At 69.5% G+C, this 217,753-nt stretch carries 225 protein-coding genes, 2 tRNA genes and 2 pseudogenes (2 of these 229 cut by a window edge); 111 read left to right on the top strand and 118 right to left on the bottom strand.

Annotation, left to right across the window (positions count from 1 at the left end; all coding sequences use genetic code 11):
• Positions 1-146, bottom strand: partial view of a hypothetical protein gene (locus tag ACO06I_RS13425; RefSeq protein WP_421933066.1) — the 5' end (the start) only. The gene continues 940 nt to the left of window position 1, outside the view; only the first 146 of its 1,086 coding nucleotides appear in the window; it begins with the start codon at positions 144-146; its stop codon lies beyond the left edge, outside the window.
• A gap of 152 nt (positions 147-298) precedes the next feature.
• Here ACO06I_RS13425 and ACO06I_RS13420 point away from each other — a divergent pair, with 152 nt between their 5' ends.
• Genes ACO06I_RS13420 through ACO06I_RS13410 form a run of 3 tightly spaced genes read left to right on the top strand, consistent with a single transcriptional unit; the run spans position 299 to position 3,009 of the window.
• Positions 299-1,579 carry a cytochrome P450 gene (locus ACO06I_RS13420; RefSeq protein WP_421933065.1) on the top strand — a complete coding sequence of 427 codons (1,281 nt, stop codon included), beginning with the start codon at positions 299-301 and terminating at the stop codon, positions 1,577-1,579.
• The gene (locus tag ACO06I_RS13415; RefSeq protein ID WP_421933064.1) at positions 1,580-2,605 is read left to right on the top strand and encodes a phosphotransferase family protein; all 1,026 of its coding nucleotides are present in this window, start codon (positions 1,580-1,582) and stop codon (positions 2,603-2,605) included. It begins immediately after the preceding gene.
• Positions 2,602-3,009: a hypothetical protein gene (locus ACO06I_RS13410; RefSeq protein WP_421933063.1), complete on the top strand. Its 408-nt coding sequence runs from the start codon at positions 2,602-2,604 to the stop codon at positions 3,007-3,009. Before ACO06I_RS13415 ends, ACO06I_RS13410 begins: the two co-directional genes overlap by 4 nt.
• Here ACO06I_RS13410 and selD read toward each other — a convergent pair.
• Positions 3,006-4,049, bottom strand: a complete 1,044-nt coding sequence (selD, locus tag ACO06I_RS13405) for a selenide, water dikinase SelD (RefSeq protein ID WP_421933062.1) — start codon at positions 4,047-4,049, stop codon at positions 3,006-3,008. The genes ACO06I_RS13410 and selD overlap by 4 nt on opposite strands.
• Positions 4,050-4,246: 197 nt before the next feature.
• Between selD and mnmH the strand changes: the two genes are divergently transcribed.
• Positions 4,247-5,311, top strand: a complete 1,065-nt coding sequence (gene mnmH / locus ACO06I_RS13400) for a tRNA 2-selenouridine(34) synthase MnmH (protein ID WP_421933061.1) — start codon at positions 4,247-4,249, stop codon at positions 5,309-5,311.
• 134 nt (positions 5,312-5,445) lie between these two features.
• Positions 5,446-7,386: a PAS domain S-box protein gene (locus tag ACO06I_RS13395; RefSeq protein ID WP_421933060.1), complete on the top strand. Its 1,941-nt coding sequence runs from the start codon at positions 5,446-5,448 to the stop codon at positions 7,384-7,386.
• Between the two features lie 4 nt (positions 7,387-7,390).
• Here the strand turns inward: ACO06I_RS13395 and ACO06I_RS13390 are convergent, their stop codons facing one another.
• Positions 7,391-8,929 carry an acyl-CoA synthetase gene (locus ACO06I_RS13390; RefSeq protein ID WP_421933059.1) on the bottom strand — a complete coding sequence of 513 codons (1,539 nt, stop codon included), beginning with the start codon at positions 8,927-8,929 and terminating at the stop codon, positions 7,391-7,393.
• A 189-nt stretch (positions 8,930-9,118) separates the two neighbouring features.
• Between ACO06I_RS13390 and ACO06I_RS13385 the strand changes: the two genes are divergently transcribed.
• On the top strand, positions 9,119-10,303 hold the full coding sequence (locus tag ACO06I_RS13385; RefSeq protein ID WP_421933058.1) for an MFS transporter: 1,185 nt from the start codon (positions 9,119-9,121) through the stop codon (positions 10,301-10,303).
• Positions 10,304-10,306: 3 nt separating this feature from the next.
• Here the strand turns inward: ACO06I_RS13385 and ACO06I_RS13380 are convergent, their stop codons facing one another.
• Together ACO06I_RS13380 and ACO06I_RS13375 are read right to left on the bottom strand one after the other, a co-directional pair.
• The gene (locus ACO06I_RS13380) at positions 10,307-10,651 is read right to left on the bottom strand and encodes an antibiotic biosynthesis monooxygenase family protein (RefSeq protein ID WP_421933057.1); all 345 of its coding nucleotides are present in this window, start codon (positions 10,649-10,651) and stop codon (positions 10,307-10,309) included.
• Positions 10,648-10,956, bottom strand: a complete 309-nt coding sequence (locus ACO06I_RS13375; RefSeq protein WP_421933056.1) for an NIPSNAP family protein — start codon at positions 10,954-10,956, stop codon at positions 10,648-10,650. The genes ACO06I_RS13380 and ACO06I_RS13375 overlap by 4 nt, the downstream gene beginning before the upstream one ends.
• Positions 10,957-11,069: 113 nt before the next feature.
• Between ACO06I_RS13375 and ACO06I_RS13370 the strand changes: the two genes are divergently transcribed.
• Positions 11,070-11,753, top strand: coding sequence for an ArsR/SmtB family transcription factor (locus ACO06I_RS13370; RefSeq protein WP_421933055.1), 684 nt, complete (start codon positions 11,070-11,072; stop codon positions 11,751-11,753).
• Positions 11,754-11,763: 10 nt separating this feature from the next.
• Here the strand turns inward: ACO06I_RS13370 and ACO06I_RS13365 are convergent, their stop codons facing one another.
• The 3 genes from ACO06I_RS13365 to ACO06I_RS13355 form a co-directional block, all read right to left on the bottom strand.
• Positions 11,764-12,084: a hypothetical protein gene (locus tag ACO06I_RS13365; protein ID WP_421933054.1), complete on the bottom strand. Its 321-nt coding sequence runs from the start codon at positions 12,082-12,084 to the stop codon at positions 11,764-11,766.
• Positions 12,085-12,171: 87 nt separating this feature from the next.
• A complete protein-coding gene (gene rsgA, locus ACO06I_RS13360) occupies positions 12,172-13,257 on the bottom strand; it encodes a ribosome small subunit-dependent GTPase A (RefSeq protein ID WP_421933053.1) in 1,086 nt (361 codons plus the stop codon).
• 45 nt (positions 13,258-13,302) lie between these two features.
• On the bottom strand, positions 13,303-13,743 hold the full coding sequence (locus ACO06I_RS13355) for a DUF1810 domain-containing protein (protein ID WP_421933052.1): 441 nt from the start codon (positions 13,741-13,743) through the stop codon (positions 13,303-13,305).
• A gap of 149 nt (positions 13,744-13,892) precedes the next feature.
• On the opposite strand from ACO06I_RS13355, the gene ACO06I_RS13350 reads away from it, so the two are divergent.
• The 5 genes from ACO06I_RS13350 to ACO06I_RS13330 all read left to right on the top strand — a co-directional run bounded on the left by ACO06I_RS13350 (position 13,893) and on the right by ACO06I_RS13330 (position 18,460).
• Entirely contained in the window at positions 13,893-14,297 is a 405-nt protein-coding gene (locus ACO06I_RS13350; RefSeq protein WP_304829655.1) for a Zn-ribbon domain-containing OB-fold protein, read from the top strand.
• An 8-nt stretch (positions 14,298-14,305) separates the two neighbouring features.
• Complete coding sequence (locus ACO06I_RS13345) at positions 14,306-15,445, top strand: thiolase C-terminal domain-containing protein (RefSeq protein ID WP_421933051.1); 1,140 nt, start codon at positions 14,306-14,308, stop codon at positions 15,443-15,445.
• A gap of 234 nt (positions 15,446-15,679) precedes the next feature.
• Entirely contained in the window at positions 15,680-17,176 is a 1,497-nt protein-coding gene (locus tag ACO06I_RS13340; RefSeq protein WP_421933050.1) for a CehA/McbA family metallohydrolase, read from the top strand.
• Positions 17,177-17,366: 190 nt separating this feature from the next.
• Positions 17,367-17,969, top strand: a complete 603-nt coding sequence (locus tag ACO06I_RS13335; RefSeq protein WP_421933049.1) for a response regulator — start codon at positions 17,367-17,369, stop codon at positions 17,967-17,969.
• A complete protein-coding gene (locus ACO06I_RS13330; protein WP_421933048.1) occupies positions 17,966-18,460 on the top strand; it encodes a hypothetical protein in 495 nt (164 codons plus the stop codon). The genes ACO06I_RS13335 and ACO06I_RS13330 overlap by 4 nt, the downstream gene beginning before the upstream one ends.
• A gap of 111 nt (positions 18,461-18,571) precedes the next feature.
• Here the strand turns inward: ACO06I_RS13330 and ACO06I_RS13325 are convergent, their stop codons facing one another.
• Together ACO06I_RS13325 and ACO06I_RS13320 are read right to left on the bottom strand one after the other, a co-directional pair.
• Positions 18,572-21,376 carry a TonB-dependent receptor gene (locus ACO06I_RS13325; protein WP_421933047.1) on the bottom strand — a complete coding sequence of 935 codons (2,805 nt, stop codon included), beginning with the start codon at positions 21,374-21,376 and terminating at the stop codon, positions 18,572-18,574.
• Between the two features lie 206 nt (positions 21,377-21,582).
• Positions 21,583-22,338 carry a TetR/AcrR family transcriptional regulator gene (locus ACO06I_RS13320; protein WP_421933046.1) on the bottom strand — a complete coding sequence of 252 codons (756 nt, stop codon included), beginning with the start codon at positions 22,336-22,338 and terminating at the stop codon, positions 21,583-21,585.
• Between the two features lie 162 nt (positions 22,339-22,500).
• Here ACO06I_RS13320 and ACO06I_RS13315 point away from each other — a divergent pair, with 162 nt between their 5' ends.
• From ACO06I_RS13315 to ACO06I_RS13280, 8 genes are all read left to right on the top strand, one after another.
• The gene (locus tag ACO06I_RS13315; protein WP_421933045.1) at positions 22,501-23,190 is read left to right on the top strand and encodes a TetR/AcrR family transcriptional regulator; all 690 of its coding nucleotides are present in this window, start codon (positions 22,501-22,503) and stop codon (positions 23,188-23,190) included.
• Between the two features lie 70 nt (positions 23,191-23,260).
• Complete coding sequence (locus tag ACO06I_RS13310) at positions 23,261-23,560, top strand: hypothetical protein (protein WP_421933044.1); 300 nt, start codon at positions 23,261-23,263, stop codon at positions 23,558-23,560.
• Positions 23,561-23,806: 246 nt separating this feature from the next.
• Entirely contained in the window at positions 23,807-25,033 is a 1,227-nt protein-coding gene (locus tag ACO06I_RS13305) for a tyrosine-type recombinase/integrase (RefSeq protein ID WP_421933043.1), read from the top strand.
• Positions 25,034-25,254: 221 nt separating this feature from the next.
• Positions 25,255-25,419: a helix-turn-helix domain-containing protein gene (locus tag ACO06I_RS13300; RefSeq protein ID WP_421933042.1), complete on the top strand. Its 165-nt coding sequence runs from the start codon at positions 25,255-25,257 to the stop codon at positions 25,417-25,419.
• Positions 25,420-25,422: 3 nt separating this feature from the next.
• Entirely contained in the window at positions 25,423-26,031 is a 609-nt protein-coding gene (locus tag ACO06I_RS13295; RefSeq protein ID WP_421933041.1) for a hypothetical protein, read from the top strand.
• A complete protein-coding gene (locus tag ACO06I_RS13290) occupies positions 26,028-26,927 on the top strand; it encodes a DUF7146 domain-containing protein (RefSeq protein ID WP_421933040.1) in 900 nt (299 codons plus the stop codon). Before ACO06I_RS13295 ends, ACO06I_RS13290 begins: the two co-directional genes overlap by 4 nt.
• Entirely contained in the window at positions 26,920-28,212 is a 1,293-nt protein-coding gene (locus tag ACO06I_RS13285) for an AAA family ATPase (protein WP_421933039.1), read from the top strand. The genes ACO06I_RS13290 and ACO06I_RS13285 overlap by 8 nt, the downstream gene beginning before the upstream one ends.
• 317 nt (positions 28,213-28,529) lie before the next feature.
• Entirely contained in the window at positions 28,530-29,072 is a 543-nt protein-coding gene (locus ACO06I_RS13280) for a hypothetical protein (RefSeq protein WP_421933038.1), read from the top strand.
• Between the two features lie 368 nt (positions 29,073-29,440).
• Here ACO06I_RS13280 and ACO06I_RS13275 read toward each other — a convergent pair whose 3' ends face one another.
• The 3 genes from ACO06I_RS13275 to ACO06I_RS13265 form a co-directional block, all read right to left on the bottom strand.
• Positions 29,441-30,844, bottom strand: a complete 1,404-nt coding sequence (locus ACO06I_RS13275; protein ID WP_421933037.1) for a hypothetical protein — start codon at positions 30,842-30,844, stop codon at positions 29,441-29,443.
• Positions 30,841-35,715, bottom strand: a complete 4,875-nt coding sequence (locus ACO06I_RS13270; protein ID WP_421933036.1) for a hypothetical protein — start codon at positions 35,713-35,715, stop codon at positions 30,841-30,843. The genes ACO06I_RS13275 and ACO06I_RS13270 overlap by 4 nt, the downstream gene beginning before the upstream one ends.
• A 156-nt stretch (positions 35,716-35,871) precedes the next feature.
• Complete coding sequence (locus ACO06I_RS13265) at positions 35,872-36,060, bottom strand: hypothetical protein (protein WP_421933035.1); 189 nt, start codon at positions 36,058-36,060, stop codon at positions 35,872-35,874.
• 373 nt (positions 36,061-36,433) lie between these two features.
• On the opposite strand from ACO06I_RS13265, the gene ACO06I_RS13260 reads away from it, so the two are divergent.
• The 3 genes from ACO06I_RS13260 to ACO06I_RS13250 all read left to right on the top strand — a co-directional run bounded on the left by ACO06I_RS13260 (position 36,434) and on the right by ACO06I_RS13250 (position 38,337).
• A complete protein-coding gene (locus ACO06I_RS13260) occupies positions 36,434-37,267 on the top strand; it encodes a hypothetical protein (protein ID WP_421933034.1) in 834 nt (277 codons plus the stop codon).
• 120 nt (positions 37,268-37,387) lie between these two features.
• Positions 37,388-37,771, top strand: coding sequence for a hypothetical protein (locus ACO06I_RS13255; RefSeq protein WP_421933033.1), 384 nt, complete (start codon positions 37,388-37,390; stop codon positions 37,769-37,771).
• Entirely contained in the window at positions 37,768-38,337 is a 570-nt protein-coding gene (locus tag ACO06I_RS13250) for a hypothetical protein (RefSeq protein ID WP_421933032.1), read from the top strand. Before ACO06I_RS13255 ends, ACO06I_RS13250 begins: the two co-directional genes overlap by 4 nt.
• A 204-nt stretch (positions 38,338-38,541) precedes the next feature.
• Here the strand turns inward: ACO06I_RS13250 and ACO06I_RS13245 are convergent.
• The 3 genes from ACO06I_RS13245 to ACO06I_RS13235 all read right to left on the bottom strand — a co-directional run bounded on the left by ACO06I_RS13245 (position 38,542) and on the right by ACO06I_RS13235 (position 40,520).
• Positions 38,542-38,631: transfer RNA gene (locus ACO06I_RS13245), tRNA-Ser, on the bottom strand.
• 48 nt (positions 38,632-38,679) lie between these two features.
• Positions 38,680-39,636, bottom strand: a complete 957-nt coding sequence (locus ACO06I_RS13240; protein WP_421933031.1) for a hypothetical protein — start codon at positions 39,634-39,636, stop codon at positions 38,680-38,682.
• Positions 39,609-40,520 (bottom strand): tetratricopeptide repeat protein, encoded by a 912-nt coding sequence (locus tag ACO06I_RS13235; RefSeq protein WP_421933030.1) that lies wholly within the window; start codon positions 40,518-40,520, stop codon positions 39,609-39,611. The genes ACO06I_RS13240 and ACO06I_RS13235 overlap by 28 nt, the downstream gene beginning before the upstream one ends.
• A 119-nt stretch (positions 40,521-40,639) precedes the next feature.
• Here ACO06I_RS13235 and ACO06I_RS13230 point away from each other — a divergent pair, with 119 nt between their 5' ends.
• Entirely contained in the window at positions 40,640-40,978 is a 339-nt protein-coding gene (locus ACO06I_RS13230) for an MmcQ/YjbR family DNA-binding protein (RefSeq protein WP_421933029.1), read from the top strand.
• A gap of 152 nt (positions 40,979-41,130) precedes the next feature.
• Here ACO06I_RS13230 and ACO06I_RS13225 read toward each other — a convergent pair whose 3' ends face one another.
• The 4 genes from ACO06I_RS13225 to ACO06I_RS13210 all read right to left on the bottom strand — a co-directional run bounded on the left by ACO06I_RS13225 (position 41,131) and on the right by ACO06I_RS13210 (position 43,976).
• Positions 41,131-41,841, bottom strand: coding sequence for a DUF599 domain-containing protein (locus tag ACO06I_RS13225; protein WP_421933629.1), 711 nt, complete (start codon positions 41,839-41,841; stop codon positions 41,131-41,133).
• Positions 41,837-43,165 (bottom strand): MFS transporter, encoded by a 1,329-nt coding sequence (locus tag ACO06I_RS13220; RefSeq protein WP_421933028.1) that lies wholly within the window; start codon positions 43,163-43,165, stop codon positions 41,837-41,839. The genes ACO06I_RS13225 and ACO06I_RS13220 overlap by 5 nt, the downstream gene beginning before the upstream one ends.
• A 71-nt stretch (positions 43,166-43,236) precedes the next feature.
• Entirely contained in the window at positions 43,237-43,395 is a 159-nt protein-coding gene (locus tag ACO06I_RS13215) for a DUF3309 family protein (protein ID WP_421933027.1), read from the bottom strand.
• A gap of 182 nt (positions 43,396-43,577) precedes the next feature.
• Entirely contained in the window at positions 43,578-43,976 is a 399-nt protein-coding gene (locus tag ACO06I_RS13210; protein ID WP_421933026.1) for a DUF983 domain-containing protein, read from the bottom strand.
• A 186-nt stretch (positions 43,977-44,162) separates the two neighbouring features.
• Here ACO06I_RS13210 and ACO06I_RS13205 point away from each other — a divergent pair, with 186 nt between their 5' ends.
• Complete coding sequence (locus tag ACO06I_RS13205; protein WP_421933025.1) at positions 44,163-44,327, top strand: hypothetical protein; 165 nt, start codon at positions 44,163-44,165, stop codon at positions 44,325-44,327.
• A gap of 16 nt (positions 44,328-44,343) precedes the next feature.
• Here the strand turns inward: ACO06I_RS13205 and ACO06I_RS13200 are convergent, their stop codons facing one another.
• Entirely contained in the window at positions 44,344-44,481 is a 138-nt protein-coding gene (locus tag ACO06I_RS13200) for an entericidin A/B family lipoprotein (protein ID WP_421933024.1), read from the bottom strand.
• 87 nt (positions 44,482-44,568) lie between these two features.
• On the opposite strand from ACO06I_RS13200, the gene ACO06I_RS13195 reads away from it, so the two are divergent.
• Entirely contained in the window at positions 44,569-45,288 is a 720-nt protein-coding gene (locus ACO06I_RS13195; protein ID WP_421933023.1) for a glutathione S-transferase, read from the top strand.
• 3 nt (positions 45,289-45,291) lie between these two features.
• Here ACO06I_RS13195 and ACO06I_RS13190 read toward each other — a convergent pair whose 3' ends face one another.
• Entirely contained in the window at positions 45,292-45,747 is a 456-nt protein-coding gene (locus ACO06I_RS13190; RefSeq protein WP_421933022.1) for a hypothetical protein, read from the bottom strand.
• A 115-nt stretch (positions 45,748-45,862) separates the two neighbouring features.
• Positions 45,863-47,668 (bottom strand): translation elongation factor 4, encoded by a 1,806-nt coding sequence (gene lepA / locus ACO06I_RS13185; RefSeq protein ID WP_421933021.1) that lies wholly within the window; start codon positions 47,666-47,668, stop codon positions 45,863-45,865.
• Between the two features lie 139 nt (positions 47,669-47,807).
• Here lepA and ACO06I_RS13180 point away from each other — a divergent pair, with 139 nt between their 5' ends.
• Positions 47,808-48,419 (top strand): DUF1134 domain-containing protein, encoded by a 612-nt coding sequence (locus ACO06I_RS13180; RefSeq protein ID WP_421933020.1) that lies wholly within the window; start codon positions 47,808-47,810, stop codon positions 48,417-48,419.
• A 14-nt stretch (positions 48,420-48,433) separates the two neighbouring features.
• Here the strand turns inward: ACO06I_RS13180 and ACO06I_RS13175 are convergent, their stop codons facing one another.
• A complete protein-coding gene (locus ACO06I_RS13175) occupies positions 48,434-48,988 on the bottom strand; it encodes a TIGR00645 family protein (protein WP_421933019.1) in 555 nt (184 codons plus the stop codon).
• A 75-nt stretch (positions 48,989-49,063) separates the two neighbouring features.
• On the opposite strand from ACO06I_RS13175, the gene ACO06I_RS13170 reads away from it, so the two are divergent.
• The 3 genes from ACO06I_RS13170 to ACO06I_RS13160 all read left to right on the top strand — a co-directional run bounded on the left by ACO06I_RS13170 (position 49,064) and on the right by ACO06I_RS13160 (position 50,887).
• Positions 49,064-49,378, top strand: a complete 315-nt coding sequence (locus tag ACO06I_RS13170; protein WP_421933018.1) for an ArsR/SmtB family transcription factor — start codon at positions 49,064-49,066, stop codon at positions 49,376-49,378.
• Positions 49,375-49,812 carry an SRPBCC family protein gene (locus ACO06I_RS13165; RefSeq protein WP_421933017.1) on the top strand — a complete coding sequence of 146 codons (438 nt, stop codon included), beginning with the start codon at positions 49,375-49,377 and terminating at the stop codon, positions 49,810-49,812. The genes ACO06I_RS13170 and ACO06I_RS13165 overlap by 4 nt, the downstream gene beginning before the upstream one ends.
• 64 nt (positions 49,813-49,876) lie before the next feature.
• The gene (locus tag ACO06I_RS13160; protein WP_421933016.1) at positions 49,877-50,887 is read left to right on the top strand and encodes a mechanosensitive ion channel family protein; all 1,011 of its coding nucleotides are present in this window, start codon (positions 49,877-49,879) and stop codon (positions 50,885-50,887) included.
• Between the two features lie 7 nt (positions 50,888-50,894).
• On the opposite strand, the gene pheT is transcribed toward ACO06I_RS13160, so the two are convergent.
• The 4 genes from pheT to rpmI all read right to left on the bottom strand — a co-directional run bounded on the left by pheT (position 50,895) and on the right by rpmI (position 55,069).
• Entirely contained in the window at positions 50,895-53,267 is a 2,373-nt protein-coding gene (gene pheT, locus ACO06I_RS13155; RefSeq protein ID WP_421933015.1) for a phenylalanine--tRNA ligase subunit beta, read from the bottom strand.
• A 10-nt stretch (positions 53,268-53,277) separates the two neighbouring features.
• Complete coding sequence (gene pheS, locus ACO06I_RS13150; protein ID WP_421933014.1) at positions 53,278-54,384, bottom strand: phenylalanine--tRNA ligase subunit alpha; 1,107 nt, start codon at positions 54,382-54,384, stop codon at positions 53,278-53,280.
• A 112-nt stretch (positions 54,385-54,496) separates the two neighbouring features.
• Positions 54,497-54,853 carry a 50S ribosomal protein L20 gene (gene rplT / locus ACO06I_RS13145; RefSeq protein WP_421933013.1) on the bottom strand — a complete coding sequence of 119 codons (357 nt, stop codon included), beginning with the start codon at positions 54,851-54,853 and terminating at the stop codon, positions 54,497-54,499.
• 15 nt (positions 54,854-54,868) lie between these two features.
• Positions 54,869-55,069, bottom strand: a complete 201-nt coding sequence (rpmI, locus tag ACO06I_RS13140) for a 50S ribosomal protein L35 (RefSeq protein WP_304701667.1) — start codon at positions 55,067-55,069, stop codon at positions 54,869-54,871.
• A 202-nt stretch (positions 55,070-55,271) separates the two neighbouring features.
• Between rpmI and ACO06I_RS13135 the strand changes: the two genes are divergently transcribed.
• Complete coding sequence (locus tag ACO06I_RS13135) at positions 55,272-56,021, top strand: DUF1345 domain-containing protein (RefSeq protein ID WP_421933012.1); 750 nt, start codon at positions 55,272-55,274, stop codon at positions 56,019-56,021.
• On the opposite strand, the gene ACO06I_RS13130 is transcribed toward ACO06I_RS13135, so the two are convergent.
• The 5 genes from ACO06I_RS13130 to ACO06I_RS13110 all read right to left on the bottom strand — a co-directional run bounded on the left by ACO06I_RS13130 (position 56,018) and on the right by ACO06I_RS13110 (position 61,352).
• Positions 56,018-57,223 carry an MFS transporter gene (locus tag ACO06I_RS13130; RefSeq protein ID WP_421933011.1) on the bottom strand — a complete coding sequence of 402 codons (1,206 nt, stop codon included), beginning with the start codon at positions 57,221-57,223 and terminating at the stop codon, positions 56,018-56,020. The genes ACO06I_RS13135 and ACO06I_RS13130 overlap by 4 nt on opposite strands.
• Positions 57,220-58,449, bottom strand: a complete 1,230-nt coding sequence (locus ACO06I_RS13125; protein WP_421933010.1) for an MFS transporter — start codon at positions 58,447-58,449, stop codon at positions 57,220-57,222. Before ACO06I_RS13125 ends, ACO06I_RS13130 begins: the two co-directional genes overlap by 4 nt.
• Positions 58,450-58,574: 125 nt before the next feature.
• Positions 58,575-59,096, bottom strand: coding sequence for a translation initiation factor IF-3 (gene infC, locus ACO06I_RS13120; protein ID WP_215342444.1), 522 nt, complete (start codon positions 59,094-59,096; stop codon positions 58,575-58,577).
• Positions 59,097-59,206: 110 nt separating this feature from the next.
• Complete coding sequence (locus tag ACO06I_RS13115) at positions 59,207-60,190, bottom strand: glycosyltransferase family 9 protein (RefSeq protein WP_421933009.1); 984 nt, start codon at positions 60,188-60,190, stop codon at positions 59,207-59,209.
• The gene (locus ACO06I_RS13110) at positions 60,180-61,352 is read right to left on the bottom strand and encodes a glycosyltransferase family 4 protein (RefSeq protein ID WP_421933008.1); all 1,173 of its coding nucleotides are present in this window, start codon (positions 61,350-61,352) and stop codon (positions 60,180-60,182) included. The genes ACO06I_RS13115 and ACO06I_RS13110 overlap by 11 nt, the downstream gene beginning before the upstream one ends.
• An 83-nt stretch (positions 61,353-61,435) precedes the next feature.
• Here ACO06I_RS13110 and ACO06I_RS13105 point away from each other — a divergent pair, with 83 nt between their 5' ends.
• Together ACO06I_RS13105 and chrA are read left to right on the top strand one after the other, a co-directional pair.
• The gene (locus ACO06I_RS13105; RefSeq protein WP_421933007.1) at positions 61,436-62,179 is read left to right on the top strand and encodes an alpha/beta hydrolase; all 744 of its coding nucleotides are present in this window, start codon (positions 61,436-61,438) and stop codon (positions 62,177-62,179) included.
• Positions 62,179-63,534, top strand: a complete 1,356-nt coding sequence (gene chrA, locus ACO06I_RS13100) for a chromate efflux transporter (protein WP_421933006.1) — start codon at positions 62,179-62,181, stop codon at positions 63,532-63,534. The genes ACO06I_RS13105 and chrA overlap by 1 nt, the downstream gene beginning before the upstream one ends.
• Here the strand turns inward: chrA and ACO06I_RS13095 are convergent.
• From ACO06I_RS13095 to glmS, 3 genes are all read right to left on the bottom strand, one after another.
• Positions 63,531-64,391, bottom strand: a complete 861-nt coding sequence (locus ACO06I_RS13095) for an SDR family oxidoreductase (RefSeq protein ID WP_421933005.1) — start codon at positions 64,389-64,391, stop codon at positions 63,531-63,533. The genes chrA and ACO06I_RS13095 overlap by 4 nt on opposite strands.
• An 11-nt stretch (positions 64,392-64,402) precedes the next feature.
• Positions 64,403-65,272, bottom strand: coding sequence for a UTP--glucose-1-phosphate uridylyltransferase (locus ACO06I_RS13090; RefSeq protein WP_421933004.1), 870 nt, complete (start codon positions 65,270-65,272; stop codon positions 64,403-64,405).
• Between the two features lie 94 nt (positions 65,273-65,366).
• Complete coding sequence (gene glmS / locus ACO06I_RS13085; RefSeq protein ID WP_421933003.1) at positions 65,367-67,184, bottom strand: glutamine--fructose-6-phosphate transaminase (isomerizing); 1,818 nt, start codon at positions 67,182-67,184, stop codon at positions 65,367-65,369.
• A gap of 123 nt (positions 67,185-67,307) precedes the next feature.
• On the opposite strand from glmS, the gene glmM reads away from it, so the two are divergent.
• From glmM to ACO06I_RS13070, 3 genes are all read left to right on the top strand, one after another.
• Positions 67,308-68,660, top strand: coding sequence for a phosphoglucosamine mutase (glmM, locus tag ACO06I_RS13080; protein WP_421933002.1), 1,353 nt, complete (start codon positions 67,308-67,310; stop codon positions 68,658-68,660).
• 106 nt (positions 68,661-68,766) lie between these two features.
• A complete protein-coding gene (locus ACO06I_RS13075; RefSeq protein ID WP_421933001.1) occupies positions 68,767-69,615 on the top strand; it encodes a c-type cytochrome in 849 nt (282 codons plus the stop codon).
• Between the two features lie 106 nt (positions 69,616-69,721).
• The gene (locus tag ACO06I_RS13070; protein WP_421933000.1) at positions 69,722-69,877 is read left to right on the top strand and encodes a hypothetical protein; all 156 of its coding nucleotides are present in this window, start codon (positions 69,722-69,724) and stop codon (positions 69,875-69,877) included.
• 118 nt (positions 69,878-69,995) lie between these two features.
• Here ACO06I_RS13070 and ACO06I_RS13065 read toward each other — a convergent pair whose 3' ends face one another.
• From ACO06I_RS13065 to ACO06I_RS13050, 4 genes are all read right to left on the bottom strand, one after another.
• Positions 69,996-71,297, bottom strand: coding sequence for a UDP-glucose dehydrogenase family protein (locus ACO06I_RS13065; RefSeq protein WP_421932999.1), 1,302 nt, complete (start codon positions 71,295-71,297; stop codon positions 69,996-69,998).
• 80 nt (positions 71,298-71,377) lie between these two features.
• Positions 71,378-72,877: a phosphomannomutase/phosphoglucomutase gene (locus ACO06I_RS13060; RefSeq protein WP_421932998.1), complete on the bottom strand. Its 1,500-nt coding sequence runs from the start codon at positions 72,875-72,877 to the stop codon at positions 71,378-71,380.
• A gap of 98 nt (positions 72,878-72,975) precedes the next feature.
• Positions 72,976-73,938, bottom strand: a complete 963-nt coding sequence (locus ACO06I_RS13055; RefSeq protein WP_421932997.1) for a KpsF/GutQ family sugar-phosphate isomerase — start codon at positions 73,936-73,938, stop codon at positions 72,976-72,978.
• Positions 73,935-74,180: a hypothetical protein gene (locus ACO06I_RS13050; protein WP_421932996.1), complete on the bottom strand. Its 246-nt coding sequence runs from the start codon at positions 74,178-74,180 to the stop codon at positions 73,935-73,937. The genes ACO06I_RS13055 and ACO06I_RS13050 overlap by 4 nt, the downstream gene beginning before the upstream one ends.
• A gap of 104 nt (positions 74,181-74,284) precedes the next feature.
• Here ACO06I_RS13050 and gpmA point away from each other — a divergent pair, with 104 nt between their 5' ends.
• Positions 74,285-75,001: a 2,3-diphosphoglycerate-dependent phosphoglycerate mutase gene (gene gpmA, locus ACO06I_RS13045; RefSeq protein WP_421932995.1), complete on the top strand. Its 717-nt coding sequence runs from the start codon at positions 74,285-74,287 to the stop codon at positions 74,999-75,001.
• Here the strand turns inward: gpmA and ACO06I_RS13040 are convergent.
• Positions 74,998-76,533, bottom strand: coding sequence for a hypothetical protein (locus ACO06I_RS13040; RefSeq protein ID WP_421932994.1), 1,536 nt, complete (start codon positions 76,531-76,533; stop codon positions 74,998-75,000). The two genes, gpmA and ACO06I_RS13040, sit on opposite strands and share 4 nt — an antisense overlap.
• Positions 76,530-77,276 (bottom strand): ABC transporter ATP-binding protein, encoded by a 747-nt coding sequence (locus tag ACO06I_RS13035; RefSeq protein WP_421932993.1) that lies wholly within the window; start codon positions 77,274-77,276, stop codon positions 76,530-76,532. The genes ACO06I_RS13040 and ACO06I_RS13035 overlap by 4 nt, the downstream gene beginning before the upstream one ends.
• A gap of 100 nt (positions 77,277-77,376) precedes the next feature.
• Here ACO06I_RS13035 and ACO06I_RS13030 point away from each other — a divergent pair, with 100 nt between their 5' ends.
• The 4 genes from ACO06I_RS13030 to ACO06I_RS13015 all read left to right on the top strand — a co-directional run bounded on the left by ACO06I_RS13030 (position 77,377) and on the right by ACO06I_RS13015 (position 81,339).
• On the top strand, positions 77,377-77,814 hold the full coding sequence (locus ACO06I_RS13030; protein ID WP_421932992.1) for a bifunctional diaminohydroxyphosphoribosylaminopyrimidine deaminase/5-amino-6-(5-phosphoribosylamino)uracil reductase RibD: 438 nt from the start codon (positions 77,377-77,379) through the stop codon (positions 77,812-77,814).
• 94 nt (positions 77,815-77,908) lie between these two features.
• Positions 77,909-79,168, top strand: coding sequence for a pentapeptide repeat-containing protein (locus ACO06I_RS13025; protein WP_421932991.1), 1,260 nt, complete (start codon positions 77,909-77,911; stop codon positions 79,166-79,168).
• Between the two features lie 87 nt (positions 79,169-79,255).
• Complete coding sequence (locus tag ACO06I_RS13020) at positions 79,256-80,515, top strand: pentapeptide repeat-containing protein (protein ID WP_421932990.1); 1,260 nt, start codon at positions 79,256-79,258, stop codon at positions 80,513-80,515.
• Between the two features lie 56 nt (positions 80,516-80,571).
• Positions 80,572-81,339, top strand: coding sequence for a crotonase/enoyl-CoA hydratase family protein (locus ACO06I_RS13015; RefSeq protein ID WP_421932989.1), 768 nt, complete (start codon positions 80,572-80,574; stop codon positions 81,337-81,339).
• Here the strand turns inward: ACO06I_RS13015 and ACO06I_RS13010 are convergent.
• Together ACO06I_RS13010 and ACO06I_RS13005 are read right to left on the bottom strand one after the other, a co-directional pair.
• Entirely contained in the window at positions 81,336-81,770 is a 435-nt protein-coding gene (locus tag ACO06I_RS13010) for a hypothetical protein (protein ID WP_421932988.1), read from the bottom strand. The genes ACO06I_RS13015 and ACO06I_RS13010 overlap by 4 nt on opposite strands.
• 220 nt (positions 81,771-81,990) lie before the next feature.
• Positions 81,991-82,449 (bottom strand): Hsp20 family protein, encoded by a 459-nt coding sequence (locus tag ACO06I_RS13005; RefSeq protein WP_421932987.1) that lies wholly within the window; start codon positions 82,447-82,449, stop codon positions 81,991-81,993.
• Positions 82,450-82,692: 243 nt separating this feature from the next.
• Here ACO06I_RS13005 and ACO06I_RS13000 point away from each other — a divergent pair, with 243 nt between their 5' ends.
• The 3 genes from ACO06I_RS13000 (at position 82,693) to ACO06I_RS12990 (ending at position 85,409) form a co-directional block, all read left to right on the top strand.
• Positions 82,693-83,535 (top strand): class I SAM-dependent methyltransferase, encoded by an 843-nt coding sequence (locus tag ACO06I_RS13000; protein WP_421932986.1) that lies wholly within the window; start codon positions 82,693-82,695, stop codon positions 83,533-83,535.
• 106 nt (positions 83,536-83,641) lie between these two features.
• Positions 83,642-84,481 carry a class I SAM-dependent methyltransferase gene (locus tag ACO06I_RS12995; RefSeq protein ID WP_421932985.1) on the top strand — a complete coding sequence of 280 codons (840 nt, stop codon included), beginning with the start codon at positions 83,642-83,644 and terminating at the stop codon, positions 84,479-84,481.
• 4 nt (positions 84,482-84,485) lie between these two features.
• Positions 84,486-85,409, top strand: a complete 924-nt coding sequence (locus tag ACO06I_RS12990) for a serine hydrolase (RefSeq protein WP_421932984.1) — start codon at positions 84,486-84,488, stop codon at positions 85,407-85,409.
• Here ACO06I_RS12990 and ACO06I_RS12985 read toward each other — a convergent pair.
• A complete protein-coding gene (locus ACO06I_RS12985) occupies positions 85,406-86,017 on the bottom strand; it encodes an MSMEG_1061 family FMN-dependent PPOX-type flavoprotein (protein WP_421932983.1) in 612 nt (203 codons plus the stop codon). The genes ACO06I_RS12990 and ACO06I_RS12985 overlap by 4 nt on opposite strands.
• Before the next feature lie 150 nt (positions 86,018-86,167).
• On the opposite strand from ACO06I_RS12985, the gene ACO06I_RS12980 reads away from it, so the two are divergent.
• From ACO06I_RS12980 to ACO06I_RS12970, 3 genes are all read left to right on the top strand, one after another.
• The gene (locus ACO06I_RS12980) at positions 86,168-86,611 is read left to right on the top strand and encodes a DUF3617 domain-containing protein (protein WP_421932982.1); all 444 of its coding nucleotides are present in this window, start codon (positions 86,168-86,170) and stop codon (positions 86,609-86,611) included.
• 109 nt (positions 86,612-86,720) lie between these two features.
• On the top strand, positions 86,721-87,041 hold the full coding sequence (locus ACO06I_RS12975; protein WP_421932981.1) for an SCP2 sterol-binding domain-containing protein: 321 nt from the start codon (positions 86,721-86,723) through the stop codon (positions 87,039-87,041).
• On the top strand, positions 87,034-88,557 hold the full coding sequence (locus ACO06I_RS12970; RefSeq protein WP_421932980.1) for an alpha/beta fold hydrolase: 1,524 nt from the start codon (positions 87,034-87,036) through the stop codon (positions 88,555-88,557). Before ACO06I_RS12975 ends, ACO06I_RS12970 begins: the two co-directional genes overlap by 8 nt.
• Here ACO06I_RS12970 and hisN read toward each other — a convergent pair whose 3' ends face one another.
• A complete protein-coding gene (gene hisN / locus ACO06I_RS12965) occupies positions 88,558-89,367 on the bottom strand; it encodes a histidinol-phosphatase (RefSeq protein ID WP_421932979.1) in 810 nt (269 codons plus the stop codon).
• 60 nt (positions 89,368-89,427) lie between these two features.
• Entirely contained in the window at positions 89,428-89,811 is a 384-nt protein-coding gene (locus ACO06I_RS12960; protein WP_215906474.1) for a helix-turn-helix domain-containing protein, read from the bottom strand.
• Between the two features lie 134 nt (positions 89,812-89,945).
• Here ACO06I_RS12960 and ACO06I_RS12955 point away from each other — a divergent pair, with 134 nt between their 5' ends.
• Together ACO06I_RS12955 and ACO06I_RS12950 are read left to right on the top strand one after the other, a co-directional pair.
• A complete protein-coding gene (locus tag ACO06I_RS12955) occupies positions 89,946-90,863 on the top strand; it encodes a lysophospholipid acyltransferase family protein (protein ID WP_421932978.1) in 918 nt (305 codons plus the stop codon).
• A gap of 116 nt (positions 90,864-90,979) precedes the next feature.
• Entirely contained in the window at positions 90,980-92,239 is a 1,260-nt protein-coding gene (locus ACO06I_RS12950) for an alpha/beta hydrolase (protein WP_421932977.1), read from the top strand.
• A gap of 98 nt (positions 92,240-92,337) precedes the next feature.
• On the opposite strand, the gene ACO06I_RS12945 is transcribed toward ACO06I_RS12950, so the two are convergent.
• The 4 genes from ACO06I_RS12945 to ACO06I_RS12930 all read right to left on the bottom strand — a co-directional run bounded on the left by ACO06I_RS12945 (position 92,338) and on the right by ACO06I_RS12930 (position 95,573).
• Complete coding sequence (locus ACO06I_RS12945) at positions 92,338-93,096, bottom strand: M23 family metallopeptidase (RefSeq protein ID WP_421933628.1); 759 nt, start codon at positions 93,094-93,096, stop codon at positions 92,338-92,340.
• 71 nt (positions 93,097-93,167) lie between these two features.
• Entirely contained in the window at positions 93,168-93,392 is a 225-nt protein-coding gene (locus tag ACO06I_RS12940) for a DUF2093 domain-containing protein (RefSeq protein ID WP_421932976.1), read from the bottom strand.
• Between the two features lie 28 nt (positions 93,393-93,420).
• Positions 93,421-95,013, bottom strand: a complete 1,593-nt coding sequence (gene xseA / locus ACO06I_RS12935) for an exodeoxyribonuclease VII large subunit (protein WP_421932975.1) — start codon at positions 95,011-95,013, stop codon at positions 93,421-93,423.
• A 59-nt stretch (positions 95,014-95,072) separates the two neighbouring features.
• Entirely contained in the window at positions 95,073-95,573 is a 501-nt protein-coding gene (locus ACO06I_RS12930) for a GcrA family cell cycle regulator (RefSeq protein ID WP_304698001.1), read from the bottom strand.
• A 222-nt stretch (positions 95,574-95,795) separates the two neighbouring features.
• Here ACO06I_RS12930 and ACO06I_RS12925 point away from each other — a divergent pair, with 222 nt between their 5' ends.
• Complete coding sequence (locus ACO06I_RS12925) at positions 95,796-96,617, top strand: ABC transporter permease (protein WP_421932974.1); 822 nt, start codon at positions 95,796-95,798, stop codon at positions 96,615-96,617.
• A 56-nt stretch (positions 96,618-96,673) separates the two neighbouring features.
• Here ACO06I_RS12925 and ACO06I_RS12920 read toward each other — a convergent pair.
• The 4 genes and pseudogenes from ACO06I_RS12920 to ACO06I_RS12905 all read right to left on the bottom strand — a co-directional run.
• Positions 96,674-96,742, bottom strand: a pseudogene (locus tag ACO06I_RS12920) (hypothetical protein); the annotation flags it as partial.
• A gap of 17 nt (positions 96,743-96,759) precedes the next feature.
• A complete protein-coding gene (locus ACO06I_RS12915) occupies positions 96,760-98,205 on the bottom strand; it encodes an efflux transporter outer membrane subunit (RefSeq protein WP_421932973.1) in 1,446 nt (481 codons plus the stop codon).
• Positions 98,189-99,715 carry a DHA2 family efflux MFS transporter permease subunit gene (locus ACO06I_RS12910; RefSeq protein ID WP_421932972.1) on the bottom strand — a complete coding sequence of 509 codons (1,527 nt, stop codon included), beginning with the start codon at positions 99,713-99,715 and terminating at the stop codon, positions 98,189-98,191. Before ACO06I_RS12910 ends, ACO06I_RS12915 begins: the two co-directional genes overlap by 17 nt.
• Positions 99,716-99,724: 9 nt before the next feature.
• On the bottom strand, positions 99,725-100,816 hold the full coding sequence (locus ACO06I_RS12905; protein ID WP_421932971.1) for an HlyD family secretion protein: 1,092 nt from the start codon (positions 100,814-100,816) through the stop codon (positions 99,725-99,727).
• A 145-nt stretch (positions 100,817-100,961) separates the two neighbouring features.
• Between ACO06I_RS12905 and ACO06I_RS12900 the strand changes: the two genes are divergently transcribed.
• From ACO06I_RS12900 to ACO06I_RS12880, 5 genes are all read left to right on the top strand, one after another.
• Entirely contained in the window at positions 100,962-101,909 is a 948-nt protein-coding gene (locus ACO06I_RS12900; RefSeq protein WP_421932970.1) for a LysR family transcriptional regulator, read from the top strand.
• 108 nt (positions 101,910-102,017) lie between these two features.
• Positions 102,018-102,701, top strand: a complete 684-nt coding sequence (locus ACO06I_RS12895) for a sensor histidine kinase (RefSeq protein ID WP_421932969.1) — start codon at positions 102,018-102,020, stop codon at positions 102,699-102,701.
• A gap of 181 nt (positions 102,702-102,882) precedes the next feature.
• Positions 102,883-104,061, top strand: a complete 1,179-nt coding sequence (locus tag ACO06I_RS12890) for an aspartate aminotransferase family protein (protein WP_421933627.1) — start codon at positions 102,883-102,885, stop codon at positions 104,059-104,061.
• Between the two features lie 113 nt (positions 104,062-104,174).
• Positions 104,175-105,110 (top strand): ornithine carbamoyltransferase, encoded by a 936-nt coding sequence (gene argF, locus ACO06I_RS12885; RefSeq protein ID WP_421932968.1) that lies wholly within the window; start codon positions 104,175-104,177, stop codon positions 105,108-105,110.
• 206 nt (positions 105,111-105,316) lie between these two features.
• Entirely contained in the window at positions 105,317-106,228 is a 912-nt protein-coding gene (locus tag ACO06I_RS12880) for an Hsp33 family molecular chaperone (protein ID WP_421932967.1), read from the top strand.
• Between the two features lie 146 nt (positions 106,229-106,374).
• On the opposite strand, the gene metZ is transcribed toward ACO06I_RS12880, so the two are convergent.
• Positions 106,375-107,559, bottom strand: coding sequence for an O-succinylhomoserine sulfhydrylase (gene metZ, locus ACO06I_RS12875; protein ID WP_421932966.1), 1,185 nt, complete (start codon positions 107,557-107,559; stop codon positions 106,375-106,377).
• Positions 107,560-107,767: 208 nt separating this feature from the next.
• Here metZ and ACO06I_RS12870 point away from each other — a divergent pair, with 208 nt between their 5' ends.
• The 3 genes from ACO06I_RS12870 (at position 107,768) to ACO06I_RS12860 (ending at position 109,442) form a co-directional block, all read left to right on the top strand.
• Entirely contained in the window at positions 107,768-107,989 is a 222-nt protein-coding gene (locus ACO06I_RS12870) for a hypothetical protein (RefSeq protein WP_421932965.1), read from the top strand.
• 5 nt (positions 107,990-107,994) lie between these two features.
• The gene (locus tag ACO06I_RS12865; protein WP_421932964.1) at positions 107,995-108,213 is read left to right on the top strand and encodes a hypothetical protein; all 219 of its coding nucleotides are present in this window, start codon (positions 107,995-107,997) and stop codon (positions 108,211-108,213) included.
• A gap of 200 nt (positions 108,214-108,413) precedes the next feature.
• On the top strand, positions 108,414-109,442 hold the full coding sequence (locus ACO06I_RS12860; protein WP_421932963.1) for a 2'-deoxycytidine 5'-triphosphate deaminase: 1,029 nt from the start codon (positions 108,414-108,416) through the stop codon (positions 109,440-109,442).
• 167 nt (positions 109,443-109,609) lie between these two features.
• Here the strand turns inward: ACO06I_RS12860 and ACO06I_RS12855 are convergent, their stop codons facing one another.
• Positions 109,610-110,209, bottom strand: coding sequence for an HD domain-containing protein (locus ACO06I_RS12855; RefSeq protein WP_421932962.1), 600 nt, complete (start codon positions 110,207-110,209; stop codon positions 109,610-109,612).
• Positions 110,210-110,346: 137 nt separating this feature from the next.
• Here ACO06I_RS12855 and ACO06I_RS12850 point away from each other — a divergent pair, with 137 nt between their 5' ends.
• The 6 genes from ACO06I_RS12850 to ACO06I_RS12825 all read left to right on the top strand — a co-directional run bounded on the left by ACO06I_RS12850 (position 110,347) and on the right by ACO06I_RS12825 (position 115,043).
• A complete protein-coding gene (locus tag ACO06I_RS12850) occupies positions 110,347-110,553 on the top strand; it encodes a hypothetical protein (RefSeq protein ID WP_421932961.1) in 207 nt (68 codons plus the stop codon).
• A gap of 66 nt (positions 110,554-110,619) precedes the next feature.
• A tRNA-Gly gene (locus tag ACO06I_RS12845) sits at positions 110,620-110,694 on the top strand.
• Positions 110,695-110,820: 126 nt separating this feature from the next.
• Entirely contained in the window at positions 110,821-112,104 is a 1,284-nt protein-coding gene (locus ACO06I_RS12840) for a cytochrome P450 (protein ID WP_421932960.1), read from the top strand.
• Positions 112,105-112,153: 49 nt separating this feature from the next.
• Positions 112,154-112,723, top strand: a complete 570-nt coding sequence (locus ACO06I_RS12835) for a TetR/AcrR family transcriptional regulator (RefSeq protein ID WP_421932959.1) — start codon at positions 112,154-112,156, stop codon at positions 112,721-112,723.
• Positions 112,724-112,816: 93 nt separating this feature from the next.
• Positions 112,817-113,698, top strand: a complete 882-nt coding sequence (locus ACO06I_RS12830; RefSeq protein WP_421932958.1) for a class I SAM-dependent methyltransferase — start codon at positions 112,817-112,819, stop codon at positions 113,696-113,698.
• Between the two features lies 1 nt (position 113,699).
• Positions 113,700-115,043: an MBL fold metallo-hydrolase gene (locus ACO06I_RS12825; protein WP_421932957.1), complete on the top strand. Its 1,344-nt coding sequence runs from the start codon at positions 113,700-113,702 to the stop codon at positions 115,041-115,043.
• On the opposite strand, the gene ACO06I_RS12820 is transcribed toward ACO06I_RS12825, so the two are convergent.
• Positions 115,040-115,483: a MarR family winged helix-turn-helix transcriptional regulator gene (locus ACO06I_RS12820; protein WP_421932956.1), complete on the bottom strand. Its 444-nt coding sequence runs from the start codon at positions 115,481-115,483 to the stop codon at positions 115,040-115,042. The genes ACO06I_RS12825 and ACO06I_RS12820 overlap by 4 nt on opposite strands.
• A gap of 283 nt (positions 115,484-115,766) precedes the next feature.
• On the opposite strand from ACO06I_RS12820, the pseudogene ACO06I_RS12815 reads away from it, so the two are divergent.
• Positions 115,767-115,979: pseudogene (locus ACO06I_RS12815) on the top strand (VOC family protein); the annotation flags it as partial.
• Here ACO06I_RS12815 and ACO06I_RS12810 read toward each other — a convergent pair.
• Positions 115,905-116,195 (bottom strand): DUF6356 family protein, encoded by a 291-nt coding sequence (locus ACO06I_RS12810; protein WP_421932955.1) that lies wholly within the window; start codon positions 116,193-116,195, stop codon positions 115,905-115,907. The pseudogene ACO06I_RS12815 and the gene ACO06I_RS12810 sit on opposite strands and share 75 nt — an antisense overlap.
• Before the next feature lie 62 nt (positions 116,196-116,257).
• On the opposite strand from ACO06I_RS12810, the gene ACO06I_RS12805 reads away from it, so the two are divergent.
• On the top strand, positions 116,258-116,719 hold the full coding sequence (locus ACO06I_RS12805) for an Lrp/AsnC family transcriptional regulator (protein ID WP_421932954.1): 462 nt from the start codon (positions 116,258-116,260) through the stop codon (positions 116,717-116,719).
• A gap of 305 nt (positions 116,720-117,024) precedes the next feature.
• A complete protein-coding gene (gene rsgA / locus ACO06I_RS12800) occupies positions 117,025-118,098 on the top strand; it encodes a ribosome small subunit-dependent GTPase A (RefSeq protein ID WP_421932953.1) in 1,074 nt (357 codons plus the stop codon).
• On the opposite strand, the gene ACO06I_RS12795 is transcribed toward rsgA (ACO06I_RS12800), so the two are convergent.
• Positions 118,095-118,487 carry a putative quinol monooxygenase gene (locus ACO06I_RS12795; RefSeq protein WP_421932952.1) on the bottom strand — a complete coding sequence of 131 codons (393 nt, stop codon included), beginning with the start codon at positions 118,485-118,487 and terminating at the stop codon, positions 118,095-118,097. The two genes, rsgA (ACO06I_RS12800) and ACO06I_RS12795, sit on opposite strands and share 4 nt — an antisense overlap.
• A gap of 203 nt (positions 118,488-118,690) precedes the next feature.
• On the opposite strand from ACO06I_RS12795, the gene ACO06I_RS12790 reads away from it, so the two are divergent.
• Complete coding sequence (locus ACO06I_RS12790) at positions 118,691-119,293, top strand: sensor histidine kinase (RefSeq protein WP_421932951.1); 603 nt, start codon at positions 118,691-118,693, stop codon at positions 119,291-119,293.
• 17 nt (positions 119,294-119,310) lie between these two features.
• Here ACO06I_RS12790 and ACO06I_RS12785 read toward each other — a convergent pair whose 3' ends face one another.
• The 3 genes from ACO06I_RS12785 to ACO06I_RS12775 all read right to left on the bottom strand — a co-directional run bounded on the left by ACO06I_RS12785 (position 119,311) and on the right by ACO06I_RS12775 (position 121,501).
• Entirely contained in the window at positions 119,311-120,012 is a 702-nt protein-coding gene (locus ACO06I_RS12785) for a Crp/Fnr family transcriptional regulator (protein WP_421932950.1), read from the bottom strand.
• A 358-nt stretch (positions 120,013-120,370) separates the two neighbouring features.
• Positions 120,371-120,868, bottom strand: coding sequence for a pyridoxamine 5'-phosphate oxidase family protein (locus ACO06I_RS12780; RefSeq protein ID WP_421932949.1), 498 nt, complete (start codon positions 120,866-120,868; stop codon positions 120,371-120,373).
• 93 nt (positions 120,869-120,961) lie between these two features.
• On the bottom strand, positions 120,962-121,501 hold the full coding sequence (locus ACO06I_RS12775; RefSeq protein WP_421932948.1) for an AAA family ATPase: 540 nt from the start codon (positions 121,499-121,501) through the stop codon (positions 120,962-120,964).
• 94 nt (positions 121,502-121,595) lie between these two features.
• Here ACO06I_RS12775 and ACO06I_RS12770 point away from each other — a divergent pair, with 94 nt between their 5' ends.
• Both ACO06I_RS12770 and ACO06I_RS12765 read left to right on the top strand, forming a co-directional pair.
• Positions 121,596-122,858 (top strand): cytochrome P450, encoded by a 1,263-nt coding sequence (locus tag ACO06I_RS12770; RefSeq protein ID WP_421932947.1) that lies wholly within the window; start codon positions 121,596-121,598, stop codon positions 122,856-122,858.
• Positions 122,859-122,979: 121 nt separating this feature from the next.
• A complete protein-coding gene (locus ACO06I_RS12765) occupies positions 122,980-123,378 on the top strand; it encodes a response regulator (protein ID WP_421932946.1) in 399 nt (132 codons plus the stop codon).
• Here ACO06I_RS12765 and ACO06I_RS12760 read toward each other — a convergent pair.
• From ACO06I_RS12760 to ACO06I_RS12745, 4 genes are all read right to left on the bottom strand, one after another.
• A complete protein-coding gene (locus tag ACO06I_RS12760) occupies positions 123,375-123,509 on the bottom strand; it encodes a hypothetical protein (RefSeq protein ID WP_304829386.1) in 135 nt (44 codons plus the stop codon). The genes ACO06I_RS12765 and ACO06I_RS12760 overlap by 4 nt on opposite strands.
• 86 nt (positions 123,510-123,595) lie before the next feature.
• The gene (locus tag ACO06I_RS12755) at positions 123,596-124,477 is read right to left on the bottom strand and encodes a PhzF family phenazine biosynthesis protein (protein WP_421932945.1); all 882 of its coding nucleotides are present in this window, start codon (positions 124,475-124,477) and stop codon (positions 123,596-123,598) included.
• Positions 124,478-124,516: 39 nt separating this feature from the next.
• Entirely contained in the window at positions 124,517-124,894 is a 378-nt protein-coding gene (locus tag ACO06I_RS12750) for a GFA family protein (protein WP_421932944.1), read from the bottom strand.
• 11 nt (positions 124,895-124,905) lie between these two features.
• Positions 124,906-125,031, bottom strand: coding sequence for a hypothetical protein (locus tag ACO06I_RS12745; protein WP_421932943.1), 126 nt, complete (start codon positions 125,029-125,031; stop codon positions 124,906-124,908).
• A 99-nt stretch (positions 125,032-125,130) separates the two neighbouring features.
• Between ACO06I_RS12745 and ACO06I_RS12740 the strand changes: the two genes are divergently transcribed.
• Positions 125,131-126,906 (top strand): DUF885 domain-containing protein, encoded by a 1,776-nt coding sequence (locus tag ACO06I_RS12740; protein WP_421932942.1) that lies wholly within the window; start codon positions 125,131-125,133, stop codon positions 126,904-126,906.
• Positions 126,907-126,954: 48 nt separating this feature from the next.
• On the opposite strand, the gene ACO06I_RS12735 is transcribed toward ACO06I_RS12740, so the two are convergent.
• Positions 126,955-127,314, bottom strand: coding sequence for a DUF4440 domain-containing protein (locus ACO06I_RS12735; RefSeq protein ID WP_421932941.1), 360 nt, complete (start codon positions 127,312-127,314; stop codon positions 126,955-126,957).
• 119 nt (positions 127,315-127,433) lie between these two features.
• Here ACO06I_RS12735 and ACO06I_RS12730 point away from each other — a divergent pair, with 119 nt between their 5' ends.
• Together ACO06I_RS12730 and ACO06I_RS12725 are read left to right on the top strand one after the other, a co-directional pair.
• On the top strand, positions 127,434-128,444 hold the full coding sequence (locus ACO06I_RS12730; protein WP_421932940.1) for a zinc-dependent alcohol dehydrogenase family protein: 1,011 nt from the start codon (positions 127,434-127,436) through the stop codon (positions 128,442-128,444).
• A gap of 294 nt (positions 128,445-128,738) precedes the next feature.
• Entirely contained in the window at positions 128,739-129,305 is a 567-nt protein-coding gene (locus tag ACO06I_RS12725; RefSeq protein ID WP_421932939.1) for a hypothetical protein, read from the top strand.
• A 30-nt stretch (positions 129,306-129,335) separates the two neighbouring features.
• Here the strand turns inward: ACO06I_RS12725 and ACO06I_RS12720 are convergent, their stop codons facing one another.
• The gene (locus tag ACO06I_RS12720; RefSeq protein WP_421932938.1) at positions 129,336-129,989 is read right to left on the bottom strand and encodes a leucine-rich repeat domain-containing protein; all 654 of its coding nucleotides are present in this window, start codon (positions 129,987-129,989) and stop codon (positions 129,336-129,338) included.
• A gap of 4 nt (positions 129,990-129,993) precedes the next feature.
• Positions 129,994-130,941: an amidohydrolase family protein gene (locus tag ACO06I_RS12715; RefSeq protein WP_421932937.1), complete on the bottom strand. Its 948-nt coding sequence runs from the start codon at positions 130,939-130,941 to the stop codon at positions 129,994-129,996.
• A gap of 108 nt (positions 130,942-131,049) precedes the next feature.
• Between ACO06I_RS12715 and ACO06I_RS12710 the strand changes: the two genes are divergently transcribed.
• On the top strand, positions 131,050-132,075 hold the full coding sequence (locus ACO06I_RS12710) for a lysine-2,3-aminomutase-like protein (protein WP_421932936.1): 1,026 nt from the start codon (positions 131,050-131,052) through the stop codon (positions 132,073-132,075).
• Here ACO06I_RS12710 and ACO06I_RS12705 read toward each other — a convergent pair whose 3' ends face one another.
• From ACO06I_RS12705 to ACO06I_RS12695, 3 genes are all read right to left on the bottom strand, one after another.
• Positions 132,076-132,495: a CBS domain-containing protein gene (locus ACO06I_RS12705; protein WP_421932935.1), complete on the bottom strand. Its 420-nt coding sequence runs from the start codon at positions 132,493-132,495 to the stop codon at positions 132,076-132,078.
• A 133-nt stretch (positions 132,496-132,628) separates the two neighbouring features.
• Positions 132,629-132,859, bottom strand: coding sequence for a hypothetical protein (locus tag ACO06I_RS12700; RefSeq protein WP_421932934.1), 231 nt, complete (start codon positions 132,857-132,859; stop codon positions 132,629-132,631).
• Positions 132,860-132,934: 75 nt separating this feature from the next.
• Entirely contained in the window at positions 132,935-133,549 is a 615-nt protein-coding gene (locus tag ACO06I_RS12695) for a hypothetical protein (RefSeq protein WP_421932933.1), read from the bottom strand.
• A 205-nt stretch (positions 133,550-133,754) separates the two neighbouring features.
• On the opposite strand from ACO06I_RS12695, the gene ACO06I_RS12690 reads away from it, so the two are divergent.
• Entirely contained in the window at positions 133,755-134,030 is a 276-nt protein-coding gene (locus ACO06I_RS12690) for a hypothetical protein (protein WP_421932932.1), read from the top strand.
• Between the two features lie 13 nt (positions 134,031-134,043).
• On the opposite strand, the gene ACO06I_RS12685 is transcribed toward ACO06I_RS12690, so the two are convergent.
• Together ACO06I_RS12685 and ACO06I_RS12680 are read right to left on the bottom strand one after the other, a co-directional pair.
• Positions 134,044-134,220 (bottom strand): hypothetical protein, encoded by a 177-nt coding sequence (locus ACO06I_RS12685; RefSeq protein ID WP_421932931.1) that lies wholly within the window; start codon positions 134,218-134,220, stop codon positions 134,044-134,046.
• Between the two features lie 162 nt (positions 134,221-134,382).
• Positions 134,383-134,802 carry a PaaI family thioesterase gene (locus ACO06I_RS12680; RefSeq protein WP_421932930.1) on the bottom strand — a complete coding sequence of 140 codons (420 nt, stop codon included), beginning with the start codon at positions 134,800-134,802 and terminating at the stop codon, positions 134,383-134,385.
• Between the two features lie 230 nt (positions 134,803-135,032).
• On the opposite strand from ACO06I_RS12680, the gene ACO06I_RS12675 reads away from it, so the two are divergent.
• Together ACO06I_RS12675 and ACO06I_RS12670 are read left to right on the top strand one after the other, a co-directional pair.
• Positions 135,033-135,974: a retron St85 family effector protein gene (locus tag ACO06I_RS12675; RefSeq protein ID WP_421932929.1), complete on the top strand. Its 942-nt coding sequence runs from the start codon at positions 135,033-135,035 to the stop codon at positions 135,972-135,974.
• The gene (locus tag ACO06I_RS12670) at positions 135,971-136,939 is read left to right on the top strand and encodes a retron St85 family RNA-directed DNA polymerase (protein ID WP_421932928.1); all 969 of its coding nucleotides are present in this window, start codon (positions 135,971-135,973) and stop codon (positions 136,937-136,939) included. Before ACO06I_RS12675 ends, ACO06I_RS12670 begins: the two co-directional genes overlap by 4 nt.
• Before the next feature lie 68 nt (positions 136,940-137,007).
• Here ACO06I_RS12670 and ACO06I_RS12665 read toward each other — a convergent pair whose 3' ends face one another.
• From ACO06I_RS12665 to ACO06I_RS12645, 5 genes are all read right to left on the bottom strand, one after another.
• On the bottom strand, positions 137,008-138,096 hold the full coding sequence (locus ACO06I_RS12665; protein ID WP_421932927.1) for an acyl-CoA dehydrogenase family protein: 1,089 nt from the start codon (positions 138,094-138,096) through the stop codon (positions 137,008-137,010).
• A gap of 178 nt (positions 138,097-138,274) precedes the next feature.
• Complete coding sequence (locus tag ACO06I_RS12660) at positions 138,275-139,483, bottom strand: acyl-CoA dehydrogenase family protein (protein ID WP_421932926.1); 1,209 nt, start codon at positions 139,481-139,483, stop codon at positions 138,275-138,277.
• Between the two features lie 36 nt (positions 139,484-139,519).
• The gene (locus tag ACO06I_RS12655) at positions 139,520-140,728 is read right to left on the bottom strand and encodes an acyl-CoA dehydrogenase family protein (protein WP_421932925.1); all 1,209 of its coding nucleotides are present in this window, start codon (positions 140,726-140,728) and stop codon (positions 139,520-139,522) included.
• Between the two features lie 69 nt (positions 140,729-140,797).
• Positions 140,798-142,009 carry an acyl-CoA dehydrogenase family protein gene (locus ACO06I_RS12650; protein ID WP_421932924.1) on the bottom strand — a complete coding sequence of 404 codons (1,212 nt, stop codon included), beginning with the start codon at positions 142,007-142,009 and terminating at the stop codon, positions 140,798-140,800.
• Positions 142,010-142,093: 84 nt separating this feature from the next.
• Positions 142,094-143,317: an acyl-CoA dehydrogenase family protein gene (locus ACO06I_RS12645; protein WP_421932923.1), complete on the bottom strand. Its 1,224-nt coding sequence runs from the start codon at positions 143,315-143,317 to the stop codon at positions 142,094-142,096.
• Positions 143,318-143,466: 149 nt separating this feature from the next.
• On the opposite strand from ACO06I_RS12645, the gene ACO06I_RS12640 reads away from it, so the two are divergent.
• Positions 143,467-145,140, top strand: a complete 1,674-nt coding sequence (locus ACO06I_RS12640; protein WP_421932922.1) for a phosphatidylglycerol lysyltransferase domain-containing protein — start codon at positions 143,467-143,469, stop codon at positions 145,138-145,140.
• Position 145,141: 1 nt separating this feature from the next.
• On the opposite strand, the gene ACO06I_RS12635 is transcribed toward ACO06I_RS12640, so the two are convergent.
• Entirely contained in the window at positions 145,142-145,333 is a 192-nt protein-coding gene (locus tag ACO06I_RS12635) for a hypothetical protein (protein ID WP_421932921.1), read from the bottom strand.
• Positions 145,334-145,560: 227 nt separating this feature from the next.
• On the opposite strand from ACO06I_RS12635, the gene ACO06I_RS12630 reads away from it, so the two are divergent.
• From ACO06I_RS12630 to ACO06I_RS12615, 4 genes are all read left to right on the top strand, one after another.
• Positions 145,561-148,608 (top strand): peptidoglycan-binding protein, encoded by a 3,048-nt coding sequence (locus tag ACO06I_RS12630; protein ID WP_421932920.1) that lies wholly within the window; start codon positions 145,561-145,563, stop codon positions 148,606-148,608.
• Positions 148,609-148,688: 80 nt separating this feature from the next.
• Positions 148,689-149,609: a sulfite exporter TauE/SafE family protein gene (locus ACO06I_RS12625; protein ID WP_421932919.1), complete on the top strand. Its 921-nt coding sequence runs from the start codon at positions 148,689-148,691 to the stop codon at positions 149,607-149,609.
• Entirely contained in the window at positions 149,609-150,391 is a 783-nt protein-coding gene (locus ACO06I_RS12620) for a TIGR02186 family protein (protein WP_421932918.1), read from the top strand. The genes ACO06I_RS12625 and ACO06I_RS12620 overlap by 1 nt, the downstream gene beginning before the upstream one ends.
• Before the next feature lie 6 nt (positions 150,392-150,397).
• A complete protein-coding gene (locus tag ACO06I_RS12615; RefSeq protein WP_421932917.1) occupies positions 150,398-150,847 on the top strand; it encodes a DUF3429 domain-containing protein in 450 nt (149 codons plus the stop codon).
• A gap of 4 nt (positions 150,848-150,851) precedes the next feature.
• Here ACO06I_RS12615 and pdeM read toward each other — a convergent pair whose 3' ends face one another.
• The 7 genes from pdeM to ACO06I_RS12580 all read right to left on the bottom strand — a co-directional run bounded on the left by pdeM (position 150,852) and on the right by ACO06I_RS12580 (position 160,346).
• Positions 150,852-151,583 (bottom strand): ligase-associated DNA damage response endonuclease PdeM, encoded by a 732-nt coding sequence (gene pdeM, locus ACO06I_RS12610; protein WP_421932916.1) that lies wholly within the window; start codon positions 151,581-151,583, stop codon positions 150,852-150,854.
• Positions 151,580-154,054 carry a ligase-associated DNA damage response DEXH box helicase gene (locus ACO06I_RS12605; RefSeq protein WP_421932915.1) on the bottom strand — a complete coding sequence of 825 codons (2,475 nt, stop codon included), beginning with the start codon at positions 154,052-154,054 and terminating at the stop codon, positions 151,580-151,582. Before ACO06I_RS12605 ends, pdeM begins: the two co-directional genes overlap by 4 nt.
• Before the next feature lie 52 nt (positions 154,055-154,106).
• Positions 154,107-154,877 carry a DUF3313 family protein gene (locus ACO06I_RS12600; protein ID WP_421932914.1) on the bottom strand — a complete coding sequence of 257 codons (771 nt, stop codon included), beginning with the start codon at positions 154,875-154,877 and terminating at the stop codon, positions 154,107-154,109.
• A gap of 93 nt (positions 154,878-154,970) precedes the next feature.
• On the bottom strand, positions 154,971-155,906 hold the full coding sequence (locus ACO06I_RS12595) for a phytanoyl-CoA dioxygenase family protein (protein WP_421932913.1): 936 nt from the start codon (positions 155,904-155,906) through the stop codon (positions 154,971-154,973).
• The gene (locus ACO06I_RS12590) at positions 155,903-156,178 is read right to left on the bottom strand and encodes a hypothetical protein (RefSeq protein WP_421932912.1); all 276 of its coding nucleotides are present in this window, start codon (positions 156,176-156,178) and stop codon (positions 155,903-155,905) included. The genes ACO06I_RS12595 and ACO06I_RS12590 overlap by 4 nt, the downstream gene beginning before the upstream one ends.
• A gap of 69 nt (positions 156,179-156,247) precedes the next feature.
• Positions 156,248-158,374 (bottom strand): calcium-binding protein, encoded by a 2,127-nt coding sequence (locus ACO06I_RS12585; protein ID WP_421932911.1) that lies wholly within the window; start codon positions 158,372-158,374, stop codon positions 156,248-156,250.
• Positions 158,375-158,582: 208 nt separating this feature from the next.
• Positions 158,583-160,346 carry an ATP-binding protein gene (locus ACO06I_RS12580; RefSeq protein WP_421932910.1) on the bottom strand — a complete coding sequence of 588 codons (1,764 nt, stop codon included), beginning with the start codon at positions 160,344-160,346 and terminating at the stop codon, positions 158,583-158,585.
• 464 nt (positions 160,347-160,810) lie between these two features.
• On the opposite strand from ACO06I_RS12580, the gene ACO06I_RS12575 reads away from it, so the two are divergent.
• Positions 160,811-163,606, top strand: a complete 2,796-nt coding sequence (locus ACO06I_RS12575; protein WP_421932909.1) for an ATP-dependent DNA helicase — start codon at positions 160,811-160,813, stop codon at positions 163,604-163,606.
• Positions 163,603-163,986 carry a RidA family protein gene (locus ACO06I_RS12570; protein WP_421932908.1) on the top strand — a complete coding sequence of 128 codons (384 nt, stop codon included), beginning with the start codon at positions 163,603-163,605 and terminating at the stop codon, positions 163,984-163,986. The genes ACO06I_RS12575 and ACO06I_RS12570 overlap by 4 nt, the downstream gene beginning before the upstream one ends.
• A gap of 109 nt (positions 163,987-164,095) precedes the next feature.
• On the opposite strand, the gene ACO06I_RS12565 is transcribed toward ACO06I_RS12570, so the two are convergent.
• Positions 164,096-165,049: a Coq4 family protein gene (locus tag ACO06I_RS12565; protein ID WP_421932907.1), complete on the bottom strand. Its 954-nt coding sequence runs from the start codon at positions 165,047-165,049 to the stop codon at positions 164,096-164,098.
• A gap of 128 nt (positions 165,050-165,177) precedes the next feature.
• Between ACO06I_RS12565 and ACO06I_RS12560 the strand changes: the two genes are divergently transcribed.
• Positions 165,178-166,773 (top strand): pectate lyase, encoded by a 1,596-nt coding sequence (locus ACO06I_RS12560; RefSeq protein ID WP_421932906.1) that lies wholly within the window; start codon positions 165,178-165,180, stop codon positions 166,771-166,773.
• Here ACO06I_RS12560 and ACO06I_RS12555 read toward each other — a convergent pair.
• Positions 166,770-167,099 carry an SMR family transporter gene (locus ACO06I_RS12555; RefSeq protein ID WP_421932905.1) on the bottom strand — a complete coding sequence of 110 codons (330 nt, stop codon included), beginning with the start codon at positions 167,097-167,099 and terminating at the stop codon, positions 166,770-166,772. The two genes, ACO06I_RS12560 and ACO06I_RS12555, sit on opposite strands and share 4 nt — an antisense overlap.
• Positions 167,100-167,240: 141 nt before the next feature.
• Between ACO06I_RS12555 and ACO06I_RS12550 the strand changes: the two genes are divergently transcribed.
• Positions 167,241-169,265: an elongation factor G gene (locus ACO06I_RS12550; RefSeq protein WP_421932904.1), complete on the top strand. Its 2,025-nt coding sequence runs from the start codon at positions 167,241-167,243 to the stop codon at positions 169,263-169,265.
• Here the strand turns inward: ACO06I_RS12550 and ACO06I_RS12545 are convergent.
• Genes ACO06I_RS12545 through ACO06I_RS12525 form a run of 5 tightly spaced genes read right to left on the bottom strand, consistent with a single transcriptional unit; the run spans position 169,246 to position 174,663 of the window.
• A complete protein-coding gene (locus ACO06I_RS12545; RefSeq protein WP_421932903.1) occupies positions 169,246-170,613 on the bottom strand; it encodes a serine hydrolase domain-containing protein in 1,368 nt (455 codons plus the stop codon). The two genes, ACO06I_RS12550 and ACO06I_RS12545, sit on opposite strands and share 20 nt — an antisense overlap.
• A gap of 38 nt (positions 170,614-170,651) precedes the next feature.
• A complete protein-coding gene (locus ACO06I_RS12540) occupies positions 170,652-171,749 on the bottom strand; it encodes a helix-turn-helix domain-containing protein (protein WP_421932902.1) in 1,098 nt (365 codons plus the stop codon).
• A 21-nt stretch (positions 171,750-171,770) separates the two neighbouring features.
• Complete coding sequence (locus tag ACO06I_RS12535; protein ID WP_421932901.1) at positions 171,771-172,703, bottom strand: prephenate/arogenate dehydrogenase family protein; 933 nt, start codon at positions 172,701-172,703, stop codon at positions 171,771-171,773.
• Positions 172,703-173,824, bottom strand: coding sequence for a histidinol-phosphate transaminase (gene hisC / locus ACO06I_RS12530; RefSeq protein ID WP_421932900.1), 1,122 nt, complete (start codon positions 173,822-173,824; stop codon positions 172,703-172,705). Before hisC ends, ACO06I_RS12535 begins: the two co-directional genes overlap by 1 nt.
• A 32-nt stretch (positions 173,825-173,856) precedes the next feature.
• A complete protein-coding gene (locus tag ACO06I_RS12525; protein WP_421932899.1) occupies positions 173,857-174,663 on the bottom strand; it encodes a chorismate mutase in 807 nt (268 codons plus the stop codon).
• A 138-nt stretch (positions 174,664-174,801) separates the two neighbouring features.
• Between ACO06I_RS12525 and ACO06I_RS12520 the strand changes: the two genes are divergently transcribed.
• On the top strand, positions 174,802-175,446 hold the full coding sequence (locus tag ACO06I_RS12520; protein WP_421932898.1) for an HAD hydrolase-like protein: 645 nt from the start codon (positions 174,802-174,804) through the stop codon (positions 175,444-175,446).
• Here the strand turns inward: ACO06I_RS12520 and ACO06I_RS12515 are convergent.
• On the bottom strand, positions 175,443-177,107 hold the full coding sequence (locus ACO06I_RS12515; protein ID WP_421932897.1) for a gamma-glutamyltransferase family protein: 1,665 nt from the start codon (positions 177,105-177,107) through the stop codon (positions 175,443-175,445). The two genes, ACO06I_RS12520 and ACO06I_RS12515, sit on opposite strands and share 4 nt — an antisense overlap.
• Complete coding sequence (locus tag ACO06I_RS12510; protein WP_421932896.1) at positions 177,107-178,135, bottom strand: DUF2125 domain-containing protein; 1,029 nt, start codon at positions 178,133-178,135, stop codon at positions 177,107-177,109. Before ACO06I_RS12510 ends, ACO06I_RS12515 begins: the two co-directional genes overlap by 1 nt.
• Before the next feature lie 34 nt (positions 178,136-178,169).
• Between ACO06I_RS12510 and ACO06I_RS12505 the strand changes: the two genes are divergently transcribed.
• Positions 178,170-178,709: a gamma-glutamylcyclotransferase gene (locus ACO06I_RS12505; protein ID WP_421932895.1), complete on the top strand. Its 540-nt coding sequence runs from the start codon at positions 178,170-178,172 to the stop codon at positions 178,707-178,709.
• Here ACO06I_RS12505 and ACO06I_RS12500 read toward each other — a convergent pair.
• From ACO06I_RS12500 to ftsE, 4 genes are read right to left on the bottom strand one after another with little or no spacing between them, the layout of a single operon-like run.
• Positions 178,657-179,409, bottom strand: a complete 753-nt coding sequence (locus ACO06I_RS12500; protein ID WP_421932894.1) for a lysophospholipid acyltransferase family protein — start codon at positions 179,407-179,409, stop codon at positions 178,657-178,659. The two genes, ACO06I_RS12505 and ACO06I_RS12500, sit on opposite strands and share 53 nt — an antisense overlap.
• 2 nt (positions 179,410-179,411) lie before the next feature.
• On the bottom strand, positions 179,412-180,029 hold the full coding sequence (locus tag ACO06I_RS12495) for a YdcF family protein (protein ID WP_421932893.1): 618 nt from the start codon (positions 180,027-180,029) through the stop codon (positions 179,412-179,414).
• Positions 180,026-180,916, bottom strand: a complete 891-nt coding sequence (locus ACO06I_RS12490) for a cell division protein FtsX (RefSeq protein WP_421932892.1) — start codon at positions 180,914-180,916, stop codon at positions 180,026-180,028. The genes ACO06I_RS12495 and ACO06I_RS12490 overlap by 4 nt, the downstream gene beginning before the upstream one ends.
• The gene (gene ftsE, locus ACO06I_RS12485) at positions 180,913-181,638 is read right to left on the bottom strand and encodes a cell division ATP-binding protein FtsE (protein WP_421932891.1); all 726 of its coding nucleotides are present in this window, start codon (positions 181,636-181,638) and stop codon (positions 180,913-180,915) included. The genes ACO06I_RS12490 and ftsE overlap by 4 nt, the downstream gene beginning before the upstream one ends.
• A gap of 297 nt (positions 181,639-181,935) precedes the next feature.
• On the opposite strand from ftsE, the gene ACO06I_RS12480 reads away from it, so the two are divergent.
• Both ACO06I_RS12480 and ACO06I_RS12475 read left to right on the top strand, forming a co-directional pair.
• Positions 181,936-182,829 (top strand): DUF3426 domain-containing protein, encoded by an 894-nt coding sequence (locus tag ACO06I_RS12480; RefSeq protein ID WP_421932890.1) that lies wholly within the window; start codon positions 181,936-181,938, stop codon positions 182,827-182,829.
• Positions 182,822-183,364 (top strand): phosphoribosyltransferase, encoded by a 543-nt coding sequence (locus ACO06I_RS12475; protein WP_421932889.1) that lies wholly within the window; start codon positions 182,822-182,824, stop codon positions 183,362-183,364. Before ACO06I_RS12480 ends, ACO06I_RS12475 begins: the two co-directional genes overlap by 8 nt.
• Position 183,365: 1 nt before the next feature.
• Here ACO06I_RS12475 and ACO06I_RS12470 read toward each other — a convergent pair whose 3' ends face one another.
• The 4 genes from ACO06I_RS12470 to argH all read right to left on the bottom strand — a co-directional run bounded on the left by ACO06I_RS12470 (position 183,366) and on the right by argH (position 186,626).
• A complete protein-coding gene (locus ACO06I_RS12470; protein WP_421932888.1) occupies positions 183,366-183,578 on the bottom strand; it encodes a hypothetical protein in 213 nt (70 codons plus the stop codon).
• Between the two features lie 71 nt (positions 183,579-183,649).
• Positions 183,650-184,930, bottom strand: coding sequence for a diaminopimelate decarboxylase (lysA, locus tag ACO06I_RS12465; RefSeq protein ID WP_421932887.1), 1,281 nt, complete (start codon positions 184,928-184,930; stop codon positions 183,650-183,652).
• On the bottom strand, positions 184,927-185,211 hold the full coding sequence (locus ACO06I_RS12460) for a hypothetical protein (protein ID WP_421932886.1): 285 nt from the start codon (positions 185,209-185,211) through the stop codon (positions 184,927-184,929). Before ACO06I_RS12460 ends, lysA begins: the two co-directional genes overlap by 4 nt.
• Positions 185,208-186,626 carry an argininosuccinate lyase gene (gene argH, locus ACO06I_RS12455; RefSeq protein ID WP_421932885.1) on the bottom strand — a complete coding sequence of 473 codons (1,419 nt, stop codon included), beginning with the start codon at positions 186,624-186,626 and terminating at the stop codon, positions 185,208-185,210. The genes ACO06I_RS12460 and argH overlap by 4 nt, the downstream gene beginning before the upstream one ends.
• Here argH and ACO06I_RS12450 point away from each other — a divergent pair, their 5' ends adjacent.
• The 3 genes from ACO06I_RS12450 to ACO06I_RS12440 all read left to right on the top strand — a co-directional run bounded on the left by ACO06I_RS12450 (position 186,627) and on the right by ACO06I_RS12440 (position 189,737).
• Positions 186,627-187,250: a TlpA family protein disulfide reductase gene (locus ACO06I_RS12450; RefSeq protein ID WP_421932884.1), complete on the top strand. Its 624-nt coding sequence runs from the start codon at positions 186,627-186,629 to the stop codon at positions 187,248-187,250.
• A gap of 200 nt (positions 187,251-187,450) precedes the next feature.
• A complete protein-coding gene (locus tag ACO06I_RS12445; protein WP_304697500.1) occupies positions 187,451-187,654 on the top strand; it encodes a cold-shock protein in 204 nt (67 codons plus the stop codon).
• 226 nt (positions 187,655-187,880) lie between these two features.
• A complete protein-coding gene (locus ACO06I_RS12440) occupies positions 187,881-189,737 on the top strand; it encodes an ATP-binding protein (protein ID WP_421932883.1) in 1,857 nt (618 codons plus the stop codon).
• A gap of 43 nt (positions 189,738-189,780) precedes the next feature.
• On the opposite strand, the gene ACO06I_RS12435 is transcribed toward ACO06I_RS12440, so the two are convergent.
• From ACO06I_RS12435 to ACO06I_RS12425, 3 genes are all read right to left on the bottom strand, one after another.
• Positions 189,781-190,203 carry a helix-turn-helix domain-containing protein gene (locus tag ACO06I_RS12435; protein ID WP_421932882.1) on the bottom strand — a complete coding sequence of 141 codons (423 nt, stop codon included), beginning with the start codon at positions 190,201-190,203 and terminating at the stop codon, positions 189,781-189,783.
• Positions 190,204-190,814: 611 nt separating this feature from the next.
• Positions 190,815-191,159 (bottom strand): c-type cytochrome, encoded by a 345-nt coding sequence (locus tag ACO06I_RS12430; protein ID WP_421932881.1) that lies wholly within the window; start codon positions 191,157-191,159, stop codon positions 190,815-190,817.
• Positions 191,159-191,407 carry a hypothetical protein gene (locus ACO06I_RS12425; RefSeq protein WP_421932880.1) on the bottom strand — a complete coding sequence of 83 codons (249 nt, stop codon included), beginning with the start codon at positions 191,405-191,407 and terminating at the stop codon, positions 191,159-191,161. The genes ACO06I_RS12430 and ACO06I_RS12425 overlap by 1 nt, the downstream gene beginning before the upstream one ends.
• A gap of 167 nt (positions 191,408-191,574) precedes the next feature.
• Between ACO06I_RS12425 and ccoN the strand changes: the two genes are divergently transcribed.
• From ccoN to ACO06I_RS12375, 10 genes are all read left to right on the top strand, one after another.
• Entirely contained in the window at positions 191,575-193,233 is a 1,659-nt protein-coding gene (gene ccoN / locus ACO06I_RS12420) for a cytochrome-c oxidase, cbb3-type subunit I (RefSeq protein ID WP_421932879.1), read from the top strand.
• An 11-nt stretch (positions 193,234-193,244) separates the two neighbouring features.
• A complete protein-coding gene (gene ccoO, locus ACO06I_RS12415) occupies positions 193,245-193,982 on the top strand; it encodes a cytochrome-c oxidase, cbb3-type subunit II (protein ID WP_421932878.1) in 738 nt (245 codons plus the stop codon).
• Positions 193,979-194,158 carry a cbb3-type cytochrome c oxidase subunit 3 gene (locus ACO06I_RS12410; RefSeq protein ID WP_304697491.1) on the top strand — a complete coding sequence of 60 codons (180 nt, stop codon included), beginning with the start codon at positions 193,979-193,981 and terminating at the stop codon, positions 194,156-194,158. Before ccoO ends, ACO06I_RS12410 begins: the two co-directional genes overlap by 4 nt.
• The gene (ccoP, locus tag ACO06I_RS12405; RefSeq protein WP_421932877.1) at positions 194,145-195,011 is read left to right on the top strand and encodes a cytochrome-c oxidase, cbb3-type subunit III; all 867 of its coding nucleotides are present in this window, start codon (positions 194,145-194,147) and stop codon (positions 195,009-195,011) included. The genes ACO06I_RS12410 and ccoP overlap by 14 nt, the downstream gene beginning before the upstream one ends.
• A 9-nt stretch (positions 195,012-195,020) precedes the next feature.
• Positions 195,021-196,529 carry a cytochrome c oxidase accessory protein CcoG gene (gene ccoG / locus ACO06I_RS12400; RefSeq protein WP_421932876.1) on the top strand — a complete coding sequence of 503 codons (1,509 nt, stop codon included), beginning with the start codon at positions 195,021-195,023 and terminating at the stop codon, positions 196,527-196,529.
• The gene (locus tag ACO06I_RS12395) at positions 196,526-197,014 is read left to right on the top strand and encodes a FixH family protein (RefSeq protein WP_421932875.1); all 489 of its coding nucleotides are present in this window, start codon (positions 196,526-196,528) and stop codon (positions 197,012-197,014) included. Before ccoG ends, ACO06I_RS12395 begins: the two co-directional genes overlap by 4 nt.
• Complete coding sequence (locus ACO06I_RS12390) at positions 197,005-199,176, top strand: heavy metal translocating P-type ATPase (protein ID WP_421932874.1); 2,172 nt, start codon at positions 197,005-197,007, stop codon at positions 199,174-199,176. The genes ACO06I_RS12395 and ACO06I_RS12390 overlap by 10 nt, the downstream gene beginning before the upstream one ends.
• Positions 199,173-199,337, top strand: a complete 165-nt coding sequence (ccoS, locus tag ACO06I_RS12385; protein WP_421932873.1) for a cbb3-type cytochrome oxidase assembly protein CcoS — start codon at positions 199,173-199,175, stop codon at positions 199,335-199,337. Before ACO06I_RS12390 ends, ccoS begins: the two co-directional genes overlap by 4 nt.
• 67 nt (positions 199,338-199,404) lie before the next feature.
• Positions 199,405-200,802: an oxygen-independent coproporphyrinogen III oxidase gene (gene hemN / locus ACO06I_RS12380; RefSeq protein WP_421932872.1), complete on the top strand. Its 1,398-nt coding sequence runs from the start codon at positions 199,405-199,407 to the stop codon at positions 200,800-200,802.
• Entirely contained in the window at positions 200,802-201,380 is a 579-nt protein-coding gene (locus tag ACO06I_RS12375; RefSeq protein WP_421932871.1) for an NAD(P)H-dependent oxidoreductase, read from the top strand. Before hemN ends, ACO06I_RS12375 begins: the two co-directional genes overlap by 1 nt.
• Here ACO06I_RS12375 and ACO06I_RS12370 read toward each other — a convergent pair.
• The 5 genes from ACO06I_RS12370 to hemA all read right to left on the bottom strand — a co-directional run bounded on the left by ACO06I_RS12370 (position 201,377) and on the right by hemA (position 205,812).
• Complete coding sequence (locus ACO06I_RS12370) at positions 201,377-201,883, bottom strand: pyridoxamine 5'-phosphate oxidase family protein (protein ID WP_421932870.1); 507 nt, start codon at positions 201,881-201,883, stop codon at positions 201,377-201,379. The two genes, ACO06I_RS12375 and ACO06I_RS12370, sit on opposite strands and share 4 nt — an antisense overlap.
• Before the next feature lie 84 nt (positions 201,884-201,967).
• A complete protein-coding gene (locus ACO06I_RS12365; RefSeq protein WP_421932869.1) occupies positions 201,968-202,354 on the bottom strand; it encodes a response regulator transcription factor in 387 nt (128 codons plus the stop codon).
• Between the two features lie 78 nt (positions 202,355-202,432).
• Positions 202,433-203,038, bottom strand: a complete 606-nt coding sequence (fixJ, locus tag ACO06I_RS12360; protein WP_421932868.1) for a response regulator FixJ — start codon at positions 203,036-203,038, stop codon at positions 202,433-202,435.
• Positions 203,028-204,497, bottom strand: a complete 1,470-nt coding sequence (locus tag ACO06I_RS12355; RefSeq protein WP_421932867.1) for a PAS domain S-box protein — start codon at positions 204,495-204,497, stop codon at positions 203,028-203,030. The genes fixJ and ACO06I_RS12355 overlap by 11 nt, the downstream gene beginning before the upstream one ends.
• An 85-nt stretch (positions 204,498-204,582) precedes the next feature.
• A complete protein-coding gene (hemA, locus tag ACO06I_RS12350) occupies positions 204,583-205,812 on the bottom strand; it encodes a 5-aminolevulinate synthase (RefSeq protein ID WP_421932866.1) in 1,230 nt (409 codons plus the stop codon).
• A gap of 173 nt (positions 205,813-205,985) precedes the next feature.
• Here hemA and ACO06I_RS12345 point away from each other — a divergent pair, with 173 nt between their 5' ends.
• Entirely contained in the window at positions 205,986-206,363 is a 378-nt protein-coding gene (locus tag ACO06I_RS12345) for a Rap1a/Tai family immunity protein (RefSeq protein WP_421932865.1), read from the top strand.
• Between the two features lie 306 nt (positions 206,364-206,669).
• Here the strand turns inward: ACO06I_RS12345 and ACO06I_RS12340 are convergent, their stop codons facing one another.
• Both ACO06I_RS12340 and ACO06I_RS12335 read right to left on the bottom strand, forming a co-directional pair.
• Entirely contained in the window at positions 206,670-207,494 is an 825-nt protein-coding gene (locus tag ACO06I_RS12340; RefSeq protein ID WP_421932864.1) for a universal stress protein, read from the bottom strand.
• Positions 207,495-207,519: 25 nt separating this feature from the next.
• Entirely contained in the window at positions 207,520-208,188 is a 669-nt protein-coding gene (locus ACO06I_RS12335; protein WP_421932863.1) for a helix-turn-helix domain-containing protein, read from the bottom strand.
• A 181-nt stretch (positions 208,189-208,369) separates the two neighbouring features.
• Between ACO06I_RS12335 and ACO06I_RS12330 the strand changes: the two genes are divergently transcribed.
• The 4 genes from ACO06I_RS12330 to ACO06I_RS12315 all read left to right on the top strand — a co-directional run bounded on the left by ACO06I_RS12330 (position 208,370) and on the right by ACO06I_RS12315 (position 212,760).
• Entirely contained in the window at positions 208,370-209,911 is a 1,542-nt protein-coding gene (locus ACO06I_RS12330; RefSeq protein ID WP_421932862.1) for a thymidine phosphorylase family protein, read from the top strand.
• The gene (gene prs / locus ACO06I_RS12325; RefSeq protein WP_421932861.1) at positions 209,908-210,792 is read left to right on the top strand and encodes a ribose-phosphate diphosphokinase; all 885 of its coding nucleotides are present in this window, start codon (positions 209,908-209,910) and stop codon (positions 210,790-210,792) included. The genes ACO06I_RS12330 and prs overlap by 4 nt, the downstream gene beginning before the upstream one ends.
• Positions 210,789-212,384, top strand: a complete 1,596-nt coding sequence (locus tag ACO06I_RS12320) for an MBL fold metallo-hydrolase (protein ID WP_421932860.1) — start codon at positions 210,789-210,791, stop codon at positions 212,382-212,384. Before prs ends, ACO06I_RS12320 begins: the two co-directional genes overlap by 4 nt.
• Before the next feature lie 64 nt (positions 212,385-212,448).
• Positions 212,449-212,760, top strand: a complete 312-nt coding sequence (locus ACO06I_RS12315; protein ID WP_421932859.1) for a hypothetical protein — start codon at positions 212,449-212,451, stop codon at positions 212,758-212,760.
• 3 nt (positions 212,761-212,763) lie between these two features.
• Here the strand turns inward: ACO06I_RS12315 and ACO06I_RS12310 are convergent, their stop codons facing one another.
• Positions 212,764-212,988, bottom strand: coding sequence for a hypothetical protein (locus ACO06I_RS12310; protein WP_421932858.1), 225 nt, complete (start codon positions 212,986-212,988; stop codon positions 212,764-212,766).
• Positions 212,989-213,143: 155 nt separating this feature from the next.
• On the opposite strand from ACO06I_RS12310, the gene ACO06I_RS12305 reads away from it, so the two are divergent.
• From ACO06I_RS12305 to ACO06I_RS12295, 3 genes are all read left to right on the top strand, one after another.
• Complete coding sequence (locus ACO06I_RS12305) at positions 213,144-213,989, top strand: universal stress protein (protein ID WP_421932857.1); 846 nt, start codon at positions 213,144-213,146, stop codon at positions 213,987-213,989.
• A gap of 196 nt (positions 213,990-214,185) precedes the next feature.
• Positions 214,186-215,022 carry a universal stress protein gene (locus tag ACO06I_RS12300; RefSeq protein WP_421932856.1) on the top strand — a complete coding sequence of 279 codons (837 nt, stop codon included), beginning with the start codon at positions 214,186-214,188 and terminating at the stop codon, positions 215,020-215,022.
• Between the two features lie 183 nt (positions 215,023-215,205).
• Positions 215,206-215,925 (top strand): FadR/GntR family transcriptional regulator, encoded by a 720-nt coding sequence (locus ACO06I_RS12295; protein WP_421932855.1) that lies wholly within the window; start codon positions 215,206-215,208, stop codon positions 215,923-215,925.
• Here the strand turns inward: ACO06I_RS12295 and ACO06I_RS12290 are convergent.
• Both ACO06I_RS12290 and ACO06I_RS12285 read right to left on the bottom strand, forming a co-directional pair.
• Positions 215,922-216,263, bottom strand: coding sequence for an ArsR/SmtB family transcription factor (locus ACO06I_RS12290; protein WP_421932854.1), 342 nt, complete (start codon positions 216,261-216,263; stop codon positions 215,922-215,924). The two genes, ACO06I_RS12295 and ACO06I_RS12290, sit on opposite strands and share 4 nt — an antisense overlap.
• Positions 216,264-216,293: 30 nt before the next feature.
• Positions 216,294-217,753 carry the 3' portion of an efflux RND transporter permease subunit gene (locus ACO06I_RS12285; protein WP_421932853.1) on the bottom strand. The gene runs 1,744 nt beyond the window's last position, so only the last 1,460 of its 3,204 coding nucleotides appear in the window; its start codon lies beyond the right edge, outside the window — the gene reads right to left on this strand; its stop codon occupies positions 216,294-216,296.

Below are 217,753 nucleotides of genomic sequence, written 5' to 3'. Positions count from 1 at the left end.
ACCCCGAAGGCGATGGCGAAGAACTCGGTCCCGTCCGGCTGGTAGCCGTTGAAGAAGTAGCGGTCGTAGAAGTTCCGGTCGGTGCCCGAATAGGCGATGGGATCCGGGGTCTGGTGGATCGGGAAATCGTCGGCCTTGGTGAGCATCGGGGCGTTCCTCCGGGGCGCGTGTTATCGTTGTCGTATTGCCGCCGCGCGTGTCAGGGCAGTATCAAGTGAACAAAGATAACAAGACAAGGGAGGGCGTCGATTGCTGACCTCACGTAAGCTTACGTAGGGTCGACAACCGGCGAAGCCAGATGAGCGCAGCCGACGTCCTGATTCCGCAGTCCCAGGCCGCCAACCTGGTGGATCCGACGGCCTATGCCGACGGCCGGATTCACGAGACCTACGCCTGGCTGCGCGCCAACAATCCCTTCGGCAAGGCGCAGATCGACGGCGTCGAGCCCTTCTGGGTCACCACCAAGCACGCCGACATCCTGGAGATCAGCCGCCAGAACGCCCTGTTCTCCAACGGCGAGAAGTCCCCCACCCTGGTCAGCCAGGCGGTCGACGCCCGGGTCCGCCAGATGACCGGCGGCAGCCCCCACCTGCTGCGCACCCTGATCCACATGGATCAGCCCGATCACATGAAATACCGCGTCCTGACCCAGGCCTGGTTCCTGCCGCAGAACCTGCGCAGCCTGGAGGACCGCATCCGCAAGATCGCCCGGGCCGCGGTGGACAAGATGGCCGCCCAGGGCGGGGAATGCGACTTCGTCAGCGCCGTGGCCCTGCACTACCCCCTGCACGTGATCATGGAGATCATGGGCGTGCCGGAGGAAGACGAAGCCCGCATGCTGATGCTCACCCAGGAACTGTTCGGCGCGGCCGATCCGGAGCTGGGCCGCAAGACCGCCGACGAGCCCGACGATCCGGCCAAGATCGACATGAGCGTGCTCACCGATTTCATCAGCTACTTCACCCAGTTCTCGGAGGCCAAGCGGGCCAATCCCACCGACGACCTGGGCAGCCTGATCGCCAACTCCAAGATCGACGGCGAGCCCATCAGCCACTTCGAGGCGATGAGCTACTACATCATCGTCGCCACCGCCGGCCACGACACCACCTCGTCCTCCACCGCCGGCGCCATCTGGGGCCTGGCCCAGAACCCCGGGGAGCTGGCCAAGCTGAAGGCTGATCCCTCCCTGATCCCGGGCCTGGTGGATGAGTCCATCCGCTGGATCACCCCGGTGAAGACCTTCATGCGCACGGCCATGGAGGACACCGAGATCGGCGGCCGCAAGCTCTCCAAGGGCGACTGGCTGATGCTCTGCTACGCCTCGGGCAACCGGGACGAGGCGGTGTTCGACGACCCCGACGCCTTCCGCGTCGACCGCAGCCCCAACAAGCACCTGGCCTTCGGCTACGGCGCCCACCTGTGCCTGGGCCAGCACCTGGCCAAGATGGAGATGCGCATCCTCTGGGAGGAGCTGATCCCGCGCCTGAAGTCCCTGGAGCTGGCCGGCGTCCCGGCCATGTCCCAGGCGGTGTTCGTCAACGGGCCCAAGAAGCTCCCCATCCGCTTCGAGATGGCCTGAGTGGCCGGCCCCCTCGAACCCCGCATCGCGGCCTATATCGCCGCCCAGATGCCGCAGGCGACCGATGTCGCCGTCCGCGACCTGGCCCGCATCTCCGGCGGCGCCTCGCGGGAGACCTATCGCTTCACCGCCTCCTGGACCGAGGACGGCCAGGCCCGCGAGCGCAAGCTGATCCTGCGTCGCGACCCGCCCGCCAGCCTGATCGACACCGAGCGCCGCATCGAGTTCGAGGCCTATCGCGCCTTCCACGGCACCAGCGTTCCGGCGCCGGAGATGCTGTGGCTGGAGGAGGGCGACGGGCCCCTGGACCACCCCTTCTTCATCGCCGCGGAGATCGCCGGATTCCAGGCCGGCCCCGGCCTGCTGTGGGCCGAGCCCTATCTGGACACCCACGCCCGGCTGGGGGAGCGCAAGTGGACCATCCTCGGCGAGATCGCCAGGGCCGACCCCGTGGCCAACGGCCTGGCCCAGGTGATGCCCGCCGTCGCGGCCGAGGACTGCTGGAACCGCGAGCTGACCTATTGGGAAGAGGTGCTGGACGCCGACGAGGCCGAGCCCCTGCCGATCATCCGGGCCGCCATCCGCTGGCTGCGGGCCAATCCGCCGCCGCCGGCCCAGAAGGTCGGCGTGGTGCACGGCGACTACCGCACCGGCAACTTCCTCTATGACACCAAAGGCGAGATCCACGGCATCCTCGACTGGGAGATGGCCCATCTGGGCGATCCCCTGGAGGACCTGGGCTGGAGCCTCAACCCCATCTGGTCCTTCGGCCGGGGCCTGGCCGGCGGCCTGCTGCCGCAGGAGGAGGCGGTCGCCATCTGGGAGCGGGCCAGCGGCCTGAAAGCCGATCGCGCCGCCCTGCACTGGTGGACCCTGTTCAACTGCGTGAAGGGCCAGGCGATCTGGGTCTCCAGCGCCCGGGCCTGGCTGGACGGCGGCAACCGCGAACCCATCATGGTCTATCCCGCCTGGGCCATGACCAACGCCCAGGACCGGGCGGCGCTGCAAGTCATGGGGCGGCTATGATCCCTTCGGTTCCCGCCGTCCTCGTCGACCTCGCCGGCAAGGTGATGGCCAACGCCATGCCCGACGCCAACCCCACCGACCGGGCCGCGACGCTCGGGCTCTCGGCCATGCTGATGGGCCTTGCGGCGGAGGCCTGGGACGGGGCGGCCCACAACCTGGTGATGGAGAACCGGGCGATCCGGGGCCTGCTGGCCCGGGGCGCGGCCTATGTCCCGCCGCCGGAGGAGCGGCCGGAGGACGATTTCCGCCTTTCGGCCCTGGCGGCGGAGAACGCGCGGCTGCGGGCGGCCCTGATCACCCTGCAGATCGCCGTCGAGGGCCGCGACGAGGCCATGAATGACGCCATCTGGGCCGAGCTGCGGGCCTCGACCGAGCGCCGCAAGCAGCAGGGTTCGGCGGTTTAGGCGACGACGACCCGCGGATCGCCGGCTTCCAGGCGCCCGACGATGGTCGCCGAGGCGAAGCCGCGGCTGCGCACCAGGGCCAGGATGTCGGCCGCCCGGCCGGGGGCGACGGCGATCAGCAGGCCGCCGCTGGTCTGGGGGTCGCAGAGGATGTCGCGCCGCCATTCGGGCAGGTCGTCCGGCGCCTGCACCGCCTGGCCGTAGCTGGCCCAATTGCGCACCGAGGCGCCGGTGCGCACCCCGTCGCGGGCCAGGGCCTCGACGCCCTCCAGCAGGGGCGGGGCGTCGGCCTCGATCATGGCCATCAGGCCCGCGCCCCGGCACATCTCCAGGGCATGGCCCAGGAGGCCGAAGCCGGTGACGTCGGTGACTGCGCTGACCCCCGCCGCCCCGGAGAGTTCGGCGCCCACGGCGTTGAGCTGGGTGGTCGAGGCGATCAGGGCCTCATAGCCGCCGGCCGGCATCCGCTCCTGCTTGAAGGCCGCGCTGAGCACGCCCACCCCCAGGGGCTTGGTGAGGATCAGGACGTCGCCGGCCCGCGCGGTGCGGTTGGTGAGCACCTTGTCGGGATGAACCAGGCCCAGCGCCACCAGGCCGTAGATCGGCTCGACGCTGTCGATGGAGTGGCCGCCGGCGATGGGCACGCCGGCCGCGGCGCAGACCGAGGCGCCGCCGGCCAGGATGGCGCCGATGGTGTCCACCGGCAGCTGGGCCACCGGCATGCCGACGATGGCGAGCGCGAAGATCGGGGTCGCCCCCATGGCGTAGACGTCCGACAGCGCATTGGTGGCGGCGATGCGGCCGAAATCGAAGGGGTCGTCGACGACCGGCATGAAGAAGTCGGTGGTGGCCACCAGGGCCTGGCTGTCGTTCAGCCGCCAGACCGCGGCGTCGTCGGAGGTCTCGGTCCCCACCATCAGGTTGGGGAAGACGCCGGCCGCCGGCATCTTGGCCAGGATCTCCCGCAGCACCGAGGGCGCCAGCTTGCAGCCGCAACCGCCACCATGGGCCAGGGAGGTCAGGCGGACGGGGGCGGTCATGGGGAGGTCCTTGGCTTAGACCCTGACCGTTTCAGATGGGCTCATCTGAAACGGCAAGAAGGGTCTAGATTCAAAATATTAGAGCACGTCGGACGGCGGAACCGGTATCCACTTCCGCCTGACGTGCTCTAGCGGCGGCGGGCAAACGGTATATAGGCCTGCCGGCCCCAGCATAGGGGCGATGGAGCAGCAAGGGCATGGCCCGCATCCTGGTGACCGAGGCCGTCGATCCCGCCGCCCTGGCGGCCTATGACGCGATCATCGACGTCCGCAGTCCCGGCGAGTTCGCCCTGGACCATGTGCCGGGCGCCATCAACCTGCCGGTGCTGGACGACGCCGAGCGGGCGGAGGTGGGCGCGATCTATGTCCAGGAGAGCCGTTTCAAGGCCAACCGCATCGGGGCGGCCTATGTGGCGGCCAATATCGCCCGCCACCTGCGCGGCGCGCTCGCCGACAAGCCGCCGGAGTTCCGGCCGCTGATCTATTGCTGGCGCGGCGGCAGCCGCTCCAACGGCATGGCCACCATCCTGTCGCAGATCGGCTGGCGGACCACGGTGCTCACCGGCGGCTACCGCACCTATCGGCGCTGGGTGAGCGAGCGGCTCTACGACGCCGATCCGGCCTGGCGGCTGGTGCTGCTGGACGGCGGCACGGGGTCGGGCAAGACGGAGATGCTGGGCCGGCTGGCGCGCCGCGGCCTGCAGGTCCTGGACCTGGAGGGCCTGGCCGAGCACCGGGGCTCGCTGTTCGGCGGCTTCCACGGCCAGGCCCAGCCCAGCCAGAAGATGTTCGAGAGCCGGCTGCTCGCCGCCCTGCTGGCCCTGGAGCCGGCGCGGCCGGTGGTGACCGAGGCGGAGTCCAGCAAGATCGGCGACCGCATGGTGCCGCCGACCCTGTGGCGGGCCATGGAGGTCGCGCCGCGCATCGAGCTGACCGCCGAGCCCGCCGAGCGGGCGGCCTATCTGGCGGCCACCTATGGCGAGGTGGTGGCCAGCGACCTGGAGGCGGCCTTCGCCCGCCTGCCCACCTATCCCGGCCAGAAGCGGCTGGAGAACTGGCGGCGGCTGGTGGCCGACCGGGCCTATGCCGAGCTGGCCCAGGCCCTGATCGAACTGCACTACGACCCGGCCTACCGGCGCTCGGCCAAGAAGGAGACCCGCGCCCGCCTGGGTTCCGTCGCCATGGGCGACCTGTCCGACGCCGCCCAGGAAGCCGCCGCCGAGGCGGTCGCGCGGCTGGTGGCGGCAGGTTCCGCGGCTTGACCGGCGGCTCGAACACGACCCTCGACTGCAAAGCGGCCCGCGGACTCGGTTAGCGTGGTGGCGGCGCGCCCGTTAAAGGCCAAGCTGCAGCGGACGCGACTCGCCTGCCTCGGGCGGGCCAGGGAGGCGAGAGTTTGGCGACGACCCAGGACGTCCTGGCCCTCAGTGAGGTGCGGTACCGTCTGATCACCGAGCAGATCACCGACGTGGTGTCCTGCTGCGACGCCGAGGGGGTCCTGACCTTTGTCTCGCCCTCGGCCGAGGCCCTGTTCGGCTACCGCCCTGAGGAACTGTTGGGCAAGGAGTCGGTGGTGGTGGTCCACCCCGACGACCAGAGGGCGGTGCGCAAGTCCATCATCGCCTATCTCGCCGCCGGCCCCGGCGCGGCGCCGCCCCGGGTCGAGTACCGGGCGATCCGCAAGGACGGCCGGCAGATCTGGATCGAATCCTGCCCGATCGCCGTGCGCGATCCGAATACCGGCGAACTGATCGAGCTGCAGGACTGCACCCGCGACGTCACCGCCCGCCGGGAGGCCGAAGAGGCGTTGGCCCGCAGCGAGGAGCGCTACCGCTTGCTGGCCGAGAACGCCACCGACATGATCCTCTGCTACGACCCGAAGGGGGTGCTGAGCTACGTCTCGCCCTCGGTGCGGCGGATGGGCTACGAGCCCGAGGAGCTGGTGGGCCAGCGCACCATCAGCTTCCTGCACCCCGACGACCTGGCCCGCGTGGTGGCGGAGTTCAAGGTCTACGCCGCCGCCCCGCCCGGGACCGAGCCCATCCGCTACCAGCATCGCGGCTACCGCAAGGACGGGAGCCTGCTCTGGCTGGAGGCGATCTCCAAGGCGATCCACGATCCGCAGACCGGCGTCCTGCTGGGCTTCCAGGACGTGGTCCGCGACATCTCCGACCGCAAGGCCCTGGAGGACGACCTGGGCGCCGCCCGCGACGCCGCCGAGGCGGCGGCGGCGGTGAAGTCCGCCTTCCTGGCCAATATGAGCCACGAGATCCGCACCCCGCTCACCGCCATCCTGGGTTTCTCGTCCCTGCTGGCCCAGCGCCCGGGCCTGGACGCCCTGGGCCGCCAGCACCTGGAGCGGATCCGGGCCGGCAGCCAGGCCCTCCTGTCCATCGTCAACGACGTGCTCGACTTCTCCCGGCTGGAGGCCGACCAGGTGGAGATCACGCCCCAGCCGGTGGCGATCGCCAAGACCACCGAGGAGGCGCTGGCCCTGTTCTCCCCGCAGGCGGAGGCCAAGGGGCTGGAGCTGGTCTTCGAGACCGACGGGGCCCTGCCCGACCACCTGATGGTGGACCCCGACCGGCTGCGGCAGATCCTGTTCAACCTGATCGGCAATGCGGTGAAGTTCACCGAGGCCGGCTCGGTGCGCCTGAAGGTGGCCTACGCCCCCGACCTCGAGCGGCTGCACCTGTTCGTCGCCGACACAGGCGAGGGGATGGACGCCAGCCAGACGGCGCGGCTGTTCCAGCGCTTCTCCCAGGTGGACGCGGCCCCCACCCGCAAACACGGCGGCACCGGCCTGGGCCTGGCCATCTGCAAGGGCCTGGCCGAGGCCATGGGGGGCGGGGTCAGCGTCGAGAGCACGCCGGGCCAGGGCTCGGTCTTCCACGTCCACCTCTGGGCCCCGGCCACCGACCTGGCGGGGCCCGCCGGGACGGCGTCCGAGGCTCCGCCGGCCGAGGATCTGAAGGTGCTGGTGGTGGACGACAACGACGTCAATCGCGAGCTGGCGCGCCTGCTGCTGGAGTCCTTCGGCGTCCAGGTCTCGGAGGCCCGCGACGGGGAGCAGGCCCTCGAACTGGCCCAGGCCGGGGCGGTGGACCTGATCCTGATGGACATCCGCATGCCCCGGCTGGACGGTCCTGCCACCCTGCGGCGGCTGCGGGCCCAGCCCGGTCCCAACCAGGGGGTTCCCGTCCTGGCCTTCAGCGCCGACGCCGACCTGGAGGGCGCGCCCTGGGCCCACGAGTTCGACGGCCTGGTCCGCAAGCCCATCGTGGCCGCCGACCTGCTGGCGGAGATCGGGCGCTGCCTGGAGGCGGCGGAGGGCTGAACCTTCAGATCTTGCGGTCGGTCCAGTAGGCGTCGCGCAGGACGCGCTTGTAGAGCTTGCCGGTGGGCAGGCGGGGCATCTCGGCGATGAAGTCGATGGAGCGCGGCGCCATGTAGTGGGCCAGCCTCGCCTTCGCATAGGCCAGCAGCTCCTCGGCCAGGTGGTCGGAGGGGGCGTGGCCGGGGGCGGGTTCGATCACCGCCTTGACCGCCTCGCCCATTTCCGGATGGGGCACGCCGAACACCGCCACGTCGGCCACCTTGGGGTGGGTCACCAGCAGGTCCTCGATGGCCTGGGGATAGATGTTCACCCCGCCGGAGATGATCATGAAGGCCTTGCGGTCGGTGAGGTAGAGATAGCCGTCCTCATCGAGATAGCCGACGTCGCCGAGCGCGTTCCAGTTGGGGTGCTGCGGGTGGCGGGCGTCGGCGGTCTTGGCCGGGTCGTTGTGGTACTCGAAGGTCGGGGCCTCGCGCTCGAAATAGACCAGTCCGGTCTCGCCCACCGGCAGTTCATCGCCGTTCTCGTCGCAGATGTGCAGCACGCCCAGGGCCGCGCGGCCCACCGAGCCGGGATGCTCCAGCCAGTCCTCCGAGGTGATGAAGGTCGAGCCCGAGCCCTCGGTGCCGGCGTAGTATTCATAGAGGATCGGGCCCCACCATTCGATCATCTGGCGCTTGACCTCCACCGGGCAGGGAGCGGCGGCGTGGATGGCGACCTGGTGGCTGGAGAGGTCGTGCTTGGCGCGCGCTTCCTCCGGCAGCTTCATCATGCGGACGAACATGGTGGGCACCCACTGGCTGTGGGTGACGCCGTATTTCTCGATGAGGGCCAGGGCCTGTTCGGCGTCGAAGCGCTCCATCATCACCACCGTGCCGCCGAAGGACTGCACGCTCAGCACATAGGCCAGGGGGGCGGCGTGGTAGAGCGGGGCGGGCGAGAGATAGACGCTGTCGGCGGTGAGGCCGTAGCGGTTGACGGCCTGGCGGGTGGCGAAGCCCTCGGCGGGGCTCATCTCCGGCAGGGGCCGCAGGATGCCCTTGGGCCGGCCGGTGGTGCCCGACGAATAGAGCATGGAGTCGCCCATCCACTCCTGGGCGAGCGGTTCGGGCGAGGCGCCGGCCAGGGCGTCTTCGTAGGAGTCCCAGCCGGGGATGGTCCCGCCCACCATCAGCCGGATCGGGCAGTCGGGGATCAGGTCGGCGAGGGCGGCGGCGGTCTCGCGCTTGTCGTAGGAGGTGATCAGCGCCTTGGCCCCACAGTCGCCGACGATGTAGGCGGCCTCGTCCGGCGGCAGGTAGCGGTTGATGGTGGTGACATAGAGCCCCGACCGGAAGCCCGCCCAGACCGGGTCCATGAAGGCCAGGTTGTTCTCCATCAGGACCGCGATGTGGTCGCCCCGCCGCAGGCCCCGGGCGTACAGGAACTGCGCCACGCGGTTGGAGCGTTCGTCGAGCTGGCGATAGGTCACCACCTGGCCGGTGTCGGCCGAGATCATGGCGGGCTTGTCGGGCGTCAGGCGCGCGTGGTCGGGCAGGTACATGGTCGATCCTCACCTTCGGGCCCGCGTTCTGGTGCGCGGGCTACCGAGACAACGATGGGGCCGCGTAAACCTTCAGGCAAACCCAAAACGGCCCCCGCCGCGCTCGGCCCTTGAAAGACTCGGTCCTTCGGCTCTCTCTGCCGGCCAAGGCGCGGCCCGGCCGCGCGCACCTCGGAGAGGCTGGCGCAGATGAGCCTGAAACGCGTGCCGCGCACGGTCTGGGCCCTGGGGTTCGTGTCCATGTTCATGGATATCTCCTCGGAGATGATCCACAGCCTGCTGCCGGTCTTCCTGGTGGTGGGCCTCGGCGCCTCGCCGGCCCTGGTGGGGCTGATCGAGGGGATCGCCGAGGCGACGGCCTCCATCACCAAGGTGTTCTCCGGCTGGCTGAGCGACCGGTTGGGGCGGCGCAAGATGCTGGCGGTGCTGGGCTATGGCCTGGGGGCGATCACCAAACCGGTCTTCCCCTTCGCGGTGACGCCCTTCGAGGTGCTGGGCGCCCGGTTCGCCGATCGCATCGGCAAGGGCATCCGGGGCGCGCCCCGGGACGCCCTGGTGGCGGACGTGACGCCGAAGGAGCTGCGCGGCGCGGCCTTCGGCCTGCGGCAGTCCCTGGACACGGTGGGCGCCTTTGTCGGCCCGCTGATCGCCGTGGGGCTGATGGCCCTGCTGAACGACGACATGCGCGCGGTGTTCGGCTACGCGGTCATCCCCGCGGCCATCGCCGTCCTGCTGCTGGTGCTGGGGGTGGAGGAGCCGCCGGCCAGCCAGGTCCCGCACGCCGCCAAGGCGCCGATCCGCTGGGCGGAGGTCCGGGCCATCGGCGCCCCCTTCTGGCTGGCGGTGGCGGTGGGGGTGCTGTTCACCATGGCGCGGTTCAGCGAGGCCTTCCTGGTCCTGCGGGGCGCCGACGCCGGCATTCCCCTGAGCCTGATCCCCTTCGTGCTGATCGCCATGAACGTCGTCTACGCCCTGGTCTCGGCGCCGGCCGGCAGCCTGTCGGACCGGCTCGGGCGCAAGGGCCTGCTGGTGGTCGGCACCGCGGTCCTGATCGGCGCCGACCTGGTCCTGGCCTGGGTCGGGAGCATCGCCGGCGTGGTGGCCGGAGTGGCGCTCTGGGGGCTGCACATGGGCCTGACCCAGGGCCTGCTGGCGGCCCTGGTGGCGGATGCCGCGCCCGCCCGGCTGAGGGGCACCGCCTTTGGCCTGTTCAACCTCGCCACCGGGGTGACCCTGCTGGCGGCCAGCGTGCTGGCCGGGGCGATCTGGTCGGCCCGGGGCGCGCCGGCCACCTTCCTGACCGGCGGCGGCTTCGCCCTGCTGGCCCTGGCCGGGGTCCTGGTCCTGCTGAAGGAAGACCGCGCGGCGGCTTGAGGCCTAGCCGTGCCGGTCGCGCGAATCCGCCGGCGCCTGGTTGCGGTCGGTGAGACCGTAGTCGCGGAGCACGCTCGCCACCCGCAGGCGGTAGCCGGCGAAGACCTCGGTCCTGCCCAGGCCTTGCGCCGCGCGGTGGGCTTCCAGGGCGCGCCACCGGGCCACCGCCGCCTCGTCGCGCCAGAAGGAGAGGGAGAGGATTTTCCCGGGTTCCGTAAGGCTTTCAAAGCGTTCGATGGAGAGGAAGCCGTCGATCCCGTCCAGCAGGGGGCGCAGGTCGGCGGCCAGGCCGAGATAGGTCGCCCGGGTTTCGGGGTGGGGCTGGACCTCGAAGATGACGGCGATCATGGGGTCACCGGGGCGAGGAAGGTGCGCTCCTCGCGCAGGATGAAGCGCCCCGCCTGGGCCAGGGCGAAGTTGGCGGCCCCGGCCGGGTCGGCGCGCAGGCGGGCGCGGTAGGCCTCGTAGGCGGCGAGATTGTCGAAGGAAATCAGGGCGTGGGCCACGTCGTTGGTCCCCTCGTGCGGCAGCCAGTAGCCCAGCAGGTCGCCGCCGCAGGCCGGGATGATGGTCAGCCAGTTCCGGGCATAGGCCTCGAAGGCGTCGCGCTGGAAGGGGTCGATGACGTAGCGGATGTGGCAGGTGATCGTCACGTGTCGGTCTCCGTGGAGGGAAGATAAGGCCCCCCTGATAGGCCCGCGGGCGGCCGGCATGCTTCGATGCAGGTCGAATTGTGGTGGCGGGGGTTCGGGGCTAGGCTGGGCCTATGAAACTCGGTCCCGACATCGCCCGGATCGGCGCCCTGCTGGGGGATCCGGCGCGGGCCAACATGTTGACCGCGCTGGTCGGCGGTCAGGCCCTGACGGCCGGGGAACTGGCCCGGGAGGCCGGAATCACGGCCTCGACGGCGAGTTCGCACCTGGCCCGGCTGACCGACGATGGCCTGTTGGTGAGGGTCAAACAGTCGCGCAGTGTCTACTACGCCCTGGCCAGCCGGGAGGTGGCCGAGCTGCTGGAGAGCCTGGCGGGCCTGGCCGCCCGCACCGGCCACCTGCGCACTCGCCCCGGCCCCAAGGAGCCGGCCCTGCGCAGGGCCCGCGTCTGTTACGACCACCTGGCCGGCGAGCTGGCGGTCGCGATGCTGGACAGTCTGCTGGCCCGCGGCGTCATCGAGGATCGCGACGGATCGCTGATCCTGGGGGCCGACACCGGCTTCCTGCGCGCCTTCGGGGTCCAGACCGACGCCCTGCCGCGCGGCCGCCGCCCGATCTGCAAGGCCTGCCTGGACTGGAGCGAGCGCCGCAGCCACCTGGCGGGCGCCCTGGGGGCGGCGATGCTGACCCGGATCTACGACCTGGGCTGGGCGCGGCGGACCCCGGGGACGCGGCTGGTGACCTTCAGCGCCCCGGGGCTGGCGAGCTTCGAGGCGGCGTTCAAGGCCGCAAACTGAACGACCGCGATCAGGCGGGTTCGGTGACCGGGTCGCGGAATTCGTCGGCGGGGACGTAGGCGCAGCCGTCCTCGTCCAGCACCCAGACGCCGATCAGGGCGGGGTGGTCGGGGTCGAGGTCTTCGTCGAGCAGGTCGCCGTCATAGAGGGCGACATTGCTGTAGTCGAAATCGAGGGAGAGTTGGCTGGCGAGACCCAGCATCTCGTCGGCCATGCGGCGGGAATAGCCGACGGCCTCGGCCTCGGTTCCGAAGTCGTCGGTCAGCGTGTTCATCTCGGCCGCGTCGCTGCCTTGGGCCGCACTGGTGGTGACGATGGTGTAGGCGGGCATGGGGCATCTCCGTTGGGGCCCTTCCCTAACCCGTTCGCCGCGGGGCGGGTCCTAGATTCTGAAAAAACATCCGGGAGCCGACCAGGATCAGTCGGCGCCGCCCCGGTGGTCGCGCTTGGTGGCGCGGTAGGTCTTCGACAGGGCGGCGGACTGGCGGCGCTCGGCCGCCTTGGCGATCCGCTCGGCCTTCTGTTCCACCGCCGCCAGTTCGACGCCAAGCTTCTGGAAGTTGGCCCAGCGGCCGGGGTCGAGGGCGCCGCTCCGCAGGGCCGCCTGGATCGCGCAGCCGGGCTCGTGGCTGTGGCCGCAGTCGTTGAACTTGCAGTCCCCGGCCAGACTCTCGATGTCGTCGAAGACCTCGCTCACGCCCTCCTCGGCGTCGATCAGCCCCACCTCGCGGATGCCGGGCGTGTCGAGCAGCAGGGCTCCGCCCGGAAGCAGGACCAGCTGCCGGCTGCTGGTGGTGTGGCGGCCCTGGTCGTCGGCTTCGCGGATGGCGGCGATGGTCATGCGGTCCTCGCCCAGGAAGGCGTTGACCAGGGTGGACTTGCCCACCCCCGACGAGCCGATCAGCACGCAGACCTCGCCCGGCGTGACCTGGGCGAGCAGGGCCTGGAGACCCGCGCCCTCACGCGCCGAGACCAGCAGAACCGGCGCGCCGTCCGCCAGGGCGACGATCCCGGCGGCTTCACCTTCCGGATCGGCGCTGAGGTCCGACTTGGTCAGCACCACCACCGGCCGGGCCCCGCTCTGCCAGGCGGCGGCGAGATAGCGCTCGATCCGGCGCGGATTGAGGTCGGCGTTCATCGAGCTGACGACGAAGACGACGTCGATATTGGCGGCGATCACCTGCAGCTTTCCCAGGCTGTCGGCGGCGCGCCGGGTGAGCACCGTGCGCCGGGGCAGGACCGCCTCGATGACCGCCGCGCCGTCGGCGGGGTTCAGGGCCAGGGCCACCCAGTCGCCGACGGCCGGCGGGTCGGCCTCCCGGGCCTCGTGATGCAGGCGGCCCGACAGGTTGGCGCGCAGCTCGCCCTCGTCGGTGGCGACCAGATAGCCGTCGCGATGCTGGGCGATGACGCGGGCGGGCGTGTGGCCGGCCTCGGCGTATGGCGCGAAGGCCTCGGCCAGCGGGCCGGTCCATCCGTATCGGGTGATGACGCTTCCAGGCATCCGATCGGTTTATCGCCTTTCGGACCGGTCGGGTCAGGACAATTCCTATCCCGTGGGCGCGGGAGGCGAGAGCAGACGCACCGTCTCCGGGTCCGAGGCCCCGCCGAAGTAGCGGGCGAGCGCGCTGCGGAAGGGTTCGCCGTCGGCGCTGGCCTTGAGGAACAGGGTCATGCAGGAGCGGAACTTCAGGTCGTCGGGCTGGCCGAAGATCTGGCTGGCCGAGCGGCCGTCGACGGCCAGGACGCGGCGCGTGCAGACCAGCAGCCGGGGCCCCAGCACCGGGTGGGCCAGGTAGGCGCGGGCCTCGGCCAGGCTGGAGATGGCGAAGAACTGCGCCGTCGGGCTGCGGCCCAGGCCGGCCACCTGGGGGAAGACGAACCACATCCAGTGGGTCAGCTTGCGGCCCTGTTTCAGCTCGGCCAGCACGGTCTCGATGACCGGGTCCTGGGCCTGGACGAAGCGGGCGAGATCGAAGGGGTCTTCCACGGGAGGGGCCTCGGAAGCGGAACGGAACGGCCTGGCAGCCTAGTTCCCGCTACGTTACCAATCGACAAGCGGGCCAACCTCGGGTTTGCTGCACCGCCCTCGTTTTGAGGGCCAAGACTCATCGAATTTGATTGGGGACGATTTTTCATATGGCTCGAATGTTGCCCGAACCCACGCCGGAAACCCGGCATTTCTGGGAGGGTTGCAAGGACGGCGAGCTGCGTCTGCAGCGCTGCACCGAATGCACCCACAGCTATTTCCCCCCGCGCCCCTTCTGTCCGAAGTGCGGCTCGCGGGACGTCGAGGTCTATGCCGCCAGCGGCAAGGGCTTCCTCTATTCCTACGTCATCAACCACCGGCCGCGCCCCGACATGGGGACCGAGCCGCACTCCATCGCCGTGGTGGAGCTCGATGAGGGTCCGCGCCTGATGACCAACATCGTGGGCTGCCCGCAGACGCCGGAAGCCCTGCAGCTGGACATGAAGGTCCAGGTGAAGTTCGAGAAGCAAACCGACGACATTTCCCTTCCCCTGTTCGAACCGGCGAAGGGCTGAGACCGCACATGAAACCCAAATCAGTCGCGGTCGTCGGGGCCGCTGAAACCACCCGCATGGGCAAGATCCCGGACATGTCGGTGATCGGCCTGCACGCCGACGCCGCCCTCAACGCCATGAAGGACGCGGGCCTGAAGCCCTCGGACATCGACGGCGTCGCCACCGCCGGGGTCAGCCCCGTCGAACTGGCCCAGTACCTGGGCATCACCCCCACCTATGCCGACGGCACCAGCGTCGGCGGCTGCTCCTTCATGCTGCACGTCCGCCACGCCGCGGCCGCCATCAATGAGGGCCTGGCCAAGACCATCCTGATCACCCACGGGGAATCGGGGCGTTCGCGCGTCGGCGCCGGCGGTTTCGGCCGCAACGCCAGCTCGCTGATGGGCCAGTTCGAGATGCCCTACGGCGTCACCAGCCCCCCCACCATGTTCACGATCCCGGTGCTTCGCTACATGAAGACCTATGGCGTGACGGAGGAGGACCTGGCCATGGTCGCCGTGGTCCAGCGGGAATGGGCGGCGCTCAACCCGCGCTCGTCCTTCAAGGACCCGATCACCGTCGACGACGTGCTGAACTCGCCGATGATCGCCTGGCCGTTCCGGATGCTGATGTGCTGCCTGGTCACCGACGGCGGCGGGGCTCTGATCCTCACCAGCGCCGACCGGGCCAAGGACTTCCCCAACAAGCCGGTCTTCGTGCTGGGCACCGGGGAAAGCGTCGAGACCCCGATGGTCAGCCAGATGGAGGACTTCAACACCTCCAAGGCGTTCCGCGTCTCGGGCAAGAAGGCCTTCGACGAGGCGGGCATCAAGCACGCCGACGTCGATCACCTGATGATCTACGACGCCTTCGCCCACCTGCCGCTCTACGGCCTTGAGGACCTGGGCTTCTGCAAGCCCGGCGAGGCCAAGGACTTCGTGCGCGAGCGCAACACCGCCATCGGCGGCAAGCTGCCCATGAACACCAACGGCGGTGGCCTCTCCTACATGCACTCGGGCATGTACGGGATGTACGCCCTGCAGGAGAGCGTGCGGCAGATGCGTGGCACCGCGGCGGCCCAGGTGAAGGACGCCAAGATCAGCGTCTGCCAGGGCGTCGGCGGCATGTTCGCCGCCGCCGGCACGGTGATCTTCGGAAACGAAGCCTAGTTTCGTTTCAACGACTTACCGCACTCCATGCTGCGCAGCATGAGGTGCAGCATTTTCGCCCTTCCCGGAAGACCGGGGAGGGCGTTTTGCTGCGGGGGGTGGGGCAAAGCCGGAGTGTCATCCCGGTTTCCGCGTAGCGGAAGACCGGGACCCAGAAACACCGATCTATCCTGAAACCTCCGCGCATATGGGTCCCGGACAAGCCCTGCGGGCTTTCCGGGATGACACCGGGGGGTGTTGCTGCGCTATGAATTCCACATGCGGCGCAGCTTCCACATCCTGGTGTTCCTGACGGCGCTGCTGTTCGGCGGATCAGCCCTGGCGCAGGACCTCACCCTCACCGGAACCCTGACCGGCGCCGATCACCAGACCTATCGGGAAATCCCCTTCAAGGTCCCCGCCGGGGTGACGCGGATCACCGTGGTGTTCGACTATTCGGGGCGCGAGCAGAAGGCGACGATCGACCTGGGCTTGCGGGACCCGCAGCGGTTCCGGGGGTGGAGCGGGGGGAACAAGAGCAGCTTCACGGTCAGCGAGGCCGAGGCGACGCCCTCCTATCTGCCGGGGCCGCTGCCGCCGGGGACCTGGAAGCTGGTGCTGGGGGCGCCCAATATCCGCAAAGGCGCGAGCGCGGCCTATAGCGCGAAGATCTGGTTCTCGCAGGCCGCCAGCCTGTCGACCGCGACCGGCGGGCTGGGCTGGTATCGCGGCGACCTGCACCTGCACACCGGCCATTCCGACGGGACCTGCCTGTCGCGCGCCGGGGTCCGGGTTCCCTGTCCGGTGTTCAAGACCCTGGAGGCGGCCTCGGCGCGGGGGCTCGATTTCGTCAGCGTCACCGACCACAACGCCACCTCCCAGAACGGGGCTTTACGCGAGCTGGCCCCCTATTTCGACGACCTGGTGCTGATCCCGGGCCGCGAGATCACCACCTTCCAGGGCCACGCCAATGTCTTCGGGCCGACCGGGCCCATCGACTTCCAGCTCGGGAGCCCGCGGGCGCCGAAACTCGCGAAGATCCTCGACCAGGTGGAGGCGGCCGGCGGCCTGGTTTCCATCAACCACCCGGCCCTGCCCTCGGGCGAGGCCTGCATGGGCTGCGGCTGGAGCGTGGCCGACACGCCCTATGGCCGGATCGCGGCCATGGAGGCGGTGAACGGTGGCGGCATGGCCCTGATCGGCGGCAAGGCCGAGGGGCCGTTCTCGGGCGTTCCCTTCTGGGAGGCGCGGCTGAACGAAGGCTGGCGGATCACCGCCATCGGCGGCTCGGACAATCACGACGCCACCCTCGACCCCGCCAAGGCGCCAGCCGTCGGCATGCCGACGACGGTGGTCCACGCGGCGGCCAAGTCGCAGGCGGCGATCCTGGCGGCGATCCGCGCGGGCCACGTCTTCATCGACGTCACCGGATCGCGCGACCGGCTGATCGAGGTGACCGGCGAGGCGCTCGGCCAGAGGGCCGAGATGGGGGACGTCCTGTCCGCGCCGGCGGGAGCGACGGTGCAGGTCAGCGTCCATGTGCGGGGCGGGGCCGGAGGGCGGCTGAGCCTGGCGGGCGGCGCGGCGGGCCGGGCGACCCTGACCCATCCGGACCTGGCCGGGGACGACGAGACCCGGGTCTTCGACCTGGTGAGCGACGGGAAACCCGGCTGGCTGCGGGTGGACCTGAGGGGGGCCGACGGGCGGCTGATCCTGCTGACCAACCCCCTCTATCTGCGGCCGGGGCGGTAGAGCGCAACAGCCTGAAGTAGAACCGGTTTCCGGCGCGTGCGGCGCTCTGTGACCGCCTGTCGCACCTCGCACAGCGGAAGATGTTCTTAACCCTCTCCGGCCAGACTGGCGGGGTCGCGAAACGCGTCGGAATGAAGGATCGCTGCGGTCCCAGGCAGGTTCGCCCGCCCGGCCGCACGTTGCATGCAGAATGGGTCTCAGCCCGGATTCCCGCGCCCGGTTCAACCTCGAACGCGCCTCGGTGCTCGTTCTCGAGGAATCGGTCATGGGCATGAACATCCTGGTGCAGATCCTCACCGGCTTCGGCGCCAAGGTGTTGCACCGCGCCGAGACCGTGGAAGAGGCGCAGGGCATCGTCGGCAAGGTCGAGCTGGACCTGGTGGTGGCCGACGCCCTGGGCGCCGGCGGCGCGGGCTATGACTTCGTGAGCTGGCTGCGCCGCTCGCGGATCGAACCCAACTGCTATGTGCCGGTGCTGCTGACCGCGGGCCACACCCCCGGCGGGGCGGTGTCGAAGGCGCGCGATTGCGGCGCCCATTTCGTCATGACCAAGCCGCTGACCCCCATCACCGTGCTGGAGCGCATCCTGTGGATCGCCCGCGAGGGTCGCCGGTTCGTGGAGTGCGACAGTTATATGGGGCCCGATCGGCGCTTCAAGAACGAGGGCGTGCCGGCCGGCAAGGTCGGGCGCCGGCGGGACGATCTGGTGGGCGACGTCGGCGAGGCGAGCTCGCCCAACATGGAACAGGACAGCATTGACGGCATGCTGAAGACACGGCGGGTGACACTTTGAGCACGGTAAAGATCCATGTCCCCGTGGTGCGGCTGGCCAAGCTGCTGCGCACCCCCGGCGGCCTTCCGGTGGCCGACGCCGTCAAGCGCGCCGGCGCCGGGCTGGCCAGTCTGCGGGCCGAGTGCCTCGACGAGCTGCGGGTGACGCTCGACCAGGCCGAGCTGTGCGCCAACCGCGCCAACGGCGAGTACGATCCCAAGGTGGCCGAGGAGCTGTACGCCATCGCCAGCGCCGCCATCGGCGTGCCCACCGCCTGTGACCTGGCCCCCATCGACACGGCCCTGGTGAGCCTCGCCGACCTGGTGGACTATCTCAAGACCCAGGAGAAGTGGGACCCCAACGCCGTGGCCGTCCACCTGCGCGCCTTCCGCCTGCTGCTGCACACCGAGGCGGGCAAGGACAGCAATGGCACCAAGGCGATCCTGGAGGGCCTGCGCCGGGTCAGCCAGCGCTACGCCCGCAGCGACGCCCCGAGCGCCGCGGCCGGCTAGAGACCCTCTCCGCCCTCCGGCCAAGAAAAAGGCCGTCCGGCGGATCTGCATCCCCCGGACGGCCAGCAGAGTCGGGTCGGGAGGCCTCCCCGGTCTCAGAACGCGCCGGTCTCAGAACTCCTTGGTGATGGAGACGCCGTAGGTGCGCGGCTCGGTCATGAAGATGTTGGTGAACAGGCCCGAGGTGTCGTCGGTCTGGTACTGGTCGGTGATCACCGTCTCGTCGGTGAGGTTCTTGACGTAGAACTGCACCTGCAGGCCCCAGTCGGGCTTGGCCACCAGCACCGAGAGGTTGGTGTTGGTGTAGGACTCCAGCCGGTCATTGATGGCGTTGAAGATCCGGGCGTAGCTCTTGCCCTGATAGTAGAAGTCCACCCGCGGCGTGACCTGCCAGCCACCGTCCAGCTCCCATTGGTATTGCGCCCCCAGCGCCGCGGTCATGTGCGGCGAGTTGGGCAGCTCGTTGCCCTCCAGCCGGGCCGGCACGCCGGCGCTGGGGGTGACCGAGAAGCCGAGCGCGGTGGCCGTCGGCGTGCCCGGGGCGAAGCCGCCGTTGCAGACCCCCGGCAGCAGGGAGGGCGCGAACAGCGAGCCGGTCACCGCCGCGGCGGGCAGGACGCCGGCGTTCACCAGTTGCTGCAGGCGGGCGAGCTGGGCCACCGGGGCGACGCACATGGCGTAGCTCAGGCCGTTGCGCACCACCGACAGGCTGGGATCGCCCTGGGTCAGGTTCATCAGGTCCAGGGACTGGTTGTTCCCCAGCTCGGTGTGCAGGAAGCCCAGGCTGGTGTTGAAGCGCAGCTTGGGGATCGGCTCCCAGATGCCCTCCAGCTCGGCGCCCCAGAGCTTGGCGTCGATGTTCACATTGACCGAGGTCCGCTGGATGATCGAGGAGACCTGGTAGCCCTTGTAGCTGTAGTGGAACAGGGTCCCGTTCAGGATCAGGCGGCCGTCCAGCAGGGTGTTCTTGGCCCCCACCTCGACGGCGTCGATGAACTCCGGCTCATAGGTCTTGGGGAACAGCTCCTGGCCTGGCGACTGGGGCGGGTTGAAGCCGCCGCCCTTGTAGCCCCGCGCATAGGACGCATAGAGCAGGGTCTTGTCGGTGAAGGACAGGTCCGGCGACCATTCCAGGTTCACCCGCCCCGTCGTCTCCTTGAAGTGCACGGTCTGGATGGCGAGCGGCGCCTGGCCGATCCCGGCGGTGAGCAGGCGCGGCTGGTAGGGCTGGGCCCGCTTGCGGTCGACGGTGTAGCGCAGGCCAGTGGTGAGCTTCAGGTCGTCGGTGATGTTCCAGTAGACCTCGCCGAAGGCCGCCTGGGACGAGATCTGGTAGCCCGTGCGGCTGTCGAAATAGTTGCCCCCCGAGCCGTCCGGGATCGCCGAGGGATCGACATAGATGCAGTCGGGCCGGTTGAGCGCCCCGGTCTGCGGACAGCCCGGGGTGATCAGGTTGATGAACTCCGACAGGGCCGTCAGGGTGTTGGAGGTGACGAAGTAGTCGGTCTGGGTCTTGAACTTCAGGTCGGAGACGCCGGCCGAGAAGTTGACCGGGCCGTCGAAGGCGCTCTGCACCCGCAGCTCATGGCTGCGCTGCGTGCTGGTCCCGCCGGAGAAGTCGATGGTGGTGAACTGGTTGCGGCGGCCGACCTGGGGATCGTTGAAGTAGCCCTGGGAGTCCGTCAGCAGGCCGCCGAAGACGTTGGGGTTCAGCGTGCCGGTGGGGACCGCCCGGTTGTAGTCGGCCTCCGTGAAGCCCTCGTTCTCCGAATAGGCGCCGGTGTAGCTGAGCTCCAGGGCGTCGGTCAGGTGGTAGGTGAGGTTGAGCTGATAGACGTCGGCGTCGTTGCGGTAGAGGGGGTCGAACACGCTCTCGATCTTGCGCAGGTCGGGGTTCTGCAGCTTGCCGGCATAGGCGTCGCCGTTGATCAGGCCGGACGCCACGCCGAGGCCGCCGCCCAGGGTGACGGCGCTGTTGATCTCCTGCAGGGCGTCGGGGCCGCGCAGGCTGGCCAGTTTGCAGCCCTGGCTGAAATAGTTCTGGGTGCTGGTGGCCGGCGAGGTGTTGGTGGGGACCCCGCCGATGGTGGTGGGGCCGGGATCCTTGACGCAGAGCTGCTTGCCCACGCGGAGGCGATTGTCGTTCTCGCGGAACCGCTCCCACATGAAATAGGCGTGCAGGCGGTCGCTGGGCGCCCAGGCCAGGGTGGCCCGCGCCGACCACAGGTCGCGGTCGTCGACGTCGTGGCCGGTGACCAGGTTGTCGTAGAAGCCGTCACGCTTGAGATAGGCGCCGGCCACCCGCAGGGCGAAGTTGGCGGGCAGGGGCAGGTTGACCATGCCGTTGACGCGGCGGGTGGCGTAGTTGCCGACATCGCCGCTGATCCGGGCGCCGAAGACGTCGCTGGGCTGGTTGGTGATGACGTTCACCAGGCCGCCGGTGGTGTTGCGGCCGAACTGGGTGCCCTGGGGCCCGCGCAGCACCTCGACCCGGGCCACGTCGTAGAACTCCGCGTCGGCCAGGGTGTTGGCGGTCAGCGGGACGTTGTTCTCGTGGATGCCGATGGCCGCATCGGCGCTGGTGGCCACCAGCTTGGTGCCGATGCCGCGGATCTGGAAGTTGTAGCCGCCGAAATTGCCGCGGGAGAAGTTGACGTTGGGGACCGCCTGCAGCAGGTCCTGGCCGGTCTCGATGCGCTGGTTCTTCAGGCTGTCGCCGGAGAAGGCCGAGACCGCGATGGGCACGTCCTGGATGCTCTCCTCCCGCCGCTGGGCGGTGACCACCAGTTCGGAAATGACGTTGGGGGCGTTCCCGGCGGGCGGCCTGGCCTGGGCTAGGGCCTGGGACGCGGTGATGAGGGCGCCCGCGCTGACGCCCAGCGCCAGCAGGCTCCGCAGACGCGAAGTGATGTGCATTCGTTGTCCTCCCCGCCCGGGCGTTTGCTCGCCTCGGGTATTTTTGTGCGGGGATCACCTGGTGTCGCCGGGACCACTCGTCCGGTCGCCCGCGTCGGCGAGCCCCCGAGGAAGTATGGGTCCCGCCCGCGCGGCGCGACTACTCGGGTTTGGGCGGCGGGCGGCCGGGGGCGGGCGCCGTGCGCAAACCCAAAGCGCATAACGCGTTATAGATAGGGCGCGGGCCGCTCGGCGGGGCGGCGGCGACGCGCGGGGGTCGCCAGACTCGGATTTCGCCCGCCGCCGTGGGCCATTTCCTCCGGGCGCGGGTCGCGGGCCAGGGCCATGCGGAAGGTGAGATGGGCCAGTTCCCGGCGCAGGGCGGCGCGCTCGGCCTCGGGCCCCGGCAGGAAGGCGATCTCCAGCATGGCGCCGAACAGCATCTGGGAGATCAGCCAGGTGTCCCGCTCGGGCTGGGGCAGGGTCAGCCGGCTGGCCGAGGCCAGGCGGATGTCCTGGCACAGGCCGGTGAGGGTCTCGCGGGCCTGGCGGAAGGCGGGCAGCTGGGGGACGAAGGGGGCGTCGCGGAGCAGCACCTTGAGGGTGTTCTGCTGCAGGCCCAGGGTCTCGATGCCGGCGCCCAGCAGGTGCTCCATCCCCTCGAAGGCCGGCATGGCGGCCGCCTCGTCCACGGCGCGCTCCATCCGCAGCACCAGCCGCCGGCAGGTCTCCTCCACCAGGGCCGCGACGATCGCCTCCCGGTTGGGGAAGTACTCGTAGAGGGTGCCGATGCTGACGCCGGCCCGCTCGGAGATGGAGTTGGTGGTGAGGGTCTCGTAGGAGCCGCTGGCCAGGACCTGGCTGCAGGCGTCGACGATGGCGTTGAAGGTGGCCCGGGAGCGGGCCTGGCGCGGCAGCTTGCGCGGCGCGAGCGCGTCCGGCGCCGGACCCTGCGTCACCCGGGGCGATAAGGTTCGAGCCATGCCGCCTCCCGCCGCATACGCCCCAAGGCCGCGCTTTCCGCGCGACCTGCGAAGCTTCGCACAAAAACAGATCGTGTTATAGTCTTCTGGCGCGGCCGGCCCCGGCCCGCTATGTCAGGCGTCGAAGGGGCGCCGCCGGGGCGTCCTGACGCGGAGAGCGGCGTGTCGAGACCAGAGGCGGCCGCCGGGCCGCGACCAGAGGCGCCGCTGGGCCGCCGGGAGGCCGGCAAGGCCGAGCGCCGCGGCCGCATCATCCACGCCGCCCGCGACCTGATCCGGGAGACCGGCAATGCGGGTCTGTCGATGCGGGCGCTGGCGACCCGGGCCGGGGTCAGCCTGGCCACCCCCTACAACCTGTTCGGCTCCAAGCGCGCCATCGTGCTGGCCCTGCTGGACGACGTGCGGGAGTTCCACGACCGGTTCAGCCACCTGACCTCCTCCGATCCCCTGGAGCGGATCTTCACCGCCATCGACATGTCGGTGGGCTTCTATGTGGACGATCCGTCCTTCTACCGGACCCTGTGGGCGGCGGTGTTCGACACCCAGGACGACGACGTGCGCGGCGAGATCTACAACCGCAAGCGCGACGCCTTCTGGCGCGGCCTGGTCGACGCGGCCGGCGACGCCGGGGCGCTGGCGCCGGCCATCGACCGCGACCTGCTGCTGCGCCAGCTCGACCTGCTGTTCCGCTCGGCCATGCTGGACTGGGTGGTGGGGGACTTGGCGCCCGAGCGCCTGGCGCCCACCATCCGCTACGGTTACGCCCTCATGCTGCGGGGCGCGGCGGCGGACGGCTGGCGCGGGCCGCTGGAGGCCCGGCTGCTGGAGAGCCAGGGGCGGTTGGGGGGATAGAACTCGATCACGCGGACGCCGATCGGGTGGCCTGCCCGACGACTGGGGCGTCGTGGTCTGGGATCGAGGCATGGGGCACTATGAGGCGTTCGACTGCGGCCTCACCGATTTCCTCGCCGGACTCGCCACCGGTGAGATCGTACCCAAGGAATTTCCCGAGGACATGCTGCCCTGCGACCGCCTGTTCGAGCCGTCGCCGCTAAGCCGTGCCGAACGACGTGATCTCCTGACCGGAAGTCTTGGTGGTAGGAGCGTCGTCCGAGTGGAGCTCAACCGGCAGCTGGCGGATGATCCCCTACGGGTGGCGCTGTCTCCCGTGTCGTGGCGCGCTTCTTGGCGCGTTTCGCACAGGCGCCGGATGTCGCGCTGAGACCTGGCTCGATCGTCGGGGCGGACCCCGACGCGCCAAGGCGGCACCCTGCGTCGCCCGTAACATCTCGTTTTATCGAGGAGTTTTTGGCGGTGAGAGAGACCGCCATACTACTTTGCTAAGGTGTCCGATAAAGTTCCAAAAAACGTTGTCTACTAGGGGAATGGTGCGGCATCCGTCCTTGACCGTCCAGAGGCATCCATGACCATACCCTAACAATGTTGGGGTTTTTGTTGGGGTGGTCATTTGGCGCGTAGGCAAGAGAAGCGGCTCGATAGCCTCACCATCAAAGCCCTGACGAAGGCGGGGCGGCATGCTGATGGCAGCAATCTCTATCTCGTGGTGGATAAGGGCGAAGGCGATAAGCCGGGCGCGAAGCGCTGGGTCTTCCTGTTCCGGTGGGAAGGAAAGCTAAGGGAGATGGGCCTGGGCGGCTTTCCGGGCGTCCTACTGGCGGAGGCGCGGAAGAGGGCGCGTGACGCCCAGGAGGTCCGCAATGACGGTAAGAACCCCATTGATGAGCGTGCGGCCCAAGCCAAGGCGGATCGCGCCAAGCCGACCTTTGGCGAAGCAGCCGATGCCTTCGTCGAAAGTATGAAGCCTCAGTGGCGAAACGAGAAGCATCAGGACCAGTGGTCGATGACCCTGAAGACCTATGCGGCTCCGCTGCGTGCGATGCGTGTTGACGATGTAGACACGGCAGCCGTGCTCGACGTGTTGAAGGTGCTTTGGCTGGAGAAGCCGGAGACAGCCTCCCGGCTTCGCGGACGCATTGAGCGAGTTCTCGACGCGGCGAAGGCGCAGGGCCACCGTGCCGGGGAGAACCCTGCCCGCTGGCGGGGCCACCTAGACCACCTGCTCCCCAAGAGGCAGAAGCTCACACGCGGCCATCACGCGGCCATGCCCTATGACGAAGTCGCCGCTTTCGTCACCGCCCTGCGGCAGCGCGAGGCGGTGTCAGCCCTTGGGCTCGAATTGCTTGTCCTCACCGCCGCGCGGTCGGGCGAGGTGATGGGCGCGACTTGGGGAGAGATCGACCTCAAGGAAAAGGTCTGGACCGTGCCCGCGACGCGCATGAAGGCCGGTCGAGAACACCGCGTGCCCCTAGGCGAGCGCGCGCTCGCGATTCTCGACGCCGTTGCGCCGCTCGCCAAGGATGCCCAAGGGGTGATCGATCCCAAGAGCTACATCTTCCCAGGTCAGAGGAAGGGGCGTCCCCTCTCGGTAATGGCCTTCGAAATGTTGCTTCGCAGGATGAAGCTGGAAATTACCGTTCACGGATTCCGATCAAGCTTCCGCGACTGGTCTGGTGAGGTGTCGTCGTTTCCGCGCGAGGTCGCGGAAGCCGCGCTTGCGCATTCGGTGGGTGATCAAACTGAACGCGCCTACCGGCGCGGCGACGCATTGGAAAAGCGCCGGGAGATGATGGATGCCTGGGCGGTCTACCTTGGACAATGCCGGGAGCCTGCGTGATCAGCGCTGATTACGTTTCGCAAGGACTCTCTACCGGAGAATTATAGCCAAGAATCGGGGTGCTGTTTAAACGCATAGACTTCGTGTTCCGTGTAAACACAGAGTGTTTTGCCTAATAAATAAAATAGCATGGTCGTTGGTTTAGTAGGCGCGTCAGGGCAACCTTATTTGGACCACACCGGATTCATTGGTGGTCAGAAAGGTTCCTAATGAAGTTCGCCATGAGCATCGTCGATGCTGCCGACGCGTCGAGCGTCTCGCGCTCGTTCCTCTATCTCAAGATTAAGGATGGCACGCTCCCGACTATCAAAGTCGGGGGCCGTCGCCTGATCTTGCGCACCGACCTGGAAAGCTACTTTGAGAGCTTCCGTAAGGAAGCCGCCTGAGCCATGGCCATCAACGGAAAACCCGCTGCGCTGGAACGCGGCGGGCTCTCGGATATCGTTCGCAATGACGCGGAACGCCCCGAGGATAAGGCTATAAAGCAGGCCAAGAAAGCGCTGGTCCGCCGCGCCATTGCGCCCTGTAGCGATACTGGCGCGACGCTGGCGGAACGCTGCCTGAGCGTCATCCGCGACCAGGGCACGGCGTCGGCCAGCGACGTCGCTGCCTCCCTCAAGCGTCACGGCATCAACCGCTACAAGCCCGTCACCATTAGGGCTCGCCTTAACGGCCTCCGAAAGAAAGGCCTCATCCGGTTCTCCGATCATGGGCGCGGCGGCGAAGATGCCCGACAATGGGAAATTGTCCCGAACCCCAAGTGGGCGCAGGGCGCTCCATGCACGTCGGACAACGGTCCCGTGGGCGAACTTCGCTTCGAACTGGCGGGCGGCCACTTCGACATGCGTGTCTATCGGATGTGTCCGGCAACCGAGGTTATGACGCCGACAAAGGATGGGCTGCGCCTCAACGTCGAACACCTACCGGGCGTCATTGCCGAGCTACAGGCGGTCGAGGTGCATGCCCGGAAGAAGGGTTGGATCGGGGGTGACGAATGAACTCCGCTCCCAACCTCCACACCCTGCACCAGCAGTTCGGTGGCGATCTCTACGACGGTGGCCGGCGGTTGGTGATGCCGGGGCCCGGCCACTCGCGCCACGATCGATCCCTGTCCGTCATGATCAATGATCGGGGCCGGGCGATCTATCATTCCTTCGCGAATGAGCCTCACAGCGTGGTCAGCGCCTACCTGGGCTTGCCCGAGACTCAGGACCAGCCACAGAGCGTCCGCGAGGCCAAGTTGGCGCAGGAGGACCGGAAGCGACTCGCCGCCCTGGAGCGGGCCTCCAAGCTCGCTTTCTGCCAAAGGGTGTGGGGCGACACCCTGCCCGCCGAAAGCTCGCCGGTGGAAACCTACCTTGCGGGCCGGGGCATCATCGGGCCGATCCCCGACGCGATCCGGTTCCACGCCGCCGCGCCGCTCGGTTATCAGGGCTCCGCCGTCTACACGGCCATGGTCGCCATCGTGACGGGCCCGGACGGCAAGTCCTCCGGTCTGCACGTCACCGCAATCAAGCCGGACGGGTCGGGCAAGCCGGACATGACAAACCCGCGCCGGATGTTCGGCGACATGCGCGGCGCGGCAGTCCGCTTCGCGCCTGTCCCTGTCAATGGCGTCCTGGGGCTGAGCGAGGGCCTGGAGACCGGCCTTTCGTACAGCCTAATGACCGGGCTGGCGGTGTGGGCCTGCCTCTCCACCAGCGGCCTGCGCAACTTCACGCCGCCCTCGGAGGTCAAGCGCTTGGTGGTGGCCGCAGACGGTGACAGGGCCGGGTTGGAGGCTGCGGCGATGCTGGTGGAGCGATCCTCCCGGCGCTGCGCCTGCGCAGTGGCGGCGGCTCCTGAAGGCCAGGATTGGAACGACGTACTGATGATGGAGGTGGCCAATGATTGATTTCAACCTCGCCGCCCGCGCGACCGTCACGCCTCCTCCAACCCTTCAAGCCCTACCCGACTGGGCCGTGGCGAATGACCTCGCCCCGGGTGGCTTGGTCAGCCGTCAGGAGCGGCGGGCGACCATGGCCAGTGTTCCGCTGATCATCGAGACCGCGCGCCAGTCTAAGTTTGTGGTCGAGAACTTCGACGGCATCCGGCCCCTTGCGTTGGGCTGGCGAGTGAAGGGGCTGTGGCCCGCAATCGGTGTCTGTATCGTCGCCGGGGCGTCCATGTCAGGGAAATCGTTCTGGGCCCTGAACGCCATCGCCAGGGTCTGCAGGGGGCAGTCCGTGGCGGGGCGAAAGTCCAAACCCTGCGGAGTCCTCTACATCGCCAGCGAGGGTGCGGGCGGTGTCCGCAATCGTATCGATGGCCTGCGCCGCAAGGTCGGAACGTGGGGTGGTCGCCTCGCCTTCATCGGCCAAGCCCCGAACCTCACTGACGAGGACGACGTGGAGGACCTGCGCGCCACCATCGCCGAGACCAGGGCCAGCATGGCCGTCCAGGGGGGCGAACTGGGCATGGTGGTGGTCGATACCCTCAGCGCTTCCACCCCCGGCGCGGACGAGAACAGCGCGAAGGACATGAGCCCCGTCCTGGCAGCCCTCCAAACGCTCGCCCTGGACTTTGACCTGCTGGTCCTAGTCATCGCCCACACCGGGAAGGATGAAACCCGTGGCGTCCGAGGTTGGTCGGGTCTCAAGGCCAACGCGGACGGGCTGATCATGTTTGAGGGCGCGGATGCCGAAGGCGTCCGGGTTGGCGAGGTGGTCAAGGTCAAGGACGGAGCGTCGGGTGACAAGTTCGCGTTCGCTTTGGTCGAGATGGAGATTGGCCGCGACGAGGATGGGGACGCCATCACGACCTGCACCGTGGAAGAGGTGGCGATGCCCGACCGCCCGAAGACCGGACGTTCGCCCACCAAGGCCATGGCGACGGCGGACCTGATCCTGAAGGCCTTCAACCGCATCTTCGAGGCCAAGGGCATTCCCATGACGGCGGCGGGGGCCGAGGGCGCGAAGGGCGTCTGCGTCGCCGATCTTCGTGTCGATGCCTACAGCATCGGGGTCGGACCTTCGGAGCCGGACTATGGCGAATACCCTGACGATGCGAGCCGGAAGGCGTGCAAACGCAAGTGGCAGGACCAGCGGAAGGCTGATTTCGACCGTGGCCGCGACCACCTGGTTAGCACCCATCGCATGCGGGTCGAGGGCGGCATGATTTGGCCGTTGGTCGGGCGATGAAGCCCACGCCAATCCCTCGGGGGACAGACGGAAGGGGGACGGAAGCCCATTCGTCCCCCAATGCCGGAAGACCTCCAGGGGGCTCTTTGGGGGACCGGACCGGACCACACTCTTAAGAGTGGTCCTCCCGTCCCCCTGTCCCCCGACTTCCTCGGCCTCGCTCACCCACCAAATTGGAGAAAAGAAACTCGGTTCTAGCCAAGGTCGCCCAGCGGAACGGAGGCCGGGCGTCCAAACAGAATTCCGTCCATCCATGTGGGTGTGGCGGCAAACAGCAGCGTCGAGATGACGCCGCCCCTCTGGAAAGATAGACACCAATGACCCACATCGACCCCCAATCAGACCGCGAGCCCTACGGGGATTTCCACCGAGGCTATGTCGCTGGGTTGAGCCGCGCGTCAGTTGCCTTAGCCGATTTCATCTCCGGCGACGGGCCCTCAACGATTCCGATCCCTCAGCACACCGGCGACATCGTCGAGATGGCGAGGAGGTTGATCGGTGCCCTCCTCAACCGAACCGACGAACTTGAGGCGGCGGACAGGGCGGGGAACGTCTTTCCAGAGGCATTGCACCGCTACGTGAATAACCTCCAGGAGCAGGGCTCTGATCGGGAGGAAATTGCGTACAGGTTGGAAGCGCAGCGGGTGTCCTTGGCGCGCGACACACCGGTGCGGGCGATCTTGGATCGAGCTTGCCCGCGTGCATCGGCAGAGGATGGTGTGCCCGCTTGCCCCGCGCATCTCCCATGCCGGCACAACGTCGTTAGCCTTCGGGATTGGGTTGCCGGGCACGCGGCTTCCGGGCAGGAGCTTGAAGCTCTGGTGTTGCCCGTGATGCCGGTGGGGAGCCGCTTGCCCTAGCTGGAGACCATAACGCGCGCGACGCGCACGCGAGGGCTGGAACGAAAGGAGTGCGGCCGATCCGCCGCGCCGATTGTTTCGCCATTCAGTGTAGCCGGCCCAAGGTGGTGAGCGCCAGCGACAGGCCTTCGAAAGGTCGGCTGGGGCTCTTCTCGCCCGTTGGGAAGGTCCGTTCGAGGGCCCAGGCGGCGGTGGGCCTCGGCAAAACCTGGCTCACTATGGACCTTGAAAGTCCACAGTGATTCTGGACCAAGCGGCGGTCTCACTGGGCTTCCGCCGCCCGGGCACGATACGCTTGGCGCGGCGGCTGCGCGTGCCCGAAATCAACAGCATTAAATGGCAAGGACCGTGAGCGCTGAGCAGATGCGCTACTGGCCACAGGGCAGCGCCGCTCGCTCGGCCGCGGTCCAGCAGTGATCGAGGTAGACGCACGCCTGACAGCAGGTGCGGCTATCTACGGCCTGGATGAGGCAGCGGCCGTGACGGCGATCCAAGACGCCCTGGTGCGCGCAGTGATGCTGCTGCGTGTCGGTGAAGAACGCGCGCGGCTCTAGGGACCGAACGCTGATAGCCGACTGGAGGGCGGCGTCGGGGCCGCACTCCGCCCAGCTATGAAACCGGCAATCTTGCACGCGCGGCTCGGCAAGAAGGTAGTGCTCGGCGCTGCCCGTCGCTACCAGCCATTCGTTGGCCTCGGGAAGGTCTCGCACCAATGCCTTGGCCATCCCTCCGTTCGGAAAGCCAGGAAAGTCGCCCAGTTCGCTTGGGGTGAGTTCGCCCTGGAGTTCGGCGGCGCAGGCCGCGAGCAAATCGGCGCTGCGGGCGCGAACCGACTCTAGGTGCGGGGTTAGCGTGTCGGTACCCTCATCGTCGCGAGTGTAGTCTAGTTCGACATGCTCATCGCGAGCGATGACGGTGAAGACGGCGCCGTCCTTCCGCGCCACGAACAGCGCCGGGTAGAGCAGGATGCGGGGCCGGCGAGCGAACAGCATGCTCCCAGACCGCTCGTAGTGGACGTGGACTCCATGAAACGCCCCGCTGACGCTGTCCAAGTCGATGAATTGACGGATCTGCGCCGGGCGCAGTGGGATCGGCGCATCCTGTGTGAGCGCTGAGCGGTGGAGAAGCCCGAAAATCTCCTCAGCCCGATCCTTGAACTGCCCTCGGGTGAAGATTGCAATTTCGTCTGGCCGAGCGGTGCCCAAGAAGGTCTCGACGGGATCGGCGAAAACCACCAGCCACTCGCCGCTGATGACGACCGCTCTAGGCAAGGTGTGGTGATAACCCTCACTCAGTGTGCGGACATAGCCGTGGACCTGACGCAGATAGGCGTCCCACTCAGGGGAAATCGGCGAGGTGCCCGCGGCCTTGCCGTCGCGGATATGCTGGATGGCCGCGACCACCAACGCGGCTTCGCTGCTGAACTGGCCGCCGCCGCGCGCAGCGATGGCCGGCTTCTCCCAGGCCTTGGCCTCGACAAGCAGCAGCGGCGACCCAGCCTCGTCGGTGACGCCGACGTAGTCCATGAACTTGGTGGTGTCGGCCTGAAGCCGGGCTTCCTCCAGTACATTTCCGCCAAGCCCGAGGCGCCAACCCAGGTGTTTTAGCAGTTCATCGACGAAGAGCCGTCGGGTGTCGTGTTCATGCGGCCGACGGTTCGGATCGACCTCAGTGAACGGGTCGCGCTGGGGCTTCGCCAGCTCCCGCTCGACCGCCTCAAGTAGGTCGCCTAGCCCCTGCTTGAACAGATTGAGCAGCTCCAGCCGGTTCACTGGATCAGTTCGGGTAGGCGATAGAGCAGCCGGCGCGCCGCCGGCCAGCCCGCTTCCAAGAAAACTTCGAGGCAATCGACCAACGCCGCCCGGCGCGCAGGCACCTCGAAGATATGCTTGTGATCGGCGAGGAACACGCCAACCAAGCGCACCAGAAGGTCGACGCCCAGCGACTCGTTTTCGTATCCGGACCGCCGGCCGCCGCGCAGCGAGTTGGCGGCCAAGTCAAAGGCACCGGCGGGATCGACATCGACAAGCCGCTCGACGAGTTGCAGCAGGTAGTATGTCGTATGCGGCGGCGCATACTCGCCAATCCGCATCAGTAGGTCAGAGTTCTCGCGGAAGAACACGTCAAGGCCGGCATGGCCCAGGCCAGGATCGCTGTCGCGCAGCCCCGCCGCCGCGCCGGTTGCGAAGTACATCTCGCTGCCCGCTCTATCAATGAGCTGCGCGCATTCCCGCGCCTCCGCCAGGGCCACCTCGTCCAAGTTCTGCTTTGGCATCAACACGGCGAGCCGCGCATTGGCTGCGTCGACGATGTCGGAGATGAGCGCCTGCGCCCGCCGGCGCAAGTCGGCGTCCTTGTCCGGTGTCGCGCCAATCCCACTGACGATGGCGCTGCGCAGGGTCGAGAGGATTGTCCGTGCTTCCTCGGCGTGACGCCATGGCGCGACCAGCCACCCATCCAGAACGGCCTTAGCCTCCGGCGACTGGTAGGTCACCCAGAGCACGCTGAACTTGTCTGCGAGTGCCTTGCGCAGGCGCGCGGCGCGGTCGGACCCTGCCGGTTCCCTCTGCAACAGCGCCAGCAGAAGCTGAAGGCTTCGACGCTGGTCGTTGTGGATCAGCCGCGAGACCAAGCCGCCGACGACGTGCTCGACCACCGTCAGATTTGGTTCGTGCGCCAGACGGTCGGCGAGCAGTAGCCAGAAGCGGTCTCGGTCAATGTCCCAAAGGCGCCCGAGTCGCGCTGCCGCGTTTAGACGGACCGCGGGGTGAATATCGGTGAGGAAGGGTTCGGCCAGCGGGAAGAGATGAGGATAGAGGTCGGGCCGTTGGACAAGGAGGTCGAACGCGGCCTCCGCGGCCTCGACCCGCGCCGCCGGTCCGCCCCAAGATGCCGACTCTTCGAACCGAGCTTCCGTAGTCTCGTCGATGTGAGGGTTTTCCGATTGTGCGGCGATTCGCAGCAGAGCGATGAAGGCGGCGTCTTGTTCGGCGGTCGGTGGTGCGTCTTCGGACTTCAGCAGTTTGCGGGAGACGATCACATGTACTCCTTGGCCGATCACGCCTTCGGCGTGCCGGCGCAGGCCTACGTGAGGCGCGTCAGCGACGAGTGCGGCGTTGATCGCGCCGAGGCGGGTCAGAAACTCCGGCAGCGACACCGAGGGCGTTTCATCTGGATTGGGTTCGAGGTGCAGTAGCGCCTTGGCGGCATCGATGGCGGCGATGAGCGGGGTGTTTTCAGGCGCCTCGCGGTCGAGCCCTTCGATCCAGTGGAAGTCGTCTGCTGCTCCGACGTGCGAGCGGAGCACGAACAGGCGCTCGTTCGTCGCTCGTTCGTCGTTCGGCTTGTCGTCAACAAACTTGCGGGCGCCCTCCGTCACCAGATTCTCGCGGCCGACAGCGGTGAACAGCCGCTCTAGGAACGCTTGGCGGGCCTCCTCTCGGTACTGAAAGCGCACGAAGTCGAAGCCCATTGCGGACCGCTCGAAGGCTTCGCGCTCTTGCAGAGTGCGCCGGGTGAAGCCGGCGGCGAGTACGTCGATGGCGTCCTTGCGGGTGTCCGGTAGGACAAGGAACGGCTCCGTGGCTGCGAACGGCCAAAGCTGATCAATCAGGCTATCGTTGCGTTCAACGGCGCAGAGGAACAGCCGCGACCAGAAGATGGCACGCGAAGCCTCCTCGATCAGGAGATCGGCCAGTTTCCTCGCATCCGACTCCGTAGCTTCTCTAAGGCGGGTCCGGAGTTTCGAGATCAGACTTTCGGCGTCGCGGTCGTACTGATCGTCCGGATCGTGCGCCCAGACATAGCTGCGGTCTTCTTTCAGGCGAACCGTTCGACCGGCAATCTCCAGCTCGACGTCGAGGGTTTCATCGGAGTCCTGATGTTCGCGGACGATATAGCCTTCGACCGCATCTACTATGGCGCTGACTGCCTCGCGAGGATGCTGCACCAGGAACGTCGGCAGATATTCACCGAGCGACCAGCGCGCCATGCCGTAGTCCTGACGGGCGTGGGACGTGAGGTTGAGGATCTGACTACTGCCGATCCGCGTCGGGCGATCATCGGTGACCTGATAGTCGTAAACTACCCGGAAGACCTCGACGACGAAGTTGGGGTCGGCCGCGCCCACGGCGGCGATCTTGTAGCAAACGGCAGGCGCTTCCTCGTGTCCAAATCGGTCCAGCCGGTCGCGCTCGAAGAGCTGGGCCAGGAGGGCTCGCGAAGCCAAAATGTCCGTGGTGTAGGTGTCGATGACGAAGCCGATCGCCGACCGTACTGTGAACCCCGGCTCAGCCAAAGTCAGCGCATGGGCCATGAAGGCGCGCGCCGCTTCCCCGAGCATCGGTCGGAGCGGGCTATCGGTCAGACGTTCGATGAGATTATGCAGCAGGAACCGCAGGGTTCCGACCACGGCGCTCGGAGCAGTCGCCAGCCGTGCGGCGAGATGCGCCCAGGGTTCGAGCGTGACCAGCTTTTCGTCTTCTAGGCGCACGACCAAGGCGCCGCTGATGTCGGACAGCGTCTTTAGCGCCTTCGCGTCCCCGGCAACGGCGCGGTCGCCGAGCCAGAGCGCATCGTTCGCAGCGATCGGAAACTCGGCGCCCAGCCGCCCCGCCGTGCTGCGGATGATTGGGTCGCCGTCCTCATCGTTGATAAGCACGCCGACGGCGGTCCAGAATCGCGCGCGATCAGTCTCGGATTCCCAAATCTCCCGCAGCACAAAGCCGAGCGCCGGAGACAGCATCAGCCCCAGGACGTCGGCCTTCCGGAAACGGTACGCGCCGCTGAGGATAGCGCTAGGCTCTAGAAGTAGTCTCGCCGCCGCGTAGTCGAACAACAGGTGGTGGCGGAACTGCACCCAGCGGTCGCCATCGACGACGATCAGAACGCCGTCCTGGCACAGGGTGTCGATCATCGCTGGCGTTTCGCTGGCCGCTTGGAGGATCGGTGCGCGCAACGCCCGCGCCTCGACCATGAGCCGAACCACTGTGTTGAGGCAGACCATCGCGGGCAGGCCGTGACCGCCGACGCGGCGGTCCCAGTAGAGGCGGAGCAGATCCGTCTGCGACGAGACGTCGTCCAGGGCGCTTACCGCGCCGCGGGCGATCAGCTCGCTCAGCAGCCGAGTGTTGAATGGCACCATGGCCAACTCGCGCAGCCGAGGCGGCGCCCGGTCGAGACACGTCTTGAGCGCGGGCGACTGTTGCAAGAGTTGGTCGAACTCGCCTTCGGACCACTGAGGCACCTGGACATGCCGCACCCCGTCGAACGCCGGATCAGCCAGCGCCTTCTCCGGCGGCGCACCCTTGAAGAGAGCCCGGAACTGCTGCCCCATCCGCAGGTCGAAGTTGCGAATTGAGGCCACCACGGTCCACCGACCGCGCAGCTCCATGACTCGTTCAATCAGGGCTCGGAACACGCCTTCGCCGCGACCGCCGCGCGTCGCATCGAGCGCGTCGATGACAAGATAGGCGGGGTTCGGGCCGTCCCAGGCCTCCAGCACCTCCAGTAGTCCGTGCTGCAAGCCAAGCTCGCGCGACAGGCCTTCTATGCTCTCGACCGAGTAGCGATCGACAGCGAGCTCCAGAACGTCGGCACCCGACGCCACGAGTCCGCGCGCCAAAGCGTTGAGCACGGCGCTCTTGCCGGCCCCAGGCTCGCCGATGATCAGGAGCGGGCCGCCGCGCACAGCGGCTTCAACCGCTCCCTGGCAATCCCGGCTCACCGTGAGCGGCGCGCCGCTGGCGACCTCGATCTTCTCGTAGCTGCCCAGCGCTTCGGCGATGCGACGGGAATGCTGTTTCAGGGCGTCGATGTCGGTGCGATAGGCCGGGGACGCCGCGAGAGCGATCCCTGCCGCTGCCAGGCGTTGGCGCAGGGTGGGCGAGTCGCCGCCGCCGCGCTCCTTCATCATTGCGCCGCTCAAGTCCGACAGCGCAGCAAAGGCGTTGGACCCATCGGCTTCTGCACCGAAGGCCTTGACCAGTGAACCGGCGGCCAGGGCTGGTCCGCGGTCGACGTCGAAAGTGAAGACGGTTACGAGCTGCGCCAAATCCGGTAGCAAGCGATCGTCCATCTCACTCTTGGTGGTCACCGCCCAGGCCCGTTCCACCAGGCCTGCGAACGTCTTAAAGGCGCGCTGCTGGGCTTGATTGAGGACGCCCCCGCCGGGCTGAGACTTCAGGCGCAGCGCCGCCGATAAGTCCTCGCGGACCTGAGCCGTGGCCTGAGGTCCCACCGCCAGCACCAGCCGGTCGCGGCCGGCGTCCAGTGGCCGGTTCCAGTCCATGCTGCCGTCACCTTGCTGGCAAACGAACCAGTGGCGGACAAACTGGGAAACCGTCTTGCCCAAGGGTGAACCAAGGTCATCACTCAGGCTGACGGTGGTCTTGGCTTGGATGGCCACAAAGCCGCCTTCGCTCGTCTTGACGAGTAGGTCATCAACCGGCGCTTCGGTTTCAAAGCGTAGCCACTCTGGCGCCGCCGCGCCGAGGCAAAAGGAAGCGTCGAACCGGTCGCCAGCCAAAATCCACGAAAAGATCAGCGCGCCGAGCTGCTGCTCGAAGCGCATGCCGGCGCTCGTCGCGGCCCCGCCGCCGCCGATGCGGTCGCTGCGCGGTGTTTGGGGCGGCGAGTTGGTCAAAGCTGGCTTTCATTTTGAAGCTTGAGTGGAGACTGCCGATATCGGCCTTCGCTGCCCGACCGGCAACCCAAAGGCTAGCTCGATAGCCTGGGGCGTCGATGACATCAGACGGCATCATTCAGCCGGTGGTCGTGGGCGGCCATATCGCGTCCAAGCCTAAAGGAGGAACGCTTTGGCGAGGTAGGCAAGAATGAAAGTTACAGCAATTGAGCCGAGCGCGGGGAAGTCATCAAGCCAGAATGTCCACGTCCCGTCGGGCGGGGGCTCGACGTAGCTAGCATCTGACCCGATCTCGCTTGGCGCGATCACCTTGAACTCGCCTTCGATGATTTCGTGCTGGCTCATAACCCTTACCCCGCCGATTGACCTTTCGAGAGCCAACCCTCCCAGCCCATGCTAGAGCCGCCTTGCTCCGAACGTAAAGACGCCTGCGCCGTTGGAGCACTTAGACTGGAACCGCCTCTAAACACGGCGAGGGCTCGAAAAGGCGGAGTTGGCGGATTTTGCTGGCGCGCTACTTGCTGCGTTTGGTTGACCAGCGGGCCCGAGACCAGACGGCGCAACTCTGATCATCGGACCGGGGAGGGAGGCTGCAGAGATGCGAGGGTGAGCCGCGAGCGCTTAGACCGCAACTCAGTCGAGCCGTTGTATTTGCCGAACCAGGTTGGATTGCGACCGGAGCTAGGACTCAGTGGTACAAAGCGATTGAGGTCGGCTCATGAACGAAGGTGCGACGGTTTCAATGCCTATCGAGACGCCTGCCCGACGCCTCGGAAAGCGGGTTTTGCAAGATGCTCGGGCCTTAGAGGATCTGAGGCAGGCCTTCACTTACCTGATCTCGGCGGATCAGCTCTGGGATTTGCTGGGTAATGCGCCGCCTCGCCATGCGATCTACAAGGCTGCCGTGGTAACCTACAGCCGCCCCTTCATCGCGGCCCGCAGTCCTTCAGGCGGCCGAACACAGGCCTACCCGATACGCGAGCATCTTGGGACAGAAGGATTCGAACGCGAAGTCCACGCGCACCTTCTTGATCTTCGCAATCTGTTCCTAGCTCACGTAGACCCGGTCGCCTACCCGTCCAGATTGGCCACGGTGACCTTCAAGTTTGACTTTGACACGGGCGAAACCAGCTCTGGCGAAGTTGGCCTGGCCACATGTGTGTACAGCTGGGACGGCCTCGACGATCGCGGATACCTGCATCGCGTGCTGGCTCACATCGATGCATTTTCGCGATCCATCCAGCTAAGGCTGCAAGAGCGTCTTCGGGAACTCCAAACAATTGCAAGCCTAGACCGCACAGCGATAGGTGAGTTTGCCGAGGTGCAGCGCTCGTCAGCAACACGCATCGAGTCCGGCGAAGAAGCGAGATATTCAATGTCGGATTTGCTTGGCATGACCTGGAAGAAGCCCGACGCAGAGATCGGCGGGCCGGAGTACCACTACCGCGCCTCAAACGTCTTTGCGACGAGCGAGGCTGTAACTCCGGGCTCAGACGGGCAGCTTCGAGTGAACGCAGGCCCCGCCTCCTTGCACCTGGATCGTCAAGGATAGATCGGACGACGCGGGGTGACCTTCTCCCCGAAGCACTGGCCGGGGTTAAGTCCCGCCAGGTCGCCCCCCCTCGGCATCGTCGCTGTGAACCCTGGGCGGTTTGAACGACCGAGGGTATGAATGGCCCTCCTGATCTTCGAGAGACCTCCGATGATTAACTCTAAGGACATTCGAACCCGCGACGCGGGTGCGGCGATGGATCTACTTTGCCCGAGATGCGGTGCGGACAACCTGCACCACTTCGGCGTGACATTCTTTGAGCGGGCTGAGGATGCCGCCGAGTTAGTCCGCCTGACGCACTTCCCTCCCAGCCTCAAAACGGAGGTGGTCCGTTCCGATGTGTCCGGAAATCCGAGTTCGCGACGTGATGGGCTGGCGGTTCGCTTCTACTGTGAACAGTGCGGAGGCGAGACCGAGGACGATGTGATCGAGCTAACAATCGCTCAACATAAGGGGTCGACGGAGATCGGCTGGCGTTTCACCCCGAGGGTCCCGCGCCCTTGACCGAAAGCGACGATGATCTTTTTCGCGAGATCAACCGGCTTGCGCACGAGTTGCCGGCGGATGGCGCACTGCATCACCAAATCCTATCACTCGGCGATCTGGAGAACAGTTCAGCGGCCCTAGATTTACGCGTCGCCACCGCAGGGGCCAGCGCTGTCGAGGCGGGCCTCAGACGTGCCATTTCACAGCACTATCATGCTGATCTGAGCCGAGCCGAGCTTGACGCCATGTTCACCCGAGGGCCTCTCGCGTCCTTCAACGGGCTAATTGCCAAGGCCCTCGCCCTAGGCATCGTGAGCGTCGATCATGCGCGCGAACTTCACCGGCTGAGAAGGGTGAGGAACGCATTTGCGCACGCTATGAACGCAGTCACGTTCGAGGACGCTCCCGTCACCGCCTTGATGAGGCGCCTTTGGCACTACCCAGTGACCAACTGGGCCGCTCACTTCACGCCAGTGTTTTCATCCCGCAGCCAATTTGCGATCATCTGTGAGACCTTCTGTTCGAGCTTCCTTCGATACCGCGTTGGGGATGTGCCGCTCACACGCGGCGGAACCGATTCCTGAGCGCGCATCCCCGACCCGTTCCGCTTCGATCGATGAGAGATCGTCCCGGCGAGTTGGTAGCGTTCACCGATGGTGTAAATTCGCCGTCCAGCGCTGTCGCTGTGCGTCCACCCCAATCCGGCGCATAAATTGGGGTATTTGTTGGGGCGCACGGAAATAGAATTCCCGTTTTTCCTTGTTTATCAATAACTTAAGGAGGGAATTTGGCGGTGAGAGAGGGATTCGAACCCTCGTTAGGCTTTCACCTAAACACGCTTTCCAAGCGTGCGCGATCGACCACTCCGCCACCTCACCGGCCGTCACGAACCGGCCTCAGGCCGCCCGCGAAGGCGCGCAATATACTCAGGAAGGTTCCCGGGGCAAGCGGCGTCCGACCGCCGCGGCAAGATGGTTCGGATCGAACAGCGAGCGGCCCTCGCGGCGGGTGAGCGCGGCCTCCAGTTTCACGCTGTCGGCGGACCACCGGGCGAGGTCGGCGCCGGCCTCTGGGCGACCCTCGCGCAGGGCCTGGGCCAGGGCGGCCAGGCGGGCGTCGGCGGCGCGCAGGGCGCGGCGGGAGCCGGGTAGGGCCGCGTAGCGCTCGTCGATGAGGAAGAGGCGGGCGCGGGCGGCGGCGACCATGACCACCGCCGCGGGGCGGTCACCGCGGGCGGCCAGGGCCTGGGCGGCGGCGATGGCCCGGCGCGCGTCGGACATCAGGCCCTTAACCGCCACGGGGTCGGCCAGGGCGCGGGGGCAGGCCGACGGTGACAGGGCGCCGACATAGGCCACGAGGCCCGCCAGCACGGCGGCGGGGGGCTCGGGACCGTCGAACTCCTCGGTGATCAGGCCGTGGATGAAGGGCGAGAGCCCGGCGGGGGCGACCTTGAGGTTGGCGCGGGGGCCGCTGAGGTCGGGAATCGGGACCGGATCGTCGATCCCGTCGCCGCGATGGGAGCTGAACAGGGAGGAGGTGACGTCGGCCGTGCCCGGCGCCCCGGAGACGCCGGGGAACTGGAAGTCGCGATTGTCGCGGCCCGAGCGGTGGCAGGTCTCGCAGGCGACCCCGGCGCGGGCGGCCTGGCCCCCCAGGACCGTGGGGGTGCGGAAGGCGGCGCGGCCGATCTCGACGGCCAGGCGCGTCTCGGGGTCCGGCGCGGGCGACAGGCACTCGGGCGGGGCGGTGGTGAGGGCGCGGACGACGTCGGCCCGCGGCGCCAGCCAGCGCTGGGCGCGCAGGGGCGTGTCGGCGGCCTGCGCCGCCGCGATCCCGAGCAGGGCGAAGGCGGCGGCTAGGGCTCGCGGCCGGCGTCGACCCAACGGCGCAGCTCCTCGGCCTCGGCGCAGCCATAGGCGCAAATCCGGTCGAGCCTCGCCAGCATGACCCGGGCCCCGGCCAGGTCGCCGCGCTCCACCTTCAGCTCGCCATAGTATTCGGTGGCGCCCCGGTGCCGCGGCGCGATGGCCAGGGCCTGGCGGTAATAGGTCTCGGCCCGGTCGAACTGGCCCTTCTTGCGCCAGGTGTAGCCCTGGTAGGTGAGGATGTCGGGGTGCGGCCCCAGAGCCTCGCGGGCGGCGGCGAGGGAGGCGAGGGCCTCGTCATAGCGATGCTCGTTGATCAGGCTGACGGCGGCGACATAGGCGCGGTCCCCGGCGGCCGGGCCGGCGAACAGCAGGGAGCCCGAGGCGGCGACCGCCGAGCCGGCCATGGCGCTCTCCACCGCCTTGACCGCGGCCTCCAGGGCCTGGGCCTCGCCGCAGGTTCCGCAGGCGGCGGCGCGGGCCTTGAGCCAGTCCAGCTCGCCCTGGGCCTTGGGGTCCTTCAGCCCGCCCAGGGCCGCCCCCAGCCCGCGATGGGCCTCGATGCTGTCGGGCTCGAGCTTCGCGGCCTTCTCATAGGCCCGCCGGGCGCCCTTCAGGTCGTTCTGGCCGGCGTTGGCGACCCCCAGCAGGCGCCAGGCCTCGGCGTTCTTCGGGGCGGCGTCCACCACGTGGGTCAGGGCGCGCTCGGCGTCCTTGTACTTCTTGTCGTTGAGAGCCTGGATGGCCTTCACATATTCGGCGGCCGGGTCGTAGGACGGGGCCGACATGCTGGGCATGTCCCCGCCACCGCCGCCGCCGCCGCCCGAGCTCCAGGCGGCGCCCGCCGCGCCGAGGCTGAGCAGCGCCCCCAGGACCAGCGCCTCGCGCCATTGCCTACCCATCGCCGACCTCCCTGGCGTTTCGCATAACACTGTCATGAAAGCGGCGCGCCGTCAGCCGGGGGCGGCGTGTAAAAGCCGCATCCTCACCCTATGTTGAGCGCCGGCCGCCGAGGAGCCTCATGACCCCCGCAGAGTTGGATGCGGCCTGCCTGGCCCTGCCCGCCGTCACCAAGGTCGTCCAGTGGGGCGGCAGCGACGTCTACAAGGTGGGCGGCAGGATCTTCGCCATCGCCGGCCTGGCCGGAGGCCTGATGTTCAAGGTCACGGACCTGGCCTACGAGGTGATGACCCAGAGCGGCATGGCCCGGCCGGCGCCCTATCTGGCGCGGGCCAGGTGGGTGTCCTTCGACGACCTGGCGGCGCTGGATCCCGAGGAGGTCGCCGACTGGCTGAAGACCGCGCACGGCCTGGTGGCCGCCAAGCTGACGCGGAAGCAGAGGGCGGAGCTGGGGCTCTGAAGTTCCTCCCCCCGCGGGGGAGGGGGACCGCGAAGCGGTGGAGGGGGTTCGGGCTGTGCGGGTTCAACGGGCCCCAGCCCCTCCGTCACGCGGGCTTGGCCCGCGCGCCACCTCCCCCGAAACGGCCGTCGGCCTGGGGGAGGAATTGCGTTCTAGCCGCCCTGCAGCAGCCTGCGGAGGTCGGCGATGGCGCCGGCGGCCTTGGAGCGGCGCTGGCGCCAGAGCAGCAGGCTGACGGCGCCCAGGGTGGCGGTCATGAAGGCGATGGGGCCAAACAGCCAGGCCGCCGCCGCCAGGGAGAAGTAGTAGCCCCGCACCCCGGCGTTGAAGGCCGAGAGCGCCGGATTGAGCAGGCGGGCGGCGGCCTCGCCATAGGCGGCCTTGAAGGCTTCGTCCTCGGTGTCGGGGGCGGCCCCGACGGCGGCGATGCAGTAGTTCATCTGGCGGATGGACCAGATGAAATCCAGCAGGCCGCGGGCCAGCGCCACCAGGACGAGGGCGATCTGGCCCTCGAACAGCAGGCGCGAGGAGGTCTGGACGGCGATCAGGCTGGAGGCGCTGCGGAAGGTGGACTCGCCCCCGAACAGCACGCCCGCGGCGCCGGCGATCAGGATCAGGTTGGAGGAGGCGAAGAAGGAGGCCGAGTTCAGGGCGTGACCCAGCAGCTGGCCGTCCATGAACTTGTTCTCGCGCCCGGCCATGTTCCTCATCCAGGCCACCCGGATGACGGTCATGTCGGTGGTGATGGCTGCCTTGCCCCGCGCCACGACCTTGAGCAGGGGCTCATAGGCCAGCCAGACCACCAGGAAGACGATCAGGGCGGTGAGGTCGAGGGGCGAGAGCACCAGTTTCACGCGGTCAATCCTCGGTGATCAGGCTGTGGCGGTTGGTGTTGCGCAGGGTGAGCGCCACCAGGAAGGCCAGGCCCATGATGCTGGCGACATAGACGTAGAAGCCGCTCTCCATGCCCTCCTTCTTGAACCAGAGGGCGACATATTCCGCCGTGCCGCCGAACACCGCATTGGCGGTGGCGTAGGGCAGGGCGACGCCCAGGGCGCGGACGTGGGCGGGGAACAGCTCGGCCTTCAGCACCGCGTTGACGGCGGTGTAGCCCGACAGGATCAGCACCAGGGCGCACATCAGGGCGAAGGCCATCATCGGGTCCTTCGTCACCGCGATCTGGGAGAAGATCGGATAGGTGAAGATCGTTCCCAGCAGGAAGGCGGCGGCCAGGGTGGTCTTGCGGCCGATCCTGTCCGACAGGGCGCCGAAGATCGGCTGGGCGAACATGTAGACCCCCAGCGCGGCGGCGGTGACCCCGGTGGCGGCGTCCTTGGAGAAGCCCGAGGTGTTGACCAGGAACTTCTGCATGTAGGTCGTGTAGGCGTAGAAGGCCAAGGAGCCCGCCGAGGTCAGGGCGAAGATGGTGGCCGTCTCCTTGGGGAACTTGGCGAACAGCAGCATGGTCCGCGAACGCTCGGCCCCCTCGGCCTGGGCGGTGAGATAGGACTGGCTCTCCTGCAGGCCGGTGCGGATCCAGAACACCACGATGGCCAGCACCCCGCCGATGGCGAAGGGGATGCGCCAGCCCCATTCCTCGAGGTCGGCCTTGGGCAGGACGTGCTGCAGCAGGATGAGCACGCCGAGCGCGGTGAGCTGGCCCATGATCAGGGTGACGAACTGGAAGCTGGACCAGAAGCCGCGGCGCTTCTTGCCGGCCATCTCGGACATGTAGGTGGCGCTGGCGCCGTACTCGCCCCCCAGCGACAGGCCCTGGACCAGGCGGGCCAGCACCAGGGCCACCGGCGCGGCGGTCCCGATCATGCCGTAGTCGGGGATGATGGCGATGGCGAAGGAGCCGGCGCACATCATCGAGACCGAGACGGTCAGCGCCTTCTTGCGGCCGGCGCGGTCGGCGTAGAGGCCCATGAACCAGGCGCCGATAGGCCGGGCCAGGAAGCCCACGGCGAACACCGCGGCGGCCTGCAGCAGCTGGGCGGTCTCATCCCCCTTGGGGAAGAAGTGCTTGGCGAAGTAGAGGGTGAAGGAGGAGTAGGCGAACCAGTCGTACCACTCCACGAAATTGCCGGCCGATCCCCCGAGGATCGCCTTGGCGCGCTGCAGGGAGGTGAGCCCCGGCGCCATCGCCTCGGGCGGCAGTTCGCCGCCGCTTTCCGTGACCGTCATACATCCCCCCGAACGAAACTGGCTCGGGGGGATGCTAGAGGGTGTTTTGACCTAAGCGAAGGCCGGTCTGCCTATATCCGGCCCATCAGGACCAGGATCAGCACGATCACCAGCACCAGGCCCAGGCCGCCGGAGGGCAGGTAGCCCCAGGAGCGCGAGTGGCCCCAGGTGGGCAGGGCGCCGATCAGGGCGAGCACGAGAATGATGAGTAGAATGGTCCCCAGCGACATGGCTCTAGCCTCCCAAGAGCCTGACCGGATGGCCAGGCGGTAAGGCCGGGAAACGAGCCTGAGCGCCGAAGGTTGCTGGCGCCCTTTCCTTTCAGAGGATCTGAACGGGCGAAAAGGGCTCCATCCTTGAGATTAGAGCGTGGCCGGCGCCTGAACCGGTTGCCACGTCAGGCCGCCACGCCCTAGTCGGCCATGTCGGCGGTGTGCAGGTGGGCGTCCCGCTCCTTGATCCGCAGGACATAGAGCAGGCCGATGAAGGCGCCCTTGACCCGGGGCAGCAGGGCCAGGGTCGCGCCGGCCAGCGGGATCAGGGTGGCGGGCACCATGATGGCGGTGGGCGCCTGCCAGATGATCGGGAAGAACAGCAGGGGCGCCACCAGCAGGTGGCCGACGATCAGGATGGTGAAATAGGCCGGGCCGTCGTCGGCGGGGTACTGGGACAGGTCGTGGCCGCAGGCCTGGCAGCGGGGCTCGACCTTCAGATAGCGCCAGTAGAGGGCGCCCTGGTTGCAGTGGGGGCACTTGCCGCGGAGGCCGCGGGTCATGGCCTGGGTCAGGCTGGGGGGTTCTTGACGGGACATGGCCGGCATATGGGAAGCCGGGCCGGAGGAGTCCAAGGTGACGGGGGGTCGCATCGGGTACATGATCTTCGCAATCCCAGGCGGGGCTTGGGGTTCCCCATTCGTGGCGCGTCGTTAGGTCCCACCGCGCCAGCGGGAACGTCTCGCCCGCGCAACCCATTGATGAGCAAGACGCGGAGAAGCCTCATGAATTCCGACCGACCGGCGCCGAGCGGCGACAAGGGCGTGCATGGCCATACTGGCCCCACCACGCCCGCCGAGGACAAGATGGCCCAGGCCGATCCGGCGGTGTCGCCGCCGGAGGACCGGGTCAAGATCGCCGAGGCGGCCTCCCGTGAGGAGGACGCCTGACTCTCGCCCTGGCGCCTTAGTGCTTGGCGTCGTCGGCGGCGCCGCTGACGGCCTTGCCGGCGGCGGAGACGTCGCGGCCCATGCCGGAGACGGTGTTGCAGGCCGCGGTGAGCAGGGCGGCGGCGGTGACGGCGAGAACCAGAACCTTGCGCATCGAAGAACTCCTCAGTGATGGGGCGGCATAGCCAAGCTTGATGGCGCTTTCTAGGCGAGGGCGTGGCCCTCGGGCAAGGAGGACGATGTGACCTATGAGCTGCATTACTGGCCGGGCCTGCAGGGGCGGGGCGAGTTCGTGCGCCTAGCCCTGGAGGACGCCGGCGCCCGCTATCGCGACGTGGCCCGGGGGCCGGAGATCGAGGGCGGGGGCGAGCGCGCCCTGATGGCCCGCATGGCCAAGGCCGATCCGCCGCCCTTCGCCCCGCCCTTCCTGGTGGACGGCGACCTGGTGATCGGCCAGACGGCCAACATCCTGCTGCACCTGGGGCCCAGGCTGCACCTGGCGCCTGCGGACGAGGCCGGGCGGCTGTGGGTCAACCAGATGCAGCTGACGATCGCCGACCTGGTGGCCGAGGCCCACGACACCCACCATCCCCTGGATGTCGGCGACTATTACGAGGACCAGGCCGACGCCGCCAAGGTGCGCGCCAAGGCCTTCCGCGACGACCGGATCCCCAAGTACCTGGGCTGGTTCGAGACCATCCTGGCGGGCCAGGGGGACGACGCCTGGCTGACCGGCGCGGCGGTGACCTATGCCGACCTCTCGCTGTTCCAGGTGGCGGAGGGCCTGACCTACGCCTTTCCCAGAGCCATGGCGCGGGCGGGCGCGAAGCTTCCGAGGGTCCTGGCGCTCACCGAGCGGGCGCGCACGCGGCCCAATATCGCCGCCTACCTGGCCTCGCCGCGAAGGATAGCCTTCAACGAGACGGGGATCTTCCGCCACTATCCCGAGCTGGACGGCTGAGGCCTATTTCGGCGGCTTGGTCTGCAGCATGGTCCCCGCCCCAAGGTACTTGCCGGGCGTCGACAGCGGGAAGGGCGTGCAGTTGTAGCCGGGCCCGCCGGGATTGGGGCTGCATTCGAGCGGGTTGACCCAGCCGAAGGAGCCGCCGGCGGTGGGGACGTCGTGGGTGTGGTTGGCGTACTTGGCCTGCAGGGTGTTGACCTGTTCGCTCAGGGCCGACTGGAGGTTGGCCTGGTTCTTGGCCAGCACCGTCAGGGTGTTCACCTCCGCGTGCAGGGAGACGACCTCGTTCTGCAGGGCCTTGATCTGGGCGTCGCGCGGATCGGCGGTCATGGCCCGCATGGCGCCGGGGGAGACGGTTATGGGCCCGGGGCGGCCCTGGGCGTAGGCGAGGCTCGCCAGCGCCAGGGTCGAGAAGGCGGCGGCCGCGGCGGCACGGCGAAGGACGCGCTGGGACATGGCGAGGACCTCTGTCGGGCCGCCGCCAGGCTGAGCGTCAGCCGCGCGCGGACCGGTGAAGCTTCCAGCCTATCCCATAACCCGGTTATTCCACAACGCTGCGGTGTGGAGCTGCCTAATCGGCGTCCATCTTCAGCGCCGCGATGAAGGCCTCCTGCGGGATCTCCACCTTGCCGAACTGGCGCATGCGCTTCTTGCCGGCCTTCTGCTTGTCCAGCAGCTTGCGCTTGCGGCTCATGTCGCCGCCGTAGCACTTGGCCGTCACGTCCTTGCGCAGGGCGCGGACGGTCTCACGCGCGATGATCCGGCCGCCGATGGCCGCCTGGATCGGAATCTGGAACATGTGGGGACTGATGAGGTCCTTCATCTTCTCCACCATGCCGCGGCCCCGGGCCTCGGCGCGGTCGGCGTGGACCAGCATCGAAAGCGCGTCCACCGGCTCGGAGTTCACCAGGATCGACATCTTCACCAGGTTGCCGACCCGGTAGTCCTCGATGGCGTAGTCGAAGGAGGCGTAGCCCTTGGAGACGCTCTTCAGCCGGTCGTAGAAGTCGAAGACCACCTCGTTCAGCGGCAGGTCGTAGACCACCAGGGCGCGGGAGCCGACATAGGAGAGCTCCCGCTGCTCGCCGCGGCGGTCCTGGCACAGCTTGATCACCGAGCCGAGATACTCGTCGGGGGTCAGGATGGTGGCCTTGATCCAGGGCTCGGCGATGGTGGAGATTTTCACCGGGTCGGGCAGGTCGGCCGGGTTGTGCAGCTCCATCTCCGAGCCGTCGGTGAGGCCGATCTTGTAGACCACGGAGGGCGCGGTCGCGATCAGGTCGAGGTCGAACTCGCGGGAGAGACGCTCCTGGATGATCTCCAGGTGGAGGAGCCCGAGGAACCCGCAGCGGAAGCCGAAGCCGAGCGCCGCGCTGGTCTCCATCTCGTAGGTGAAGGAGGCGTCGTTCAGGCGCAGGCGGCCGATGGCGGCGCGCAGGTCCTCGAAGTCGGCGGCGTCCACCGGGAACAGGCCGCAGAACACCACCGACTGGGCGACGCGGAAGCCCGGCAGGGCCGTCGCGGTCTGGCGGCGCTCCTCGGTGATGGTGTCGCCGACGGCGGCGTCGGCCACCTGCTTGATCTGGGCGGTGATGTAGCCGATCTCGCCGGGGCCGAGCTCGGCCACCTCGGTCTGTTTGGGCTTGAAGACGCCGATGCGGTCGATGGAGTGGGTGACGCCCGCATTCATCATGCGCACCTTCATCCCGGCCTTCAGCACCCCGTCGATGACGCGCACCAGGACAACGACGCCCAGATAGGGGTCGTACCAGGCGTCCACCAGCAGGGCCTTGAGCGGGGCGTCGCGGTCGCCTTTCGGCGGCGGCAGGCGGGTGACCACGGCCTCCAGCACCTCGGCGATGCCCTCGCCGGTCTTGGCCGAGCAGAGCACGGCTTCGGAGGCGTCGATGCCGATGACGTCCTCGATCTGCTGGCGCACCCGCTCGGGCTCGGCGGCGGGCAGGTCGATCTTGTTGAGGACCGGGACGATCTCGTGATTGTTGTCGATGGCCTGGTAGACGTTGGCGAGCGTCTGGGCCTCGACGCCCTGGCTGGAGTCCACCACCAGGATGGAGCCCTCGCAGGCGGCCAGGCTGCGGCTGACCTCATAGGCGAAGTCGACGTGGCCCGGGGTGTCCATCAGGTTCAGGACATAGGTCTCGCCGTCGCGGGCCTTGTAGTCCAGGCGGACGGTCTGGGCCTTGATGGTGATGCCGCGTTCGCGCTCGATCTCCATGTTGTCGAGGACCTGCTCGGTCATCTCACGCTTGGTGAGGCCGCCGGTCTCCTGGATCAGGCGATCGGACAGGGTCGACTTGCCGTGGTCGATATGGGCGACGATGGAGAAGTTACGGATGTGGGAGAGAGGCGTGCTCATGGTGCGCCAGCCTCTAGCACATTCGGCGGCCCCTGCGAGGGTCCGCCGCCGATCATGCTTAATCGGACGTTAAGCTGAGCCGCCGCATTGATGGCGCCGAGGGATGGGAGGTTCGCCTCGCCGTCATCAAGGACTCGCCATGGATCGCCGCACACTGATCGTTTCAGGCCTCGCCACGCTGAGCGCCGCGGGGGCCGCCCAGGCCCAGCCCCAGACCCAGGGCGGGCCGCCGCCCCCCAGCCAGACCCCCGACTATCCGACGCCGGCCGAGCCCTTCACCCGCGAGGAGATGGTCAACAACGTCTCCGACTTCCTGGGGGTCACCGCCGAGGCCGCCGGCGGGGCCATCGAGCGGGTGTTCAAGGAGAACGGCCGGCCCACCGCCTATATCGCGGGCCAGGAGGCCTCCGGCGCGATCTCCGTCGGCGCCCGCTACGGCCACGGCCTGCTCTACATGAAGAACCGCCAGCCGATCGAGGTCTACTGGCAGGGCCCGTCAGTGGGCTGGGACCTGGGGGGCAACGCCAGCCGCGTCTTCACCCTCTGCTACAATCTGCAGTACCCGGAGGTGCTGTTCCAGCGCTTCCCCGGCGTCGAGGGCTCGGCCTATCTGGTGGGCGGGCTGGGGGTGAACTACTTGCGCTCCGATGACGTGATCCTGGCCCCGATCCGCGCCGGGGTCGGCCTGCGCCTGGGCGCCAATATCGGCTATCTCGGCTTCAGCCGGAAGCGGCGGGCCTGGCCCTTCTAGGACCCGCCTAAGCGCTAGTGCTTGTCGGTCTTGGAGGCCAGCAGGTCCATCAGGGCCAGCATGACCCCGGAGACCACGAAGGTCAGGTGGATGCCCACCAGCCAGCCGAGCGTACGGTCCGGGATCGGCTCGTTCTCCGACAGCCGCATGAAGGCCCGCAGCAGGGCGATTCCGGAGATCGCCACGATGGAGGCGATCAGCTTCATCTTCAGGCCCGAGAAATCCACGGTCCCCATCCAGGACGGGCGGTCCTCGTCGTCGCCGGTGTCGATCTTGGAGACGAAGTTCTCGTAGCCCGAGAAGGTGACGATCAGCAGCAGGTTGCCGGCCAGGGACAGGTCGATGAGGGAGAGCGCCATGAGGATGGCTTCCTCCGGGCTCATCGTCGTGATGTGGCTGAGCTCGTGCCAGGCCTCGTTGAAGAAGACGATCACCAGGCCGGCCAGGGCCAGGATCAGGCCCACATAGAAGGGCGCCATCAACCAGCGGGCGCGGAACAGGCCGGTCTCCAGCCAACGCTCGAGGACGGGCTTGGGGCGGTGGGTCGGCGTCGGGGCGGGCGTGGACATACAGGGTGTATGGGATGGCGCCTGGGGCGATTCAAGCGATTGACTCATCCATAAGTGCAGACTTATGAATTGCCCATGGAAGCCGATCTGTTCAAGGCGCTGGCGGACCCGACGCGTCGCGGGGTGTTCGAACGGCTGTCGCGGGAGGGGGAGCTGAGCGTCGGCGACCTGACCCGCGGGGCCGGCGTCTCCCAGCCGGCGGTGTCGCAGCACCTGGCGGCCCTGAAGCTGGCGGGGCTGGTGACCGAGCAGAAGGTGGGCCGCAATGTCCGCTACCGCGCCCGGGCCCAGGGCCTGGCGCCGCTGATGGATTGGATGAGCCTCTACGGGGCCTTCTGGGACGAGCGGTTCGACCGGCTGGAAGCCCTGCTCAAGGAGATGGACCCATGAACGACCTCCCGGCCCAACGCTCGCTCATCGTCGAGCGGACCATGCCGCACCCGCCGGAGAAGATCTGGCGGGCCCTGACCACCGGCCCGCTGATCGAGACCTGGCTGATGGCCAACGACTTCCAGCCGGTGGTGGGCCACCGGTTCAATTTCCGGGCGACCCCGGTGATGGGCTGGAACGGGGTGACCGACTGCGAGGTGCTGGCGCTCGAGCCGCCGACCCGGCTGGTCTACAGCTGGAACGCCTCGGGGGAGCAGGCGCGCGACGGTCTGAAGACCGTGGTCACCTGGACCCTGACGCCGGTCGAGGGCGGCGTCCTGGTGCGCATGGAGCAGTCCGGGTTCCGGCCGCAGGACGAGCCGGGCTATCGCGGCATGGGCGGCGGCTGGCCGGGAATTCTCGGCCGGCTCGAGCAGGTGGCGGGGAACCAGTAGGCGCTTACGGCGTAGCTCTGGAGGTCCGACGTCCGCGCGTCGGGCGCCTTGCAGGAGTGCGCGCTTGGAGAAGCTCTCGGCCACGGTCTGGGCCTGGTTCGCCACCGGCCAATGGCTGGTCCCGGCCGGCAAGCTGGCGGTGGCCGCGGTCATCGTCGCGGCGGGATTCGTCGCCGCCCGGCTGGTGTCGGGCGGCCTTGGCCGATGGCGTGGCCGCGCCCGCGCCGGCCGGCCGATCATCTATATCGTCGAGAAGCTGTCGGGTTACGGCCTGGTCCTGGCCGGCTTCTTCGTGGCCCTGTCGACCCTGGGGATCGACCTTACCTCCCTGGCGGTCTTCGCCGGGGCCCTGGGGGTCGGGGTGGGCCTTGGCCTGCAGGGGATCGTCCGCGAGTTCGTCTCGGGCCTGGTGATGATCTTCGACCCGCACGTCCATGTCGGCGACTTCATCGAGCTGGAGAACGGCGTGCGCGGCGTGATCGCCGAGGTGGGGCCGCGGGCCGCGCGGGTGCGCACCAACGACGGGCTCAATGTCGTGATCCCCAATTCCAAGCTGATCGAGAGCCAGGTGATCAACTGGACCCTGAAGGGCGGCACCCGGCGGATTCACGTGCCCTTCTCGGTGGCCTATGGGGTCGACAAGGCCGTGGTGCGCGACGTCGTGATCCAGGCCGCCCGCGCCACCCCCTTCACCCTGCCGGAGACCGAGGACCGCAAGACCCAGGTCTGGCTCATCGGGTTCGGGGACTCAGCGCTCAACTTCGAGCTGGTGGTGTGGCCGACCTTCGACGCGGTGAAGCGGCCGGCGGCCATGCACGCGGCATATACCTGGGCCATCGAGGACGCCCTGCGCTCGGCCCAGATCGAGATCCCCTTCCCACAGATGGACCTGCGGGTGCGCAGCCTGTTCGGCCATGAGGGCGGCGAGGCCTTCACGGCCCTGGGCCTGAAGGCCGAGCCCGCGCCCGAGCCCGCGCCGCATCCGGTGATCGAGACCAAGAACGACGCCGCCGACGCCCTGATCGCCGACGTCGAGCGCGAGGCCCGCGAGCGCCTGACCGAGGGTCGGGAGTAGGTGGGCCTCAGCTCCGCAGCTTGGCGCCCACGGTCTTTTCCGCCGCCGCCACGATCCTGGCCGACAGGGCCTCGATCTCCGGCTCGGTGAGGGTCTTCTCGCGGGGCTGGACCAGGACCTCGACCGCCACCGACTTTGAGCCCTCCGGCACGCCGGGACCGGAATAGACGTCGAAGACCCGGGCCTCGGAGATCAGGGCCTTGTCTGCGGCCAGGATCGGGCGGACCAGGTCGCCGGCCGGGACGTCGGCGCCCACCACGAAGGCGAAGTCCCGCGACAGGGGCATCAGGGCCGAGGCGTCCAGGGCGGGCCGGGACTTGCCGGACTTCTTCTTGCCCTCGGGCAGGGCGTCGAGGTTGAGCTCCAAGGCCAGCAGGGGGCCGTCGACGTCGAGGGCCTTGAGGACGCGCGGGTGCAGTTCGCCGAACTCGGCCACCACGGTCTTGGGTCCCAGCTGCAGGCGGGCCGAGCGGCCCGGATGCCACCAGTCGGAGGTGGAGCCTTGAACCAGCTGCAGGTTCGGCGCGCCGATCTCCTCCAGGATCGCCATCAGGTCGCCCTTGAGGTCGAACAGGGGATCGGACTTGGCGCCGTCCCAGCGCCGGGGCGGATGGGGGGCCACCAGGGCCGCCAGCACCGTCACCTGGTCCTCCGGTTCGTCGCCGCGATAGAGCGGGCCGATCTCGAACAGGGCGGCGTCGGGGAAGCCGCGCCGGGCGTTGCGGCCCGCCGCCTCGATGAGGTTGGGCAGGATGGAGGGCCGCATGCAGTCCAGGTCCGAGGCGATGGGGTTGGTCACGACCAGCTTCGGATCGCCGCCGCCGAACAGCTTCGCCGTCGCCTGGGCCAGGAAGCTCCAGGTGATGGTCTCGGCATAGCCGCGGGCGGCCATGGCGCGCCGCGCCACGCGGACGCGGCCCTGGCGCACGGTGAGCACGCCGCCGGCCGGCCGGGCGATCTCCGGCAGGGGCGTGGCGGGCAGGGCGTCATAGCCCTGGATGCGGGCCACCTCCTCGACGAGATCGGCCTTGCCCTCGACGTCGCGCCGCCAGGAGGGCGGGGTGACCTGGTCGCCCTCGACCTTGAAGCCGAGCTTGGTGAGGATCTCGTCGATCCGGGCGTTCCCGATGTTGAGGCCGGAAAGCTGCTTCACATAGGCCCGGTCGAAGGTGAGCGCGGTGGGCGGGGCGGGCGCCTCGCCGGCATAGGTGACCTCGGAGGCCTCGCCGCCGCAGAGCTCCAGGATCAGCTTGGTGGCCAGCTCCAGGCCGGGGACCAGGGACTGCGGGTCGACGGTGCGGGCGAAGCGGTACTGGGCGTCGGAATTGATCCCCGTCGTCCGGCCGGTCTGGGCCGTCAGGATTGGATCGAACCAGGCGCTTTCCACGAAGACGTCGGTGGTGGCCTCCGAGCAGCCGGTGCTCTCGCCGCCCATGACCCCGCCCAGGCCGATGGCGCCGGAGCCGTCGGCGATGACGCAGATCTCCGGGGTCACGGCGTAGGTCTTGCCGTCCAGGGCCGGGACCTCCTCGCCTTCGCGGCCCATGCGGGCCTCGATGAAGCCGCCGGTCAGCTTGGCGGCGTCATAGACGTGCAGGGGCCGGGCGCGATCGTAGGTGATCAGGTTGGTGATATCCACCAGGGTGTTGATGGAGCGCAGGCCGATGGAGGTCAGGCGCTGGGCCAGCCAGGCCGGCGACGGCCCGTTCTTCACGCCGCGGATCAGCCGGCCGGCGAAGGCCGGGCAGGCTTCCGGCGCGGGCAGCTTGATCTCGATGGGGTTGGGGAAGGCCCCCGGGACTGGGGCGATGGAAACGTCCTTCAGGGTCCCGAGGCCCGCGGCGGCCAGGTCGCGGGCGATGCCGACGACCCCCAGCCAATCGGGGCGGTTGGGGGTGACCTCGAAGTCGATCACGGCTTCCAGGCCGAGCGCCACGGCGGCGGGGGTTCCCACCGCCAGGCTGTCCGGAAGCTCCATGATGCCGTCGGACTCACTGGCGGCCTCCAGCTCGGAGGCCGAGCAGAGCATGCCGTTGGAGACCACCCCGCGCACCGGCTTCTCCACCAGGGTCACGCCGAGGCCGGGCACATAGGCGCCGATGGGGGCATAGATGGTGGTCAGGCCGGTCCGGGCGTTGGGGGCCCCGCAGACGATCTCCTTGCGGCCGTCGACGGTGTCCACCTGGCAGACCCGCAGGCGGTCGGCGTTGGGGTGCTGCACGGCCTCCACGATCCTGGCGACGGTGAAGGCGGCCAGCTTCGCAGCCGGGTCGTCGACATGCTCGACCTCCAGGCCGGCCATGGTCATGGCCTCCACCACCTGGGGGGCCGTGGCGTCGGTGTCGAGGTGCTCGTGCAGCCAGGAGAGGGTGAACTTCATGATGCTCTCCTTAGCTCAGGCCGGTGGCGGGGTTCGGCGCGGCGAAGGCCGAGAAGCCGTAGTGCTGCAGCCAGCGGACGTCGCTGGCGAACATATCGCGCAGGTCGGGCATGCCGTACTTGAGCACGCCGAGCCGGTCGACGCCGCAGCCGAAGGCGAAGCCCTGCCAGACGTCCGGGTCCAGGCCGCAGTTGCGCAGCACATTGGGGTGGACCATCCCGCAGCCGAGGATCTCCAGCCAGTCGCTGCCCTGGCCGATCTTCACCTCGCCCCCGGAGCGGTCGCACTGAACGTCCATCTCGGCGCTGGGCTCGGTGAAGGGGAAGTGGTGCGGGCGGAAGCGGGTGACCACATCCGGGGTCTCGAAGAACCGGCCGAGGAAGGTCTCCAGGGTCCACTTCAGGTGGCCCATGTGGATGGTCTTGTCGATCACCAGGCCCTCGATCTGATGGAACATCGGGGTGTGGGTCTGGTCTGAGTCCTTGCGGAAGGTGCGGCCCGGCACGATGACGCGGATCGGCGGCTCCTGGCCCGCGGCGATCCAGGGGGCGGCGGGCTTCTGGTTGGTGCGGTTCATCACCCGCACCTGGACGGGACTGGTGTGGGTGCGCAGCACCTTGCGCTCGCCGTTCTCGTCCTCCGGCAGGAAGAAGGTGTCGTGCATCTCGCGGGCCGGATGCTTGGGCGGGAAGTTCAACGCCGTGAAGTTGTTGAAGTCGGTCTCGATGTCCGGCCCCTCGGCCAGGGCGAAGCCCATCTCGGCGAAGATGGCGATCATCTCGTCCATCACCTGCATGGTGGGGTGGACGGAGCCCTTGCGGCGGGGCGCCGGCGGCAGGGAGAGGTCGACCCGCTCGGCGGCCAGGCGGGCGTCCAGCTCGGCGGCCTCCAGGCTCGCCTTGCGGCTTGCGATGGCGGCGGCCACGCGGTCGCGCAGGCCGTTGATCAGCGGCCCCTGCTCGCGGCGCTCGTCGGGGGACATGGCGCCCAGGGACTTGAGCAGGTCGGAGATGGCGCCCGACTTGCCCAGGGCCGCGACGCGCACGGCCTCCAGGGTGGCGAGGTCTGGGGCCGCGGCGATGGCGGCGGTGAGGTCGGCTTCGAGTTTGGCGGTCATGACACGCGGTTCTTAGAGGGGGTGACAGGGCGCGGAAAGAGGACAGCAAAAAGCCCTCCGGCGGTTCGGCCGAAGGGCTTTGAATGCTTTAGGAGCGAAAAGCTCCCGGGCCTCAAGCCAGAGCGGCGCGAACCTTCTCAGCGATGGCCTTAAACGCGACCGGGTCATTGCCCGCGATGTCCGACAGGACTTTGCGGTCGATCTCGATCCCGGCCAGGTCAAGGCCGTGGATAAAGGTGGCGTAGGTCAGACCTTCGGTGCGGGCCGCGGCGTTGATGCGTTGGATCCACAGCGAGCGGAAGTTACGCTTACGGACCTTGCGGTCGCGATAGGCGTACTGACCGGCGCGGTCCACCGCGGCCTTGGCGGCGCGGATGGTGTTCTTGCGGCGGCCGTAGAAGCCCTTGGCCTGCTCAAGAACCTTCTTGTGACGGGCGTGGGCGACAACGCCCCTTTTAACGCGTGCCATGTGTCAGTTCTCCGATCAAAGGCCGTAGGGCAGGTAGGTCTTGATGATCTTGGCGTCAGACGCCGTCATGACCTTGGTGCCGCGGTTTTGTCGGATGTACTTGGCGCTGTGGCTCATCAGCCGGTGGCGCTTGCCCGCCACGCCGGCCTTGATCATGCCCGACGCGGTGAGTTTGAAGCGCTTCTTGGCGCCTGACTTGGTCTTCAGTTTCGGCATTTCTCTGCGGAGCGTGAGCCCCGTCCTCTGGCGTATTGATGAACCGTCCTGGCATGCCATTGGGCCAGACGGTTCCGAAGGGGAGGGCGAATACGCGAAAGGGTGCGGGAAAGCAAGGGTTTGAGTCCCGCTCGCGGGCCATCATCGCCAGGGACAACAGGGGCCGGGCGCGTTCATATGGCCCCCCGATCCGGAGCGCTCCATGGCCCGCAAGTCCGCCGCCAAGCCCAAGTCCCCGCCCAAGTCCGTCCTCAAGCCGATCCCGCCGGTGCTGCGGGCGCCGGTGATCGGGGCGTTCCTGGCGCGGCCGCGGCTGCTGGCGGCGATCACGGTGGGTCTGGTGGTCTGGGCGCTGAGCGGCGCCTTCGGCCTGAGGGGCAGCACCAGCGCCATCTTCGGCTGGGACGCCACCTGCCTGGTCTTCGTCGTCGCGGTGATGCGGATGATGGGGAACAAGACGCCGGCCGAGATACGCGCCCAGGCGGCCAGCCAGGACCAGGGTCAGGGGGTGATCCTGGCCCTGGTCACCGTCGCCGCGGCGGTCAGCGTCTGGGCGATCGGCCTGGAGCTGTCCCAGGCCAAGGGCGAGCACGGGCTGGAGAAGGGGCTGCGGGTGACCCTGGCCTTCGGGACGGTGGCGGCCTCCTGGCTGATGGTCCACCTGATCTTCGCCCTGCACTACGCCCATGAGTACTACGCCCCCGACGCCGAGCTCGGCGGGGACAAGGTGGTGGGGGGACTGGGCTTTCCCGGCGGGGAGCCGCCGGACTATTGGGACTTCGTCCACTTCTCGACGGTGATCGGGGTGGCCTCCCAGACCGCCGACGTCACCTTCACCTCCAAGACCCTGCGGCGGATCGGGACCATCCACGGCATCGTGGCCTTCACATTCAACACCGTGGTCCTGGCGCTCACCATCAACCTGCTGGCGGGCCTGTTTGGCGGGTCCTAGGCCGGTGCGACGCGCGGCACGCGCTTGATCACCTGCAGGGCCAGGATCAGGGCCGGCACGATGAGGATGGCGGTGAGCGCGAAGGGCGCGCCGGGCGAGACCAGAGAAAAGAGCTGGCCCGCATAGATGGGGCCGCCGATGCGGGCCAGCGCATTGCTGGACATGTTGAGGCCCAGCATCTCCCCCTGGCGGTCGGGCGGGGTGGACTTGGAGATCAGGCCCACCAGGTTCGGGAAGCAGATGGACTGGCCGAAGCCGACGATGGCCAGGCCCAGCACCGCCTGGGCCGGGACCAGGGAGGTGAACTGCACCAGCATGCCGACGAACATCAGGCACAGCCCGGCGATCAGCACGCGGGGCTCGCCGAAGCGGCCCACCAGCCAGCCGGTGGCGATCCCCTGGCTGAAGGCGCCGATCACCCCGATGACCATGAAGGCCAGGCCGATCTGCTGCGGCCCCCAGCCGAACTTGGCGGCGGTCCACAGGCCGTAGGTGGCCTCGATGCCGGCGAAGCCCGAGACGATGACGAAGGAGATGATCAGGATGCGGGCGATCACCGGGTGGGCGAAGGCCTCCCGCAGGGCCACCTGACGGCCGCGGGGCCGCACGTCGGGGGTGCCGGGCCGGGTCTCGCGCACGAAGAGCAGCACCCCGAGCGCCGAGGCCAGGCCAAGGCCGGCGGCGGCGAACAGGGGCAGCTGGAAGCCGATGGGGCCGAGGTCGGGCCGGGCCAGCAGGCCTCCCAGGGCCGGGCCGGTCATGAAGCCCATGGAGAAGGCCGAGCCCATCACCCCCATGCGGCCGGCGCGCTTCTCCGGCGGGGTGATGTCGGCCATGCAGCCCTGCAGGGTCGAGATGTTGCCGGCGAAGAAGCCGCCGGCGAAGCGGGCGACGAAGGCCACCAGGATGTTGGGGGAGAAGGCGAGCGCCACATAGCAAAGGGCGCTGACGGCGATGGTGACGATCAGCACCGGGCGGCGGCCGACGCGGTCCGACAGGCGTCCCCAGAAGGGCTCCCCCAGGAACTGCCCCGCCGAGAACATCGAGAACAGCAGGGCGATCTGCCAGGCCGGGGCGTCGAAGGCCTTGCCGAAGAAGGGCAGCAGCGGGATCACCACCCCGAAGCCGGCGATGTTGAGGAAGACCACCGACAGCAGGATGACCAGCGCGCGAAGGTCCTGCTTCTCGGCGGTCAGGCTCACGGGGTGGGTTCGTTCAGCTTGCCCAGCGCGATGGCCCGCCGGGTGGCCGACAGCGCCAGCAGGATGGCCGGCGTCACCACCAGGGCCCCCAGGATGAAGGGGCCGTCCCGCAGCAGCGGCACCATCAGGCCCGCGCAGATCGGGCCGGTCACCCGGGCCAGCGCGCCGGTGGCGTTGTTGAGACCCATGATCTGACCCTGCCTATGCGGATCGGCGGTGCGCGAGATGATCGCGCCCACGTTCGGGAAGGCCACCGACTGGCCCGCCGCGGTGAGGCACATCAGCGCGATGGTCATGTAGCCGTTGATGGAGAAGATCTGCAGGGCCGCGGCCACCGCCGTCATGCCCATGCCGACCGCCAGCATCACACCCTCGCCGTACTTTTCCGACATGCGGCCGGTGACCATGGTCTGGAAGAAGAAGGCCGTCGCGCCGGTGAAGGCGAAGCAGACGGCGATGTCGCGCGGACCCCAGCCGAAGCGGGCCTGGGACCAGAGGCCGAACTGGCTCTCGATGCCGGTGAAGGCGAAGCCCACCAGGAAGGTCAGCAGCATCATGCGGCCGATCACCGGGTGGCTGACGGCCTCGCCGACGGCCGCCCAGCGGCTGGGACGGTGGCTGATGCCCTCCTCGCGGACCCGGCTCTCCTTGATGACGATGGCGATGGCGATCACGCAGAGGGCCGCCAGGCCCGAGGCGATGAACAGCGGAATGCGGAAGCCGGCCGGGCCCATGCCCTCGTGGGCGAAGAAGCCGCCCACCGAGGGGCCGATGATCAGGCCGACGTTCCAGGCCGCGCCCTGATAGCTCATCTGGCGGGCGCGCTTCTCGGGGGGGGTGACGTCGGCGATATAGCCCTGGACCACCGCGCCGTTGCCGGCCGCCAGCCCGCCCACCAGGCGGATGGCGAAGGCCACCCAGATGTTGGGGGCGAAGGCGAGCGCCAGGTAGCAGAGGCAGTTGCCCATGATGGTGGAGATCAGCAGCGGCTTGCGGCCGTACTTGTCCGACAGCCGGCCCCACAGGGGTTCGCCGAAGAAGGCGCCCACCGAATAGGCTCCGAAGATCAACCCGATCTGCCAGGGCGCCGCGTCGAAGGACTTGGCGTAGAAGGGCAACAACGGGACGATGATCCCGAAGCCCAACATGTTGATAAAGATGACGGCTATCAGCGACGCCGCAGCAAAACGCGGCGCCGGGGCCTTATACGGCTCGGACTGGGACATAATGATCCGGTGTTAGGCTGCACCGGTGAGGGCGTAAAGACCCAGCGTGACGCTTGGTTGTCGCGGCCATGAAAAAGCGGCCGCCCCTGGGGGACGGCCGCTTTGAATCACTTGGACAATGAGGCCTAGCGGGGCGCCAGGATCATGATCATCTGACGGCCTTCCATGCGGGGCTCGTACTCGACCTTGGCCACCGGCTCGAAGTCGGCCTTCACCTGCTGGAGCAGCTTCATGCCAAGTTCGGGGTGGGCCAGTTCGCGGCCACGGAAGCGCAGGGTGACCTTCACCTTGTCGCCCTCTTCGAAGAAGCGGTGCATGGAGCGCGCTTTGACTTCGTAGTCGTGGATGTCGATGTTGGGACGGAGCTTGATCTCCTTGATCTCCACCACCTTCTGACGTTTGCGCGCCTCGTTCTTCTTCTTCTGCTCCTGGAACTTGAACTTGCCGTAGTCCAGGATCTTGCAGACGGGCGGATCAGCATTCGGCACGATCTCGACCAGGTCGAGGCCCGCTTCCTCAGCGGCCTCCAGAGCGGAAGAGGTCGGCATCACGCCCTGCTTCTCACCGTGCTGATCGATGAGCAGAACTTTGGGGACGCGGATATCGTCATTGATGCGCGGTCCGTCTTTGACGGGCGGCGCCTGCATGGGGCGGCGAATAGGCTTTTGCTCCGTGAGCTATTTCAAGGCGAACGCACCGGCCGCGCGAGAGCGCTCCGGGGTGTTCAGTTAGTATATGACCCTGCGGCTCCCCGCGATCAAGCGCCGCCGGGGGCTGGCGCCAAAGCATTCGCCGCCTGTGCGACGCTCGCCACAGCCAGATCGCCGAGATTGTCGGCCTGCAGCACCGCCACATGGCCGCGCGGGGCCGACAGGGCGGGGTCCGAGGCGTTGGAGAACAGCACGATGGTGGGCGCGCCGGTGGCGGCGGCCAGATGCAGCGGGCCGGTGTCGTTTCCCACCACCAGGGCCGCCTTGGCGCCCAGGATGGCGATGCGGGCGAAGTCGGTGCGGCCGGTGAGGTCGCGGGCCTTGCCGACATAGCGCTGGATCTGGCGGGCCACGGCGCTCTCCTGGGGGCCGCCCAGGATGACGATGTCGAAGCCGCGGTCGTAGAGCAGCTTGCCCAGCTCGCCGTAGCGCTCCACCGGCCAGCGCTTGTCCAGCCGGTGGGCCGAGCCGCCGGGGATGAACAGCACATAGGGCCGCGGCATCACGCCGCCGGCCACGGGGCGTTCCTGCGGCGCCTTGCGCAGCACCCAGGAGAGGTCCGGGGGCGGGGCGGCGCCCGGCTCGGTGGGGGCGTCGGGCCAGATGCCGGCGTATTTCAGCTGGTCGGCCTGGCGCTCCAGGGTGTGCATGGAATTGCGGTGCGGGTTCTTGTGCGGCAGGGCGCAGCCCATGGCGATCCCCGACCACTCGGGCGGGAAGGGCCGCAGCATCTGGAAGATGCGGTTCGAGGCCGAGGAGGTCTGCAGGTCGTAGACCCGGTCGTACTTGGCCTTCTTGATCCGGGCGCGCAGGGCCAGCCAGGCGCCGGGACCGTTGGGCTTGCCGTCGGTCTCCACGGCGTTGAAATAGGGCGAGCTCTTGGCCAGGCCCTCGAACTGCGGGGTGGTGAGCAGGGTGATGTGGGCGCGCTTGTGCGCCTCGCGGATCTTCTTCATGGCCGCCAGGGCCAGGACGAAGTCCCCCAGCGCCGACAGCTTGATCACCAGGACCTTCTTGATCTCACGCGCCATGGGCTCTGGCCTCCAGCACGCGTTCATAGGCCGCCATTGTGGCCGAACACATGGCCTGGGCGGAATAAAGCTGGCGGGCCCGGTTGGAGGCCAGTTCGCCCATCTTCGCCAGCCTGGCGGGACCGGCGTCGAGGGCCAGCGCCAGGGCCTTGGCCCAGGCGTCGACGTCGCCGGGCGGGGTCAGCCAGCCGGTCTTGCCGTCCAGCACGGTCTCGGTGGCGCCGCCGTGGGCCGAGGCGATCACCGGGCGGCCCATGGCCTGGGGCTCGACGGCGGTGCGGCCGAAGGACTCCGGCACGGTGGTGGGCAGGATGGCCAGGTCGCACAGCAGGAAGGCCGCCGGCATGTCGTCGCAGTGGCCCACCAGCTTGATCTCGGCCGACAGGCCCGCGTCGCGGATCGCCGCCTCCAGCTCCTCGCGGTAGTCGGTGCGGCCCTGGTCGTCGCCGGCGAAGATGATCAGGAAGTCGCCCCGGCCCTCCGCCTTCAGCCGGGCGGCGGCGGCGATGACGGTCAGATGGCCCTTGATGCGGGTCAGCCGTCCGCCCAGCAGAATCTTGACGCGCCGGTCGTCGGCGGCGATCCCCCAGGCGGCGCGCAGGGCCTCGAGGCGCTCGGGCGCCACCAGGGCCGGATTGAAGCGGTCGAGGTCCACGCCGCGCGGAATGGTGACGATCTTGTCCGGCGACAGATCGTGCTGCTCCAGCACGTGGTCGCGGGTGTAGTCGGAATTGGCGATCACCAGGTCGCCCCGGGTCATCACCGCATTGTACCAGCGCTTGAGCCTGGACTTGGCGTTGTAGATTCCGTGATAGGTCGCCACGAAGGGCGTCCCCGTCACCTGGGCCGCCCACAGGGCGGAAAAGGCCGGCGCCCGGCTCCGCGCGTGGACCAGGCTGACATTCTCCTTGCGGATCAGATCCACCAGCCGGGCGGCGTTGCCCAACATCACCAGGGGGTTCTTGGACTGCACGGGCATCTGGGCCAGGCGGCCGCCATCGGCCTCCAGGCGCGCGGTCATGCGGCCGCCCCGGGTGGCCACCAGGGCCTTGCCGCCGGCGCGCACCACGGCGTTGGCCACGTCGATCGTGGTCTGTTCGGCGCCGCCGGTCTCGAGCTCGGGGACGACCTGCAGCAATGTGAAGTTGGGAGGCAGTGTCACGGCCATCTGCATAACGCACTGCGGGGGCGCGTAAAGCCCGTCGCACGCTGACGGGCGCCTGCGCACAGGCTATTGATCGGGGCATGAGCCAAGAGACCGGATTCCTGGCGCGGCCGGACGGCGCGCGCATCGCCTGGCGCAGGGTGGCGGGCGCGCAGCCCACCGTGGTCTGGCTGGGGGGCTTCCGCTCCGACATGACCGGGACCAAGGCCGAGGCCCTGGCGGACTGGGCCCTGGCGCGGGGCCAGGCCTATCTGCGCTTCGACTATTTCGGCCACGGGGAGTCCGACGGCGACTTCGCCGAGGGGACCATCACCCGCTGGCGGGAGGACGCCCTGGCGGTCCTCGACGAGCTGACCACTGGGCCCCTGGTCCTGGTGGGCTCCTCCATGGGCGGATGGATCGCCTGCCTGACCGCCGCGGTCCGGGCCGAGCGGATCCGGGCTCTCGTGTTGATCGCCCCCGCGCCCGACTTCACCGAGAAGCTGATGGCGCCCGGGATCGACGCCGCCGGCCGCGAGGCCCTGGCCCGGGACGGGGTCTGGATGCGACCCTCCGAGTACGGAGATCCCTATCCCATCACGGCCGCCCTGCTGGAGGACGGAGCCCGCTGGTCGATCCTGCCGGGGCCCGTGCCGATCACCGCGCCGGTGCGCATCCTGCAGGGCGGGGCCGATCCCGACGTGCCCTGGCGCCACGCCCTTGAGCTGGCCCAGGCGCTGAACAGCGACGACGTGGTCTTCACCCTGATCAAGGACGGCGATCACCGGCTGTCGCGCCCGCAGGACATCGCCCGGCTGCTGGCGGCCCTGGACGAGGTCGCCTGATGGAGCCGGCCGCCTCGCCCCGCATGCCGACCTTCGGGGAAGCCACACGGGTCTGGGCCAGGATCGGCCTGCTGAGCTTCGGCGGCCCGGCTGGCCAGATCGCCCTGATGCACCGGATGCTGGTGGAGGAGCGCCGCTGGATCGGGGAGCGGCGGTTCCTGCACGCGCTCAACTACTGCATGCTGCTGCCCGGTCCGGAGGCGCAGCAGCTGGCCATCTATATCGGCTGGCTGATGCACCGGACCGCCGGCGGCCTGACAGCCGGCCTGCTGTTCATCCTGCCCGGCGCCCTGGTGATGCTGGCCCTCAGCATCGGCTACGCCCTCTACGGCGCGACGCCGGTGGCGGCCTCGCTGTTCCTGGGGGTGAAGTCGGCGGTGCTGGCCGTGGTGATCGCCGCGGTGATCCGCATCGCCGGACGGGCGCTCAAGGGCCAGGCGTCCGTGGCCTTGGCGGCGGCCGCCTTCCTGGGCCTGTTCCTGCTGCACATTCCATTCCCGGCGATCATCGCGCTCGCCGGCCTCTGGGGCTGGTTGAAGCCGGACCTGTTCCAGGCGCCCGGCCACGCCCAGGACGTCGACGAGGGCCCGCAGGGCCTGGTGGACGAGGTCATCGCCCGGGGGGAGGCCCCCCATATCGTCCCGTCGCGCGGCCGGGTCCTGAAGGTGCTGGCGGTCTGGTTGCCGCTCTGGCTGGCGCCCTTCGCCGCCCTGTTCGCCCTGACCGGCCCCGCCAGCGTCTGGACCCGGCTGGCGGGCTTCTTCGGAACCATGGGGGTGGTGACCTTCGGCGGCGCCTATGCGGTCCTGACCTATGTGGCCCAGGCCGCCGTCGAGGGCTTCGGCTGGCTCGCGCCCGGCGAGATGGTGGACGGCCTGGGCCTGGCCGAGACCACGCCGGGCCCGCTGATCCTGGTCCTGCAGTTCGTGGGGTTCCTGGCCGCCTATCGCCAGCCGGGTGGCCTCGATCCCCTGCTGGCGGGGAGCCTCGGCGCCCTGCTCACCACCTGGGTCACCTTCGCCCCCTGCTTCCTGTGGATCTTCCTGGGCGCCCCCTATGTGGAGGCCCTGCGGGGACACAGGGCGGCGGCCGGGGCCCTGGCGGCGGTGACCGCCGCGGTGGTGGGCGTGATCGCCAACCTGGCGGTCTGGTTTGCTTTGCACACCCTGTTCGGAGAGGTGAAGCGGGTGGCGGTGCTGGGGATCGGGCCCGACCTGCCGGTGCTGGCCAGCCTCGACTGGCGGGCGGCGGTGCTCAGCCTGGCGGCCATGATCGCCATGCTGAGGTTCAAGACCGGCATGCTGCCGACGCTGGCGGCCTGCGCTGCGGCGGGTTGGGTGCTCTCGAGGCTCTAACCCCCCGCGGCCAGGATCGCGGCCAAGCCCTCACGATAGGTCGGATACATGGGCCGCCAGCCCAGCTCGGCCTTGGCGCGCGCGTTGGAGACCCGCTTGGTCTCGGCGTAGAAGCGCCGCGCCGAGGGGGCCAGCGCGTCGAGGTCCAGGATCTCCTCCGGCGGCGGTTCCATCCCCAGCAGGCGCGCGGCATAGGCCACCACTTCGCTGTTGGGGGCCGGCTCGTCGTCGCAGAGGTTGTAGATCCCGCCGGCGCGGGGCCGGGCGATGGAGGCCTCCAGGCCGGCGGCCAGGTCGTCCACATGGATGCGGCTGAACACCTGGCCCGGCGCGGCCACCCGGCGGGCGCGGCCCTCCCGCAGGCGGTCGAAGGCGCAGCGGCCGGGACCGTAGATGCCGGGCAGGCGGTGGATGGTGACCGTCAGGCCCATGCCGCGGCCGACCTCGAGCCAGTCGCGCTCGGCGCCGACCCGGCGCGCGCCCTCCAGGGACTGGGCGGCCAGGCGGCTGTCCTCGAACACCCAGCCGCCGCGCCGGTCGCCATAGACCCCGGTGGTGGAGAGGTAGCCGATCCAGTCGGGAAAGGCGCCGGCCCGCGCCATCGGCCGGACCAGGGCCGGCAGGGCCGGGCAGCCGAGCTCGGTGGGCGGGGCGGTGATCAGGATCGCCTGGGCCCGGCCCATCTCGGCGGCGATGGCCTCCGGGTCGGCCACCGGGACGGGTTCGATCCCTTCGGCGGCCAGACGCGCGGCGCCGCCCCCGTCGCGGAAGCTGGCGGCCACGGTCCAGCCCTGTGGGATCAGGCGCTTCGCCAAGGCGCGGGCGGAAAAGCCGTAACCGAAGACGAAGAGGCGCAAGGGCCCGCCTCCTAGAGCAGGGCCTGGATCGCGGCCCGGGCGGCCTCGGCGAACTCGGGCCGGCGCAGGGCGAAGGCCACATTGGCCCGCAGCAGGCCGATCTTGTCGCCGCAGTCGTAGGTGGTCCCCTCATATTCCAGGGCATGGAAGGTCTGGGTCTTCATCAGCTGGACCATGCCGTCGGTGAGCTGGATTTCGCCGCCGGCGCCCTTGCCCTGGCGCTCCAGCAGCTCGAAGATTTCCGGCTGCAGGATGTAGCGGCCCGAGATGAACAGGTTCGAGGGCTCGGTCCCCGGGGCGGGCTTCTCCACCATGCCGGTCATGCGGTTGAGCCGGCCGTCCTGGTGCTCCAGGGCGACGATGCCGTACTTGTGGGCCTCGCCCTCGGGGCAGGGCTCCACGGCGATGATGTTGCCGCCGACCTTCTCGTGAGCCGCCACGGCCTGGGCCAGGGCCGGAACCTCGGCCGCCATCAGCATGTCGGGGAGCATGACGGCGAAGGGCTCGTCGCCGATGATGTGGCGGGCGCACCAGACCGCGTGGCCAAGCCCCAGGGGCGCCATCTGGCGCACGAAGCTCATGCCGCCGGGGGTCGGCAGGTCGGCGCGGACCTCGGCCAGGATGTCGGCCTTGCCCTTGGCCTCCAGGGCGTTCTCGATCTCCGGATTGGCGTCGAAGTAGTCCTCGATGGCGCCCTGGCCGCGGCCGGTGACGAAGACGATGTGCTCGATGCCCGCGGCGCGCGCCTCCTCCACCACATAGGACAGGATCGGCCGGTCGAAGATGTTGAGCATGTTCTTCGGCGTGGTCTTGGCGCCGGGAAGCACCCGGGTCCCCAGACCCGCCACGGGAAGTACGGCCTTGCGCACGCGTTTGGTCATTCACTCCTCCGTCCGGCTTTGACTAGAGGAGCCAAGGCGCGAAATCCATCGGGCGTTTGTGACAAGCCCTGCGAAAATTTGCCCTGTCTGTCGGCTATTCGACAGTGACCGACTTGGCCAGGTTGCGGGGCTGGTCGACGTCGGCGCCCTTCTGCACGGCCACGTGATAGGCCAGCAGCTGGATGGGAGCGGAGAAGACCAGCGGCGCCACCAGGGGGTCGCAGGTGGGGGCGATGATCACCTTGATCCCGGGGGGCGCGTGGCGGGCGCCTTCGGCGTCGGTGATCAGGATGATCGGGCCGCCGCGCGCCATGACCTCGCTCATGTTGGACATGGTCTTTTCATAGAGCGCGTCCGAGGGCGCGATGACGATGACCGGGGTGGCCTCGTCGATCAGGGCGATGGGGCCGTGCTTCAGCTCGCCGGCGGCGTAGCCCTCGGCGTGGATATAGCTGATCTCCTTGAGCTTCAGGGCGCCTTCGAGGGCGAGCGCCGACATGGCGCCGCGGCCGAAATAAAGCACGTCCCGGGCCTTGGCGAGTTCGGGCGCGAGCGCGCGGATCGCCTCCTCGACCTGAATCGACTCCGCGATCAGCCGGGGGGCCTCCAGCAGCAGCTTGGAGAGGCGCGCCTCCTCGGCGGCGTCGATGGTCTTGCGGGCGGCGGCCGCGGCGATGGCCAGGGCGGTCAGGGCCGCCACCTGGCTGGTGAAGGCCTTGGTGGAGGCCACCCCGATCTCCGGTCCCGCATGGGTGGGGAAGAGGACGTCGGCCTCCCGGGCCATGGTGGATTCGTGGACATTGACCACGGCGGCGGTCTTCAGTCCCTGGCCCTTGCACCAGCGCAGGGCGGCCAGGGTGTCGGCGGTCTCGCCGGACTGGGAGACGACGATGGCCAGCGTGCCCTTGGTGACCGGCGGCTCGCGGTAGCGGAACTCGGACGCCACCTCGACATCCACCGGGATGCGGGCCAGGCGCTCGAACAGATAGCGGCTGATCAGGCCGGCGTAGAAGGCGGTGCCGCAGGCGATGATCTGGATGCGGTCGATCTTGGCGAAGTCGATGCCGCCGGGCGCGGTGGCCTTGCCGCTGACCGGATCGAGATAGGCCGACAGGGTGTGCTGGCAGGCGTCCGGCTGGTCATGGATCTCCTTTTCCATGAAGTGCCGGTAGTTGCCGCGCTCCACCAGGGCCGCCGACGGCGAGACGACGCGCATCTCGCGGGTCACCGGGTGGCCGTGCTCGTTGAAGATGGAGGCGGTGTTGTGGTCGATGGCGACATAGTCGCCCTCTTCCAGATAGGCGATGCGGGTGGTGAAGGGGCCGACAGCAAGCGCGTCCGACCCCAGGAACATCTCGCCCGAGCCATAGCCCACCACCAGCGGACTGCCGCGCCGCGCGCCCAGGATCAGGTCGTCGCGGCCCTCCACCAGGACGGCGATGGCATAGGCCCCGTGCAGGCGGTCCAGCGTCGCCTTCAGGGCCGCGACCGGCTCCAGGCCAGTGGCCAGGTTGGAGTCCATCAGGTGAGCGATGACCTCGGTGTCGGTCTGGCTCTCGAAGGCCCGGCCCTTGGCCTCCAGCTCGCGGCGAAGTTCCGCGAAGTTCTCGATGATCCCGTTGTGGACCAGGGTCACCCTGCCGGCGGTGTGCGGGTGGGCGTTGGCCTCCGACGGCGCGCCGTGGGTGGCCCAGCGGGTGTGGCCGATGCCGACCATGGCCTTCAGCGGGTGGGCGGCCAGCACGTCTTCCAGGGCGCGGATCTTGCCCTTGGCGCGGCGGCGCTCGACCTTTCCCTCCACGACGCCGGCGATACCCGCCGAATCGTAGCCGCGATATTCCAGCCGCTTGAGGCTCTCCAGCAGCAGATCCTGAACCGGGGCCGTCCCGACAATACCGATGATGCCGCACATGGACCCGTGGTTCCTTTTGTCAAACGAAGGCGCAATAATCTTTGAAAGCCACGCCGCCTTTAGCATTCGCAAACGCGGCGTCGATTAAATCTCAGTTTCGTATCGTTTCGAGAGCTGCCCCTGATGACAAAGCGCGCCTATTTCGGGACTGACGGCATCCGCGGTCAGGCCAACAGCCATCCGATGACCGCGGAGGTGGCGCTGCGCGTCGGCTTGGCGGCGGGCAAGCTGTTCATGTCCCAGGACGATCGGCGCCACATGGTGGTGATCGGCAAGGACACGCGGCTGTCGGGCTACATGGTGGAGCCGGCCCTGGTGGCGGGGTTCGCCAGCGTGGGCATGGACGTGCGCCTGCTGGGGCCGCTGCCGACGCCGGGGGTGGCGATGATGACGCGGTCCCTGCGCGCCGACCTGGGGGTGATGATCTCGGCCTCGCACAACGCCTATCTGGACAATGGCATCAAGCTGTTCGGCCCCGACGGTTACAAGCTGTCCGACGAGCGCGAGCTGGAGATCGAGGCCCTGATGGACCAGGGGCTGACCGAGGGTCTGGCGCCTCCGGCGGGCCTGGGCCGGGTGGCCCGCATCGATGACAGCCAGGCCCGCTACGTGGAGATCGCCAAGGCCACCTTCCCGCGCCGCCTCAGCCTGGCCGGCCTGCGGGTGGTGATCGATTGCGCCAACGGGGCGGCCTACAAGGTGGCGCCCGTGGTGCTCTACGAACTGGGCGCCGAGGTGATCAAGGTGGGTGTCGATCCCGACGGCACCAACATCAACGAGGAATGCGGCTCCACCCACCCCGAGGCCATGGTCCGGGCGGTGAAGGAGTATCGCGCCGATATCGGCATCGCGCTGGACGGCGACGCCGACCGGCTGGTGATCTGCGACGAGAAGGGCCACGTGGTGGACGGCGACCAGATCATGGCGCTGATCGCCGACAACTGGGCCAAGCGCGATCGCCTCACCGGCGGCGGCGTGGTGGCGACGGTGATGTCCAATCTGGGCCTGGAACGCTTCCTGGCCGCCCGCGATCTGAAGCTGGAACGCACCGCCGTGGGCGACCGGGCGGTGATGGTGCGGATGCGCGAGGGCGGGTTCAACCTCGGCGGCGAGCAGTCGGGCCACATGATCATGTCGGACTTCTCCACCACCGGCGACGGCCTGCTGGCGGCCCTGCAGGTGCTGGCGGTGCTGAAGCACACCGACAAGCCGATGAGCGAGCTGGCCCACCAGTTCGAGCCGGTGCCTCAGCGGCTGGAGAACGTGCGCTTCGCCGGCGGCAAGCCGCTGGAGGACGAACAGGTCAAGAAGGTGCTGGCCGCCGCGGAGGTCCGCCTCAATGGATCGGGACGCCTGGTGGTCCGCGCCTCGGGCACCGAGCCCCTGATCCGGGTCATGGCCGAGGGCGACGACGAGAAGCTGGTCCGCGACGTGGTCCGCGATATCGTCGGCGCGGTGAAGAAGGCCGCCGCCTAGGGTTGCGCGGGTCGCTCTGCAATTGCGCAGAACGGCCCTGCAATCACACAGATTGAACCGCTGAAGCTTGCGAAATATCTCCGCCGCTCCTTGGAGAGGGCGAGCGATGACGCGTTTCCTGAAGTGGCTGGGCCTGGGCCTGGCGGGTGTGGCGGGGCTGGTGATTCTGGCGGTGGGCCTGGTCTACGGCGCGACCGAGATCATGCTGCGGACCCCGCACGCCAAGGCGCCGGTGACGATCGCCGCGTCGCGGGACCCCGGAGCCGTCGCCCGGGGGGCGCGCATCGCCAAGGTCTATGGCTGCAACGATTGCCATGGCGGCGCCCTGGAGGGGCGGCTGTTCTTCGATGAGATGCCCCTGGCCCGCGTCGCGGGACCGAACCTCAGCCTGAAGATCGGCCATCAGTCGGACGCCGACCTGGCGCGGGCCATCCGCATGGGGGTGGCCTCCGACGGCCGGGCCCTGTGGATCATGCCCTCCGAGGCCTTCGCCAACCTGACCGACGCCGAGACCGCCGACCTCCTGGCCTATCTGCGCAGCAAACCGCCCACCGGCCATCCGCAGATCGACAAGCAGATCGGACCGGTCGGCCGCCTGGGGGCCGTGCTGGGCAAGTTCCGCTCCGCGCCGGCCCAGATCGCGGCCAACGGGAAGACGGGTCTGCCCGACCTCGGCCCGCAGTTCGCCCAGGGCCGCAGCCTGGCCCGGGCCTGCGTGGAGTGCCACGGCGCCGACCTGAAGGGTTCGGCGGGCGTGAAATCGCCGGATCTGACCATCGCCGGCGCCTATGACGAGGCCGACTTCGAGCGCCTGCTGCGCACGGGAATCGCGGCGGGGAATCGCAGGCTCGGGCTGATGAGCGAGACCGCGCCGGGGCGGTTCAATGCCTGGAGCCACGAAGAAATCGGCGCGCTACACGCCTATTTGAAGGCCCGTGCCGCTGCGGCAACCTGAAGCCGGGGGCTTTCTCGGGTGTTCAACCCATAGAATTCATGTCAGCTTCGTAATGTTCAGGCCGCTCGACCGGCCCTGACGAAGAAAAAGAGTTCTGGGAGGATACATGCAGCGTAACCCCGTCATCACGGGCGTGACGCGGGGACCGGCTCGAGCCGCCAGCTCGATCGCCTGCCTCGCCTTCGTCGCGCTTCTGGCCGTGGCCTTCTGGGCCGGCGCCCTCTGGATCGGGACCGAGCTTCTCAACCTGCTGGCCCGATAAGACCCCGCAGGTTCGGACGCCGCCGATCGACGCCCCGTCAGGGGCATGACGGACCTCGCCCTGGGCGAGCCCTATCCTCTGTGCTTGATCCCCGCCACCATAGCCCTCTCGGGCGGGCCTAGGCCCGCCCGATGGAGGCGTATTTGAAGCCGCGCGAGCGCAGGTCCTCGGGCTTGTAGACATTGCGCAGGTCGACCATGACCGGGGTCTTCATCAGGTCCTTGATGCGGTCGAGGTCCAGCGCCCGGAACTGGTCCCACTCGGTGATGAGCACCAGGACGTCGGCGCCCGTGGCCGCGGCGTAGGCGTCGTCCTTGAAGTCGACATCCTTGAGCATGTGCTTGGCCTCCTCCCCCTCGGGATCGTAGGCCTGCACCTTGGCGCCCAGCTTCTGCAGGGCCGGGATGATGTCCAGGGCCGGGGCGTCGCGCATGTCGTCGGTGTTGGGCTTGAAGGTCAGGCCCAGGACCCCGATGGTCTTGCCGGCCAGATCGCCCTCCAGGGCGGCGGCCACCTTGGTGGCCATGGCCTTCTTGCGGGCGTCGTTGATCTCCACCGTGGTCTCGATCAGCCGCACAGGGCTGCCGGCGTCGGTGGCGGTGCGCACCAGGGCGAGCGTGTCCTTCGGGAAGCAGGAGCCGCCGTAGCCCGGGCCGGCGTTGAGGAACTTGCCGCCGATCCGCTTGTCCAGGCCGATGCCCTTGGCCACGTGCTGGACGTCGGCGCCGAGCGCCTCGCAGAGGTCGGCGATCTCGTTGATGTAGGTGATCTTCAGCGCCAGGAAGGCGTTGGCGGCGTACTTGATCAGCTCGCTGGTGCGGCGGCTGGTGAAGACGATCGGCGTCTCGTTCAGATAGAGCGGCCGGTAGAGCTCGGTCATCACCGGCCGGGCGCGCTCGTCCTCCAGGCCCACCACCACGCGGTCGGGGCGCTTGAAGTCCTCGATGGCCGCGCCCTCGCGCAGGAACTCCGGGTTGGAGACCACGGCGAACTGGGCGTCGGGGCGCTTGGCCTTGATGATGCGCTCGATCTCGTCGCCCGTGCCCACCGGCACGGTGGACTTGGTGACGATGACGGTGAAGCCGTCCAGCAGGCCCGCGATCTCCTCGGCGGCGGCGTAGACATAGGAGAGGTCGGCGTGGCCGTCGCCGCGGCGCGAGGGCGTGCCCACGGCGATGAACACCGCGTCGGCCTTCTTCACCGCCGCGGCGGCCTCGGTGTCGAAGGACAGCCGCCCGGCCTTGACGTTCTGGGCCACCAGCACGTCCAGCCCCGGTTCGAAGATCGGAATCCCGCCCGCCCGCAGGCGCTCGATCTTGCTGGCGTCCTTGTCGATGCAGATCACGTCATGGCCGAAATCGGCGAAGCAGGCCCCGCTCACCAGGCCCACATAGCCGGTGCCAATCATCGTCACGTGCATCTTCTATCCCCGAGTTCGAGCAGGCCCTGCGTCAGGCCGGTACATCTTTTTGCGGCGCAGCAAAAGTGGCGCCGCGCGGATCAGACTTCCTGATTGTAGGCGCCGACCTGCGGGCGCTTGCCCAGGCGCGGCTTCACTTCCTCATGGAAGAGGGCGCGCATGTCGGCGTCGGACTGGGTGCTTTCCACCACCACCACGATCTCCGGCTTGTTGGAGGAGGCCCGCACCAGGACCCAGGAGCCGTCCTCCAGGGCGACGCGGACGCCGTTGACGGTGATGACCTCGACGATCTTCCGTCCCAGGATGGTCCCGCCGGCCAGGGCCAGGGCCTCGTACTCGGCCACCACATCGTCCACCACGCCGTACTTCACCTCGTCGCCGCAATGGGGCGACATGGTCAGCGAGGTGTAGGCGATGGGCAGGGCGTCCTTCAGCTGCGAGAGCTTCTTGTCCGGATTGCGATCCATCATCGCCAGGATGGCGGCGGCCGCCGTCAGGCCGCAGTCATAGCCGCGCCCCAGGGGGTCGTTGAAGAAGAAGTGACCGCTCTTCTCGAAGCCGGCCAGGGCGCCCAGCTCGGCGGTCTTGCGCTTGATGTAGGAGTGGCCGGTCTTCCAGTAGACGGTCTTGGCGCCGTTGGCGGCCAGGACCGGGTCGGTGGCGTAGAGGCCGGTGGACTTCACGTCGACCACGAAGGTGGCGTTCTTGTGCAGGACCGAGAGGTCGCGGGCCAGCATCAGGCCGATCTTGTCGGCGAAGATCTCCTCGCCGGTGTCGTCCACCACCCCGCAGCGGTCGCCGTCGCCGTCGAAGCCGAGCGCCAGGTCCGCGCCGTGCTCGCGGACGGCCTTGGCCATCTCCTGCAGCATCTCGTGGTCCTCGGGATTGGGGTTGTAGCGCGGGAAGGTCCAGTCGAGCTCGCAGTCCATCTCGATCACCTCGACCCCCATGCGGCGCAGGGCGTCGGGGGCGAAGGCGCCGGCGGTGCCGTTGCCGCAGGCGCAGATCACCTTCAGGGGACGCTTCACCGCCACGCGGCGGACGATGTCGGCGACGTAGCGTTCGGGGACGCCGGTGACGTGGGTCAGGGAGCCTCCGGGCTGGAACTTGCCCAGGCCGCCCAGGACGATCTCCTTCAGCCGGCCCATCTCGACGGGGCCGAAGGTGAGGGGCCGCTGGGCGCCCATCTTCACACCGGTCCAGCCGTTCTCGTTGTGGCTGGCGGTGACCATGGCCACGCAGGGGGCGTCGAGGTCGAACTGGGCGAAATAGGCGATGGGCGACAGGGCCAGGCCGATGTCGAGCACCTCGCAGCCGGCGGCCAGCAGGCCGACGGTCAGGGCCTGCTTCACGGAGATGGAGTAGGAGCGGAAGTCGTGGCCCACCACGATCTTCCTCTGGCCCAGCTCCTGGATATAGGTCCCCAGGCCGACGCCCAGGGCCTCGATCCCCAGGAGGTTGATGTCGGGGCCCAGCAGCCAGCGCGCGTCGTATTCCCGGAAGCCGGTGGCCTTCACCAGCGGATAGATTTCGTAGTCGAGGGTATTGGGGACGAGGTCGGCGCGCGGGACAGGAAGCATCGGAACTCCATCGGACGTGTTCGTGCAGGGGTCTTAAAGGTCTTGAGGCCTTAAGACCATGCGAACGCGAGCCTTGAACTTACGTTTCGTGACGCTTGCTACACGCCCGCGCGCACCAGATCGTGAACGCGCAAGATTCCGACCGGCTTTGCACCCTCCACCACGAAGAGCACGGTGACCATGGGCAGGGGGTCGCTCATCAGAGCCAGGGCCTCGCCGGCCAGCATGCCGGGGGGCGCGGTCTTCTTGGGGCCGGGCGTCATGACCTCGCCGGCGGTGTGGCCCATCAGGCCGTCGATGTGGCGGCGCAGGTCGCCGTCGGTGATCACGCCGCGCAGGGCGCCGTCCGGACCGGTGACGCCGACGATGCCGAAGGCCTTCTCCGTCATCACCAGCAGGGTCTGGGCCATGGGGGTGTCCAGGGACACCAGGGGCAGTTCGTCGGCGCCGTGCATCAGGTCGCCGACGGTGCGCAGCATGGCGCCCAGCTTGCCGCCCGGATGGAAGGTCTTGAAATCACGAGCCGTGAAGCCTCGCCTCTCAAGGAGCGCCACGGCCAGGGCGTCGCCGAGGGCGATCTGCAGGGTGGTCGACGTGGTGGGCGCCTTGACCTCGGCGGTGGCCTCGGCGGCGTCGGCGAGCTGAAGGACGACGTCGGCGGCCTTGCCCAGCGCGCTGTCGGAGTCGGCGGTCAGGGCGATCAGCGGGATGTGGAAGCGCTTCGAATAGGCCAGGACGTCGGCCAGCTCCTTCACTTCGCCGGACTTGGATAGGCAGAGCACCACGTCGCCCTCGGCGATCATGCCCAGGTCCCCGTGGCTGGCCTCATTGGCGTGGACGAAGAAGGCCGGCGCGCCGGTGGAGGCGAAGGTGGCCGCGATCTTGCGCGCCACGTGGCCGGACTTGCCGATGCCGGAACAGACAATCTTGCCCCTGGCCGCGTGCAGGATGTCCACCGCCCGGGCGAAGGCCTCCCCCAGGCCGTCGGCCTGCTGGATGAGGGCGGCGGCCTCGGCGGCCAGCACCCGGCGGCCCACGGCCACGGCGTCGAAATCGGTCATTGGGTCGGCGATATGGCTTGGCTCTGCAGGTCGGAAACCGCCTGCCGGGCCTGGTTGAGACGCTGGTTGGAGGCGTCGGATTCGCGCTTCATCGCCGCCTGCATGGCCGGCGTCCGCTGCGCCGGGGTGTGTCCGAAGGGCCCCCACGAACGGTCGCCCAGCCCCTGGGGCCAGACGGCGGCCAGCGCCACCATCAGCAGGGCGGCCAGGGCCAGGGCGGGGAAGAACAGGCGGTCACGCATGGTCGTCCGCATATAGCGGCTCGAATCGGCCTGGGCCAGCGAACCCTTGACGCCCCGGCCCCCGCGCCCTAGCCCGCAGGCGTCGCCACAATGGAGGTTTCCGCGTGCCCACCCTGATCCTGCTGCGCCATGGCCAGAGCCGCTGGAACCTCGAGGACCGCTTCACCGGCTGGGTGGACGTGGACCTGACGCCGGAGGGCGAGGCCCAGGCGACCAAGGGCGGGGAGCTGATCAAGGCGGCGGGCCTGCAGATCGACCGCGCCTTCACCTCGGTCCTGACCCGGGCGATCCGCACCTGCTGGCTGGCGCTCACCGCCGCGGGCCAGGTCTTCGTGCCGGAGACCAAGGACTGGCGGCTCAACGAGCGCCACTACGGCGGGCTGACCGGCCTGAACAAGACCGAGACCGCCGCCAAGCACGGGGCCGACCAGGTGAAGATCTGGCGGCGGTCCTACGACGTGCCGCCGCCGCCCCTGCCGCCCGGCGGCGAGTTCGACTTCAGCAAGGACCGCCGCTACGCCGGCGCGACCCTGCCCGACACCGAGAGCCTGAAGACCACCCTGGACCGGGTCGCCCCCTACTGGACCGCCGAGATCGCCCCGAGGCTCGCCGCCGGCGAGACGGTGCTGGTGGCCGCCCACGGCAATTCCCTGCGGGCCATCGTCAAGCTGATCTACGCCCTGTCGTCCGACGCGATCATCGACGTCGAGATCCCCACCGGCAATCCGCTGCTGATCGAGCTGGACGCCGCCCTGAAGCCGACCTCGGCCCGCTATCTGGACGAGGCCCGCGCGACGAAGCTGCCGACCTACGGCAGCTAGCGGGCGGCCGCCCGCAGGGCGGTGGCGATCTGGGCGTCGGTGCGGCGGATGACCAGCAGCAGGACGCCCGCCACCAGCGCCGGGATCACCGCCCAGGGCTGGCCGGCGGCGGCCAGGCCCGTGGCCGCGGCGATGGCGGCGCCCACCAGCAGTTCGACCAGGGTGGAGAACCAGCTCGACCCCCGACGGCGGCGGAACTCCGAGCGCTTTGCCGGCCGCTGATACCAGATGTTGATCAGGCCGTTGGCCAGCGCCGTGGCGACGCAGCCGGCCGTGGCCGCCAGCCCCACCCCCGGGTTCAGAACGATGAGCACGCCCAGGATCGGCGTCAGCAGGATCGCCACCGGGATGAAGGCGGCCACCAGCTTGGCCTGCCGGAAGGTCGCGACCGGGGTCGGGGCGCAGGCGATCAGGTCGGGGGCGTCCTCGGCCGAGACGGTGATCCAGGACAGGCTGGCGGCCACCTGGCCGGCGACGAAGGTCAGGGCCGCGGCCCCCCCCGGCAGGGCGAGGGTCTCCCGCGTCCCGGCGTTGCGCAGCAGCACGAAGGCCAGCGGCAGCAGGTAGAGCACCCGCAGCATCACCTGGGACATCAGGGCCGCGTCGCGGGCCATCAGCCGCAGCTCCTTGCGCACGGTGGCCGCGAAGGCCCCGCCGGTGAAGGCCACGGGCTTTGTCCGCGCCTTGATCGCGCTGGCCTCGGCCCCGCCGGCGGCGGCGGAATCGGCGGCGAAGCGGCCCCCCAGCCAGAGGTTCACCCCGGCGAACATCGCCACCGCCGCCGCCAGCAGGATCGCCAGGGCGCCGGGATCGCCCATCAGGGCCTTCAGGGGCAGGGCGGCGGCGGGGGGCAGGGGGATGGCGGGCGCCGCGGCCATCAGATCGCTCCACACCGAACCGGCGGCGTGGCCGAAGATGGTGCGGGCCTGGGTGACGAGGAAGAAGCCGGCCCCGATCAGGGCCGAGAGCACCTGGGCGATGGTCCGGGTGCGGCGCGGGCCGATGGCCCTGAACAGGGCCATGGCCACCACCAGGCCGCAGGCGGTGGCGGCCACGGCGATCACCGCCAGGACCCCGAAGGCCGCCAGCCAGGGCGGGTGGGCGATCAGGGCGATGGGGACCAGGAACGGTCCGAGGAAGGCCGAGAACACCAGGAAGAGGTTCAGCGCGATGGCGGCGAACCGCACGGTCAGCACCTTGCGCGGCGAGATCGGCGAGGAGAACAGCAGGTCCAGGTCGCCGCGGTCGTAGAGGACGTCGGCGGCGGCCGCCACGGTCTGGGAGAGCATCAGGCTGAAGATCACCGCCAGGACCGCGTCGGCCAGCACGATCCCGGTGGGGGTCACGGTGATCTCGATGCGCCGCATCATGAAGCCCAGGGGCACGCCGGCCAGCAGGGTCACCAGGGCCACGCTGACCAGGGCGACCCAGCCGCTGCGGCGGTTCTCGCCCCGGCGGGCCAGCACGCCGCGCCAGCCCAGGCGCATCTCGTGGGCCAGCAGCCACGGGGTCGAGCCGGGGGTCGGCCTCACGCGGGGGCCGCCTCGTCCTGGCCGGTGAGGTCGAGGAACAGGTCCTCCAGGGTGGCGGCGCCGTCGCCGGCCCGGGCGCGCAGTTCGTCCAGCCGGCCCTCCACCAGCAGCCGGCCGTGCTGGATGATGCCGATGCGGTCGGCCATCCGCTCGGCCACCTCCAGGATGTGGGTGGTGAGGATGACGGTGGCGCCGGCCCGTGTGCGGGCGCTGAGCAGGTCCTTGACCTGGCGGGCGGCCCCGGCGTCGAGGCCGGTGAGGGGCTCATCCAGGATCAGCAGCCGGGGATCATGGATCAGGGCGCCGGCCAGGGCGGTCTTCTGCTTCATGCCCCGGGAGAAGCCCTCGCAGCGGCGGCCGCGCTCCTCCCACAGGCCCAGCATGCGCAGCAGCTCCTCGGAGCGGTCACGGGCCGTCTGGGCCTCGACCCCCCAGAGGCCGGCGACGAACTCCAGATATTCCAGCGGGGTCAGCCGGTCGTAGAGCATGGGCTCGTCCGGCGCCCAGGCCAGCAGGCGCTTGGCGGCCGTGGGGTCGGCCAGGGCGTCGACGCCGAACACCTCGATCGAGCCGGAGTCCGGCTTGAGCAGGCCCGCCACCATCCGCAGGGTGGTGGTCTTGCCCGCCCCGTTGGGGCCCAGCAGGGCGTAGAGTTCGCCCGAGCGGACGGTGAGGTTCAGGTCGTCCACCGCCGGGGCGCGGAAGGTCTTGGTCAGGCCCTTGATCACCAGCGCGTCGGTCACGAGTCCTCCCGGTCTTCAGGCCCTGACTATGGGCGAGGGGCGGGACGCGCTCAACTCTCCGGGGTTGCGGCGGGGCGGCCCGGCGCCTCACAACAACGGCATGACCGCCGACCAGGACCACATGCGCCGCGCCATCGCGCTGGCCCGCACCAACCTCGGGAACACCGGGACCAATCCGGCGGTGGGCTGCGTGATCGTGGCCGATGGCGCGGTGGTGGGAGAGGGCGCGACCCAGCCTGGCGGCCGGCCGCACGCCGAGGAGCAGGCCCTCGACCAGGCCGGCGCGGCGGCGACGGGCGCCAGCGCCTATGTCACCCTGGAGCCCTGCGGCGAGCGCTCCAACGGGACGGCCTCCTGTTCCCTGCGGCTGGCCCAGGCAGGGGTGAGCCGGGTGGTGATCGCCTGCCGCGATCCCTCGACCTTCGCGGCGGGGCGGGGCGTGGCGCGCCTGCGGGCGGTCGGTGTCGCGGTGGAGCTTGGCCTGCTGGAGGCCGAGGCGACCGGGCTCTACGCCGACTACGAGCCACCGAAAGCTTAGCGCTTATTCACTTTAATTTTCGCTAAGTCGCGGAAACAGCATGTTAATTACGACACCCTAAATTGGGGACAGTAGGCCAGCGTCAGGCGTAGTCATGTCCCTTCAAACCGCGACGATTCAAGATGTCCACCCGCTCGAACAGGCGGAGGTGGACGCCATTTGCGCCAAGCACGATCGGCTGTGGACCTCCCGTCCCGGCGGCGCCCGCGCGGTCTTCGCCTGGAAGAATCTGAGCGGCCTGGACCTGCGCGGCCGCAACCTCTGCGACGCCGACTTCACAGGGGCCATCCTCGCCGACTGCCAGCTGCAGGGCGCCCGCCTGGACCACGCCAACCTGTTCGGCGCCGACCTCCAGAACGCCAACCTGACCGAGGCCTCCATGCGCCGCGCGGACTTGCGCGGCGCCTGCCTGCGCAACGCCAACCTCACCGGCGCCGACCTCTTCGAATGCGACCTGCGCGAGGGCTGCATCGCCTCGGTGGACCGCGCCCAGGGCCTCAAGGTGGTGACCCACCAGAACCGCGCCGGCGAGATGCAGGGCGCCATCCTGGCCGGCGCCAACCTGGAGCGTTCGCGTCTGTCGGGGGTCATGGCCGTGCGGGCCGACTTCACCGACGCGGTGCTCAAGGACGCCAAGCTGGTCCGCGCCAACCTCAAGCAGTGCACCATGACCGGCGCCAACATGGCCGGCGCCGACCTCTCCGGCGCCGACCTCGCCGGTGCAGACCTGCGCGACTGCATCCTGGTGGGCGCCAAGACCTTCGCCTGGAACGTCAGCCAGGCCGACATGCGCGGCGCCCTGACCGACCAGCCCTCGGGCAAGTCGGTTTCGGACCTGCCCTACAAGACCATGATCCGCGACCACGCCCGCTGGTGCGAGACCGGGGGCGAGGAGGGCTCGCCCAGCGTCTTCGACAACGCCGACCTGCGGGCCCTGGAGACGGTGCGCGGCTTCAACCTGACCGCCCTCTCGGCCAAGGGGGCGGTGTTCTACGGCCTCGACATGGAGGGCGTGCAGCTCCAGGGCGCCAATCTGGAGGGGGCGGACCTGCGGGCCTGCAACCTGCGCCGCGCCGACCTGCGGGGCGCGCGCATGATGGGCGCGAAGCTCGCCAGCGCCGACCTGCGCGACGCCCAGATGGGCCCGCTGCTGCTGGGGGGCGACCGCATCCTGCCCTGCAACCTGACGGGCGCCAGCCTGAAGAACGCCGACCTGGCCCGCGCCGATCTGCGCCATGTGATGCTGGTGGACGCCGACCTGAGCCGCGCCAACTTCACCAACGCCCAGCTGCGCCAGGCCAACCTCGCGGGCGCCCAGAAGTGGGGCGCGCGAGGTCTCGGCGAAACAATATAATTACCCTCGGTAAAGCTTAACGCTTCAGTTGCTTCTGGAGGGCTAGATCAGCCTTCGGAAACCCATGTTCGCCATAAGCTCACTCGCATGACCGTCACCCTCTCCGGCCGCCGCAAGCTCTCGCCCGGCGAGATCGAGCTGATCGTGAGCGCGCATGAGAAGTTCGTGAGCGGCCGCCCCGGCGGCAAGCGGGCGATCCTGAAATTCGTCGACCTGTCGGGCGCCGACCTGGCCGGCCGCAACCTGACCGACGCCGACGTCTCGGCCTCGATCTTCGACGGCGCGCGGATGGCGGGGATCAATCTGGAGCGCGCGGTCCTGTTCGGCTGCGACCTGCGCAAGGCCGATCTGCGCGGCGCGCGCCTGATGCGGGCCGACCTGCGGGGCGCCTGCCTGCGCGGGGCCAACCTGTCCCAGGCCGACCTGACCCAGGCCGATTTCCGCGTCGGCCAGGTGGCCATTCCCCACCCCTCCAAGGGCCTGGCCTCGGTGGTCCACCAGACCCGCGAGGGTCAGCTCGACAACGCCATCTTCGTGGGCGCGACCCTGGACGGGTCGCAGCTCAACGACGCCTCGGTGTTCGCCTCGGACTTCACCGACTGCTCCCTGAAGGGCGCCAAGATGTCCGGCGCGAACCTGAAGGACGCCAATCTCAGCGGCGCCATGCTGGACGGCGCCGAGGTGGCCAACACCAATTTCGAGGGCGCCAACCTCTCGGAGGCGGTGATGACCGGCGTCGACGTCGGCAGTGCGCGGACCCGCGGCGCCAACATGAAGGGGACGGTGAGCGCCCCCAGCCCCGAGGCCATCGCCCGCGCCGAGGAGCTGGTGGCCCGCGCCCAGGCCAACCACCTCTGGTGCCGGACCGGCGGCCGCGAGGGAAAACCCGCCATGTTCGACGGCGAGGATCTGCGGCCCCTGACCAACCAGCTGCGCGGCCTGAGGCTCAGCGCCATGAGCGCCAAGGGCGCCATCATGATGGGCCTGGATCTCACCGGAACCCACCTGCAGGGCGCCCAGTTCGACGGGGCTGATCTGCGCGGGATCTGTCTGAAGGATGCCGACGCCCGCGGCGCCCGGATGTCCGGGGTCAACCTCACCAAGGCCGATCTGCGCGGCGCCATCTTCACCCCCCTGCCGCTCAGCGCCACCCGGATGACGGCGGCCAGTTTCGAGCACGCCAGGGTGCGTTACGCCCAGGCCCAGGGCGCCGACATGAGCGGGGCGATCCTGGACGGGGCCGACCTGCGGGGCTGCGACTTCACCGATTCCCGCCTGTCGGGCGCCAGCGTCCGTGACGTGCAGCTGCACGCCACCCTGGGCTTCGACCTGGCGCGCGCGGCCTGACTCCCTGAAGTCCGGTCAAGGGCGTAGCCTGCTCCATCCCTAAGGAGGAGGCCCCCGTGCAGACCGTCAGTGTGGAAACCCGCGGCCGCGTCGCCATCGTCACCATCGAGCGGCCGCAGAGCCGCAACGCCGTCGACGCCCCCACCGCCCAGCAGCTCTACGACGCCTTCAAGGCCTTCGACGCCGACCCCGACCTGGACGTCGCCGTCCTGCAGGGGCGCGGCGGGACCTTCTGCGCCGGCGCCGACCTCAAGGGGGTGAGCGAGGGGCGCGGCAATGCGGTGTTGCGGGAGGGCGATCTGGGCCCCATGGGCTGCACCCGCCTGACGCTGTCCAAGCCGGTGATCGCCGCCGTCGAGGGCCACGCCGTCGCCGGTGGGATCGAGGTGGCGGCCTGGTGCGACCTGCGGGTGGCCGCGGAGGGGGCGGTGTTCGGGGTGTTCTGCCGCCGGTTCGGGGTGCCGCTGATCGACCTGGGCACCGTGCGCCTGCCCAGGCTGATCGGCCAGTCGCGGGCCATGGACCTGATCCTCACCGGCCGGGCCGTGGACGCCGAGGAGGCCTACGCCATCGGCCTCGCCAACCGGCTGGTCCCCAAGGGACAGGCCCTGACGGCCGCGATCGAACTGGCCGAGCAGCTTTGCGCCTTCCCCCAGGCCTGCCTGCGCAGCGACCGCGCCTCGGCCCTGGCCCAGTGGTCGATGGACTGGGAGGCCGCCGCCCGCAACGAGGTGGAGCTGGGCCTGGAGACCCTGCGCTCCGGCTCGGCCCGGCAGGGCGCGGCCCGCTTCGCCGCTGGCGAGGGCCGGCACGGCGCCTTCTAGTTCGGCGGGCGGACGCCGGCGCGCATTTCCTCGGGGGTGACGACGGCGTCGCGGTCGGCGTCGAGGCGTGCGAAGCGGTCCTTGGTTTGGGTCTCCACCTCGGCCAGAGTGACCGCCCCGTCGCCATCGGCGTCGGCGCGCATCAGCATCATGCCGCCGCCCCGGCGCGGACGGGCCCCGCCGCCCGCGGCCTCCCGTTGGGCGCGGGCCTGGGCGATTTCGTCGTGGGTGACCTTGCCGTCGCTGTTGATATCGGCGCCGGCAAAGCGGGCGTGGCCGCGCGCCAGCATATGGTCCAGGGTCTGGGGTCCGGGACCCCGGATCTGGCTGGACGTCCTGGGGTCGATGGCGGCGACGGTCTTCTCGGCCTTGGGGGCGCAGGCTGCGAGCGCCACGAGGGTCGCGGCGCACGCAGCGGTCAAGGTCTTCATGGCGGACATCTCCAGGCAAACTTCGAACATAGAGTTCGCCATGTCCGAAGTGAGCCCAGGCTGAACGCCGGGCGCCGTCCGGAGTTCAGCCCATTTCCTTGTCGTCGTGCTCGCGTCTCCATCGAGACGACCCTTCGACTTCGGTCGCGCCCTGCGGCCACGGAAAAGGGCGACGCGTCGCCGCGCCGCCCTTCCGTTGAGCCAGCCTAGGTGGGGGGTCCTAGGCGGCCTTTTCGCCTTCGATCAGCGGAGCGGTCTCGACGCCCGTGGCGATCTCGATCCGGCGAGGCTTGAGGGCCTCGGGAAGTTCGCGCTTCAGGGCGATGGACAGCAGGCCGTCGGAAAGCTTGGCCTCGGTCACCACCACATAGTCGGCCAGCTGGAACCGGCGCTCGAAGTCGCGCTCGGCGAGGCCGCGGTGCAGGAAGCGGCGCTGGTCGTCATTGGCGGTCTTGCGGCCTTGGACGGTGAGGAGGTTTTCCTTCACCTCGATATTGAGTTCGTCGGGACGGAAGCCGGCCACCGCGATCTCGATGCGGTAGGCGTTCTCGTCGGTGCGCTCGATGTTGTAGGGCGGATAGCCGGAGGCGGCGTCCGCGGTGGCGGTCTCGAGCAGGGCGGCGAGACGGTCGAAGCCGACGACGGAGCGATAGAGGGGGGAGAAATCGACAGTACGCATGTGGGTCACATCCTTCTTGGCGTAAGCAAGGTTGCAGTTCAGGGATGCAGGTTCAGCGCGCACCGAAGTCTCGCGCCGCCTGGAAGGCCCGGAAATCCAGCGCCTTCGAATGGATAGGTAGGGACGGCTTTTGCGCCTTCAAGGGGGTTGTTCTGACGGAAACGTCATGGCCGCGCCCCTTGCCAGGCGAGCCTTGATCCCTAGGGTCCTGGACCTCCCCAGACCTTGAAGGTTCGACCCCGGATGTCCCGCCGCTCCCTCGCCCTGCTCTCCGCACTGGCCCTCATCAGCCTCGCGCCCGCCGCCCAGGCCGCCGACGACAAGGCGCTGCGGGCCGCCGTCGCCGGCCCGGCCCGGACGGAGGCCAACAGCGCCCGCGACGGCGCCCGCCATCCCTATGAGACCCTGGCCTTCTGGGGGGTGAAGCCGAAGCAGACCATCATCGAGATCTCGCCCGGGACCGGCTACTGGACCGAGATCCTGGCGCCCTACGCCAAGGCGACCGGCGGGACCTACATCGCCAGCGCCGCCGACCTGGACAATCCGGCCCTGTCGGAGGGCGCCCGCAAGGGCCGCGCGGCCTTCGAGGCGCGGTACGCCGACGCGGCGAAGTTCGGGAAGGTGGGCTTCGTGAACTTCGGGACCCAGTCCAAGCCCCTGGGGACGCCGGGGTCTGCCGACATGGTGATCACTGCCCGCAACATCCATAACTGGCTCTGGCAGCCGCCGATGCTCGACAAGGCCATGGCCGATTTCTACGCCGTGCTGAAGCCCGGCGGGGTCCTGGCCGTGGAGGAGCACCGGGCCGATCCGCGGCCCCAGAAGGGCGACGCCCGCGACGGCTATGTCGCCACAGCCACCGTCGTCGCCGCCGCGCAGAAGGCCGGCTTCAAGCTGGCCGCCGCCTCGGAGGTCAACGCCAATCCCAAGGACACCAAGGATCATCCCTTCGGCGTCTGGACCCTGCCGCCCTCGCGCTACACCACCGAGGGGGGCAAGACCCAGGATCCCGCCTTCGACCGCGCCCGGTACGACGCCATCGGCGAAAGCGACCGCATGACCCTGCGTTTCGTGAAGCCCGGCTGAGGCCGCGGTTTTGACCCCGCGCGCGGCGCAGTCTACCACCCCTGAGGTCTTCGATCAGGGGTGCGCTTCCGCAATGGGCTCAATGGTTTCGCTGTCGCGACGCGGGATGATCGCCTCGAGCCTGGCCCTGGCGGCCTGCGGCAAGAAGGCCGACAAGGCGCCGGCGCCCAAGGCCGGGCCGATGACCATCGCCCAGGCGGTGGCCGGCGAGTGGCGCACCGCCGCCGACAAGGCCCGCGATCCCTGGCGCCATCCCGTCGAGACCCTGGAGTTCTTCCGCCTGGCGCCGGGCCAGACGGTGGTGGAGTTCTGGCCGGGCGCCGGCTGGTACACCGACATCCTGGCCCCCTTCCTGGCGGCCACCGACGGCAAGCTGTTCGCCGCCGACCTGCAGACCAACGATCCGGGCGAGCCGGCCTCGGCCGAGATCGTCGCGGCCTACCGCCGCAAGCTGCGGGCCCGGCCCAAGCTCTATGGCGACGTGGTGATCACAGCCTTTGGCCCCACCAGCGGGGCGGTGGCGCCGGCGGGCTCGGCCGACCTCGCCCTCTTCCTGCGCAACGTCCACAATTGGATGGCCGCCGGCATCGCCGAGAAGGCCTTCCATGACGCCTTCGTGGCCCTCAAGCCCGGCGGGGTCCTGGGGGTCGAGGAGCACCGCGCCAACCCGGGCGGGGTGCAGGACGTGCTGGCCGCCGACGGCTATGTGCAGCAGGCCTATGTGGCCCAGCTCGCCCAGGAGGCCGGCTTCATCCTGGACAAGGCCTCGGAGATCAACGCCAACCCCAAGGACACCAAGGACCACCCCTTCGGGGTCTGGACCCTGCCGCCGGTCCGCCGCTCCTCCCCCCGCGGCCAGCCCGACGACCCCACCTTCGACCACGCCAAGTACGACGCCATCGGCGAGAGCGACCGGATGACCCTGCGCTTCGTAAAGCCGACCTGAGCCCATGGCCGCCCCCGACATCGCCGCCGCCCTCCAGGCCGGCTTCGCCGCCGCCGGCTGCGACGGGACCCTGCACGTCCGCGACCTGGCCACCGGCGCCGAGGTGGGCCTCGAGGCCGACCGCCCCATGGTCCCGGCCTCGGTCTTCAAGGTCCTGGTGGCCCTGGAATTCTACGCCCGGGCCGCGGAGGGCTCGATCGATCCGGCCAAGCAGACGGACCTTCGCCCGGCGGTGGTGACGCCTGGCCCGACGGGGCTCTCGAACTTTCAGGACCCGGTGCGCCTGTCCCTGCGCGATCTCGCCCGGCAGATGATGACGGTGAGCGACAACGCGGCCACCGATGTGCTGATCGCCCGGGTCGGCCTGGACGCCATCAACGCCCGCGCCCTGACCTGCGGCTGCCGCGAGACGCGGATCGTCAGCGACCTGAAGGCGATGCTCGACGCCATGGCGGTGGAGCTGGAGTTCCGCACCTATGCCGAACTGCTGGCCGCCCAGGCCGGCAAGCTGGGCCCGGCGGCCCAGGCCGGCAGCCTCGACCCCGCCCGCCTCGACGCCGTCGCCGCCCTCGATCCGGCGCGGGGGTCCCGCACCACGGCGCGGGACATGACCACCCTGCTGGCGTCGATCTGGGCCGATGGCGCCGCCCTGCCACCGGCCTGCGCCACGCTGCGCGAGGTGATGGGCCAGCAGGTGACCCGGCGCCTGGAGCCGGCCGTCCCCGACGGCGGGACCCTGGCGGCCAAGAGCGGCGGCCTGTTTGGCCGAGTGCGCAACGAGATCGGGGTGATCGGCTGGCCGGACGGCGGGCGCTACGCCGTGGCCGTCTTCACCCGCGCCCACCAGCCCTTCGCCGGGGCCGCGGCGATCAACGCGGAGATGGCGCGCGCTGTGAAGCTGGGCGTCGAGGCTGTGCGACAGGCTTAGAGCTGGCTCTTGTAGCTTTCGACGATCTGCGCCTCGCTGATGGTCGGCTTGCCCATCTGCAGCTGGTCCATGACGATCTCGGAGAGGCTGGGCAGGACGGTGCGGTCGATCCGGGCCTCCGGCTCCCACAGGCGTCCGCGCATGATGGCCTTGGGGCAGTGGAAGAAGGCCTCCTCCACCGCGATGGTGAGCACCAGGCGCGGCGGTTTCCCGAACTCGACGAACTGGGCCAGCAGCTCGGGGTCGGCGCTGGCGCTGGCCCGGCCGTTCACCCGATAGACGTCATCGAAGCCCGGGATCATGAACATCAACCCCACCTGGCCGGAGCCCGCCAGCAGGTTGCGCAGGGTGTCGAGCCGGTTGTTGCCGGGCCGGTCGGGCAGGAGGAGCGTTCCCCCGTCCTCGCCGACATGGACAAAGCCCGGCTCCCCGCCGCGCGGCGACACGTCCATGGCGCCGTCCGGTCCCGCCGAGGACACCACGCAGAAGGGGGACAGTTCGATGAAGCTGCGGCCGTGCCGGTCGACCCGGGCCAGGGCCTTGTCGATCACCAGCTTGCCGGGCGGACGATAGATCTGGTCGAGGTCGGCGAGGGCGAGGGTCTTCATGACGGTCCTCCGGCGTTGTTGCGAGACGTTCTCAACTATGCGCGGGGCCCCGGCGATGTGCAAGATGAACGGGACCCGACACGCCGTGTCAGACCTAAGCCACCTCGGTGCCCTATTCTGTCAGCATCCTTTGGCGCTAGAGCTTGGAACATGTTGCGCACCCTGACCCTCGGACTGTTCGCCGTCTCCGCCCTGGCCGCCGCCCCGGCGCTCGCCCAGGAATCCACCATCCAGCCCGGCTATTGGGAGGTGACCAACAAGGTCCAGGCGGTGATCAGCCAGACCAAGAAGGAGCGGCGCTGCATCACGCCCTCGGAGGTGGCCAAGTTCACCCTGGGCCCCAGCAACCGCCATTACAGCTGCACCTATCCGACGCGGATCTTCCAGAACGGGAAGATCACCCTGAAGGGCACCTGCGCCAGCAAGAAGGGCCGCCAGGTCGCCATCGAGGCCACCGGCAGCTATTCGCCCACGACCTTCAAGATGGTGGCCGATGTCGACACCACCTATGCCGGCCTGCCGCTGGGGGGACGCTTCACCACCGATGCGCGCCGGTTGGGCGACGCCTGTCCCGCGCCGGTCAAGGCCGGCTGATCGGCGGGCGTCTCAACCTCCCGGTAACCCTGGGAAAAGCGTCGCCGTTTACATCATTCGCGCGAGAGGCGAAGGTGCGCCCACCATCAACTGTGGAAGGGCCGAATCCTTGGCGAGCTTGCAGGAACTGACCGAACGGGTGAAGTCGGGCGTCGGCGACGACTCCGGCCTGGGCAAGTCCGTGAAGTTCGACCTCAAGGGCGAAGGCTTCATCCACATCGACGGCGGCGCGGTCAGCAATGACGATAAGCCCGCCGACCTGACGATCACCATCAGCAAGGCCGACCTGAAGGCCATGGGCAAGCGCGAGCTCAACCCCATGACGGCGGTGATGAAGGGGCGCATGCGGCTCTCCGACATGGGCCTGGCCATGGCCCTGCAGCCCCAGGTCCAGGCGCTGTTCTCGAAGATGGTGGCCGACCATGGCTGAGGCCGCCCCCCTGATCGCCGTCCCCGAGGCGCCGATCCCCCCGGGCGGCTCGGCCGAATGGGTCATCGGGGCCGGCGGCGCCAAGCTGCGCGCGGCCCTGTTCGCGCCCAAGGGCGTCTCGCGAGGCTCGGTGGTGCTGAGCACCGGCCGGACCGAACACATCGAGAAGTATTTCGAGGTGGTCGGCGAACTGATGGACCGTGGCTTCACGGTGCTGGTCCAGGAGTGGCGCGGCCAGGGCCTGTCCCATCGCGACCTGTCCGACCGCCTGAAGGGCCACGCCTACGGCTACGAGACCTTCCTCACCGACTACCGCGCCATCCTGGCGGCCTTCGAGAGCCGCCTGCCCAAGCCCTGGATCGCCGTCGGCCATTCCATGGGCGGCTGCCTGACCCTGTTGGCCCTGGCCAAGGGCGAGTCCCGCCGCTTCGCCGGCGCGGTGCTCTGCGCGCCCATGCTGGGGGTGAGGACCGGGACGACGCCCCTCTACCAGGCCAAGCTGATGGCCACCCTCAACAGCCTGATCGGCCGCGGCTCGCGCTATGTCGCCGAACAGCCGGCCAATCCCTTCAACGAGAGTTTCGAGGGCAACGCCCTCACCCACGACCCGAAGCGCTTCGCCCGGGTCCGCGCCCAGATCGCGGCGCACAACGAGCTGGCGCTGGGCAGTCCGACCTGGGGCTGGCTCGATTTCGCGTTCCGGGCGACGGCCTGGCTGGCCAAGCCCGCCCACCTGCGTGACGTAAAGATCCCCGTGGTCATCGTATCGGCCGGAGACGACAAGCTTGTCGTCGACGCGGCGCAACGAGCGGCCGCATCAAATCTGCCGGCTGGCGAATTCGTCAGCGTGGCTGGCTCCTATCATGAGATTCTTATGGAAACCGACGACAAGCGCTCCGGCTTCTGGGCCGCCTTCGACTCTCTGATCGGCAAGATCACCGGCGCCAAGCCAAAGCCCGCCCCCGCCAGGCCGGCGGCCGTGGCCCCCGCCCCGACTCCGGCCCCCGCGCCTGCCGCCGCCGCGCCGAAGCCGGCCGTGGCTGCGCCCAAGCCCGCCGCCGCCGCGCCGAAGGCCGCCGCGACGCCCGCGACGCCCAAGGCGGCCGCCAAGCCCGCTGCGAAGGCAGCGGCCAAGCCCGCCGCGAAGGCGGCTGCGCCGAAGCCGGCCCCCAAGGCCGCCGCTCCGGCCAAGGCCGCGGCGCCCAAGACGGCTCCGAAGGCCGCCGCCAAGCCGGCTGCGAAGCCGGCCGCCAAGCCCGCCGCCGCCAAGGCTCCGGCCAAGGCCGCCGCCCCGAAGGCCGCCGCGAAGCCTGCGGCGCCCAAGGCGGCCGCTCCGGCCAAGGCCGCTGCGCCCAAGGCGGCGCCAAAGCCCGCGGCGAAGGCTCCGGCCAAGCCGGCCGCCGCCAAGCCGGCCCCCAAGGCCGCGCCGAAGGCCGCCGCCAAACCTGCGGCCGCCAAGGCGCCCGCCGCGGCCAAGAAGCCCGCGGCTGCGAAGTCCGCGCCGAAGAAGGCCTAGCTAGTTCGCTGACCGCTTGAGGGCGACCAGGGCCTCTTCGAGGCAGGCCCGGTCGCCGGCGATGACGATCTGGCCGCCGGTCTGGCCCACGGGATTGCCCCGCCAGTCGGTGACCAGGCCGCCGGCCCCCTCGATCAGGGGGATGGCGCTCTCGATATCCCAGGACTTCAGTCCCGCCTCGATCACCATGTCCATCGTGCCCGCCGCCACCATGGCGTAGGCGTAGGCGTCGCAGCCCAGGCGGGCGAGCTTGGCCGCCGCGCGGACCTGGGTCCAGGCGCCCAGCTCGGCGCCGGTGAAGTTGGCCTCCGGGTCGGTGGTGGCGATGATGGCGTCGGTGAGCCTGGGACAGGGGCGCACCTTGAGCGGCTTCTCCTGGCCACGGGCCAGCAGGCGCGAGCCCCCGGCATGGCCGATATAGAGTTCGCCGATATAGGGCTGGCCGATGGAGCCCAGCACCGGGCGGCCCTCATGGCGCAGGGCGATCAGGGTGGTCCAGACCGGCAGGCCGGCGATGAAGGCGCGAGTCCCGTCAACAGGATCTAGAACCCACACCCACTCGGCGTCCGGGCGGTCCTCGCCATACTCCTCGCCGATCACCCCGTGCTCGGGATAGTGCTCGGCGATCAGCTTTCGGATGGCCGCCTCCGCGCCCTTGTCGGCGGCGGTGACGGGATCGAACCAGGTGGCGGTGCCCTTGTCCTCCAGGCCGTGATCGGCCCGGAACAGCGGGGCGATGGCGGCGGCGGAGGCGCGGTTCAGGTCAATCAGGAAGCTGTCGAGAGCAGCGAGACGGTCGGGAGCGAGCATGCACTCGCTTTATCCCGCCGCTCGCCCTCGCGATATCCCCCCAAACTCACGAGGGGTGGTTCAGACCGCCTCGTGTTCGCCGTTCAGCGACTTGGCGAGGTCGAGCAGCCGGCGGCGCGGACGCTCGCCCAGCTGGTAGTAGGCGCGGATCAGGTCGAGGGTTTCCTTGCGGGCGAACATCTCGCCGCCGCCGTCGCCCTCGTTGGCCGGTTCGCGCTGGGCCAGTTCCGAGAGGCCGTCATAGAAGTAGCCGACCGGCACTTCCAAGGCTTCGGACAGCTGCCACAGGCGGGCGGCCGAGATGCGGTTCGCGCCGCACTCGTACTTCTGGATCTGCTGGAACCGCACGCCGCAGGCTCCGGCCAGTTGTTGCTGGGTCAGGCCCAGGAGCCGCCGACGACGGCGAAGACGCTTACCAAGATGAACGTCGATGTCATTACCCATGGGATGCACCGCCCCTCTTCGCGTTTGTTTGGCGCCGTCCCAAAGCGAGACGGTCTGGCCTGAAATGGGCAAGACACGCGCCAGGAGAGTCGGGCTCGCGTTGCGCGACTGGGGACCGCCGGTTAGGACAGGCCATGGCGGAAGCGCGACCCTCCCTGGCCCAGCACGTCGTCTGGCGGCTCGAGGCCTTGGCCTATGACCTGGTCACTGGCCTGGCGCGGCTGTTCCCCATCGATGCGGTGTCGGATTTCGGCGCCTGGCTGTTCCAGCGCCTGGGGCCGCTCACCAGCACCCACCGCGTCGTCCAGACCAATCTGCGGATCGCCTTCCCCCAGGCCGACGACGCCGAGATCGAGCGCCTGACCCGGGAAAGCTGGGCCGAGGCGGGGCGGGTGGCCCTGGAATTCCCGATCCTCGACAAGATCATCAATGATCCCAGCCGCGTGGAGGTGGTGAACGCCGAGCGCCTGAAGCAGATCGCCGAGACCGGCGAGTCCGTGGTGTTCATCTCCGGCCACTTCTCCTCGATGGAGGTCATGCCCGCCGCCATCGTCCATGCCGGGATCACCTGCCAGATCACCTATCGGGCGATGAACAACCCCTATGTGGACGAGAGCTTCCGCCGCAGCCGCTTCCGTTACGGCGTGCGCCTGTTCGCGCCCAAGGGGACCGAGAGCGCCCGTGAGCTGATCCGGGCCCTGGCCCGCGGCGAATGCGTGGCCCTGATGAACGACCAGAAGTTCAACGGCGGGGTGGCCGCGCCGCTGTTCGGGGTCACCTGCTACACCGCGCCCGGCCCCTCCAGCTTCGCCCTGCGCTTCGACATCCCCCTGCAGCCCATGTCGGTGCAGCGCACCCACAAGGCCCGCTTCAAGGTGGTGGTGCACGACCCGATCCGCCTGAAGAACACGGGAAACCGCAACGAGGACATCGCCGCCGGGGTGCGAAAGGTGAACGCCTTCATCGAGGATCGCATCCGCGACCGCCCCACCGAATGGTTCTGGGTCCACAAGCGCTGGCCCAACGAGACCTATAAGCGGGCCCGCAAGTGAGCGGCGCGGAGGTTTCCTGAACCTCCGACGCTGACAGGGTGTCAGGCCGCGGCGGCCCGATCAAGCCAAGCTATTGTGCTTTGCCAGGACCTGCGGCGCGCGGCGATTTTCCGCCCATGACCCCAGATATCTCAGGCGACTGGCACGGCGTCCTCGACACCGGCGCGGCGAAGGTGAAGCTCGGCGTCCGGCTCGAGGGCGACACGGCGTGGATCAACCGGCGATCAGGCGCGGTCGACGCGCTGCCACTGCGGCGCGACGGCGATCGAATCGTCTTCGAACTCCTCCCTGTGGACCTCGCCTTCGACCTGCGCCTGGCCGGCGACCGGCTGCAGGGGACTTGCTTCCACAACAGCGTCGATTTCCCGGTGAGCCTTGCGCGGGGCGTGGCGCCGCCGGCCGTCCACGCGGCCCGCCCGCAGACGCTCGTCCCGCCCTTCCCGTATGACGTGGCGGGGATCAGCTTCACCGGCGCCGACGGCTCGATGCGATCGGGGACCCTGACCCGCCCGCCGGGTCCCGGCCCGCACCGCGTCATCGTCCTCTCCTCCTGGTTCGGCGAGGTCGACCGCGACCAGACGGTGGCCGGCCACAAGCCCATGGCGCTCTGGGCCGACCAGCTGACCCGCCTGGGGTTCGCCACCCTGCGCTACGACAAGCGTGGCGTGGGGCGATCGGAGGGCCGCTTCGACACCGCCAGCACCGGCGATTTCGCCGCCGACCTCGCGGCGGCCATCGCCTTCCTGCGGACCCGGTCCGACCTCGGCGCGGTGGGCCTGATGGGCCACAGCGAGGGCGCGCATATCTCCGCCGACATCGCCGCCGCCGATCCGCACGTCGCCTTCTGCGTGATGATGACCCCCACGGCCCTTCCCGACGAGGACATCCTGGAGACCGAGATGTTCAACGCCGCCCGCGTGGTGGGCGGCGTCCCTCGGGATTTCGACCGCACGGTCGGCTTCGTCCGCGCGCTCTGCGAGGCCTCCAAGGCGCCCACGCGCGAACAGACCCTGGCGCGGGCCCGGGAGATCCTCACCGCGGTGGCCTACCCCTCCGAGCGCCTGGAGCTGCGCGCCGCCATCGCCGCCACGCCCTGGCAGCGCTACTGGGCCACCCACGACCACACGGCCGGGCTGCGCGGCCTGATCTGCCCGGCCCTGGTGGTGCTGGCGGAGAAGGACCTGCAGACTCCGCCGCGGGCGCACGGGGCGGCGATTGCGGCGGCCAATGCGGCGGCGACGGTGGTGACCCTCCCGGGGCTCAACCATCTCCTGCAGCCGGCGATCACCGGCGCGCCGTCGGAATATGCGGAGATCGAAACCAGCCTGGCGCCGGAGGCGATCGCCACCGTCTGCGACTGGATCGCGGCCCGCTAGTTCCGGATGGCTTCTCTCGAAGCCTGAATCCGGCTCCATACTTTCAAAACTAGAGCACGATTCAGCGGTCAGGCGATTCCGCCTGATCGCATCGTGCTCTAGGCCGGCGTGCGGGCGCCCACCATCAGCATGGGGTCGAGGTTGCGGCCGCGCCACTTCATGCGCCAGCAGAGGTGGGGGCCGGTGGCGCGGCCCTTCATGCCCACGGCGCCGATGACCTGACCCTGCTTGACCATCTGGCCGCGGCGGACGTCGATCCGCGACTGGTGCAGATAGACGCTGATCAGGCCCTGGCCGTGGTCGATCATGGTCAGGCCGCCCTCGAAGTGCATGTCGGGGTCGGACAGGGCCACGATCCCGTCGGCGGGGGCGTGGATCGGGGTTCCGGTGGGGGCGGCCAGGTCGGCGCCGTAGTGGGGCGGACGCGGCTCGCCGTTGAGGATGCGCTGGCCGCCGAAGCGGGCGCTCTGGCGGTACTTTTTCAGGGGGACGATGAAGCCCGACCTGAAGCCGTCGATGTCGGCGCGGCTGGCGTAGCCCTCGGCCTTGCGCTCGGCCTCGGCCTTGATCCGGGCCAGCAGGGCCTCGCCGGTGGGATTCACCTGGCTGGGCGGCAGGCCGCTGATGCGCTGGATGTCGAAGTGTCCCGGCGCGATCCTGGCGATGTGGCTGGCCTCGCCGTCCTCGGTCACCACCCGGATGATGGCCTGGGGCTCGGCGTCGCGGTCGAAGCCGACGACGAAATAGCCGTCCTGCGAGGCCAGGGTCTCGGGCTGGCCGTCGAGGAAGACCTGGGCGCGGGGCGTGGTGCGGCCAAGGGCGAAGCCGCCCTGCTGGTAACGACCGGTGAGGGTCAGGCCGGGCGCGGCCGCGCGGGCGGGGGTCCAGAGACCGACCGCCGCCAGGCCCAGGAGGGCGCCGCGCCGGTTCAGCGGTTGGTCGCCTGCCAGCGGGCCAGGGACTCGGCCGGGCTGGCATAGGCCTCCTGCAGCGGGGCGCTCCAGTAGCGCAGGGCCTCCAGCGGGATCTTCACCCCGGAGACCGCGCACAGGACGTAGCGGCCCTGTTTCAGGACCACGAACTCGCCGTCGCCATAGTGGAGGACGGCCAGGTCGGCGGTGGAGCCGGGCAGGTTGCGATCATGGGCGTTCATGGGCGCCATCCTACTCCAGGCGAGAGGCTCAGAACAGATCGCCCTGCGCGGAAGGCGAGGGCGGCGCCCGCGGGGGGCGAGCCGGCCGGGCCGGGGCGGGCGGCGGCTCGGGCGCGGCGCCGGGGGTCCCGTCGATGGTGGCCTGGCGCGCCACGTCGGCGAAGACCAGGCTGACGCCGTCGCCGCTGCGCAGGGTCGCGCCCTCGCGGACCAGGGAGCCGTCGGCCCGGTGCACCCGGGCGAAACCGCGCTTCAGGGGCGCGCTGGGATCCACCGAGGCGTGGAGTTTCCCCAGGCTGACAAGGCGTTCGGTCATCCGCTCCAGGCCGCGGTCGAGGGCGGGCCGCAGGCGCAGGGCGGTGCGCGACAGGGCCTCGGCCTGCTGCTGCCGGGGGCGCTGGAGCAGGGCCGGGGTGAGGCGGGCGGTGAGCCGGGTGAGCTCGCCGCGGTGGACGGCGACATTGCGTTCCAGGCCGGCCGCCAGCCGGGCGGCGACCCCGGCCAGCCGCTCGGTCCGCACCTGCTGGGGCCGCTGCAGCAGGGCCGGCGACAGGCGCGAGGCGGTGCGGATCAGCTGGGTGTCGTGGATGGAGATGTTGCGGTTCAGGGCGGCGGCCAGGCGGCTGGCGGCGAGGTTGAAGCGCTGGGCGGCCATCTCCACCAGGTCGGGCACGCGGTCCAGCGACCGGCTGGCGTGCACGACCCGTTGCCGACGATCCTCCACCACCCGGCCACCCTGGCGGTGCAGGCGCGAGGACAGGTCGCCGATGGCGGCGCGCAGCTCGGCCAGCACGGGGGTGGCCACCTCGGCGGCGGCGGTGGGGGTGGGCGCGCGGCGGTCGGAGACGAAGTCGATGAGGGTGGTGTCGGTCTCGTGGCCCACCGCCGAGATCAGCGGAATGGTCCCGGCCGCCACGATGCGGGCCAGGCCCTCGTCGTTGAAGGCCCAGAGGTCCTCCACCGAGCCGCCGCCGCGGGCCACGATCAGGACGTCGGGGCGCGGCACGGGGCCGTCGGGCGCGAGGGCGTTGAAGCGCTGGATGGCGTTCCCCACCTGGGCGGCGGCGGCGTCCCCCTGAACCACGACCGGCCAGACGATCACGCGGCAGGGCCAGCGGTCGCGGATGCGGTGCAGGATGTCGCGGATCACCGCCCCGGTCGGGCTGGTGATGACGCCCACCACCATCGGCATGGCGGGCAGGGGGCGCTTGCGCGAGGCCTCGAACAGGCCCTCGGCCTGCATCTTGGCCTTCAGCCGCTCGAGCTGGGCCAGCAGAGCGCCCACCCCGGCGGCCTCCATGGTCTCGATGACGATCTGATAGCGGGAGCCGGCGGGGTAGGTGGTGATCTTGCCGGTGACGATCACCTCCAGCCCCTGTTCGGGCCGGACCGACAGGTTCCTGACCGAGCCCTTCCACACCACCCCGTCGATGGCGGCGCGGTCGTCTTTGAGGGTCAGGTAGACGTGGCCGTTGCCGTGGAAGGTGACCTTGGAGAGTTCCGCCCTCAGGCGGACGAAGCCGTAGGCGTCCTCCAGCGTCCGCTTCAGGGCGAAGGCGAGTTCGGAGACGGAATAGGGCTTGGCGTTGGAGTCGGTCGACTCTGGCGCGAGGTCAGTCATGCGCCGAGACTAGCGAGGGTGGGCGCAAACCCAAACCCTCGCCAGCTCTTCAAGGGCGACTAGATGTAGCGGCGCAGCGAGCGGGCCAGTTCGTTGGGGCCCGAGCGCTTCTTGGCCTGGGCCGGCTGATAGGCCACCCGGGCGTGTTCGGAGCAGTAGGGACCGTCGTCCTGGCGGCGGCCGCAGAAGGTGAAGCCGTCGGTGGACGGATCGCCGATCGGCCACTTGCACATGTGGGCGCCCAGGGTCAGCACGGTGGCCGAGCCGGGGGCTTCGTCGATGTAGCGCACGGGCGGCGGCGCGGGGGCCTGGGCCACCATGGGCTCGGCGATGCGGCGCGGGGCGGCGGGCTGGGCCACGGCGCGTTGCGGACGCGGGGCCTTGAAGACCGGACGCGCCGGCTTGGAGGGGGTGGCGCGGCCCGACAGGCCCAGCCGGTGCACCTTGCCGATCACCGCGTTACGGGTGACACCGCCAAGCTGCTTGGCGATCTGGCTGGCGGAAAGGCCATCCTGCCAGAGCTTTTTCAGATTCTCGACGCGTTCGTCCGTCCAACCCATGGTCTCGCCTCCGCGGTGTCCTGGTTCCGGCAGCCCCGTGCGGCAGACCCAGGATCAATATGTTGTGGCAGCGCGTGCTCACGCACTCACCAACTACTAGATATCGTAAACAGATCCTTAAGACCCACAATAGGCGCCCCCCCCTTCGTCCACAGGAACCACATATAGCGTCGGAAGGTCGCACTCTTGCGCTTCGCGGCGCCCGGGCGCACATCAGCGCCCATGAAGGATATGCCGACCGCCGCCGCCATCATGCCGCCCGAGCCCCGCGACTATCACGGGGTCAACTGGGCCGGCTTCCGGACACTCTATCTCCGCGAGATCCGCCGCTTCTGGAAGGTGGGGACCCAGACCCTGGCCGCCCCGGTGGTGACGGCCCTGCTCTACATGATGGTCTTCGTGGTGGCCGCCCAGGGCGCCCGCACCCCGGTCCATGGGGTGGCCTTCGCCACCTTCGTGGCGCCGGGCCTGATCATGATGCAGATCCTCAACAACGCCTTCTCCAACTCCTCGTCGAGCCTGCTGCAGGCCAAGATGAACGGCCTGACCGGCGACTTCCTGACCCCGCCGCTCACCCCCATCGAACAGGTGGCCGCCTTCGCGCTCGGCGCCGCCACCCGCGGCGTGGTGGTGGGGGCGGTGACCTGGCTGGCCATCCTGCCCTTCGCCCACCTTCCCATCGCCCACCTCTGGGCCGTGCTCTATTTCGGGGTCGGCGCGGCGATGATCCTGGGGATGCTGGGGGTCATGGCCGGTCTGTGGGCCGAGAAGTTCGACCACATGTCGGCGGTGACCAACTTCATCATCATGCCCATGACCTTCCTGTCGGGCACCTTCTACCTGGTGGAGCGCCTGCCCGAGCCCTTCCGCTCGGCCAGCCACTACAACCCGTTCTTCTATCTGATCGACGGCTTCCGCTACGGCTTCATCGGCCACGCCGAGGGCTCGCTGGGCGCCGGCGTCGGCATGACCGCCGGCCTGGTGGTCGCCTTCTTCTTCACCTGCCTGTGGATGTTCGAGACCGGCTACAAGCTGAAGACCTGAGGGGCGGGGTCAGTCCCCGCTCATCCACTACCCCGTCATCCCGGGCGACCGCAGGGAGACCCGGGACCCAGGTGACGGGGCTGGGCTCCTGGGTCCCGGCTCTCCGCTGCGCTGCGGCCGGGATGACGATCATGGGGAGTGGTCAGCTCCCCACCCGCCAGTCCGCCGCCGTGGCGGTGAACAGCTCGGCGGTGTCGGCCAGGCCCTGGCCCTGGGCCGCGATCGTGTCGCGGCGGGCCCGGTTGAGCTGGCGCTGGGCGTCCACCACCGACAGCATCGTGCCGCCGCCGAGCTCCAGGGCCTTGCGCTCGTCGCGCAGGGTGGCCTCGGCCGCCCGCTGGGCGCGGGTCTGGGCGGCCAGCGCGGCCTGGTCGCCCGCCAGGTTGCTCATCACATCCGAGACCTGGACGAAGGCCCGCAGCACCGTGGCGTCGTAGCGGGCCTGGGCGGCCCTGGCCTCGGCCTCGGCGGCCCGCTGGCGGGACTTCAGCGTCTTGCTGCGCACCACCGGCCCCACCAGGTTCGCGGCCAGGTTCCAGCCTGCGGAGTCGGGGCTGAACAGATCCTCCGGATGGATGGCCTGCTGGGTCAGGCCGGCGCTCAGACGGATGTCGGGATAGCGGGCGGCGGTGGCCACGCCGATCTGGGCGGTGGCGGCGTGCAGCTCGGCCTCGGCGGCCAGGATGTCGGGCCGCCGGCGGACCAGGGCTGAGGGCAGGCTGACGGGGACCACGCCGGGCGCGGCGAAGTCGGCGAGGTCGAAATCGGGCGCCGTCCAGGCGGCGGGCGACTGGCCCACCAGCAGGGCCAGGCGGTGGCGGGCGGCGTCCAGTTGCCTCTGCAGCGGCGGCAGCAGGGCCTCGTCCTGGGCCTGTTGCGCCAGGCCCCCGGTGATGGCCGAGGGCGCCTGGCCGCCGGCCTGTTGCGCCTTGCGGACCATGGCCACGGTCTGGCGGTCGTCGGAGACCATCCCCTGGACGGCGGCGATCTGGGCGCGCAGGACGGCGACCTTCATGGCCTGCATCACCACGTCGCCGGTCAGGGTCAGATAGGCGGCGTCGGCGCGCCGGGCCAGGGCGTCGGCCTGGGCCTGGGCGGCCTCCACCTTGCGGCGCTGACCGCCGAAGATGTCCAGGTCGTAGGTGACCGTCGCGCCCAGGGAATAGAGGTTGATGGTGGGGCTGGGGAAGCCGGTGAAGCCGAAGGCCTGGGTGTTGATCCGCTCGCGCTGGGCGCCGGCCACGACGTCGATGCTGGGGTCGCCCTGGCCCTGGGTCGCCCGCAGCTCGGCCTGGGCGCGGGCCAGGGTCGCGTCGGCCTCGGTCAGGCTCGGGCTGCCGGCCAGGGCCTGGCGCACCACGGCGTCCAGCTGGGCCGAGCCGAAGGCGTTCCACCAGGGGCCCGCCGCGCGGGTCTCGGGGGACAGGACGACGCCGGGGGCGGGACGGTCGCCGGCCATGGCGTAGCCCGGCGTGGCGGGGGCGGCGGGCGCCTTGAAGTCCGGGCCCATGGCGGCGCAGGCGGTGAGCGCCAGCAGGCTGACCCCGGTGAGGGCCGCGCGAGCCTGGGTTCTAATCGACTTCGACATGGGGAGCGCCTCCGGCTAGGCCCTTGGGCTTACGCATCAGCAGCAGCATGGGCATGCAGGCGATGGTGATGATCAGCATCAGTTTGAAGTCGTCGACATAGGCCACCATCGTCGCCTGGCGGGTGATCTCGGCGTTGAGCGATGAGAGGCCCGGCACGGTGGTCAGGTCGAAGCGGCCGGCCATGGCCGCCTGGGTGACCGGGTCGCTGGGATTGACCTTGTCGGCCATGGAGGCGTGCATGGTCTGGGTGTTGGAGACCACCAGCGCGTTCATGATCGAGATGCCGACGCCCGAGCCCAGGTTGCGGATCAGGGTGTAGACGCTGGACCCCTCCGGCCGCAGGGCCGGGGAGATGGTGGCGAAGGCCAGGGTCGAGAGCGGCACGAAGATCAGGCCGATCCCCAGCCCCTGCACGATGCCGGAGATCATGATCAGGTTGGAATTCATGGTGAGGTCGAAGCCCATCATCATCCACAGGGCCACGGCGTTCAGGGACAGGCCGGTCATCAGGATGGCGCGGGTGTCCACCCGGCCCACCAGCTGGCCCACGGCGAACATGGCGATGAAGGAGCCCAGGCCGCGGGGCATGCTCACCAGGCCGGAGGTCAGCACCGGATAGCCCATCAGCCCCTGCATCATCGGCGGCAGCAGGGCCATGGTGGAGAACAGCAGGATGCCGATGAAGAAGCCGAAGACGCTGGCGGTGAGGAAGTTGCGGTCGCGCACCAGGGCCCGGTCGAAGAAGGGGTGGCTGGCGGTCATGGTGTGGATGACGAAGATCCACAGGCCGATGATGGCCAGCAGCAGCTCGGCCCAGACCTCGGGGGCGGAGAACCAGTCGAGGCTGGGGCCCCGGTCCAGCATCAGCTGGAAGGCGCCGATGAACAGCACCAGGGTCCCGAAGCCCAGGAAGTCGAAGGGCTTGGCCCGGCCGCCGCGATCGGGGGAGATGAACAGCCAAACCCCGAGGAAGGCCATGATGCCGATGGGCAGGTTGATGAAGAACACCCAGCGCCAGGAGAGGTGCTCGGTGAGATAGCCGCCGAGCGCCGGCCCCAGGATCGGCCCCAGGATCGCGCCGGCCCCCCAGATGGCCATGGCCTGGCCGTGCTTCTCGGGCGGGTTGATGTCCAGCAGGACGGCCTGGGACAGGGGGATCAGGGCCGCGCCGAACACCCCCTGCAGCAGGCGGAACATCACGATCTCCGCCAGGCTGTTGGAGACGCCGCACAGCATGGAGGCGATGGTGAAGCCGGCGATGGAGATCAGGAACAGGGGCTTGCGGCCGATCTTGTCGGCCAGCCAGCCGCTCATCGGCGTCATGATCGCCGCCGAGACGATGTAGGAGGTCAGGACCCAGGTGATCTGTTCCGGCGAGGCCGAGACGCTGCCCTGGATGTGGGGCAGGGCGACATTGGCGATCGTCGTGTCCAGGGAGTTCATCACCGTGGCCAGCATGATCGAGATGGTGATCGGCCAGCGGTTGGCGGCGTCGTGCTTGCTGATCATGGCCAGGGCCTAGCTGGCCGCGCGGCCCGGGGCGCGGACGTCGACCTTCACGTGGGCCGAGAGGCCGGCGCGGCCGGCGGTCTCCGGCGGGGCGTGATCGAAGGCGATGCGCACCGGCAGGCGCTGGGTGACCTTCACCCAGTTGCCGGTGGCGTTCTGGGCGGGCAGGGCCGAGAAGACCGAGCCGGTGCCGGGGCTGAAGCTGGAGACATGGCCCTTGAGCGGGTGCTTGGGATCGGCGTCGATCTTGATGGTCACCGGCTGGCCGACCTTCATGCCCTCCAGCTGGTCCTCCTTGAAGTTGGCCTCCACCCAGGGCTGGCCGGTGATCAGCCAGAAGACCGTCTGGGAGGGGTTCACATAGGCGCCGGGCTGCAGCTGCTCGACCTTTGTGACCACCCCGTCGGTGGCGGCGATCACCTGGCCGTAGGACTGGTTGAGGGTGGCGCGCTCGAGCTGGGCGCGGGCGGCCAGGACGGAGGGCTGGCGATCAACGGAGAGGCCGGGGTCGCCGTTCAGGTTGGCGAGGGCCGCGGCCACCTGCTGGCGGGCGACGGCGATCTGCTGGCGGGCCTGCTGGGCGGCGTGGGCGGCCTCGTCATAGGACTGGCGCGAGGCCACGCCGGCCTCGACCATGGCCTTCTGGCGGGCGGCCTCGCGGGTGGCGAAGTCCAGGGTCTCGTTGGCCGAGGCCAGGGCGGCCTGCTGCTGCTCATAGGCCGCGCGCAGGGCGCGGACCTGGAGCTGGGCCTGGGCCAGGTTGGCCTGCGCCTGGGCGGCGCCGGCCTGGAAGTCGCGGCCGTCCAGCCGGAACAACAGCTGCCCTTTGCGCACCCGCTGGTTCTCCTTGACGTAGACCTCCACCACCCGGCCGCCGACGCTGGAGGAGACCGGCGCCTTGGCGATCTGGACATAGGCGTTGTCAGTGGACTGGTAGCGGCCGCCGGTGATGACGAAGAAGGCGGTGACCGCCAGGATCGCCAGCGGTCCGCCGATGATCAGCGGCCAGCGCCAGCGGCGCAGCCAGGTGTCGCGCGCGCCGGACTCGGCGGCCTGGACCTCGGCGTCTGCGATCGCGGTATAGCCTTCGGCGTCGCTCACGGGCGCGTCCCTCTGCAGGTTCTTTGGAGACGACAACGCGCCCAGGCTCCCCACAGACCCGGGTTCGTGTCGAACCGTGCAGATAGACGCGACGTCACGATGAGCAAAATGATATGTCGTCACGCAGCAAATGAACGAGCTGCATATGCCTGCTATCGATCTGAATCTCTTGCGGGTCTTCGACACCCTGCTCACCGAACGTAGCGTCACCCGGGCCGGGGCGCGGCTGGGCCTGAGCCAGTCGGCGGTCAGCCACGCGCTCAGCCGGCTGCGCTACGCCCTGGGGGACGAGCTGTTCGTGCGCGGTCCCCAGGGGATGACCCCCACCGCCCGGGCCACCGAACTGGGCCCCCAGGTCCATGCCGCGCTCTCCCAATTGCAGGCCGCCATCGCGCCCCGCGACTTCGATCCCGCCACCACCGAGCGCCGCTTCACCGTGGTGGCCGGCTCCTATGCCTGCGCCGTCCTGATCCCGCGGCTGGTGGAGCGCCTGGCCGAGGCGGCGCCGCGGGCAGAGCTGGTGGTGGCCGACGCCGCCGTCGACGTGCTGGAGCAGCTGGACGCCCGCCGCACCGACTTCGTGGTGGGGGCGGTGCTGGCCGGGCCGCCGCGGCTGTCGATCGCCCCCCTGATGACCGACACCCTGGTCTGGGTGGTGCGCGCCCAGAACCCCCTGGCCGGCGCCCCCATCGGCCTGGAGGAATTGCTCTCCCTGCAGCACGTGGTGATCTCCCGGCAGCCGGCCCTGGACGACATGCGCCGCGCCAATACCGGCCTGCTGATGCACGCCAGCTGGGAGGACATGGGCGCCTTCGACGCCGCCCTGGCCGACAGCGGCCTGTCGCGCCGGGTGGGGGTGGTGGTGCCCGACACCTATTCGGCCCTGGGGATCGTCGCCCGCTCCGACATGGCCGCCCTGATCCCCCGCCGCCTGGCCCTGCTCTCGGCCCAGCGGGGCTTCATCCAGCTGGCCGACCCGCCCTATCCCGCCGCCCCCATCGACCTGTCCCTGCTGGCCCTGAAGGACCGGCTGGGGGACCCGGCCATCGCCTGGATGCACGAGGTGCTCTGCGCGGTGGGCGCGGAGGTCTGAGGCTCGGGGCCGCCGATTCTCCGCACGCGCGAACTTGACCTCCGTCAATGCCCGCAGGTTGAATCGGCGTCTGGTGAAGCTGGGCGTGGGGCGCTCCGAAGAACCCGGATGGAAGCCATGCAGGCCGACCTGTCGCGATGTGAGGGTTGGATCGCCGGGCCGTCCGCCGGTCGGGGCGAACGCCCCGTTCCCGAGGTCGCCTCGACCTGCGACGACTGCAGCCTGCTGGTGGAGGCCGATCACCGGATCGCCAACCACCTGGCCATGCTGAGCGGCTATGTGCGCCTCAAGGCGGCGGGGGTGGACGGCGAGACCCGGCTGCTGCTGGAGACCATCGGCGCCCAGGTGGAGGCGGTGGGCCGACTGCATCGGGCCCTGGCCGCCCATGGCCAGCACGGCGCGGTGGACCTCAGCGAGCACCTGCGGACCATCTGCGCGCCCTTCGCCGCGGGCCTGTCGGGCGGAGCCAAGCTGATCCAGGACATCCCGGCGGCCTGCCCCGTGAGGCCCGAGCAGGTCCTGCCCGTCAGCCAGATCGTCTCGGAGGTGATCACCAACGCCTTCAAATACGCCCAGGCCGGGATCGTCCTGGTGCGCTGCCGCCCGGGCGAGGCGGGCGGGGTCGAGATCGCGGTGGTGGACGACGGGCCGGGCCTGCCGCCGGGCTTCGATCCGGCCGCCGACGGCGGCCTCGGCTTTCGCCTGATCCGGGCGCTGAGCCGGCAGGTGGGGGCGACCGTGGCCTTCGAGTCCGCCGGCCAGGGCCTGAGCGTGCGCCTGACCCTGCCCTGAGGCCGGCCCTGTCACCGATCGGTCGCGCGCAAGCAATATTGACAGATCGGGGTTCGGAGACGAAAACGTCGAGCCTTCCTGTCCCCGCCGCCCAGCGCCGGGGACGCTTCTCTTTTGGGAGGTATCCCCAGTGACTGAAAAGACCGCGACGCAAGCCGCGCCCGTTCCCAGCGATCACATCATGGGCGTGTACAACCGCACCCCGCTGGCGTTCGAGCGAGGCGTGGGCGCGCGACTTTTCACCACCGACGGGGACGCCTATCTCGACTGCATGGCCGGCATCGCGGTCAACGCCCTGGGCCACGCCAATCCCAAGCTCGTGCAGGCGGTGAAGGACCAGGCGGAGAAGCTCTGGCACGTGTCCAACATCTTCACGATCCCGGGCCAGGAAAAGCTGGCCAAGGTGCTGACCGACGCCACCTTCGCCGACGAGGTGTTCTTCACCAACTCCGGCGCCGAGGCCATCGAGTGCGCCATCAAGACCGCGCGCAAGTACCACTGGGCCAAGGGCCATCCCGAGCGGATCGACATCATCGGCTTCGACGGCTCCTTCCACGGCCGGACCCTGGCGGCGGTCAACGCCTCAGGCAACGCGGCCTATCTGGAGGGCTTCGGTCCCCGGATGCCCGGCTTCGTCCAGGCCAAGTTCGGCGACATGGAGGGCCTCAAGGCCCTCGTCGGCCCCACCACCGCGGCGATCATCGTCGAGCCGGTGCAGGGGGAGGGCGGCGCCCGCTCGCTCACCGAACAGCAGCTCCAGGCCCTGCGCCGCCTCTGCGACGAGACCGGGACCCTGCTGATCTATGACGAGATCCAGTGCGGCCTGGGCCGGACCGGAAAGCTGTTCGCCTATGAGTGGGCCAGCGACGCCGCCCCCGACATCATGGCCATCGCCAAGGCGCTGGGCGGCGGCTTCCCGGTGGGCGCCTGCCTGGCCACCGCCGAGGCCGGCCAGGGCATGACGGTCGGCAGCCACGGCTCCACCTATGGCGGCAACCCGCTGGCCATGGCCGTGGGCCTGGCGGCCATGGAGGAACTCAACAGCCCGCAGCTGTTGGCCCACGTCCGCGAGGTCGCCGGCTACTTCACCCAGCAGCTCTCGGGCCTGCAGGAGCGCTTCCCCGACGTGGTGGAGGACATCCGCGGCAAGGGCCTGCTGATCGGCATCAAGCTGAAGACGCCCAATCGCGAGTTCATGCAGCATGCCCGCGACCAGCACATGCTGATCGCCGGCGGCGGCGACAACTGCGTGCGCCTGCTGCCGCCGCTGAACCTGACCCTGGAAGAAGCCCAGGAGGCCATGGCGAAACTCGAGGCCGCCTGCGAGGCGGCGCGAACCCAGGCGAAAGCCGCGGCCTGACGACCTTCCGCTCATCCCGGCGAAGGCCGGGACTTCAGATTAGGACTCCTCGCTCTCAGGCTGAACCTGGGCCCCGGCCTTCGCCGGGGTGAGCGGGAGTTGGGAGATTCCCAATGACCCAAGTCAGACACTTCCTCGACCTGTGGCGGGTGCCCCCCGCCGACCTGCGCGCCATCCTGGCCGACGCCAAGGCCCGCAAGGCCGCCCGCAAGGGCTGGACGCAAGGCCGCGTGGACGCCGACGCTCCCGGCGCCGAGCGGACCCTGGCCATGATCTTCGAGAAGAACTCCACCCGCACCCGCTTCTCCTTCGACGCGGCCATGCGCCAGCTGGGCGGCGACGTGATCATCTCCACGGCCAGCGACATGCAGCTCGGCCGCGGCGAGACCATCGAGGACACCGCCATGGTGCTCTCGCGGATGGTGGACGCCGTGATGATCCGCGCCAACCGCCACGCCGACCTGGAGACCTTCGCCTCGGTGGCCACCGTGCCGTTGATCAACGGCCTGTCGGACAAGAGCCATCCCTGCCAGATCCTGGCCGACCTGCTGGCCTATGAGGAGCGCTGCGGGTCCGTGGAGGGCAAGACGCTGGCCTGGATCGGCGACGGCAACAACGTCTGCTCGACCTTCATCCACGCCGCCCCGGTGTTCGGGTTCAAGCTGCAGATCGCCAGCCCCGCCAAGTACCATCCCGACCGCGTCGACCTGGCCCGCGCCGCCGACCTGCAGGGCCGGATCACGGTGACCGAAAACCCGGCCGACGCCGTCGCCGGCGCCGACTGCGTCATCACCGACACCTGGGTCTCCATGGGCGACACCGACCGCGACGACCGGCTCGCCGCGCTGGGCCCCTACCAGGTCACCGAGGCCCTGATGGAGAAGGCCAATCCCGGCGCTGTCTTCATGCACGACCTGCCCGCCCACCGCGGCGAGGAGGTCACCGGTGAGGTGCTCGACGGGCCCCGCTCGCTGGCCTGGGACGAGGCGGAGAACCGCATCCACGCCCAGAAGTCGATCCTGGCCTGGTGCTTCGGGAAGATCGGCTGACGCCCAGATGCTCCCCTCCTGGGGGAGCTGTCAGCGAAGCTGACTGAGGGGGACTTTGACTCCTTGGGCCCTGCCGGCCACCCCCTCCGTCGCGCGCATATCTGCGCGCGCCACCTCCCCCAAACCGCGCTGCGCGCTGGGGGAGGATCTGGCCGCGACAAGCTGAAGCTCGCAACCTCGCCCCAGTCCCCCTATATGGCCCGCCCATGAGCATCGAAACCCTCACCGCCCCCGACGACCTCGTCGCCCCGTTCCAGATCGAGGGCGAGCCCGTGCGCGGGCGCCTGGCGCGGATGGGCGCCAGCGTCGACGAGATCCTGGCCGCCCACGCCTATCCCGAGCCGGTGGCCAACCTGCTCGGCGAGGCCTGCGCGCTCGCCGCCCTGGTGGGCTCCAACCTGAAGTTCGAGGGCCGGCTGATCGTCCAGGCCCAGGGCGACGGCCCGGTCCGCTACGTGGTGGTGGACTACGACACCGGCGGCGCCCTGCGCGGCTACTGCCGCTATGACGAGGACGCGGTGGCCAAGGCCGCCTCGGGCTTCGTGCGCCCCGGCGCCAAGACCCTGCTGGGCGAGGGGGTCTTCATCATGACCGTCGACCAGGGCGTCGACATGGACCGCTATCAGGGCATCACCACCATCGAGGGCGAGACGCTCGCCCTGTGCGCCGAGCAGTATTTCGCCCAGTCCGAGCAGACCCCGACCCGGGTGCGGCTGGCCGTGGGCCAGGCCGACTTCGGCGACGGCCCCACCTGGCGGGCCGGCGGCATGCTGATCCAGAACATCGCCGAGGACGAGAACCGGGGCCCGACGGCCGAGGCCTGGGTCCGCACCCAGGCCTTCTTCGAGACCATCGGCGAGGACGAGCTGATCGACCCCACCATCTCGGCCGAGACCCTGCTGTTCCGCCTGTTCCACGAGGACGGCGTCCGGGTGTTCGGGCCCAAGCCCCTGGTGGCCGCCTGCCGCTGCTCCCAGGCCCGCATCGAGAGCGTGCTGACCTCCTTCTCCGCCGCCGAGCGGGCGGAGATGGTGGAGGACGACGGCCATATCAGCGTGACCTGCGAGTACTGCTCCAAGACCTATTCGGTGGACCCGGCGAGTTTGGCCGAGGCTTAGGACGCCTATCCTCCTCGCCCCCTTCGGGGGAGAGGATGGGTGAGGGGGCGCGCAGCAGGGCTGCGCGTCGCGGCGCCGAAGCAACAACGGAAGTTCAGAAAGAGCCCTCACACCCTACCCTCTCCCGCAAGCGGGAGAGGGGGCGGTTAAGCCGCGTCCAGGGCCCGCTCGACGTCCCGCGTCAGGTCGCCGGCGCCCTCGATGCCGACGCTCATCCGCACCCAGCCCTCGGTCAGCCCGATCTCCAGGCGCTCGGCCTCGGGCATGGAGCGGTGGGTGGTGGTGCAGGGATGGGTGGCCATGGACTTGGCGTCGCCGAGGTTGTTGGAGATGTCGATGATGGCCAGCGTGTCGAGGAACCGCCAGGCGGCCTCGCGGCTCCCCAGGTCGAAGGCCACCACATTGCCGCCGCCCGACATCTGGTTGGCGATGATGGCCGCCTGCGGGTGGTCGGGGCGGCCGGGATAGATCACCTGCTTGCACTTGGAATGCGCGCCGATCACGTCGGCGATCCTAGCGGCGTTCTGCGTCTGGCGGCTGACCCGCAGCTCCAGGGTCTCCAGCCCCTTGAGCAGCACCCAGGCGTTGAAGGGCGACAGCGCCGGGCCGGTGTGGCGCAGGATGTCCTTGTAGCTCTGCGTCATCAGCTCGGCGCCGCCCAGGATGGCCCCGCCCAGCACCCGGCCCTGGCCGTCGATATGCTTGGTGGCCGAATAGACGACGATGTCGGCGCCGAGCGCCAAGGGCTTCTGGTAGATCGGGGTGGCGAAGACATTGTCCACCACCAGCTTGGCGCCGGCGGCGTGGGCCACCTCGGCGACGGCCCCGATGGCGGTGACCTCCAGCAGCGGATTGGCCGGGGTCTCCACTAGGAAGGCCTTGGTGTTGGGGCGGACGGCGTTCTTCCAGGCCTCGATGTCGGTGGCGTCGACATAGGTCACCTCCACCCCGAACCGCGGCATCCATTCCGACAGGATCCAGCGGCAGGAGCCGAACAGGGCCCGGCCGGCCACGATGTGGTCGCCGGCCCGCACCAGGCCCTGCAGGGCCACATGGACGGCGGCCATGCCCGAGGCCGTCGCGCGACACTGCTCAGCGCCTTCGAGAAGCGCCAGGCGGTCCTCGAACATCTGGGTCGTGGGGTTGCCGAAGCGCTGGTAGATGAAGCCCGGCTCCTCGCCGGAGAAGCGCTTGTCGGCCGCGCCGGCGCTCTCATAGGCGAAGCTCTGGGTGAGGTAGAGGGCCTCGGAGATCTCGCCATAGGGGGAGCGGGCCATGCCGCCGCGCACCAGCTTGGTCTCTTGCTGCCAGGTGTTCGGATCTTCGGCCATGGGGCGCTCCTTTATGACGTTCGCAGAAGGCGCCTTCGCGCGGCGAACCGGAACCCAGTTTTCCTGCGAAGCCCTTCAGGGAGGGCGGCATGAACCTCAAGGCGCGCGCCCGGGTCAAGCTTGGCCGTTCGCCGTCCGGCTGAATCGGCTTCGCCTCTGCCCAAAAACACGGCAACCTCCGCCTTAACTATAGGGAGGACACCTACCAATGCCGCTCAACATGCTGTTTCGCCTTCTCGGACTGATCCTGGTCGTGCTTGGCCTCGTCAATGTGGCCCTGGGCTTCCTGCCCGCCGACCTGGCGGCCAAGATCCCGCATCAGCTCATGCTCGTGGAAGGGTTCGCCCAGTCGGTGAGCCTGCTCGGCCTCGGCGCCATGATCTATCTGCTGGCCGAAATCGCCGCCAAGCGTCCGGCCAAGAGCTACTAGGGCCGATGCCGGTCAACTTCGCGATCCGGGTCTTCAGCCTGCTCCTGAGCTTCTTCGGGGCGCTGAACCTCGTGATCCTGGCCCTGTCGGACCACCTGCAGAGCGTGGTGCCCCCGGTGCTGCGGCCGGCCGCCACCTTCGGTGAGGCGCTCGCCCTGTTCGGGGTGGGCGCCGCCGTCGCCATGCTGGGCGAGATCGCCGCCAAGGTGGGGAAGAAGCACTAGGCGGGGCGGGGGCGGGGGAGGAGAGCCCCCAGCCCCCTCCGTCTCTTCCGGCGCTCAGATCCACCTCCCCCAGCGCGCGGCGCGGTTCGGGGGAGGTGGTGCGCGCGGCAGCGCGTGACGGAGGGGGCCAGGGCCGCGCCGCCGCCCCCGCCACCACGCCGCACTTGCCAACCCCGCCCCGCACGGCGAGTGTCCCGGCGATGACCGACGCGACGCGCGCGGGGATTCTCCCCTGCCAATCCATCGACGACCTGATCGCCCAGGGCGCCATCCTCTCGGCGACCGCCTTCGATTTCGACCAGGTGCAGCCCGCCAGCCTCGACCTGCGCCTGGCCGCCCGCTGCTGGCGGGTCCGCGCCAGCTTCCTGCCCCGCCTGGGCCGCACGGTGGCGAGCCGGATCGCCGACGTGGCCATGCACGAGCTGGACCTGTCCCGCGGGGCGGTGCTGGAGAAGGGCTGCGTCTATATCGCCGAGCTGCAGGAGCGCCTGCATCTGCCGCCGGGGATCTCGGCCCGGGCCAATCCCAAGAGCTCGACGGGCCGGGTCGACGTCTTCGTGCGGCTGCTGTCGGACAACCAGCCGGCCTTCGACGATGTGATCGAGGCCTATGACGGGCCGATGTACATCGAGATCGCGCCCCAGACCTTCTCGATCCTGGTGCGCACCGGCACCCGGCTGAACCAGCTGCGCCTCAAGCGCGGCGCGCCGCCCAAGCTGTCGACCCGCAGCGTCGGCGTCGACCTGTCGGACGGGGTGGCGGGGTTCCGCGCCCGCCGGCACGCCGGCGTCATCGACATGGACCATGTCGACGGCCACGACCCGCGCAACTTCTGGGAGCCGCTCACGCCCCAGCGCGGCGAACTGCTGCTGGATCCGGGCGAGTTCTACATCCTGGCCTCCAAGGAGGCGATCGAGATCCCGGTGCTGGAAGCCGCCGAGATGACCCCCATCGACCCCTCGGTGGGCGAGTTCCGCGTCCACTATGCCGGCTTCTTCGACCCCGGCTTCGGCACCGAGGAGGCGCAGGGCGTGGGCTCAAAAGGCGTGCTGGAGGTCCGCAGCCACGAGACCCCCTTCCTGCTGGAGGACGGCCAGACCGTCGCCCGCCTGGTCTATGAGCCCCTGACGGCGCGCCCCTCCCGCCTCTACGGCGCGATGGGCGGCCACTACCAGCGCCAGGGCCTGAAGCTGTCCAAGCACTTCCAGCTGTGGGGAACGGGGTTCTAGCGGGCGCAGATGCTCCCCCTCTGGGGGAGCTGTCAGCCGTAGGCTGACTGAGGGGGACTTTGACCCTTGTTGGCGGGCGCCCCGCCAGCCGCCCCCTCCGTCACGCGCCTGCCGACGCGCGCCACCTCCCCCAAACCGCGCTGACGCGCTGGGGGAGGATCTGGACCCTACTCCGCCTCGACCGTCTCGCGCTTGTAGATCGAGCGCTTCGGCGCGGCGAGGACCTTGCGCAGCATGGGCTCGAAGGCCTCCAGCGGCATGGACTCGTAGTTGGGGTCGAAGCTGTTCTGGTCGTAGAGGTGGCAGAACTGAGCGGTGTACTCGAACCACTCGTGGCCGCGGTACTGCTCGCGCATGTCGCGGTCCAGGCCCAGGTGGTGGAAGAAGTAGTAGCCCTGGAAGATGCCGTGCTTGTCCATCATCCAGTAGTTCTGCTCGCTCACGTAGGGCTTCATGATCATGGCCCCCATCTCGGCGTGGTTGGAGGGGGAGAGCAGGTCGCCGATGTCGTGCATCAGGGCGCAGACGACATATTCCTCGTCGCGGCCGGCCTTGAAGGCCCGGGTGGCGGTCTGCAGGCTGTGCTCCAGCCGGTCCACCGGATAGCCGCCGGTGTCCTCCTTGAGCATCCGCAGATGGGCCAGCATGCGGTCGGGGAGTTCGCGGGTGAAGGGCCCGTTGCCGCGGACGATGGCCATCCAGTCCTCCTGGGTGCCCTCGGTCATGGCGTGGAACTTCGCCTGCTGCAGCATCTCGCCGTCGGCCATGGTCGTCTCCCGTCGATCTCTTGTGGACGCATCGTGCGGCGAGGCGCCGCGGAGGTCAATCGCGCCCACTTGTCGGCGTTAACCATGTATAAGCTCGACTCGTCGTTCCTGATCCCGAGGGATGCAGGATCACGGCCATGCCCGATGCGACCTACATAGCTTTCGTGCCCACCGCCAAGCGCGACCGATTGCGGCAGATTCTCCAGACCGAGGACACCGGCCCGCTGGCCTGGCGCGAGCAGAAGAGCCTGTTCGGCAGCGAGTTCTACTTCTCCGGCCCGCCCGGCCTGGCGCGCAAGGCCCAGGCCTATGTGGCGCAGTGGGTGATCAACGGCGTCGGCTAGCCCTTGAGCAAGCCCTAGAGACCCGCTAGAGAACCCCCACTGCAAGCCTTGCCCCGCAAGGCCTTCGCGGGCGTAGCTCAGGGGTAGAGCGTCAGCTTCCCAAGCTGAATGTCGTGGGTTCGAATCCCATCGCCCGCTCCAATCTTTCCGCCATCCCCATTCCGGTCCTGACGTCGACGTCAGAGCAAACCCTTGTCGAACCATGTTCGGAAGGTCTCGATAGCCCCAACTGCGCGTGAAAAACGCCTCGCCGGGTAGGAGACATCGATGGCTGACGGAACCGTGGACATCCTGAAGGACAAGCGCGCCGCCGCCCGCAAGGCCGCCTACGAGACCCCCATCGAGGAGCTGCACCCGGCGCGCGCCTCGCTGTTCCGCGACGACGCCATGTGGCCGACCTTCGAGCGGCTGAGGGCGGAAGACCCGGTCCACTACACCCCCGACAGCAACTACGGGGCCTACTGGTCGATCACCAAGTACAACGACATCCTGGCGGTGGACTCCAACCACCAGGTGTTCTCCTCGGCCAAGGGCATCACGCTCACCCCCAAGGCCGCCCAGGGGTTCCGCGACCCCAACAACACCGCCACCAACTTCATCGCCATGGACCCGCCGCGCCACGACGTGCAGCGCAAGACGGTCAGCCCGGCGGTCTCGCCGCACGCGCTCTCCATCATGGCCCCGCTGATCCGCGAGCGGGCCGGCCTGATCCTGGACTCCCTGCCGATCGGCGAGGACTTCGACTGGGTGGACCTGGTCTCCAAAGAACTCACCACCATGACGCTGGCGACCCTGTTCGACTTCCCCTTCGAGGAGCGGCGCAAGCTCACCCGCTGGTCGGACGTCATGACCACGGCGCCGGGCTTCGGGCCGGCGGCGGATCTCATGGAGATGCGGGCGATGATGGCCGAGTGCTTCGGCTACTTCACCGAGCTGTGGAACCAGAGGGTCAACGCCGAGCCGGCCGGGGACCTGATCTCCATGCTGGCCCACGGCGCGGACACCCGCAACATGACCCAGCAGGAGTTCCACGCCAACGTGGCCCTGCTGATCATCGGCGGCAACGACACCACCCGCAACACCATCTCCGGCTCGGTCCTGGCCCTCAACCAGAACCCCGACCAGTACGCCAAGCTGCGGGCCGACCCGTCCCTGATCCCGTCGATGGTGTCGGAGACCATCCGCTGGCAGACCCCGCTGGCCCACATGGCGCGCACCGCCACCCAGGACTTCGAACTGGGGGGCAAGACCATCAAGGAGGGCGACAAGGTGGCCATGTGGTACGTCTCGGGCAACCGCGACGACACGGTCATCGAGAACCCCAATTCCTACATCATCGACCGGGCCCGGCCGCGCCAGCACATGTCCTTCGGCTTCGGCATCCACCGCTGCGTGGGCAACCGCCTGGCCGAGCTGCAGCTCACCATCATCTGGGAGGAGATCCTCAAGCGCTTCCCGGACATCAAGCTGTTGGAGGAGCCCAAGCGGTCCTTCTCGATCTTCGTGAAGGGCTACGAGGAGATGAAGGTGGTGCTTCCGTCCAAGCTCTAGGCTGGCCCTGGGCGGCCTCCACGCCCATTGTCGCTCCATGAAGCATGACATGGCCAGCCCGGGCACGCTGCGCCGGCGCGCCCTGGACGCCGCCCGCGCCCTGCTGGAGGAGAGCGGGGCCGAGGGGGTGCAACTGCGCGCCATCGCCGCCCGGATCGGCAGCGGGGTGGCCACCCTCTATCACCACTTCGACGACAAGGACGCCCTGCTGGCGGCGCTCGCCATCGAGGGCTGGGGCGAGCTGGCCCGCAAGATCGAGGACGCCATGGCGTCGGACCGGTTCGCCCGCCGCATCGACGGCGCGTCGGCGGCCTTCCTCAGCTTCATCCGCCGCCATCCCCAGCTCTACGCCCTGATGCAGACCGAGCAGGCCCTGGCCGCCAACCGGGAGGTCCGCGCCGCCGAGCAGCAGGCCTTCGCCAGCTTCCAGACCGCCTTCCGCGGCGACGAGCGCGTCCCGCCCGAGCGGGTGGAGGAGATCGCCCTGGTGATCTGGGTGCTGGGCCGCGGCATCGCCTCGGCGGTGCTGATGCAGGGGGAGGGGGAGGCGGCCGACGCCCTGGTGGCCCGCGTGATCTCGGGCTTCGGCTTCCTGCTGTCGCGGCGCTTCGCCGGCTAGGGCCCCGCCCCGCGGCGCCGGCGGTTTATGGTTAAGCGACTGTTAACCACGCCTTGCCACCCTGGGTCGGTCAGCTTCTGAAGGATCACCGGCGTGACCGACCTCGCGATTCAGCCCGAGGGGTGGCGGCGCGTCACGCCGACCCCCAGCTCCGAGGAGCTGAAGGCCTTCTACGCCCAGGAATATTTCCAGCAGTCGCACGGCACCTATGCGCCGGCCTATACCGACACCGAGCTGGCCCACCGCGAGCTGCTGGCGCGCCAGATGCTGGCGGCGATCGCGCAGGCGCGGGCCGGCGCGGCCCCCGGCGCCCTGCTGGAGATCGGCTGCGGCGAGGGCTGGCTGATGGCCGCCGCCCAGGCCGAGGGCTACGACGTCCACGGCCTCGACTTCTCCCGCGACGGCCTGGCGCGGTTCAATCCGCAACTGCTGGACCGCGCCGAGTTCGGCGACGCCTTCGAGAGCCTGGACCGGCTGATCGACGCCGGCCGCCGGGTCGATGTCTGCGTCATGGAGCACGTGCTGGAACACGTGGTGGACGCCGAGGCCCTGCTGGTGCGCCTGCCGCGGCTGCTGAATCCGGGCGGGGTGGTGGCGATCACCGTGCCCAACGACTACAGCCCCCTGCAGCTGGCCGCGCGGGAGGCCGGGGTCATCGACCGGGACTTCTGGCTCGCCCCGCCCCAGCACCTGAACTACTTCAACGCCGCCAACCTGCCGCCGCTGCTGGACCGGCTCGGCTTCGATCTGCGGGTCGGCTACGCCACCTTCCCCATCGACTGGTACCTGATGCACCCCGGCTCGAACTACATCGCCGATCCCACGGCGGGGAAGGGCGCGCACCGGGCCCGCATGGCCATCGACCTGATCCTGGCCCGGGAGGGCATGGCCGCCTATCTCAACCTGGCCAAGGCCCTGTTCGCCTGCAACGCCGGCCGCAGCGTGACGGTCATCGCCCAGCCGCGGGCCGCCTGACATGCAGATCCGCTATGTCGCCAACGCCTGCTTCCTGATCACGCTGTCGACCGGCGAGCGCCTGCTGACCGACCCCTGGTTCGACGGCCCCTGCCAGCAGACCTGGTGGAACTTCCCGCCGGTTCCCGACGCCCTGAAGGCCGAGATCTGGGCCTGCCGCCCCGACGCCATCTATATCAGCCACCTGCACCACGATCATCTGCATCCCCAGACCCTGGCGCCCTTCGACCGGGCCACCCCCATCGTCATCGGCAAGCTGAACACGCCGAACCTGCGCAACGGCCTGCGCGCCCTGGGCTTCTCCCACATCACCGAATACCCCTTCGAGACCCGCGCGCCCCTGGGCGGCAAGGGGGCGAGCTTCGTGCTGTTCAAGGATTTCCACGGCAACACGGTCGGCGATGCGACCCAGGTCGACTACGACCTGGACACCTCGATCTACCTCTGGGACGCCGACGGGACCGCCCTGTTCAACGCCGTCGACAACACCATCCTGCCCCCCGACGCCGCGCGGATCGCCGAGACCTACGGGCGGCCGGACGTGGCCATCCTGCCCTACGCCTCGGCCTCGCTCTATCCGATGGCCATGGGCGACTATGACGACGCGGCCAAGGCCGCGGCCACCGCCGCCCTGCGCCGCCGCACCCGGGGCAATTTCCGCGAGGTGTTCAAGGCCCTGGCCCCGCGCGCGGTGGTCCCGGCCGGCGGGGAGTATGTGCTGGGCGGACCGGCGGCGGCCCTGTCGCGGTTCCTGCCCCAGCCCCTGGAGAGCGAGCTCGCGCAGGAGCTGGCGGGCCTGGGCCGGGGCGAGGCCCTGGCCAAGCTCTATCCCGGCGATGTGCTCGACAGCGCCGGCATGACCGTGGCCGAGGACGTCCGCGCCTCCTATCGGGGCTTCACCGACGCCGATCGAGCCGGTTACGCCCTGACCCTGGCCGACCGCGCTCCCAGCTTCACCCAGACGCAGCTGCCGCCCGACCTGGCCTTCGACTGGAACCGGGCCCTGCGCAAATGCGCCGCCAACTACGCCGCCCGCTGCGCGAAGATGGGCCTGGAGCTGAACGCCGACATCTATCTGGACGCGCGCCGGCCCGACGGCTCTCGGGCCCTGCTGTTCCGCTTCGCCACCGATTCCGAGGCCTGCGGCCTGCTCGACACGGTGGAGGAAAGCGATCGCGCCCGCCTGATCTACGAACTGGATGAACGGCTGCTGTTCAACCTGATCACCGCCCTGCTGTCCTGGAACGCCATGGAGGCCAGCGCCCTGATGACCCTGCGCCGCGCGCCGGACGTCTACATGCACGACGTCCACCGCTCGATCGTGCACTTCAGCCTGTTGAGCTAGCTGCGCGGCGCCAGCCGCGCGCTGGCGTGTGTCAGCACCCGCAGGGCGGCGGCCAGGTCGGCCTCGGGCAGGTCGCCGAAGGCGTGGGCGCGCAGCTCGCGGCTGATCCGGACGCCTTCCTGATGGATCGCCTCGGCGGCAGGGGTGATCTGCAGCATCTTGGCGCGGCGGTCGTTGGCCGCGCGCCGGCGCTGCACTAGGCCCTGGGCCTCCAGCGCCGCGATGATCCGCGCCAGGCTGGGTTCGTCGGCGCCCAGCTTGCGGGCCAGTTCGCGCTGATTGATGCCCTCGGGGGCCTCCGAAATCCGCGACAGGGCCATCCAGCGCAGATTGGTCTGCCCCATGGCCGCCATCTGCTCGTTGAACAGCGCTGTCCAGCGCCGTTGCGCCAGGCCAATGGCCCGGCCAAGGGCTTCATAGGGATCCGGTTCGTCTGACAATTCGAATACCGAGGGTCTCAACTCTTGGGGGCGGCTGCGGTCTTCGCATCGACGTATCGAAAAATGAAGCAAATATTCGCAGGAGCAGGCGCCCGGGGGTTTCGTTGGTTGTTCAGGACAAGAAATCCATATGGTTATGTCTTTCTGAAAACGAGAAGCGTTCGACCTTCTCGGTTAAGTTGAAAATCGATCTGGTCAAATTTGGACACTTGATAAGTTATGCGGTTCGGCTTCACCGCACCGCGCCCGGAGCCGGCGCGGGTTCTTGGGCTGGCCTCTGGCCATGCGGATCGCCCTGACAGGTCTGCTCGTCGCCGACTATGACGCCGCCCTCGGCTTCTACGCCGACGCCCTGGGCTTCGCTTTGATCTCGGACAACCCCGGGGGGGGGCGGCCGCTGGGACCTGATCGAGCCGAGGCCCTAGATCTGCACGAGGGTCTCGTCGTGGCGGGGCAGGCGGCCGCGCAGGGCCATGGTCCCGTGCAGCCGGGCGACGCAGGCGCTGGCGGTCTTTTCGAACAGGAACGGGAAGACCGCGTGGATCAGGCAGGCCATCCCGGCGCCCACCAGGGTCCAGCCGAAGCCGGCCGCGGCGGCCATGTGCTCGCCATAGGTCTCGCTCACCTGGTGGGGGTGTCGGGTGAAGCTCTCGATCATGGCGCGCCCCTTGTCTGCTGAGGACAGGATGCGTCGGCGGGCGGAGAGGATCATTGTCGATTTCGCCGCCAAGTCGCGCTAGGAGAGAAGATTATTCTCCTTTGACGGCGATTCGAATGGACAATCTTCTCGATCCCATCGACCGGCGCATACTGCGGGAGCTGCAGACCGACGCCACCATCGCCATCGCCGACCTGGCCGAGCGGGTGGGCCTGTCCCAGACCCCCTGCTGGAAACGGGTCAAGCGCCTGACCGACTCCGGCGTCATCGAGCGGCGCGTGGCCCTGCTGGACCGCGAGAAGCTGGACCTCGGACTGGTGGTCTTCGTCTCGGTCCGCACCGCCCGCCACGACGAGGCCTGGCTCGCCGCCTTCGCCAAGGGCGCCTCGGCCCTGCCCGAGGTGGTGGAGTTCTACCGGATGAGCGGCGAGACCGACTATCTGCTCAAGGTGGTGGTGCGCGACATCGGCGCCTATGACCGCTTCTACAAGCGCCTGATCGCCACCGCCGAGCTGGGGGACGTCTCCTCCTCCTTCGCCATGGAGCAGATCAAGTTCACCACCGCCCTGCCGCTGTGATCTGGGCCGTCATCCCGGCCGCAGCGAAGCGGAGAGCCGGGACCCAGGAGCGGCGGGCTGGGCCCCTGATCCCGGATCGGCCCGTCGGCCGTCCGGGAAGACGGTGTGGTTCGCCTCTGGCTTGACCCGGCCAACCCCCGCGCCTAGCCTGACCCTATCGACCACGCGCCCGGAAAGGAGGGTTTCGAAGATGACTGTGCTCCTCCAGACCCACCTCCGCCGCGCCGCCGACCGGGTATTCTGATACCTTAGACTCTCCGTCGGCCGGGCGCTCGAACGCGACCCTCGATCGACGGATCATTCCATTGCTCAAGACCTATGGTTGGAGCGACACGCTCCAGACCCACTTCCAACCCTTCGCGGTGCGCGGGCTGACGCCCGGCCGCGTCACCGTCCAGCAGCGCGGCCTCTACCGCCTGGCCACCCCCGACGGCGACCTCTCCGCCGAGCTTTCCGGCCGCCTGGCCCACGAGGCCGGCGAGGGGGGCTATCCCGTGGCCGGGGACTGGGTGGCCTGCGCCACGCGTCCGGAGGAGGGGGCCGCCACCATCCACGCCGTCCTGCCGCGCTCCAGCGTCTTCGTGCGCAAGGCGTCGGGCCCCAATGTCGCGCCCCAGACGGTGGCGGCCAATGTCGATATCGCCCTGCTGACCGCCTCCCTCAACGCCGACCTCAGCCTGCGTCGACTGGAGCGCTACCTCGCCGTGGCCTGGGAGAGCGGCGCCCAGCCCGTCGTCGTGCTCACCAAGGCCGACGCCTGCGACGACGTCGAGGCCCTGGTGGCGCAGGTGGAGTCCATCGCCATCGGCTGCCCGGTCCACGCCGTCTCGGCGGTGACGGGTCAGGGGCTCGAGGCGCTGGCCGCCCTGCTGGGCCCGGGCCAGACCGCCGTCCTGCTGGGCTCGTCGGGGGTGGGCAAGTCCACCCTGGTCAACGCCCTGGCCGGCCAGGCCCTGATGGCCACGCAGGAGATCATCGAGGAGGGTGCGCGGGGCCGTCACACCACCACCCACCGGGAGCTGATCCTGCTGCCCTCGGGGGGCCTGGTGCTGGACACGCCGGGCATGCGCGAGCTGGGGCTGTGGGACAGCGAGGCCGGGGTCGCCGCCACCTTCGGCGACATCGAGGCCCTGGCGGCCCGCTGCCGCTTCGGCGACTGCGCCCACCGCACCGAGCCCGGCTGCGCGGTGCGGGCGGCTCTGGAGGACGGCAGCCTGGATCCCGGCCGCTGGAAGAGCTTCTCCAAGCTGCAGCGGGAACTGGCCCACCTGGAGGCCAAGGACGACCCCCTGGTCCGCGCCGAGGTCCGCAAGGTCTGGATCGCCCGCCACAAGGCCGGCCGCGCCCAGATGAAGCATCGATGGAAGGAGAGGGACTAGGCCTTGGCCAGGCCGTGGCCGCCCACCGGGGTGGTCACGGTCCCCGGCGCCATGCCCGCCAGGATCGGGCGGGCCTTGGCGATGGCCTCGCGCACGGAGGGCAGGGCCAGCGAGGCCTGGTGGCTGGCCTGGCTGTCCCAGACCTCGGTGATCCAGATGGCCTCGGGGTCGGCCGGGTCCTGGGCCACCACATAGCTCAGGCAGCCGGGCATGCCGGAGATCCCGTCCAGCAGGATCGCGATCAGGGCGTCCCTCTGGCCCGGCCTGGCGGTCATCTTGCCGATCAGTCCGTACATGGGCGGGACTCCATTGGCGGCGGCCAGGACGGGGGCGCCCAGGGTGGCGGTGGCCGCGACGCCGGCCAGCAGGGTGCGTCTTTGCCGATTCATGGGCCGATCCTAACCCGGAACCGGCGCGGTGGTCCGCTCCCAGGTGATGACGGCGCCAGCGGCCTGCGCGACTTTTCGCCTCTGAGGATTGGTTTTGTGCAGCCGCATCCGAATTCCTGCGATATCTGTCGCCGGTCCGACGGACGGGGACGTTTCGCCACGTTCTACTTCAGATCATATTCACCGCGTGGGGCCGCGGCTGCATGAGCGACGAAACCAATGATCGTGACGGGCGGGCCGCCTCGGAGCTGCGGCATCGGATGGCCAACACGTTCCAGCTGATGTCGGCGCTCGGCCGCATGCGCAGCCAGCGGGCCGCCGAGCCGGAGGCGCGCCGTCAGCTCCTCTGGATGGCCGACGCCATCGGCACCCTGGGCGCCCTGGAACGCCACCGCACCCCCGACGGCGTCGACTTCACGGCCTACCTCGCCGAGATGGCGCCGGTCTGGCGCCGCCGCCACGCCTCGCGCAAGGCCGAGGTGCGGGTCTCGGCCATTCCGCTCTTCACCCCCGACACGGCGGCCTCCACCCTGGCCCTGATCGCCCAGGAGCTGGTGGGCAACGCCCTGTCCCACGGCTATCCCGACGACCGGCCGGGCATGGTCGAGCTCACCCTGCTGAAGGCCGAGGACGGCCGCTACGAATTGACGGTGACCGACGACGGCTGCGGCTTCGATCCCGCGTCGCCCGCGGCCCGCGAACGCTTCGGCCTGTGGTTCATCCGCAGCCTGGCCGCCCAGGTGCGCGGCGAGTTCTCGCTGACGTCCCAGCCCAGCGTCACCGCCCGGCTGACCTTCCCGCTCTAGAGCGCGCCCAAGAGGCTCTAGACCTCGCCCACCGGCGCCGGCAGCAGCCGCTCATAGGTGCGGCGGACCACGCCGTAGCATTCGCAGGCCATGGACTCGAGCCCCGCCCGGTCCAGGATGTCCACCACCCCGCGCCGATAGCGGATGTAGCCGCGGGCCTGCAGGGTCCGCGCCACGGCGGTGACGGTGGTGCGCTGCACCCCCAGCATGTCGGCCAGGAACTCCTGGGTCAGGGCCACGGTGTCGGTGGAGATCCGGTCGCGGCAGGTCAGCAGCCAGCGGCAGAACCGCGCCTCCACCGAGTGGAGGGCGTTGCAGGCCACCGACTGGGCGGCGTGGCCGAACAGGGCCTCGGCGTGGTTGTCCACCAGGGCGCGGACGCGGGGGCTGCGCTCCCAGGCCTCGTGCAGTTGGGTGGCGCTGATCCGCGCTGCGCGGCAGGGGGTCTGGACGATGGCCCGGGACAGGGACTGGCGCGGCGCCACGGCGGCGGTCAGGCCCAGCGCGCCCTCCCGGCCGATGGTGGCGCTCTCGATGGCCGCGCCGCTCTCCATCAGGGTCAGCAGCGAGATCACCCCGTCATGGGGGAAGTAGACGGTGTCGATGAGGTCCCCGGGATCGTAGAGCAGTCGCCCCCGCTCCAGGTCCAGATGGGTCAGGTGCGGGCCCACCAGGCCATAGTCGGCCGGCGTCAGGGCGGCGAGCAGACGGTTTTGCAAGGAACGCAGAAGCCTTTGCATCGGGGAATCGAACGTCGCCGGACGGCGGAGGTTGCAGGTTATCGAGGCCGCAGGGCGCAGACTGTCGAGAACGCGACACAATTCCGAAATGCAGTTAGTAAAACCAAGGCATAGATTGGGGTCGCGTAATGCTCACTCCGCTTTGAATAATTCGGGGCCTCGCCGCCGATTGTATTGACGGTCAGGTATTGATTTCCGAGACTCTCTGGCAAGATCACCCTGCCCTTGCTCTTCGCCCTGGCCGTTCATCTCTATCCGCGCAGTAGGTCATGGCCAAAAGAACGCCCCGCCGCGGGCCACGGCGGGGCGAACGCTTCCTCGGGGTTCGGCTGACCCCTTAGTGGAAGTTCAGATTGGCGCTGCCGCCCACGTCGGGGGTCGTGTGGGTGGCGTTGGCCTTGGCGATCTCCCAGGCGAACTTGGCCGGCCCGCCCTGGCTCATCCAGACCTGGGCGTTGTCGCAGTCCAGGCAGAGCAGGGTCAGGTGGGGGTCGTCCTTGCCGTCCGGGTACCAGGCGGCCACGACGGCGTTCCAGTACTTGGCGATCCGGTCGGGGTCATGCTGCAGGGTCAGTTCCCCGGCGATGCAGGCCTGGAAGTCCTTCTGCTGGTGCACGAACATGGCGGGCTTGCCCTCGCCGATCTCGCGGGCCAGGTCGGTGTCGGTGCGGGTGAAGAACCAGATCTGGTTGGTCTTCGGCTCCACGAAGGCGGTCATCGGCTGGGTATGGTGGGCCGCGGCGCCGGTGATCCCCAGCATGCCGGTGTTGTGCTTCTCGATCTCGTCCCACAGCCGGCGTTCGACGTCGGCGCGGTTGGTCATATCGGTGCTCATGGGGAGGCTCCTCGGTTGCGGGGGTTGCTGAATCAACCCCAGGGCCGGCCGGCGGTTCCGACGGCTAGCCGACGCTTCGCCCGTTTCGGTCCTTTAGCCCGCCAAGCGGAACCGCCCCGCCTCGATCCCCTCGCGCACCCGCTCGGCCAGGGCCGGCGGGGTCAGCCGGCCGCTGTCCAGGCGGTGGCGGACGTCCTCGGCCGCGAACTGATCGTAGAGCGCCGCATAGGGCGCGTAGTCGGCCACCGGGTCGTCGGTCCGGTCCCGCGCGCGGGCCGCCGCCGTCGCCCGGTCGGGGATCAGGACCACGAAGTCCAGGACCAGCTCCGCCGCCCGCGCGGCCTCGACGAAGGCCTGCTTGACCCAGTCGGTGACGATGCCGTCGGCCACCACCTCGTAGCCGCCCTTCGCATAGGTCGCCGCCGCCCCGACCATGGCCGCCACCACCACCAGGTTCTGCGGGTGGGACTCCGGCGTCCAGGGGGCCAGCCAGCCCTTCTTGATGGCCCTGTAGAAGTCGTCGGTGTGCAGGTGGACGGCCAGCGGCCCCGGCGCATTGGCGCAGAGCAGGGGCGCCGCCGTGGTCTTGCCCGCCCCCGGCGGTCCGGTGAGCAGGATGATGCGGCCGGCCATGGGCGCCTCCGACAATGGACAGGGAGCCGGCGATGGTCTCTGATCCGCATAACGACGGTCAAGCTCAGGGCCGCGCAATTCCAGGGAGGCCGCCATGGCCGACGGCGCACGCATCGCTGCGGAGGCCCGCGACAAGGCCTACGCCACCCCGCTGGAGGCCTTCCACGTCGGCGATCCGGAGCTGTTCCGCACCGACACCCACTGGCCCTGGTTCGAGCGCCTGCGGGCGGAGGATCCGGTCCACTACTGCCCCGCCAGCGAGTTTGGTCCCTACTGGTCGGTGACCCGCTTCGAGGACATCGTCGCCGTCGACGGCGACCCCGTCACCTTCTCCTCCAGCTCCGAGCTTGGGGGCATCGCGCTTGGCGACTCCTTCGAGGCCGCCGCCGGCGCCAGCTTCATCAGCCGCGACAGCCCCAGCCACGAGGCCCAGCGCCGGGTGGTGACCCCGATGTTCGCCTCGGCCGCCCTGGCCGCCCTGGAGCCCCTGATCCGCAGCCGCGCCGCCGCCATCCTCGACGAGCTGCCGGTGGGGGAGACCTTCGACTTCGTCGACAGGGTCTCGGTCGAGCTCACCGGCCAGATGCTGGCCACCCTGCTGGACTTCCCCTTCGAGGAGCGCCGCCTGCTGCCGCGCGCCTCGGACCTGCTGCTGGCCGCCCCGATCCTGGGCGGCGGCTCGCCGGCCGGGGAGCCCGCCCGCCAGGCCGAGCTGATGGCCACCTTCACCAAGCTGGTGGCGCTGTGGGGCCAGCGCGCCGCCGAGCCCCCGGCCGACAACCTGATCTCGATGCTGGCCCACGACCCGGCCACCGACGGCGGCGGCGACCCCTACAAATATATCGGCAACCTGGTCTTGCTGATCGTCGCCGGCAGCGACACCACCCGCCACTCCATCACCGGCGGCCTGCTGGCCCTCAACGAGAACCCGGACCAGTACGCCAGGCTGCGGGCCGATCCCGGCCTGATCCCCGGCATGGTGCCCGAGATCATCCGCTACCAGAGCCCGGTGGCCCACATGCGCCGCACCGCCACCGCCGAGGCGGTGATCGGCGGCAAGACCATCGCCAAGGGGGACAAGGTGGCCATGTGGTACGTCTCGGGCAACCGCGACGGTTCGGCCATCGCCGACGCCGACGCCTTCGTCATCGACCGCGAGCGCCCCCGCCACCACGTGGCCTTCGGATTCGGGGTCCACCGCTGCGTCGGGCAACGCCTGGCCGAGATGCAGTTGCGGGTGGTCTGGGAGGAGATGCTCAAGCGCTTCCCGGTCATCGAGGTGGTGGGCGAACCCCGCCGCCTGCGCTCCAACTTCGTGAAGGGCTACGAATACCTGCCGGTCCGCATCCCGGCCTGAATAGTGTTCGAATACTGGCGGAGCTTAACCATGTTTTGTCGGGCATCCGACAAATAATCCACGCGCGATGGATACAAAAGGTCTCTCGGAGGTTGAGTAATCTCCTAGAGGTTAGAAAGTCATGTTCCCGAAGCCCACTACGTTCGTCGACGACGATCCCATCCTGTTCGTAGACGATGACGCGTTGTGCAGCTTGGACACCTGCACCGCCCTGCGAGAGCTTGGCTATAATGTGCTCTGCGCCCACACCGCCCAGGGCGCCCTGGACACCTTGGGGGGCCAGCGGGCCCTGACCGCCCTGGTCACCGACATCGACCTGGGGGAGGGGCCCGACGGATTCGAGGTCGCGCGGACCGCCCGTGAGGCCTATCCGCATCTGGCCGTGGTGTTCATTTCCGGCACGGCGGCGGCCCGCCACGCGGCCGAGGGCGTCTGCCGCTCGGAGTTCATCTCCAAGCCCTACGAGCCGCAGCAGATCGCCGAGGCGCTGGACCGCACGATGAAGCTGGAGGCCGCCTAGTCTTTCGGAGCCTTCTCGGCGGCGGCGGCGGCTTTCTTCTCGGCCTTGGCGGCCGCCTTCTGGGCGTCCTTGGCGGCCTTGGCCTTGTCGCGTTCCATCCGCTCGAAGCTGTAGTTGGGTGTCCGCGCCATGGTGGGCCGCTCTCCTGCAAGTCAGTCGCTTATCTGGCGTATCGCACCCCGCGCCGCAAGCGTGACGGTTCGAAGCATCGCGCGATCTACAGCGTCACCTCGCCCCGGAACATCGGCGCGCAGCCGCCGCCCACCGTGACCCGGACCCCGTCGGGGGTCCGCCGGGCGGTGGCCTTCAGCAGGCTGGGCCGCCCCATCTCCACCCCCTGGCTGATGGTGAAGGCGCCCTCGCCGGCCCCCGACAGCGACACCAGCAGGGCCGCCAGCGTCGCATTGGCGCTGCCGGTCGCCGGATCCTCATAGGTGCCGGCCAGGGGCGCGAACATGCGGGCCCGGATGTCCTGGCCGTCGCGCACATAGATCAGCAGGGAGTAGCGCCCGGCCAGGTCGGGGCGCGCGGCCTCGGCCTTGCGGAAGGCGGCCACGTCGGGCTCCGCGCGGCTCAGCGACTCCGCCGTGACCTCGGCGATGATGAAGGGGACCCCCACCGTGGCCAGGACCGGGGCGTGGGCCGTGGTCAGCACCTCGCCCGCCGCCAGGCCGGCGCAGGCCGCCACCTCCTCGGCCGGAATCTCCGCCCCGGTGGTGAGCGCCTGGGGCGCGGCGATCACCGCCCCGGTGGGCGCGCCGGCGGGGTCGCGGTCGATGTCCACCTTCACCAGGCCGGCGATCATCTCCAGGGTCAGCGCGCCCTCATGCCCCATCGTGGCCAGCACATAGCCGGTGCCGATGCTGGGGTGGCCGGCGAAGGGCATCTCGCCGGTGCGGTGGAAGATCCGCACCCGGGCGGTGTGGGCCGGGTCCTCCGGCGGCAGGATGAAGGTGGTCTCCGACAGGTTCATCTCCCCGGCCAGGGCCAGCATCTGGGCGTCGCTCATGCCCCGGGCGTCGGTGAACACCGCCAGGGGATTGCCGCCGAACGGGCGGTCGGTGAAGACGTCGAGGGTGACGAAGGCGTAGGTCGGCATGGTCGTGTCCCGGTGAAGCTTCACGGCCTTTGCCATGAATTAGCCAGTTGGCAAAGTCCCAAAGATGTAGTGGCCCAGGGTCGCGAAGTCGTGGGCCCCGTCCAGCCGCCTCACCCTCATCCCCTCCAGAACCTCGGGCGGCATCATCCGGGCGTTCACCCCCATGCGCTGGTACTGCGGGTCGAGGGACCGCCAGTGGGTGACGCAGCCGCAGGTCGGACAGTGATGGGTGGTCAGCGTCCTGTCCCCCTGCACGTAGCCGATCGTCTCCCCGGCCAGCCGCACCTGGGCCGGCGGGTAATAGGCCCACAGCCCGCCGACCCTGTGGCAGAGGCTGCAGTTGCAGTCGGTCACCTCGGAGGGCGCCTCGTCGACCTCGAAGGTCACGGCGCCGCAATGGCAGGCGGCCTGGATCATGCGGGACTCCTTCAGTCGGCGGGCAGGACCTCGCTCCAATCTCCCACATGCACCGCGCCGCCTTCAAGGATTCGCGCGGTGATCCCGCCCTGGCCGCGGACTGCGTTGTAGCCGCCGGTCCCCAGGAGCGCCTCCATCCGCGAGCAGGGCGGGATGACCGATTGTTAAGGCGCGCGGCCATTCCCCCGTTCCGGCGCCCCTGGTAACACTGGAGGTAACAAGCCGAGGAAACGCCCATGCCCCACTTCTCCCGCCGCACCCTGCTCGGCATGACCGCCGCCGCCCCCTTCACCTTCGGGGCGCTCGCCCAGGCCGCCACCCCGGCCGACGCGAAGTTCGAGGCCCTGGCCAAGGGCTGGGTCGACGCCTCCATGCGCCTGTCCCCGGTCAGCGCCACCCAGATCGGCGATCACCGCTTCGATAGCGAGATCGACGACATGGGCCCCAAGGGCCGCGCCGCGGTGGTCAAGCTGGCCGGCGAGACCCTGGCGGCCCTGCAGGCGACCCCGCGCGCGGCGCTGTCGCGCGCCAACCAGGTGGACGCCGCCATCCTGGAGAACCAGGTCCGCAGCGATCTCTGGACCACCCAGACCCTGCAGCCCTGGGCCTGGGACCCGCTCGTCTGGAACGCCGTGGCCGGCGGCGCCCTCTACACCCTGACGGCCCGCGAGTTCGCCCCCCTTGAGACGCGCCTGCGCAGCGCCACGGCGCGGATGGAGAAGCTGCCGGCCCTGCTGGCCCAGGCCCGCGCCGACCTCGTCCCCGCCCGCGTGCCGAAGATCCACGCCGACACCGTGGTGGGCCAGAACAAGGGTCTCCACTCCCTGGTGGACGGCGTCGTGGCCGACGCCGGCAAGCTGCCCCCCGCCGACCGCGCCCGCCTGGAGGCCGCCGCCAAGACCTGCAAGGCCGCCATCGACGAGCACCAGAAGTGGCTCGAGACCGTGCTGGTCCCGGCCGCCAAGGGCGACTTCCGCCTGGGCGCCGAACTCTATGACGCCAAGCTGGCCTTCGCGCTCAACTCGCCGCTGAGCCGCGCCGAGATCAAGACCCGGGCCCTGGCCGAAATGACCGCCCTGCGGGCCACCATGTACGACATCTCGGCAAAGTTCCTGGCCGGCAAGCCGAACGCCCCGCTCACGCCCGCCAATCCCACCGACGCGCAGCGCCAGGCCGCCATCGAGGCGGCGCTGGAATACGCCTATGCCAAGAAGCCGGCGCGCACCAAGCTGGTGGAGGCCGCCGAGGCCTGCCTGGTCCAGGCCACCGCCTTCGTCCGTGAAAAGAACATCGTCACCGTCCCCAGCGACCCGGTGAAGATCGGCCTGGTGCCGGAGTTCCAGCGCGGCGTCGCCGTGGCCTATTGCGATGCGCCCGGCCCCCTCGATAAGGGCCAGCAGACCTATTACAAGATCTCGCCCATCCCCGACGACTGGACCGACGCCCAGGCCGATAGCTTCCTGCGCGAATACAACAGCCTGGGCATCCAGGAGGTCACCGTCCACGAGGCCATGCCCGGCCACTACCTCCAGCTCGCCCACGCCAACGCCTACCCCTCCGTCCTGCGCGCCGTGCTCTCGTCAGGCCCCTTCGTGGAGGGCTGGGCCTGCTACGCCGAGGACGTCATGGCCGACGAGGGCTACCTGGACCGCGACCCCCTCTACCTGCTGGTCCACCTCAAGCTCCAGCTGCGGGTCTGCGCCAACGCCCTGCTGGACCAGGCCGTCCATGTCGACAACATCAGCCGCGAGGACGCCATGAAGCTTATGACCGTCCAGGCCTTCCAGCAGGAACGCGAGGCCGCCGGCAAATGGGTCCGCGCCCAGCTCAGCCAGGCCCAGCTGCCCACCTATTTCGTCGGCTGGGAGGAGCACAAGGCCCTGCGCAAGCAGGCGGAAGCCAAGTGGGGCAAGAGCTTCACCCTGAAGCGCTACCACGACGGCATCCTCGCCTACGGCTCGCCCCCCGCGCGCTTCGCCGGCCAGCTGCTGTTCGATCTGCCGATCGCCTAACCCAAACCCGCTCGTCCCCGCTTTCGCGGGGATGAGCGGAAGGGGAGGCTAGCCCTTCTCCGCCGGAATTTCCGTCTGCTGGTGCGCCGCCAGTTTCCAGCCGTCGTCCCGCTTTACATAGGTGCTGCTGACCCGGGCCCTGTGCGCCGCCCCGTCCTTGCGGGTCGCCTCGGCGTCATAGGCTGTCACCGCCACCGTATCGGCCAGGCGCACGAACCCGGTCGGCGTCAGCTTCACGTCCTTCCAGCGGCCCTTCTCGGCGGTCTTGGCGATCGCCTCGCGGGCCATCACCGCCGCCATACCGGCGAACACCACCAGGCAGGTCTCGTCGGCATGCTGTTCGTAGGACTCCGGGCCGCCAGTCCAGAACAGCTCTTCGAGGGCGAGAAGGTCGGTTTCGAGGGACATGGGCGGACTCCTGGGTTCGGAGACCAACAGTCCGTGAGAGGCGAGGTTCCGGCCTTGCGTTCCCTGAGGGGAGCCGCGCCTCACTGACCCGCGACATTTCAGAACGAGGCGACGACCCCATGAAGGCCATCCAGACCGTCCACCCCACGGGCCTCGACACCCTGCGCTACGCCGATATCGCCGACGCCAAGCCCCCCGGCCCCGGCGAGATCAGCGTCCGCCTGCGCGCCAGCTCGCTGAACTATCACGACTACATGGTGGTCCTGGGCGCGATCCCGACGCCGGAGGGTCGCATCCCCATGTCCGACGGCGCCGGCGAGGTGACGGCGGTGGGCGAGGGGGTCAAGGAATTCGCGGTCGGCGACCTGGTGGTCTCCACCTTCTTCCCGGCCTGGCTGGACGGGGTCGATGCGCCGGACGGCGGCTTCTCCGGCGTGCCCGGCGACGGCGCCGACGGCTATGCCCGCGAGGCGATCACCACCGCGGCCACCTCCTTCACCCACGCCCCCAAGGGCTGGACCGCCGCCGAGGCCGCCACCGTCACCTGCGCCGGCGTCACCGCCTGGCGCGCCCTGGTGGCCGACGGCCAGCTCAAGGGCGGCGAGACCGTGCTCGTGCAGGGCACCGGCGGGGTCTCCATCTACGGTCTGCAGATCGCCAAGGCCTATGGCTGCACCGTCATCGCCACCTCCTCCTCCGACGCCAAGCTGGAGCGGCTGAAGGCGCTGGGGGCCGACCACCTGATCAACTACAAGTCCGAGCCCGCCTGGGGCGCGGCGGCGGCCAAGCTCACCGGCGGCCGCGGCGTCGACCACATCCTGGAGATCGGCGGCTCGGGCACCCTGCCGGAGTCCATCAACGCCACCCGCAACGGCGGCCACATCGCCGTGATCGGCGTCCTGGCGGGCTATGCCGGCCCGATCCCCACCGTGGCCATCATGGGCAAGCAGCTGAAGGTCCAGGGCCTGACGGTCGGCAGCCGCCGCCACCAGCTGGACCTGATCCGCGCCATCGACGTCGCCGGCTACCGCCCGGTGCTGGACAAGCACTTCCCCCTGGAAAACCTCGCCGACGCCTTCCGCCATCAGGCCTCCAACACCCACTTCGGCAAGATCGTGGTGGATATCTAGGCGAGACCGAGCGCCATACGATCCTCCCCCAGCGCGCCAGCGCGATGTGGGGGAGGTGGCGCGGACCGCAGGTCCGTGACGGAGGGGGATCGACGTAGTCGATCTCTTCGACTCCGAAACAAGCGTCAAAGTCCCCCTCAGTCAGCTTCGCTGACAGCTCCCCCAGAGGGGGAGCATCTCGAGCGTCGACAGCCCTCGCGCCCCAGGTTGTGCGCCCCCCGCAAATACAGCCAGGGCGGAGTCGCCCGACACCTCATGTTCTGCGTTTGTTCCAGGATCGGAGCAGGCCCGTCCATGAGCGAGTACATCCCGCCGCCCAAGGGCTGGCGCGTCTTCAACGGCGAGCTGGTCCCCGACCCCACCCTCTGGGGCTACATGCACCGCCGGCAGATGGTTCGCGGCGCCTGCTACACCCGCGACTGCCGGCGCAACTACAACCTCGACGTCGAACTGCTGCTGCGGCGCGGCTACGCCCATGTTTCGATGAAGGAGATCCAGCGCCAGCTGCTCTGCCACATGCCCGGCGGCTGCCGCATGACCTTCCGCGACGAGAAGGAGGGCTCGGGCCTGCCCCTGTCGGTCCTGGCGGCCAATCGCGAGGTCCGCATCCTCTTCCGCTGCGGCGGCTGCCGGTGGGAGAAGTCGGTCACCCCGGCCCAGGCCATCGCCCAGCTGGTGGCCGCCAAGACCGGAACCTCCAGCACCCTGCACACCGAACTGACCAGCAAGACCACCAAGCCCTGCCCCAAATGCGCCGCCGCCAACTGGACCTGCGAGGTCCGCTGGCCCACCGCCCCGAACGACAAGACCTACGGCCAGCGCCGCCTGGAGGACCTGGCGGCCGAGCGCGGGCGGCGGTGAGGGGTAGGGACGGGTAGGGCCTCTCCGTCCTCACCGATAGATCGCGCACCCCCGCGCCTCGAGGTCGGCGAACCAGGGCGGCAGCTCCAGGGCCACCCAGCGCAGGTCCAGCTTCTCCAGCCGGGGCAGGTCCGCCAGGGCGTCGGGCAGGCTCGTCAGGGGGTTGCCGCGCAGGTCCAGCTGCCGCAGCTCCGTCACGTCCCCGATCGCCGCGGGCAGGGTCGTCAGCCGGTTGTTGCGCAGGTGCAGCTCCCGCAGGTTCTTAAGCCGCCCGAGGCTATCGGGGATCCTCGTCAGCCGGGCGTCGGTGATCCGCAGCTCCAGCAGCCCGGCCATCGCCGTCACCACCTCGGGAAACATCTCGAACGGGTTCTCGCTGAGGTTCAGGTACCGCAGCTGGGTCATCCGCGCGAGGGAGGCGGGCAGGGCGGTCAGCCGGTTGTCGTGCAGGTAGAGGAAGTCCGCCAGCCCCTCGATCTCCCCCAGCGCCTCGGGCAGCTCGGTGAGCGCATTGTGCCCCAGGTCCAGCATCCGCAGGGCCGTCAGCCGCCCGATCCCGTCGGGCAGGGCGCTCAGCCCGTTGTCGGCCAGGACCAGGGTCTCCAGGTCCGTCCGGTCCCACAGCCAGTCGGGCGCGGCGCCGAGGTTCTGCTCCCAGAGCGACAGGTCCCGGCCCTCGCCCATCCCCCTACAGCCCCAACACCCGCGCCGCGTTGCCGCCCATCCACTTGGCCCGCACCTCGGCCTTCAGGGGCAGCTCGTCGGTCTCGGCCACCAGCTGGACCAGGGGGACCATCGAGGTGCCCCAGCCGGAGCCGAAGATGATCTTGTCCTGGAGCCCCCGCGCTCCGTAGTAGATCAGCGCCTCGTAGCCCGCCCCCGGCGAGAGCATGTACTTCACCCGGCGGCAGGCGAAGTCGATGTAGACGTTCCGGTGACGGCCGGCGATCGCCACCATGTCGGGAATCCAGGGATAGCCGCCGAGGCCCGAGACGATCCTCAGGTCCGGGAAGGCGATGGCCAGTTCGTCGATATATTTCGGGTGGGCGTAGTCGTAGGGGCGGTCCGACAGCAGGTGGACGCCGACGGTGATCCGTACCGGGATGTTCAGCTCCACGCACTTGGCGAGGAAGGGCCGGTAGGCGGGATCGTTGATGTAGCGCTGCTCGCGGTAGGAACTGATCTCGAAGCCCTTCACGCCGAGCTCGCGCACCCCATGCTCCAGCTTGGCGACCCCGGCCTCGCCCTCGTCGCCCCAGATGCGGAACCAGGGGATCAGGCGGTCGGGATATTGCGCGGCGAAGGCGGCGACGTCCTCGTTGGAGGCCCGGCGGCCCGCATTGCCGATGCAGGCCATGGCCACGCCGGCCTGGTCCAGCATGGCGATGACCGCCTCGTGGCTCATGGCCTTGGTCATGTCGACCTCGCAGAGCTTCAGCGCCAGCGCCGTCAGGCCGATGGTCTGTTTGGCCTCGTTGAACTCCTCCAGGGACATGCCGATCTGGGCGGCCCAGCCGGGCGCCATCTGCTGGGCGTAGCCCTCCTTGTCGAAGCCGCGGCCGGACTTGATGAGCCGCACGGTGTCCTCGACGGCCTCCTTGGTGGGGGTGTCGCACTCGAAGTCGATGATCTGCATCGGGGGTCTCTTTGAAAATGACGTCGCCTGAGAATCCGCCAGACGTGCCACGGCCCAGCTCCCCCCACAAGTTGCCGCCGGGGCCCGTTTGCGTCATAGGGGCGGCCCGTGACCCCCACCCTCCGCACCCTTCCGGCCCTGATTGAAGCCGGCCTCCTCGAGGCCGAGCGCCTGCCCGCCCTGGAGCGGGTGGCGGCGCAGTACGCGGTGGCCATCACCCCGGCCATGGCCGACCTGATGGACGACCCCCATATCGCCCGCCAGTTCCTGCCCGACCTGGCCGAGCTCACCGTCCTGCCCGGCGAGGACGCCGATCCGGTGGGGGACTTGAGCCACATGCCGGTGGAGGGGATCGTCCACCGCTATCCCGACCGGGTGCTGCTGAAGGTCACCCACACCTGCGCGGTCTATTGCCGGTTCTGTTTCCGCCGCGAGATGGTGGGGCCGACGGGCGAGGTCGCGGCCCTCTCACCCCGGGCCCTGGACGCGGCCATCGCCTATATCGCCGCCCATCCCGAGATCTGGGAGGTGATCCTCACCGGCGGCGATCCCCTGGTGCTGTCGCCGCGCCGCCTGGCCGACATCCTGGGACGCCTGGGGAGGATCGAGCATGTGAAGGTGCTGCGGATCCACACCCGCGTCCCGGCCGTCGATCCGGCCGCCGTCACCGATGAGCTGGTGGCCGCCCTCAAGGTCGCGCCCCAGGCCCTCTATGTCGCCCTGCACGCCAACCACGCCGCCGAGCTGACCCCGGCGGCGCGGGCCGCCTGCGCGCGCCTGGTGGACGCCGGCATCCCCATGGTCGGCCAGACGGTGCTGCTGAAGGGGGTCAATGACGATCCGGCCGTGCTGGAGGCCCTGCTGCGGGCCATGGTGGAGAGCCGGATCAAGCCCTATTACCTGCACCACGGCGACCTGGCGCGCGGCACCAGCCACCTGCGCACCACCCTGGCCGAGGGCCAGGCGGTGATGCGGAGCTTGCGCGGCCGGCTCTCGGGCCTGGCCCAGCCGACCTATGTCCTGGATATCCCCGGCGGCCACGGCAAGGTGCCCGTGGGGCCGGACTATCTGGGCAATGACGGGCAGGTGGAGGACCCCGACGGGACCCTCCACCCCTATCCGCCGAAGCCGTAACTAGGCGTCGTTGTCGGTGGAGATCTCTTCGAGGGTCTTGCCCACCACCTTGGCGCCGTAGTCCACGGCGATGTCGCCCAGGCTCAGGATGCCCACCAGCTTGCCGGTGTCGTTGGCCACGACGAGGCGGCGGATCTGGTGACTGGCCATCTGGGCCGCGGCGTCGGCCAGGTTGTCGTCTTCCTTGCAGGTCTGGACCTCGCCGCTCATCACGTCGCTGACCGGGGTGGAGAGCTGGCCGCCCTTGGCCACCACCTGCAGGACGATGTCGCGGTCGGTGATCAGGCCGACGACCTTGCCGTCCTCGACGATCGGCACGGCGCCTGAGTCGATGTTCAGCATGATCCCGGCGACCTTCTGCACGCTGTCGGCCGGCGCGGCGGTCACCACCTGGGCGGTCATGGCTTCACTGACTTTCATGGGGGGTCGTCCTTTGTGTGGGGGAGCAGACACCAGAACCCGCCGCGCGCCCAGGCGTTCCCCGGAGGCGCTTGGGCGGCTGGCGTCCCCTCGAGGTCCTGGTCACCGGCCATCCGCCCGATCTGGGCCGGGCCTAGGAGGGCCGCTCGGTCTGGCGCAGGGCGTGGCGGAACATCAGCACGCCCACGGCCACCAGCAGGGTCCCCACCGCCGGCAGCAGCAGGCTGGCGGGCATGCCCAGGGTGAACAGCATCCGGGCCCAGTCGTCGTCGGTGCGGTAGGCCGCCGTCAGGGCGAAGACCGCCACGGCCAGCCCCACCAGGGCGGTGACGATGGCGGCGAGCTTGTAGACCAGGTTGCCCATGGCGCGTCTCCCGATAGGCCCCGATCCTGCGGGCCCGCGCCGGCGCCCGCCTTGACCTCCGTCAAGGGCCGCCCGTCAGAGCCGGGTGCGGTAGAGCTTGGGCGTCAGCCGCCCGATGCGGCCCTCCAGCCGCTCCACCGCCCGCTTGGCGGCGGCCAGATCGAAGGGGTCGACGCGGTCCACCACCTGGTCGATGTCGAGCTGCAAAACCAGCCTCTGGCGGGCGCGGGCGCGCTCGTACATGGCGCGGAACTCCGGCCTCTGGCGCAGCCAGCGATAGACCATCCTCGGGGTCGGCAGGCGCCGATCGCCGGCCATCTGCGCCAGGGTCATCCCCGCCGCCACCGCCTCGCAGAAGGCCCAGGCGCGGCACAGGGTGTAGCGGCTCCTCTGGCCGCCCTTGGGCAGGCCCTTGCCGAACCGGATCGCATAGTCCCGCCGCTGGGCCGCCACATCATCCCGCGACCACAGGGTGTTCACCGCCAGCACCCGGCGGACCTCCGCATAGTCGGCGGCGAAGTCCTCGTGCATCCTCAGCCACCGATAGAGGGTCGCCCGGCAGGGCATCTCCGGATCGGCGACGATGGAGGTGATCGTCTCCCCCACCTCCACCCGGGCCAGGATCACCCGCCCGATCGAGGGCCGATAGGCCGAGGGCTTCCACCCGCCCGTATGGTCGAAATCCGGCACGAGGCGATCCCGCGGATGCCGCCACGGGTTGCCCGGCCCCCAATCCTCATCGAACTTGGACACCCGCCAAGCCTGCCACGGACCCGCCGAAAAATCGAACAAAAGAGGAACAAAATGCGCGGGCCCGGTCGCCGCCGGGCCGCCGGGGGGCCTTGCCCCGCGCGGGACGGAGCCTCATCTTTCCGGGGCGTGGAGGATGGAAGCCATGAGCGACGCGGTCGGCCCCGGCGATCTGGTCATATGCGTCAATGTCGCCCCCAACCATGCCACGGGCCGGCCGGTGCCCCTGGTCGCCGGGGAGAGCTACCGCGTCCTCGCCGTCATGGAGTTCGCCTGCCCCTGCGGCCGCTCCGACGCCCTGCTGGATGTCGGGGTCGACTTCGCCTGGTGCCAGACCCGCTTCCGCCTGCTGCCCAAGCCCAAGGCCCAGACCCGCACCCGCCGCGTCACCGCGCCCAAGGAGCTGGAGCCGGTGGACTGAGCCGCCGCCGGGATCAGCGGGCCGGCGGCGCCGGGCAGAAGGCCGCCGTCATGTCGTCGGCCTGCGGGCAGGCGATGAAGCCGTCGATCATCTTCAGCCGTATGGAGCCCGGCGCAACGGCGCCATAGCGCGCCCGCGCGGCCTTCAGCGCCACGGCGTCCCCGCGCGGGAAGGCCAGGGTGGCGGCCACATCCCGAAACCTAGTACTCCCAAATCCGCTCCTCCCCGCGAAAGCGGGGACCCAGGCTTTTTCTCCGTTCTGAAAGCCAGGCGCCTGCTCGGAAGCGGCAAACCAAAGACACCTGGGTCCCCGCTTTCGCGGGGATGAGCGGAAAGAAACGGTCAGGTGGGGTTACGCGCCCGTCGCCGCCCGCGCCGCCCCCTCGACCCGGGCGCGATCCATCAGCCGCACGGTGGAGGAGGCCTTGGCCAGGACGGCGCCCGACGCGTCGGTCAGCCGCCCCTCCAGGAAACAGACCGAGCGCCCCTGCCGCTCCACCCAGCCCTCGGCGATCACCAGGCCGGGCCGCGCCGGCGCGAAGAAGCTGACCTTCAGCTCCAGGGACATCGGCGTCACCTCACCGCCGGCGGCGCTGATCGCCGCGTGCGCCATGGCCGCGTCGATCCAGCCGGAGATAAAGCCCCCCTGCACCACCCCGCCCGAGTGGCACATATGAGCCCCCGCCACATACTCGATCACCGCGCGGCCGTCGGCGTTCGACACCACGCGCTGCTGGCCGAGGGTTTCGTTGAGGGAGCGGATGACGGTCATGGGCCCACCAGTATTGATAGATGCAAGCTACCTTGACACCGCTCGGGACGGTACTACCGTGAGTGTGCTTACGCGAGAAGCACTCTCGAGTGCTTGGTCCGGCGTTTCTCCGGACATCATCTACCTGCTGAGTTTTATTGCCCCGAAAGAGCGCGATATCCAATCGCCCTTACGGGACGCTCCGCTCGATAGCATATCCCGCTCTTTCGGGTCTCTTGAGGTAAGCTCGCTTGCTCGACTGGTTTGCGGAACACCTGGACGCGGATAGTATTCGCGTCCAGGCACCGTCCGCAGTTGTATTTCTATGCGGGGGGGAAAAGTCCGACATAGGGGTCCCCATACCCCTGTCGCTTCGGGATGCGTTTCTCAAAATTGCAAACAACCCGGCAATGCAGGACAGGCATGTGGTCCTCGCGGAAGATATAAACGTCTTCTATCTGTCTCGGGCCGACTACCGAGATTTATTAGCATTCGAAACTGATCTCGCACAAATTTGCGAGCTCATTATCCTTTTCTCAGAGAGTGAAGGTAGCCATGCGGAGCTCGGCGCCTTCTCCATGGTCGATGAAATATCCGAGCGGCTACTCGTAATACTTCGAGACCGGCACTACGAGGATGAATCTTTCATAAAGCTTGGGCCTCTTCTGTCTCTACAAAACAAGTATGGAGAGGGGGTAGTCTATGTTCTGGATGATCAAGATATTGGGATGAACGGGAATTCGGCGCGAGACGTCCGGATTGACGTGGTCCGCGATCGCCTTCAGGCACCCATTGTTCGAAGACTATCTCAGATTCGAGATCCATCAACATTCAACTCTGAGAAGTCGGGACATGTAATAAAGCTAATTGTCGCTCTAATACAGGAATTCGGTGCTCTAACTATAGCCGAGATTGAAATCCTTTTGATTTCCGCTGGCGTTCTGAAATCCCAGGCCGAGATTAGCGGATATCTTCTCTGTGCGGAGGTGGTTGAATGGGTGGTCCCGCTAACTAAGGGGGCGAGGAGATACTTCTTTGCGAGGCCGACAGGAGACGCGGCGCAGCTGAGGCTCAGAGCGGAAGCGGGCGATCGTGATAAAAATCGGAGACGAATTCTAATACGAAAGTATTGGGAAGAAAATGATCCGGATCGATACCGGGGTATAGTTCAGGTCTCCGGAGTAAATCCGTGAGTGAACTTCTGCCAATCCTGATTAACGCGACCGGACTTCATGAATTCGGTATACAAAGGGTGGTGCAAAACGCCCCATCACGGTATAAAGTATTCCCAATTAAGAAAAGAGATGGTGGAAGACGCCTTATTGCGCAACCTGCCAGAGAGGTGAAAATCCTCCAACGCGCATTGATCACAGAAGTCCTTAGTGCGCTACCGGTGCATCCAGCTGCTATGGCCTATCGAACTGGCGTCTCCATCCGGCAAAATGCCGCGGTTCATGCTGGTGCAGGGCCGATACTAAAGTTCGATTTTAGCGAATTCTTTCCGTCGATACGGTCGAGCGATTGGGAGGCCTATTGCGACAAGCATGGGTTGCTGGCGAACCCGGTCGATCGGCTGATGAGCACGCGAATTTTGTTCCATCGAGCGAAGGGGAGTTCGGTGCTGCGTCTAGCTATTGGCGCTCCATCATCGCCAATTCTTTCAAATATTCTGATGTATGAATTTGATTGTGCTGTAACCGACATGATCGAAGGTGGCCATGTTGCCTATTCTCGATATGCCGACGACCTGACTTTTTCAGCACCAAGAACTGGTTATTTGAACGGCATCGAGAAGCAGCTTCGAGGAGTCCTTCGAAAGATGGCAAACCCCAAGCTCAAACTGAACGACACGAAAACCACGCTGGCGACGAGGAGATATCGCCGCGAAGTGACGGGGCTTGTCCTTACCAACGACGGCGCAGTTTCGCTTGGTCGCGAAAAGAAGCGGCTAATTCGCGCCGCCTTGCATCGCGAGAAGCTCGGCTTGCTTACACAGCGCGAGAGGGAGCATCTCTGCGGCATGCTAGCCTACGTAAATGCCGTCGAACCCACGTTCTTGGTTCGCATGGAAGCTCGGTACGGTCCGGAGCTGTTGGCATCCGTGAAGCGGCAGGTGCGGGAAGTTGAGCCTCGCGCTCGGGCGATACCTGAGCTTTAAGCCCCAAAAGAAAAACCCCGCCGGCTCACACCGACGGGGTCTCTCAATCACTAGCTCAGCGAAGCTGTTTAATAGCCCTGGATCTTGGCGTACCGGTCGCGGTGGAACGCCTGGTTCCCAAACGCCGCTTCCGCCGCGCGAGCGCGCTTGAGGTAGAAGCCGGCGTCGTGGGCGTCGGTCATGCCGATGCCGCCGTGCATCTGGACCATCTCGTTGGAGACCAGGTGGAAGGTGTCGCCCATCTTGGCCTTGGCCAGGGAGACGAGTTCCGGCACGTCGGGGGTGCCGGCGTCGATCGCCTGGAGGGCGGCTTCGACGGCCGAGCGGGCCAGTTCCAGATCGGTGAACATCTTGGCCGCGCGGTGCTGCAGGGCCTGGAAGGAGCCGATCACCTGGCCGAACTGCACGCGGACCTTGAGGTAGTCCAGGGTGGTCTCGAAGGCCTGGACGGCGGCCCCCAGCATCTCGGCCGACAGGGCGGCGCGGACGCGGTCGAGGACCTTTTCCACCAGCTCGGCGCCGCCGGTCAGGGGCTCGGCGGCCGCGCCCTTGAACTCGATATTGGCCGCGCCGCGGCTGTCGGCCAGGGCCAGACGCTTGCGGCTGACGCCGGCGTCATCGCCACGGACCAGGTAGAGGCCCACGCCGTCCGGGCCCTTGGCCGAGACGATCAGGACGTCGGCCTTGAAGCCCTCCAGCACGAAGGTCTTCGTGCCGGTGATCTTGCCGCCCGAGAAGGTGGTGTCGACCTTGTCGGGGTTGTGGTGGGCGCCTTCGTCGACGGCGAGCGCGCCGACGGCGGTGCCCTCGGCGATCTTCGGCAGCCACTCGGACTTCTGGGCGTCGGTGCCGCCCAGGACCAGGGCCGAGGCCGCGCCGACGGCGGAGACCAGCAGCGGGGAGGCGGTGAGCGTGCGGCCCAGCTCTTCCAGGATCAGGCCGATGGACAGGTAGCCGAAGTCGGACCCGCCGTATTCCTCGGGGATGATCACCCCGGCCCAGCCCATCTCGGCCATTTCGTTCCAGGCGGCGGCGTCGTAGCCGATGTCCACGCCGCTATCGCGCATCTTGCGGAAGGCGGTGACCGGGCTCTTTTCCTGGGTCCAGCTCTTCGCGGCGTCGCGGAGCATGCTCTGTTCTTCGTTCAGAACGGCCATTTCAAATAATTCCCTATTGAATCTCGAAGTTGGTTTGTTTTGCGAAAGCGGGGGTCCCCTCCCACGTCATCCCGGCCGAAGCGAAGCGGAGAGCCGGGACCCAGGGGGGATTGCTCCGGCCCCTGGGTCCCGGATCGGCCTGGCGGCCGTCCGGGATGACGTCAGAGAGAGCTCCGCATCAGTTGTTCTGCGTCAGGTCCGGCAGGCCCAGGATGCGCTTGGAGATGATGTTGTTCTGCACCTCCTGCGAACCGCCATAGATGGTGGTGGCCTTGCCGCCGAGCCAGCCGCGCACGGCGCCCAGTTCCTCGGCGGTGAAGTCCTCGCCTTCCCAGCCCAGACCCTGGTGACCCATGATCTCGAGGGTGAGTTCGGCGCGGTCCTGCATCCAGCGGGTGCCGGCGTTCTTCATGATCGAGGTGGCGGCCGAGGGGCCGGAGTTCGAACGCGCTTCCATCATCGACCGCACGGCGGTCTGCTGGAAGGCGCGGCCGTCCATCTCGTTCATGATCAGGCGGGTGCGCAGGTCGGTGTCGGACAGGCGGCCGGTCTCATCGACCCCCACATAGTCCTTGGCCATCTGCACGACGCCGCGGCCGCCGAAGCCCATGCCGCCGCCGCCGGCGCCGCTGAGGCCCGAGCGCTCATGCTGCAGCAGACGCTTGGCGATGGTCCAGCCGCCGTTCAGCGGGCCCACCAGGTTCTTCTTGTCGGCGATCGCGTCGGTGAAGAAGGTTTCGCAGAAAGGAGAGTTGCCGGCGATCAGAGGAATCGGGCGGACTTCGACGCCCGGCTGATGCATCGTGAACAGCACGAAGGAGATGCCTTCATGCTTCTTCGAAGTATCCGTGCGGACCAGGCAGAAACACCAGTCGGCGTATTGGGCGCCGCTCGTCCAGATCTTCTGGCCGTTGATGACGAAATGGTCACCCTTATCTTCGGCCTTGCACTGAAGACTTGCCAGGTCGGAGCCGGCGCCCGGCTCGGAGAAGCCCTGGCACCATTGCAGCTCACCCTTCACGATCGGCGGGATGTGCTCCTGCTTCTGCTCTTCCGTGCCGTATTCCAGCAGGGTCGGGCCGAACATCATCACGCCCATGCCGCCGATGGGGTTGTAGGCCCCGGCGCGGCCCAGCTCCTGCTGGATCACGCGGGCCTCGGCCGCCGACAGGCCGCCGCCGCCATAGGCCTTGGGCCAGGTGGGGACGCCCCAACCCTTTTCGCCCATGGCCTTGCGCCAGGCTTCCTGCTCCGGGGAGGGCGTCGAGCGCTCTTCCCGCATCATCGGGTTCGGACGGCCCTTGAGGGACGCGGGGAAGTTCGCCGCGATCCACTCCTTGGCCTCGGTGCGCAGGGCGTCCAGGTCGCCGCCGCCAAAGTCTGCCATTTAAAAATTCTCCTTGAAAATCAAGTCACTAGAAAATCAGTGGGATTGGGTGTGGTCGGGAAGACCCAGGATCCGCTTCGAGATGATGTTGTTCTGCACCTCGTTGGAACCTCCATAGATCGAACCCGCCTTGCCGGAAAGCCAGCTGCGCACGGCGGCCAGCTCCTCGGCCGTGAAGTCGGCGCCTTCCCAGCCCAGGCCCTGGTGGCCCATGAACTCGAGCGTCAGCTCGGCGCGGTCCTGCATGGCCTTCATGTTGGCGTTCTTCATGATCGAGGTCGCCGCCGAGGGGCCGGAATTGCCCTTGGCCTCCAGGGCCGCGCGACGGACGGTGAGCGCGAGCGCCTTCTTGTCCATCTCGTTCATGATGATGCGGGTGCGCAGGTCGCTGTCGGCCAGGCGGCCGGCGGCGTCCTCGCCCACATACTTCTTGGCCACCACGCCCAGGGCGGGTTCGGCCACCGGACCGGCGCGGCCGCCGTTCATGCCTGAGCGCTCGTGCTGCAGGAGGCGCTTGGCCACCGTCCAGCCGCCGTTCAGCGGGCCGATCAGGTTTTCCTTGGGCACCTTCACGTCGGTGAAGAAGGTCTCGCAGAAGGGCGAGGAGCCGGCGATCAGGCGGATCGGACGGACCTCGACGCCCGGCTGGTGCATGTCGAACACCACGAAGGAGATGCCTTCGTGCTTCTTGGTGTTGTCGGTGCGGACCAGGCAGAAGATCATGTCGGCGTATTGGCCGCCGCTCGTCCAGATCTTGCTTCCGTTAACCAGGAAGTGGTCTCCCTTGTCTTCAGCTTTCGTCTGCAGGGAGGCCAGATCAGAGCCGGCGCCCGGCTCGCTGAAACCTTGGCACCACCGGACCTTGCCGGTGACGATGTCGGGGATATACTTGCGCTTCTGTTCCTCGGTCCCGTATTCCAGCAGGGTCGGGCCGAACATGCCCACGCCCATGCCGCCGATCGGGTTGACCGCGCCGATCTTGGCCATCTCGGCCTGCAGCACGCGGGCCTCGGCCGCCGACAGGCCGCCGCCGCCATAGGCCGCCGGCCAGGTGGGAACGCCCCAGCCCTTGGCGCCCATGCGCTCCTTCCACACGGCGAAGTCGCCGGTGGGCTTGTCGGGGCTCATCAGAGCCGCCTGCTGAGCGTCGACATTCTTGCTCAGGGACTTGGGGAAATTCGCCTCGAGCCATTCGCGCGCTTCGGCGCGGAAAGCGTCGAGATCAGCGCCTCCGAAATCTGCCATGAAAATTCTCCCTTAAATTCAAATTCTTATAATTCACTATAGCACAAAAAGCGGTCTTTCGGAGTCCCCCTACTTGGGGTCCGGCAGGCCGAGGACGCGCTTGGAGACCACGTTGAGATTGATCTCCGAGGTGCCGCCCTCGATGGAGTTGCCCTTGGAGCGCAGCCAGGCGCGCACCGTGGCCAGTTCGTTGGCCTCATAGCCCTCGCCGTCCCAGCCCAGGCCGCTCGCGCCCATGGCCTCGACCATCAGCTCGTTGCGGTCCTGGGCGATCTTGGCGCCGGCGTACTTCATGATCGAGGTGGCCGAGGAGGGGCCCTGGTTGGACTTGGCCTCGTCGGCCGCGCGCCGCACCGTCAGCTGGAAGGCCCGGGTCTCCATCAGGTGCTCGGTGATCCGGCGGCGCAGGTCGGTGTCGGCCAGCCGGCCGCTGGCGTCGGTCCCGATGTAGTGCTTGGCCGCCTCGTTGACGGTCATGGTGGCCTGGGCCGCCCCCAGGTTGCCGCCGCCGAGCCCCGCCGAGATGTTGTCGCGCTCGAACTGAAGCAGTCGTTTCGCCACCGTCCAGCCGCCGTTCAGCGGGCCGAACAGCTGGTCCTTGGGGACCTTCACGTCGGTGAAGAAGGTCTCGCAGAAGGGCGAGGTGCCGTTGATCAGCCGGATCGGCCGGACCTCGACGCCGGGCGTCTTCATGTCGATCAGCAGGAAGCTGATGCCCTCATGCTTCTTTGAGGTGTCGGTACGCACCAGGCAGAAGCACCAGTCGGCCAGATTTGCGCCAGAAGTCCAAATCTTTGAACCATTTACCAGCCAGTGGTCGCCCTTGTCCTCGGCGCGGGTTTGAAGGCTCGCCAGGTCGGAACCGGAGCCCGGCTCGGAATAGCCCTGGCACCAGCGGACCTCGCCCTTGATGATCCCGGGCAGGTGCTGGCGCTTGAGCTCCTCGGTCCCGTACTCCACCAGGGTGGGGCCGAACATCATCACCCCCATGCCGCCGATGGGGTTGCGGGCGCCGATCGCCGCCATCTCCTCGGCCAGCACGCGGGCTTCCGCGCGGGACAGGCCGCCGGCGCCGTACTGGGCCGGCCAGGTCGGCGTGCCCCAGCCCTTGGCGCCCATGGCCTGGCGCCAGGCCTTGGCGTCGGGGGTCTCGGTCCCGCCCATGGCCGCGGCCAACTGGGCGGCCGGGTTCTTCTTCAGGGACTCAGGGAAGTTCGCGTCGAGCCAAGCCTTGGCCTCCGCGCGGAATGCGGTGGTGTCCTCGCCGCCGAAGTCAGCCATGGGAAAATCGCCTTCTGAAAATCCGTCGTTCAAATCGAAAGGAAGCGCCGCCCTGAAATTGAGCGGCGCCTTGGATGTATGCGCTTACTTCGGATCGGGTAGGCCCAGCACCCGCTTGGCCACCACATTGATGTTCACCTCGGTCGTCCCGCCCTCGATGGAATTGCCCTTGGAGCGCAGCCAGCCGTGGGTCGCCGTCAGCTCGCCCGGCGTGAAGTCGTCGCCCGACCAGCCCAAACCCTGATGGCCCATGGACTCGATCATCAGCTCCGACCGCTCCTTGGCGAACTCGGCCGCGGCGAACTTGATGATCGAGGTGGCCGCGCTCGGCCCGTTGCTGGCCCGCGCCTCCGCCGCCGTCCGCGCGATGGTCATCCGCAGCGAGCGGAAGTCCATCTCGTTGCGGGTGATCCGCTGGCGCAGGTCCGCATCGGCCAGTCTACCGGTGTCATCGGTTCCGTTGTAGCTCTTGGCCACCACCGGCAGGTCCGCCGCCGACCCCCCGGCCCCGCCGCCGCCGCCGAACCCGCCCGAGATGTTCTGGCGCTCGTACTGCAGCAGCCGCTTGGCGATCTCCCACCCGCCATTGACCTTGCCCACCAGCTGGTCCTTGGGGATCTTCACGTCCGTGAAGAAGGTCTCGCAGAACGGACTCTCCCCTGAAATCAACTGGATAGGCCGCGTCTCGACCCCCGGCGTCCGCATGTCGATCAGCACGAAACTGATCCCCTCATGCTTCTTGCTCGTATCGGTCCGCACCAAACAGAAGCACCAATCGGCCTTGTCGGCGTAGCTCGTCCAAATCTTTTGGCCGTTAATCAGCCAGTGGTCGCCCTTGTCCTCGCAGCGGGTGGCGAGGCTGGCGAGGTCGGAGCCGGCGCCCGGCTCGGAATAGCCTTGGCACCAACGGATCTCGCCGCGGACGATCGGGGGCAGGAAGGTCTTCTTCTGCTCTTCGGTGCCATATTCCAGCAGCACGGGGCCGAGCATCCAGATGCCGAAGGCCAGGACGCCGGGACGGTAGCGGCCGGCGGCCAGCTCCTGGTCCAGAACCCGCGCCTCGGCGGGCGAAAGGCCGCCGCCGCCGTATTCCTTGGGCCAGGTGGGGGTGGTCCACCCCTTCTCGCCCATGCGCTTGGTCCACACAGCCTGGGGGTCGTCTCCGCCGGCGAAGGCGCGGCCGCCCCAGACGGCTTCCGGATCGGTCTTGGCCTTGGGATCCCGCAGCTCGGCCGGATAGTTGGCCTCCAGCCAGGCGCGAACGTCCTTGCGGAACGTGTCGATGTCGCCGCCGCCGAAGTCGGCCATGGAATCCTCCCGAGGTCTCAAGCTTTTCGCCCGGCCACATTAGCGTCGGGGCCCTCAAGAGCAAGGAACGAAACGCTTGTTTGACCCGGCCCAAAGCTCAAAAATCAGCTATGAAGGCGGCCGGCCTTTCGCCGCTGCACGGACCGTGAATGAGATTTTGGCGAGAATTGAAGCCGGCGGCCTTCGCGGTCGCCCCCTTCATCGGCGCGGTGCTGACCCTGGCGGCCGGCGTGATGCTGGTGGCGTCGGGCGCGACGCCTTCGGTCCCCGACCGCTTCCTGCGCCTCTATCAGGTTACGCCGGTCTATCTGATCGAGGTCAGCCACTTCCTTTCCAGCATCCTGGGCCTGACCCTGGTGATGCTGGCCTTCGGCCTGCGGGCGCGGCTGGACGCGGCCTGGGCGGCCACCATGGGCGCCCTGTTGCTGGCCGCGCCGCTGTCGCTGCTCAAGGGCTTCGTCTGGGAGGAGACCGCGGCCCTCGTGGCGCTCGCCTTCCTGCTGCTGCCCTTCCGCGGGGCCTTCCCAAGGCTGGCGCGGCTGTCGCGCATGGAGATCACCCCGGGCTGGCTGGCCTCGGCCTTCGCGGTCCTGATGGGGGCGGGGCTGCTGGGGCTCTGGTCCTTCCAGCACGCCGACTACGCCGACCAGCCGTTCTGGCGGATGATGGTGGACGCCGATGCGGCGCGCTCGATCCGCGCCTGGGCCGGGGCGGCCATCGCCCTCTTCGCCTTCGGCCTGTGGCGCATGGTGGCCACCGCGGCCACGCCGCAGGTGGTGGGGGAGGCCGATCCGGACTTCCAGCGCGTGCGCCACATCCTGGCCAAGGCTGAGGTCGCCGAGCCGGGCTCCAACCTGGCCCTGCTCGGGGACAAGCGGTTCCTGTTCTCCGCCAGCGGCGAGAGCTTCCTGATGTTCGGGGTCCGTGGGCGTTCCTGGATCGCGCTCGGCGCGCCGGTCGGCCGCCGCGACGAGCAGCTCGAGCTGTTGTGGCGCTTCCGCGAGCTGGCCGACGCCCATGCCGCGAGGCCGGGCATCTACGGCATCGGCGCCGAACACCTGCCTGACGTGGTGGAGCTGGGCTTCTCCATCCAGAAGGTCGGCGAGTCCGCCGCCGTGCCCCTGGAGAGCTTCCAGATCGAGGGCCGCCGGCGGGGCAACCTGCGACGCGCCTGGCGCAAGGCCGCCGAGGAGGGGGCGACCTTCGAGGTCCTGCCGCCGGAACGGATCAGCGACATCATCCCGGAATTGGCGGCGGTCTCCGACGTCTGGCTGGCCGAACACGCCGGCGGGGAGAAGGGCTTCTCCATGGGCGGCTTCCACCCCGGCTATGTCTCGGAGTTTCCGGTGGCGGTGGTGCGGTTCCACGGCGCCATCGTGGCCTTCGCCACCCTGTGGACCACGGCGGCCAAGAGCTCGTTCTCCATGGACCTCATGCGCTACGGCCCCAACGGGCCGAAGAACATCATGGACTACCTGTTCGTGGAGCTCATCGCCTGGGGCCGGACCCAGGGTTATCAGGCCTTCGAGTTCGGCATGGCCCCCCTGGCGGGGCTGGAGGACCGCCCCTTGGCGCCGGTGATGTCGCGGGTGGGCAAGCTGTTCTTCGAGCGCGGCGAGGAGATCTACAACTTCCAGGGCGTGCGCCGGTACAAGGACAAGTACGATCCCGTCTGGCAGCCCCGCTACATCGCCGCTCCGCGCAAGTGGGCCATTCCGCTGCTGCTGGCCGATGTGGGCCTGCTCTCCTCCGGTGGGGTGGCGGGCCTCGCCAAGCGTCCGAAGAAGGCCGAGGAGCCGGAGGCGCCTCCGCTGGCGGCCTGACCTAGCGTCCCGTCGTCACCCCCAGCAGGTTCACCAGGTGGACCAGCAGGATCAGGGCGGCGGCGGCGGCCGTCACCATGATCAGCCTATGGGGCGCCATGCGCACCCCCTTCAGCGGATCGGGCGGCTGGGCGCCGCGCCAGCCGGCGAAGATCGCGATGGCCAGGGCGGCGGCGATCAATCCAAGGGTCACGGGAAGCGTCATGTGCGACGGCGTAGCGCAGGCTGGCGGCGACCGCAAAGTGGCTTCGCCGCTTGACCTTCGCGACGACGCCATCCCTGGCCCCGCCTGGGTTCGCCGGGCGCGCGGTTCATCCACAGCCAATCGCTCAAGACGCTATATCTAGCGTTAACGTCGCGTTTACACCCCAAGGATCGGTAGCTAGCGTCCGAAGTCGATCCTTTGGAGAACGATTCGGTATGAGCTCGGGGACGCCATGGAGCGTCAAAGGGATCGACCCAAAAGCCCGGGAGGTCGCTAAGGACCTCGCCCGGCGCTCCGGGATGACTCTGGGTGAATGGCTAAACCACATGATCCTCGAGGACGAGGGTCCCGACGAGGTCACATCGGAATCCTATTTCACCGAACTCAGGGGCCAGGACCACGAGCCGCTCCGGCCCGAGGCCTTCCTCACCGAGGCCCCGCGCCCCGAGCCCGTCTATGTCGAGCCGCCCCGCGCCGAGGCGCCCCGGCCCCAGGCGCCGCCGGCCCCCGAACCCGCCAGCCGCTACGAGGTGCCCGAGCATCCGGCCGACGAGATCGGTCGCGTCACCATGGCTCTCGACCGCCTGACCGACCGCATCGAGCATTCCGAGGGCCGCGCGGGGCTGGCCATCAGCGCCGTCGAGCATTCCGTCCGCGAGGCCCTGTCGCGTATCGAGCTGGCCGAGCGCGAGAACATCGCCGTGGCGGCGCGTTTCGAGGGCGCCGTCGACGAGACCAAGACCGAGCAGGCCCGGCTGGCCGAACGCCTCCGCCGCGTCGAGCAGGAGGCCGCCGGCCCCCGCTCCGCCGAGGCCCTGCGCGCCCTGGAGCAGGCGCTCGGCAAGGTCGCCAATCACCTCTACGAGGGCGAGAACCGCACCCGTGAGACCCTGACCGCCCTGCGCGACCGGGTGAACGAGGTCGAGGCTCGCGGCGGCGGCGATCCCACCGCCCTGATCGAGGAGGTGGTCACCCGGGTCGGCGATCGCCTGGCCGACGCGGAGTCGCGCACCGCCGCGGCCATGGAGGGGCTGAAGGACGCCTTCTCCAATCTCGACGGCCGCATCCGGGTCGTGGAGGGCGGCGCCTCGCCGGCCATCGACAAGCGGCTGGAGGAACTGGCCGCCAACCTCACCCGCCGGGTCGACGCCGCGCGCGGCGAGATCGCCCAGAAGCTGCAGGTCTCCGCCGAGGGTCGTTTCGACCGCATGGAGCGCAAGCTGGCGGAGATGAGCGACCATGTCCGCCTGGCCGAGCAGCGCTCGGCCCAGGCCATCGAGAAGATGGGCCGGGAGGTCCTGACCGTGGCCGACAACCTCAATCGCCGGGTCCAGGCGACCGAGCACCGCAGCGCCGACGCCATCGAGACGGTGGGCGGCGAGGTGGCCCGGATCGCCCAGGCCATGGAGAGCAAGCTCGGACGCACCGACAGCGTCCACGCCGAGGCGCTGGAACGCCTGGGCGCGGAGATCGGCCGCATCACCGAGAAGCTTTCCGAACGCATCGCCAACGCCGAGCGCCGCTCGGCCCAGGCCATCGACGATGTCGGCGAACAGGTGGCCCGCGTCACCGAGCGTATGAACCAGCGCAGCGAGCGCGCCTCCGACGACCTGGTGGAGCGCATCCGCCAGAGTGAGGAACGCACCGCCCGGATGCTGGAGGAGGCGCGCGAGAAGATCGATGCCCGCCTGGGCGAGTCCCACCGTCGGCTGTCGGAACAGGTGGCCGCCGCCCCGATCGTGCGTGCGCCGGTGGTTCCCCCCGAGCCCCTGTCGCCCTTTGGCCCCGATCCCTTCCCGAGCTTCGGTCCCGCCGAACCTGCCGCCGATCCCCTGGCGCGCCAGGCCTTCGCCCCGCCGGAGACCGGTCCGGACGCCCCCACAGGCTTCCCCGGCCAACCCTTCCTGGGGGAGGCCGAGCGCCCCGCCTTCGACGCCGAGGACTTCGAGGCCGCCGACGGCTTCGCCCCCATCGGCGAGGAGTTGGCCGAGGTCGAGGAGCCCGCCGAGATCTACGAGGAGCCCCTGGGCTCCAACACCGTGCCGGCGCCGGAGCCCGGCCGCCCGCTCTCGACCCGCGAAGTGATCGAGCAGGCCCGCGCCGCCGCCCGCGCCTCGGTGCAGAACGACGGCAAGTCCAAGCGGGCCAAGCCTGCAAAGGAAAAGAAGGCCAAGGCCGAGAAGGTCGCCAAGGAGCCGGGAACCTCGCTGTTTGCCAGCTTCGGCGCCCGGCCCAAGCGCCGCGCCGGATCTTCCCTGCAGACCGCCCTGATGGTGGTGGGGGGCGCGGCCTGCCTGAGCCTGGCCACCGCCAGCTTCATGCTGATGGACGGCAAGCCCGGCGGCGCCCCGCCCAAGCGGGTGGCCGACGCCCTGGCCTCCCTGAATGGCGGCCGCTCCGAAGAGATCATGGCGCCGGAGGCCGACACGACGCCCTTCGGCGACGGTCCCCGCGTGGCCATCGCGCTCTCGCCCCAGCCTATCGCGCCCGGAACCCCGCCGGCGGCCGACCTGGCCCAGCGCTTCGCCACCGCCGCGGCGGCCGTCGAAGCCAAGCAGCCGGGCGGCCTGGACCAGCTCAAGACCGTGGCCAATCTCGGCCACGCGCCGGCGCAATTCTACCTGGCCAAGCTCTACGAGAACGGCACCGGCGGGGTGAAGAAGGACCTCGTCGAGGCTCGCCGCTGGACCGAGCGGGCGGCCGAGGGCGGCGACCCCAAGGCGATGCACAACCTTGGCATCTCCTACATTTCCGGCGCCGGCGGCCCGAAGAACTCCACCACCGCGGCCCAGTGGTTCCGCCGCGCCGCCGACCTTGGCCTGGTGGACAGCCAGTACAACCTCGCCGCCCTCTATGAGCAGGGCCTGGGCGTCAGCCAGAACGCGGCGGAGTCCTACAAGTGGTACCTGATCGCCGCCCGCACCGGCGACGGCGAAGCCCGCTCCAGCGCCCAGCGGGTGGCCTCCGGCCTCTCGCCCGACGCCCGCACGGTGGCCGAGCGCGCCGCGGCGGCCTTCCGCGCCGCCCAGCCCAATCCCTCGGTGGCGCCGACCGCCACGGCCGCCGTCGGCGCGGCCTCCCCCACCGTGATCACCGCCCAGCGCGCCCTCTCTCGGCTCGGCTACTACCAGGGCCCCACCGACGGCAGCGCGTCCGGCGCCCTGAAGCTGGCGGTGGCCGCCTACCAACGCGACCAAGGCATGTCGCCCACCGGCCAGCTCGATCCGACGACGGTTTCCAGGCTTTCCGTCTTCACCCGGTGAGGGCCTAGCGCCGGACGGCTTCATCTTGAGGCCAGAATCCGGCTCAAAATCTTTTAGTCTGGGCGCGATAAGGGGCGACCGTGGACCTCTACCTCCCCATCGCCGAAGTCTCGGTCAATGCGCCGCTCCTGGTGGCGCTGGGCGCGCTGGTGGGCTTCATCTCGGGCCTGTTCGGCATCGGCGGCGGCTTCCTGATGACGCCGGTCCTGGTGCTGATGGGGATACCGCCGGCCGTGGCCGTAGCCAGCATGGCCAATCACGTGGCGGCCTCCTCCACCTCCAGCGTGATCTCCTACACCCGCAGGCGGGCGGTGGACTTCCGCATGGGCGGCATCCTGGCGGCCGGCGGGGCGGCGGGCTCCATCGTCGGGGTTGAGATCTTCCGCTGGCTGCGTCTGCTGGGCCAGGCCGATCTGGTGGTCTCGCTCTCCTACCTGATCTTCCTCGGGATCATCGGCGGGCTGATGCTGGTGGAGTCGCTGCAGGCGATCCTGCGCCGACGCGGCGGCCATCCTCCCAAGCCGCGGGGTGATCGCCGGCCGCTCTGGCTCTATGGCCTGCCCCTGAAGATGCGCTTCCCGCGCTCGCGCCTCTATATCAGCGTCATCCCGCCGATCCTGCTGGGGGTCTTCGTGGGAATCCTCTCGGCCATCATGGGGGTGGGGGGCGGCTTCATCCTGGTCCCGGCCATGGTCTACATCCTGCGCATGCCGGCCGGGGTGGTGGTGGGCACCAGCCTGTTCCAGATCATCATCACCACCTCGCTGACCGGGGTGCTGCAGGCCGGACGCAACCAGACCGTCGACATCGTCCTGGCCACCCTGCTGCTGGTGGGGGGCGTCCTGGGCGCTCAGCTCGGCGCCAAGGCCTCCTCGCGGTTTCGGGCCGAGGAGCTTCGCGCCCTGCTGGCCCTGATTGTACTGCTGGTGGGCCTGCGCATGGGGCTTGGCCTGTTCTTCACCCCCGCCGAGCCCTTCGTCCTGATGTCGGGGATGGGATGATGCCCCTCGACATCCCGTCCCCCACGGCGCCCCAGCTCACCGCCTCGCCGGCGGCGGTCTCGGCGGCGCTCACCACCACCCAGGTGCGGGTGACCTCCGGCTTCCACGGCGCCCGCATCGTCCTCTATGGCGCGGTCTTCGACCCCACCACCAGGCCCAGCGACGTCGTGGTGATCGTGCGCGGCCCCGAGCAGCCGATCCGCATCGCGCGCAAGACCAAGGTGGCGGGCGTCTGGGTCAACAGCCGTCCGGTGGTGTTCCGCGGCGCGCCCGGCTTCTACATGACCGCCTCCACCCGGCCCCTGGACCAGATCGCCGGCTTCGGGACCCTGCGGCGCCTGGGCGCCGGCATCGATCACCTGGCCATCAACGCCCCCTTCGAGGAGCGTATCGAGACCCGCTACGGCGTCCGCGACGTGGTGGTGAGCCGGCTGGGGGGCGACTATCTCGACTGGCGGCGCGCCGTGGTGCGGCTGAAGGAGACCGCGGGCCTGTATGACGCCGACGACCGCGGCGTGGCCTTCGTGGACAAGGGTCTGTTCAAGGCCGAGATCGACCTGCCCACCGACGCCCCGATCGGAACCTACCAGGCCGAGATCATCCTCTTCCAGGACGGCCAGCCGGTGTCGCGCAAGGTCCGTCCCCTGACGGTGGAGAAGGCCGGGGTGGAGCGGACACTTTACCTCTTCGCCCATCGTAGCCCATGGTTATATGGCCTGGTCTCAATGGCCCTGGCGCTCGGCGCGGGCTGGGCCGCCTCGGTCACCTTCCGGAGGAACTGACGCCTGATGGACGCCGAGACCTCCGCGCCCAAGCCCATGTGGGCCATCGCCCTGGTCGGCCTGTCGGCCTTCCCGATCTCGGCGATCATCTACGCCTATGGCCCGCCGAGGTGGTCGGGGCACGCCCTGAACGTCCTGCTGGCCTGGTCGGCCATCATGCTGGGGTTCCTGGGGGGCATCCGCTGGGGGCTGGAGAGCAGCCTGGAGGCTCCCCGCTGGCAGAGGCTGGCCGGCTCGATCATCTCGCCCATCGTGGGGTTCGGTCTGCTGGTCGCCCGCGGCGACCTCCCCACCGCCTGGATCATCACGGGCCTGATGGGCGCCTTCATCGTCCAGTGGCTGTTCGACCAGACCGCCCCCGACGTGCCGGCCCGCTATCCGCGGCTGATGACGGTGCTGACCCTGGGGGCCTCTGTGTCCTTGGCCATGGCCCTGGAACAGGCGATGAGGATGTAGGGGATCAGTCCCCGACGACGGACCGCCATCCCACAGCGTGCACCCGGCCCGAGCCCAGGGCGCCGCACAGGGGATCGCGGGCGAAGAGGCCGGCGAAGGCCTGGTCGCGAATGTTGAGACCGCCCGCATAGGCGCCGAAGGCCGGAACCACCAGCCGCTCGCCGTCGGTGACGAAACAGCGCCGCCGCACCGTGCCGCGCGAGGCGGTGACCTTGGCGCAGGGGTGAAGGTGGCCCGCCACCTCGCCGGGTTGCAGACCTACCTGGGGTTCGTGCCGCAGCAGGAGGCCCGCCACGCTCAGTTCGTCGGCCACCTCGCCCGGCAGGGCGCGGGGGCCGTCGGCGTCATGGTTGCCGATCACCCAGATCAGGCGGGTCAGGCCTGCCAGGGCGCGCAGCTGCTCGGCGTCGTCCCCGGCCAGCCGGTCCTCCGAGGCGCGGTCGTGGAAGGTGTCCCCCAGCAGCACCACGGCGGAGGCCTGGGTCGCCGCGATCTCGGCGGTCAGCCGCCGGAGGGTGTCGCGGGTGTCGTAGGGCGGCAGCATCTGGCCGCGGGCGGCGTAGGCGCTGCCCTTCTCCAGGTGCAGGTCGGCCACCACCAGCATGCGTTCGGCCTCGATCCAGAGGGCCCCGCTGGCGCGTAGGGTCACGGCGGCGCCCGAGAGGGTGGTTCGCAGGCCGCCGCAGGGACTGGGCCCCCAGGCATAGACGTGGCGGGTCTCGGCCAGGGCGCTCACGCCAGGGCCTCGGCGATCAGGTCGCCCTCGGCCTCGGCCAGGATCATCTCACCGGCCTGGCCCGGCGTCCGCTCCTTGCCGATCTCCAGCAGGATGGGGACGGAGAAGGGCGACAGGTGATCCAGGGCCGCATGGCGGATCTTGCCCTTGATGCGGGCCAGGAGCTGGCCCAGGCGGGCCACGTCCACCAGGCCGGTGGCGGCGTCCTCGCGGGCGCAGCGCAGCAGCAGGTGATCCGGCTGGTGGCGGCGCAGGACGTCGTAGATGAGGTCGGTGGAGAAGGTCACTTGCCGTCCGGATTTCTGCTGCTCGCCTGGGAATCGCCGCTCGATGAGCCCGGAGATGATCGCACAGCCCTTGAAGGCGCGCTTCATCATGAAGCTCTCCGACAACCAGGATTCCAGGTCGTCGCCCAGCATGTCCTCGGCGAACAGTTCGTCGAAATCGAGTCCGTCCAGGGGGTTCAGGGCCCAGACCGCCACCGCATAGTCGTTGCAGACGAAGCCCAGCGGGGCGGCGCCCATCCGCTCCAGCCGCCGGGTCAGCAGCATGGCGAGCGTCGTGTGGGCCAGGCGCCCCTCGAAGGGGTAGCAGACGATGAAGTTGCGCTTCCCCCGCGGGAAGGTCTCCAGCAGCAGCTCCTCCTCCTTCACGATCAGCGATCGGTCCTTCTGGATCTCCAGCCATTCGCGGACGTCACTGGGGAGGACCTTCCAGTGGGTCTCGTCGAACATCAGCTCGCGCACCCGCTTGGCCAGGAAAGTGGACAGCGCGAACTTCGAGCCGCCCCAGGATGGCATCTTGGGGTCCTTGCCCATGGCTGGACGCACCAGGACGTCCAGGCCCGTCACGGCTGCCAGGGACCAGACCTGGCCGGCGAAGATGAAGGTGTCGCCGGGCTCCAGCATCTCCACATAGCCCTCCTCCACCTCGCCGATCTTGCGCCCGCCCTGCAGGCGCTTGCCCATGGCGATGCGCACCGCCAGCACGGCCGGCGAGAGGATGGCGCCGACGTTCATCCGGTGGCGCTGGGCGGTGGCCTGGTCGCGCACCCGCCAACGCCCGTCCTGGCCCTTCACGATCCGGCGGAAGCGGTCATAGGTCTTGAGCGCGTAGCCGCCCGTGGAGACGAAATCGACCACCTGCTCGAAGTCCTCCCAGGTGAGATCCCGGTAGGGGCCGGCGGTGACCAGCTCGTCATAGAGCGCCAGCAGGTCGAAGGGCTCGGAGCAGGCGCAGCCCATGACGTGCTGGGCGAGCACGTCCAGCGCGCCGGTGCGGGCCGCGTCCCCGTCGAAACGGTTCTCGGCGATGGCTTCGCGGGCGGCCTGACACTCCAGCATCTCGAAACGGTTGGCCGGCACGAAGAGGGCGCGGCTGGGCTCGTCCAGCCGGTGGTTGGCCCGGCCGATCCGCTGCACCATGCGGCTCGCGCCCTTCGGCGAGGCGAGCTGGATCACCAGGTCGACGTCACCCCAGTCTATCCCCAGGTCCAGGGTCGAGGTGCAGACCACGGCCCGCAGCTCACCGCGCGCCATGGCCGCCTCCACCTTGCGCCTCTGCTCGGCGGCCAGGCTGCCGTGGTGCAGGGCGATGGGCAGGTCGTCGTCGTTCAGCTTCCAGAGTTCCTGGAAGGCGAACTCGGCCTGGAAGCGCGTGTTGACGAAGACCAGGGCCGTGCGGGCCGACTTGATGGCCTCATAGACCTCCGGCATGGCGTGCTGGGCGGTGTGGCCCGCCCAGGGGACGCGGCCCTCGGCCAGCAGCATGTCGACGATGGGCGCCGCGCCGCCGGGGCCGCGCACCAGGTCGACCTGGTTTTCGACCTCGGGGGCGGCGCAACCCAGCCAGCGGCGGATCACGTCGGGATCGTCCACCGTCGCCGACAGGCCCACGCGGCGCATCTTGGGCGCGAAGGTCTGCAGGCGGGCGAGGTCGAGGGCCAACAGGTCGCCGCGCTTGGAGGCGTGGATGGCATGGATCTCGTCGACGATGACGCAGGCCAGGTCCTCGAAATAGAGGCGCGCGCCCTCCCAGGCGCAGAACAGGGCCAGCTGCTCGGGCGTGGTCAGCAGGATGTCCGGCGGCTTGACCCGCTGGCGCTGGCGGCGCGCCTGGCCCGTGTCGCCGGTGCGGCTCTCGGCGACGATGGGCAGGCCCATCTGGAGGATCGGCGCCATCAGGTTGCGCTCGACATCGACGGCCAGCGCCTTCAGGGGCGAGATGTAGAGGGTGTGGATGCCGCGCGGGGTGTTGGCCGGGGGACGCTCCGCCAGCTCGATCAGGCTGGGCAGGAAGCCGGCCAGGGTCTTGCCGCCGCCGGTCGGCGCGATCAGCAGGGCGTCGCGGCCGGCGCGGGCCTTGGCGATCATCTCCAGTTGGTGTTCGCGCGCGCTCCAGCCGCGGGCCGCAAACCAGTCCGCGAACATCGGGGGCAGGAGGGGAGGGGCGGCGCCCGCGTCTTCGGCCATCCCCTCGCCTATAGCATGTTCCCCTTACGTTTCACGCGCAAAGGCGCCGAGGTCAGGGGTTGGCGGGCGTTTCGGCCTTGGCGCCGCTCATCTGCGGCACGTAGAGGCCGGTCGCGAACTTGGCCGCCATGCCTTCCACCCGCATGCGCGAGCCGTACTGGGCGCAGGGGTCGGGCTTGGCGATCTTGATCGGCTTGCGGTCCTTGGCGGTCATGGCCTTGGCGGCGTCGTCGGCGAAGGGTTCGGCGAACTGCAGGGCGTCGCCGATGCGGCTCAGAGAGGGGTTGTCCGTGCCCACCGCCATGCCTTGCCGGGTCCAGGTGATGGCCGCCAGCTGCTTGCCGTCGGCGCCGAGCATCTCGGCCTCGACGCCGAGACCGCCCAAGGTGCCCGGCGCGCGGACGCCGATGGGGCCCGGAATGAAGAAGCCGGCCGCCGCCGAGGCCGCCGAGCTCATGCGACCCGTCGGGCGCACATGGGCGATCACGGCGCGAACCTTGGCGTCCGCCGCTTGGTCTGGTGTCGCGATCTCGTAGCGTTCCGAGAGCTCGAAACAGAGCTGGGCGTCAATCTCCCGCAGCAGGGTCGTGCGCTCGGTCGGTGTCATCCAATCCGCGGCCCTCTCGGCCGCCTGGGTCGGCGACAGCGCGACGCGGCGGACGTTCGCCAGCCCGACCTCGTCCTTGCGATCCGAGACGCTGGCCCGCACGGCGCCCGGCTTCACGGCCAGTCCGTCATAGGTGGAGAGCAGTCCCGTCTGCTGGGTCGGCGTGCTGCAGGCGGCGAGGAGCCCGAGGAGGGGCAGGACGAGGATGTGTTTCATTTGAGGGATACGGGGCGCACAGACGGGCGGACGCGCAATGCCGATCATTGCCGCGTCCCCAATGCCCCAGACCGGCGCCCGTTCCCTCATGGCTCAGGCCCGGGCGGGGTTCTCCAGGCGGGTCAGCCAGTGATCGGCGTCGAACCGCCGATCGCCGGAGAGATGGCGCCAGAGCTTGATGCGGTTGACGAACTCCAGGCGCCCGGTGTCCTGCTCGAACCAGGGTTCCGGCGTCATCAGGATGGACTCAACGGTCTCCGGCTGGGCGGTCTTGACGTAGAAGATCGGCCGCGCGGCGGGCTCGGCGGGCAGGGTCGCCATATCCCACTGGCGCACCTGGGGCAGGCTGGGGTTCATGCGGATCTTGAACATGGTCCGGGTGCGGTCGGCCAGGTTCACCCCGCCGCCGTGCCACAGGCCGTTGTGCAGGAACAGCAGGGTCCCGGCCTCGCAGACCATGTGCTGCTGGCCGCGGATGTTCTGGTAGCGGCCAAGGGCCACCTCGCTGACCTTGCGCAGGTGGGTGCCGGGGATGAAGCGGGTGCCGCCCATCTCCCGGGTCACCTTGTGGGGGTAGTACATCACCTGCAGGTCGAAGCCCTGGGACGGGTCGATGGTGGAGTCCTGGTGGGTGTGCTGGGAGACGTTTTCGCCCCCGCCGGCCTCGTAATAGGCGGGCGGGAAGGTGACGTGCAGGAAGTGGTGATCGAAGACGGGATCGGGCCCGACCAGGCTCTGGATCGCCCCCTTCACCAGGGGCAGGTCCAACAGACGGCGGACGGCCGAACCCTGCGGATAGGCCGCCGACAGGGCGGCGCCCGGGGCGACCTCCGGGATCTGGGCTCGGGCCAGCAGTTCGCCGAAAGCGCCCAGGACCTTGCGCCCCGGCTGCGGCGCGGCGGCCTCGCCGACCTCGTCCAGGAACTGGCGGTTGATCTCCTCGGGGACGGCGGCGTCGAAACGGAGGAAGCCGCGGGCGGCGAACCGCGCCATCTGCAGGGAGTCCAGCAGGACAGGTTGTTCGCTCATGCCGCGACCTCCACCAGCTGTTCGAAGAAGAACTCGTACTTCAGGTAGGCCAGGTCGAATTCCTCGCCGCGCGGGTGGGGCAGGATCTGGGCGGCCTGGAACAGCCGCCAGCCGTCGCGAAGGGCGTCCACCCCGGTGCGGTAGGGCGGGGCGTCATTGTCGCCGGCCATCGGCCGGGTCGCCCCCGTGCCGTCATAGACCGCCCAGGCGATCACCGGGGCGTCCAGGGCCGAATTGGCCAGGTAGAGAACCAGCACCTTCTGGCGTGTCATGCGTCCCCCTCGGTCCCCATGCTGTCGATGGGGTTCGCCGAGGATCATGACCCAGGCCGAACGCCTCGGCTAGACGAAGTCCGTCGGGTCGAGGGTCCCGGTGAGGCCGATGAACCGGACCGCGTTGGTGATGGTGTTCTGTCCGCCGCCGTCGACGAAGGCGTAGGTCCCGTCCTCCAATCCGCCGGGCGACCCCGACACCGTCCGCACCACGATGTCCCGCGACCCCCCGTTGATCAGTGCGGTCGCCTCGGCCAGGGCCTGGGCGTAGGAGGCCACGCCGGCGGTGGAGAAGTTCGCCACCGAGCCGGCGATCCCCAGGGCCAGGGTGTCGTCCACGCCGGTGGCGGTGAAGCCGGTGATCAGGTCCAGCGATCCCACAGCCCCGCCGGAGTCGCCGTTGGCGAAGACGAAGCGGTCGGCGCCCCCGGAGCCGGCCGCCAGGGTGTCGGCGCCCGCGCCCCCCGTGATGGTGTCATCCCCGGCGCCCCCGGTCAGGGAGTCGCCGCCCACGCCGCCGGTGATGACCCCGCCGGTGGCGCTGCTGCTGGTGAGGGTGTCGGCCCCCTCGTCCCCGGTCAGGGTGTTGGCGCCGGAGCCCGACAGGGTCACCAGGTCGTTCCCGGCCCCCCCGAAGATGCTGTAGCCGCCGCTGGCGATGACGGTGTCATGGCCGTCGCCAGCGAGGATCGTCCCCCCGCCGGCCCCGGTGATGCGGTCGGCGCCGGCGCCGCCGTCGAGCCGGTTCGTCCCCGCGTCGCCGTCGAGGGTGTCGTCCCCGTCCTCGCCCCGCAGGGTGTCGTCCCCCACACCGCCCGCAAGGCTGTCGTTTCCGACCCCGCCGCTGGCGGTGTTGAAGGTCCCGTCGCCCAGGGCGATCACATCGGCCCCGTCGCCGCCCAGCAGGGTGTCGTTTCCGGTCCCGGCCAGGAGGGTGTCGTCGCCGGCGTCTCCCGACAGGCTGTTGTTCCCGTCGCTCCCGTCCAGGGCGTCGGCGCCCTCGCCGCCCACCGCGGTGTCGGCGCCGTCGCCGGCCAACAGCGAGTCGCTGCCGGCGCCCAGGTCGATCCGGTTGGCCCCGCCGCCGTCATCGACGACGTCGGCCCCGTCGCCGCCATAGATGGTGTCGTTCCCGGACCCAGACCACACCGAGTCGTTCCCCAGGTCGCCGAACAGCAGGTCGTTCCCGTCGGGGCCGCCGGTGTCGCTGTCGAGGGTGTCGGCGCCCTGGCCGCCCAGGACCGTGTCGTCCCCCGAACCGACCAGCAGGTAGTCGTCGCCCAGGTTGCCGTGCACGTAGTTGTTCCCGTCGCCGGCGTCGATCTCGTCCTGGCCCTGGCCGCCCAGCAGGGTGTCATTGCCTGTCCCGGCGTAGATCCCGTCGTCCCCCTGGTTGCCCTGGACGAAGTTCGTCCCGTCGCCGGCGCTGATCAGGTCGTCGCCGACGCCGCCGAAGATGACGTCGTTCCCGCCCCCCAGGTCCACCAGGTCGTTGCCCGAGCCGGCGTCCACCGAGGCGTCGCCGCAGCCGCAGTCGGTGATGAAGTCGTCGCCCGCGCCCCCCACCAGGGTGGCGGAGCCCGACCCGGAGACCAGCACGTCGTTCCCCAGGTCGCCGAAGATCAGGTCATTGCCGTCCCAGCCATCGAGGGTGTCGTCGCCCTGGCCCCCCAGCAGGGTGTCGGCGCCGTCGCCCCCCAGGATGTCGTCGTTCCCGAGATTGCCGTGCGCGTAGTTGGCGCCGTCGCCGGTGGTGAGGGTGTCGTCCCCCTGCCCGCCGAGCAGGGTGTCGGAGCCGTCGCCGGCGGTGATGTCGTCGTGCCCCTGGTTGCCCTGGATGAGGTTGGCGCCGTCGCCGCCGTCCAGGATGTCGTCGCCGGCCCCGCCATAGATCGCATCGCCCAGCGGCGAGTTGACCGCTGACAGGTCGGTCCCGGCCGCCCCGCCGATCACCAGGCGGCTGTTGTCGGAGAAGACCGAGCCCAGATAGTCGGTCGCCACCAGGCTGGGGTCGAGGGAGATGGTGCGGCCATTGTAGCTGACGTCGATCCGGGCCGGACTGGCGCCGGCGGCCGGCACGTAGGAAATCGAGACCCGATTGGCGGTGACGCCGACCGGGAAGAACAGCGAGTCAGCACTGGTGAAGGCCGCCTGCTGCGCCGCCGAGATCGTCTCGAAGTAATAGTTGGAAGGCATGAGTCTTCCCCATCCCACTGTCTTGAGGACGCCGGAAATCCACTTGAAACGCGGGCGTCTGTCGGCCCGACGTCTTGTCCTCTCCAACCTGAGGTGGCGGCGTGAGCCTGTATATCGATTTCAACTCACAGGATTTATCGCCGCGCCGACGCCCCCTGATAGCTGAGACGCTGGAGGAGACGCTCCGGGATCGCGCGCGGCGCGGACCTCAGCTCGCCGCGGCGGCGGCTCTCTGGCGGCTGATGGCGTCCAGCAGGGTGTCGGCGTCCACCGGCTTGGCGACCACATCGTCCATTCCGGCGGCGCGGTAGGCCTCGGCTTCGTGGGCGAGCACGCTGGCGGTGACGGCGATGATCGGAGTGCGGGGGCGGTTGCGGCCGGTCTCGCCGGCGCGGATGGCGCGGGTGGCGTCCAGGCCGTCCATCCGGGGCATGCGGATGTCCATCAGGATCGCGTCCCAGTCGCCGCCTTCCCAGGCCGAGAGGGCCTCCACACCGTCGTGGGCGGTCGCGGAGGCCAGGCCTCCCTCCTCCAGCATGGTCTGCAGGACGAGCCGGTTGGTGGGATTGTCGTCCACCACCAGGATGCGCCCGCTGGCCGCAGGCTCGGGGGCCGGTGGTGGCGCGGCGACAGGCTGGACCTCGCCGGTCACCGGCATGGGCAGCCGGACCGTGAAGCAGGATCCCTCGCCGGGTGTCGAGGCCAGCGAGATCTCCCCACCCATCAGCACCGCCAGTTCACGGCAAATGGCCAGGCCCAGGCCCGTACCGCCGGCCCGCCGCGTGTTGGAGCCGTCGGCCTGGACGAACCGCTCGAAGACCTGGGCCTGGTCGGCCGGCGCGATCCCCGGACCGGTGTCGCGGACCTGGATGACGACGTCGTCGTCGGCGGCGGTGATCGCCACCGCGATCTCCCCGGCCTCGGTGAACTTCAGGGCGTTGGAGATCAGGTTGGATACGATCTGCCGCAGCCGCACCTCGTCGCCCAGCCGATGGCCGGGGGCGGAGTCCGTCAGGGTCAGGTCGAAGGCCAACCCCTTCTCCTGCGCGAGGACGTCGTACAGGCGCCGCACTCCTTCGGCGAACAGGTCCAGCCGGAACGGGGCCGGGCTGATCGCCATGTTCCCGGCCTCGATCTTGGAGATGTCGAGAACGTCGTTGACCACTCCCAGCAGGGCGCGGGCCGAGGCCTGGACGATGGACAGCCGCTCGCGCTGCGCCGCGCTCAGCTCGCCGCGCTCCATCACCTGGGCCATGCCCAGGACGCCGTTCAGCGGCGTGCGAATCTCGTGGCTGATGGTGGCCAGGAACTCCGACTTGGCCCGGCTGCCGGCCTGGGCCTCCACCGCCAGCACCTTCAGGGCCTCGGTCCGCTCGGCCACCCGCTGCTCCAGGGACTGGTTGATCTGCTCGATCTCGTCATTGCGCGCCCGAAGCTGGTCCACCAGGTCGAGGTTCTCGCGCCCCAGGGCGATGGAGCGCACCAGCAGGCCGTGATTGTTGCGGTGCCCGGCGATCATCACCCCCCAGAACACCAGGCCCAGGGCGGCCAGGACCGACTGGCCCTCCAGCAGCAGACGCCCGCAGGCCGGAACCAGCATCAGGGTCACATAGAGGCGGCCCGTCAGCTTCAGCGGGGCCAGCACCCCGGTGGCGCCGGCCGCCAGGGCCGAGACCACGATCAGGATCACGAACCGCGTCTGGGCCGTCTCCGCCGGCAACTGGGTCCAGGCCAGCAGGGCCCAGAGCCCGGCGCTGGTGAGCAGGCCCAGGGAATGGGCGATGGCCCAGGGACGCAGCCGCGTGGCGGCGGGCTCGGCTTCGGCGCTGAGCAGCCGCTTGAGGACCTGGTCCACCGCCACCCGCGTGACCGCCACCGAAAGTGTCACCGCCAGCCAGGTCAGGTACCAGCCCCGGGCGTCCTCGCGTCCCACGAAGGGCATGCAGAGCGCGGCGGCGACCTGGACGACCATGGTCGCAACGGCGTTCTTCTGCGCCGCGCGCAGCAGCGGGACCCAGACATCCGATCTCGACGGCCTATCGATCCGGCGCGATGAGGGTGAGGGGGCGTTCAATTTCTACGGTTCCAGACGAGCGTTCGAATCGTGGCCTAACGCTAACGCGGTAAATAAACATACCGACCCAACTAGAAAATTTCGACCAATACTGTGTCCGACTCCTGGGCGACCAATCTTCGATTAGAGCAACTTGCCGTTGAGATGTAACCAATTTGAGTGCATCTGTCGGCTTTCTGATATTCGCCTCGGGGTCGCGCCGCCGGAGGGCGCGGTGTCTCGACGCCGCTCTTGGCGCGGTAAGCGCCGGCCGCGGGATACCGCCGCAGCCCGCAAGGTCGACCGCCCGGTGGCGGAGACCGACGGCCCGATTCCCTTGAATTCACGTTTCGTTCGCGGGTGAATTTCGCTAGGACTGGCGGGTGAACGCGCTCGCCCCGAGTCTCGCCCTGGCCCCTGCCCTCGTCGTCCTGCCCGGTCCCCGCGCCGCGGTGGCCGACGCCGCCGGGGCGCAGGCGCTGCGGGCCCCGGACGCCCGCGACCTCTTCGAGCACGGCCCGGTGCTGGTGGCCCATGCCGGCATGACCGCCAAGCGGCTGGGGGTGCATACCCCGCCCCGCTCCCAGGGGCTGTTCGACGCCCTGGAGCTGTTCGCCTTCGTGCGCCCCGCGCGGTTCTGCGCTCCGTCGGCGGCGGGCCTGGCCCTGGCGCTCGGCCTGCCCGAGCCCAAGGGCGCCATGGCCCAGGCCCAGGTGCTGCGGGAGGCCTGCCACGCCCTGCTCTCGGAACTGGCCCTGACCCCCGAACCTTCGCGCGAGGAGGCCCTGGCCATCGGCGAGACCCTGGCCCGCGCCGGCTGGGCCTGGGGGACCGCGGTGATTGGCGCCCTGCGCGCGGCCCCGGTGGGCAACGCCTTCCGCGGCTCGGGCCTGGACGTCTGGACGCGCGTTCCCGAGTGGGAGGAGCAGGCGCCGCCCGGCGAGGCCGGCTCCCGGCCCATCGCGCCGGAGGCCGCCGCTCAGCGCCTGGTGGACCTGCTGCGGGAGGCGGGCCTGGATGAGGCGCGGCCGATGCAGGCGGAATTCGCCGCCGAGACCGCCTTCGCCTTCCAGCCCCGCGAGAAGGAAGGCGAGCCCCGCATGATGCTGGCCGAGGCCGGCACCGGGGTCGGCAAGACCCTGGGCTACCTGGCGCCGGCCTCGCTGTGGGCCGAGGCCAACGGACCGGCCGTGTGGATCTCCACCTATACGCGGGCCCTGCAGCGCCAGATCGAGCGCGAGAGCCACGCCATCTATCCCGACCCCAAGGTGCGGGCGAAGAAGGCCGTCGTCCGCAAGGGGCGCGAGAACTATCTCTGCCTGCTGAACCTGCAGGACCAGACCAACACCGCCCAGCTGGGCGGGGCTGACCTGATCGGCCTGGCGCTCACCGCCCGCTGGGTGCGGGTCACCCGCGACGGCGACATGACCGGCGGGGACTTCCCCGCCTGGCTGCCGACCCTGTTCGCCATTCCGCCGGTGGGCCAGGCCAGCGCCGCCAACCTGGTGGACCGGCGCGGCGAATGCATCCACGCCGGCTGCGCCCACTACCGCGCCTGTTTCGTGGAGAAGGCGGTTCGCGGTTCGCGCCGGGCCGACATCGTCATCGCCAACCACGCCCTGGTGCTCACCCAGGCCGCCTTCGACGGCGCCCGGGCGGCGCGGGGCTCCAAGGCCGACGGCGAGACCACCCAGCTCAAGCGCATCGTCTTCGACGAGGGCCACCACCTGTTCGACGCCGCCGACGCGGCCTTCGCCGCGGCCCTGTCGGGCGCGGAGTCCGCCGAGCTGCGCCGCTGGATTCGCGGACCCGAGGGTCGGGGCCGCCGCGGCCGGGGCCTGGAGGCGCGGCTGATGGAGGTGCTCGGCGACCGCGACGACGCCAAGCGCGCCTTGGTGGACGCCACACGCGCCGCCGCCGCCCTGCCGGGCGAGGGCTGGTCGGGCCGCGTGGCCTCGCCCAACGGCGAGGTCAATCCGATGGGCCCCATCGAGCACTTCGTGGTGGCCATCATCGAGCAGCTCCGCGCCCGCGCCGCGCCCTCGGAAGTGGGCATGGAGTGCGCCGCCCGCCCGGCGCTCGATCTGGTGCGCGAGACCGCGCGGGCCGCCGCCTCGGCGCTCGCCGCCATCGAGGCGCCCCTGCTGGCGCTGGCCCGTCACCTGGAGGACGTGCTGGACGACGAGGCCGCCACCCTGCCGCCCGGGGATCGGGCGCGGATTGAAGGGGCTTTGAGGGGGCTCGATCGACGCGCCCGCATGACCCTGCCGGCCTGGCGCTCCATGCTGCGAGCCATCGACGAGGATTCCGAGGACGATCCCGACTTCGTCGACTGGTTCGACGCCACCTTCCTCTATGGCCGGGTGGTGGACGCCGCCTGCCGCCGCCACTGGGTCGATCCCACCGAGCCGCTCACCAACACCGTCATCGCCCCGGCCCACGGGGTGCTGGTGACCAGCGCCACCCTGGCCGACTCCAGCCTGGCCGATCCCTTCGCGCTGGCCGAGATGCGCACCGGCGCCGCGCGCCTGCCCGACCGGCCCAAGACCCTGCGCCTGGCCTCGCCCTTCGACTATGAGACCAACGCCCGGGCCTTCGTGGTGACGGACGTCGGCCGCGACGACCCGCGCCAGGTGGCCGCGGCCATGCGCGAGCTGTTCCTGGCCGCCGGGGGCGGGGGCGTCGGCCTCTTCACCGCCATCCGCCGGCTGCGCGCGGTGCACGAGCGGATCGCAGCCCCGCTCTCCGACCAGGGCCTGGCCCTCTACGCCCAGCACGTCGATCCCCTGGAGGTCGGCGCCCTGGTGGACATCTTCCGCGCCGAGCACGACAGCTGCCTGCTGGGCACCGACGCGGTCCGCGACGGGGTGGACGTGCCGGGCCGCTCCCTGCGGCTGCTGGTCTTCGACCGTGTGCCCTGGCCGCGCCCGGACATCCTGCACAAGGCGCGCCGGGTCCGGTTCGGCGGCAAGGCCTATGACGACAGCGTGGCGCGCAGCCGCATCAGCCAGGCCTTCGGCCGCCTGATTCGCCGGGCCGACGACAGGGGAGTCTTCGTCATGCTGGACGCCGCGGCCCCGACCCGGCTGTTCTCCGGCCTGCCGGACGGGGTGAAGATCGAGCGCGTCGGCCTGGTGGAGGCCATCGAGGCCACGACGGAATTCCTGGGGACCCCATGAGGCGATTGGTCAGTTCGGGGTCGCCCCTGGAGCCGGAGATCGGCTTTTCCCGGGCGGTTCGGGTGGGGAATGTCATCGCCGTGGCCGGCACGGCGCCGATCTCGGCGACCGGCGCAACCCACGGGGTCGGCGACGTCTATGAGCAGACCCGGCGCTGCCTGGAGATTATCATCGCGGCCCTGGAAGGCGCCGGGGCGGGGCCGCAACACGTGATCCGTACCCGGGTCATGCTCACCGATATCGCGGGATGGCGCGAGGCCGCCCGGGCCCATGGCGAGGTGTTCGGCGTGGTACGGCCCGCCTGCACCTTCGTTCAGGTTTCCGGCTTCATCGATCCTGACTGGCTGGTGGAGCTGGAGGCCGACGCCGTGGTCGACTAGAGCACGTCAGGCGGAAGTGGACGCCGGTTCCGCCGCCCGGCGTGCTCTAATACTTTGAATCTGGACCCTTCTTGCCGTTTCAGATGAGGCCAACTGAAACGCTCAGGGTCTAGGCCGCCTGCAGCTGCTCGAAGAGGTCGGCGGGGTAGGGGGAGGCGTACAGGGTGACGCCCGTGGCCGCGCGGATCGCCTCGGCCGGCTGGTCCCAGAGCGCCTCCCAGTCCAAGCCGATCAGGGGCGGGCATTGGCGGCCGTGGGTCCAGGCCGTCAGGATCACGTCCAGGAACAGGGGCAGGGCCTCGGGCTGGTTCAAGGCCATCTTGCTGGTGACCACCGCCAGGAACATCGCGGAATAGTGGTGGCCGAACTGGGCCATCTGGAAGGCGGAGATCGCCACCTCGTGCAGGATGGTGGTCTGGTAGCCGGCCAGGATGTGCCACAGGTCGTGGCACTGCAGGATGCGGGCGTTGAGATAGTCCAGCGGCGCCGGCAGGTCGGCCAGGCCGAGCGCCTCGCGATCCAGCACCTCCAGGTCGAAGCCGTTGTCGACGATCAGGTCGTGGAACTCCGCCCCCAGCGACCCCTTCGGACAGCGGGCCAGGGCCTCCAGGGAGAACTTGGACGGATAGCCGGCGGCGGCGGCCTCCTTGACCCCCGGATAGAGCCGGGCGGTCTCGGCCACCCGGGTCCGGAAGGGGGGCGTCATCAGGCCGGCCAGGGCCGCGGTGCGTTCCGTGATCTCCCCGGCCGAACGTCCGGCCTCGGGATCGTCCACCAGGTCCCAGAAGGGGCCCCAGAAGGTGGGGTCGATCGCGGCGGGGCGCCCATGGGCCTCGATCATCGGCCCGCGCGGGGCGACGCCGAGCCAGCCCTCGGTGGCGCCGTCATAGATCACCGCCAGCCGCTCGGGGGCGGCGACGGCGGCGTGGACGAAGAGGGCGGCCAGCTCGCCTTGGCCCGCGCCGCCGGCGCGGAGGGCCGCGGCCAGGCGACGGGCGTCGTCCCCGTCACCGCCCTGGGCGACCTGGGCTTCAAAGCGCGCGCGCGCCGGCTGATCGGCCATGTGTTCTTCCCGGTGACGTCCCTGGCGAGCAGCCTATCATTCCGGCGGGGAAATCAAGGCCGGCGTCGGGGCTTGCGCGGACTGACACCGGTGTCATGATGGGCGGGCCATCGCCAGGGAGGCTCCAGATGCACGCGACCCGCCGGGTCATCCTCGCCGCCCTCGCCGGCGCCTTCGCCCGTCCCAGGCCCGCCGCGGCGGAGGCCGGCCGCGCCGAGATCCTGACGGCCATGAGGCGGGCCACGGCCTTCATGACCGACAAGGCCGCAGTGCATGGGGGCTATGTCTGGTCCTACCTGCCTGACTTCTCCCGCCGTTGGGGGGAGCTGGAGGCCGGCCCCACCCAGGTCTGGGTGCAGCCGCCGGGGACCGGGACGGTGGGCCACCTGTTCCTCGACGCCTATCACGCCACCGGGGACGAGACCTATTACCGGGCGGCCGCCCAGGCCGCCGAGTGCCTGATGGCCGGCCAGCTTCCCACCGGCGGCTGGAACTATCTGATCGACTTCGGCGGCGAGGCGGCCAAGGCGAAATGGTACGGAACCATCGGCGCCAACGCCTGGCGGATGGAGGAATTTCAGCACGACTGGGGCAACGCGACCTTCGATGACGGCGGCTCGTCCGAGGCCATGCAGCTCCTGCTGCGGATGTACCTGGAGAAGCGGGAGGCGAGGTTCAAGCCGGCCCTGGACCGGGCGCTGGCGTTCGTCCTGAACAGCCAATACCCCAATGGCGGCTGGCCGCAGCGCTGGCCGGCGGGGCGGCCCTTCACCAGGCACGGCGCCGACTATACCGGCTACATCACCTTCAACGACGATGTGGCCGGCGAGAATATCAAGTTCCTGGTCATGGTGGCCCAGACCCTCGGCGACCCCCGCGTCGGCCCGGCCATCCGCCGCGCCATGGACGTCTTCGTCATCACCCAGCAACCCGCGCCCCAGGCCGGCTGGGGGCTGCAGCATAGGGTGGACGACCTGAAGCCGGCGGCCGCCCGCAGCTACGAGCCCAGGGCGCTCGCCACCCACACCACGGCGGCCAACGCCGCCCAGCTGATGAACTTCTACGAACTCACCGGCGACCCGAAGTACCTGGCCCGCGTCCCCGAGGCCCTGGACTGGCTGGCCAGGGTCGCCCTGCCGGAGCCGAGGAGCGGCAAGACCCATCCGACCTTCATCGAGATCGGGACCGACCGGCCGCTCTACGTCCACCGCCGTGGGTCCAATGTGATCAATGGCCAGTACTATGTGGACTACAGCGCCGAGAGGACCCTGGCCCACTACGGCGCCTTCCGGGCCGTGCCGCTGGAGGCCCTGCGCGCCCGCTACGCGGGCTTGAAGGCCACGCCGCCGGACAAGGTGGCCCGGGACTCGCCACTGACCCACAAGGGCCCCCTGCCGCGCTTCTTCGCCAACCAGGACTTCTCCACCTCCGACCTGAACGGCGGCGGGTCGCTGGCGCCCCTGAAGGCCAGTCCGCAGGTCGCCGCCAGGCTGGTGTCGGAGCTCAACGCCGAGGGTTGGTGGCCGACCCCGCTGGTGGCCACCAGCCATCCCTATGCGGGGCCCGGCCCCGCCACCCCGACCCCAGGGGACTATTCCCAGACCCATGTGGGAGACGCCTGGGACACCTCGCCCTATCCGACGGACGCCCCGGTGATGGGGATCTCCACCTCGGCCTTCATCAAGAACATGGGGGTGCTGATCAGCGTGGTGGACGGCGGCTAGACCACGGCCTTGGAGTAGAGGTTGATCACCAGCACCCCGGCCAGGATCATCCCCATGCCCAGCACGGCGGGCAGGTCGAGCTTCTGCTTGAACAGCAGCCAGGCCAGCAGGGTGATCAGCACGATGCCGATCCCCGACCAGATGGCGTAGCCGATCCCCACCGGCACGGTGCGCATGGAGTGGGACAGGCAGAAGAAGGCCACGCCGTAGCCCGTCACGGTGATGAGGGACGGGATCAGGCGCGAAAAGCCGTCCGACGCCTTCAGGGCGGTGGTGGCGATCACCTCGGCGAGGATGGCGATGCCGAGCCAAGCGTAGCCGTTCAAGGGCGTCATCCTTCAAGAATCCGTGCGAATCGGCGCGACCCCACCCTAGCGCTTGCCTCGCGCCGCGTGCGGGTGAAGCATGGGTCTCACGGCGGTCACGCCCGTTGGAGGCGCGTACGCCAACCTGCGGAGGATCCGATCATGGCTCATGGCCATAACGGCTCGGTGCGCGCCATCGCCCTCGTCGGGGCGGCCGGAACCGGCAAGACGACGCTCCTTGAAGCCATGTTGTTCGCCAGCGGGACCCTCCCGCGCCAGGGCGAGGTGGGCGCCACCAGCGTCGGCGACGCCAGCCCGGAGGCTAGGCAGCGAGGCCAGTCGGTGGAGCTGAACGTCGCCGGCTTCACCTTCATGGGCGACCGCTACGCCGTGATCGACGCCCCGGGCTCCACGGAATTCTCCGCCGCCGGCGACCTGGCCCTGCCCGCCGTGGACCTTGCGGTCATTGTCGCCGACCCCCAGCCGGGCCGGGCGGCCCTGCTGGCGCCGGTCTTCAAGGAGCTGGAACGGCTCGGGGTCCCCCGGGCCGTTTTCGTCAACAAGATCGATCAGGCGCGCGGGACCCTCGATGAGGTGCTGGCGGCCCTGGCCCCGGTGAGCGCCGCACCCCTGGTGGCCCGGCAGATCCCCCTGGTGGAGGGCGAGCACGTCACCGGCTTCGTGGACCTGGCCCTGGAGCGGGCCTTCGTCTATCGGCCCGGCCAGGCTTCGGAGCGCATCGACCTGCCCGCCGAGATCGCCGGGGTCGAGGCCCAGGCGCGCTTCCACATGCTGGAGCAACTGGCCGACTATGACGACGCCCTGATGGAACAGCTGCTCTCGGACCTGACTCCCAGCCAGGACGAGGTGTTCGCCGACCTGATGGCGGAGATGACCCAGGGGCAGATCGTGCCGGTCTTCTTCGGCTCGGCCCTCAACGGCTGGGGGGTGCGCCGCCTGCTCAAGGCCCTGCGGCACGAGACTCCGGAGGTGGACCGCGCCGCCGAGCGCCTGGGCCTCACCGGGCCCTGCGCCTACGCCTTCAAGACCTCCTACGCCGGTCAGGCGGGCAAGCTGACCTATGCCCGGGTCATGGGGGGCGAACTGCACGACGGCGAGGAGCTCACCGCCCCCGACGGCCAGCACGCCCGGGCCGGCGGACTGCTGGCGCTCTCCGGCGCGGCCACCCGGAAGATCGATCGCGCCGCCCCCGGCGAGGTGGCCGCCATCGCCAAGATCGAGGCCGCCCATCCGGGCGAGGTGATCTCCATGGACGGTCAGCCGCGCCGGCCCCGGTTCACGCCCTCGGAGGCTCCGGCCCTCTACGCCCTCTCGGTCGCCGCCAAGGACCGCAAGGACGACGTGCGCCTGTCCTCGGCCCTGGCCCGCCTGGCGGAGGAGGACCCCTCCCTGCACGTGGTTCAGGACCCCGAGACCCAGGAGACCCTGCTCACCGGCCAGGGGGAGGCGCACCTGCAGGTGACCCTGGAGCGCCTGCGCCGGCGCTTCGGCCTGGAGGTCGCCGCGGCCCGCCCCAAGATCTCCTATCGGGAGTCCATCCGCAAAGGCGTCACCCAGCGCGGCCGGCACAAGAAGCAGACCGGGGGCCACGGCCAGTTCGGCGACGTGGTGCTGGAGATCAAGCCGGGCCCGCGGGGCTCCGGCCTGACCTTCGGCCAGAGGATCACCGGCGGGGTGGTGCCCAAGCAGTGGATTCCCGCCGTGGAGCAGGGGGTGCGTGACGCCCTGGAGCGCGGCCCTCTCGGCTTCCCGGTCGCCGATGTGGAGGTGGTGCTGATCGACGGCTCCCACCACAGTGTCGACTCCTCGGAAATGGCCTTCCGCGCCGCCGGCCGCCTGGCGATGAGCGAGGCCCTGCCCCAGTGCGCGCCCTATCTGCTGGAGCCGGTGGAGAAGCTGACGATCCACGCCCCGGCCGCCAGCACCTCGAAGGTCACCCAGGCGGTCTCGGCCAGGCGGGGCCAGATCATGGGCTTCCAGCCCCGCGAGGGCTGGGCCGGCTGGGACGAGATCGAGGTGGGCCTGCCGCGCTCCGAGCGTCTGGACCTGATCGCCGAGCTGCGCGGCCTGACCCAGGGGCTGGGGACCTTCACCGCGCAGTTCGACCACATGGCCGAACTCACCGGCCGCGCCGCCGAGGAGATCGTCAGGAAGACGGCGGCCTGACCGCGGCGATGGCCTCGGCCACCAGGCGGCCGACGCCCTCGATGTCATTGCCGGGCGCCGGGGTGATCCCCAGCCGCACCACCACCAGGCGGGACGACGGCACGATCACCACATATTGCCCGTCATGGCCGCGGGCGAAATAGGCGTCGGCCGGCATCCCCAGGCCGATGCGCCGCCGCGCGCCGGCGCCCGCACCCCGGTTGGTCCAGAAGCCCGCGCCATAACCCACCCGCTCCGCCCCCGGGGTCGGTCGCGCGGAATAGTCGGCCCAGCCCGCCGGCAGGATCTGTTCGCCGTCCACGACGCCGTCGTCCAGATAGAGCTGGCCCAGCCGCGCCCAGTCCCGCGCGCTGGCCCACAGGTGAGTGGCCCCCAGCGGCGTGCCGGTGGCGTCCAGCTCCAGGGTCGGATGCTCCATTCCCAGCCGGTCGAACAGCTCGCGGCGGGCGAAGGCCAGCATGGCGGCCTCGGTCCGGCCCGCCTGGTCGCGGATGATGCGCGAGGTGAGGGTCGGGCTGGCGTCGGCATAGGTCCAGGTCGTCCCGGGCGCGGCGGCCAGCGGCCGGGCCTGCGCGAACCCCGCCATGTCCCGCTCGGCGAACAGCATGACGGCCGAGGGATCGAAGGCGCTCTTCAGGCTCGAGTCGAGGGAGTCCCCCAAGGCCAGGCCGCTCGTCATCCGCAGCAGGTTGTCGAGGCTGATGTCGCGGCGGGCATCGCCCCTCCAGGCGGCCACCGGCGCAGGCCCGTCCACCGTGAGCTTCCCCTGCTGGACCAGGACCCCCACCAGGGCGTTGGTCACCGATTTGGTGGCCGACCAGCCGGTGATCGCGGTGTCGGGGCCATAGCCGGGGGCATAGCGTTCGCCGACGATCTCGCCGTCATGCAGAATCACCACGGCCTTGGTCCGCCGCCACGGCTTGGCGGGCTCGGCGAAGGCATGGTCCAGAGCCGCCTCCATCGCCGCCGACGCGGGCGCCTTGGCCAGGGGGCGCGGTCTCGAGGCCGGGATCGGCTGGGGCGGAGCCGGTGGCGGCGCGCCATGCAGCACCAGGCAGCCTGACGGGCCACGGTAGACCGCCCGGGTGGTCGCCAGGCCGGCCAGGCTGGCGCTCACCGACCGGCCCTCGCGATCCACCTTCGTCCGCATCAGCCAGCGGGCCGGTCCAAGCTCCGGGTCCACCGCCTCGCGGCGGAACACCTGCGGATCGATCCTGGAGACGAAGGCGGCCGAGCAGATCTGATGGCTGGCCAGGCCGGTGGCCACATGGGCCGCGCCGCTGAGCGCGCCGCAGCCGGCGAGGGGCAGGGTGGCCGCGATCAGCAGCCAGGGACGAAGGGACGTCATGCGAGGGCTCCATGGAAGGTGGCCCCCTGTCTGGTCCCTCAGACGCCGCGTCGCTCGCCGGGTTCGAACTCCGACTGGCCGATTTCGGAATCGGCGGACGCGCGCCGGAAATCCGTCGGGGTCATCCCGGTCTCGGCGCGGAAGGCGCGATTGAACGGCCCCAGGGAATTGAACCCGGCGTCGAGGGCGATGGTGAGGATCGGCACCGCGTCCTGGTCCCGGTCGGCCAGAGCCGCCTTGGCCTCGGCGATGCGGTAGCTGTTGAGGTAGGCGTTGAAGTTGCGTTGCCCCAGGCGCGAATTGATCAGCCGCCGCAGCCGGTATTCCGGCGTCCCCAGCCGCTCGGCCAGCTTGCCGATGGTCAGGCCCTCCTGGCGATAGGCGCGATCCACGCTCATGGCCTGATCGAGGGCGGCGGCCAGCCCCTGGTCGGCGGGCTCGATGGGCCGCACGGGCGCGGCCGTATTCGCCGGCGAGAGCCATCCCGCGCCCGCCACCCGCAGCAGGGCGGCGGCGACACCCAGGGCGATGAGCGCCAGGGCCAGGGCGCGGATCAGGCTGCCGGCGCCGGGAACGGTCGCGCGAGCTCCCAGCAGGTCGGACAGGGCGTTCAGCGCGATGAAGCCCGCCGCGGCTCCCACCAAGAAGGGCCGCGCGCGCCGCCTCGGCTCCACCAGGTCGGCGGGCCAGGAGGCCAGGGTCTGACCCGCCGCCAGCAGGCCGAGCCCCAGGGATTCCAAGACCAGGAAGCCCCGCACGAGGATGGCGACGGGCGTCATCTCCGGTCCGAGGACCAGGGCTTCGTAGAGCCCCACCGCGGCGATCCCCAGCCAGGCCGCGGCGTGCCAGGGCCGCAGCCGGAAGCCGTCCTCGAACATGGCCCGCGCGAACAGCCAGAAGGCCAGGTTGCCGCCCGCCATCAGGGCCAGGATGGGTACGGTCAGCAGCCCCAGGCGGCCGCGCAGTTCAAGGGTCGAGGCCAGGGTGAAGGCCAGGGCGCTCAGCGCGAACAGGGCCCCCAACCGCGCCGCCGTGACCTGTCGATGGTCGCGGAGGAGCAGGCCGGCCACCAGGATGAGCAGGCCGCAGGCGGCGCCCCGCAGCATGAGGTCCAGGGTCGGCAGAAGCTCGGGCATGCGCGCCCCCCGGCGACGAGGCTAGTGCTTGCCGCGGTCGCGGCCGAAGTTGGGTTCGGCGCTTTCCTGGCCCGCGGCGATGATGCCGCGGCGGATCTCGCGGGTGCGGGTGAAGAGCTCGAACAGCTTGTCGCTCTCCCCCCAGCGGATCTGCCGCGACAGGGCCTGCAGGTCCTCGGTGAAGCGGCCCAGGATCTCCAGCACCGCCTCCTTGTTGGCGACAAAGACGTCGCGCCACATGGTGGGATCGGACGCGGCGATGCGGGTGAAGTCACGGAAGCCGCCCGCGGAATACTTCATCACCTCGGCCTGGGTGACCTCCTCCATGTCGGCGGCGGTGCCGACGATGTTGTAGGCGATCAGGTGGGGCAGGTGGCTGGTGACGGCCAGGACCAGGTCGTGGTGCCTGTCATCCATCTGTTCGACATTGGCGCCCAGGGCCCGCCAGAACTCCGAGAGCTGGCTGACCGCCTCGAGATAGGCCTCGTCCTGCCGGGGCTGCGGGGTGAGGATCACCCAGCGGCTCTGGAACAGCTCGGCGAAGCCGGCGTCGGGGCCGGAATGCTCGGTGCCGGCGATGGGGTGGCCGGGCACGATGAAGACGTTGTCGGGCAGGGCGGCGGTCAGGGCGGCGGCGACCGAGCCCTTCACCGAGCCCACGTCGGTGACGGTGGCGCCGGGCTTCATGGAGGGCGCGGCGGCCTTGGCGGCCTCGCCCATGGCCAGGACGGGCACGGCGAAGACCACCAGGTCGGCGCCGGCGACGGCCTCGGCGATGTCTCCGGTGACCTTGTCGGCATAGCCAAGCTCGACGATGCGGTCGCGGTGGGCCGGGCTGAGGTCGGCGACGATCACCTCGCCGACGACGCCGGCCTCGCGCGCCGCCAGGATGACCGACGAGCCGATCAGGCCGCAGCCGATCACCGCCATGCGGGGATAGATGATCTCGCCCATCAGGCGGCCATGAAGGCGGCGAGCGCCTCGGCCACGGCGCGGTTGTGTTCTTCGAGGCCGATGGTGATCCGCAGGTGGTCGGGCAGGCCGTAGCCACCGACGCCGCGCACGATGATCCCCTTGGACGCCAGATAGGCCTCGGCCTCCCTGGCGGTCTTGCCGGGGGTCTTCGGGAACCCCACCAGGACGAAATTGGCTGCGGAGGGTACGGGATCGAGGCCGATCCCCCCCAGTTGCTGGGTCAGCCACGGCCGCCACTGTTCGATCAGGGCCAGGGACCGGGTTTGGAACTCGTCGTCCCCCAGGGCGGCGACCCCGGCGAGCTGGGCCGGGATATTGACGTTGAAGGGCAGGCGGATGCGGTCCAGCGCGTCGGCGATCGGGGCGGGCATATAGGCCCAGCCCACCCGCAGGGCGGCCAGGCCGTGCAGCTTGGAGAAGGTGCGGGTGACCACCACGTTCTCGAACTCGGCCACCATGGACATGCCGTCCTCGAAGCTGGGGTCGGCGACGAACTCGGCATAGGCGCCGTCCAGCACCAGGATGACGCTGGCGGGCAGGCCGGCATGCAGGCGGCGCACCTCCTCGCCGGTGATCCAGGTGCCGGTGGGGTTGCCGGGATTGGCCACGAAGACCAGGCGCGTGCGGGCGTCCACCTGCTCCAGCAGGGCCTCGACGTCGATCCGGTGATTGATCTCCTTGGCGAACTTCACCTGGGCCCCGCAGGCCCGCGCCCCGATGGCGTAGGCGCCGAAGCCGAACTCGCCCTGGACGATGTTGTCGCCGGGTTCGAGGAAGGCCTGGTTCAGCAGCTGGAAGATCTCGTCGGAGCCGCAGCCGAAGATCAGCTGCTCCGGGGCCAGGCCGTACTTTTCGGCGATGGCGGTCCGCAGGATTGTGGTGCGGCCGTCGGGATACATGTGCAGCAGGTCGACGGCGCCGGCGAAGGCGTCCTTGGCCGCGGGGCTGCAGCCCAGGATGTTCTCGTTGGCCGACAGCTTCAGCGGATGGGCGATCCCCTCGACCTTGGACTTGCCGGGCACATAGCAGGCGATGTCGAGGATGCCGGGCTTCGGCGTGGGGCGCGGGGCGGCGGCGCGGTCGAGGACGGTGTCGGACATGGGACGCTTCAAGCGGGGATGAGGCCCGCCTCTTACACGTCCAGGGGCGCCGGCGCAGCCCCGATAACCCCGGAAAGGCGCCCGGGCGCCCGCGCCAGGCGTTCGTCGCCCGCCTGGTAGAAGCCCATCAGGGCGAAAAGCTTGAGGCCGCCGGCCTCGGCGATCAGGTCGCCGGCCACCCCGTCGCGACCCAGGGCCTCCTCGATGGCGGCGGCCGAGCCGGGGGCGTCGGTGACCCAGAAGGTGCGGTCGTCGCCCGTGGGCTCCACCTCCACCTCGGCGACGGCCAGGGCGCTCATCGGCCCCCAGGCGGCCAGGCAGGGGAGGGCGGCGAACACCTGCAGCTTGGGGTCCGCCAGCAGCCGGCCCCACCAGGGGGTGTCGGCGGCCAGCGTCAGGACGCCCACCCCGCCCAGGGTCCTGGCGGCGGCCAGCGCCTCCTCGGCCTTGGGGGTGGCGCGCAGGGGCGGGGCGGCGCCGAAGCGGTGGCGGGCCAGCTCCACGGACCGGGCGGCGTCCTTGCCGCCCCAGACGGTGATGTGGAAGGGCCCCTGGCGCGAGAGGCTGTCGCCGATCAGCTCGCGCCAGATGCGGACGACGAGGCTGGGCCTCGCCGCCGAACGCTCCTTGGCCAGCAGGCGACGGAGAAGGGCGGTTTCGCGGCCGGGGCGCAGGGCGAACTTGTCGCCGTCGCCGGCGGCCTGCTTGGCGGCGGCCACATCCTTGGCCAGGCCGGCGCGCTCGTCGATGAGGGCCAGCAGGGCGGCGTCGATCTCGTCCAGGCGCGCGCGCACGGCGTCCAGCGACGGCGCGGCGGGCTTGGGATCGGCGTCGGCCATTTTGTCCCCCGAAAACGAAGGTTCGGCGCTTAAGTCATCGCGGGACCCCGCGCAATAGGGCCGTCCGCCGCAATAAAGTTGCACGGGAAACCGGTTGCCCACTTTGCGAGGTCGGCGCAGCCCCTCTAGGGTTCGGTCATGGCCCCGACCCTGCTGCTCGATCTGGATGGCACCCTGACCGATCCCGCCCCCGGCATCCTCGCCGGCGTCCGTACGGCGCTGACCGCGATGGGCCGCGAGAGCCCGCCGGATCGTGACCTGCTGTCGGTGATCGGCCCGCCGATCCGCGTCTCGTTCCGGCGGCTGCTGGGGGAGGACGGCGATGTCGAGGCGGGCGTGCGCCTCTACCGCGCCTATGTCGCCGAGCGGGGACTCAAGGAGGCGGCGGTCTATCCGGGAATCTTCGAGGCCCTGGCGGAGCTGCGCGAGGCCTATGCGGGCAGGGTCTTCATCTGCACGGCCAAGTCCCAGCCCTTCGCGGAGGCGACAGCCGACCACTTCGGCCTGCGCCCCTACCTGGCCGGCGTCTATGGAGCGGAGCTCGGCGGTCGGTTCGAGGACAAGGCCGACCTCATCGCCCACATGATCCCCGCCGAGGGGATCGACCCGGCCCACGCGGTGATGGTGGGCGACCGGAGCTACGACATGATCGCCGCCCGCGCCAACGGCCTGACCGCCATCGGGGCGCTCTGGGGCTATGGCTCGGAGGTGGAGCTTCGGGAGGCCGGCGCCCACGCCCTGTGCGCCGCGCCGCGCGACCTGCCAGCCGCCCTCAAGGCCTAGAACCCCAGCGCCATGCCCTCGGCGCGGGGATCGGAGCCGCCGGCCAGGACGCCGGTTTCCGGATCGCGGGCGATCACCTGGGCCGCGCCGCCGCCGCCCCAGGGGGAGAAGCGACGCAGGGTGTGGCCGCAGGCCTCCAGACCCGTCAGGACCGCCTCGCCGGCGCGGGTCTCGACCTGCAGCTCATAGGGATTGGGCAGGGTGGAGGGATCGGTCCCGGGCCAGACGGTCCAGCGCGGGACCTCAGTGGCGGCCTGGACGTCCAGGCCCCCGTCGATCAGGGCCACCAGGGTCTGCAGGTTCCACTGCGGCTGGCCGTCGCCGCCCGGGGTGCCGCCGACGATCACCGGCCGCCCCGAGGCGTCGGCCACGGAGAAGCAGTTCAGCGTATGCACCGTCTTCTTGCCCGGCGCGAAGATGTTCGGATGCCCGTCCTCCAGGGAGAAGCCGCGTCCGGCCCGGTTGTTGAGGACGATCCCGGTGTCCCCGGCCACGACCCCGCTACCGAAGTTCGACGAGACCGACTGGATCAGGGAGACCATCATGCCCTGGCCGTCGGCGACGCAGAAATAGGTGGTGTCGCCCTCGGCCATTTCCCCGGCCGGGACGGTGGGGTTGGCGCGTTCGGGATCGATGGCGGCGAAGCGGGTCTCCGCCCAGGCCTTGGAGAGCAGGGTCTCCAGGTGCGGGTCTCCGAAGGCAGGGTCTAGGGCGAACCCCAGGCGGTCGGCATAGGCCAGCTTGATGGCCTCGGCCAGCAGGTGGATGGCCGCGGCGTCGCCGCGCGCCAGAACCGCGCCGTCGACCCGCTCGGCGATGTTCAGGGCCTCCAGCAGGATCATCCCCTGGCTGGGCAGGCCGGTCTGGAAGACGGTGTGGCCGCGATAGGTGGTGGAGATCGGCGGCGCCAGCACGGTCTCGTGGCGGGCCAGGTCGTCGGCCGAGAGCGCCCCGCCGTGGGCGGCCATGAAGGCGGCGATGCGCTGAGCGATGTCGCCGCGATAGAAGGCCTGGGTTCCCTGGGCGGCGATGGCCCTCAGGGTGCGGGCCAGCTCGGGCTGGCGCAGGACGGATCCGGCCCGGGGGACCTCGCCGCCCGGCAGGAAGACCGCCGCCGAGGACGGATACTGGCGCAGCAGGTCTTCGGAGGTGGCCAGGAAGTGGGCGCCGATGGGGGTCAAGGGGAAGCCCTCGGCATAGCCGATCGCCGGCTCGGCCAGCTCCGCCAGGGGCCGGCTGCCGAACCGCGTCAGCAGGGCGCCGAAGGCGTGGACCATGCCCGGCACAGCCACCGACAGCGGACCCCGGAAGGGCATCTTCACGCCGGTCGGGCTGGCGTCGCCATGCCGGCGCATCTGCTCAAGGGTGGCTGAGCGCGGCGCAACACCGCTGCCTAGGACCGTCATCGGATGCCGATGCTGGGGGGCATGGACGATGGCGAACAGGTCGCCCCCCAGGCCGCACATCTCGGGCATGACCACGGCGGCGGTCAGGCCGCCCGCCACCGCCGCGTCCACCGCGTTGCCGCCGCGCCGCAGCACGTCGAGGGCGGTGGCGACGGTCAGGGGATGGGCGGCGGCCACCATGCCCCCGCGCCCCAGGCTCGGCCCCGTGCGGCGGCGGGAGAAGGCGGCCGGGGCGACGGAGGGCTGTCCGAGCATCAGTAGATCCGGGGGGAGGGTCCGATGGCCACCGGCCCCAGCGTTGTGCGGCCGGCTTCGAAGGTCAGGGTGGCCCGCGCGGTGGAGGCGCTGTCCTCCCGCGCGGCGGCGACGGCCGCGGCGGCGAGCGCCGTCTCCGGCGGGATCGAGCCGTTGGCCGCCATGGCGGCGAGCGCCTTGGGCGCCTGGCGCAGGGTGACGTCCATGGAGCCCACCAGCCGCCCGTCATAGCCCACGCCGAGCTGGCCGGTCTGGGAGCCGATCAGGGCGTCGCCGGCGGTGACCCCGGCCTGGCGCACCTGGATCAGGCCGCCGCCGTTGCTCCAGGCGCGGACGGCGGTCGGCCAGGTCTGGCCCTTGAAGCCGCTCATCTTGGTGAGCACGGAGTCCCAGACGATGGAGACCGGCTTGTCCCGGGCCAGGCGGGCGAACAGGCCGCTGAGCTGGGCCTTGCCGTTGTCGAGCTTGAACATCACCGCCCCCTGGTCGTCGGGGCCGGGCCGCAGGTGCAGCTCCACCTTGTCGGCGGCCGAGAGGCCGAAGGGCTGGGCCCCGGCGCCGGGGGCGAAGGTCAGCTTGCGGCCCTCGAAGGAGAAGCTGGGGGGGCGCTTGCCGAGGTCCCCCAGGCTGGCGCGCAGCAGCTCGCCGCGCACCTCCACCGGACCACCGATGGGACGGGTCAGGGTCAGGCCATCCGGCGCGGCCATGATCCAGTGACCGAGGGAATAGAGGAAGGCCTCGCCCTCCAGCTTCGGGACGGCGATGGCCCAGCCCGAAGGGTCGCGGACCCGGGCCTCGGTCAGCACCACGTCCAGGCGGAAGGGATAGCCCCCCAGCACCCGGTCCTTCCAGGAGACCTCGTAGCCGGCGGCGCGCAGCTGGGCGGCGGCGGCGTCCATGCGGGTCGCGGCCTGGCCCCGCACCTGGAACCAGAGCGCCGTCCACAGGGCGATCCCGATCAGCAGCAGGACGAAGGGCGCGTAGAGCCAGAACCGTCGCGGTTTGCGGGCGGGTTCCGGATCGGGCACAGGGGAAGCTTCGGGGGTCTTGGAACGGCGGGCCATGTCTGTTGAGCGTTGGGTTTTCGGTTACGGGTCGTTGATGTGGCGGCCTGGCTTTGACTATGTCGAGCGCCAGGGCGCCACCCTACATGGCCGCCGCCGCGCCTTCTGCATCTATTCCGTCCACCACCGGGGCACCTATGAACGTCCGGGCCTGGTGCTGGGTCTCGCGCCGGGCGGCGCGGTGCGCGGGGCCGCCTATCGGGTGGCGGAGAGCGACTGGGACGCGGTCTACGCCTATCTGCGGGAACGCGAGCAGCCCACCGAGACCTATGTCGAGAGCTCGGCCTTCGTGCGCCTGGCCGACGGCCGCCGGGTGGAGACCCTGGTCTTCCTCTCCGACACCGGCCACCCGCAGTGGGCGGGCGCTCTGAGCCTTGAGCGCCAGGCCGAGCTGATCTGCGGGGCCACCGGTCTGTCGGGGCGCAATGTCGACTATCTGCGCGACCTGGTGGAGCACCTCCACCAGGAGGGGGTCCACGACGCGGTCATGTCGCGGCTGCTGGGGCTGGTCGAGCAATGTGAGCGGGATCTTCGTTGACCAGCCGGTTGGTGGCGGTCTCGATGCGGTCCTGCAGGGTGCGCATGAACTCCGCCCGCTTCAGCCCGGCCGGGATCGGCTCCAGGTACTCGAAGACGATGGTCCCCGGGATGCGCTGGAAGCCGTGGCGGGGCCAGTGGACCCCGGCGTTGGTGGCCATCGGATAGACGGGCAGGTCCAGCTCCCGGTAAAGGGCCGCGATGCCGGGCTTGTAGTCCCCGGGCACGCCGGGCTCGACCCGCGTGCCCTCCGGGAAGATCACCAGCTGGCGGGGAATCCTGAAGCGGTCCTTGGCGTCCTTCACCAGTTTGCGCAGGGCCGTGGCCTGGCCGGCGCGGTCCACCTCGATCATGGTCGCCTTCTTGGCGAACCAGCCGAAGAACGGGATCCACATCAGCTCCTTCTTGGTGACGAAGCAGGCGTCGGGCAGCAGGGAGAACTGGGCGAAGACGTCGAACATGCACTGGTGCTTGGGCGCCACCAGGGCCGGGGTGGTGGGAATGAACTCCCGGCCGCGCACCTCGACCCGAATGTCGGCCACCACCTTCAGCAACAGGATGATCCCCCGGCTCCACAGGTGGAACACCGCGATCGTCCAGCTGCGCGGGGCGAGCAGCAGCGGGGGCAGCAGCAGGACCGCGACGAAGGCCGACCAGGCATAGAAGGTCACGACGAAGAGGATGGAGCGCAGGTTCTGCAAGGTCAGGCCTTCTTGTCTTGGACCGGGGCCTCTTTGGGTCCCAGGCTCCGCACCGCCTCGCGGCCGAGGATCGCCAGATACTTGGAATATTCCACGATCATCAAGCGGGCGCCGCCGCTGGTGCGCCACCAGCGCTTGGAGTCCACCACCTTGGTGGCGACGGGATAGGGGCGCAGGTCGATGTCGGGCATGGTGGCCCGCAGCTCCAGCATGGCGCGGGGCATGTGATAGTCGGCGGTGACCACGATCAGGCTATGATAGCGCAGCTTGCGCGCCCAGTCGGCGGTCTCCCGGGCGTTGCCCACCGTGTCGGCGGCGGTGAAGTCCAGGTCGACGCAGCAGTCATAGAGCCGGCGAACCGCCTTGCTCACCGTGCGGATGTCCTCGCGGCTGGCCTCGGGATTGACCCCGGAGACCAGCATGCGGGCGGCCTTGCCGTCCTCCAGCAGGCTGACCCCGGCGGCCAGGCGCTCGTTGGAGCCCGCCCCGGTCAGGGCCACCACGCCGTCGGCCCGCGCCGGCTCGGGCGGCGGCGTCGAGGTCTCGATCCGTGCGGTGAAGGCGAGCAGGCCCGCCGTCCAGATCGCGGCCAGAACCAGCAGGGCGACCAGGCTTCTCATGTCATCTTCGCGATCAGGGCCTGGGCGGTGAGGCGCGCGGCCACCGCCGCCACCAGGCCCGCGGCCACGGGGCAGGGCAGGACGGCCAGCAGGTCGGTCCAGGCGATGGGCAGCACAGGGGTCAAGCCTTGGCCCCCTCCCATGAGGCGCAGTATCGCCCCCATGATCGCCGCCCCGCCCGCCCCGAACAAGCCCGCGACGGCGGCCATTCGCGCGAACCGCACCTGGAACAGCCGGGCGATGAAATCGTCCTCGGCGCCGGCCAGGTGCAGCACCTCCACCACCTCGTGGCGGGCGGTGAGGCCCGCGCGGGTGGCGAAGGCCACGACGGCGCCGGCGGCCGCGGCGATCAGGGCGAAGACCCCGATCCCGATCCAGCGGGCGAAGCCGGCGGCGTGCTGGATGTCCTTGAGCCAGACCGAGTGGTCGTCCACCACGGCGTCGAGGCCCTGGGCCTTGAGGGCCTTGTCCAGGGCCTGGGCCGTGGCCGGCGCCTTGCGGTCCAGCTCCACGGCCACCAGCCGGGGCACCGGCAGGTCGTCCAGGTCGGCGGCGTCGCCGAGCCAGGGGGCCACCAGGGCCTCGGCCTTCTCCTTCTCCAGGGCGCGGACCTCGCCGACGCCGGGCACCCCGGAGAGCGCCTCGGCGGCGCGGGCGGCGGCGCTGTCGGGGGTCTCGGCGCCCTTGGGGCGCACGATCACCGTGGCCTGGCCGGTGAGCTGGTCGCTCCAGCCCCGCGCGGCCCGATCGGTGGCCAGGACGGTGAGCGCCGTCAGGCAGGCCAGGAAACAGAGGGTCGCCACCACGAAGGTCAGGGATCCGTCCCGGGCGTCGGCCTCGGGCAGGAAGGGAGCTGGCTTCCAGCGGCCCGGATCGAAGTCGGTCATGCCGCGCCCCCGACGGGTCCGAGGGCTGTCAGCCGTCCATCCTCCAGGTGCAGCACCGGCTTGCCCGAGCGGGCCACCAGGTCCTGGTCGTGGGTGGCGATCAGCACCGTGGTGCCCAGGCGGTTGAGCTCCACGAACAGCCGCAGGATGCGCAGGCCCATCTCGTGGTCGACATTCCCCGTGGGCTCGTCGGCCAGCAGGATGTCGGGGCGGTTGACCACGGCGCGCGCGATGGCCAGGCGCTGCTTCTCGCCGCCGGCCAGGGTGGCGGGCATGGCGTGCATGCGGCTGCGCAGGCCCACCCAGGCCAGCAGTTCGGCCACGTCCTGCCGGTAGCTGTCGGGCTTGCGGCCGGCGATCCGCAGGGGCAGGGCGGCGTTGTCGAAGGCGGTCATGTGGTCCAGCAGCCGGAACTCCTGGAACACCACCCCGATCCGCCGGCGCAGCATTGGTTGTTCCTTCACCGGGATGGCCGACACGTCCTGGCCGAACAGATGCATCAGGCCCTTGGAGGGTTTGGCGGCCAGGTAGATCAGCTTCAGCAGCGAGCTCTTGCCCGCGCCGGAGGCTCCGGTGAGGAAGTGGAACGACCCCGGGGCCAGGGAAAAACTCAGGTCCTTGAGGGTTTCGGGGCCGCGGCCATAGCGCATCGACACATCGTCGAAGGCCAGGATGGCCCGGTCGGCGTCGAGCGCGCCCTGCGCATGCGGCTGTCTGGACATCGGCCTTCCCGGCTACCCTAAGCTCGAACGATGCGCCAGCGGAACCGCCGCCGGGGCCGGGCCGCCGGCCCGGACTCGCGCGAGGCGCGAATCTCGCGGGGACAATCCGTCGCCCCCAGGAATTGCGGGGGCGCAAGTCCCAAATTCCAGGAATCGCGATAAGACTGTGCGTTGGAGTCGCAGTCCGGTCCGGGGGCCGGAGGGGATTTGATCGCCGATACGACAAGTGATACCGGGGCGGCCTCAGGAAGGCCGTTCGAAACCAATAGCTTGGGCTAAGAGACCAATTCAGCCTTCATGATCCTCACCTGTCCAGAGTGCACGACCAGCTACTTCGTGGACGACCGCAAGGTCGCCCCGGAGGGCCGCACGGTGAAGTGCGCCTCCTGCGGTCACAAGTGGACGGCCTATCCCGAGGCGGCCCTGGAGCTGGACCTGTCGGAGGAGGAGGGCGCGATCGCTCGCGAGGCGACCGAGCCCGAGCCTGAGGCGCCGGCGGCGCTCAGCGACCTGCCGGGCGCCGAACTGCCCAAGGTGATCCGCGCCAAGGTGGAGACCAGCCGCAAGGTGCGCGAGGCCGCCGCCCACGGCATCGTCTGGGCCGGCATGGCCGCGACGCTCGCCGTCGTGGTGGGCCTGGCCGTCGTGTTCCGTGTCGACGTGGTCAAGATCATGCCCGGCTCGGCCCGGGCCTATGCCCTGGCCGGCCTGCCGGTGAACACGCTGGGCCTGGTGATCGAGGGCCCCCGCGCCGAACCGGCCCTGCAGGATGGCCATGCGGCGCTGTCGATCTCCGGCATGATCCGCAATGTCGAGGATCATCCGATCGTCACCCCGCCCCTGAAGATCGAGCTGCTGAACAAGGCCGGCAAGGCCATCGTCACCAAGATCGCCCGGCCCGCCGATCCGGTGGTGCCGCCGGGCGAGACCCGCCACTTCGCGCTCGCCATCCTCGATCCGCCCACCACGGCCCACGACCTGCAGATATCCTTCGCGCCGGACACCGAGACCTCCAAGGGCAGGAAGACCCACGCCAAGGCGCCGATCCCCGCGCCCTCCCACGCCCCGTCCCTGCGCGGCGCCTCCGAGGCGCCGGAGCCCGAGGCGCATGCGCCAGGCCTCGCCCCGTCGCCGGTGGAGGCCAAGCCCCTGTCCTCCGACAGCCCCTACGCCCTGGAGCCCCATGGCTGATCCCAGTGTCGGGGGCCGCGTCCCCACCGTCCTGCTGAGCGAGGCCGAGGTCGCCGCTCGGGTCGAGGCCCTGGCTGCCCAGATCGCGCCCCGCATCGACGATGACGCCGTGGCCGTCTGCCTGCTCACCGGAGGTCTGTGGTTCGCCTCGGACTTGACCCGGGCGCTGTCGCGCCAGGGGCGTCACGTTCGCTTCGACGCCCTGTGGCTGGCCTCCTACGGCGACGAGCGCGCCAGCCTCGGCCGCTGCGAGGTCCGCGCCGATCTGCAGCGTCCGCTGTCGGGCCGTACGGCCTTGATCATCGACGACGTCATCGACACCGGCCTGTCGCTGTCCGAGGCCAGCCGCCTGGTCCGCGACGCCGGCGCCGCCCAGGCCTTCACCTGCGTCTTCGCCTCCAAGCCCTGGCCCACCCCGCGCGCCATCGTCCCCGACTTCGTCGCCTGGGAGGCGCCGGCCCGCTATCTCGTCGGCTACGGCATGGACGCGGCCGGCGCCCTGCGGGGCCTGCCCTATATCGGGGCGCTGGACTGAGCTACGGCGCGTGACGCTTGGCGCGCAGCTTCGGCGCGAGCTTCCAGGCGATGGGCGGGGTCAGGATGATCGACAGGATCACCACGATCGGCAGCAGCACATTGGCCTTGGCCGACAGGGCCGGGATCATCAGCACCGGAATGGCGCCCATGCCGAACAGCACGCCGGCGACCATCAGGGCGAGGATGGCGGCGATATAGACTCGCGTACTCATGAGGGGACCTCCTAGGTCACCCTAGGCAACGAGGGGCGGGACGCGCGGTTCCGGACCCTCACGCGCTCAAGTCAGGTCGTCGGCGTCAGCCAGTCCGGCATCCGCTCCCTGGCCAGCATGTCCTCATAGGTGGGGCGCGGGCGGATCACGGCGAAGCGGTCGCCGTCCACCAGCACCTCGGGGACCAGCAGGCGGCTGTTGTACTCGCTCGACATCACCGCCCCGTAGGCGCCGGCGCTCATGAAGGCCACCAGGTCGCCGGCCTCTAGGCGAGGCAGGTCGCGGTCGCGGGTGAAGGTGTCGCCGGTCTCGCAGATCGGCCCCACCACGTCATAGGTGACCGGGTCGCCGGCCCGGGCCTTCACCGGGCGGATGTCGTGATAGGCGTCGTACATGGCCGGCCGGATCAGGTCGTTCATGGCCGCGTCCAGCACCGCGAACTTCCGCCCCTCGGGCCGCTCGTGGATGTGCTGCACCCTCGACAGCAGGATCCCGGCGTTGGCGCAGATCATCCGGCCGGGCTCGAAGGCGAACTGGACGTCCAGGCCGTGCATGGTGCGCGCGATCATCGCGGCGTACTCGGCCGGCGAGGCCGGGGTGGGCATGTTGAAATAGGGCACGCCGAGGCCGCCGCCGAGGTCCAGGCGCTCGACGGCCAGGCCCTCGCCGCGCAGGCGCTCGACGAGGCCGCGCATCTTGACGAAGGCCTCCTCCAGCGGGGCCAGGTGGGTGATCTGGCTGCCGATGTGGCAGGTGACGCCGACGGGCTTGAGGCCGGCGTTGTTGGAGGCCTGGGCGTAGAGCCGCTCGGCCTCGGAGAAGGAGACCCCGAACTTGTTGTCGGACTTGCCGGTGGAGATCTTGGCGTGGCCGCCGGCCGAGACGTCGGGGTTCACCCGGATGGCGATCACGGCCCGGGTTCCCATCGACTGGGCGACCTGGGAGGCCATGTGCATCTCGGGCTCGGACTCGACATTGATCTCGCCGACCCCGTGCTTGAGGGCGAAGGCGATCTCCGCCTCCGTCTTGCCGACGCCGGAGAAGACGATGCGCTCGGGGGGCACGCCGGCGGCCAGGGCCCGGCGAATCTCGCCCTCCGAGACGGTGTCGGCCCCGGCGCCCATCCGGGCCAGGGTGCGCAGCACCGCGACGTTGGAATTGGCCTTTACGGCGAAGGCGATCAGCGGGTCGCCCAGGCCCTCATTGACCAGGGCGTCGCGCAGCACCGTGTAGTGCCGCTCCAGGGTGGCGGTGGAATAGACATAGACCGGTGTGCCGACGTCCTCGGCGATGGCGGTCAGGCCGACGCCCTCGCAGGCGAGCTCGCCGCCCGTAACCTCGAAGTGGTTCATCGCGGGCGGGCGTAGGGATCGTTGAGGGCGCCCTGGGGCCCGCTGGCCATGGGATTGTTGGTGCTCTCGATGGGAACCGAGCGCGAGGGCGAGGGATCGGAATTGGTGTCGCGCGGATCGATGGTGCGGATCGAGCGGGTGGGCTCGGCGCCGGCGTCAGCGTTGGAGCGGGCGTGGCCGATGGGGCCGGGGCGTTCCAGCTCGCCCATCTTGCCGCAGGCCGACAGGCCGCCGGCGGCGAGCGCGAGGGCCGCGATCATCACGAGGGGGCGAAGGGTCATTTCAGCATATCCTTCCAACGCGCGATCTGAGCGCGAACCTGGTCCGGCGCGGCGCCGCCGTAGCTTTTGCGGCTTCCGACCGAAGCGCGCGGTGTCAGAACGTCATAGACCTCGGCCGTGATCCCCTGGGAGAGGGCCTGGAGCTCCTTGAGCGGCAGGTCGGAGAGGTCGCAGCCGAGCGCCTCGGCCCGCTTCACCGCCGCCCCTGTGACATGGTGGGCGTCGCGGAAGGGCATGTCGAGGGTCCGCACCAGCCAGTCGGCCAGGTCGGTGGCGGTGGAGAAGCCGGCTCCGGCGGCCGCGGCCATCCGGGCCGAGACCGGCTCCATGTCGGCCACCATCCCGGCCATGGCCGCCAGCGACAGCTCCAGGGCGTCGAAGGCCTCGAAGGTGGGGACCTTGTCCTCCTGCATGTCCTTGGAATAGGCGAGCGGCAGGCCCTTCATCACCACCGCGAGCTGGGTGAAGGAGCCGAGCAGGCGCCCCACCTTGGCGCGCACCAGCTCGGCGGCGTCGGGGTTCTTCTTCTGCGGCATGATCGAGGAGCCGGTGGTGAAGGCGTCGGTCAGCTTGATGAAGCCGAACTGCGGCGTCATCCAGACCACGATCTCCTCGGCCAGGCGCGACAGGTGGATGGCCGCCAGGGTCGCCGCCGCGAGGGCCTCCAGCGCGAAGTCGCGGTCCGAGACGCTGTCGAGGGAATTGGCGGTGGGCCGGTCGAAGCCCAGGGCGCGCGCGGTGGCGTCGCGGTCGATGGGGAAGGGGGAGCCGGCCAGGGCCGCGGCGCCCAGCGGGCATTCGTTCATGCGACGCCGGGCGTCGGAAAAGCGGCCGGCGTCGCGGCCGAACATCTCCACATAGGCCATCATGTGGTGCCCGAAGGTGACGGGCTGGGCCGGCTGCAGGTGGGTGAAGCCGGGCATCAGGGTCTCGGCGTGGGCCTCGGCCTTGGCGATCAGGGCGTGCTGGAGGGCGCGCAGCTGGGCGACGGTGCGGTCGCAGGCGTCGCGCACCCACAGGCGGAAGTCGACCGCCACCTGGTCGTTGCGCGAGCGGGCGGTGTGCAGCCGGCCGGCCACCGGCCCGATCAGCTCCCGCAGCCGGGCCTCCACGTTCATGTGGATGTCCTCGAACTCGTCGCGGAAGGGGAAGGTCCCGGCGGCGATCTCGGCCTCGATGGCCTGCAGCCCGCCCTGGATGGCCTGCTCGTCGGCGCTTGTAATGACGCCCTGCTTGCGCAACATCGCCGCGTGCGCGCGGGACCCCGCCAGGTCCTGCGGCGCCAGGCGCTTGTCGAACCCGATGGAGACGTTGATCGCCTGCATCAGTTCGGCCGGTTTGGCGCTGAACCTTCCGCCCCACATGGCCTGGCCAGATGCGGGCTTGTCAGAACCGTGAGTGGAGTCGTCGGACATATGAGCCAAGCACCCGAGGAGACGGCGAAGCCCAGATCGGGCCTCCTGAAAGGCGCGCTCTGGGGCGTCGCCCTGCTAGGCGTCGCGGCGGTTGTCTACATCATGGCGCAGGCATCCATAAACCCCCGCCAGACAACCAGCCTCAAGAGCCTGGCCAAGGGCGAGATGGCCAAGCTGGTCTTCCCGGCCGAGGCCGGCCCCGCGCCGGCCACCAGCTTCCAGGGCGCGAACGGCGAGACGCTTCGCCTGGCCGACTTCAAGGGCAAGGTGGTGGTGGTCAATATGTGGGCCACCTGGTGCGGTCCCTGCGTGATCGAGATGCCCACCCTGGCCAAGCTGGCGGCCGAGTATCAGGGCCAGCCGGTGGCCGTGGTGGCGGTGAGCGTCGATGGCGACCGGGACGCCGACAAGGCGCGGGCCTTCATCGCTCAGCACGCGCCCCTGGTCTTCTACCGGGACCCGAAGCTGAAGCTGCCCTACGATTTTAAGCCTGCGGCCACCGGCATGCCCACCACCGTCATCTTCGGCAAGGACGGGGTCGAACGCGCCCGTCTGTCGGGCGGCGCCGACTGGTCGGGACCCGAAGCCAAGGCGGTGATCGACAGGGTCCTGGCCGAAAGCTGACCGCCATTTTGGGTTGACCGTTTCGCCGGGGCGTTGAACAAATTCTCCCGCAATCGCTGATTTGGGCCTGCAGACGTTCCTCCCCCCGCCCTCGGCGGACCCGAACAAGCGCCGTTCCCAGACCACCAGGATTGTCACCCGGGCGAACGCGCGCAGGCCTGATCGCCCACCTGAAACGGCTTGTCAGGGAGCGACACGACATGGCCACCGGTTCGGTCAAGTGGTTCAACACCACCAAGGGCTACGGCTTCATCCAACCCGACGACGGCGGCAAGGACGTCTTCGTCCACATCTCCGCGGTCGAACGCGCGGGCCTGCGCGCCCTCAACGAGGGCCAGAAGGTGAGCTACCAGGAGAAGGAAGAGCGCGGGAAGATCGCCGCGGTCGACCTGAAGGCGGAGTAGGGCCCAAGGCCCGATCCGCGGGCCTTCGATGGAGGCCCTCTCCCTAGCGGAGGCGCCGTCCGTTTCCGTTCCGGGGCGCCGCCAAGGCGGAGCCTGTGGCACGGCGTCGCAAGCCCCCCGCCCAGCCTCGGTTCAGGCGCGAGCTGGGCTATGGACGAAAGCCAATCTTTACCCTCCGGTGCGGCTATGGAGCCAGGTCCGGAAGGGGCTGGGAGGGCGCCGATCCATGGATGCCGCCGCGGACGAAGCTGCCGCCTGGTTCTTCGAAAACGCCCTCGACATCTTCGTGGTGTTCAAGGGCGGCGTCATCGAACGGGCCAATCCCGCTTGGCACGCCTTCTCCGGCTGGAGCGAGGCGCAGACGCGGGGCCGGGCCTTCGCCGACTTCATCCATCCCGACGACACGTCCCTGGTGCAGGCCAAGCTGGAGGAGCTGGCCCGCGACGGGGCGATGGCCTGCGAGCTGCGCCTGGGGCCCATCGCGGGCGAATGGCTTTGGGTGCGCGCCCGGGCCAAGGGCGCGGCCGAGAGCCGGGTCCTGGTGGTGATCCAGGATGTCAGCGCCGAGCGGCGGGCGGCCAAGGCGCAACGCGAGGCCGGTCGGGTGGCCGAGCTGCTGGGCATGACCGCCGGGGTCTACATCTGGCGCTTCGATTGCGAGACCCGCGAGTACGATCTCAATCCCCTCGCCGACGGCGGAGCCCCCGCCCAGCCGGTCGCCGAGGCGATCTTCCTGTCGGCGGTGCATCCCGACGACCGCCCCGAGGTGTCCGAGCGCTGGGAGCATAGCCTGCTCACCGGCGAGATCGGCCGCGTCGAGTATCGGCACCTCACCCCCCAGGGCTACCGGCGGATGCAGAGCACCTGGGCCGGGATCGCACTGCAGGCCAGTGGCGGCTGGGAGCTGCTGGGGGTCAGCCTGGACGTCACCGATCTCTCCGACGCCCGCGACGCCGCCCTGGAGGCGGCCGAGGCCAAGAGCCAGTTCCTGGCCAATATGAGCCACGAGATCCGCACCCCCATGAACGGGGTGCTGGGGATCCTGCACCTGCTCAAGGGCGACGTCCTGACCGAACGGGGACAGGACCTGCTGCGGGAGGCCCTGGCCTCGGGCGCGACCCTGGCCCAGATCCTCAACGACATCATCGATTTCTCCCGGGCCGAGGCCGGGCGCCTGGACCTGGCGCCGGAGCCCACCGACCTGGCCGCGGCCCTGGATACGGTGGCCGGCATGGTCGGCGCCGACGCGCGGGGCAAGGGCGTGACCCTGTCCCTGAGCGCCCCGGCCGCGCTCGGCTGGGCCCGCCTCGACCCCGTGCGCCTGCGTCAGATGATCTTCAACCTGGCCAGCAACGCGGTGAAGTTCACGCCGCGCGGCGAGGTCTCCATCCGCCTGGAGGCCAAGGGGACGGGAGAGGCCCAGCGCCTGCGCGTCGAGGTGCGCGACACCGGGATCGGCATTCCCGCCGACGCCCAGGCCGGACTGTTCGACCGCTTCCAGCAGGCCGACGGCTCCCTGACCCGGCGGTTGGGCGGTTCGGGCCTGGGCCTGGCCATGACCAGGGCCCTGGCCGAGACCATGGGCGGGGCGATCGGCTGTTCCAGCACCGAGGGAGCCGGCTCCACCTTCTGGTTCGAGATCGCCGCCCCGGCGTGCGGCCGGGAGACCGAGGCCGGCGACGCCGGACGGTGTCTGGAGGGGCTTAGGGTCCTGGTGGTGGAGGACAATCCCACCAACCGCCTGGTGGCCACCCACATGCTCAGCGCGCTCGGCGCCAGCGTCGAGACCGCCGATGACGGGGCGCAGGGCGTGGCCTGCGCGCGAACCGGGGACTACGACCTGATCTTCATGGATATCCAGATGCCGGTGATGGACGGCGTTCAGGCGACCCGCCAGATCCGGGCCCTGCCGGGGCCGGCGGCCCACACCCCGATCGTCGCCACGACGGCCAATGTCCTGGCCCATCAGATCGAGGCCTATCGGGCCTGCGGCATGGACGGCTATGTCGCCAAGCCGGTGTCCCCGGCGGCCTTGCTCGCCGAGATCGCCCGGCTGGCCGCGCGGGACGAAGCCGCGGCCTGATCAGCCGCGGAGCCGTCCCAGCTTCCCCCTCGGCCTGCCGCGGCTAGGCCATTTCCTTCTGCTTGCTGCGCAGGGCGCCCTCCGGGCTGGTCAGGGCGCGCATGAAGCTCACCAGCGAGGCGCGCGCGTCCTGGGGCAGCTTCTCGAAGGCGGCCAGGAGCTCCAGGGCCCCAGGCGTCCGCATGCGCGAAAGCAGGTCCAGGTCGCCGACTGCGTCGTGGCCAGGCGTGTCCAGCACGTCCATCAGGTCGACGACCCGGCAGCGCAGGGCGCGCGCGATCTGAACCAGGCGGGAGAAGGAGATGCGGTTGGCGCCGTTCTCGTACTTCTGAATCTGCTGGAAGCTGACGCCGCATTGTTCGGCCAGAGCTTCCTGCGACATCCCGATGGTGCGTCTGCGGATGCGCACCGCCGCGCCAAGCGCGACGTCCATCGGATCGGGGGTCTTGTTGGATAGCTCCGCCACGGTGTTCTTCTCCTGGGCCCTTCGGCGCGCACGATCGGGGGAAACCAGCGCGTCACTGCAAGATTCGGTGAGTAAAGGCGAATATTACAACTTTGCAAAGCGACATGACGGTCGCACCCCGACAATGTGACGGTCAGAGCCAACAAAAGCGTGAAAACCCCCGCGTTCTCAGTGTCCAAACTTGAAAATCAGTCTTAATGGCGCCTGATTTGCGCTTTCATGGCTGTCACACGAGGCCCATTACGCCCCTCGGCCACGGCGCCACCGGTGTCCTGAATTTGGGCCTATACTCATATTGGGTAGAAATCGCTCAACGAACTTGAGTTTTGGATTTCACCAGATCGGGTAGTGCAACCGACGCGAGTTATCAAAACTGAGCGCGAGCGAGCCGCGCCGTGTCGCCGCCGCGCATCGCCCGGTGAATACCGCACGGCGACTTTTCGGCGCGCCGAACGGCGCGAGTGTCGCGCCCGGGCGCCCGGCGGAGTGGAAATCGGCCTGCGGAGGCCAGCAGATTCCGTGCCGGACCTTGAGCCGGTCAGGCGATCGGGCCGCGCGGCCGAGGCGGGAATTCGGTGCGTCGTTCCGCGGCGACCGAAAAGGGGTGAGGCCTAGCGGCGCTCGAGGCTGTTCAGATAGGCCGCCACGTCGCCGGCCTCGTCCGAATGGATGGCGAAGGGCGCCATGTCGTAGTGGCCGGTTTCGCTGATCTCGGTCAGCCGGCGCTGCAGGGTCAGGGGAACGAAGCGGCCGGCCAGCAGGCGGAACGGCGGCGCCTTGCGGCGCGGGCTCTCCCCCGTCAGCCCGACGGCGTGGCACGCCGCGCAGTTGCGCTCGGCGAAGACGCGGCCGCGGGCCTGCGCAGCGGCGACCGGATCGGCGGCGGCCTGGGCCGCGCCCGCCGTGGCGATCGCCAGGGCGGCGGCGAAGGTCGCTGTGGCGAGGGGACGGGCCATCAACGGGCCCGGGGCGCCTTGGCCGCGACCCGCGCCAGACGCTGCTCGGCGGCGCCCCAGAGGCTCAGGGCGGCCAGGGCCAGCAGGGGGGCGGCGTAGCAGGCCCAGCAGTGAGCGTCCCCGGCCTGGTCGAGACCGCAGATCACGCCCCGTTGGGAGGTGGCCCAGATGTGAGCGAGCGCCACGCCGGCGGTTCCCGCGGCGGCGGCGGCGAGGGCCGCGACGGCGGCGAACAGGGCGGACTGCATCGGGTCCGCTGGTTGAGTACGAGGCATCGGGTTCCTGCTCCACTGCCGGATATCCGGCAGGGACAGTGGTGCCCCGCGACCTCTTGGATGGCGTTGATCTACGTCAAGGCCTTACCCCAGGATACCCGGCATCCCCCGACCACATTCGCTAAGCGGGTTGGGGATTCATGACACAGGTTTCGATCCGGCAGGACGACGGCGCGCCACTGGACGCTGTTCTGCTCTATATATTCACAGGCGTCGGGGCCTTCGGGGCCCTGCTCGCCGCGGCCTTCACCCAGGATCCGCTGTTCCGGTTCCACGCCTTCATCTTCCTGGCCGCCTTCGTCCTGGGCGCGGCGGCCATGACGGCCGGGGTGGCCTACGGGAAGTTCAAGCCCGATCCGAGCCGCTATTCGGACGGCGTGATCCGCGCCGGGGTGATCGCCACCATGTTCTGGGCGGTGGTCGCCATGCTGGTGGGGGTGGTCATCGCCGCCCAGCTTTCCTGGCCCAACATCTTCTATTTCCCTGAGGCGGGCTGGCTGAACTTCGGTCGCCTGCGGCCCCTGCATACCTCCGGGGTGATCTTCGCCTTCGGCGGCAACGCCCTGATCGCCACCTCCTTCTGGGTGGTGCAGCGAACCTGCCGCGCGCGGCTGGCCGGCGGCGTCGCCCCCTGGTTCGTCTTCTGGGGCTATCAGCTGTTCATCGTCCTGGCGGCCACCGGCTACCTGGCGGGCATCACCCAGTCCAAGGAATACGCCGAGCCCGAGTGGTACATCGACCTGTGGCTGACCGTGGTCTGGGTCGCCTATCTGCTGGTCTTCCTGGGCACCATCTGGAAGCGCAAGGAACCCCACATCTACGTGGCCAACTGGTTCTATCTCGCCTTCATCATCACCATCGCCATCCTGCACATCGTCAACAACATGGCCCTGCCCGTGGGCCTGCTGAACCATCGCAGCTACTCGGTCTATGCCGGGGTCCAGGACGCCCTGGTGCAGTGGTGGTACGGCCACAACGCGGTCGGCTTCTTCCTGACCGCCGGCTTCCTGGGGATGATGTACTACTTCGTGCCCAAGCGGGCCGAGCGGCCGGTCTATTCGTACCGCCTGTCCATCGTCCACTTCTGGTCGCTGATCTTCATCTACATCTGGGCGGGCCCGCACCACCTGCACTACACGGCCCTGCCGCAGTGGACCCAGACCCTGGGCGCCACCTTCTCGATCATGCTCTGGATGCCCTCCTGGGGCGGCATGATCAACGGCCTGATGACGCTCTCGGGCGCCTGGGACAAGCTGCGCACCGACCCGGTCATCCGGATGATGGTGGTGGCCCTGGCCTTCTACGGCATGTCCACCTTCGAAGGCCCGCTGATGAGCCTGCGGGAGGTCAACGCGCTCTCCCACTACACCGACTGGACCATCGGCCACGTGCACTCCGGGGCGCTCGGCTGGGTCGGCTTCATCAGCTTCGGCGCCGTCTACTGCATGGTTCCGTGGCTGTGGAAGAAGGACAAGCTCTACTCCAACCAGCTGGTGGAGTGGCACTTCTGGATCGCGACGACGGGCATCCTGCTCTACATCGCCGCGATGTGGGTCTCCGGCATCATGGAGGGCCTGATGTGGCGCGAGTACACGCCGCAAGGCTTCCTGGCCAACAGCTTCGTCGAGACTGTCGCGGCCAAGCACGTCGAGAACATCATCCGCACCATCGGGGGGCTCATGTACCTCTCGGGCGCCGTGATCATGTCCTACAACATTTGGCGGACGGTTCGGATGCCGGGTCATGAGGCCCTGCCTCAAGGCGCCAGCTCCCTCCCCGCCTTCGTCGCGGCTGAGTAGGGGGCCAGACCATGTGGAAGAAACACGCCAACTTCGAGCGTCATTCGCTCTGGATGATCATCGGCATCGTGATCGTCGTCTCCATCGGCGGCCTGGTGGAGATCTCGCCGCTCTTCTACCTCGAGAGCACCATCGAGAAGGTGGACGGGGTTCGCCCCTACACCCCCCTCGAACTCGAGGGCCGGGACATCTACGTCCGGGAGGGCTGCTATGTCTGCCACTCGCAGATGATCCGCCCCCTGCGCGACGAGGTCGAACGCTACGGCCACTACAGCCTCGCCGCCGAGAGCATGTACGACCACCCGTTCCAGTGGGGCTCCAAGCGCACCGGGCCTGACCTGGCCCGGGTCGGGGGCAAGTACTCCGACGGCTGGCACCGTGACCACCTGACCGATCCCCGGTCGGTGGTGCCGGAATCGGTGATGCCGCCCTACGCCTTCCTGCGGAACAAGGACCTCGACTATCGCGACATCCAGGACAAGCTGGCCGCGATGACCAAGGTCGGGGTGCCCTACACCCAGGATCAGATCGACCACGCCACGGACGATCTGGAGGCCCAGGCCGATCCCTTCGACTCCCGCGCCACGGCCCTGAAGAAGCGTTACGGCGCCAAGCTCGCCCAGCGCGACTTCGACGGCGACCCCGGCCGGCTGACCGAGATGGACGCCCTGATCGCCTATCTCCAGATGCTGGGCGGCCTGGTGGACTTCCGGACCTATCACGCGGAAAGCCCGGAGAATCAGCGATGAGCGACCTCTCTTACGAGGCGCTCGCGCGCTTCGCCCAGCAGGGCGGCACCCTCTACTTCGGGCTGCTGTTCTTCGCCGGCTTGATCTACGCCCTCTGGCCACGTCACGCCGAAGATTTCAAACGCCTCGCGGCTCTGCCGCTGGAGGACAGTGAGGACGACCATGTCCCATCGTGAAACCGACGAACATTCCGGCGTCGAAACCACCGGCCACGAGTGGGACGGCATCCGGGAACTCGACAATCCGCTGCCGCGCTGGTGGCTGTACATCTTCTACGGCTGCATCGTCATCGCGGCGATCTACTGGGTGCTGATGCCCTCCTGGCCGGGCGTCAACAGCTACGCTAAGGGGGTCCTGCACCAGTCCGACCGCGTCGAGGTGGCCAAGCAACTGGCCGAACTGCAGCACCTGCGCGGCGCCGAAGGGGCCATGCTCCGGACCGCGTCGCTGGAGACCATCGAGAAGGACCCCAAGCTCCAGGCCTACGCCCTGGCGGTGGGCCAGTCGGTGTTCGGCGACAACTGCGCCACCTGTCACGGCGTGGGCGGCACCGGCGCCAAGGGCTACGCCAACCTGCGCGATGACGTCTGGCTCTGGGGCGGCACCCTGGAGGATATCCAGCACACCATCCAGGTGGGGATCCGCTCGGACAATCCCCATGCGCGGCAGTCCCAGATGCCGGCCTTTGGCCGTGATCAGATGCTGCAGCCGGCCCAGGTCGACGATCTGACCGAGTTCGTGGTCGCCCTCTCGCGGCGGCCGGCCAATGTGGCCGCCATCAAGCGCGCCGCACCGGTCTTCGTCGAGCAGTGCTCCATCTGCCACGGACCCCAGGGCAAGGGCGACATCACCAAGGGCGCCCCTGACCTGACCGACGCCGACTGGCTCTACGGGCCGGATCGCGCGGATATCCACAACCAGATCTGGAACGGCCAGGGCGGCGTCATGCCGACCTGGGAGGCCCGCTTCAGCCCCGAAACCATCAAGGCCCTGGCGGTCTACATCCACGCCAACGCCGGCGGCCAGTAGAGCGTACCCATGACCGTCGTCATCGATCGGACCAAGCCCACCCCGCCCCCGCCCGGAGGGGGCTCCGGCCCCATCTCCGCGGCGGCCAAGGCGCGGGCCAAGGGTTTCACCCTGGGCCTCTACAAGCCCCGGACCCCGATCTATCCCAAGCTGGTCCATGGCCAGTGGCGGCGGATCAAGTGGATCCTGCTGATCGTCATGCTGACGATCTACTACGTCACCCCCTGGATCCGGTGGGAGCGCCCCGGCGCCCTTCCGGACCAGGCGGTGCTCGTCGACTTCGCCGGCGGCCGCTTCTACTTCTTCGGGATTCAGCTCTGGCCGCAGGAAGTCTATTTCATCACCGGCCTGCTGGTGATCTCGGCGCTCGCCCTCTTCCTGGTGACCGCCCTGTTCGGCCGCCTCTGGTGCGGCTACGCCTGCCCGCAGACCGTCTGGACCGACCTCTTCATCTATGTGGAGCGCGCCTTCGAGGGCGACCGCAACGCCCGCATGAAGCTGGACGCCGATCCCTGGTCCTTCAACAAGGCCTGGCGCAAGATCGGCAAGCACGCGGTCTGGCTGGCCATCGGCTTCGGCACCGGCGGCGCCTGGATCTTCTACTTCCATGACGCCCCGACCCTGATCCGCCACTTCTGGATCGGCCAGGCGCCGGCTACCGCCTATATCTTCGCCGCCCTGCTGACGGTGACGACCTACGGTTTCGCGGGCTTCATGCGCGAGCAGGTCTGCACCTATCTCTGCCCCTGGCCCCGTATCCAGGGGGCGATGCTGGACGAGCATTCCCTGCAGGTCACCTACCGGCGCGACCGCGGCGAGACCCGCGGCCCCCACAAGAAGGGCGCGACCTGGGAGGGCCGCGGCGACTGCATCGACTGCAACGCCTGCGTGGTGGTCTGCCCCGCCGGCATCGACATCCGCGACGGCTCCCAGTTGGAGTGCATCAACTGCGGCCTGTGCATCGACGCCTGCGATGAGATCATGGAGAAGGTCGGCCGGCCCAAGGGGCTGATCGCCTACGACACCGACGCCGCCGTGGCCGCCCGCGTGGTCCGCCAGACCCCGGTCTATCGCCTGCTGCGTCCGCGGACCGCCTACTATGCCGTGGCGCTCACCCTGGTCAGCGCCCTGATGATCTGGGGCATGACCCACCGCAGCGCCCTGGACGTCCACGTCCTGCGCGACCGCAATCCGATGTTCGTGCGCCTGCATGACGGCGCCATCCGCGACGGCTACACCCTGAAGATCGCCAACCGCGGCTTCCATCCGAAGGACGTGGCGATCGCCTTCACCGGACCGCCGGGCGCCCGCCTGCGCACCCCCGGCGCGGCGACCGACGGCGAGGCCCTGCGGGTCCGCGTCGAACCCAACGAGGTCCGCGCCGTGCGGGTCTTCGTCACCGTCCCGGCCGCCGCCATCGACGCCCCCAACATGCCCGCCGCCTTCGCCCTGCGGGCCGACGGGGACGCCATGACCGTCAAGACCAACTTCCTTTCGGGAGCCGCGAACGCGCGATGAGCCAGACCGCATCCCCCACCGGATTCCAGCTGCGTGGCCTCCACGTCCTGGCCATCATCGTCGGCTTCTTCCTGGTGGTGATCGCCGTGGACACCGGCTTCACCGTCATGGCCATTCGCACCTTCCCCGGAGAGGTCTCTGTGACCCCCTACGAGGACGGCGTCGCCTACAACAAGAAGCTCGCCCAGCTGGCCGCCCAGGATCGCCTCGGCTGGCGCGCCACCGCCCAGTCCGGCGCCGGCGGCGGCGTCACGGTGTCCTTCCGCGACCGCGCGGGGGCCCCGGTCACCGGGCTCGCCGTCCACGCCAAGCTGGAGCGCCCGGCCACCGAGTCTGGCCGCAAGACCGCCAAGTTCGCCGAGACCGCGCCCGGGATCTATGTCGCCCGCGTCGCCGGCCTCACCGGCGCCTGGGACCTCAGCCTGGTGGCCCGCAGCCGCGCCGGCGCCCGCTTCGAGGCCGAGCGGAGGCTGACATGGCGGTGACCTACGACGCGGCGCCCGACTATTCGGCCTTCCTGAAGTCCGACAAGGACGGCGGCGCGACCCTGGACCTGCTGGTGAAGGGCGCGCGCTGCGCCGCCTGCCTGTCGAAGATCGAGACGGCGGTGGCCGCCATGCCCGGCGTCGAGCGCGCCCGCCTCAACCTCACCTCCGGCAAGTTCACCGTCACCTTCGCCGACCGCACCGGCGACCCCGCTCGGGTGATGAGCGTCCTGGAGCGGCTGGGCTATCCCTCCGCCCCCTACGACCCCGGCCTGGCCGCGGCCGCCCACGACAAGGAGGGCCGCCGCCTGGCCCTGGCGCTCGGCGTGGCCGCCTTCGGCGCCGGCAACGCCATGATGTTCTCGGTGCCCCTCTGGGCCGGCCTGTTCGGCCAGGAGCTCGGCGAGTCCACCCGCACCATGATGCAGATCCTCAGCGGTCTGATCGGCGCTCCCTGCGCCCTCTATGCCGGCATGCCCTTCTTCGAGTCCGCGTGGCGGTCCCTGAAGGTCGGCCGCGCCAACATGGACGTGCCGATCTCCCTGGGGGTCCTGCTGACCCTGGGGATCAGCTTCGTCGAGACCTTCCTGCACGGCCGCGACACCTATTTCGACGCCGCCGTCTCCCTCCTCTTCCTGCTGCTGATTGGCCGCTGGATGGACCACAAGCTGCGCAGCCGCGCCCGCAGCGCCGCCGCCGACCTGCTGGCCATGCAGGCGCCCAGCGCCACCGTCCTCGACGCCGGCGGCGCCCAGCACCGCAAGCCCCTCAGCGAGGTCGCCGTCGGCGACCTGATCCTGGTGCGGCCCGGCGAACGCATCCCGGTCGACGCCCATGTGGAGTCCGGCCGCTCCGAGCTCGACAACGCCCTGCTGACCGGGGAGACCCGCCCCATCGCCGTGCGCCCCGGCCAGGTCTGCCGCGCCGGGGGCCTCAATCTGTGGGGGACGCTCACCCTCCAGGCCCTGGCCCGCTCCGACGACTCCGCCGTGGCCGCCATCGCTCGCCTGGTGGACGCCGGCGCCCAGTCGAAATCCCTCTATGTCCGCCTGGCCGACCGCGCCGCGGCCATCTATGTCCCCGTCGTCCACACCGCCGCGGCCCTGACCTTCGTCCTGGGTTGGGGGCTTGGCCTGGGCCCGCGCGAGGCCCTGCTGCGGGCCGTCGCGGTCCTGATCATCACCTGCCCCTGCGCGCTCGGCCTGGCCGTGCCGGCCGTGCAGATCACCGCCTCGGCGCGGCTGTTCCGCAAGGGGGTGCTGGTGAAATCCGGCGCCGCCCTGGAGCGCCTGGCCGAGATCACCCACGTGGTGTTCGACAAGACCGGGGTGCTGACCCTGGGACGGCCGACCCTGGTGGATCCGGTCCCCGCCGCCATCGCCCTGGCCGCGCCCCTGGCGCGGGCCTCGGCCCATCCCCTGGCCCGCGCGCTCGCCGCCGAGGACCCGGGCGAAGCCCTGGCCCAGGACGTGGTGGAGACCCCCGGCCAGGGGGTCGAGGGCCTGATCGGCGGCCGCCGCGCGCGCCTGGGCCGCGCAGCCTTCGTCGGCGTCGCGGAGCCCTCGGCCAACGAGAGCGAGTTCTGGTTCGCCTTCGAGGGCGAGACCAAGATCCGCTTCACCTTCCATGACGCCATCCGCCCCGACGCCCGGGCGGCCATCGAGGATCTGAAGGCCCGGGGCCTGACGGTGGAGATCCTCTCCGGAGACCACGCCGGTCCGGTGGCGGCCGTCGCCCGCGAGCTGGGCGTCGACCAGTGGCGCGCCGGCCTGACCCCCTTCGAGAAGTCCGAGGCCGTCGAGGCCCTGTCCCTGGCGGGCCAGAAGGTGCTGATGGTGGGCGACGGCCTCAACGACGCCGCGGCGCTCTCCAAGGCCCACGCCGCCATGGCGCCGGGCACGGCCCTGGACGGCAGCCAGAACGCCGCCGACCTGGTGTTCTCCGGCGAGGCCCTGGGGGCGGTGGTCACCGCCTTCGACGTCGCCCGCACGGCGCGCCGGCGGGCCCTGGAGAACTTCGGCTTCTCGGCCCTCTACAACCTGATCGCGGCGCCGGCGGCGATGCTGGGCCTGATCAATCCCTTCCTGGCGGCCCTGGCCATGTCGGGCTCCTCCCTGGCGGTCACCCTGAACGCCCTGCGCATGAACCGGGCAGGCCGATGAACATCTTCTTCCTGCTTGCCCCGTTCTCGGTCCTGCTGGCCCTCATCGGCCTGGGCGCCTTCTGGTGGACGGTCCGCAACGGCCAGTATGAGGACCCCGACGGCGACGCCGCCCGCATCCTCATCGACGACCCCGAGGACGCGCCGCTGCCTAGGGTTTGATCCAGGTCAGGGCGCGGGAAGGCTGTTGAGTCTCAATGGTGCGAACACCGTTCCGGAGACCGCCGCCTTGTCGACCCCGCCCTCTGTCCTGCACGCCCCCAAGCCGGTCACCCTGGCGATGGACGAACTGATCGCCAAGTATGACGGTCGCGCCCCGCGCTATACGAGCTATCCCACCGCGGTCCAGTTCTCCCCCGAGGTCGACGCGGCCACCTACCGCCGCTGGCTCGCCGAACTGCCGGCCACCGATCCGGTGTCGCTCTATCTGCACATCCCCTTCTGCGCCCAGCTCTGCTGGTACTGCGGCTGCAACACCCGGGCGGTGAACCGCCACGAGCCGGTGCGCGACTACGTCAATCACCTGGTCACCGAGATGGACCTGCTGGAGCAGGCCCTGCCGCACCGGCTGGCGGCCAACGCCATCCACCTGGGCGGTGGCACCCCCAACATGCTGTCGCCGGAGGAGATGACCGCCATCTTCGGCCGGCTGCGCCAGATCTTCGACCTGACCGCCGACGCCGAGGTGGCCGCCGAGCTCGATCCAGGCGTCCTGACCCGCGACTGGGTGCAGGCCGCGGCTTCCCACGGCCTGTCGCGGGCGAGCCTGGGGGTGCAGAACCTGACGCCCGCCGTCCAGACCGCCGTGAACCGCGAGGTCAGCTTCGAACAGATCGCCGCCTGCGTCGGCTGGCTGCGGGAGGCCGGGGTCGGCTCCATCAACCTGGACCTGATGTACGGCCTGCCCAAGCAGACCACGGTCAACACGCTGAGCACGGTGGACAAGATCCTCACCCTGCGGCCCGAGCGCCTGGCCCTGTTCGGCTACGCCCACGTGCCCTGGATGAAGACCCACCAGCAGCTCATCGACGAGGCCGCCCTGCCGGGCGCCGCCGAGCGCCTGGACCAGAGCGAGGCGGCCGCCGAGCACCTGATGGCGGCGGGCTATGTCCGTATCGGCCTGGACCACTTCGCCCTGCCCACCGACGACCTGGCCCGCGCCCAGACCGAGCGCCGCCTGCGCCGCAACTTCCAGGGCTACACCACCGACAGCGCCCAGACCCTGCTGGGCCTCGGCGCCTCGGCCATCGGCAGTCTGCCTCAGGGCCTGGTGCAGAACGTCGCCCAGGAACTGGGCTGGCGCGCGGCCATCGCCGCCGGCGATCTGCCTATCGCCCGCGGTGTCCCGATCACCCCGGAGGACCGGTTCCGCGGCGAGATCATCGAGCGGCTGATGTGCGACCTGCAGGTGGACCTCGGCGCGGTCTGCGCCCGCCACGGCCGCGTCCTGGCCGACCTCAACGATGAACTCGCCGAGCTGACCGACTTCGCCGACGACGGCATGGTGGTGATGCAGGGTGACCGCCTGATCGTCACCGACCTTGGCCGCCTGGTGGTGAGGACCGTCTGCGCGGTCTTCGACACCTATTTCGCTCCTGAAGCCGGGCGTCACGCCAAGGCGCTTTGATGCCCCGCAAGATCGTCGTCATCAACGGTCACCCCGATCCCGCCGGCACGCGGTTCGCCGCGGCCCTGGCCGACGCCTATGTCCGCGGCGCCAGCGAGGCGGGCCACATGATCCGCCGGATCGACGTGGGCGCCCTCGATTTCCCGATGATTCATTCGAAGCAGGACTTCGAGGACAGCCCGCCGCCGGCGGTGATCGCCAGCGCTCAGACCGCCATCGCCTGGGCCGACCATGTGGTGATCATCTTCCCGCTGTGGCTGGGGGGCGCCCCGGCCCTGCTGAAGGCCTTCCTGGAACAGGTGTTCCGCTACGGCTTCGCCCTGCGCAAGGACGGCGGCGGCATGGGCGGCCTGCTGAAGGGACGCTCGGCCCGAATGATCGTCACCATGGGCATGCCGGCCCCCATTTTCCGCTGGGTGTTCGACGCCGCCGGCCTGCGGGCCCTGGAGCGCGGCATCCTCTGGATTTCCGGGGTCAGCCCGATCCGGCACTCGATCCTGGGGGATGTCGAGGGCAAGCCCGCCCGTCGCGAGGCCTGGCTTCGCGCCATCGGCCGTCTCGGCGCGGCCGCGGCCTAGAGTCTCTCCACGCGCCAGTCCTCGACGATCCGGACCAGGTCCCGCCGGCCGGGCGGGTCGGCGTAGTCGGTCAGGGCCACGATCTCCGGATCGGCCTGCAGCACCGCCACGGAGGCCGACAGGGGGTGGGGCGAGAAGGCCTTCTCCTCGGCCCGCGCCCAGATGAGCTTGTTGATCTGCTCGATCCGGTGGGGCGCGGTCACCTCATGGACCCGGGCCGACATCGACAGGCCGCGGGCTCCCGATGAACCGCCGCCGATCGCCAGGGACACCCGCGGGTCGCGGGCGATGTTGGCGAACTTCTGGCTGTCGCGCGCCACCACGAAGCAAAGGGCGCGGCCCTCCCGCAGATAGTTGACCAGGGTCGCCTGGGGCCAGCCGTCGCTGCGGTTGGTGGCCACGCTCATCAGGTGGTTCTCATCCAGCACCTCAATGATGCGCCGCTGCAGCTCGGCCTCCGGTGTGGGGGCGGGATCGGGGGTCGGGTCACCTTTTGGGCGCACGGCGAAATCTCCCTTGCAGTCGAGGCCATCTGGCGCGGGGCCGGGACGGGGCGCCTTGATGGGAGTCAACTCGGCCGTGGGGGATTAGTTCAGGTTCCCCGCCTGCCGCTTCAGCGCCGCGTCGATCTCCGCGAGCAGGGCGTCCCCCAGCAGCGGCTTCTCGACGATCACCGCCCCCAGGGCCGCGGCGGTGTCGCGGACGCTTTGGCGGGGGTGACTGGTGATCAGCAGGGCCGGCATGTCGATGGCGCGCGAGCGAAGTTCGGCCAGGCAGTCGAGGCCGGTGAGGCCCCCCATGTTCTGATCGAGCACCAGGCAGGCCGGGGCCGCTGGGAGGGTGTAGTTGAGAAGGTCCTCGCCGCTGCCCAGGGCGGTCACCACGAAACCGTCCAGTTCCAGGGTGAAGGTCAGGGCGGTGCGCAGGGCGATGTCGTCGTCCACGAGAATGATGGTGGGCGGGGGGTTCGACACGCAGTCCAGTCTCCACTCTAAGCTGGAGACCCTAGCGGCAGTCGGGACGTGCGTATTTGATGCAGCGCAATCCAGGGCTTAGGCGAACCCGGCCAGCAGGGCCATGCGGATCAGTTCCGACAGGCTGGCGGCGCCGGTCTTGGTCATGACATTGGCGCGATAGACCTCGACGGTGCGGGGGCTGATCCCCAGCTCGAAGGCGATGACCTTGTTGGCCTTGCCCTCGACGACGCCGCGCAGGACCTCGGTCTCCCGGGGCGACAGCTGGGCCAGCAGTTCGCGGAACGGTTCGGCGAGCACGGCGCCGGCCCCCGGGGCGGTCTCCGACAGGGCCACCTTGATGGCGTTCAGCAGGGCCTCGTCATTGAAGGGCTTTTCGAGGAAGTCGGTGACTCCGGCCTTCATGGCCTCCACCGCCAGGGGCACGTCGCCGTGGCCGGTGATCATCACGATCGGCAGGTTCACCTGCATCGCCTTGAGCTGGCGGGTCATCTCCAGCCCGTTCATGCCCGGCATCCGCACGTCGCTGACGATGCAGCCGCCCGACAGGCCCGCGGCGCTCTCCAGGAACTGCTCGGCCGAGTCGTAGGTGCGGGTGTCGAACCCCGCGCTCTCCAGCAGGAAGCTCAGGGAATCGCGGATCGCCTCGTCGTCGTCGATGATGTGGACGCAATCAACCGGCAACAGAAAGCTCCTCCTCGGGAACCGCGCGCAGGGTGAAGGAAAACACCGTACCGCCCTTCGGGCCCGGCTCGGCCCAGATACGGCCGCCGTGAGCTTCGATGATCGTGCGCGAAATGGAAAGTCCGACGCCCATACCCTGACTCTTGCTGGTGACGAAGGGCTGGAACAGGCGCTGGACGATCTGCGGATCGATGCCCGGGCCGGTGTCGGCGACGGTGATGGTGACCATGTCGTCGGGGCCCGGAACGGAGGCCACGGTCAGTTCGCGCACGGGGCTCTCGTACATGGCCTCGATGGCGTTGCGCAGCAGGTTCAGCAACACCTGCTGCACCTGCACCTTGTCGGCCAGCACCATCCGGGGTTCGGGAGCCAGGTCGAAGCGCAGGCGCACCCCGTATTCCTTGGCGCCGATCATCGCCAGGGCCCCGGCCTCCTCGATCAGCTGGGGCAGGGGCTCGATGCGGCGCTCGGTCTCGCCCTTGGAGACGAAGTCGCGCAGCCGCCGGATGATCTCGCCGGCCCGCAGGGCCTGCTCGCCGGCCTGGACGAGGGCGTTGCGCACCTTGGCGGTGTCCGGGGCGGGTTGATCCATGATGCGGATCGAACCCTTCACATAGTTGGCGATCGCCGAGAGCGGCTGGTTCAGTTCGTGGGCCAGGGCCGAGGCCATCTCCCCCAGGGCCGTCAGCCGCGAGACATGGACCAGCTCGGCCTGGAGATCCTGCAGGCGGCGCTCGGTGGCCTGGGTTTCGGAGAGGTCGCGGACGAAGCCGGTGAAATAGCGTTCGGCCTGGGACTGCATCTCCCCGACCGCCAGCTCCATGGGGAAGGTCGAGCCGTCCTTGCGCTCGCCCACCACCACCCGGCCGATGCCGATGATCCGCCGCTCGCCGGTGCGGCGATAGCGGTCGAGATAGCTGTCATGGGCGTCCCGATAGGGCTGGGGCATCAGCATGCTGACATTGCGGCCGATGACCTCGGCCGCCTTCCAGCCGAACAGCCGCTCAGCCGTGGCGCTGAAGGACTGCATCACCCCCTGTTCGTCGATCACCACCATGGCGTCGGGCACGGTGGCCAGGATGGACTGCAGGTGGTCCTCGCGCTGGGCCAGGTGAAGCACCGCGTCGGCGGCGGCGCGCGACTGTCGCTGCAGGCGGAAGCCGCCATAGGCGATGGCCGGCGCCAGGGCCACGAACAGCACGGCCTCGGCCAGCTCGGCCGGGTCGTTGAACAGGTGTGTGTCGCTGACGGCCACGGCGCCGCCCAGGCTCAGGGCGGCGGCCAGCAGGGCCGGCCAGGGCCCCCCCACAGCGGCGGCGAACAGCACGGCTGGGGCGAAGATCAGCAGAATCGGCCGGCCTTCGAAGACCGGGCCGAGGGCCACTCGCGCGCCCAGGGCCAGGGCCACGCCCAGGATGGAGAGGCCATAGCCGCGCCAGGCCGCGATCGTTGGGCTCACCGGCGGATGCGGAGACGGCGACATGCTGATGGGCTAGGATCGATTGCGATCCGGCACAAGACCGAAGATTGTCGCCGCGGCCGCCTCAGGCGGCGTAGCCACCCATCCGCCGGACGTTGCAGCTGTCCCACAGCATCTCGAGCGTCCTGGCCAGGTCGTCCATCATGGCGTCGGTGTGGGCCGGGGACGGCGTGAAGCGCAGCCGCTCGGTCCCGCGGGGCACGGTGGGGTAGTTGATGGGCTGGACATAGACGCCGTGCTCTTCGAGCAGGATGTCGCTGATCATCTTGCAGTGGTGGGGGTCGCCCACCAGCACCGGGACGATGTGGCTCTCCGAGGGCATGACCGGCAGGCCGGCCTTGGTGAGCTTGGCCTTCAGGGCCGCGGCGCGCTCCTGGTGGGCCACGCGGACCTCGTTGTGATCCTTCAGGTAGCGGATCGAGGCCACGGCGCCGGCGGCGAGCGCCGGCGGGATCGAGGTGGTGAAGATGAAGCCGTCGGCGAAGGAGCGGATGGCGTCGACGATCACCGCGTCGGCGGCGATGTAGCCGCCCATCACCCCGAAGCCCTTGGCGAGCGTGCCCTCGATGATGTCGATCTGGTCCATGACGCCGTCGCGCTCGGCCACGCCGGCCCCGCGGGGACCGTACATGCCCACCGCATGGACCTCGTCCAGATAGGTCATGGCGTTGTACTTCTTGGCCAGCGCCACCATCGCCCGCATGTCGGTGATGTCGCCGTCCATGGAATAGACGCTCTCGAAGGCGATCAGCTTGGGGGTCTGCGGCGGGACCTGCGCCAGCAGCTCTTCCAGATGGGCCAGGTCGTTGTGGCGGAACACCCGGCGCTGCTCGCGCTTGCCGGCCCGGATGCCGGAGATCATCGAGTTGTGGTTCAGCTCGTCGGAGAACATCACCAGACCCGGCAGGATCTTGTAGAGGGTCGACAGCGAAGCCTCGTTGGACACATAGCCCGAGGTGAACAGCAGGGCGGCTTCCTTGCCGTGCAGGTCGGCCAACTCGGCCTCCAGCTCGACATGATAGTGCGTCGTGCCCGAGATATTGCGGGTGCCGCCCGAGCCCGCCCCGGCCTCGTCGATGGCCTGGTGCATGGCGTCCAGCACCACCGGGTTCTGGCCCTGGCCCAGATAGTCGTTGGAACACCAGACCACGACCTCCGAAGAGGTCCCGTCCTCACGCGTCCAGGTCGCCTTCGGGAACTGACCGCGATGACGCTTCAGGTCGGCGAAGACCCGATAACGTCCCTCGGCATGAATCTGCTCGAGAGCGGTGCGAAACGCGGCCTTGTAATCCATCGACTGAAACTCACGCGATCCGGGGCCGTCATCGCCCCTCCAGTCTCGTAAACCCGTCGCGGGGCGGCGGACCTTGATGTAGGTCAACCCCCCGCTGCGCTTGATCCAACGCAAGGCGGCGGACCCGCGATGGGCGAGGGTCGAGGCCCGGCGTCCCGCCCGGTGGAGACGACATGATCTGGCTCCTGGCCCTCTCCATCGTGACGGCTGTCCCGCCGCCGCCGCCCGGCGTGCCCGGCTACATGAACGGCGGCCAGTTCGTCGCCCTCTGCATGGCCCAGGGCCCCGACGCCGAGGTCAGCAGCGTGCTCTGCCTGGGCTATCTGGTGGGCTCGGTGGATCAGCTCCTGGCCCGCGAGGCGCGGCGCTCGCCCGACCGCCGCACCATCTGCCTGCCCGCGGGCGCCACGGCCGAACAGGTGCGCGAGGCGGTGATGACCCAGTTGGTGGCCCACCCCGAGGCCCAGGTCCACGCCGCCGCCGAATTGATCGGCCTGTCCCTGGAGGCGGAGTTTCCCTGCCCGGGGCCGGGAGAGAGGCCCAAGCCCTGAAGGTGAAGCTTGATCTCCGTCAAGGCGGGGCTGGGCGGGATTTCCGATCCTGAACCCAGCACTTCCGGAGCATAGAGAAAGAATGCCTTTTCACCTGACCCCCTACCTCACCATGGTCATCGTCGGCTTCGTCAGTTTCATGGTGGTCCTCGCCTACGGGCGGATCGCCACCCGCTCGGAGGACCGCAAGACCCGCGACTGATCCCGCCTCATCCGCCCACACGAACGCCCGCCTCCAAGACCTGGACGGCGGGCGTTCTCATCAGGGGGCGAGCCCGGCCGGCGGGGCCCCTGGCGGTGAAAGATCTAGTGGCTGAAGAGGACGAAGCGCTCGGGGCGGCGCAGGAAGTCGCGGGTCACGCCCCCCAGCACCCATTCCTGCAGCCGGCTGTGGCCATAGGCGCCCGAGACGATGAGGTCGGCGCCGATCGCCTCGGCCTCGATGTTCAGTTCGACCCCGGCGCGGGCGGCCTCGGCGACCTTGACCCGCGGGCGGGCGGTGACGCCATGGCCCTGCAGGTGGCGGGCCACCTCCAGGGTGCGCTGCTCGGCGTCATAGACGCCCTCGGCGTCGCAGACCTCCATCACCACCACCTCCTCGGCGCGCTTGAGGAAGGGCAGGGCGTCGGCGGTCGCGCGGCGGGCCTCGCGGCTATCCTTCCAGGCCACCAGGACGCGCTCGGCGCGCAGGTCCACGGCGCCGGGAGGGGCCACCAGGACGGGGCGGCCGCTCTGCAGGATGAGCTCGGCGGCGTCGGCGGTGCGCAGGGGGGCGGTGTCGTCCAGAGGCGCGCAGCCGGCCACGATCAGATCGGCGCGGCGCGCGGTGCGCGACAGCGCCGGGGCGGGGGCCTCGCTGAGCGCCAGCCATTCGTGGCGTGCGGCGCCGGCGTGGCTGCGGAACAGGGCCTCGGCCGTGGCCAGGTCCTTGTCCACCTGCTCACGGGCCAGGGCCACCCATTCGGCGGCGACCATCCCATAGGGATCGCTCAGACCCATCCAGTCGACCATCTCGACGCCCACCCCGAGCAGGCTGGCGTCGAACTTGCGGGCGATCTGCGCCGCGAGCGTCAGGCGCTCGGCGGCTTGGGGGTTGGATTCGGCGTGGACCAGGACGGTGGTGTAGGTCATCGGGTCGTCCCTCACGCCGGAAGTGTCAGGCGGCCATGCGGGCCAGGGCTCCGCGGTTGTTGACGCGGAAGCGGCGAGCGCCGGTGAACTCCACCACCAGGGCGCTCTGCAACTGGGTCAGCATACGTGAGACGGTCTCGATGGTCAGGCCCAGATAGTCGGCCATGTCCTGGCGGCCCATGGGCAGGGTGACGGCTTCGGCGCTGCGGCGGTCGGCCAGCTCCATCAGGAAGCTCGCCACCTTTTCCGAGGCGGTCTTGCGGCCCAGTAACAGCAGATGATCCTGGGTGCGGCTCAGTTCGCGATTGGTTTCGGCCCAGACCAGCCGCTGGAAGGCGTCCTCGCCGACCGCCGAGCGCAGGGCCGAGGCCTTCAGCACCAGGACCACGCAGTCGCTCAGCGCCTCGGCCGAGAAGCGGTGCAGGCCGTTGGTCTCAACCCCGAAGGTCTCCTCGGCGTAGTAGAAGCCGCCGATCTGACGCCGGCCGTCGCTCATCAGGCGCGAGGTGCGCACCGCGCCGCTGACGACCCGATAGATGAAATCGGCCTCTTCGTCCTGGCCGTAGATTTCCTCGTCCTTGGCGAAGGTCATCCGCACGCCCATCCGCGCCATGATGTCGTTGGCGGCGGTGTTGGCCGGCGCGGCGAAGGCGTTGGCGACTTGGACTTCGTTGAGCAGATGGGCCTGGGTCATCGACAAGTTCCCTCGGGTTGATGAGCTATGGTTAGGCTCCGGGACCGGAACGGGAAATTCGGGGCGTCCCCCTAAGTAGTCGTACGGAGGTGTCGCCGGCCCGTAGGGCCGCTCGGCGGCGGCGGCCGGGGCGTTTGATCTCGATCAGGGCGGCGCGGCGGCGATCCCGCAGGTTTGGACCATGACTTCGAACGCCCCACAGCCGACAGGAACCGCCGCGCAGGACGGGTGGGCGCGCCTGATCGCCAAGCCGATCCCCCTGGACACCTATCGGGAAAATGTCGCCGTTCTCTCGCGCCATTGCCATGCCCTGCGCCCCCAGCGGCTGGTGGGCATGCGCAAGGTGGAGGTGCGCGCCGGCGGCCTTAGCCTGCTGGCCTCCCCCATGGTCTGCGACGATTCCAGCGTGGTGGGCGTCGACGAGATCGGTCTGCCCGAGCCCCTGTTCCATCGCCTCGGCGTGCCCGCCGGCGCCAGCGTCGAGATCGCCCCGGCCCGCCCGGCCCGCAGCCTCGACTATGTCCGCGCCAAGGTGGCCGGCGAGACCTTGAACCAGCTGCAGTTCGACGCCATCGCCCGCGATCTGGCCGACCACCGCTGGTCGGACATGGAGGTGGCCGCCTTCCTGATCGCCTGCGCCAGCTTCATGACCGCCGACGAGACCCTGGCCCTGACCCGCTCCATGGTGTCGGTGGGCCGAAGGCTGACCTGGGATCACGGCCTGGTGGTGGACAAGCACTGCATCGGCGGCATTCCCGGAAACCGCACCTCCCTGATCGTCGCCCCCATCGTCGCGGCCCACGGCCTGCGCATGCCCAAGACCTCCTCGCGCGCCATCACCTCGCCGGCCGGCACCGCCGACACCATGGAGGTCCTGGCCCGGGTGGACCTGGACGAGGCCGAGATGCGGCACGTGGTGGACACCTGCGGCGCCTGCATCATCTGGGGCGGACGGGTCAATCTGTCGCCCGCCGACGACGTGCTGATCTCGGTGGAGCGGCCGCTGTCCATCGACACCGCCGAGCAGATGGTGGCCTCGATCCTGTCCAAGAAGGTCGCGGCGGGCTCCAGCCATCTGGTGCTGGACGTGCCGGTGGGCCCCTCGGCCAAGATCCGTGACGCCGGCGCCGCCCTGCGCCTGAAGAAGCTGTTCGAGTTCGTGGCCAGCCGGATGGGCCTCAGCCTCGATGTCATCCTCAGCGACGGCCATCAGCCGGTGGGCCGCGGCGTGGGGCCGGTGCTGGAGGTCCGCGACGTCCTGGAGGTGCTGGAGAACCGCAAGTACGCGCCGCTCGATCTGCGCGAAAAGGCGATCCGCCTGGCCGGCCGGGTGCTGGAGGCCGATCCCGCCCTTCCGATCGGGGCCGGCGAACACCGGGCCCGCGAGCTGCTGGAAAGCGGCGCCGCGCGCCGCAAGCTCGACGACATCATCGCCGCCCAGGGCCCTTCGCCCATCAAGGCCGAACTGGGAAATCTGGTTCATGAGGTGGCCGCGCCCCGGGACGGCCGGGTGGCCGCCATCGACTGCCTGCGCATCGCCACCATCGCGCGTCTGGCCGGGGCGCCCAACGATCCCGGGGCGGGCCTCGATCTGTTGTTCAAGGTGGGGGACACCGTGCGGGCCGGCGAACCGCTGTTCCGCATCCACGGGTCGGAGCCCGTCGACTTCCGCTTCGCCGTCGAGGCGGGCGGCGAGGACTGCGGCGTGGCGGTGTCGGCATGATCAGCGGGATCCACGCCTTCGCCGACGAACGGGCCCCGGCCTCGCGCCTGGCCGAGATACTGGGCGCGCCCCTGCACATCGCCGGCCTGCACGTCTTTTCCGATGGGGAAAGCCTGCCGGAGGTAGGAGCTGCGGTGGGCGACGTCGCCCTCTACCGCTCCCTCAACCGCCCCGACGCCAAGCTCATGCCCCTGCTGCTGGCCGCCGACGCCCTGCGCCGACGCGGGGCCGGGCGGGTGGTGCTGGTGGCTCCCTACCTCTGCTACATGCGCCAGGACGAGGTGTTCCGGCCCGGCCAGCCCCTGAGCCGCGACGTGGTCGGCCGGCTGCTGGGGGAGGCCTTCGACGCCATCGTCACCGTCGAGCCGCACCTGCACCGGACCACGGACCTGGAGGCCGCCTTCAACGGCGCCGAGGTGGTGGCCCTGTCGGCCGCCGAGCCTCTGGCCGCCGCTCTGCCGCCGCCGCCGCCGGGCGCCCTGGTGATCGGCCCCGACATCGAGTCCGAGGTGTGGGCGGCCGCCCTGGCCCGCCACCTCGGAACCGCCCACGCCACCTTCCTCAAGACCCGCCGGGGCGACCGGGAGGTCGAGCTGACCTTCGCAGACCCGGCGCGGGTGGCCGGCCGGCACATCGTGCTGATCGACGACGTCTGTTCGACGGGGAGCACCCTGGTGGCCGCGATCCGCCAGCTCCAGGCCTTCAAGGCCGCCGAGATCGACGTGGTGGTGACCCACGCCCTGTTCGACGCCGACGCGGAGCTGCGCTTGCGCAAGGCCGGCGCGCGCCGGATCTTCTCCAGCGATTCATGCCCCCATCCGACCAACGCCGCCTCGCTGGCGCCATTGTTGGCCCAAGCCCTGAAAGACATCCGCCGATGACCGTCCAGCTTACCTTCCATGGCGCGGCCGGTTGCGTCACCGGCTTCTGCGCGCGCCTGAAGACGGACAAGGCCACGGTGTTGATCGACTGCGGCATGTTCCAGGGCCCCAAGACCCTGAAGGCCCTGAACTACGATCCCTTTCCCTTCGACGTGAAGGAGATCGACGCGGTCCTGCTGACCCACGCCCACATCGACCACTCGGGCCTGCTGCCCAAGCTGATGAAGGCCGGCTTCAAGGGGCCGATCCACGCCACGGCCGCCACCCGCGACCTCTGCGAGATCATGCTGGCCGACGCCGGAGGCATCCAGGAGAGCGAGGTCGAGCAGCTCAATCGCCGCAACCAGCGGCGGGGCCGCCCCCTCGTCGAACCCATCTACCGCGCCGTCGACGCGGCGCGGACCATGAAGCTGTTCGAGAAGGTCAAGCTGGGGGAGCCCGTCGCCGTCGCCCCGGGGATCAGCGCCCTCTACTGGGAGGCCGGCCACATCCTGGGCGCCACTTCCATTGAGGTCACCGTCGACACCGAAGAGGGCCCAGTCCGTATCCTGTTCTCCGGAGACTTCGGCCCGGGCGGGCGGGACTTCATTCCCAACCCCCAGGGGCCGGCGGGGGTCGACCACCTGGTGATCGAGTCCACCTATGGCGACCGCCCGCGGGAGCCGGTCGATCCGGCCCTGCGCCGCCGCCGGTTGGCCGAGGAGCTGAACGCGGCCCACGAGGCCGGCGGCCCGCTGTTGATCCCGGCCTTCGCCGTGGAGCGCTCCCAGGAGCTGCTGGCCGATATCCTGACCCTGATCGACACCGGCGAGGTGCCGGAGACCGATGTCTTCCTGGACTCGCCCCTGGCCATCAAGGCCTCGAAGATCTTCGTCGAGCGCGGCTGGAACCGGGACACCGGCTGGAACCCCTTCAAGGATGTCCGCGCCTCGGGTCGGCTGAAGTTCCTGGACAAGCCGTGGGACAGCGACAGCCTTGAGCGCCTGTCGGGCTGGCACATCATCATGGCGGGCAGCGGCATGTGCGACGCCGGGCGGATCCGCAAGCACCTGAAGCGCTGGCTCTGGGACCGCGGGGCCACCGTCCTGCTGTCTGGATTCCAGGCCGCGGGCACCCTGGGTCGACTGCTCTCGGAGGGCGCCAAGCGGGTCAAGATCCAAGGTGATGATGTCCGTGTGGCGGCCCGCATCCGCATCCTCGACGCCTATTCCGGCCACGCCGACGCCACCACCCTGACCTCCTGGGCCAAGGCGCGCCAGCCGGTGGGGGGCAAGGTCTTCCTGGTGCACGGCGAGCCGAAGGCCCTGGAGGGCCTGCGCGAGCGCCTCGTGGAGGCGAGCTTCGATCCGGAGTCGCTGACCATCCCGGCCCTGGACGATTCCTACGCGATCAGCCGGACCACCGGGGACCTGGAGCCCGGCGGCTCCCCGCGCCTGCCGCCCCAGGCGGCGGCCACCCTCGATTGGCACAACGCCCGCGCCCAATTGCTCATCGAGCTGGACGAGCGGCTGGAGCGCGCCCGCTCCGACGCCGCGCGCGAGGCGATCCTGGCCCAGGTTTCCAAGGCCCTGGAGGCGCGCGCTCCGGCTTGACCAGGGTCAAGGCGGCCGCGCCTCGGAGGGGATGGACTGCGGGCCTCATCCGAAAGGAAGTCCGATGCCCAAGCCGCTAGCCAAGAAGCTCTCGAACACCCTCGACGACGCCCTCGACGACGTCATGCATGAATTGAAGCGCGCCTCCGAAAGCCTTGAGGAAGGCGCCGAGGATCAGTTCTCCAAGGCCTCGGCCGCCCTGACCAAGGCTGCCCAGGTCCTCGCCGGCGAAGTGCGCGAGCGCTCCGCCAAGGTCTCCAAGACCGTCACCGCCGAGGCCAAGGAGCATCCGGTGGCCGCCGCCACCGCCCTGGCCGTCGCCGCCGCGGCGCTGGTGGGCCTGGTGGTGGCCGCGCGGCGGACCAAGGCCAGCTAGGCTTCAATCATGGATGGGGAAGGGCGTCGCCTTGGCGATCACCTTCTCCAGACTGGGAGGCTCGGCCCCTTCCTCGGGCTCGGCCTCTTCCACCTCCTCGTCGGTCTCCACCACCTTGGGGGCCGGCAGGAAGGTGCGGATCAGGGCGGTGAAGGCGGCGGCGAAGAAGCCCAGGCCGTCGCGGACCGGATGCGGCAGCTTCGCGGGCTCTGGGGACTCGTCGGACATCTTCATCTCCACGGCGTGGCATCCTGGACTTTGAGCATGCGCTCGCCTTGATGGGGATCAAGCGCCTTGGGCGCGGCTGCACGCGACCTTGAGCGACATCAAAGCGAGTCCGCCCGCAACCTGGGATCAAGACGTCTTATCTGATGGAGCGTTCCATGGCCTTCGCCGACATCCTGCTGCACATCGACTCCTATCCCGACCCCACCCCCCTGGAGACGGTCGACGAGGCCCTGACGCTCGCCGCGCGGTTGGGGGGCAAGGTCACCGCCCTCGCCGTCCAGGTGGCGATCCCGGTGAAGTCCAATCTGCTGGCCGAGCAACTGGTGGGCCTCACCGCCCTGGCCGCCGAGGAGGAGGCCAGGAGCCTGGAGGCCTGCCGGACCCTGACGGCGCACGTCTCCAAGGCCGCGGCCCAGGCCGGCGTGGCGTCCGACGCCATCATCGAACGGGTCCACATCCACGAACTGGCCGAGCATGTCGCCCGGCGGGCCCGGACGCGGGACGTCTGCATCGTCCCGGTGGCGGCGCGCTTCGATGGCCAGGGGGAGGTGGCGCAGCGCGTGATCTTCAGCTCCGGCCGTCCGGCCCTGGTGTTCAAGTCGGGAACCGTCGGCAAGGGCGATGAACTCGGAACCGTCGTGGTGGCCTGGGACGGCGGTCGTTTCGCCGCCCGCGCCATGGCCGACGCCCTGCCGATCCTGATCCGCGCGAAGCAGGTTCGCATCCTGACCATCGTCAACGAAAAGCCCTCCGCCACCGCAGGCCTCGCGGCCGAGGCGGTCCGGCACCTGGCGACCCATGGCGTCAAGGCCGTGGTGGACGAGGTCGACGCCAAGGGCCGCGCCATCGGCCCGGTGCTGGACCGCTATCTGGAGGACAAGGCGCCTGATCTCTTCGTCATGGGCGCCTATGGCCACTCGCGGCTGCGGGAGCTGATCCTTGGCGGCGCCACTGAGCGGATGCTGCAGGACCCCTCGGTTCCGGTCTTCCTCTCGCACTAGAGCTTTTAGGGTCAGATGGAATCATCTGACCCGAGGCTCTCATTCAGGGAGATAGAGCGCGTCGGACGGGTTAGCTGGCCTCCACTTAATCCTGACGCGCTCTGGGCGTCCGCCGCACTGGCTCGGCTCAATTGACCCCTGTCAAAGCGGAGCCTTAGGCGAGGGCCCACAACTTGCGGTCATTGGAGGACCCACCATGACCTACCGCGACATTCTCGTGCAGATCGATGAAACCCCGGCCTCGGCGGCCCGCGCCATCACCGCCGCGGGACTGGCGGCGAAGTTCCAGGCGCAGCTGACCGGCGTGTTCCTGAAGAGCGAGTTTCTGCAGAACTACATGGCGGCCGACGCCATGGCCTACATGTCGCCGTCGGATATCGATCGCCTGCTCAAGGAGCATGCCGCGGCGACCCTCAAGGCCTCCGAGGACGCCCGGGAGCGCTTCGAGCGCGCCGCCTCCGAGGCTGGCGTGGTCTCCGATTGGCAGGTGATCGACGGCGACTATGACGGCGCCCTGGTCGCCTACGCCCGGCGCTTCGACCTGACGGTCATGCCCCCCGTCGCCACGGCCGCGCTCGGCACGAACCGGGTCTCGGCCGCCGATCTCGGCCTGGCCAGCGGCGGTCCGGTGGTGGTGGTCGGCGAAGGCGGCGGCTCGCCCCATGTGGGCAAGAAGATCCTGGTGGCCTGGAAGGGCACGCGCGAGTCCGCGCGCGCCTTGCGCGATGCGCTGCCGCTGCTGATGACCGCCGACGAGGTGCATGTTCTGGTGGTCTCGCCCCACGGCGAAGGCGGCCCCGACGGGGCCCTGCAGCGCCACCTGGAGCGCCATGGTCTCAAGGCCAAGCTGATCGTCGATCCCAGCGACGACGTGTCCGCCGCCGAGGTCCTTCGTCGGCAGGTCAAGGCCCTGAAGGCCGACCTGGTGGTCATGGGCCTCTATGGCCGTCCCCGCATGCAGGAACTGGTGCTGGGCGGGGTGTCTCATGACCTGCTGCGCGATCCCCCCGCGGCCCTGCTGATCTCCCACTAGGGTGGCGGCGCGCGCGCCCTGGCCTGCCCCGTGCTCCACGGGCGTCCGGTCACGGCGCTTGACCCTCGGTCGCAAGCTGGACATGCTTTTCCCCGCCGCAACCAAGCTGCGGTCCCGGAGGAGGTGTCCAATCTCGCACGCTGACATGGTCGCGCGCGATGCGCCGGCGGATGCGGCCCGCCGATGAGGACGAGCCACGGCCGCAGCTTCACCCACGATATCGTTCAGCGCCTGGGTCAGGAGATCGTCTGCGGTGTCTATGGCGCCCAGAACCCCTTTCCCATCGAGGCGGAGCTTTGCCGACGCCTCGGGGTGAGCCGCAGCGTGCTGCGCGAGGCGGTGAAGATGCTCACCACCAAGGGCCTGCTCAACGCCCGTCCGCGCCAGGGCACCTGGGTCGAGCCCGAGAGCAACTGGAACCTGCTCGATCCCGACGTGCTGCGCTGGTTCCTGGAGCGCAAGTTCTCGCCCACCCTGCTGCTGGAGTTCACCCAGGTGAGGCTGGCCATCGAGCCCATGGCCGCCTCCATGGCCGCGCGCCTGGCGGGGCCTGAGGCCAAGGCCAGCATCATCGCGGCCCTCGACCGGATGAAGGCCGCCGAGCGCGGCGAGGACGATCCGCTGGAGTCGGACATCGCCTTCCATGTCGCCATCCTGCGGGCCAGCGGCAACCGATTCCTGGCGCAGATGCGTGACCTGATCGACGTGGCCCTGCGCACCTCCATCCGCCTCACTAACCGCCGCAAGGGCGTGCGCTTGGCCAGCGTGTCGGATCACCAGCGCGTCTCCGACGCGATCCTGGCCGGCGATGCGGAGGGGGCGAGCCAGGCGATGCGCGAGCTGATGCTCGAGGCCCTGACCCTGATCGAGAAGGAAGCCGCCGCCGTCGGTCCCGCCGTCTAGGCGGCCGAGATCTCGTGGCTGTAGATGTCGCACAGCAGCCCCAGAACCCGCATCGCGGCGGGGTCGGCCAGACGGTAGAAGATGGTCTGGGCGTCGCGGCGGGTCTCCACCAGGCCCTCGGCGCGCATCTTGGCCAGGTGCTGCGAGGTGGCCGACTGGGCCATCCGGGCGTGGGCGGCCAGGGTTCCCACCGAGGCCTCGCCCTCGATCAGGCGGCAGAGCAGCAGCAGGCGCTGCTCGTTGGCCAGCAGCTTCAGCAGGCGCGCCGCCGACTGGGCGCTGCCCTCCAGTTGGGAGAGTTCGCCGGAGGAGGGACGGGGTGCGAGGTCCGAGGTCATATGCTCAATGTAGAATATGCGCAGGCATGATCAAGGCGCGCTCCGGGCCGGGCGCCCGTCGTCGCGCAGCACCACATAGATCGCCGGGATCACCAGGACGGTGAGCAGGGTCGAGGAGGCCAGGCCGAACAGCAGCGAGATGGCCAGGCCCTGGAAGATCGGGTCGGTCAGGATCACCGCCGCGCCGATCATGGCCGCGGCCGCCGTCAGGACGATGGGCTTGAAGCGGATGGCGCCGGCCTCCAGCAGCACCTCGCGCAGGGGCCGGCCCTCGGTCTGGCTGTGGCGGATGAAGTCCACGAGCAGGATCGAGTTTCGCACGATGATGCCGGCGAGCGCGATGAAGCCGATCATCGAGGTGGCCGTGAAGGGCGCGCGGAACAGGATGTGGCCGATGACGATCCCCACCAGGGTCAGCGGGATCGGCGTCAGGATCACCAGGGGCAGGCGGAAGCTTTTGAACTGGGCCACCACCAGGACGTAGATGCCTAGGATCGCCACGCCGAAGGCCGCGCCCATGTCGCGGAAGGTGACCCAGGTGATCTCCCATTCCCCGTCCCAAAGCACCGTGGGCCGGCTCTCGTCGGTCGGCTGGCCGTGCATGCGGATGTCGGGCTTGGGGACGTCCTTCCAGTCGGCCTGACGGATGGCCTTGTCCACGGCCATCATGCCGTAGATGGGCGCCTCGTAGGCCCCGGCCAGTTCGGCCATCACCATGTCGACGTCGCGGCCGTCGCGCCGGAAGATGTGGGTGGCGCCCGCCTCCTGGGTGGCGGTGGCCACCTCGTCCAGGGCCACCAGCCGGCCGGAGTCCTGCGACACGGCCACCGGCAGGGCCGACAGCCCCTCGCCCCAGCTGCGCGCCGACTGCGGCAGGCGCACGGAGATCTCCAGGGGATCGCGGCCCTCGCCGCGATGGGCGTAGCCCACCACCTGGCCGCCCAGGGCCGCGGCGATGGAATCGTAGACGTCGCGGTCGCTGACCTTCAGGGCCTCCAGGCGATCACGGTCCGGAACCAGGCGCAGGCCCGGGCGCGGCTGGCCGTAGCTGTCGTCGATGTCGACGATGTAGGGCACCGAGTGGAAGGTCGCCTTGACCTGTTCGGCCACGGCGCGGCGGGTCTTGGCGTCGGGGCCATAGACCTCGGCCAGCAGGGTGGCCATCACCGGCGGTCCCGGCGGCGCCTCGACGACCTTGATCGCCGCGCCGGGGGGCAGGGGGATCGCGGCCAGCTTGCGGCGTAGATCGAGGGCGATGGCGTGGCTGTTGCGATGGCGCTCGTCCTTGGCCGCCAGGGCGACCGAGAGATCGCCCATCTCCGGCTTGTTGCGCTGGTAGTAGTGCCGCACCAGGCCGTTGAAGTTGAAGGGCGAGGCCGTGCCGGCATAGGCGTCGATGGCGGTGACTTCGGGCAGGGCCCGGGTGATCACCGCGGCGTCCGCCAGGGTCCGCTCGGTGGCCTCGAGCGAGGTCCCCTCCGGCATGTCCA

The sequence above is a fragment of the Phenylobacterium sp. genome, from assembly GCF_965229015.1.
In the GTDB taxonomy this organism is placed as follows: Bacteria; Pseudomonadota; Alphaproteobacteria; order Caulobacterales; family Caulobacteraceae; genus Phenylobacterium.
Note: the sequence above shows the minus strand (reverse complement) of the source record. Positions and strands in the feature narration are given on the sequence as shown.

Excerpts from the sequence above, each read along its gene's own strand:
- ACO06I_RS13230 (WP_421933029.1), top strand. The coding sequence starts at position 40,640 with ATGACCCCCGCAGAGTTGGATGCGGCCTGCCTGGCCCTGCCCGCCGTC.
- ACO06I_RS13260 (WP_421933034.1), top strand. The coding sequence starts at position 36,434 with ATGAACGAAGGTGCGACGGTTTCAATGCCTATCGAGACGCCTGCCCGA.
- ACO06I_RS12770 (WP_421932947.1), top strand. The coding sequence starts at position 121,596 with ATGGCCGACGGCGCACGCATCGCTGCGGAGGCCCGCGACAAGGCCTAC.
- ACO06I_RS12855 (WP_421932962.1), bottom strand. The coding sequence starts at position 110,209 with ATGGCCGACGGCGAGATGCTGCAGCAGGCGAAGTTCCACGCCATGACC.
- ACO06I_RS12995 (WP_421932985.1), top strand. The coding sequence starts at position 83,642 with ATGATCGCCTCGAGCCTGGCCCTGGCGGCCTGCGGCAAGAAGGCCGAC.
- ACO06I_RS12900 (WP_421932970.1), top strand. The coding sequence starts at position 100,962 with ATGCCTGCTATCGATCTGAATCTCTTGCGGGTCTTCGACACCCTGCTC.
- argF (WP_421932968.1), top strand. The coding sequence starts at position 104,175 with ATGACCCAAGTCAGACACTTCCTCGACCTGTGGCGGGTGCCCCCCGCC.
- ACO06I_RS12550 (WP_421932904.1), top strand. The coding sequence starts at position 167,241 with ATGGCTCATGGCCATAACGGCTCGGTGCGCGCCATCGCCCTCGTCGGG.
- ACO06I_RS12410 (WP_304697491.1), top strand. The coding sequence starts at position 193,979 with ATGAGCGACCTCTCTTACGAGGCGCTCGCGCGCTTCGCCCAGCAGGGC.
- ACO06I_RS12720 (WP_421932938.1), bottom strand. The coding sequence starts at position 129,989 with ATGGGCGAGGGCCGGGACCTGTCGCTCTGGGAGCAGAACCTCGGCGCC.
- infC (WP_215342444.1), bottom strand. The coding sequence starts at position 59,096 with ATGCAGGCGCCGCCCGTCAAAGACGGACCGCGCATCAATGACGATATC.
- ACO06I_RS13365 (WP_421933054.1), bottom strand. The coding sequence starts at position 12,084 with ATGCCCGCCTACACCATCGTCACCACCAGTGCGGCCCAAGGCAGCGAC.
- ACO06I_RS13055 (WP_421932997.1), bottom strand. The coding sequence starts at position 73,938 with ATGACCGATTTCGACGCCGTGGCCGTGGGCCGCCGGGTGCTGGCCGCC.
- ACO06I_RS12620 (WP_421932918.1), top strand. The coding sequence starts at position 149,609 with ATGCCCCTCGACATCCCGTCCCCCACGGCGCCCCAGCTCACCGCCTCG.
- ftsE (WP_421932891.1), bottom strand. The coding sequence starts at position 181,638 with ATGTCCAGACAGCCGCATGCGCAGGGCGCGCTCGACGCCGACCGGGCC.
- ACO06I_RS12450 (WP_421932884.1), top strand. The coding sequence starts at position 186,627 with ATGAGCCAAGCACCCGAGGAGACGGCGAAGCCCAGATCGGGCCTCCTG.
- ACO06I_RS12780 (WP_421932949.1), bottom strand. The coding sequence starts at position 120,868 with ATGAGCACCGATATGACCAACCGCGCCGACGTCGAACGCCGGCTGTGG.
- ACO06I_RS12440 (WP_421932883.1), top strand. The coding sequence starts at position 187,881 with ATGGATGCCGCCGCGGACGAAGCTGCCGCCTGGTTCTTCGAAAACGCC.
- ACO06I_RS13070 (WP_421933000.1), top strand. The coding sequence starts at position 69,722 with ATGCAGCGTAACCCCGTCATCACGGGCGTGACGCGGGGACCGGCTCGA.
- ACO06I_RS12340 (WP_421932864.1), bottom strand. The coding sequence starts at position 207,494 with ATGACCTACACCACCGTCCTGGTCCACGCCGAATCCAACCCCCAAGCC.
- ACO06I_RS13350 (WP_304829655.1), top strand. The coding sequence starts at position 13,893 with ATGGCTCGAATGTTGCCCGAACCCACGCCGGAAACCCGGCATTTCTGG.
- ACO06I_RS12730 (WP_421932940.1), top strand. The coding sequence starts at position 127,434 with ATGAAGGCCATCCAGACCGTCCACCCCACGGGCCTCGACACCCTGCGC.
- ACO06I_RS13385 (WP_421933058.1), top strand. The coding sequence starts at position 9,119 with ATGAGCCTGAAACGCGTGCCGCGCACGGTCTGGGCCCTGGGGTTCGTG.
- ACO06I_RS13215 (WP_421933027.1), bottom strand. The coding sequence starts at position 43,395 with ATGTCGCTGGGGACCATTCTACTCATCATTCTCGTGCTCGCCCTGATC.
- ACO06I_RS12615 (WP_421932917.1), top strand. The coding sequence starts at position 150,398 with ATGGACGCCGAGACCTCCGCGCCCAAGCCCATGTGGGCCATCGCCCTG.
- ACO06I_RS12910 (WP_421932972.1), bottom strand. The coding sequence starts at position 99,715 with ATGATCAGCAAGCACGACGCCGCCAACCGCTGGCCGATCACCATCTCG.
- ccoS (WP_421932873.1), top strand. The coding sequence starts at position 199,173 with ATGAACATCTTCTTCCTGCTTGCCCCGTTCTCGGTCCTGCTGGCCCTC.
- ACO06I_RS12795 (WP_421932952.1), bottom strand. The coding sequence starts at position 118,487 with ATGAATCGGCAAAGACGCACCCTGCTGGCCGGCGTCGCGGCCACCGCC.
- prs (WP_421932861.1), top strand. The coding sequence starts at position 209,908 with ATGATCAGCGGGATCCACGCCTTCGCCGACGAACGGGCCCCGGCCTCG.
- ACO06I_RS13075 (WP_421933001.1), top strand. The coding sequence starts at position 68,767 with ATGACGCGTTTCCTGAAGTGGCTGGGCCTGGGCCTGGCGGGTGTGGCG.
- ACO06I_RS12300 (WP_421932856.1), top strand. The coding sequence starts at position 214,186 with ATGACCTACCGCGACATTCTCGTGCAGATCGATGAAACCCCGGCCTCG.
- ACO06I_RS12655 (WP_421932925.1), bottom strand. The coding sequence starts at position 140,728 with ATGGCAGATTTCGGAGGCGCTGATCTCGACGCTTTCCGCGCCGAAGCG.
- ACO06I_RS13020 (WP_421932990.1), top strand. The coding sequence starts at position 79,256 with ATGACCGTCACCCTCTCCGGCCGCCGCAAGCTCTCGCCCGGCGAGATC.
- ACO06I_RS12860 (WP_421932963.1), top strand. The coding sequence starts at position 108,414 with ATGACCGACGCGACGCGCGCGGGGATTCTCCCCTGCCAATCCATCGAC.
- ACO06I_RS13370 (WP_421933055.1), top strand. The coding sequence starts at position 11,070 with ATGAAACTCGGTCCCGACATCGCCCGGATCGGCGCCCTGCTGGGGGAT.
- ACO06I_RS12430 (WP_421932881.1), bottom strand. The coding sequence starts at position 191,159 with ATGGCCCGTCCCCTCGCCACAGCGACCTTCGCCGCCGCCCTGGCGATC.
- ACO06I_RS12445 (WP_304697500.1), top strand. The coding sequence starts at position 187,451 with ATGGCCACCGGTTCGGTCAAGTGGTTCAACACCACCAAGGGCTACGGC.
- ACO06I_RS12475 (WP_421932889.1), top strand. The coding sequence starts at position 182,822 with ATGGCTGATCCCAGTGTCGGGGGCCGCGTCCCCACCGTCCTGCTGAGC.
- ACO06I_RS12535 (WP_421932901.1), bottom strand. The coding sequence starts at position 172,703 with ATGGGCGAGATCATCTATCCCCGCATGGCGGTGATCGGCTGCGGCCTG.
- ACO06I_RS12850 (WP_421932961.1), top strand. The coding sequence starts at position 110,347 with ATGCCCGATGCGACCTACATAGCTTTCGTGCCCACCGCCAAGCGCGAC.
- glmS (WP_421933003.1), bottom strand. The coding sequence starts at position 67,184 with ATGTGCGGCATCATCGGTATTGTCGGGACGGCCCCGGTTCAGGATCTG.
- ACO06I_RS12735 (WP_421932941.1), bottom strand. The coding sequence starts at position 127,314 with ATGTCCCTCGAAACCGACCTTCTCGCCCTCGAAGAGCTGTTCTGGACT.
- selD (WP_421933062.1), bottom strand. The coding sequence starts at position 4,049 with ATGACCGCCCCCGTCCGCCTGACCTCCCTGGCCCATGGTGGCGGTTGC.
- ACO06I_RS12590 (WP_421932912.1), bottom strand. The coding sequence starts at position 156,178 with ATGACACGCCAGAAGGTGCTGGTTCTCTACCTGGCCAATTCGGCCCTG.
- ACO06I_RS13000 (WP_421932986.1), top strand. The coding sequence starts at position 82,693 with ATGTCCCGCCGCTCCCTCGCCCTGCTCTCCGCACTGGCCCTCATCAGC.
- ACO06I_RS12825 (WP_421932957.1), top strand. The coding sequence starts at position 113,700 with ATGCAGATCCGCTATGTCGCCAACGCCTGCTTCCTGATCACGCTGTCG.
- rplT (WP_421933013.1), bottom strand. The coding sequence starts at position 54,853 with ATGGCACGCGTTAAAAGGGGCGTTGTCGCCCACGCCCGTCACAAGAAG.
- ACO06I_RS12460 (WP_421932886.1), bottom strand. The coding sequence starts at position 185,211 with ATGACCCTTCGCCCCCTCGTGATGATCGCGGCCCTCGCGCTCGCCGCC.
- ACO06I_RS12390 (WP_421932874.1), top strand. The coding sequence starts at position 197,005 with ATGGCGGTGACCTACGACGCGGCGCCCGACTATTCGGCCTTCCTGAAG.
- ACO06I_RS12545 (WP_421932903.1), bottom strand. The coding sequence starts at position 170,613 with ATGACGTCCCTTCGTCCCTGGCTGCTGATCGCGGCCACCCTGCCCCTC.
- ACO06I_RS12915 (WP_421932973.1), bottom strand. The coding sequence starts at position 98,205 with ATGTCGAAGTCGATTAGAACCCAGGCTCGCGCGGCCCTCACCGGGGTC.
- ACO06I_RS12490 (WP_421932892.1), bottom strand. The coding sequence starts at position 180,916 with ATGACCGACTTCGATCCGGGCCGCTGGAAGCCAGCTCCCTTCCTGCCC.
- ACO06I_RS13105 (WP_421933007.1), top strand. The coding sequence starts at position 61,436 with ATGAGCCAAGAGACCGGATTCCTGGCGCGGCCGGACGGCGCGCGCATC.
- ACO06I_RS12645 (WP_421932923.1), bottom strand. The coding sequence starts at position 143,317 with ATGGCCGACTTCGGCGGCGGCGACATCGACACGTTCCGCAAGGACGTT.
- ACO06I_RS12930 (WP_304698001.1), bottom strand. The coding sequence starts at position 95,573 with ATGGGTTGGACGGACGAACGCGTCGAGAATCTGAAAAAGCTCTGGCAG.
- ACO06I_RS13300 (WP_421933042.1), top strand. The coding sequence starts at position 25,255 with ATGAGCATCGTCGATGCTGCCGACGCGTCGAGCGTCTCGCGCTCGTTC.
- ACO06I_RS12315 (WP_421932859.1), top strand. The coding sequence starts at position 212,449 with ATGCCCAAGCCGCTAGCCAAGAAGCTCTCGAACACCCTCGACGACGCC.
- ACO06I_RS13060 (WP_421932998.1), bottom strand. The coding sequence starts at position 72,877 with ATGCTTCCTGTCCCGCGCGCCGACCTCGTCCCCAATACCCTCGACTAC.
- ACO06I_RS12425 (WP_421932880.1), bottom strand. The coding sequence starts at position 191,407 with ATGCAGTCCGCCCTGTTCGCCGCCGTCGCGGCCCTCGCCGCCGCCGCC.
- xseA (WP_421932975.1), bottom strand. The coding sequence starts at position 95,013 with ATGACTGACCTCGCGCCAGAGTCGACCGACTCCAACGCCAAGCCCTAT.
- ACO06I_RS12320 (WP_421932860.1), top strand. The coding sequence starts at position 210,789 with ATGACCGTCCAGCTTACCTTCCATGGCGCGGCCGGTTGCGTCACCGGC.
- ACO06I_RS13410 (WP_421933063.1), top strand. The coding sequence starts at position 2,602 with ATGATCCCTTCGGTTCCCGCCGTCCTCGTCGACCTCGCCGGCAAGGTG.
- ACO06I_RS13280 (WP_421933038.1), top strand. The coding sequence starts at position 28,530 with ATGACCCACATCGACCCCCAATCAGACCGCGAGCCCTACGGGGATTTC.
- ACO06I_RS13165 (WP_421933017.1), top strand. The coding sequence starts at position 49,375 with ATGAACGACCTCCCGGCCCAACGCTCGCTCATCGTCGAGCGGACCATG.
- ACO06I_RS12865 (WP_421932964.1), top strand. The coding sequence starts at position 107,995 with ATGCCGGTCAACTTCGCGATCCGGGTCTTCAGCCTGCTCCTGAGCTTC.
- ACO06I_RS13210 (WP_421933026.1), bottom strand. The coding sequence starts at position 43,976 with ATGTCCCGTCAAGAACCCCCCAGCCTGACCCAGGCCATGACCCGCGGC.
- ACO06I_RS12760 (WP_304829386.1), bottom strand. The coding sequence starts at position 123,509 with ATGGCGCGGACACCCAACTACAGCTTCGAGCGGATGGAACGCGACAAG.
- ACO06I_RS13335 (WP_421933049.1), top strand. The coding sequence starts at position 17,367 with ATGGGTCTCAGCCCGGATTCCCGCGCCCGGTTCAACCTCGAACGCGCC.
- ACO06I_RS12660 (WP_421932926.1), bottom strand. The coding sequence starts at position 139,483 with ATGGCAGACTTTGGCGGCGGCGACCTGGACGCCCTGCGCACCGAGGCC.
- ACO06I_RS12345 (WP_421932865.1), top strand. The coding sequence starts at position 205,986 with ATGATCTGGCTCCTGGCCCTCTCCATCGTGACGGCTGTCCCGCCGCCG.
- ACO06I_RS12330 (WP_421932862.1), top strand. The coding sequence starts at position 208,370 with ATGACTTCGAACGCCCCACAGCCGACAGGAACCGCCGCGCAGGACGGG.
- ACO06I_RS12505 (WP_421932895.1), top strand. The coding sequence starts at position 178,170 with ATGTCTGTTGAGCGTTGGGTTTTCGGTTACGGGTCGTTGATGTGGCGG.
- pheS (WP_421933014.1), bottom strand. The coding sequence starts at position 54,384 with ATGACCGCCAAACTCGAAGCCGACCTCACCGCCGCCATCGCCGCGGCC.
- ACO06I_RS12565 (WP_421932907.1), bottom strand. The coding sequence starts at position 165,049 with ATGGCCGATCAGCCGGCGCGCGCGCGCTTTGAAGCCCAGGTCGCCCAG.
- ACO06I_RS13170 (WP_421933018.1), top strand. The coding sequence starts at position 49,064 with ATGGAAGCCGATCTGTTCAAGGCGCTGGCGGACCCGACGCGTCGCGGG.
- hemA (WP_421932866.1), bottom strand. The coding sequence starts at position 205,812 with ATGGATTACAAGGCCGCGTTTCGCACCGCTCTCGAGCAGATTCATGCC.
- ACO06I_RS13310 (WP_421933044.1), top strand. The coding sequence starts at position 23,261 with ATGGGGCACTATGAGGCGTTCGACTGCGGCCTCACCGATTTCCTCGCC.
- ACO06I_RS12700 (WP_421932934.1), bottom strand. The coding sequence starts at position 132,859 with ATGGGCAACCTGGTCTACAAGCTCGCCGCCATCGTCACCGCCCTGGTG.
- ACO06I_RS13135 (WP_421933012.1), top strand. The coding sequence starts at position 55,272 with ATGGCCCGCAAGTCCGCCGCCAAGCCCAAGTCCCCGCCCAAGTCCGTC.
- ACO06I_RS12570 (WP_421932908.1), top strand. The coding sequence starts at position 163,603 with ATGAGGCGATTGGTCAGTTCGGGGTCGCCCCTGGAGCCGGAGATCGGC.
- ACO06I_RS13325 (WP_421933047.1), bottom strand. The coding sequence starts at position 21,376 with ATGCACATCACTTCGCGTCTGCGGAGCCTGCTGGCGCTGGGCGTCAGC.
- metZ (WP_421932966.1), bottom strand. The coding sequence starts at position 107,559 with ATGGCCGAAGATCCGAACACCTGGCAGCAAGAGACCAAGCTGGTGCGC.
- ACO06I_RS13200 (WP_421933024.1), bottom strand. The coding sequence starts at position 44,481 with ATGCGCAAGGTTCTGGTTCTCGCCGTCACCGCCGCCGCCCTGCTCACC.
- ACO06I_RS12375 (WP_421932871.1), top strand. The coding sequence starts at position 200,802 with ATGCCCCGCAAGATCGTCGTCATCAACGGTCACCCCGATCCCGCCGGC.
- ACO06I_RS13115 (WP_421933009.1), bottom strand. The coding sequence starts at position 60,190 with ATGGCGCGTGAGATCAAGAAGGTCCTGGTGATCAAGCTGTCGGCGCTG.
- ACO06I_RS12755 (WP_421932945.1), bottom strand. The coding sequence starts at position 124,477 with ATGCCGACCTACGCCTTCGTCACCCTCGACGTCTTCACCGACCGCCCG.
- ACO06I_RS13380 (WP_421933057.1), bottom strand. The coding sequence starts at position 10,651 with ATGATCGCCGTCATCTTCGAGGTCCAGCCCCACCCCGAAACCCGGGCG.
- glmM (WP_421933002.1), top strand. The coding sequence starts at position 67,308 with ATGACAAAGCGCGCCTATTTCGGGACTGACGGCATCCGCGGTCAGGCC.
- ACO06I_RS12585 (WP_421932911.1), bottom strand. The coding sequence starts at position 158,374 with ATGCCTTCCAACTATTACTTCGAGACGATCTCGGCGGCGCAGCAGGCG.
- ACO06I_RS12680 (WP_421932930.1), bottom strand. The coding sequence starts at position 134,802 with ATGACCGTCATCCGCTCCCTCAACGAAACCCTCGGCCAGCAGCGCGTG.
- ACO06I_RS12650 (WP_421932924.1), bottom strand. The coding sequence starts at position 142,009 with ATGGCTGACTTCGGCGGCGAGGACACCACCGCATTCCGCGCGGAGGCC.
- ACO06I_RS12970 (WP_421932980.1), top strand. The coding sequence starts at position 87,034 with ATGGCTGAGGCCGCCCCCCTGATCGCCGTCCCCGAGGCGCCGATCCCC.
- chrA (WP_421933006.1), top strand. The coding sequence starts at position 62,179 with ATGGAGCCGGCCGCCTCGCCCCGCATGCCGACCTTCGGGGAAGCCACA.
- ACO06I_RS13005 (WP_421932987.1), bottom strand. The coding sequence starts at position 82,449 with ATGCGTACTGTCGATTTCTCCCCCCTCTATCGCTCCGTCGTCGGCTTC.
- ACO06I_RS12335 (WP_421932863.1), bottom strand. The coding sequence starts at position 208,188 with ATGACCCAGGCCCATCTGCTCAACGAAGTCCAAGTCGCCAACGCCTTC.
- ACO06I_RS13180 (WP_421933020.1), top strand. The coding sequence starts at position 47,808 with ATGGATCGCCGCACACTGATCGTTTCAGGCCTCGCCACGCTGAGCGCC.
- argH (WP_421932885.1), bottom strand. The coding sequence starts at position 186,626 with ATGTCCGACGACTCCACTCACGGTTCTGACAAGCCCGCATCTGGCCAG.
- ACO06I_RS12925 (WP_421932974.1), top strand. The coding sequence starts at position 95,796 with ATGAAGGATATGCCGACCGCCGCCGCCATCATGCCGCCCGAGCCCCGC.
- ACO06I_RS13205 (WP_421933025.1), top strand. The coding sequence starts at position 44,163 with ATGAATTCCGACCGACCGGCGCCGAGCGGCGACAAGGGCGTGCATGGC.
- ACO06I_RS13090 (WP_421933004.1), bottom strand. The coding sequence starts at position 65,272 with ATGACCAAACGCGTGCGCAAGGCCGTACTTCCCGTGGCGGGTCTGGGG.
- ccoP (WP_421932877.1), top strand. The coding sequence starts at position 194,145 with ATGTCCCATCGTGAAACCGACGAACATTCCGGCGTCGAAACCACCGGC.
- ACO06I_RS12310 (WP_421932858.1), bottom strand. The coding sequence starts at position 212,988 with ATGTCCGACGAGTCCCCAGAGCCCGCGAAGCTGCCGCATCCGGTCCGC.
- ACO06I_RS12960 (WP_215906474.1), bottom strand. The coding sequence starts at position 89,811 with ATGGGTAATGACATCGACGTTCATCTTGGTAAGCGTCTTCGCCGTCGT.
- ACO06I_RS12470 (WP_421932888.1), bottom strand. The coding sequence starts at position 183,578 with ATGAGTACGCGAGTCTATATCGCCGCCATCCTCGCCCTGATGGTCGCC.
- ACO06I_RS12835 (WP_421932959.1), top strand. The coding sequence starts at position 112,154 with ATGGCCAGCCCGGGCACGCTGCGCCGGCGCGCCCTGGACGCCGCCCGC.
- ccoN (WP_421932879.1), top strand. The coding sequence starts at position 191,575 with ATGACACAGGTTTCGATCCGGCAGGACGACGGCGCGCCACTGGACGCT.
- ACO06I_RS12890 (WP_421933627.1), top strand. The coding sequence starts at position 102,883 with ATGGGCGTGTACAACCGCACCCCGCTGGCGTTCGAGCGAGGCGTGGGC.
- ACO06I_RS13190 (WP_421933022.1), bottom strand. The coding sequence starts at position 45,747 with ATGTCCCAGCGCGTCCTTCGCCGTGCCGCCGCGGCCGCCGCCTTCTCG.
- ACO06I_RS12895 (WP_421932969.1), top strand. The coding sequence starts at position 102,018 with ATGGAAGCCATGCAGGCCGACCTGTCGCGATGTGAGGGTTGGATCGCC.
- ACO06I_RS12595 (WP_421932913.1), bottom strand. The coding sequence starts at position 155,906 with ATGAGCGAACAACCTGTCCTGCTGGACTCCCTGCAGATGGCGCGGTTC.
- ACO06I_RS13290 (WP_421933040.1), top strand. The coding sequence starts at position 26,028 with ATGAACTCCGCTCCCAACCTCCACACCCTGCACCAGCAGTTCGGTGGC.
- ACO06I_RS12775 (WP_421932948.1), bottom strand. The coding sequence starts at position 121,501 with ATGGCCGGCCGCATCATCCTGCTCACCGGACCGCCGGGGGCGGGCAAG.
- ACO06I_RS13010 (WP_421932988.1), bottom strand. The coding sequence starts at position 81,770 with ATGAAGACCTTGACCGCTGCGTGCGCCGCGACCCTCGTGGCGCTCGCA.
- ACO06I_RS12950 (WP_421932977.1), top strand. The coding sequence starts at position 90,980 with ATGACCCCAGATATCTCAGGCGACTGGCACGGCGTCCTCGACACCGGC.
- ACO06I_RS12520 (WP_421932898.1), top strand. The coding sequence starts at position 174,802 with ATGGCCCCGACCCTGCTGCTCGATCTGGATGGCACCCTGACCGATCCC.
- ACO06I_RS12740 (WP_421932942.1), top strand. The coding sequence starts at position 125,131 with ATGCCCCACTTCTCCCGCCGCACCCTGCTCGGCATGACCGCCGCCGCC.
- rpmI (WP_304701667.1), bottom strand. The coding sequence starts at position 55,069 with ATGCCGAAACTGAAGACCAAGTCAGGCGCCAAGAAGCGCTTCAAACTC.
- ACO06I_RS13295 (WP_421933041.1), top strand. The coding sequence starts at position 25,423 with ATGGCCATCAACGGAAAACCCGCTGCGCTGGAACGCGGCGGGCTCTCG.
- ACO06I_RS12750 (WP_421932944.1), bottom strand. The coding sequence starts at position 124,894 with ATGATCCAGGCCGCCTGCCATTGCGGCGCCGTGACCTTCGAGGTCGAC.
- ACO06I_RS12665 (WP_421932927.1), bottom strand. The coding sequence starts at position 138,096 with ATGGCCGTTCTGAACGAAGAACAGAGCATGCTCCGCGACGCCGCGAAG.
- ACO06I_RS13220 (WP_421933028.1), bottom strand. The coding sequence starts at position 43,165 with ATGACGGTCACGGAAAGCGGCGGCGAACTGCCGCCCGAGGCGATGGCG.
- ACO06I_RS12765 (WP_421932946.1), top strand. The coding sequence starts at position 122,980 with ATGTTCCCGAAGCCCACTACGTTCGTCGACGACGATCCCATCCTGTTC.
- ACO06I_RS13065 (WP_421932999.1), bottom strand. The coding sequence starts at position 71,297 with ATGCACGTGACGATGATTGGCACCGGCTATGTGGGCCTGGTGAGCGGG.
- hisN (WP_421932979.1), bottom strand. The coding sequence starts at position 89,367 with ATGCTCGCTCCCGACCGTCTCGCTGCTCTCGACAGCTTCCTGATTGAC.
- ACO06I_RS13050 (WP_421932996.1), bottom strand. The coding sequence starts at position 74,180 with ATGCGTGACCGCCTGTTCTTCCCCGCCCTGGCCCTGGCCGCCCTGCTG.
- ACO06I_RS12600 (WP_421932914.1), bottom strand. The coding sequence starts at position 154,877 with ATGAAACACATCCTCGTCCTGCCCCTCCTCGGGCTCCTCGCCGCCTGC.
- ACO06I_RS12980 (WP_421932982.1), top strand. The coding sequence starts at position 86,168 with ATGTTGCGCACCCTGACCCTCGGACTGTTCGCCGTCTCCGCCCTGGCC.
- ACO06I_RS12630 (WP_421932920.1), top strand. The coding sequence starts at position 145,561 with ATGAGCTCGGGGACGCCATGGAGCGTCAAAGGGATCGACCCAAAAGCC.
- ACO06I_RS12705 (WP_421932935.1), bottom strand. The coding sequence starts at position 132,495 with ATGAAAGTCAGTGAAGCCATGACCGCCCAGGTGGTGACCGCCGCGCCG.
- ACO06I_RS12725 (WP_421932939.1), top strand. The coding sequence starts at position 128,739 with ATGAGCGAGTACATCCCGCCGCCCAAGGGCTGGCGCGTCTTCAACGGC.
- ACO06I_RS13235 (WP_421933030.1), bottom strand. The coding sequence starts at position 40,520 with ATGGGTAGGCAATGGCGCGAGGCGCTGGTCCTGGGGGCGCTGCTCAGC.
- mnmH (WP_421933061.1), top strand. The coding sequence starts at position 4,247 with ATGGCCCGCATCCTGGTGACCGAGGCCGTCGATCCCGCCGCCCTGGCG.
- ACO06I_RS13025 (WP_421932991.1), top strand. The coding sequence starts at position 77,909 with ATGTCCCTTCAAACCGCGACGATTCAAGATGTCCACCCGCTCGAACAG.
- ACO06I_RS12990 (WP_421932984.1), top strand. The coding sequence starts at position 84,486 with ATGGCCGCCCCCGACATCGCCGCCGCCCTCCAGGCCGGCTTCGCCGCC.
- ACO06I_RS13390 (WP_421933059.1), bottom strand. The coding sequence starts at position 8,929 with ATGTACCTGCCCGACCACGCGCGCCTGACGCCCGACAAGCCCGCCATG.
- ccoG (WP_421932876.1), top strand. The coding sequence starts at position 195,021 with ATGACCGTCGTCATCGATCGGACCAAGCCCACCCCGCCCCCGCCCGGA.
- ACO06I_RS12525 (WP_421932899.1), bottom strand. The coding sequence starts at position 174,663 with ATGGCCGACGCCGATCCCAAGCCCGCCGCGCCGTCGCTGGACGCCGTG.
- ACO06I_RS12715 (WP_421932937.1), bottom strand. The coding sequence starts at position 130,941 with ATGCAGATCATCGACTTCGAGTGCGACACCCCCACCAAGGAGGCCGTC.
- ACO06I_RS12495 (WP_421932893.1), bottom strand. The coding sequence starts at position 180,029 with ATGAGAAGCCTGGTCGCCCTGCTGGTTCTGGCCGCGATCTGGACGGCG.
- pheT (WP_421933015.1), bottom strand. The coding sequence starts at position 53,267 with ATGAAGTTCACCCTCTCCTGGCTGCACGAGCACCTCGACACCGACGCC.
- ACO06I_RS12580 (WP_421932910.1), bottom strand. The coding sequence starts at position 160,346 with ATGGTCGTCCAGGTCGCCGCCGCGCTCTGCATGCCCTTCGTGGGACGC.
- ACO06I_RS12810 (WP_421932955.1), bottom strand. The coding sequence starts at position 116,195 with ATGATCCTCTCCGCCCGCCGACGCATCCTGTCCTCAGCAGACAAGGGG.
- ACO06I_RS12940 (WP_421932976.1), bottom strand. The coding sequence starts at position 93,392 with ATGAACGCCCATGATCGCAACCTGCCCGGCTCCACCGCCGACCTGGCC.
- ACO06I_RS12640 (WP_421932922.1), top strand. The coding sequence starts at position 143,467 with ATGAGATTTTGGCGAGAATTGAAGCCGGCGGCCTTCGCGGTCGCCCCC.
- ACO06I_RS13125 (WP_421933010.1), bottom strand. The coding sequence starts at position 58,449 with ATGTCCCAGTCCGAGCCGTATAAGGCCCCGGCGCCGCGTTTTGCTGCG.
- lysA (WP_421932887.1), bottom strand. The coding sequence starts at position 184,930 with ATGAACCACTTCGAGGTTACGGGCGGCGAGCTCGCCTGCGAGGGCGTC.
- hisC (WP_421932900.1), bottom strand. The coding sequence starts at position 173,824 with ATGTCCGACACCGTCCTCGACCGCGCCGCCGCCCCGCGCCCCACGCCG.
- ACO06I_RS12840 (WP_421932960.1), top strand. The coding sequence starts at position 110,821 with ATGGCTGACGGAACCGTGGACATCCTGAAGGACAAGCGCGCCGCCGCC.
- ccoO (WP_421932878.1), top strand. The coding sequence starts at position 193,245 with ATGTGGAAGAAACACGCCAACTTCGAGCGTCATTCGCTCTGGATGATC.
- ACO06I_RS12395 (WP_421932875.1), top strand. The coding sequence starts at position 196,526 with ATGAGCCAGACCGCATCCCCCACCGGATTCCAGCTGCGTGGCCTCCAC.
- lepA (WP_421933021.1), bottom strand. The coding sequence starts at position 47,668 with ATGAGCACGCCTCTCTCCCACATCCGTAACTTCTCCATCGTCGCCCAT.
- ACO06I_RS13175 (WP_421933019.1), bottom strand. The coding sequence starts at position 48,988 with ATGTCCACGCCCGCCCCGACGCCGACCCACCGCCCCAAGCCCGTCCTC.
- ACO06I_RS12955 (WP_421932978.1), top strand. The coding sequence starts at position 89,946 with ATGGCGGAAGCGCGACCCTCCCTGGCCCAGCACGTCGTCTGGCGGCTC.
- ACO06I_RS12480 (WP_421932890.1), top strand. The coding sequence starts at position 181,936 with ATGATCCTCACCTGTCCAGAGTGCACGACCAGCTACTTCGTGGACGAC.
- ACO06I_RS13030 (WP_421932992.1), top strand. The coding sequence starts at position 77,377 with ATGACCGCCGACCAGGACCACATGCGCCGCGCCATCGCGCTGGCCCGC.
- ACO06I_RS12985 (WP_421932983.1), bottom strand. The coding sequence starts at position 86,017 with ATGAAGACCCTCGCCCTCGCCGACCTCGACCAGATCTATCGTCCGCCC.
- ACO06I_RS12790 (WP_421932951.1), top strand. The coding sequence starts at position 118,691 with ATGAGCGACGAAACCAATGATCGTGACGGGCGGGCCGCCTCGGAGCTG.
- rsgA (WP_421933053.1), bottom strand. The coding sequence starts at position 13,257 with ATGCCTGGAAGCGTCATCACCCGATACGGATGGACCGGCCCGCTGGCC.
- ACO06I_RS12560 (WP_421932906.1), top strand. The coding sequence starts at position 165,178 with ATGCACGCGACCCGCCGGGTCATCCTCGCCGCCCTCGCCGGCGCCTTC.
- ACO06I_RS12540 (WP_421932902.1), bottom strand. The coding sequence starts at position 171,749 with ATGCCCGAGCTTCTGCCGACCCTGGACCTCATGCTGCGGGGCGCCGCC.
- ACO06I_RS13255 (WP_421933033.1), top strand. The coding sequence starts at position 37,388 with ATGGCCCTCCTGATCTTCGAGAGACCTCCGATGATTAACTCTAAGGAC.
- ACO06I_RS12805 (WP_421932954.1), top strand. The coding sequence starts at position 116,258 with ATGGACAATCTTCTCGATCCCATCGACCGGCGCATACTGCGGGAGCTG.
- ACO06I_RS12745 (WP_421932943.1), bottom strand. The coding sequence starts at position 125,031 with ATGGAGGCGCTCCTGGGGACCGGCGGCTACAACGCAGTCCGCGGCCAG.
- ACO06I_RS12605 (WP_421932915.1), bottom strand. The coding sequence starts at position 154,054 with ATGGCCGAAGACGCGGGCGCCGCCCCTCCCCTCCTGCCCCCGATGTTC.
- ACO06I_RS13285 (WP_421933039.1), top strand. The coding sequence starts at position 26,920 with ATGATTGATTTCAACCTCGCCGCCCGCGCGACCGTCACGCCTCCTCCA.
- ACO06I_RS12305 (WP_421932857.1), top strand. The coding sequence starts at position 213,144 with ATGGCCTTCGCCGACATCCTGCTGCACATCGACTCCTATCCCGACCCC.
- ACO06I_RS13420 (WP_421933065.1), top strand. The coding sequence starts at position 299 with ATGAGCGCAGCCGACGTCCTGATTCCGCAGTCCCAGGCCGCCAACCTG.
- ACO06I_RS12295 (WP_421932855.1), top strand. The coding sequence starts at position 215,206 with ATGAGGACGAGCCACGGCCGCAGCTTCACCCACGATATCGTTCAGCGC.
- ACO06I_RS13345 (WP_421933051.1), top strand. The coding sequence starts at position 14,306 with ATGAAACCCAAATCAGTCGCGGTCGTCGGGGCCGCTGAAACCACCCGC.
- ACO06I_RS12880 (WP_421932967.1), top strand. The coding sequence starts at position 105,317 with ATGAGCATCGAAACCCTCACCGCCCCCGACGACCTCGTCGCCCCGTTC.
- ACO06I_RS12515 (WP_421932897.1), bottom strand. The coding sequence starts at position 177,107 with ATGCTCGGACAGCCCTCCGTCGCCCCGGCCGCCTTCTCCCGCCGCCGC.
- ACO06I_RS12690 (WP_421932932.1), top strand. The coding sequence starts at position 133,755 with ATGAGCGACGCGGTCGGCCCCGGCGATCTGGTCATATGCGTCAATGTC.
- ACO06I_RS13320 (WP_421933046.1), bottom strand. The coding sequence starts at position 22,338 with ATGGCTCGAACCTTATCGCCCCGGGTGACGCAGGGTCCGGCGCCGGAC.
- ACO06I_RS12290 (WP_421932854.1), bottom strand. The coding sequence starts at position 216,263 with ATGACCTCGGACCTCGCACCCCGTCCCTCCTCCGGCGAACTCTCCCAA.
- ACO06I_RS13265 (WP_421933035.1), bottom strand. The coding sequence starts at position 36,060 with ATGAGCCAGCACGAAATCATCGAAGGCGAGTTCAAGGTGATCGCGCCA.
- ACO06I_RS12870 (WP_421932965.1), top strand. The coding sequence starts at position 107,768 with ATGCCGCTCAACATGCTGTTTCGCCTTCTCGGACTGATCCTGGTCGTG.